Genomic DNA, 230,686 nt, shown 5'->3' on the forward strand with positions numbered 1-230,686 from the left:
AGCTTGGCTCTTTCGCTACCAACGCTTACCGCATGGAATCCAATCTCATTAAAAAAAGCAGTTGATTTCTCAACGTCTTTGACTGGCAGGTTAATCCAGATATCCTGTGACATGGCTGTACCCTCCTGGAATATATTTCGAACTATACTTACTATACCCTACTGCGGCTTCCCAAGACAGCATGAATTGGAAGACTGTGGTAAAGTAAGGAGGGATCAATAAAAAGGAGGAGGTTAGTAATCGTTTATGATAAAAGACTTACACCGAAAACGGGGTCCTATCACTCATAATAAAGGTCTAGTTCAGGTAGCTTTTTCGTTTTTTATTTCTGCGATCATCGGAATTATATATAGTTTTATGATTATTGACGAGACTATAGGTGGATATATTCATAAAGTATTACCGAGTAGGGAGGGACCGGACCTTCATCAATATTTGCCTGTTGTGATTACTGTGTTAATTTACTCGTATTTTAGTCAAAAAAAGAGAAGAAATGTTCTGGAAAAAATCTCGTTCACTTGTATTCAGATCATCATTGCAATAACAAGCTGTATTTTTTCACTTATCGTATTATTAGTGACTCAGCAACATTTCATGAGAGCAGCTGGCTAACAATCGGTTGCTTTTTGATATGTTCTTTGCAAGATACCTGGAGGGAAGGTCAAGAGCGTGGCTTGCTACATGCCTTATTATTTCCTTTACTTAGCTTGGGATCAAGGCGTATAATCCGTTCTGACATCAGAGATAGAAGAGGAGAATTGGATTCATGAACAACGGGTTAGTCAACGCTATAATTGCTTATATCATGTGGGGGGTTCTTCCACTCTATTGGAAATTGTTCAACGATGTGCCAGCAGGCGAGATTCTGTCCCACCGTGTCGTCTGGTCGTTTGTCTTCATGGGTATTCTCGTGGCTGTCCAGCGCCGCTGGGGTGATATGAAGCGGATTGCTGCTAATCGGTCACAGCTGTTATCGCTCGCCACAAGTGGACTGTTGATTGCAGTGAATTGGCTTATTTTCATCTGGGCGGTCAACAATGGGCACGTTGTTGAGACAAGTCTTGGTTACTATCTGAACCCACTGCTAAACGTATTGCTAGCCGTTGTTTTCCTTCATGAGAAGCCAAACCGCGGTCAGTGGCTCGCCATTGCTATCGCTGGTGCCGCGGTGCTCATTATCGCCATCGACTATGGTCGTTTTCCATGGGTCGCGATCTCGCTGGCTGCATCGTTTGGCTTGTATGGACTTGCGAAGAAAAAAACGGTGCAAGACGCTTCTGTAGGCTTGTTGTCGGAGACGGCTGTAGTGCTGCCCATCGCGCTAGGCTACTGGATCTATTTGGCGGTCGTAGGAGAATCGACTGCATGGACGCTGTCTTCGTCTATGTTCATCGGCCTGCTTCTTTCTGGCGTGGTAACAGCGCTGCCGCTGTTATTTTTTGCGCGTGCTGCTGCACGGATGTCGCTGTCCACACTCGGATTCGTACAATACATCGGGCCAACCATCATGCTGTTCCTAAGCATATTTGTATTTAAGGAATCAGTATCGCCGGTTCTCCTTGTTGGGTTCGCGTTGATCTGGACTTCACTGATCGTATATGCGATATCATCAGTACGTGGCACGAAACTCGCGAAAGCGAGCTGATGGCAGGGGAGATTGGTTTTGTCATCATGGCCATTTCCGTCCAATGGATGGAAGTGGCCTTTTTCTGTTTATTTCCTTTATGCGGCAGAATCCTCCATAATTATTAGGATAATTTCAACTTCAATTGAATGACGGGGAAGTTGCCCTTGAAAAAACACACTGATTTTTTGAGAGAGTCGTCACTACACAATTCTGGACGTCAAAATATTAAATTTAATCCATACTAATTTGGTCTGAATGATTGATATTATGTTCGATAGAAGATATACTTCTGTTAATTACGTTAATCATCAGTGAGTAACAAGAAAGTGAAACTTACATACATAGGAGGGGAACATGTGGCTCCAGAGTTATATGAATTGGAATTGGAGTACGACCTGCTGAAGCAACTTCAGGATGCAACTGCTCCAATCGGTGCAAGTACACTCGTTCATACGTTAGGCAAAAAATACGGATTAAGCCAGGCAACGATAGGCAGACGGCTAATGGAAATGGACGTTGAAGGATATACGGCTCTGGAAGGCAGGAAAGGTCGTATTTTGACCGAAGCGGGTTCAGAACGGCTGAAGTTAATTGAACGGGAGCTGCAGCAGAAAAATGCTAACTCACGCCTGATGCAAACGCTGAACCATTCTGGGGAAAAGGCGCTTCTTGACATTCTTGTTGCACGAAAAGCGCTTGAACGGGAGATTGCTTCGTTGGCAGCAGAACATGCCACAAAAGAATATATCCATCTGCTCGAACAATCCATTAAGGAGCAGCATCGGAAATTGGAGCAAAATATCATACCTTATGAGGAAGATCGGGAATTCCACCGGTTGCTCGCCTTTGCCGCCCAGAACCAATTTTTGCGCCATGCCGTGGAATTGGTATGGGACACCAGCAGAGACTTTCTGGAGACTGCGTATATTCGGCGCACTGTTGGGAGTGAATTGGTGGTGGATCATCGTCAAATCCTGGATGCCATCATATCACGGTCCCCGGAAGATGCCGAAGCGGCCATGGTCAATCATATCAATCAGATGATCGAAGATGTCAAACGTTATTTTGCTATAAAAAACCAGATATTAAACATCGAGGAAGCGCGTTGAAAAAGGAGATGAACTTGTGGACAAAAACTATCGCTTGGGTATCGACATCGGAGGCACGTTCACGGACGCACTGGTGACGGATCGGCAAGGCAGGATGGTGGCTGCACTGAAAACGCCATCTATCGCAGAAGCGCCAGAACGGGCTATTTTTAATGCATTGGATCAGCTTCAGGAACAAGGTGTGGACATTGGCGATATCGATTTGTTTGTGCATGGCACGACGCTAGGTGTGAACACGTTGATCGAACGCAATGGAGCTGTAACCGGACTAATCGTAACCCAGGGCTTTCGGGACATTCTCGAAATTCGAAGACTTCGCCTGGAGGATACGACGAACCTGTACGGTGATAAAACGGAGGCGCTCGTACCGAGATATCTCGTCAAAGAAATTGAAGAACGGGCGCTAGCTAGTGGAGACATACTGCAACCACTTAACAAAGATCAGCTGATGCAGGCGGTTGATGAATTGGTGGACGAAGGCATTACCGCACTCGCGATCAGCTTTATGCACTCTTACGCTAACCCTGCTCATGAGAAGGAAGCCGAAGAGATGATCAGGGAACGGCATCCGCAGTTGTTCATTTGCCGCAGTAGTGCCATCTGGCCGCAGCAGCGTGAATTCGAGCGGACACTTGCAACGGCCATGAATGCATATGTGGGAGAACGCATGGGTTCGTACTTTGTCAGGCTGCAGGAAGGCATTCATCAGTACGGTTTAAAAGCAAATCTGCTCTCCACGATGTCCAACGGTGGCATTATGACAGCGGCAAGTGCTGCGAGTGAACCTGTTCGCACCCTGCTCTCGGGTCCTGCTTCAGGTGTCATCGCAGCGACGCATATTGCCCGGAAGGCCGGCATTGATCAGGTGATCACGTTCGACATGGGCGGTACAAGTGTGGATGTGGCTTTAATTGACAAGGAGCCAGCGTATTCCACGGAAAACAAAGTCGGTGATTTTCCGGTCATTTTGCCGGCAGTTGACGTTACGGCGATTGGCGCAGGAGGTGGATCGGTTGCATGGCTGGACAGCGTCGGTGTGCTCAAGGTTGGTCCACGCAGCGCCGGCGCCTATCCGGGACCTGCGTGTTACGGCCGAGGTGGCGAGGAACCGACAACGACGGATGCTTACCTGCAGCTTGGCATTTTGCAGGCAGATCGTTTCCTTGGTGGTCAGATGAAACTCCATCCAGAGCTCGCAGAACGTGCACTGAACACGGTCGGCACGAAGCTAGGACTTGACGCATCACAGACCGCACAAGCGATTCTGGATGTGGCCACAGCGAACATGTACGCCCAATTTTCGCCACTAATGGCTCGTAAGGGTGTTGATCCGCGTGATTTCACACTGCTGGCTTACGGAGGAGCGGGACCAATGCATGCGTTTCTGATGGCCAGGGAAGTCGGGATCCGGCGTGTACTTGTGCCACCTGCTCCTGGAACACTTTGTGCCATGGGTTGCACGGTGGCAAATCTCCGAAACGACTTTGTCCTATCGCTGCACAAGAGCAGCCATGCATTAGACAGTGGAGAATTGGCCTCCTTTTATGCAGATCTGGAGCAGCAGGGGCGAAGCTGGGTAGAGGAAGAGGCCCGGGGCGGTGTTGAACTCGAGAGCGTCTACTGTCTCTATAGTGCCGATATGCGATACGAAGGACAGGCCTTTGATCTGGAGATTGCCCTAACGCAGGAGGAGATTGCCAATCCTGAACAGGCCAAGGAGAAGTTCCATGCGTTCTATCATAATGTGTTCGGAATCAGCCAGCCGGAATCCGAAGTGATGTTCATCAGCCTGCGGGCGACAATTGTCGGCATCGTACCAAGCCATGGAAGCGTGGATTCGTATGCCCAAGTCAGTCATGGCGGAGGAGCAGAGGAACGAACGATAACGTTCGATCATGCGCGGAGAACGGCGAAAGTGCTAACTAGAGAACAGATCCCGCTGGAAGCAAGTATTCCGGGCCCGGTCATTGTGGAGGAATACGATACGACCATTTTTGTTCCTCCAGGTTATAACGTAAGAAGGGATGCGCACGGCAATCTGATCGGGGAGGCGACGGAATGATCGCGGACAAGGTGTTTCTGGAAATTTTCAACAATCGAATCCAAGCGGCAGTCGAAGAGATGGCAAACGTCGTTCTGCGAACGGGATTTACCGCTTTTGTCAAAGAGACCGGTGATTTCGGTACTTATCTGTTGTCTCCTTCAGGAGAAACGTTTGGTTCACCGCTGGAAACAGGGTATAACCTATCGCTCGGTATTCCTGCAGAAGCAACGATACGCAGCATTAAGGATTGGCAGGAAGGGGACTTGGTCATCTGCAATGATCCTTATGCGACCAAAGGCATGGTAACCCATCTTCCAGACATTCATCTCATTAAGCCCTACTTCCACGAGGGGCGAATCATTGCCTATGGGATGTGTTTCGTTCATTCATCCGATGTTGGCGGTAAGGTACCTGGAAGTGTCTCTCCAAGTGCATACGATATTCATATGGAAGGCATACGCATCGCCCCAGTCAAGTTATATGAAGCAGGCGTGTTAAACGAGCAGGTTATGCGAATGTTTCTGGATAACAGCCGGATTCCAGAGCAAAACCTTGGGGATCTCAAGGCGCTGATGGCAGCCTTGAATCGGGGGGAACAGCGACTTGCCGAACTGATCGCGCGTTATGGCGTGGAACGGATTGAGCAGGGCATCGAGCAATTGCTCGAATATGCCGAAATGAAGGCTCGAGCCATCGTTCGTGAGATTCCGGATGGAGCTTACGATTTCTGGGATTATCTCGAAAAGGGACCAGGAGGCTATCCAATCCGTTTACGATGCAAAATGACAATCGAAGATAGCAACATTCATCTTGATTTCAGCGGCACCGACCCTCAGGTCCGGGCTTCGTTTAATATTCCGACGCATAATCAGCAAGGCCACTACATGTTAGTACCTGCGTTGATTCGCTATTTCCGCACCCTGGACCCGACAATTCCATGGAACTCCGGCATGATCCGCATGGTGAGCAATTACGCGCCACCAGCCTCGGTGCTGAATCCGGAACCGATGGCCGCTGTCGGCGCACGAGCAGCCACGTTTATCCGTCTGATGGACGTGATTACGGGTGCTCTTAGCAAAGCCGAGGTCAGTAAAGTGCCTGCGGCCGGAGCAGGCCAAGCCTGTATCGTCATGATGGCAATGACGGATGCAAATGACGGAAAGAAAAAGGTTGGGGTTATCCAGCCAATCTGCGGTGGTTCCGGAGCAAGACCAATGAAAGACGGCATTGACGGTATGGATTTCGCTGTTGGTCATCTGCGCAACATTCCGGCAGAAACGGTGGAGGCCGAAATGCCAGTCCTCATTGAGCATTACGGGCTTCGCGAAGACTCCGCGGGCGCCGGGGAATATCGCGGCGGAAGCGGGATCGCCTTGCGGGTTAGAGTCGTCACACCAGACACGGTTATGACGGCACGCAACATGGAGCGCATGGAATTTCAGCCTTGGGGCCGAATGGGCGGCGATGTCGGAACGCATGGAGAGGCTATTCTGAATGAGGGGCTTCTCGATGAGAGAGACCTTGGTCGAATTGACGAACTGCTGCTGCAACCCGGCGATACGGTGACCTTCCTGTCCCAAGGAGGAGGAGGATATGGAGATCCGTTAAACCGAAATGTCCAGTCTGTGCTCGCAGACGTTCGAAGCGGTTTGCTTTCCATTGCAAAAGCACGTGAACTTTATGGCGTCGTGGTGAAGGGCACGAATATTGACGAGTCCGAAACGCAATCACTGCGGGCGACTATGCAGATTAATGCGGAAGATTTCAGTTATGGTCCAACCAGAGACCAATTCGAAGCCATCTGGAGCGATGAGATGCAGCTGACGTTGGGACAAGCGTTAAAGGAATATCCGCTTGCTCTTCGGGATTACCTGAAGCGCCGTACGATGGATATTTTGGAACAAAAGCATGCCGATGGACTGTCTGTGACAACAGAGGAAATTGCGTCCACCGTGAGTGGATTAAGGAACAACATCGGACTGCATGGAGCCGGTCGTACGTAAGCCTGCAAATGTGAACGTGTATGAATATTAAACCAACTAATCTTATGGGGGAATTCACATGTTTAAATCAAAACGCAAACGTTTTTTCAGCTTGGCCTCATTAACACTGACTGCTTCACTTATTCTTTCAGCCTGCGGCGGAGCAAGCAGCTCGGGAACTGCTTCTGAGAATGGGGGCACTTCGGATAGCAGTAGCGACAAAATCAAGCTGACCATGTTTATCTGGGCAGGCTCCAATCAGGATATCGTACCTAAAGAAGTGGTTGCGGAGTATGTCAAGGAACACCCTAACGTTGAAGTTACTTTCGAGGAATCCTCCAATGCGATCATGTATCCCAAAATGGTAGCTGGCAAACAAGCCGATCCGAACAATCCGGTTGTCAACTTCGGTTACTTTAATGCAGATGCCACAGCCAAAGGCGTAAACGATGACATGTGGGAGCCGCTGGATACCAGCATCGTAACAAACATCAAGGACATTCCTGAACAATTTCACCAGCCTGACAACAAGGGCATCGTATGGGGCGTATCCAGCTTCGGCCTGGTTTACAACAAAGATCTGGTAACTACGCCGCCAACCAGTTGGAATGATCTGTGGGATAACGAGCAATTCAAAGGCAAAACGGCATTATGGGATTACTTGTTCTATTCCTATATTTCACCTCTGATTGCAACCAAAGGTGAGGAGATCGGCGCATCCTACGACAATCCTGAACCTGCATTTCAATATTGGGCTGACCACAGTGATCAAGTCGGCACGCTCGTTACATCCAACGACCAGTTGAAAGCATTGCTCGAATCCGGTGATGCCCTCATTGCACCATTCAGCGCGCAAGTCGCCCAAACCTGGATCGATGGCGGTTCACCGCTGGCTGTAGCCTATCCGGAAGAAGGGGCAATATCGTTTCCGTACTCGCTCCAGGTCGTGAAAGGTTCGACGCCAGAACAAACACGCGTGGCGAGCGAAATTATCAACGAGCTGCTGAGTGCAGACGCGCTGACACGTTACGCCGAAGCAACTGGCACACCCGTGACCAGTACAGCCGCTGCTGTACCGGATAAATACAAGGATGATCCATCGTTCTCTGTTGAGACCCAGAGCAATGGCATCAATCCAGATTGGGACGTACTCGCTCAAAACAGCTCCGCATGGAAGGACTTGTGGGATCGTCTCGTGAAAACCAATCTTCAATAACATGGTCGCCTGGAACATAGACGAAATGATTACCAGGCAGAAATAGGAGGATCCGAGATGAGCAATGAGCACCAATCCGTCTCGATAGAGGCAAAGCATGTTACAAAAATCTATGACGGACGGGCTGCCGTCGATCAAGTCACGCTTCAGGTCAACAAGGGAGAGTTCGTCTCCCTTCTCGGTCCGAGCGGTTGCGGCAAAACAACGCTGCTTCGAATGCTGGGTGGGCTCGAACAACCCGACGACGGAATCATTCTGCTCGGTGGGCAAGATGTCACGGGTGTTCCAGCATACGGCCGGAACAGCAATATGATTTTCCAGCAGTTGGCACTGTTTCCGCATATGGATGTATTCAACAACATCGCTTATGGACTCAAGGTGAAAAAGACCCCAAAAGCAGAAATCAAACGCCAGGTCCATGAGATGCTGGAACTCGTACAACTTGGAGACTACAGCAGAAGGGCCGTGTCTCAGCTATCTGGCGGACAGGCACAGCGTGTAGCGATTGCGAGAGCATTAATCAACAAACCGGAAGTGCTGCTGCTGGATGAACCGCTCTCCGCGCTGGACATGCAGCTGCGTCTTGATATGCAGCGGGAGTTGAAACGCATTCAGCGGGAATTCGGCGGTACCTTCATCTTCGTCACACACGATCAGAGCGAAGCGATGAACATGTCTGATCGCATCGGCGTTATGCGTGCAGGTCGGCTGCTTCAATACGCAACGCCGGATGAAATTTATGAAAGACCTGCCGACAGCTTTGTTGCCAAGTTCATCGGGGATACCAACCTTTTGGAGGTTTCTGTTGTCGAGCCAGATTCAAATGGAATACGTGTAAGCATTCTGGGACATTCGCTGCTCGCAGGAAGCAATGAAGAACCTGCTTCGTTCCTGCCAGGGGCGAAACATTCCTTATCCATCCGTTACGAGTATATTCGTCTCGGGGAAGAGGCGGCCCATTGTGCAAACCAGTTGCAAGGTCGCGTTATTGAGAGTGTATATGGCGGGGCAAGTATCCGTTATGTCATTGAAACGCTGGATCAACTTCGCATTCAGGCGAGTGTACCGCATCAACGCGGAGGAACGCGATATTCCCCGGGCGAATCTGTCCAGCTGGGTTTTGACCCAGATGATGCTCTGCTGCTCGCAGACTCAGGCACGGGTGCGGCATCATGAGCCGGATTACCGACAAAGTCGTCGATGTATACTCGTCCGGCAATCGCAAATGGACGACCCAATTGCTTCTGCTTTTGCCCGCGCTGCTGTTGATGGGCATCGTGTATCTCGGAGGGTTGCTGATATTCGGAAGATACAGCTTCGATATATACGACAATGGCAAATTGGTCCGCGGCTGGGATTGGAGCACGTATCGGGATTTTTTGACAGATCCGTATTATTGGAAACTGATCGGAAATACGTTCCGCATTGCGTTCAAGGTAACCGCGTGGAGTTTGCTGCTCGCTTATCCGCTCGCATATTGCATCGCGGGCTTGAAGAAGCCGGGATGGAAGCAGTTTTTGCTGCTGCTTACGTTTCTGCCTCTGCTCGTGAGCGCGGTCGTGCGTTCCTATGGCTGGCAGCTGCTTCTGTCCAAGCAGGGCTTCATGAATTGGCTGTTCATTCATCTGGGTTTGACCGAGGAAGGCTTCAATATGATGAACAACGAGACAGGCGTAGTCATTGCACTCGTACACATCTTCCTGCCCTTTATGGTCTTTCCGATTCTGAATGTGCTCTCCCAGAGTGATGCTTCACTCAAGGCGGCTGCACATGATCTCGGAGCAGGAAGCTGGCGGACCTTTTTTACCATAACATTGCCGTTGTCGGCCAGAGGTATTGCTAGCGGAATCCAAATCGTATTTACCTTGTGCCTGACGGCATTCACGACCCCTCAGTTAATCGGCGGGGGAAGGGTAATGACGCTGCCGGTCTTCATCTACCAGCGAACACTGGACACTAACTGGCCGATGGCGGCAGTTGCTAGCTTGTTCCTGCTGGTGTCGTCCGTCGTGGTGTCGCTGCTGGTCAACAAAGGAGCGGAGTGGCTTATGTTCCGCCGTTCCCGGGAAGGAGGACGTGCACATGGTTAAATCGGGACGTGTGACAAAATGGCTACTCACGGTGTTCGTTGGAGCGGTCGCCATATACTTACTGCTTCCACTATTAATGATTGCATTTACTTCCATAGGCTCGGGTTCAGCAAGCAAATTTCCGCCTCAAGGGTTGACCTTGGAATGGTACGCCAACCTGAAGGAACAAACCCAGTTTCTTGATGCTTTCAAAAACAGCTTGATTGCTTCAGCAGGAGCTGTAATTTTGGCATTGGTGACGGGCACGCTCGCTGCAGTAGCCATCGTGCAGTATCCTTTTCCTGGTGCGGGATTGCTGCGAGCTTTCTTTGTATCGCCCATGGTCATGCCCAAAATCACATTGGGTATCGCATATCTAATTCTGTTCTCTAAAATGCACATCGCAGGCGGATTATTTGGACTTGTACTAGGCGAAGCCGTCATTGTACTGCCGTTTGTACTTACCATCGTGGGCAGTGCATTGGCCAACCTGAAGTCGGTCCATCGGGAAGCCGCGGCAGATCTGGGGGCAAGCCCGTGGCGGATCTTTTTTACCATTACGCTGCCTCAGCTCAAATTCGCCATGTTGTTGTCCGGATCGATCGCCTTTGTATTTACGTTTGATCAAGTCGAAGCTGCATTGCTGCTACTTCGTCAGGACAGCTATACACTGCCGATCCAGTTATTCCTCTATATGGAGAAGTGGCAGGATCCAACGATCGCAGCCGTATCGGTTGTATTGATTCTCGGCGCCTTGGCACTATTTTTAGCCATCAAGCTGGTGCTTCGCTCCATTCCGGGGCTCGAAGGATGGTTTGGAAGCAGAAAAAAATAAATGGAAGGAATTGAAAACATGAATCCACAGCAACCATCCGAAGGTTCAGGCTTAAACAGGGACCGCGCAGATGAAGTAATGAAAGCGAAGGGACTTCAAGCCCTTATCGCGACGACGCCGGAAAACATCCATTATGTCATCGGATCGCAATTGCGTGCCAGCAATTGGACGATGCAGATCTATGCCATACTACCCGCTGACCGTTCTGCAAGACCGTGCATCGTCATTCCGACGAATCGTCTTGGCGTCGTTGCTCAGTTTGGTATCACCAACGTTGACATTTTTGCTTATAGCGATTTCTTCGTTGAGGGAACGATTGAAGGCAAACCTTCCACCGCAGACATCGACCTGTTCTATTCCTTGCTGCAAACGACCGTGATTCACCAAGGAGCGACAGATGCCCTGTTTGCTGCGTTGAAACACCTTGGCATCGAGAACCAGCCTATTGGCATCGACGAAATGCGGATTGCGCCGGATATTATGGCACAGGTCCAGGACGCATTGCCAGATGGAGCTGTTGTACCTGCTTATAAATTGTTCAGGCATATCAGACTAGTTAAAACACCATTCGAAATCGAACGGCTGCGTCGCGCGGCAGAGGTCAATGAACGAATTGAGCAGGAGCTGATTCATCTGATCGCCGCAGGCGTGCACGAGAAGGAACTCGCCGATCATTACCGGATCGCCGTGATGCGTGCGGGCGGTACGCCAGCGATGACAGCCGTGGGAGCAGGACCGCGCAGTGCTCTGCCGCTGATCGAAAATTATTTCCACACGATCGAGCAGGGAGACCAGATCCGCTTCGATCTATGCATGCAGTTAGACGGGTACTGGGGGGATACGGGCCGTACCGTCGTTGCGGGTGAACCAACGGCCTGGATGAAAAAACATTTTCATGCGGTGAAGAGCGGTTGGGAAACTGCCCTAGAAGCTGTACGACCTGGTGTCAGAGCATCGGATGTATTTCATGCGGCGGTATCCCGCGTACAGCTGGAAGGGATCCCTCATTACCGGAGACAGCATGTGGGCCATGCGATCGGCCTCGAGCTGTATGACGACTTGACCATTTCCCCGGGTGACCAGCACATACTGGAGCCAGGTGTGGTTCTTTGCGTGGAAGTCCCTTATTACGAGCTTGGCGCAGGTGGCTTTCAAATCGAAGATACGGTTGTCGTGACGCCGGACGGATATGAGTTTCTGACGCATATGGAGCGCAAATTATTCATTAAATAACGAATCCCGGAAGGCTTCGAGCAAGCGATCAGGCAGCTGCCGATCAGGAGCTTTCCTGCCGAGAAAGTTGGAATTTCAATGATTCAGCAGGGAACCAAGACGTTTCGAAACATTAGCCTTGCGTTGTTTGCCGCAGGATTCGTTACGTTTGCGTTGTTATACAGTCTCCAACCTCTTATGCCGGAGATTAGTGCCGCATTTGACATTACTCCGGCACAATCGAGCCTGACGCTTTCCGTTTCAACGGTGGCCATGGCTATCACCATGCTGTTTATCGGCACGTTGTCTGATGCCCTTGGGCGGCGATTTATCATGACGGCATCCTTGGTGCTATCTTCCATCATCGCTATTCTGAGCGCATTCAGCCAAGGGTATGCTGACTTGTTGCTGCTCCGCGTCTTGCAAGGCGTGGCACTTGCGGGTCTGCCTGCCACGGCGATGACGTATTTGTCGGAAGAAATTGAACCTGTTAGTTTGGGGTACGCCATGGGGCTATACATCAGTGGCAACTCCATCGGGGGTCTGGCAGGACGTTTCATAAGTGGGGTCATCACGGACTGGTTCAGTTGGCGAGCTGCCATCGGATTTCTCGGTGTGCTCGGCCTATGTGCGGCTGTTGTTTTCTGGTTGGTCATTCCGCCATCGCGGAATTTTATCAAGACTTCTCCAGGAATAACCAAAGCCTTGCCTCTTCTATGGTCACAATGCCGGAACCCGCGGCTTCTCAGTTTGTATGGGCTGGGCTTCTTATTAATGGGAGGCTTTGTTACACTGTTTAATTACATCGGTTTTGAACTGACCGGTGCTCCCTATCATCTCAGCCAATCCTTGGTAGGAAGTCTTTTCGTTGTGTATCTTATGGGCACAGTCAGCAGTACCTGGATGGGCAGGCTTGCCGACCGTTATGGACGGTCCCATGTACTTAGCATTACCATTGCGATCATTCTGGCGGGTGCTATCTGCACCATGCATCCGGCATTATGGATCAAAATTGTGGGTCTCGGTTTGTTCGCCTTCGGCTTCTTTGGTGGACATTCCATCGCCAGCAGCTGGGTCGGTCTTGTTGCGGCACATCATAAGTCGCAGGCAAACGCCCTGTATTTATTCTTTTATTATGTTGGTTCCAGTGTTAGTGGAACTGGCGGGGGATATCTGTACAGCCATTTTGGTTGGATCGGCATTGTAGGCATGATCGGCGCGTATGCCCTGGCAGGCTTTGCACTATGCCGTTTTCTCCTGATTGGGCAAAAACAACAGACGACCGGCACTCCGATATACTGAGAGGCAACTAGAAATGTCAAAGATCAGAACGCCATTCACAAATGAAATCCATTGTGATTCGATTATGAAGGGTCGTTTATAGATTCTTGAAGAACATCACCGTTATGAGAATCTAAATATTATATTTGAACCGTTGATCTGTATTAAGATCGACGGTTTTTTGATGTGTACCTTTGATCTGTAAAGAAGTGGATTCAGTCCCCAGATCTCCTGGTTTGTTTTCTGGAACGTATCATTCGAGAAAGGCGTGATCTGCTAGTTTGTTGTCGCTCTCTGCTAGTTACACATCGAATTGTGGAGCGTATCATTAGATCCGTGCAGTATATATGCCTTCAGAAAGAATGAATATTCATTAATCAACCAGAACAGAGGAGAAATGCATCATGGATATGGGGTTAAATAACAAAACAGCGTTGGTAACAGGTTCCACGAAAGGAATTGGCAAAGCGATTGCCATCGAGTTGGCCAAAGAAGGGGTCAACGTACTCATTAATGGTCGGAATCATGAAGATGTTGAACGTGTCGTCGGAGAGATCAAGTCGGCGTACCCGAGTACTTCGCCTCAGAATGCGGCAGCTGATATCGTCAATGTTGCTGAGCGCGAAGCATTGTTTGCAAAGTTCCCGCAGGTTGATATTTTGGTAAATAACACCGGGATTTATGAGATCATGTCTTATTACGATGTAGATGACGCCGTGTGGGAAAAATACATTCAGACTAATGTGCTTTCCGCAAATGCACTGACCAAATTTTACATGCCCGCTATGCTGAACAGCGGATTTGGCCGGATCGTCTTTATAGCGAGTGAAGAAGCCGTGATGCCAGGTCATATGCCGCAATATGCCGTCACCAAGTCCATGCTGCTCTCATTATCGAAGAGTCTGTCCAAGCTGACAGTGGGAACGGAAGTAACGGTCAACACAATCATGCCTGGACCAACACTTTCGGAGAATGTACAACAGATCATCGAGAGCGTTTATCAGGATGAGAACATGACTTTTGAGGAAAAAGAAAAAACATTCATGGCTGCGAATCTCCCGCAATCCGAGCTGCAGCGTTTCATCAGACCGAGCGAGATCGGTAGACTTACTACATTCGTATGCAGCCCTTATGCAGCGCCATTTAAAGGTTCACCGATTCGTATGGATGGAGGAATGGTCCCTACGATTTACTAAACATATCAGCTTGAAAATGAAAGTATAACTGTTATTCTGGCTGCGTATATGTTCATTTTCAATGATCGGATGTTGGTACAAATTGTAGTTATTCAAATCATCTAGTGCTTGAAAGTCACATGTTGGCGAGCTTAAGGGCTCGCCTTTTTTTTCGTTAGCTGCACTTTGCTTCTGATATGCAGTTAACTTGTCTCACTGTACCGTTATCGTTGTATAAACAGTTGAAAGAGTATGATATCGCTGATCCAGAAGTTATCCTTGTCTTCTTAATTAACGGCCCTTTTCTAGTCGGACCTTAGCAATTTGTTGGAAGTCGCTATTTTGCGGCTTTTTTTGTTTTGACAGGACTATTCCTTTAGGAGGGGGATATCTATGTATTGGAGTATTGTGTACAACTTTCACGGTGACTTGCTGCTGCTATCTATATTTTTTAAATTGATTTTTGTTGTAAAACGGTTTTAAGTGCCGTAATCTTATTTTGATTGAAATATCAATTATATTAGTTATTAAAGTAACTTATTGAGAAATGGAGAATAAGCTTCGATGAAGTCATCTGATTTAACCCGTCCATTTTACTTTTTATGGACGACCCAGACTGCTGCGAATGCAGCAGACGTGCTTTACATCATGGCACTTACAGTGCTGGTCCTTGATCGAACTGACTCTCTTGTATCGGCAGCGCTTATGCCGCTAATGCGCAGCGGAGCCCAAATGCTGAGCAGTTTGATTGCGCCATTACTGATTAATCGTTTCAAGTTGTCCAACCTTCTATTGATGTCGCAAGTGGGACAATTTTTGTTATTCATTGGCTTGGCGGTTTATTTGCAGTTTAACGGAGAGGCTTCATCACTTGTTTTGGTGTTTTTGCTTGTATTCGTGATGTCTTTTCTCGATGGATGGACAACTCCGGCTCGTAATGCACTTGTTCCGCGTTTGGTATTACGTGAGCAAGGTCTGCTCAAAGCCAACAGACTGCTTAGCGTCAGCGACCAGATCGTGCAATTTGCAGGCTGGGGACTAAGCGGTATCATCGTTGCATTTATGGGAGCTAGCCCCACTTTATTGCTCACCGCTGTTATTTATGGTCTGGCCGCGGTATTTACGCTGGGTGTCAAAGAACCCGTGAGATCGGAAGTCGTCGAAAAGGAATTAGATGCATTTTCTAATCCCATATCGGAAATTGGCACATCCAAATGGCATACGTTAACTGAAGGCTGGAAAATGATATGGGAAACGCCTCGCCTGAGGGTGCTAACCTTTATGGACATTATCGACATGCTCGGAGCATCGATTTGGGTAGGCGCATTTACCCTTGCTTTTGTACAAGTTGCACTTGGTCAAGGCGAAGAATGGTGGGGATTTATTAATGCAGCTTATTTTGCAGGGACCATAGGTGGTGGTTTGCTGGTACTGGCACTGGCACGGATTATCGGTAACCGTTATGTATTGGTGATGATGATTGGTATGGCTGGATATGGAGTGCTGACCGCGCTTTATGCACTTAACACGCTGCCTTTTGTCGCTCTTATTTTAGTCATGTTAATGGGGCCATTCGCGGAACTCTCCGTGATTAACCGCCGCACATTGATTCAGCATAGTGTAGACAAACAGCTGCTGCCCAAGGTGTTATCTGCTCAAGCTTCACTTATGCATCTCGTATTTTGCATTTCGCTGCTGGGCATGGCTGGACTTGCCGAATACATCGGGATTGTGAATCTCTATTTGTTCGCGGCTGGACTAACCATTCTAGCACTTTTGGTAGGTTTGCTGAGCTACCGGGCTTTCCGGGACCAAGCCGATCATACTCATATAAGCGGGTAACATATGCCATGTACCATGATTAGAAAACGATAACGTTAATAAAAAATCACGGGCAGTCTGCGGAATGGCAGTCTGCCTTTTTTAATCATGAAATTTGAATCTGTTTGAATGATTTAAGAATTTAAGGATCTAAGAAGTTATGAGGTGTGAACGCTACTGACATACCGTGGTCAGTAGCGTTCATTTATGATTTACAAGGGTGGAAGCTTGTTCTGACCTAAAGTTGTTTTGGCATTGTATCTTTTATTGTAGAAAGGATGTACTTTAATGAATTTCGCTTCTGTACGTGTAATTACCGACGACGTGGATCGTCTTGTCGAGTTCTATGAGGAAGTACTGGGCATCACAGCGGAACGTCCCGCGCCAGTCTTTGCCGAACTCGTTCTGCCTTCGTGCACTCTGGCTATAGGTCACTCCCAGACAGTACCACTGTTCGGTGTTGGCTCCGCAGTGGCTGCCGATAATCGCAGTGTCATCCTCGAGTTCCGTGTTCACGATGTCGATGCCGAATACGAACGTTTGAAGCCTGTTGTTAATGACTGGGTGAAGGAACCGACTACGATGCCGTGGGGGAATCGTGCGATATTGTTCCGTGATCCCGACGGCAATCTCATTAACCTCTTCCAGCCAGTGAGCGAGGAAGCGATTAAACGGTTCAGCGGTAGAGGTTAAAAGTCTATCACTAGTTAACCGAAATCAAAGCAGCTGATCCATATGATCAGCTGTTTTTGATTTACTTCTAACCTAACGAAAGGATAGCGTCTGAGCTAGAGGTGACTCAATAATCTTGTTATATGAATAGCATGCCTATTGAAAATAGCTGCATCAAATCCATAATATTCAATTTATTTAGTAACTTTTTCCGTATTCGAGCGTTTAATAGTATGACTTTTAATAGATTGAAATTTGCGAGGGAGCGAAAGGGGAAGAAATAAAGAATGAATTTGAAAAAGAATATGTCCATAATCACGGCGGTAGCTGTACTTCAAGCATTTACAGTTGGTTCAGCGAGCGCACAAACCGTGGATCAAGGGGAAGCAGCAGTTGTAACGCCTGCCAAAGTAGAATCCGTAGAGGTCATGAAGAAAGAACAGCCGCTTACCGAGAATGAAGTGAAAATAAAAAGCAGCACATCATCAAAAGGTGAATCTACTGTAGAAGACACGGAAGCCTCCAAATCAGCAGTCGTGGAGACAACACCGGCGGCAGAAAATGATCCGGCTGCTGTTGATCAAGCAACAACAACGAATGAATCCGAGGAGGGTTCCGCGATCCAGGAAGGAACTGCCGAGGATGACAAGACGCCAGCTACGCCAGCTATTCCAGCTCAAGTAGAGCAGCCTGCAACAGGTACTGCTGCCGGAACGCCGGGTGGAGACCTTACATTGTACATGAACAGCAATAAAATGGAGCAGGATGGAAAATCGTATCTTGCAGGCCAGCCAATGACTGTCAAAAACGGTGTATCCTATGTTGCGATTCGTGCTTTGGTGGATCGTGTGGGATACGGAGTTAAATACGATAACAAAACCAAGGAGACCATCATTATCAGTGGTGACAATGAGCTCCGATTCAAAACAAACAGCAAGGTTTATACCGTTAATGGTGAGTCCAGAACGATGAAAGGCCCTGCGTATCAGCAAAAAAATACGTTTATGGTGCCTTTAACTTCCATTACTCAAGCTCTGAACATTTCCTACAAAGTGAATCAGTCGGCGAAAACCGTTGTGCTCAATTTACATAAGAAACCTGTTGCAAGCTTTGTGATTTCCCAAAAGGAAATTTTTGCGGGAGATACAGTGGATTATGTGACTTCCTATAGTTCTCCAAACGGTCTGGAGATCACGAGCGAACGCTGGACAGGTCGTCAGGATTCGTTTGATCAAGCGGGTACATATACCATTTCATATCAAGTTCAGGATTCAAACGGCCAGTGGAGTGATCCCTATTCGGTTACAATTCAAGTGTTGCAGCCTAATCTTCCACCTGTAGCCATGTTCACAACGGACAAGGACCAATATAAAATGGGTGAAAAAATAACGTACATGGATCAAAGTACAGATGATGAAGGCAAGATTGAGAAAACGGTTTGGGATAACAATCCGCTTGCATTCTTTGAACCTGGACCCAAAACGGTAACCTTGACCGTCACAGATAACCATGGTGCTACTGATACGTATTCCAAAGTCATAAACATAACCAATGAGACGTTATATAATTTCTCGGATTTTAATTTACTCTTCACTCCGGTTGGACAGAAATTTACCTTCAATGGTGGCGAAGTGACTTCCATGGAGAAAGTACCTTATACGTATAGGGATGAGGCAAGTCTGCTCATTCGCAGTAACAGTCCGGAGACGGTTAATACGGAAGGCATTGTGTACCAGGAGTCTTCTTCGGGGCAGACGCGCTTCATGATTCACCATGTAAACAATACAGGCAAACGAGTAAAAATGTATGTTATTGCAACAAATAACAACCCATATCCGGCAGTATTCGAGCAGCAAAATATGGGCTTCGCAGGACCTACACCGTTTGCTACTGTAGCCGGCAAATTGTCTATTGATAAATGGTTCAAGTCGATACAGACTGGAGCGGATCAAAAGAAAGAATATTTTGAACCAGGTGAAAGTAAACTGATTTTGACCGAACTCAATAAAACTCCGATGAAAGAAGGACAAGTAATCTCACTGTATTCGGATGCATTCAGCGATTATTCCCTGGATTATAACGTTATTCTGGTTGAAGAAAATAAAGACCCGTTCGAAGCGTTACCAACGCTGCCTGTGCTCGATCGTGATGGTGTGCACAACCGTGGCACATACCCGAATGCAACTCGTGTTATAACGTACGACCAGCAGGTGGGAGGCACACCAGCGCGATTGCCCCTTGGAGACAATGCCAGTGACCCGAATTTGGTTGGAACGGATCCGATGGCTTACACGGATGCATCCAATGCAGGTAACTTTGGGGTGTTATACAAAATCACGTTAAGCAATGTTGCTCCGCGTACACTGATCTCGTTTAACCCACGTGGAGGAAAGTACTTTGGAGTAGCTCTTGTTAACGGTCAAGTTGTACAAATTGTCGATGGTAGCTTATCGATCAACACGTCCAGTGAACAAAGCGTACTATACCGAACAGGATCCTCTTCGGAAAGTGTAACGATCCTTTTCTCAGCAGCCCCAGGAAGCAACCTGCCAGTTAACCTGCTCTTTACACCGCTCCCAATGGAGAAGTAGTGTAGTTGATCTTATGGACCAGAGTGATAACAAATAATTTATTTTGCTTAAGCATGGAAAGAAGGACTCCTTAGGGAGTCTTTTCTGTTATACAATCGCTGTTAGAAGAATTTGACGGCAGGGTAGTAGAAAAGTCTGTTAAAACTAAATTATCTCTATTACGAACGATATAGGGGGATAACAACGATGGCATTTCCTGATCCAACATGGGCAAGGTTAGGATTTATGGAACCACCGGATTTTCATAATTCCGGCCATAATATTGGAGTAGTAATCATTGATAAAATGAAACCCCATCATACAATTCGCCACTTGGATGACCGAATTAAGTACGTAACTGTCGAAAATGATTTAACTATAAATTGCAATAATATTGCATTCCAATCTTCAGGTGAGGTAGATGAGGAAGTCGGTGAACATGGCTTGATGACAATATTAACCCTTGCTCATAAACCTTTCTTTTTAGAAGGAAAAACACATGTAGGTCTTTCTCCTGCTGCAAACTTCATTGTGCTTGACCATGGTGCTTTCAGAGAAGGTGAAGGTGAGCGTTTAAAATATGGAATGGATTGGGTCCTGAAACAGCCAAACTGGAATATTAAAATTATTTTATGCACAGGTTGGCATGCTTCGGATAATCCTGTACTCCTACAGAAAACTCATAAAAATTCAACAGTTCAAGCTTTAAATTCTGCAGTCCAAAGAGGTTTGATGGTCATCTGTTCAAACGGTAATACCAGATTGGGCAACATTATGCCGCCTATCGAATATTTCACTGTGGGCGGCTTCAATGATCGTGGGAAGGCGGAGCGTCACCTGCATTTGCCTTATCCCGATGAGCCGTTTGGCAAGAATGGAGATGGTCATTTCAGGCCAGATATTCTAGCTCCAAGAGTATACCTAACGCTTCCTTTCTGTGAATCCAAGGAGAGAGAAGAACAGGTATCATATTATTGGGGAACTTCCGGTGCAGCAACACTCGTAACGGGTATTGCTGCGTACTTATTTTCTAAATATCCCGAATTAGATTCAAAAAACTTACGTAGTAAATTGATTGAAAATGCTGATCCAATAGAAGATTACAAAAATAATGCACCAAGAATAAATGTAGGTAATGTAATTCATAGTTTAGAAATGCAGGTCAACCTTAAAAAAGCAAACCCATGTGTATCGAGTGTCCGTATTGCTGGCCATGACCATTCTATAGAATCTTTAGATGATATTGAAAGGGGGTTAGCTTTATCCAAACTTGTTCAACAACAAATCGTAACTCGACAAGAATTATGGAAGTATGCTGAAGATGAATCCGATGTAGTAAGAAAAATTGCAGTCTACGCCTTAGCTAAACCAGAAAACGAATATGAGAGAAGGCTCTATTGGAAACGATTAAGCCAGGAAAGCGAGGGAGGAGTGCGCGGTTGGTATGCGCACGGATTGTTACAAAATACGAATGAATCTGAAGTATCCAAGTGGATTCCATGTTCCACAGATAGCAATTGGGCAGTCCGTTGGTCTGTTAGTGAATACTTAGCTAGATATGTTGAATCCTTTCCTCAATTGGAAAAGACGCATGATCCGGATTTGATTCAAGAAAAGGCAAGTAAGGTACTGCAGTGGTTAAAAAAATCCAAGGATTTAATGTGAAGAAGAACAGGATTGAAAACGGTCTATAAAACTCGCTAATAGGACGTAAAGATCTCCATAAGATGGACCAAGCTCGGCAGTTCCAGACCGTTTCCCTTTAAATGTTACATATCTTTCATATTGAATTGCATACGTGCGAGCATGTCTGTCATCATGGCAACTTCTTCCTCACTGAAATCAAGCAGCATCTGATGAACGAACTGGTTACGATCCTGTTTGAAGTTGGCTATATGTGTGAGTCCTTGTTCCGTTAACCGAACGAAGGTTTCTCTTTGGTCAATGGGATTTCGTCTTCTTGATACGAGACCATCTGCTTCCAGCTGCTTCAAATGGCGTGTAATGGCAGCACTGTCGATATGAATGGCTTTTTGCAAATGGCTTTGAGTCACCTCTTCATGAATATAGAGATGGTACAGCAGAACATATCGTGAGGAACTGATCCCCGTACAACGTTCAAATTTGGGTTTCAGCTGATTACTTATATTTTTAAGTAGAATTAGTAGGTTTTCTTGCTCCAATGAACAATTCATGTGTGCCCCTCCTTGAATGGTGCCGAATATCCTGGAAAAGCAGCCTGGTAACCAAGGCACATCTCTTCCAAGACATTCAGCAGCTAAAGGCAACTATATCACAATGTGATGGCTGTTCGCATTATGGCATGCAGCTCATTTGATTTAAGCCCAGAATGTAGTTTCTTCTGCGGGCAGGCGGTAGGAGGTATATCCCTCGCTCGCTGCTTTACCGATGGTCAGCAGCATCACTGGTACATAACGTTCTTTATCCAATCCAAACACTTCGGCAATTTGATCTTTTTCATATCCACCAATTGGATTGGTGTCATATCCATGCGCACGGGCAACCAGCATTAATTGCATGGAAACCAGACCGGAGTCAAGCATAATGACATCGTTCATTTCAGCATCAGACATGTTGTTATAGATCGGTTTGAATGCATTCAACTGAAAGTCCTTAACAGCTTGCGGCATTAATCCGAGCTCAACGGCTTTTCCATAAATGTTTTCGGCATAATCAAAGTTGTTTTTGTCAGCAAACACGGCAATAACAGCTGAAGCTTGAGCTACTTTTTCTTTGTTGAAGCGGGACAGTGGCACAAGTTTGTCTTTTCCCTCTGGTGTATCCACAACAAGGAAACGCCAAGGCTGCATGTTAATGGAGGAAGGAGCAGTGCTCGCTTCGTTGATCATTTGAGTCATTTCTTCTCTGGTAATTTTGACGGATGGATCATAAGTCTTAATCGAGCGGCGTCCGTATATAATTTCATTAAAATCGTTTGTTTTTTGAGATGGTTTCATAATCATTTCTCTCCCTTTATCTAATAGTTGATGCATCAATATTTGACTAGTCAATAGTTGATATGTCAAATATAATTGAATTCTTGAATCATTTCAACCTTTTTATTATGTTAAAATATGCTAAACCATAAGATGAACGATTGTATTGTTCAGTTGCACAATAAGAAAATAAGCCTTTGTCGAATGTAGTTGATTAGAATTGAACTGGTGAATTTAAAGTGATTAAAAGAAGAGGGGATTGTCGAAATGAAGACAATTAAGGCTATGATGGAGCATCTGTACTGGGCCGACGGACGCATCTTGGACGCGCTTCAGAAAAGTGAGACGAAGAACAAAGGCCTGTTAAAGCTAGTTAGGCATGTCGCGGTTGCAGAACGTGTCTGGCTATCCAGATTGCTTGGCAAGGATAGCGGGCAGTATTCGTTATGGGAGGAGGCAGAAGACCTCTCGGTGATCCGGTCGATGTTCGAAGAAAACGCCAAGCAATATCGCGTCTATATGGAAGGACTTGATGAATCCCGGTTGGACGAGATGCTTGACTACGTGAACCAGAGCGGGGTTCTCTTTCAAACGTCTGTCCGGGACATCCTGTCACAGGTTATCTTACATGGGCAATATCACCGGGGACAGATCAACCAAGCGCTTCGAATTGAATCGGCAGAGCCTGTTCAAATCGATTACATCACGTTTGCGAGGCTATAAGAGAAGCTAACACTCAATAGATTGAAAGGAACGGTAGCTCAATAAAACGAGAAAATTTACCGGAATGACAGCCGACAGCTTAACGCTTTGAAAAAAATAGCAAGGAGCTTCTGTTACTAGCTCCTTGCATAGTTATTCGATCATTACTCCAAAATCGACTGAGCCCGCCTTCTAATCTAAGCGGCGCAGCGGTTTTTTTATTTGCAAAGCATCACTTTTTGAAAGCAGTGTTTCTTCAGAATGCCAAGATCAGTAAGATGAGCTTAGACAATTCCTTTCTCCATCGCTTTACTGATCAGCGTAGCAAAAAGGCTGTTAGACCAAGCGAACCATTCACGTGAAAAATCGGAGGGATCATCGGGGTGGAAGCCTTCATGCATATACCCGGTATCTGCATCAGTCCTGATCAGCATATCAATTAATTCTTTCATTTCCTCATCATTATCTGCTGTTAGTGCCTGCATAGACAGTGCCATATGCCACACATAACCTCCTGGCGTATGCGGACTGCCAATGCCTTTGGCATGTTTACCCTCGAAGTAGAACGGGTTGTCGAAACTAAGAGCAAATCGGCGGGTGTTTTGATATATTTCATCCTCCACCCCTACATAACCAATATAAGGAATAGATAGTAATCCCGGTGTGCCAGCATCATCCATCAGGGAATAATTCCCGAATCCATCCGTTTCATAGGCGTAGATTCGACCGTATTTCGGATGATTCACAATCCCGTACGTCCGGATGCCGAAGTCAATTTCCTTGCGCAGCTTTGCTGCTCGGGCAGCCAGTCTTTCGTCTTTATAGATAACGCTGGCGATCTCACGGATATACTCGAGAATCACCACAGCGAACATGTTGGAGGGGATGTTGTAGCCGAATTCGCAGCTGTCATCACTCGGGCGGAAGCCCGACCAGCTCATGCCGGTGTAGTTGACAGGCATGCCGCGTCCGTTATTGTGCAACGTCTCCGTATCCTGAAGCGTCTGCCGGATAAAATGGTAGGACGACTTCTCTCCGTGGTACTGCTCCGTTTCAATAACGTTCACAATGGAGCTGAGTGCTTGGTAGCATTCGGTATCGAAGATATCGGTTTGCTCCGCTTCCTTCCAGTACATATAAGCCAGCTGAACGACAAAGCAGAGGGAATCCAGCTCGTATTTGCGCTCCCACATCCAAGGATTTAAATTGCAATCATCCGTAGCCCGGTAATGCTTGTCGCTAGCTGTTTCATTAAATGCATTCGTGTACGGGTCGATATTCACATAGAACATCTGCCGGGCAATCAGGCCGCGGAGAATCCGCTGAAGCTCAGAGTCGTGTTTGGCAAACGGAATGTAGTGGCGCACCTGCTCTGTAGAATCGCGCAGCCACATGGCTGGGATATCGCCAGTAAAAACAAAAGTAGTGCCGTCTTCAAGCAGTTTGGTTGTCGTCTCAAGTGTATTAGGGAAGCAGTTGCGGAACAGCTTTTGCAATTTGGGATGATGGGCAAGGCGTTCGTCGGCCTCATTCAAATACTCGGTAATGGAAGATGGCAGGTTCATAGTCAAACTCCTCCTACATAGTTAGGGTAAGGTTGCACGGTTCATATTAGAAATCTTCTGATATCATCCGTGCGTGGGGTAGCCTTGGCATTCGTAGCAAATGTTTGCATACTTGTCTGTTGATCACAATATGTAACTTTTGCAGCGTGAAGGGAGGTTCATAATTCACACATTATAGCCATCTTTCATCTAGGGGTATTTACATCATGGCAAGCCGAAAAGTACCGCTGCAGCGGGGTTTTACGCGCTTTTTAATATGACAATGCACAACCTACATATTTACGGTGTCAGCTAGGTTTCACTAGAATTTGAATTGTAAGCGCTAGCATAGGAGAGGTCAGCTAAATGCAAAGCGGATACAAATTTATTTTATGTAACGAAAAAAACCATAGAGAGGAGTGGGAGAATGAAGGTGAGTCATGCTGCAGTATCCGTAAAACCTTCATTAAAGAACAAATCCCTTGGCAAAAGAATCTGGAAAAATTGGGAGCTTTATTTGTTCATGCTTCCCGCGTTGTTGTATTTCCTCGTTTTTCATTACGGCCCGATGTACGGCATTCAGATTGCTTTCAAGAATTTCGTACCTTCAAAAGGAATTACAGGCAGTGAATGGGTTGGCTTTGACCATTTTGAACGATTCTTCAATTCCTATTTCTTTTGGGATCTGCTCTGGAACACGTTCAGCATCAGCTTCTATGAACTCGCGATTGGGTTTCCACTTCCGATTATTCTGGCGCTAGCCTTTAATGAGGTGCGGAACGGTCCGTTCAAGAAATCGGTTCAGACGGTAACCTATGCTCCGCATTTCATTTCCGTCGTTGTTATGGCGGGGATGATCATTACTTTTCTTTCGCCTTCCAGTGGAATGATAGTCCGGTTCATCGAATTCCTGGGCTTTCAACCTGCACAATTTCTGACGGACCCGGCCTGGTTTAAGACGATTTATGTTTTCTCGGGTGTCTGGCAGAGTACCGGGTGGGGTACGATTATTTATCTCGCGGCTCTGTCTGGCGTAGATCCCCAGCTGCATGAAGCTGCCATTATGGATGGAGCGAGCCGGATTAAACGGATGCTGCATATCAATCTGCCGACCATTGTACCCACGATTACAATCATGCTGATCTTAAATATGGGGAATATCCTGGGCCTTGGCTTCGAGAAAATTCTGCTGCTGCAGAATTCACTCAACATGGAAGCTTCCGATGTAATCTCCACCTATGTCTACCGCGCCGGTCTGGTGGATGCCCAGTATAGTTTCTCAACGGCTGTTGGCTTGTTTAACTCGGTAATCAACGTGATTTTGCTTGTTACTGTCAATCAGATTGCCAAACGTACCAGTGAGAATAGCCTCTGGTAGAAAGGAGTTGAGGTCTTTGGTTACTGCCATGAAAGAGTCCAGAGGGGACAAGCTGTTTGTGATTTGCACCTATATTTATTTGGTTCTTGCTCTGCTTGTGGTTCTCTATCCGCTAATCTATATTCTCAGTGCTTCCATCAGTTCACCGCAGGACGTCAATTCGGGAGCCATGTGGCTGTTTCCGAAGAATGTGACACTGGATGGCTACAAGCTTGTTTTCGATAATCCGAAGATATGGAATGGTTATTTGAACACGATTATCTATACGGTGGTAGGGACATTGGTCAATCTCGCCGTTACTCTGCCAGCCGCGTATGCGCTTAGCAGATCTGATTTTGTCGGGCGTAATCTATTCATGGGTCTCATTCTGTTTACGATGTTCTTCAGCGGCGGGCTCGTGCCGACGTATCTGCTGGTCAAGAATCTCGGACTCATCAACAGCATGTGGGCATTGATTCTGCCGGTGGCTGCTTCAGTTTGGAATATTGTTGTGGCCCGCACCTTTTTTCAGACAACTATTCCAAAAGAGCTGCAGGAAGCGGCTCACATCGATGGCTGTACGAATCTGAAGCTGTTCATCCGCATTATTCTGCCATTGTCAGCACCCATTATAGCCGTCATGGCTCTATTCTATGGAGTAGGCCACTGGAACAGTTATTTCCCGTCCCTGATCTATTTGAATGATGAAGCCAAATATCCGCTGCAGATGGTTCTGCGCCAGATCCTTGTTCTTCAGGAGATGTCGGCTGAAACCACGGGCGCTTCGATCAATAGTGAGGTAGCGACCGCCATGAATAACAAGGCTGAAACGGCATCACTAATCAAATATGGAGTCATTGTGGTCTCCACGCTGCCGATCGTGGCGGTGTATCCATTCCTGCAGCGTTACTTTGTCCAAGGGGTCATGATTGGCTCTGTTAAAGGTTGAACCATTAGAATGTGTATATAACAAGGGAGGAATTATTCATGCAGACCACACGCAAACCATGGAAGCTTCTGTTGTCTTCGGCTCTAGTTCTTACACTGCTGGCAGGCTGCGGCAATGCTGACAAAGGAGCAGGAGATAACAGTACCGGAGCGGTTGCTGTGAATAAAGAGGGTTTCCCGATTGTCAATGAATCCGTAACTCTTACGCTTATGGCGCCGGATGTAGGGATTCAGAACTGGGAGAACATGAAAGTGCTCCAGCAGATGCAGGAGAAGACAGGCATTAAGCTGGAATACAGGAATGCACCGAAGGACAGCTTCGAAACCAAGAAGAATCTGGTGCTTGCCAGCGGGGATTACCCGGATATTCTCTATGCTGCCGGTTTGACTACTGCGGAGCAGATGAATTATGGAGAGCAGGGTATCCTCGTTCCACTGGAGGATCTGATTGAAGAATACGCTCCGAACTTCAAGGCCTTGCTGGATGAGAACCCGGATGTCCGCAAATCCATTACAGCACCGGACGGGCATATCTACTCTTTGCCGGTAGTCGAACTCAGTCAGCATTGGTATCGCAACCCAATGTGGTACAACGGGGACTTCCTGAAAGCGTTGAATATTGACAAGCTTCCCGAAACGACAGAAGAGCTGTATACCTACCTGAAGCGTGTGAAGGAGGAAGATCCGAACGGTAACGGTATCGCCGATGAAATTCCGATATCCTCGGTGACAACACCTGCTGCCAACCTCCGTGATATTCGCACCTGGCTGCTTGGCGCCTTCGGTATTTATGAAGAAGAAATATACGTGGATGATAACGATAAGGTGCACTATACACCGCTTGAAGAAGGATATAAGGAATATTTGACCTATATGAACCGTCTGTGGTCCGAAGAGCTGCTGGATCATGAGAGCTTCTCGCAGACGGCAGAGCAAAAAAAGGCTAAGGCACAGAACAATCAGGTCGCCCTTTTCTCCGACTGGCATGCCTACATGTCCAAAGGCGGAGAGCCTTCGACGGCAGATCCGATGTTTGCACCGGTCCGCAGCGAATCGGTTGATGCTCCGGCGATTGCGAAGAACAGAGGCATTACTACGGGTGCCTTTGCCATTACGGAGAGCAACCCGGCGCCGGAAGCCTCCATGCGTTGGGTGGATTATCTCTATTCCTACGAAGGTGCCATGTTCTTCAATAAAGGGCCAGAGGGCATTCTCTGGGAATACACCGACAAAGAAAACCGGGTCAAGAAATACTTGCCTGTACCGGACGGAAAGGAAATGGAAGATTATCGAGCCACTCTGACACCTAACTACGGTATTCCTGCTCCGACCCTGTCCATGGATGATATTAGTAAAGGGCTGAAGACAGACTTTGATCTCTGGGTAGAGGAGGAAACTAAGCATAAACTTCTCGATAAAGGCGCTCGGATTCCGTTCCCAACACTGTTCCTGACCGTGGAAGAGCAGACGGAAATCAGCAACCTGAATTCGGATTTGAGCACTTACGTGAAGCAGATGGAAGCGAAGTTCATCACCGGTGCAGAGCCGCTTACCAGTTGGGACAATTATGTGGCTACCGTTAAGAAAATGGGCGGAGAGCGTGTGGCTGAAATTAATCAGGCTGCGTATGACCGCTGGAAATCTAACTAATCAAGCCTCTGCGCAAACTATACATTGAACATGTATCCCAGGAGGAACAGACATGCAAATAACGAGACACCCGAACAATCCCATAGTCGTCCCGGGCGGCTATGAATGGCGCAAGGTTACGGTCTTCAACCCGGCGGTCATCATAGATAACGACAAATTTTATATGATTGAGCGCACTGCAGGCTCCCTGACTCCATGCAAGAATTATCTGGGGCTGCTGGAGAGCGATGACGGCGTTAACTTCACCCACGTGAAGGATGAGCCCATTGTGACGCCCGATATGCTGGGTTTTCCTTATGGTAGTGTGCAGGACCCTCGTATTGTCAAAATTGATGGAACCTTCTATCTGAACTATGCCCTGCGTCCCTGTGCCATGAGCTATTATCCTACCGGAGCAGGTGTCCCCCTGCGCTCTATTCCCGAATATCCGGACGGCTGGGGGGAAGAGGAGGGACACTGGTTGACCCGGTCCTCCATTCTGAAATCAGATAATCTCCTGGATTGGGAGTTTGTGGCGGATACGACGCCTCTTGATATTAACGACCGGGACAACATTCTGTTTCCTGAAAAAATAGGTGGCAAATTCGTGCTGCTGCGCCGCCCCGAGGAATATGTGGGAGAAGGCTACGGTACGGATAAGGCGGCCATGTGGATTACCTACTCCGAGGATCTGGTGAACTGGGAAGAGCCCAAGCTGCTCGCCACCGCCGGAAACTTGTCCTGGGAATCGCGGAAAATTGGGGGCTCGACGCCTCCAATCCGGACCGACAAGGGCTGGCTGGTGCTTTATCACGGCGTTGATGAAGATATCGTCTACCGCGTGGGAGCAATGCTGCTGGATTTGGAGCAGCCTGAGAAAATCATTGCCCGGACCCATCATTTCATTATGGAGCCGGAGACGTACTACGAGAAATTTGGATTCCAGATTCCGAATGTGATCTTCCCGACAGGAAACGTGGTCAAAGACGGACTGCTCTATATCTATTACGGCGTAACGGATACAGCGATCGCTCTCGCCACGGTTCCTCTGGATGAACTGGTAGAGCATATTCTTCGGGAAGGGCAGTAAGCAGGGCCAACTTGGTTAGTGATTCCAGGTGCTTTGCGGGGGAAGAAGAAAGCCCGGAATTAAATGGGCCTTTTCACAACAGTCCCCTTCAAAGCATGTTCTTTACGGTATTGCCCTGGTGTCAGACCGATTTCTTTTTTGAACTTGCGGATGAAATTCGGCGTATCCAAATAACCGACCTGCTCGATAATTTCCTTGAGCGGTGCGCTAGTGTTCTCCAACAGCCGGATAACTTCATCCACACGTTTATGCCAGATATATTGTGTGAAATTGCTGCCAGTCTTTTCTTTGAAACTCCGGCTCAAATAAGAGGTTGAAATGGCAAACTTAAGCGCCACATGTTCCAGGCTGAGTGTGTAGTCTGCGAACTGCTCGTCCACGTATGCCAGAATGTCATCCATTAACGACGATTCGCTAGTCTCCGTATTCCGCTCGACCTGCATGCATATGTCAGCGGCCAGAGAGAGCAGGCGGCTCTCCAGCTCTTCCAGCGTTTCAAAAGAGGTCAATTCCGGCATATTGGCGAACACACTGTCCATCCCAAGTTCGGAGGCCGTGCGCAGAAAAGCGTTCAGCAGTTCGAAGCAGATGCAGCGCAGCAGATGAACCTGCAGCGGCTCGTCTTTGATCATCTCGATGGTATCAGCAATCATCTGGACGGCTACGGGTTCGTTGCCCTGTTTCAGACTCTGCTCCAGCTTCAACATGGATTTGCGCGGAATCCAGAAATTCTCGGTGGCGGAAGGGTTCAGCTCTGCAAGCTGCTCAAAGTAGGTTACCTGTCCGCTGCGACGGATCATTCGGTGTTCCAATGCCGCAGCAGCTTCGATAAACGATTGGTTAAGACGGCTCAGATCGCTGTATGCCATACCGACACCGATGCTTAAGGACAGCTGCGAGTGCTCGCGAATGATCGTTTGAATGCCTTCAATAACCTGCTCCATTCGGGTCTGGACCAGCATGTCCGCTTCTCCGGGAAGTGAAATGATCAGGGCAAATTGGTCCTTAACCGAAAATTCCACACCAAAGACCTGTGCACCAGAAGTGGGCAAGCACACATTGCTGAGGATCTCCTGCAGGAGATGTCGTTCCTGCCAGGACTTGCTGCCCGGCTTGGTGTCATCCCAGGACAGTATAGCTGAGAAATAGAGGCCTTCTCCCTGAGGATGCCTGAAGCCGGTACTGAAGATCATCTGCTCAATCTCAGGGTCGTCCGGTTTGCCGTGCTTAAGCAGCAGCAGCATACACTGATTGCGGACGAAAGGCTCCTGTAAATTTATTTTGGCACTGTAATCGTGGAGAGTCTGCCGGATCCATTCCCACTCATTGCGAACCCTGGGAGCATCCTTGCCGCTGCTTTTCAGCTTGGCGAATTCCATCAGATCCCTGATCGGGTGGTACTGCCGTTTGGCCAACAGCAGTGCCGCAGCTATTCCAGTGATTACTGTAATACAAAAGACAATTAATATCAGGGTCTGAACATGGGCCACACGGCTGAAAAATTGGAAGCTTGGCATCGTGGTCACATAGGTCCATCCATTTTCTTCCGATTGCACCGAAACGACGGAGTGTTGTTCCCCGTCCAGCTTCAGATTATGAATTCCAGGCTCAAGTCCGGATATCTTCTCAAGCTCGTTCTGGGGAAGGGTGACGCCATGGCTGTTTGCGGTCAACACCTCTCCGGTAGGACCGAATATATAGCTGCTCCCCGTGAAGTCACTCAAAATCGAATCCATAACTCCGGTAAGCTTGGATTCTTTCATTAAATAGACAACCGTTCCATATGGATAGGGGTCATTCGGTTTAATGGGTACGAGCATGACAAGCATGGGATCCGTCCGGGAATTAATGGTTACATTTTCCGCGGGACGTACCAGCGGTTGTCGGATTTCATTTAAGTCCTGCCGCAATTCTGCAGGGGTCCAGCGTTCAAATTGATAGAGCGTATCGAAGGTAACATGAAGATCAGCAAGACCACGGTGAGAATAGATGTTGGAGTCGTTATGGAAATACAGAAGCAGGTCCTCGGCAATGTTGCTGCTGGCTTTGTAATTCGCCAAGGCTTGTATCGCCTCCATGCTGTAGTAGGGATCCTTCACCATGTATGGGGTCAAATACTTGTCATAAGCGATTCGCCCGGCTATTTCCTGAAGCTCGTTCATACGGGTATCTATGGTGTTCTTCACCTGATTCAGCTGATTAACATTGGATTGTTCAATTTCGACACGAAGGCCCTTGACAGCGTTTTCATATACGAAAATAGTAACCCCTGTTAGAGGAATGAGAAATATGAGGATGTAGGAAAACGCATATTTCAGAAGAAGTCTTGATTTGAAATGATTCCAGCTGAGTCTGAATTGGTTGAGCAAGGATGGCTTGATTGCCGAATTAGCCATATAGTTGTCCCTCCCGCATTTAAAAAGTTCGAATTAGTCATTCTGGAATATAAATTAATGTTCTGTTCTGGAGTATACTTAAGTCAGTATAAACATTATAACATTATAATCTTTGGAATAAAGTAGCACGTCAGGTTTATTTTTAATAGAAGGAGGTACAGGTTTCATGAAATGGATCCAATTTTGAATTTTGCATGTATACCTGGGTCGAAGAAGGAGATGGGATGATTGGGCACAGAGAATGTGCTGCGCAATTTGCAGCTTGTTGACGGGCGGATCATTGATATCGCCATTCAGGACGGGGTCATCACTGACATTACACCGTCAGGCCAGGCTGGGGAAGCTAAGAGAGGTCAAGACTGTTCCGGGTTATATGTGTCTAGCGGATGGATTGATCTGCATGTGCATGCCGTGCCGGAGCTTGATCCTTATGGCGATGATATCGACGAAATTGGTGTGAAGCAGGGAGTAACCACGCTCGTGGATGCCGGAAGCTGCGGTGCAGATCGGATCGGTGCCTTGTACAATGCCAGCCTGAAGGCTGAGACGCGGATGTTTGCACTATTAAATATTTCGAGGATCGGGCTTGAACGGACAGATGAGCTGTCACAGCTGAAATGGATAGACCGGGCAATGGCCCAGGCAGCAGCAACGGCGTATCCTGATTTTATCGTTGGTCTGAAAGCACGCATAAGCCGAAGCGTCGTCAAAGACAACGGCATTGAACCGCTCAAGCTGGCACGCATATTGTCCGAAGAAACGAAGCTGCCGCTCATGGTTCATATTGGTTCCGCTCCGCCTGCAATCTCCGAAGTATTGGAGCTATTACAGCCGGGCGATGTAATTACCCATTACCTTAATGGCAAGTCCAATAACCTGTTTCATGAGGACGGCACACCATTACAAGGACTGATTGATGCTGCTTCCCGTGGAGTTCATCTGGATGTGGGCCATGGCACAGCGAGCTTCTCTTTCCGGATTGCAGAACAGGCCAAAGAGGCCGGCATTGAGCTGAATACAATCAGTACGGATATTTACCGCGGCAACCGTCTGAACGGGCCAGTGTACAGTATGTCCAATGTGCTGACCAAGTTTCTCGTTCTTGGCTACAGTTTGGAAGAGGTCATCCGCGCGGTTACAATCAACGCAGCAGTATGGCTCGGCAAGCCGGAGCTCGGACAGATTAGGGTGGGGCAGCAGGCGAACCTGACTTTGTTTGCTCTGGAAGCAGGTGAGAAGCAGCTTAAGGACTCGGAAGGCGATGTTCGAATTGCACAGCACTATATTAAGGTTAAAGGAGTCTATGCTAATGGATCACTCATTACAAGCTAGATATGGACTGAAGCGTGTGATAAATGCCAGTGGTAGAATGAGCATTCTTGGCGTTTCTGCACCAACGGATTCGGTCATGGAGGCCATGAAACAAGGTGGACAACAGTACGTGGAAATCGCGGACCTTGTAGACAAATCGGGTGAATATATTGCACACCTGCTTGGTGCGGAAGGGGCAGCTGTTGTGAACTCGGCGTCCAGCGGCATAGCCCTGTCAGTGGCAGCCATGGTGACCGGCGGAGATCCGCGGCTTAGTCTTCGTCTTCACCAAGAGCCGATAATGAAAAACGAAATTATTATGCTAAAAGGTCATAACGTGCAATATGGAGCACCTGTTGAAACCATGGTTTTTCTTGGCGGCGGCCGGGTTGTGGAAGTGGGATACGCCAATGAAGGCCGGCAGGAGCATATTGAACAGGCCATCGGTGAATATACTGCGGCTATTCTCTATGTCAAATCTCACCACGCTGTCCAAAAGAACATGATTTCTGTGGAAGAGGCCTGGGAGGTAGCACAGCGCAGAGGGGTTCCGCTAATTGTTGATGCCGCAGCAGAAGAGGACCTGTCCAAATATGTCCAGTACTCAGATTTGGCGATTTACAGTGGCTCCAAAGCGATTGAGGGCCCCACCTCTGGGATTGTTGCTGGTAAAAAGAAATACGTCGAGTGGCTTAAGATACAGCTGCACGGGATCGGCCGCAGTATGAAGGTTGGTAAAGAGACTACCTTCGGGCTGCTTCAGGCGCTGGAGGAATACCAGAACAAGGCCGATAACAGCGAACGGGAGAAGCAGGCGCTGGAGGATCTTCAGCTGCTCGCTGAGATTCCTGGGGTTTCAGTTCGTATCGTGCAAGATGAAGCGGGCAGAGCGATCTACCGTGGACGCATCCAGGTTGATTCCAATGTTGCAGGAATGGATGCGAAGGATGTGAATGACCAGCTGCGTGAAGGTGAAATTGCGGTATATACCCGAGACTATGGCGTTAAGCAAGGTTATTTCGATATTGATCCAAGGCCGCTGCAAGGTGATGATCTTCAGGTCATTATCACAAGAATACAAGAAATCGTGGGAGGTGAGCGTAAATGAGTCATATACAGCAGCGATTGTATAAAAACAGGGCCGCACTTAATGTACTGGCTGGCAGTATCGGGAACGCTAAGGAAGTATTCGAAGCTGCAGAAGGATATGTACTGATAGGTGTGCTCTCGAAAAACTACGATACGGCGGAGGAAGCAGCAATTGCCATGACTGCATATGGTCAGGCTATTCTAGATGCCGTATCCATTGGGCTCGGAGCCGGAGACAATCGCCAGGCGGCTGTTGTGGCGGAGATTGCAGCAAGTTATCCGGGAAGCCATATCAATCAGGTCTTCCCGGCAGTGGGGGCAACCCGTGCGAACTTGGGAGCTAAGGACAGTTGGATTAACAGCCTGGTTTCTCCATGTGGGCAACCCGGCTATGTAGATATATCAACGGGGCCTGTCAGTTCAGGAACCGCTCCGCATGCCATTGTTCCGGTTCATGCCGCCATTGCACTGGTTCGTGACATGGGTGGCAATGCGCTCAAATATTATCCCATGCAGGGTATGAAGCTTGAGGAGGAGTACCGAGCAGTTGCCAAGGCCTGCGGAGAAGCCGGGTTTGCACTGGAGCCTACGGGTGGAATCGATCTGGCTAACTTCGGAGCCATATTGGAGATTGCTTTAGAAGCAGGTGTGCCCCAGGTTATCCCGCATGTCTATTCCTCTATTATTGATCCAGAGACGGGGAATACAAATGTGGAGGATGTTCGCAGACTACTCGATATGATGAAATCGCTGGTGGACCGGTATGCCTAGGATCGCTGCTTTTGGTGAAGTGATGATGCGTTTGCAGGTTCCGGGCTATGAAACGCTGATTCAGAGCAGCAGACTGGAGTATTCTTTCTCTGGCAGCGGGGTCAATGTTACCGCTGCACTGGCTAAATACGGCCATTCCGGTGCGCTTATAACAACCTTGCCGGAAACGCCGGTGGGCGAATCAGCAATCGCTTATCTGCGCAAGCTTGGAGTGGATACTTCACTGATCAGCCGTGGCGGCAAGCATCTGGGGATGTACTTTCTGGAGAATGGCTTTGGAGCCCGTCCCGGCAGAGTCACTTACACAGACAGGCTGGGCAGCAGCTTTAATACCGCGGAGGCGAGTAACTATGACATGCCAGCTCTTGCGGCCAAAGTCGACGTTCTTCATTTATGCGGCATCACGCTGGCAATGAACGAAGGCGTTCGCGAGCAGATGAAACAACTTGCTGTGGAAGTGAAGCGTGCTGGGGGGAAGGTTGTATTTGATTGCAATTACCGTCCTGCGTTATGGGGAACAGATGGCTATACCAAAGCTCGTCCACACTATGAAGAAATGCTCGAACTTGCGGACATAGCACTGATCAATGAGAAGGATGCGCGCTATATTCTTGGCATTGGGGCTGGAGATTATGATAGAATAGCACAGTTAAAGCAAGTGATCCCCGAAGTTGTGGAACGCTTCTGCATCAGAACGGCAGCGGGAACCCAACGTGAGATTAATGCTGACCATACGCATTCCCTGACAGGTTATATCTGTCATGAAGGTACGTTTGTATTTTCCGACAAACTGACCTTCCCGGTGTATGACCGAATCGGAGCCGGCGATGTATTTGCCAGCGCCATTATCCATGGGGAAATGCAGCAATACCCGCAGCAGCAGACGGTTAATATGGCAGTGGCGGCAGCGATGCTGGCCCACACCACTCCAGGCGATACAGCGCTTTTTAGCGAGAGTGAGGTGCTCCGGGCGTTGTCAGACCATACCTTAGATGTTGAAAGGTAGTGAACAGCGAGTGTCCTTGAAGCGCAAGCAAGGTCCTTTATATCAGCAAATTCAAAAAATTCTCAAAGACCGAATACTCCATGGGGTATATCCTCTTGGAAGCATCATCCCCTCTGAGCCACAGCTGGAGAAGGAATTCGGCGTCAGTAAAATGACGGTCCGCGGTGCGGTGCAGGAGCTGTCTCAAGAAGGATATGTGCAGAAAAAAAGTGGTGTTGGCACGATTGTGATGCGCAATACCTCCCATCAGAAGCTCTCTAAGGGAAAGCGGTTTACGGAGCTGCTCGTGGAAGAGGGTCATAAACTGGAAAAGAGAGTGCTGAACTCCCAATTAGTCACCAATGATGAAGGGACAGAGGAATATAACCGCTTCGGTCCGTATTGCCAGCGGATTGAAAGGCTCTACATTCTGAACGGTCAGCCTTATATTCATCTCATACATTTTCTGGCCGCAGCTGCCCTGCCGGGCGGTACACAAGAAATGAATACAGATATTCAATCGCTGTACGACTCACTGGAGGAGAACGACATTAAGCTGGAAAACTTCAGGGACCGTTTCTTTGTAGAGCCAGCACCTCCCGAGGTGTGCCAGCTGCTGGAGATCCCCACGGGGATGTATGTGCTCAAGCGCCTGCGTAACTCCTATGACGGGGAAGGAAGACTAATAGAGCACAGTATCGGCTGCTACAATACAGAGCTTCATCATTATCTGGTCAGTTATGATACCTGAACTAAAAAGCGTTCATGTTTGGAAATCTGAAACGACATTTTGAAAGTTTGAATATGATTCGGGATTTTTTTTCAGGACGCAGATAAGTTTATTCTGTTGAGCCTACAGTAAAGTAAGAGGTTTATAAGGAATATAAGGGAAGGCCTGTTCTATAAGAATGGGTCTATTTTTATATCTAATAATGTTTGTATGTGTTATCGGTGAATTTTCTTGGGAGTGACACATTATTTAACTAACAGGCAGGATCGTCTGAATAATCGAAGAAATAAGAATGGTGAGAGCAAGTGTAAAATGTTCCGTAATGGTTGCTAAAGGATGTGACTGTATAATGAAATATTTTATTGGAATTGTTCCTCCAGATGATTACAAAGAAAAAATAGTGACATTCCGTGATCGCTGGTCTAGTAGTTATCATAACGATGTTGCAGAGCCACACATCACTATAAAAGCCCAAGGAGGTCTTTATGGAGATCTGCAATGGTTAGAAAAGGTAAGACAAACATGCTCTTCAGTTCAAACTTTTCCATTAACATTATCGGTACCTGGGTCGTTCGGAAGTAAAGTTCTATTTCTTAGCGTTGAAACTGGACAAGTAATTGATTTACATCGAAGATTGGTCAACGTGATTTCCCCATCACAAGAACTGGTAGATCGCTACTTTGAAATGGATAAGTATCATCCTCATTTGACCTTGGGGCAAACCTGCTGGGGAATGAATGAGACTGAAATCCTCGAAATGGAACAGTTAGCAATGAACGAATTAGCTCCTTATCCAACCTTTAATGTCCATTTTGTTCGCGTATATAAAGAAGTAGAACCAAATCGATACGTACCATTTGTAGATATCCCCTTGGGAGCTAAAGGCTAATTACCCATGTGGATGTGGGAGAAGGCGATATCTATTTACATAACGAAATAACCACAAATAAACGAATCAAATGAATAAGGATTTAAGAATTTTTATGTTATTTTAAGGTATTATTTTCCGAATACATTATATTTAATTAAAAAGTAGATTTAGGAAAAGACCTAAGGGGGATCATAATTTAATGGACAACAACAAGCCGTCGCAACCTGACAACGAAGAAGAAGTGAAAGATTCTTTAACCGCAGAGCGGGAAACCGAGCAAGAAACAACGATTCTGCCTGAAATGCAAGAAGAAGAGAATCAACAGCATTCATCCGAGGTTCAACCACAAGTGGTTAAAGGGAAAAAAAGTGTGGTCTGGATGGCAATCTCGGGCGTTCTAGCTGCAGCACTTATCGTTGTACTTGTATATCCACCGTTTGGTGGGGGCAGGGAGTCTGTGGCTTCGGTCAATGGGTCGGACATTTCTAAAGATGAGCTGTATAATGAATTGGTTTCTCTTGGTGGCGAGAGCACACTAAACAGCATGATTACAATGAAGTTGATCGACCAGGAAGCCACAAAAGCGAACGTGTCTGTTACTGAACAGGATGTGAATGCCGAGATTGAGACTCTAAAAACCCAATATGGCGGTGAAGAAGGGCTTAACACGGCACTTTCTCAATCTGGTATGACCATGGATTCACTTAAGAAAAATACGGAAGTCCAAGTGAAAATCCGTAAAATTCTTGAACCACAAACCACTGTAAAAGATGAAGATATCAGTGCCTATTATGAGGAGAACAAAGCAACATTCGCCACTCCAGAGCAGGTGAGAGCATCTCATATCCTTGTGAAGACAAAAGAAGAAGCGGATGATATCAAAAAACAATTGGATGAGGGAGCAGACTTTGCAACCCTGGCAAAAGAAAAATCCACAGATACAGGCTCTGCAGCGAATGGCGGGGATCTTGGATTTTTCGGAGAAGGTGAAATGGTAGAAGCATTTGAGAAAGCAGCCTTCTCCATGAAAAACGATGAGATTAGCGACCCAATTAAGTCCGATTATGGTTACCACATTATCAAGAGGACAGATTATAAAGAGGCAACCAATCCGACTGAGGAAGACAAAAAAGAAGATATTCGTAACATACTGGTGGAGCAGCAAGTCGGTGAGCTCAGTACGAATTGGATGAGTGAATTGCGCTCCAAGGCTACGATTGTAAATACACTTGAGCCAGCGGATGAAAGCACGGATGCTCCTGCAGCTACCGCTGAGGATACAGAATCCTCTGCCAAGGAATAATAGTAACGACAGATGGAATAGAAGCATATAAACAGCTGACAAATTCGACTGTAAGGTTCGAGTCTGTCAGCTGTTTTTCTTGTTTGTGACTTGATAACATTAAAGAGTAAGAGCGTGCTGCACTAATTGAGAAGGCTAATGGTGCAGAGCTTGTTGGAGTGCTAAATCATGGGGAGTTCTAGCTCCTTAAACTAAAGGGAGACGTAGCTCAATAAACCAGAGGAGCAGCCAATCAACATGATCGGCTGCTTTCGTTTAACAATTGGATAGGACGTTTGATATTATCAATTGAAGTCATATGAACTGATGTTAATTCAACTGACTGTTCTTCTTATACTGTACATAGACGTAATAATAGCAATACAGATGCACAACATTGACGATGGACCATACAACAAGCCATATGATTGGAGTCGACAGCGTAGTCCGGATACCAAACCAAGGCAGCACACGTCCTCCACCGATAAACGTCATCAATGGCGAAAGGGTCAAGAGAATGAGGATCGGGGTCAGCCTTCCAATCGTTATCAGAATTATTTTGCTGGTCGTCAGGCGTTTGTTTCTGAAGCGGATGTGAAAGTATGCATATATGCCCCATACAAGCGTAGCGATGATTAGCGCAATCATAATCATTTCCACGTTTCGACCATTCACAAATGAGGTTTCAAGCTGTTCCCCTCTCATGATCTTCGCGATGTCATGAATAAAAGTCGAGTAATTCACAGAAGCGTTTAACCCGGAGTTAAACATTACCGCAATGCCCATCTCCTCGTCCAAATAAATCTTTTCTTCTGACTTGTATGTCCAGAAAATGCCGCTATGGGAGATGATTTGGCCGTGAGATTCTTCTTGGTCAGCAAGCCAGCCCATGCCGTAGGAACCGATGGTCCCCGCTGCATGATATTGTTTCATTAGGGTAGGAGAAAGTAGCTGTCCTTGATATTGGGCAAGCATCCATCGGGACATGTCCTCGGCAGTTGAAACGATGCCTGCCGGGCCTTCAATAAACCATATCGGTTCCTTTTGTCCTACCGCCCGTCCCAAACTCAAGTAATGTCCTAGCGGAATAGCTTCATTCCCATAAAATTGCTGCGTTGTACTGACACTAAAGGTATGGTTCATACCTAGCGGCTTAAAAATGTGGTTATTCAGATAATCTGAAAAGCGCTCTCCGCTCACATTTTCCACGAGGTTCGCCAGCAGGACGTAATTGGGATTATGATAGCTGTAGGCTGTCCCAGGGCTATGGGCAAGTTGTACATCGCTTAATAGCTGGTTCACCTCATGCAGAGCCTGGAATTGCGGTTTCCTCGTCATATCAGGATTTATTTTGTCATTGAGACCGCTAGTCTGATTCAATAGATGGCGGATCGTGATGTTGTGAACGCGGGGATCCCGTACAGAATGCTCTGGAAAATAAGAATCATAAGCCGCATCCAGGTCAATCTGGCCGTTGTCCGCTAACTGCAGTATGGCTAGTGCGGTAAAAGACTTGCTTAGCGAAGCAATGGGGAAATGAGTGTCGCCTGTAACTCTTTGGCCATCTTCAAATGTTCCGTAGCCTTTTGCATAATATACTTCATCGTCTTTAACAATGGACAGTGAGGCAGCCTGCATGTGATTGGCTTTCATACTCCGATTCATATATTCGTCGATGTCTTGCAGGATTTCTGATTTGTCACGGACTTCTGTGGCTGAAACCGGGCTTTGCCAGACTGAACATAACAACAGTGAACAGGCGATTGTAATTAACATTCTTTTTTTCATTTTTAGCATCATAGCACTCCCATCATTCAAGATAAGGGAATGCTATCAGAATATTTTCAACTATTTATCAACTTGATCCCAATACTAGCCGTGACGCTTCCACCGCCATGAGGTCCATTTTCAATCTGCAGGTTTCCATCATGTTTATCGCAAAACACTTTACAAACGTAAAGGCCCAGTCCACGATGTTCGGACGCATCCCACACTTCGCCCCGGTAAAAAGGCAGGACAGCTTTGCCTAGGGCATCTGTTGAGAAGCCCTGTCCGTCGTCTGTGACGTTAATTATCATAAAGCTTTTCTGAATGTCATAGTGAACATTCACTTGGCTGGCAGCATATCGAATTCCGTTAGCCACTATATTCTCAAAAATTTGCATGACGATATAGGGGTCCACGTTGATTTGGACATGATCATATTCCATGGAGGCGACGAAGGTTTTGCCCGATTGTCTTGCCATTTGTTTGGCACTGTCGTTCAGCAGCGTCGTAAGCGTGATTATATCCATCGATTGATGCCGTACGGGGACATCTTCTAGTTTCTGAATCGAGTTCATGGCCTCCGCATAGCTCTCCAGACGCACGATGTGAAGATTCATCGTGTGGATCAGTTCCAGCGCCTTTTCTTCAGACAATTTCTTTTCCGGCAGATAGGCTGCAAGTAGCTCGGTGTTTCCTTTTAAAACTGAAAGCGGTGTTCTCAGATCATGAGCAAAAATGGCATTCAGTTTCTTGCGTTCCTCAACCGATCGCCAGAGCGTCCTTACGTTTTTCTCTAATGTTGAGCGCATGTTTTCAAATGCTTCGATTAGCTCGCCCATCTCGTCCCGGCTGTCGTAGGAGATGCGGAAATCTAGATCGTTGGCCGAAATTTTCTCCGAGGCTTGTTTGAGTATCTCCAGCGGACGTTTTAGTTTCCATCTGTAAAACAGGATGGCCATGGTAACAATTCCGGCTGCCACGGTAAGCATGACCATCGCGACGAGGGAGGGCAGAATCCAATCTGATTCTCTGAAACGCTGCTGTAGCTTCTCCGCCCAGGCGAACTCCAGAGTTACGACGGCAAGCACCGCAATAACTGTGGCTACAGATAGTAAAATAAAAGATTGCCGCAAGGTAAAGCGCTTGAATAGCCGTCCATTCATGTGCTTGGCCATTTGTATCCTACTCCCCAAACGGTCTCGATTCGGTCATGGCATCCGTACTCTTTAAATTTAGAGCGAATTCGCCTGATATGTTCCGCAATTACATTACTATCACCTTGATTGTCCCAACCCCAAATTTTTTCGTACATGCGTTCCTTTTCGAACACGATATTGGGATGTGTGGACAGCAACTCGATGATCTCGAACTCTTTTTTGGCCAGTGGGACTTGCTTATCCTGGTAGTAGAGCATCCGTGCTGTATAGTCAATAACTATATCATCATTAAATCTCACAGAGGATTTGGTGTGGACACGCTGTTCCCTGCGCAAATGAGCTTCAACTCGGGCACCCAGTTCGTGAATGCTAAAAGGTTTCAGGATGTAGTCGTCACCTCCGGCCCGAAATCCGGCTATCTTATCCGCATCTTCGATTCGAGCTGTTAAAAATAAGATGGGGCACGAGACGAAATTACGGATTTGCTCGCATAATTGAAGCCCGTTCTGTTCAGGCATGTTGATATCTAGCAAAACAAGGTCGGGCTGTTGTTCGACTTTCCGCAGCGCTTCTCTGCTATCCTTGGCCGTTAGGACAGCATATCCATTGATTTCAAAATAATCGGTCAGCAGCTTTCGAAGATCGGCTTCATCGTCCACGATTAGTATTTTATGCATCAATGCTCAGTCTCCCGTTAACCATTTTTAATTCAGCATAGCAAAAATCTATACATAATAAAATCGCCATCTAATAGGGGGCGCTAAACTGATCATCTTAGAATGAACCCTAAATACAAAGTCATACTGGAAGTAACTTTTCCACCATAGCTTATATAAAGGGGAGGCTGTTTAACTTATTTGAATAAGAATATTGATATGTGGGTTAATAACGGGGGAATAGACTATTCTGATAAATGTAAGCTGCTACACAAAAAAGTATAAGGGAAGGTGATTCTTTTTGGATCTTGTCATTTATTCGGCACTGGCACTAATTTATTTGTTTCTTGTTGTCAGGATTGCTGCTCAATTATCTGGAAAAAGACAATGGCTCAATTACGCCATCTTTCAGATTTTTGTATTGTTCAGTCTTGCGTACGATAACGGAATCATCGCAGCAGGTCACTTGATAGGTGAGGGAGAGCTGCTTAAGGGACTTAGCAGTGTTCGATTTTGGCTTCATGCCTTTGCTACCCCTACGTTGATACTTGTAGGCTACTACATCCTGCGCAGCTCACAAGTCAAGTTTTCAAAACATATCATTACACATATTACGGCATGGTTAATAACATTGGGCCTTATCATTTACCAAATTGTAAGTTCAACCTTACAGGAAGTAAAAAGTCTTATACCCATAGAAGAGTATGGGGTTTTGAGGTATACGTCAGAAAGTCTTGCAGGTCCGCCATTCATGGTGATCATCGTTGGTTTTCTGCTGTTGATAATAGGTATAATCGTTTTAGTAAAACAAAAATGGGTATGGCTGTTTGTTGGAACATTGCTATTATTTATAGGTCAAGGGCTACAAATACCTGTAGCAAGTACAGCTGTAACCAATATATTTGAATTGATCCTCATGGTGTCCATCTGGATCACCACTTCAAAAGCTTTAGATTCACAGAGGCCATAAAGTTTCCACTAGTACGTTATAGAGCTGATATGTAGTAAAGAGAAAGGTGATGTGTCTAATGAATGAGTGATTAACTCGTTCATTAGACATTTTTTTGTTGTGGAAGAATAACAAAATTCAATATGCTAACGAACAGGATAGTTGAAATCAACGAAGGGTACAATACTACAAAATCATTGGGGGTGCTCTTTGTTTAAACAGGTTGTTTCATTGATTTTTATTTGGACTGTATCCGTCGGGATCATTGTGGAGCCACTAATTGCAGCTGCTAACTCTAAGGGTGTTTCTTTAGATATTGATATGCAAGAGTTACAACGCGCTGCTGATTTTAAACTGCTAGTACCATATAACTTAGACAGAAGAGTTAAGGTTGAAATAAAGAATCCATATGTACCTGGTCAGCCTGTTTCCGAAATTAGACTTCATTTCTTTGATGATACCGGACAGACATATTTGTTTTCAGTTGAAGAACACAAAGCAGTTGGCTACAAATCAGAACGTCAAGTCACTTACGTAGATCTTCAAAATCGGACAAGTGTTACAAGAACTTTTGTTGAAGATTTTAAGTTTAGTGAACGTGGAGAGAAAATTAACATTAACGGAACTGAAGGGCGATTTGAAAGGTGGGCTAACCGTACGCCAGGAGGATACCTACGATGGATCCAGGACGATACTTATATTGAAATCGACAGCAAAGTCTTTACCAAAGAGGAGATGATGGATTGGGCTAGTCACTTTTCGATGATGAAAAACGATAGTACACCATAAAACTTGCTGGACATATGAGACAAACATACGTAAGGAAAGACCCAAGCTGACAAACGAAGAGCATAAAGTAAAAATATAATGTTACACAGGAGGTTATCGTTTCTTGAAATTCGAACTAGGTCGCTGCTTACTGAATGAACGCTTGATGGAAGCCGGAAAGTCAGCAGAGTGGCTGGCAAAGGAATTGCTTTTTAAACCGGAACGAGTCTACGACTTTATGGAAAACAAAAGAGTAATGCCACTCAAAATTGCCATATCGATTGCCGACTCTATCGGTTGTGACGTTCGTGCATTGTATGAATTAATTCCGAGTGATTTCGAAGTAAAGGGAGATTGATCAAATGTTGGAGTGCGCTATCTCTAACCGGAGGTGAAGTCGATGTTTGGAAGAGTGATAAGAAGATTACTTGTATTGCTTCTCTGTCTAACGCTTATTTTGGAACCCACCAAAACCTATGCTGAATCGGATACAAATTGTAAGGACCAAAGACTGATTCTAACTCTTTTAAGTCCAAAAATAGAAGAACAACTAACCCTTTTTTATAAAGATCGATTAATTGAAAAGCCTATGTTTGCTCCTTTTCTAGGCGGGAATGACTTAAAGTTAGATTACCATGATTCACACATTATTGCCCACGTCACGGTTGAACCGTACGTTGGTCCTCACTTAAGTGTTGGTCAGGATTTGATTACATTTCATATAAACAATTCCGGCGAGGTTAAAGTCATTGCATATCATCATATCAAGAACTACGAGCTTCCACCACATTGGAGGAAGGTGGTCATTCCAACGGCAACATTCAGACAGATGTAATTCTTTAAATGGTTCTTTAATGCAGAGAGAGAACAAACGCAGTTCCTTCGAAAGTCGCTGTTATGGTGGCTTTTTTGCTATCTGCACAAGTTTCTTGCCCTCGAATGCCGCAGTGGTGTGGGAGTTTGGCTACTCATAATAGATGGCCTCGTAAGGAAACGCTAACTTATTCAAGCGATATTCTTTGGGTGACATGGACATATATTGCCGAAAAACTTTGCCAAAATAGCTGGGACTCTCAAAACCGCATTGTTGGCCAATTTGGGAAATTGGAAGTTCCGTTGTGCGGAGTAGTCGGATTGCAACCTCAATCCGTCTGTCCTTTAGATAGGCTAGCGGTGAAGTTTTCTCTGATTTCTGAAATAATCTGCACAAGTAATGCTTATTGATATCACAATGGCTAGCCAGCACATCCAGCGTCAATGGAGCAGCATAATTCTCCCGGATGAACTTTTTGCATTTCTCGATCGTGGTAATCGAAAGGACGCCGATATCTCTCTCTGCATCCCGACTTGTCTGAACCAAGATAAGCAGCCACTGATAGACTTGCATGGACAAACGATACTTGTCCGTTACTTTCTCTTGATGAATCAAATGAATGATTTGCCATAACTCCTGAATCAAGGGAGAATCCGCGTTTCGTTGAATGACATGACCTTCGTTATCATGAATCATATCCCAGATTCGGTTCGCTTCATCCCCGCGAATGTTTATCCAGATAAATTCCCAAGGTTCATTATTCTCTTGTTTATAGTAATAGCAATGCTCCCCAGAGATTTTAACGAGTAGTGCATGTCCCTTCGGTAAAGGAAGGGTTTGATTATCAATATCCAAATAGCCCTGTCCATTAAGGGTGTATTGAAAAACAACGTGCCCGGGGTCCGGTCTATCGTCACTTGGACAGCGATATTGCTCGCTGGAGACGATCTGCCATCCAATAGAGTCCAGTGTCATGATTGATGTATCGTCGTTACGAAAAGCATAAGAGACCGTATGGACCATACTTTCATCCCCTGCCTAAAAAAGTCAATTTTATTATATAATACGTCACATTTTTTAGATTGTCTGCCTTTTTTTACACCTGTAAGATAATTGTAAGCGGTAACATAAGGAGGAGGTGACTATCGTTTGTGTTCCTTTGGTTAGCGAGTGAAGTTTTCCTGCATCAAAGGAATAATGCTGCAGAAGTGCAGCGAACGACAACATCATGCAGGGCAGATTGAACTGATTTCCTGGGGCTGTCTTACAACAGAAAGACTTCTTTCCCCAGATTTAATCCCAGATTTGAAGTAACAATTTTTGGATAAAGGAGGAGCTAATCCAATGGACCGAAGAACTGTTTCCATCCAGAAATCGATATTTGTATCTTTTCTAGCATTCCTTATGGTTATTTCATTGGTTGTACCTCCGGCTCCGGCACGTGCAGAGTCATCCGACATCCTGACGGGCCGCCAGGGAGAATATCTTAACCGGGGTCTCGTTGCGGTTCTCGTAGACAACGGCGTTTTTTTAAGCTGGAGGTATCTGAACAATGATCCTGATGAGATCGCTTTCAATATATACAAAAATGGAACCAAAGTGAACGCGTCACCGATCAGCGACGTGACGAACTATGTGGACACAACCGGCTTCGACAGCTCGCAATATCAGATATCCACCATTATTGCGGGCAAGGAGCAAATGCAGCCAGAGGTTGTATCGGTCTGGCATAACGATTATCTGCCTATTCCACTTGATAAGCCGGCCGACGGTCGGACCAAGGACGGTGGAACCTATTCCTATTATGCGGGCGATGCTTCCGTTGCGGACTTGGACGGTGATGGCGAATATGAAATCGTCTTCCTGTGGAGTCCGAGCAATTCCAAGGACAATTCGCAGGCAGGATATACCGGCAATGTCTATATCGATGCCATCAAGCTGGACGGCACGAAGCTGTGGAGGATTGACCTTGGAGTCAACATCCGTGCCGGAGCTCATTATACGCAGCTCATGGTATACGATCTGGATGGCAACGGAAAAGCCGAAGTCGTTGTGAAAACAGCGGACGGCACAAAAGACGGACAGGGTACGGTCATTGGTGATGGCACAAAGGATTACCGCAACGAGGGCGGATACATACTGTCAGGGCCGGAGTATCTCACACTGTTTGACGGTGAGACCGGAGCGGCCGTATCCACCGTGGATTACAATCCCCCAAGAGGAAACGTCAGTGATTGGGGCGATGGGTACGGCAACCGTGTAGATCGCTTTCTTGGCGCCATCGCTTATCTGGACGGCAAAAAGCCAAGTGTGGTGATGAGCCGCGGTTATTACACCCGCACGGTGCTTGCTGCTTATGATTATGTTGGTGGAAAACTCGTGCAGCGCTGGACCTTCGACACGAACGAAGCAGGAGCACAATATCAAGGACAAGGCAATCATAACTTAAGTGTTCTGGATGCCGACAATGACGGCAAAGATGAAATCATGTTCGGCGCCTTGGCCATCGACGATGATGGGAGTTTGATGTACAGTACCGGACTCGGCCACGGGGACGCCATGCATGCAGGCCAGCTCGATCCGAACCGGGATGGATACCAGGTGGTGAGTGTGCACGAGCATTCGGATGCGGCATATGGACTGGAGATGCGCGATGCTGCTACAGGCGAAATTATCTGGGGGCAGAAAACAGGCATCGACACCGGTCGAGGGATGTCAGCGGACATTGATCCGAACTATCCGGGCTATGAATCATGGGCCACGACCGTTACCAACGGGCAAAGTGTACCTGTAACCAATACCTATTCGGCTGCCGGAGAGGCGATCTACACGGTGGGCGAAGGGCCCAAAACCGCCAATTTCGCCATCTGGTGGGACGGAGATCTTCAGCGGGAGCTGTTTGACCATCAGTGGGATAACAGTACAGCCAGAGGAATTCCACTCATTTACAAGTGGGACTACGAGAACAAAAAGCTGGATGAAATCTTCCGGGCGACCGGTACGTTAACAAACAATCATACCAAAGGAAATCCAGCGCTTCAGGCGGATATTCTGGGCGACTGGCGAGAGGAAATTCTGCTGCGGAGCGAAGATAGCTCGGAGTATCGTCTCTACACGACCACCATTCCTTCTGATTATCGCATCCCTACGCTGATGCAGGATCCTGTGTATCGACTTGGCGTTGCCTGGCAAAATGTTGCCTACAATCAGCCGCCACATACAGGCTTTTATCTTGGAGCAGAAGCTACGGAATTTCCCAAAGCCGATCTGGCGCTGACGCGGGATGCAGAAATGCCGGAGCCTGTTTACCGCTTTGATTTCGGTACAGAGACAGCCTCAGGAAGTACAAATGTACAGGATACGCTCTACGCGCAAGATCCGGGATTCGGGTTCTTGGATACGAGCGGGATTGCGGTAGGGGCAAACCAGGTTTCGGTCAACACAGGCACAACATTTGCCGTTGATCTGCCAAATGCAAATTACAAGGTGACGCTGCGATTAGGTAGCGATGCGCGTGACTCCAACGTTGGAGTCAAATCCGAATATGTCCAGAAGCTAGCTATGACGAATGTAAAAGCGGGAGAACCGCTGGAGTATTCCTATGACATTGCCCTGGTGGATGGTCAGCTTGATTTCCTCTTTACGGGTACAGCCATAGACATCCAAGACATTATCATAGAGAAATATCCGGATAAATCGGCCGGTGCCGCAACGACGATCTATATGGCCGGTGATTCGACCATGCAATCTTACAGTGAGATGCAGGCACCACAAGAAGGGTGGGGTCAGCAATTCGGTCGTTATTTCTCAAATGGGGCAGTGATCGTGAATGATGCGATCGGCGGCCGAAGCAGCAAATCGTTTATGGTAGACGGTCGTCTGGATACGATCCTGCAGCGAATCAAGCCGGGAGACTTCTTCTTCATTTCCTTCGGTCATAATGATGCCAGTGCAGGGATACCGGACCGGTATGCATCCCCTGAGGATTATAAGATCTACTTGGCTCGTTATGTAAACGGTGCCAAACAGCGCGGTGCTACACCAGTATTGCTCACTCCGGTTGGACGCAGAGACTTCAATACGGTGACTCAGGAGTTCAATGTCAGCTTCCCGGTATACGTGCAGGCTGCCAAAGAAGTGGCAGAGGAGCTTGACGTAGCGCTGATTGATCTGAGCAAGTTAAGTATTGCGTACTACGACAAAATTGGTAATACAGCTACGGAAAAAGTGTTCCTTTATGCTAATCCGGGTGAATATCCAAAATACCCGAATGGGATCAACGATAACACCCACTTCAGTCGTTATGGCGCGCAGAAAATTGCCGGACTGGTTGCAGGCGCGGTCAAAGACATGGAGTTGAGTATTTCTTCTCTGGTGATCGACCCGGATATGTCCGAGCCGGAACCGGAGCCGGAAATTCAGCTCTACGAAGAGGATTTTGAAGGAGACCCTGCCGATTACCAGTATGCGATGGTTAATGCTACGGGTATTGCAGGAACGATGGCGGGAACGGTTGTTGAACAAAGCGGAAATAAAGTGCTGTCCGTCACGGGATCCGGATCAGGACATCGGGCTAAAGTGTTCCGTATGTTCGATGCCGTAAACGGCGATCAGGTAAATGTGAAGTTTGATTGGCAATCGGGCAACGTAAGTGCCTATCCGTCAGAGGGGCATCTTACCATCATGGATTCTAACGAAAATGCGCTTTTCACACTGTATACGAAAACCGGAAGTTCCAAAATTCATTATTATGTCGGTGCATATAATGCGGACTACGGTACGGGTGATACAGCCATACCTGAAGGGGGAACGGCGACAGAGATTTCCAAGAACCAGTGGGTGAACGTGGATGCAACTGTTAACTTTGCAGAGAAAACGCTGGATCTGACATTAACGAACCTAGCGGATCCGACAGTTACACAGACGATCGAATCTATTCAGATGAGTTCCGGTGCTTACGCAGACAACGTCAGAGCCCTTCGGTTCTTGGGTACGAGAAAAGGCGGTGGAGGCACGCTGAACTGGACGACTCAGATCGATAATGTGCGAATTGAAGGCACGCAGCTCCCTTCCGAGGGTGGGGATCAGACAGCTTTGATTGCTCTGTATGATGAGATCAAAGCACTGGAACTGTCGGAATATACAGACGCATCGAAAGCTGTGTTGAACCGGGCTTTGGCAGCTGCGGAAGCCATATTCAATACCGAAGCCACGCAGGCTCAAGTTGACCATGTGTTTAACATGTTAACCGTCGCCAAGGATTCATTGACCAAAGAGGCGGCTGAAGAGGTAACTGAGTACAAGTTTGATTTTGGTTCCGGCAGCGCTGCCGATGGATACATCAAGGTAGATGCCAAGAGAGCGTTCATCGAAGGCAATGGGTATGGCTTTGCGAATACTGCGCTGACCGAAGATGTGAACCGGGAAACCGGAGATGCGCTCAAGGAGGATTTCACGCGGGTAAATGGGACTTCCTTCCTGGTGGAAATGGAACCAGCCAATTACCGGGTAACGATGACCGTTGGGGATGCGGAGGAATCGACGAGCGCAAGTGTCGTTGTGGAGCAGATGACGAAGCTGCCGCTCACAACCATTGCCAAGGGCGATTTTAAAGAAATCACAACGGACATTGCTCTGATTGACGGCGTATTTAACTTTGACTTCTCTGGAAATACACCGAAGATTAATGCACTGAAGATTGAGCGTCTGCCTGAAAACGGCGTGGGCGATAAGCCTGTTATTTATTTGGCGAGCGATTCCACCGTTGCCAATTACGCAGAGAACTATCGTCCGCAAGCAGGCTGGGGCGAAACGCTGGGCGGATATTTTGATCAAGATGAAGTCAGCATTGATAACCGGGCAGTCGGTGGACTCAGCAGCAAAACCTTCCTGGTCGGTGGATATCTCAACGATCTTTTGCTCGACATCCATGAAGGCGATTATCTGTTTATGCAGTGGTCTCATAACGATTCCACACCGTCCCGCCCGGAGCGTTATCTTACGCCTGAGCAATTCAAGGTATACTTGAAAGAATACATTGATGGAGCTCGGCAAAGAGGTGCGATTCCTGTTCTGGTCACACCAGTGAACCGTCGTGATTTTACTGGAGAGACCCTGAACAAAAGCTTTCCGGAATACGTTCAGGCGATGAAAGAAACGGCGGAGGAGACGGAAACGCTCATCATCGATCTGAACCAGGCAAGCTGGGAGTATTTCCAGGAGCTCGGCACTGAAGGAACCAAATCGATTTTCATGTGGGTAGGCACAACGGAAGACAATACCCATTTGCAGATGAACGGTGCAAACAAGGTATCTGAACTTGTGGCACGTCTTGTGAAAGAACTGAATATACCGCTGTCAGCCTTTGTCACACTGGAAGGGGAATCACCGGAACAGACAGCCCCCCATACCACGGTATCCGTGGATGGAGATGAGCATGACGGGTGGTATACTTCTCCAGTACAAGTAACCTTTACTGCAAATGATGAAGATTCTGAGATCGAAGGGACCTATTATAAAATCAATGGTGGCGAAACGGTGAGTGGCACACAGTTGACTCTAAGTGAAGAAGGTACACACACCATCACCTACTGGAGCGTCGATGTGGAAGGTAATCAAGAGAGTGAACAGTCTCTGACCCTGTCTATTGATCTCGTACCACCAACCGTTGAAATTCAGGGTCAAGCCGAATACACCATTGATCAGCACGTGGAAATTGGCTATACAGCCGCTGATTCAATATCCGGCGTGGCAGAACCGACGGGTGTGCTCCTAGATACTCCGGCTTTTACACTGGAACCGGGCCTGAACAAGGTAATAGCAACCGTCTCCGATTTGGCTGGCTGGGAGCAGACGGTAGAATATAGCTTTGGAGTTATTGCTACATTCGATAGCCTGATTAATCTGACCAACTCCTTTGCGAATGAATCGATCGATCCTAATGCAAGTGCTCTTGCTGAGCAGCTCGCGAACACATTAAGGCAGGCCAACGAGGCAGCTATGAATCATGAAGGAGCAAAGGCACGTCAACTTCTTGCATCATACGGTAATGATGTTCAAGCAGCTAGAGGAAATGTCTTTACGGATGATCAGGCCAATGTGTTAATAAAGTGGGAGGAATGGCTCAACCAAGCAACTCCACTAGCGAACGGGGCCCCTGGTACGCCTGTGCTTTCTGACAATAACGGTTACGACACGGGTCTTAAAGACGGGGACTACACAGTCACGATGAATTTGTGGTGGGGCAATAACGGCAATCACTTCAAACTGTATGAGAATGGCGAATTGATCAAGGAAATTGCACTGGTCGATCAATCACCATCCGCTCAATCTGTTCAAGTTGATATTACTGGAAAGAAAAATGGCACCTATATTTATACCGGAGAGTTGATCAATTCACTGGGTACGACCATGAGTGTTCCGCTGACAGTCACGGTTACCGATGCTTCTCCGGGGCAAGCCGTTCTATCGAACGATAACTGGGACGGAGATGGTAATTTTAATGTCAGCATGAATCTGTGGTGGGGAACGAACGCAACCGAATACGAACTTTACGAAGATGGTAAGTTGATTGACACACAGTCGCTGCAATCGAATACGCCTAAAGCACAATCTGCGGTAACCACAATCACTGGAAGGGGACCTGGAATCTATGAGTATGAAGCTGTACTTCGTAATTCTTCAGGGGAAACCAGATCGTCCAAATTAAATGTAACCGTACGAAAGTAGGTAAAATTGTTTAAGGTATTCCTTTATCACAAGTGATTTAGAACTGAAGTAGATTAGATATATTAAAAAGTGCTATTCCTCATCCATTTGAGGAGCAGCACTTTTTTATTATGAGAAATCGTAAAGAGTACATGATCTTTTACTAAGCCGAGGATAATTAACAATGAACCCTCTAATCCAACGGGCAGCTTAGTTCAGCGGATGTTAAAATAAATGAGACCATGATAACGAACAGGAGGGTTTATATGCTGCCTTTTCCAGCACGTACAAGTCGTCAAGAAAAATTGGATTTCGTATATGAGATAAAGGACAAGTTGTTGGATAAATATGATGAGGATATTGAAGCTATTGGCATCTATGGTTCGCTTGCTCAAGGAAAAGACGGTCCTTATTCAGATATAGAATTACATGTAATTTGTCGAGATGGAGCGAATATACCTAGCCATGAATTAATCTATCATCCATTCAAATTGGAGATTTCTACAAAGCAGACATCGGAATGGTTAGATCAAGCGCGTTCAGTAGACGATGGATGGGCAATTAAAGCGGGAAGCTTATTACATATTACTTCTTTGTATGATCCGAAAGGTATATTTGAAAGGACGAAAGAAGCTGCACTTTCCGTACCTGAAGAAGCATTTAGAGAAGTGATCGCAGAATTTATCATTTGGGAGCCTTACGAAACGATGGGCAAGATACGAAATATGCGAGTTACGAATAATCTTTCTTATTTACCCCGAGCTGTTTTTGATTTCACATGGCAAAATGCAAAATTAATTGGTCTCTTGAACAAGCAATACTATACCAGTAGAGCCGTTACCCTCGAAGAATCTATAGATAGACCAATGAAGCCAGAAGGATATGTTGAGCTCGCGAGAAAAGTAATCAGTGGAGATTTATCTGAAAAGGAAGAGCTTTATCAGCTCTGTGAAAATCTCTGGTCTGGGCTGAATAGTTTAATTCAGGAATTAGGGATTGAGTACCGAAGCGATAAATTGGAACTCTGACAGTCTGTTATTTAACTCAGATACCTTATTCAATGAATGGGGGAAACGAACAACCCAAATTTTTGATTTTCAAGTTGAAAACTCTTCATGTTCGGCCATGAGTATGTAAACCTACATACATTTAGGGTTAGACTACAAAGAAGGACGTTCCTAAACAGGACGTCCTTTTTTACTATGCTAACAACAACGTGACTGCTGATTCGAAAGTGGACCGTTTTGAAGCGGGTGTATGAACTTGAAGGCTTTTCTCAAAAAAGAGATTGCACCATTACGGATAAAGAATACGCTACTTTGGCCAAAATATTGGAAGGTATGATGAAGGAAGAGTTTTCCATGTTGAGCAGTCTGTTATTCCGTATCGAGAACAATGCAAGAACTCATACACAAAACTATGTTGAAATAGAGGTTGGTAAGATGGATCATACTCAATTTACCCATGATAACAGACGACGTCCTAAACATCAGTCTCCGAAGAAAGCAACATATAGAGAAGCCTTCCGTATCAAACGGATTCCGCTCAATTGGTTCAGGGGAATTGGCTCGGCGATCAGTGTGGGAATTCCTTCTTTAATCGGTTTTTTGATCGGAGATCCTGCTCTCGGCATACTAGCTTCCGTCGGAGGTTTCACCTTTCTATATGTATCGAATGAACCGTATTCCCAGCGTGCTGTAAGATTATTCTGGATTGCGCTTGGATTAACTGCTTCATTTGCACTTGGTGCGTTAAGCTCTTATAACGATGTACTTATGGTGCTTATGTTTGGAGTTGTTGGGTTTATTAGCACCATGCTGTTTAAGCTTTTTGAAATTGTTGGCCCTGGAGGCTTGTTTATTGTCCTTGCTTATGCGATTGGCACTTCCATGCCACATGATCTGGCTGCGCTCGGATTCAACGTGCTATGCGTATTGCTGGGCGCCATTTTTGCCTGGATCGTTGCTATGACAGGAGTACTTGTAAAACCGCACCGTAACGAGAACAAGGCCGTTTCGGCGGTATACCAGAGCTTGGCGACTCTACTGTCATCGATCGGAATGGATACGTATACAGAACGGCAGCATCAGACGGCGTTTCTCACCAAACAGGCAGAGCGAACATTATCCCATGCCAAGTTGTTCGGAAAATGGAAGCGGAACAATTACGTTTTGGAAAACTTGATACAACTAAACGCACAAGCTGAAGTCATATTTCTTTCTATACTCGATGTCTCGCAAGAGCAAAAGCATGAGATGGAAGATCGACTCGCCGAATCACTTCAGATCATTAGCAATCAGCTTCGTGATAAAGATAAGGAAAGAGATGTAATCGTTCAAATATCAGAAGAAGGAAGCAGTGCTTTTCTTAGAGATCTCTATGCAAACGTAAAGTTCGCATATGAGATACATTTTGGGACAGTTGATTTGATTCCTGCTCCAGCATCTTCTGGTGAGGAAGAGAAGAAAAATGTAATTGGTAATGATCTAATTAAAAAAGCGTTCAGCAGGGATTCTCTTATCCCTTTTGTGGCTCTCCGTTACGGAACGATAATTTTTATTTCAGCAGCTATTGCGTATGGTTTTCATTTAAACCGTTCGTATTGGGTTCCGTTATCCTCGGCTGCAGTCATGGGAGGCGGTACATATGTCAGTAACCTGCATCGCGGCATACAACGTTCGGTGGGCACAATCATTGGGATTTGGATAGGGGCAGCCTTGCTATGGCTGAAGCCTGCTGGCTTGTTTGTTTCCTTAACACTTGCCGGATTGCAGTTTATCGTGGAATTAATCTACGCCCGAAATTATTCGCTCGCGGTTATGTTCATTACTCCCAGTACCCTTCTGATTGGAACGACAATCAATCCAGCACTGACTAGCGGTTATTTCATATCTGCCCGACTCGTCGATATCATCATTGGAAGCATCGTGGCCATTGTCGGGACGGCGTTGTTATGGCGGAAGATTTCTTCCAAACGGTTGCTTACCGTTTTTTCTGATGCTGTTGGAAAAGAAGGAGAGATGTTGATTTCCATGTTAGAGAGTGAACATACGTCAATTCAAGCCTCCAAACAACAGGAGCTCCAACATGCTTTGCTTCAGCTTCGTTTAGTATATGACAGTGCATTAGCTGAATCACTTCGCAGGGATGTAAAGGTTACAAGTCTCTGGCCTGCAGTGGGAGATTGCTTGCACCTGGGTTACATGTTACTCGCAGCGTCCCGCCATCCTTCAAGAGAAGTAGCGGAAGAGCGGGTGCATGAGTACAAGGTCTATTTCGAAAGGCTTACACAATCCATCAAAGATAATGAGAACCTCTGTATTGACATGCCGGACGTGCCGAGTCTGCCTGAATACCCTTTAATCCATGAAGATCTTGCTCGATTACACCGTTCTTTAGGTAATGAAGCCATCAAGAAGGGGATGGAATTGCACGGCTAGAATACTAATTAGAACGAATTGGAAAGTAACCCAACAATCATATTCTCATTTGTGAAAAGAAATACAATAATTGCTGTGATAGTGAGTTGTTTTTGGATCTCATGTTGTCGAATCCAAGTGCACTTCATTGAGCAAAGGAAGTGCACTTCCACCGAGGAGGGATCAACCCGTGAATGTAGTCACCAAGTTGATGAGTGAACTCAAAGATCGCGATAGCCGACAGCAGTTGAAAGGCTATCGAGACCAAGTGAAACTTATCAGAAAAAGGAATTTGGAGGCCTGGGACGATGAACGACTTCAAGAGGAATCACATCGACTGAAAGAGGAAGCGTTAGGAGGCAGAGCTTTGGATGAGCTGCTTGTCGATGCCTACGCTTTAGTCTGCGAGGTGGCGAAGAGAAAGCTCGGATTAAACCCGTACGATGTACAGATCATGGCAGCCATCGCTCTGCATGAGCGATTTCTAATCGAGCAGCACACGGGTGAAGGAAAAACACTCTCCGCTGTTATGCCCGCTTATCTAAATGCGTTGACAGGCCAAGGCGTGCATGTGCTGACGTTCAACGATTATTTGGCCAACCGAGATGCCGAGTGGATGGGCCCGATCTATCGATTTCTTGGGTTAAGTGTTAACTCAGTTCAAGCTGGCATGAATCTGTACGAGAAAAAGAATGCCTACGCTAGCGATATCACCTATGTGACGGCTAAAGAAGCAGGATTTGATTACTTACGAGACACGATCGCGCTCAACGAAGTTGATCTGGTTCATCGTCCGTTCCACTTCGTCATCGTCGACGAGGCGGATTCGCTGCTTCTTGATGAAGCGCGGGTGCCGCTAGTTATAAGTGGAGAGTCGGGCTCTTCCAAGAATGACGACATTCGTTTCGCAAAAGTGGCTCAGCAGCTCGATCAAGGAGAGCATTACGAATTTGACGAGTTCCAACGGAACGTTTACTTGAATGAAGCAGGCTCAGCGAAGGCAGAGTCACTGCTCAGATGCGGCAATCTGTACGATAGCCATAATACTCATTTGTTAACGTCATTAAATTGTGCGCTGCATGTGGAAACGTTACTAAAAAGAGACGTCGATTACATCATCCGGGACGGTGGAATCGAGTTGATTGACGAATATACTGGCCGAGTGGCTGAAAACAGGTATTTACCTGACGGACTGCAAGCCGCGCTTGTAGCCAAAGAAGGGCTGCAGTGGACAGTAGGCGGGAAAATTCTCGGCACGATTACGATTCAACACTTCATTAGCCTGTATCCGGGCATTTGCGGAATGACGGCTACAGCGCATGCTTCTGCAATGGAATTTGACCATATCTATGCGCTGCAGGTCATGCGAATTCCGCCGAACCAACCAAACATACGGATCGACCACCCGCACCGAATTTACACTCATATAGAAGCCAAACTTAAAGCTCTTGTACAAGAAATCTCTTCTGTCCATGCGACAGGACGTCCGATTCTCATTGGTACATCCAGCGTTGAGGAGTCCGATGACCTAGCGGAAGCGCTGGCGAAGGTTAATGTTCGTTGCCATGTTTTAAATGCAAAAAACGACGCAAAAGAAGCTGAAATCATCGCTAAAGCAGGAGAAATCGGTGCCGTAACCGTTTCTACAAATATGGCAGGACGAGGCGTAGACATTCGGCTCAGCGGCGGAAATCCTGAGCAGGCAGGATTGGTCGCCAAGCTGGGAGGCTTATACGTGATCAGTACATATGTGAATGAAAGCGTGCGGATTGACGATCAACTACGCGGGCGTTCCGGCCGCCAGGGCGACCCGGGATCCTCCATATTTTTCGTAAGCTTGGAAGATGAGCTAATGGTTCAGTTCGGCATCCATAAATTGGTTCACGTACCTATGCAGGATGAGGCACTCGATGACACGGTGCTTCTCAGTAAAATCGAGCATATTCAGCGCGTTATTATGGGTCAGAACTTTGATATTCATCTGGAACTGAACAGTTATTCGGATATGGTGGAAGATCAGAGGCGAATTCTATACGCCGAACGTCTTCAGATTTTAAAAGGCGATATACCGATGAGCCCCTCGGAACAGAGGGTACGTCTTTTTTATATCGACGAGTTCTGGGCGGAACATTTGGCATATGTTTCTTACCTTCGCGAAAGCATCCACTTGGAGAGCATAGCCAGCCGCAATCCAATCGACCAATTTCATATGCAAATTACCCAGGCCTACGAGCAAATTCCGTATAACATCAATAAGGCATCTCAGAAGATGCTTCTAAGGCTTGGAGATTCAAATGATCCATCGGAGTGGGAAAAGCTCGGTCTGAAAAGCCCTGCATCCACAAGGACTTATATTATCAACGATCAGTACAGCGAAAATAGACGCAGCTTATGGACTGGTACGACCGTCTTTGCTTTTTGGGGCCGCCAAATTTTGAGATGGGCGCTATGGCCGGTATATAGGATGTCAAAATAGTGATAAAAAGTAGTATTTCAGTTCGTCGAATCGATTGATTTTACAAAAGAAACTCCGAACCCCACTATATTCAAGGGTTTCGGAGTTTCTCTGTCAGGACAAATTAAACAGTGATGTTCTTCATTTCATGAATTTTTTGGAGTATTTGAACAAGTTTTATCTTCTCTTCATCATCCTCTGTGTGGAGATAACTCTCCACAAACCTGTATCCAAATACGAGAAGGATCATTTCATAGACGCAATGGTCTGCAACAGGGGGGGCATCTGCATATTCAGAAAATCCCTGGTAATACGCGGGAACACACCGCTTGTAGTAATCGACCATGTAATTAACATCTGCTTCATCCGCAATCAGACTTGCTAGATCTTCACCCAAGTAGCCCCATCCCGATGTATCCCAATCGATAAGCGCAATTTTCCCTTCAGCATAGATCAAGTTGGTCACCCAGAAGTCCCTATGGCATAGCACAAGGGGGAGTTTTTCAATGCGGTCAAATATTTCGTCTGCGTGCTCATCAATGTCGATAAGCATTTGCCGCACATGCTGCGGAAATTCGCAGTTCTCTGAACGTATATAGTCGTAGACAACTGGCCATGACCGGTAGTGCAGATAGGTATTTTTCATGAGGTCCGCATGGCTCAGGTTAGTCAGGCTCTGCAGTACAGCAGGTTGTTTGGCATACAGTTTGCCTTGAAAGCGTCCCAATTCCAGCGCCGCCTGTTCATACATGTCACCGGTTAAGTCCAAACCGGATACGCCATCAATATATTCCAGCCATAGATGAAATTCATCTTCTTCGGTATTCATCTCGGCATAATAACATGTTGGCCAGCGCAAGGCATTGGAGAAGGTTTCACCCAAGTCAGATGCATAGAGGTCATATTCCCTGCGCCATGAGCCAGGATCATTGTAACGATTCCATTGCTTCTGAATTTTTAGCACGATGCGGAATGACAATTTTTCGCCTTCGGATGTTTCGGCAACCCCCGTCACCATGTTTACATTTCCCACAGTACCGCCATGTAAAGGCATGGTTTTATAATCAGCCGAGATGATCTCTCTCTTAAATCTTCTTCGTAAGACAGCGTTCAGCGTTTCGGATTTAATATTCATATCTTCTTACCCCCGTTTTTCTTCATGTTCTTGCTATACATGGCGAGCGTTTTGCTTCTCGCCCTCTTGTTAATGAGGTAACTCGTTTTATCCTGGACATACCTGTTCTCATGGTGTTGGGCGAGATAATGTTCCCACCGCTCACGAGACAACGAACCGTCGGCAATCGCGGTGAGAACGGCACAACCGGGCTCGGTCTGATGGCGGCAATCCGCGAATCGGCATTGAGGGAACCATGCCTCCACATCGGTAAAACTTGTGCGTAAGCCTTCATCGGCATCAAAAAGACCAAGCTCCCGCATACCCGGCGTGTCGATGACCATACTTCCGGAGGGAAGCATGAACAGCTGACGATGGGTTGTTGTATGCCGCCCCCGGCTGTCGACCTCCCGGATCTCCTGCACCTTCATTACGTTCTGTTCCATTAATGCATTGAGGAGAGACGATTTTCCAACGCCAGACATACCGAGAAAGACAATTGTTTTGCCAGGCATGAAATAGGAATTGAGTTCGTTCAGTCCCATGGCTGTATGACTGCAGATTGCGTGAACCGGCACACCAGGAATACTTTGTGTGACTTCGGAGAGTGGGATAGTATAATCTGGGGCGAGATCAGCCTTGGTCAGAATGATGACCGGCTGGCCGCCGCTCTGCCTGGCTTGTGTCAGGTACCGCATGATGCGGGAAACGTTGAAATCTCCATTCAGCGATGAAAGGATAAACACATAGTCAAAGTTGGTTGCAACGACCTGTTCCAACACGGTTTTGGTATAACCAGTGGCATGACCGGAGTAATCCGCGCGTGAGAATTTGGATCGGCGGGGCAGTACTGTAGCGATGAGCGAATCTCCGCTCTCGTTGTAGTGCAGCAAGACAAAATCCCCGACGCATGGAAAGTCCACACGTGTTGCCGCGCCGTGATAAAAGGTTCCTTTAAGAACCGCTGTTACTTCCCCGCGCTCGGTGATGACCGTGAAGCGCTCGCGCCTAAGCTCTGTCACCCTGCCGGGCAATAATCCGCCTTGCACTGCATCTATCTCTGTATATCCATAGGTTTTCAAATCAATCATGTTATTGGGTAGCTCCTTTAATGTTGTTTTTTGGACGCAAAAATGCCACGGACAAGCAGCCTCTTAAGAAGCTGCTGTCGCGCGGCATCAGGACGCAAAAAAGATACGACCTTCATCGTATCTGCAAACAGCAATATTCACGAAAGGTTACTTTGGATGGCATACCAAATAATGCGGGTGTATTCCCACTTTTTTCGTATATGCCAACTATTCAGTTTTAAGACGAAACCACCATATAAGTAGCTGCCATTTAAAACATCTCCCTTCGTGTAAGGAACTAGCTTATCACTAAGCTCTTTATAAAATACCCTTTTATTCCAGAAAAATCAATTTGAAAAATACAACTAACCGAAAACGATGCTCCCACTTATCTTAAGGAACATTAGCGTTTACATTACAATGAAAGTATATTATAGTTATTAAAGAGTTATTTTATCCGCAATTAAAGGGGAGACCAACATGAATCCAAAATTACAAAAGAAAATTAACAACTTAGAAAATATTGAGAGATTTCCGGCAGAGGAATTATTGGAGTTAATACCTGTCAAGAAAACCGACAATGTATTGGACCTTGGGGCGGGCACTGGTTATATTTCCATGTCCATTGCTGAACGAGTGAACACCGTATATGCGTTGGATAATGACAAGGATGTTCTTGAATATTTGGAAACCCAAGCGAAAGAGAGAAGCATTGCGAATATTACAACTGTTGTAGGTGACTTCAGAGAAATTCCGTTAGATAACCAGGTTCTTGATATAGCTATTGCATCCATTTCTTTACACGAAGTTAAGCCTCTTGCAACAGCTTTGAAAGAGGTCAACAGAGTATTGAAAGACAGAGGCTTGTTCTTATGTATCGAATTAGAAAAGTCAGAGACTTCAACGGGTCCGAGAGTTTCATCCAAAGATATGGAAGTGGAAATGCTTGATGCTGGCTTCACCATTGTTAATAAGATCTACCCGTCGACCCAAATCGCCAACCAATCTGTCTATATAATCCTTGCTCAAAAGTAAAAAGGGCACCTATATTCTGCTGGAAAACAAAGCTTAATATAAATGAACGCGGGCTCTCGATATCATCGGCAGCCTCGTTAATCTACAAATGAATTTACACTCGTATTCTGTTGCTCCTGCTCGATATGGAAAGATATAGTTATATGAATTCTTCACCTTCATGTAAGAAGGGGTGTATATTAACTTCCCCTTGTCCTGCCTCTGGTTTTGGTGCCGAGAAGCATGAAAGCGTTTGACTTATTCGAATATCGATCTATAATTATGAAGGAAATTGGACGAGGACGGAAACTGACGAAGTGTCCTGAAATGTGTCCGCCTGAATGGATCGAAATGCCGACGAGCTTCAAAGTAGGCCTCAGCCTATGGGGATAACGATATTCGGTATAGCTGTATGTATACTCACAGCAAGCTTCCATAACCAGGAGGCTTGCTGTTTTTATTTTTTGAAGGAGACTAGGTCAGAATGACACTTAAAAAAAGGATCTTTTTATTGTTCTTCCTCAGTGCGTTTATCCCTTTTATCAGCATATTTGCGATTTCCTACTATACCATTGACTCCATTTTCGCAAATAAAATCGATGACGGCATCCGCAGCAATTTACAGCAGGTGACATCCTCACTGGAGAATTCAATCACCAATCTGAATCACGTTACACAGCAATTGTCCTACCGAGGAACCATTGGCAAAAAGCTGGATCAATTCCTGAAACCTTCCTCGGATATCTTCCTATTGATGGAGGCTAGAGACGAATTAAAAAGCGAGTTAAGTGTGGTCACGTTTACCAATCCGAATATTGGTTTGACCTTATATTACTTCCAGAAGGATGGAACTACACAGTTTGGCAACTTTCCGATTAAGGATCGCTTTTCTCCGGAGTCACTGCCTGTGCTCTTCCAGACCTACGGCATTAAGTACTATGGTCCGCATATCAGCATGAACCGATTCGATGACCAACTCGTTCTGTCTGCTCTGCGAAGAGTACAACTGCCTGAAAGGGACGACGTGTACATTTACGTTGAGTCGGGCTTTCGCCTCACACAGGATAACTTGGGATACAGTCAGTACAACGGGGCTCTGTCTCATCTGATCCTGGATGGTGAAGGCAACATTGTGTACAGTGAAATACCGGAAGCGATGAAGGTCGGGGAGAATTTCTCCAGCTTGACAGCCGATCCTGCCAAGGACGGGATATCCCGGGGGTATCACTGGTTCAAGGAGGATTCATCACAGAAATGGAGCGTCGTTTCAGTCATTTCGCAGGCTCAATATCAGCAGGAGAAAAACCAGTGGTTACTTCAAATATTGCTGGTCGCATTATTTTTCCTCGGCTTTACCGTATTTCTAGCTTGGCTCCTGTGGAAGATGGTGTACAAACCACTTGGTTTGTTCCATTCGGAAATCAACGGGATGTCCAAAAACCCACAAACGACGGGGAGCCGAGCTCGCACCCAGATTCCCGAATTTGATTTTCTGCTCGGTGAATTTTCGAACATGCAGCATCAAATTGGCGATCTCTTCAAGGAAGTGCAGCAGAAAGAAAAAATTCGTGCAGACCTGGAAGTGGAAAAACTGCTCTATCAGATTAACCCGCACTTTCTGATGAATACACTGGATACGGTACACTGGCTGGCCGTCATGAACGGACAAGGGGAGATCGACAAGCTGGTACAGTCATTGAACAAGCTGCTCTATTACAACTTGGGCAAATTAGGGCAAGTATCCACGATGGAAGAGGAGATTGATGCATTAAGACAGTATCTGATTTTGCAGCAAATTCGGTATGACTTTGAATTTGACGTTCGGATTACTGCTGATGAACAAGTGCTTCAAATTCCTGTGCCTCGTTTTATTCTGCAACCGCTGGTTGAAAATTCGCTCTATCATGGATTGAGTGATGAAGGCTTTATTCAAATTGAAGTGACATGTAATACAACATTGAACATTATGATACAGGATAATGGTGCAGGCATGAGCGAGGAAACCATTCATAAACTGCTGAACAACCGCGTAGCTGAACAACAAAAAGTAGGAATGGGCATTGGACTCAATTACGTTCACCGCATGTTGAAGTCACAATATGGGGACCAAGCACAATTGGTCATCGAGAGTGAATTGGGAACGGGGACAAGTATTCTGCTCATACTGCCCATTAAAGGAGAAGATATCTCAGCATGATTAAGGTATTGATTGTGGATGACGATAAGCTGGTACGCAAAGGCATTAGCTCAGCGATGCCATGGAACGAATTCAATATGGAGGTTGTAGGAGAAGCGAGTAACGGAGCAAAAGCATTGGATTTCCTGAAATCCCAACCGGTCGATCTCATGTTGACGGATCTTGCGATGCCGGTCATGTCAGGGATTGAACTGATGCGAGCGACGAAACAGCTCTATCCGGAGCTTCATATTGTCGTGTTAACCTTACATCAGGATTTCGATTATATCCAGGAAGCGCTGAGACTGGGCGCCATTGATTATATAGCCAAAGTCCAGCTGGAGAAGGAGCAATTTGAACATGTTCTGCACCGGATCCATACTCGTATTACTGGGTTGACGAGCTCTAGCCGAAAGATGCCTTCTATCAATGAAATCAATGTCCATTACCCGAACGTGTATGCACTGGTTTCCCAAGATCGCAAATCCGAACAGAAGTGGCCAGTGGAGCTGACCACCGATGGAGATGTGATCCGGTGGGAGGTTGAACGGAATAGCTGGATGTGGGCAGCTTCCTATGATGAGCAGGACCCGCTGTTTCTTCAGCTGAAGGCATCCCTGGATCAAGTTCCCTCTAGTACCTTATTGGTGTTGTCCGATGTACAAGAGAGAACATGGTCTCAAATCAAAAACTGGATTATGAATTATACTGAGACATATCTATTCTATGCGTATAACCCCGATTACCGAGTCATTGCCGTTTCGATGAACGAGGAAGAGACATTTTTAAAAGAACCGCAGGATGAGGACATAGACCGGATTAAGCAAAGTTGGTTCCAAACCCCATGGACTCATCATGACACGTACTACAACCAACTCGTTGAACAGTTTACATCATTACGATTAAACAAGGGCCAGTTGATGGGATTACTGTACTCCCTCGTTATGGAGTGGAATCACCTTTTTGCCCAAACAACGCTTGGAAGGATCTCGATGATCCATGGTTTCAATTCCTGGTACGAGGTTGAGAAATGGATTAAACAGACTGCTGTAGTTATTCGTAAGGCCGACGAACAGACTTCGTATTCCCAGGAAATCATCCATGCCGTGAAAAAAGCAGTGATGATCATTCAGGATGACTTGGAGCAGGCGTATACGGCTTCAGGTCTTTCCCAACAACTCAACATCAGCCGAAGTTATTTCAGTCAATGCTTCAAAGATCTGATGGGGAAAACCTTTAATGAGTACTCCAGGTTCATCCGGGTAGAGAAGTCGAAGGAATATTTGCTTAATACAAACAACACGATTTTCTGGATTGCCGAGCGAGTGGGTTATACGGATGAAAAATATTTCAGCCGGATTTTCCGTGAAATGACAGGCCTTCTGCCAAGCGAATATCGGCAGCTAGGCAGAGGAGTCAAATAGCAGACGTGTTCCCATTGAACAGACACCCATCATAGGGAAAGTGACCGTCTCCATAATGATTGTTGGAGGCCGTCATGGAAATGGTCCAAGAGACATTTTATCGATTATGGATAAATTGAAGGCCGACAGTTTCCTGTTTGAGGAGCTGCCGGCCTTTGTTTTTGAATGGAAATAAGGATAGATAGATGAATGTAAGTCAGCAGGTAGGATAAATGTTCACGAGCTAACCAATGCTCCAGGATTGCGGTAGAAAACTGTAATCATTTCTCTATCCAAACGAACGTGCAATCCCTATCTCAGTGGATCTTCACTCCATTTTATAATGAAAGCGTAAACAAAAAAAGATAATCAGAATAAGGGGAATCGAATTAGATGAGAACAAAATGGTCCTTGAAAAGCAAACCGCTCACGAAACGTCTGGCCGTGCTGTCGATGTCTGCGCTGATGGTTACAGCTCTCGCGGCATGTGGAGGCGCATCCACTCCTCCTACTGCGGAGGAAGCAGGCAAATATGAGGTAACTCCGGGAGATCCGTTCAGTGCCTACAAAGACGAAATCACCGTAACCATGGGACGGGTGACTACAGCCAATCCGAAACTGCCAGCTGGAGATACCTATGAGAACAACGCATATACGCGACTGGTTAAAGATACATTTAACGCTAAAATCACAGATCAATTTGAAGCCAATGGTGAAGATTACAGCCGTCAGGTTTCGCTCGCTATCGCCTCCGGGGAATTGCCTGACATGATGCGTGTCGACTCCAAAGACGAACTGAAAGAACTGGTGGACAATGATCTGATTGAAGATCTGACAACCATTTACGATCAATATGCCACAGATAACATCAAGCAGATTTACGATTCCTATGATGGGCGTGCATTAGATAATGCAACGATTGATGGCCGTTTGATGGGCCTTCCGGCGACGTCCCTGGATTCTGCACCAACGATGGTTTGGGTACGTCAGGATTGGCTGGATCTGCTGGGGATCCAACTTGATGCAGACGGAGATGGAGCCATCTCGCTCGAAGAAGTGGAGAAAACAGCACAGGAATTCCTGAAAAGAGATCCAGGTCAAACCGGTAATCCGGTCGGTATTCCTTTTGTGAACACATTGAATACTACAGATTACAATGCCTCTTCCTATACCATGCTTGGTGTTGCCTCAACCCAGGGCGCGTTCCCACAATATTGGATGAATGGGGAAGACGGCAAAATTGTGTATGGTTCCACGACAGAAGAGACCAAGCAAATGCTAGGGATCATGGCGGACTGGTTCAAGAACGGCATCATTGACCCGCAATTCGGAACCCGGACGTTTGATGACATTACTGCACTCTATACCAATGGCCAGAGCGGTATCGCTTTTGGACCGTGGCATATCCCAGACTGGGGATTGATCAGCGTGAAGCAGATGGATAAAAACGCGAAATTTTCGGCGTATACGTTGGAAGATGCAGACGGCAATGTGAACGTGGCACATGCTAATCCATCCAATCAGTTTATCGTGGTACGAAAAGGGTATGAGCACCCTGAACTGGCAGTGAAGATTGTAAACCTGTTCTACGACAAACTGGCAAATGATAAAGATGTGGCAACAACCATGCCGGAAGCTGCCAAGTATCAGGAGACTGGGGTAGACGGTTCTACGAGACCGTTTAACATTGAAGTCAATTCCGCTACATCGCTGCTGGATGATTACTCTGATGTCGTTCGTGGAATTAAAGGGGAAATTGGTCTGGATGAGGTTCGCACAACCGAATCGAAGAACAATATCGGAAGCATTAAAACGTATTTGAGTGACATGGACACGGATGACGTAACCGCTTGGTCCAAATACCATTCACGGATTAACGGAGTTGGACTGATCGACAAGCTGACACAGGAGAATAAATTCGTATGGATGACTCCTGCTTTCTCTGGAACGACATCAAGCATGAAACAAACGTGGGCCAATCTGACGAAGCTCGAGCAGGAATCATTCATCAAAATTGTGACAGGTTCCGAACCGCTGGATTACTTCGATACATTCGTCAGCAACTGGAAGAAACAAGGCGGTGATCAAGTCATTCAGGAAATCGAAGACGAGATCGCATCGAAACAATAGACATCCATGAACAGTAGCAGGGCTGCGATATGCAGCCTTTCTTCAGGAAAGGGGTTCATCCATGAAACAGGGGAAATTAAAAGCAAGAGGCCGGCTAGGCACAGGTGCCATGTACCATATGATGATGCTGCCGGGTATTTTGTTTTTGCTTGTATTCAGCTATATACCAATGGTCGGTGTCATTACGGCTTTTCAGGACTATGTGCCAGCCAAGGGCATGTTCGGCTCCGAATTTGTCGGGCTGAAGCATTTTATTTATATGTTCAAACTCCCGGATATCGCTCAGGTCATCAGTAATACGCTAGTCATTGCGATTGCCAAGATTCTGCTCGGAACGTTGATGGCGATTATATTTTCCGTATTATTGAATGAAATTCGTGTTAAATACGTTAAAAAATCCGTGCAGACGATTGTTTATCTGCCGCACTTTCTATCCTGGGTTGTACTCGCATCTGTCGTGGTCAACATGTTCAGTTTGGATGGAATCGTGAACCAAATGCTCGCGTTCTTTGGCCTGGACCATATCAATTTCCTAGGCAGCAACACGTGGTTCCAGCCACTGATCATCGGAACAGACGTCTGGAAGGAATTTGGTTATAGTTCCATCGTTTATTTGGCTGCTATCACGTCGATTGATCCCGGTCTATATGAAGCGGCAGGAATGGATGGAGCCAGTTGGTGGAGAAAAGTATGGCATATTACGCTGCCGGGTATGCTGCCTATTATCCTGCTCATGGGTGTAATGAGTCTGACCAACATTTTGAGTGCCGGTTTCGATCAAATCTATAACCTGTATAACCCGGTAGTGTATGAAACGGGCGATATTCTGGATACCTACGTGTACCGGATTGGTCTCGTTGGGCGACAGTATAGCTTCGGTACGGCTGTTGGATTGTTCAAATCCGTGATCGGCATCGTGCTGCTCTTGTCTGCGAATCAACTCGCCAAAAAATATACAGACAGAAAAATTTTCTAAGGAGGCAATGTCCGTGTCCTATTCTGCAAACGTTAAAGAACGAATTGGCCGGTTTGTCATCTATGCCATCGTGATCATGCTGGCATTGGCTTGCCTTCTTCCGTTATGGAATATTGTTGCCATTTCATTTAGCAGCAGCGAGGCTGTATCGGCGAATGCCGTAGGTCTCGTTCCGGTCAATTTTACGACAGCCGCGTATTCAAAAATTATTGATGATGCACAGTTCTGGCGCTCTTTCGGCATATCTGTTCTGCGCGTTGCGCTGGCCCTTGTGCTTAACATGATTCTGATTATTTTGATGGCTTATCCGCTATCCAAGTCGAAAAGGGAATTCAAAGGCAGAAACATCTATATGAATATCATGATTTTTGCCATGTTGTTCAGTGGAGGCATGATTCCAAGTTACCTGCTGATCAAAAACCTGGATATGCTAAATACAATATGGGCACTTGTTCTGCCAGGTGCTGTCCCGATATTCAGTGTCATCCTTGTGATGAACTTCTTCTCTGCAGTACCTAAAGCACTGGAAGAAGCGGCGTTTATCGATGGGGCGAATCCGCTCCAAGTCTTGTTCAAAGTGTATGTTCCTGTGTCCATTCCTGCGCTGGCGACCGTTGCCTTATTCAGTATCGTGGGTACATGGAACGACTTCTTCAGCGGTTTGATCTATATGACCAAGGTCAGCAATTATCCGCTTATGACCTATATTCAGTCCCTTAACGTAAATATTGCCGATCTGCTGCAAGCTGGTACGAATTCCAGCGAGCTCAGCAACCTGACTGAGATTTCGAATAAAAACCTGAATGCAGCTAAAATCGTAGTCGCGGTCATTCCGCTGCTGTTGATTTATCCGCTGCTGCAAAAATACTTTGTAACCGGCATTGTCGTTGGATCAGTCAAAGAATAATGAGAGGTTATAACACACCTTAACGGAGAGGCACACCAATCTGGAGAAGGTAGAAAGGTTGTATGACATGGAGAATAAAAAATGGTGGAAAGAAACCGTTGTATATCAAATTTATCCGCGGAGTTTTCAAGATAGTAACGGAGACGGAATCGGCGACTTGAAGGGTATTGAGTCAAGGCTCGATTATTTGCAGGAACTCGGCATTGGTGCGATCTGGTTGTCACCTGTTTGCAAGTCACCTCAAGATGACTATGGGTATGACATTTCCGATTATCAGGATATCGATCCAATGTTCGGGTCTCTGGATGATATGGAAGCGTTAATTCATGAAGCCGGGAAACGAGATATTCGGATCATCATGGATCTAGTGTTGAATCACACATCGGATGAGCATCCCTGGTTTCAAGAAGCCAAAAAAGGCAAAGACAATCCGTACCATGACTACTACGTCTGGAGAGATGGTGTGGAAGGAACGCCTCCGAACGATTTAGGATCCACTTTTGGTGGCTCAGCCTGGGAATGGGTTCCTGAAATTGGGCAATATTATTTGCATCTCTTTTCCGTAAAACAGCCAGATCTCAACTGGGAAAATCCCAAAGTCCGGCAAGAGATTTACGACATGATCAATTGGTGGATTGACAAGGGAGTCGGCGGGTTTAGACTTGATGTAATCGACTTAATTGGTAAAGAGCCGGATGCGAAGATTACGGGGAATGGGCCCAATCTGCATAAATATATCAGGGAGCTTAGCAAGGAAACGTTTCAAAAAGCAGAAAATCTGCTAACCGTTGGAGAAACATGGGGCGCTACTCCTGAGATTGCCAAACTGTACAGCAACCCGGACGGCAGTGAGTTTTCAATGGTATTCCAGTTTGAACACATCGGCTTGGATGAACAAGAAGGCAAAGGAAAGTGGGATCTCAAGCCTTTGGATGTGCTGGAATTGAAAAAAGTGCTGTCCAAATGGCAGACAGAGCTCAAAGGCGATGCCTGGAACAGCTTGTTCTGGAATAACCACGACTTGCCTCGAATCGTCTCCCGTTGGGGAAATGACGGAGAATACAGAATTGAATCTGCTAAAATGCTTGCTACCCTTCTTCATGGCATGCAAGGCACACCTTATATTTATCAGGGTGAAGAACTAGGCATGACGAATGTTCAATATGCGATTGAAGACTATCGGGATATTGAATTGCTCAATCTCTATAAAGAAAGAATGGGGAAAGGATATCCTGAAAGCAGCGTGATGGAGTCGATCTTCGCCAAGGGACGCGATAACGCTCGAACACCGATGCAGTGGGATTCTTCCGATAACGCTGGGTTTACAAGTGGCGAACCATGGATCAAGGTGAATCCGAACTATACCGATATCCATGCCCAGGACAATTTGAATAACCCTGAATCCATATTTCATTACTATCGGAAGTTAATCCAATTAAGAAAAGATCATGAAGTGATTGTGTATGGAGATTATGAGCTGGTTTTCCCGGATGATCCAGAGGTGTTTGCTTATACCCGAACGCTGAACGGAACAAAAGTCCTTGTTGTATGTAATTTTCAGGGGAATACGATCAAGCTCCCGCTGCAGAAACACTTGGCAGAGACGAACCAGCTGCTGATATCGAATTATGCAGGTGAACTGCCTCTGAACGAACTGCGTCCATATGAAGCGAGAATGTACCTTATGCATGCGTAAAGAATAATACTATAAATAAAGTCTATATAAACTGCTTAAAAGACACACGTTAACGGAGAGGCAGAACCAATCTGGAGAAGCGAAGCGTTCGCTTAAAAGCTTTCCGAAGGAAAGCTGCATCGGAAGCATAGGCTTATCACCGGATTTTCCCCTTAGAGAAGGGGATTCAAAAAATCTTGGGATAACAGCGATCGGAAGATGGTACTGTGCTCGTAGTGCCCTTGTGTGATCGATTGGTGCAGTTTATATCGTGGTTGAGAAAGAAGGATTACATCAAATGAAAAGAGTATGGTGGAAAGAAGCAGTAGCATATCAAATCTATCCTAGAAGCTTTATGGATTCCAATGGGGATGGGATTGGTGACATCAAGGGAATCATTTCAAAACTGGATTATATTCAAGACCTCGGTATTGATCTGATATGGATCTGCCCGATGTACAAGTCTCCTAACGATGATAATGGTTATGATATCAGTGATTACTGTTCCATAATGGATGAATTCGGCACGATGGCTGAATTTGATCAATTATTAAAAGAAGTACATGATCGTGGCATGAAACTCATCATGGACTTGGTGATCAATCATACGAGTGACGAACATCCGTGGTTCATCGAATCGAGATCTTCGCAGGATAATCCTAAACGGGATTGGTACATCTGGAGAGATGGGAAGAACGGAGAAGAACCGAATAACTGGGAAAGCATCTTCGGTGGTTCTGCTTGGGAATATGATGAAGTCTCCGGACAGTACTATCTTCATCTGTTCTCCAAAAAACAACCGGATTTGAATTGGGCAAATGAAAACGTACGGAAATCCATATATGAAATGATGAACTGGTGGCTGGATAAAGGTATTGATGGTTTCCGTGTCGATGCAATTAGCCATATCCACAAAGAAGAGGGCCTGCTGGATATGCCAGTCAAAGAAGGCTTTAAATACATCTCTTCGTTTGAGAAGCACATGAATGTCAAAGGAATTCAGCGTTATTTGCAGGAAATGAAAGACGAAACGTTATCCAAATATGACGTGGTAACTGTTGGGGAAGCCAATGGAGTAAAAGTAGAGGACCAAGAAGATCTATACGATTGGATCTGTGAAGTCAGAGGCAAATTTAATATGGTCTTCCAATTCGAACACCTTGACCTGTGGAAAAACAGCACAGACCGGCAACTCGATGTTCCCAAACTGAAAAACGTCTTGACGAAGTGGCAAAAATCGCTGGAAGGCATCGGTTGGAATGCTTTGTTTATTGAAAATCACGATCAGCCACGTAAAGTTTCATCCTGGGGAAATGATGCGGAGTATTGGTATGAAAGTTCAACAGCTCTTGGAGCCATGTACTTTTTCATGCAGGGCACTCCTTTCATATACCAAGGACAAGAAATAGGTATGACGAATGTGGCTTATCCTTCCATAGAGGACTATAACGACGTAGCTGACCGGAATCTATATCAGATTAAACGCGAAGAAGGGATGTCGCATGAGGAAATCATGAACATCATCTGGGCATCGAGTCGCGATAACTCCAGAACACCGATGCAGTGGTCTTCTGCAGAACAAGCCGGGTTCACCAATGGTACGCCGTGGCTTAAGGTGAATGACAATTACGTTCATATTAATGTAGAGAAACAGCTCCAGGATCCGCGTTCCATCCTGCACTTTTATAAACGAATGATTCAGCTGCGAAAAGAACACGACACGCTGACATATGGGTTCTATGAGCTTCTTATGCCGGAACATCCAAGTGTATTTGCTTATACACGAACTCTGGCAGACCAACAGGTGCTGGTCGTAGTCAATCTCTCTGATCAAGCCGTAGAGCTTAAGGAAGAAGAGCATAGCCTTAACTTCTCCGAGATCTGGCTTACCAACTACGAAGATAGCAAGCTGCCAAGGGTGCTGCGACCGTATGAAACGATCGTTGGTTTAAGCGATAAAGAATAAGTCTGATTTTCCTACAGGTATCCAATGAAGTAAACAGAGAATTCACTCACTAATTTCTGACTTCAAGCAAGTGAACCCCTTAGATAAGTTATTGGAATAAGCGCCGTTTATCCAATGCATTTCTAAGGGGCTTTTTTTATTTTGCCTTCAGATTGATAATTTGTTAATTATCCTTTATTATGAAAGCGTTATCGTTAATCGAATACTTATTGTACCATTCGGTCACTTGACCAACATATTAAACCTCGAGGTGAGTAGAGTGAAGTACAGAAGATTGGGCAAGACCGAGCTGGATGTATCCGTCGTAGGTGTGGGCACCTGGCAGTTTGGCGGGGACTGGGGTAAAGACTATACCCAGAAAGAAGTCGATGATATTCTTTACCGTGCCAAAGAACTTGGTATTAATTTGATTGATACAGCGGAATGTTACGGACCTCACCATATGTCGGAAAACTTTATCGGCGATTTTATGTCCCGTGACCGGCGTGAGGATTGGGTGATCGCATCGAAGTTTGGTCATCAGTGGCATGATCACTGGACCAATGCCTGGAGCGTGGATCAAATCCGTGTTCAACTGGAAGAATCCCTGAAAGCCCTAAGAACAGATTATATCGATTTGTATCAGTTCCATTCCGGATCAGATGAGGCGTTTGATAACGACGAGCTGTGGACCATGCTGGACAAGCAGGTACAAGCCGGTAAAATTCGAAATCTTGGTATTTCCATTGGCAGCAACGATAATCTGCATCAGACGAGCAAGGCTAGCGAGTTAAACGCGAAGGCTATACAGGTTGTATATAACCGTCTGGACCAGAAGCCCGAGGAGAGGGTATTCCCGTCATGTCAGGAGCAGGACCTTGGTGTGCTCGCAAGAGTCCCACTGGCCAGCGGCTATCTGAGCGGCAAGTACAAGCCAGGCGCAGTGTTCAATGACAATGTCAGAAAGGGACGCGAGCGTCAAGAGATCGATGAGAAGCTGCAGCTGGTAACTGAAATCCAGAAGAACGAAGTCCCTGAAGGTGTCGACATGGCCTCGTGGGCTCTTGCCTGGTGTCTGAAGCATCCAGCCGTTAGCTGCGTCATTCCAGGATGCAAAAGTCCGGAGCAGGTTGAAGCGAACGCCCGGGCCGCAGATCTGGAATTATAAGCGAGCTTGATCGGTGTAGCTTGCTGATGGCTATACATTCGTGGTTTAAAACGGAGAAAGCAGCCGACCAAAGTAGAAGGGGTCGGCTGCTTTTTTTTCCTAGAAGAATCAAAATTAATATTTAAATTGAATCGTCAAACGCTCTAACTTTTGAGACATATCGGACAAGGTTGTGGCTAGGCTCGTAATTTGTTCCATTGAAGCCAGTTGTTCTTCTGAAGAAGCAGCTATATTTTGGGAGTTGTCTGCAGCTTGGAGTGCAAGATTGGAGACTTGCTCTTGACCCGCGGTGATTTCCTGGACGCTTGCCGTGATCTGCTGTGTAACGCTGGCAAGTTCCTCCGTTTGTTGGGCGATAAAGTTGGTCGACCCTACGATTTTGTTAAACTGTTGTTCCGTCTCATTAGCAATCTGTAAGCCGGAGTCGACGTCCTGTTTAACTCGATTCAACGTTTTGAGCGATTGTTCGATATCTGTACGCATATCTTGAATCAACGTGGAAATCTGCCCGGATGATTGGTTCGATTGTTCAGCAAGTTTTCTCACCTCAGCAGCAACTACCGAGAAACCGCGGCCTTCTTCGCCTGCGCGGGCTGCCTCAATCGAGGCGTTCAGAGCAAGAAGATTCGTCTGCTTCGCAATATCCGTAATGGCATGCAGCATGGTACCGATCTGTTGGCTGCGTTCATCCAGCATTCTCATGACTACATCCGTTTCATTAACCGACTTGTTGATCAGCTTCATTTGCTTCGCCGTATGCTCTACGGCCGTACCACCTATGTTCGCGAGTTCCATCGCATCAACAGAAGAATCGGCAATGGTTGATGAGCTTTCCGCTATTCGCTGAATCCCGATCGATATTTCCTCGAGTGAGTTGGTTGTCCGTTGAAGCATCATTTGTTGCTCTTGTGCACCTGCTGCAGATTCTTGGATCGAAATGGTGATATTCTCAGTTGCCTGACTGGTGTGCTCCGCACCAAGAGTCAACTCTTTGGAAGATGAGGCTACCTGTTTGGTAGAGAGATCGACTTGACTAATAAGTGTTCTCATGTTTTTAATCATATGGTTAAAGTCCTGTGAAAGCTCACCAATCTCATCTTTGGACTTCATCTTAACTTCTTCAACGGTTAGGTCACCGTCCGCAACGGATTTCAATCGCTTAGCGACCATAAGGATCGGCTTCGTTAGGCGTCCTGAGATGATGCTAACGATAATGGATCCTAGAACAACCGCCACAGCCGTAACTATAAGAACAAGATACAGAACTTGTGTAGCACCACTGTTAAACTCACTTAAGTAGGCACCCGAACCAATGATCCATCCCCAATGCGGGTCCATTTCAACATATGAAACTTTCGTTTCTACCTCACCTGTATCAGGTAGAGCCCACTTGTAGGTGACAAATCCGCCTCCGGCTGTTCCAACATTAACGATCTCTTTTCCCAAATATACGCCATCTTCTGTAACGACATCTGTCAAATCCTGACCTTCATTTGAAGGATTCATTACGGAATGCGCATCTTTGCCAACAGCCCATGGATATCCTGTTTCCCCTACAGTATATTCACTTTTTACAGGCCGCTTATTATCTGCGTTCTTATCACCGAGCAGTTCTACGCGGAGCTTTTCCTGCGCTTGCTCCAATGTCAAACTTCCGTTCTCTACCTGCTCGTTGAGGAGATTAATCATACCAATGACCATTCGTACACTATTTTCAAGTGCGGCCTTGCCGGATTCATTCATTTCATTTTTTGAAACGGTATAAGAACTGAACCCTATTACGATTGTGGGCACAATAAGTATAACCAAGCACAAAGAGACTAACTTGGCCCTTAACGTTCTCATTTTTAGAATAGATCCTATTTTTGTTTTCACTTCAGTTCCCCCTAAGTATGTCAAAGTACAGATCTAACTCAGAACCCGATAGTTAAAATTTAAATTAAATCTGTACCTAATATATCGAAAAAAGAGGAGGTAAAATGAAGTCTTTGAGCGATGGAAATCTGTGTAAACCAACTCGCCCATTGTGCTCAACACTGGGCAAATAGAATTTGTAAAACCAAAAGTGGAAATTGCATAAAAGGCGAGGGATTTTGCACAGAAAGATTAAGATTAACCTTTTTACTTCGCTGCTGGGATTTATCTGGGTATTGCCGTCGCAGCATTTGTTCCGTGGATTGAGATTGGTTTGAAAATAACGGTATTGCATTATTATAGATAGGAAGGGGTGTTTCCTTATGGGAACACTCCTTTTTTTGTGAATAGCTGAGCATGTGAGTTCACATAGGAATTAACCGCTATTTAAGGAGGCAGTTCATTTTATTCGATGACTATTCATCTATAGATGCTTCTCATAAAATACCATTGTCATTTTGTCGTTAATTACTTTAGTTATACCCGTCTTTTTATAGCCTATCTTTTCATACAAGTAACAGTTTCCTTTCTCTTGCAAGATGGTACCCAGTCTCCAAGACTTTGCATCATCATATATATTCTCTACGATTGTAAAGACTTTTTGAGCAATGCCTTTTCCTTGATGTTCTGGCAGGATAAAAATTGGGCTAACACTATAGATCTGATCCTCTTTTTTGACGACTCTTATACCGCCCACGGCAACGTCAACATGATAGATTATGAAATAATCTGTAAAAGACTGATTGATTTGAGTAATAACTTTTTCTACGGTTTCATTGGCGGGGCTTGTTTCAAAATCCTGATACGTTTCTAACAAGGGCATAAACGCTTTAACTTTCATGTTGTGAATAGTCACTGCATCATTTAATTCTGCTTTACATAAAGAAACCTCCATTAATATGCACCCCCTTTTGAGACGCTCGTTAATAATATCTTATATAGCACATACACTGTTTACCTACTACAAAGATGTTCGTTAAAGTTTAGATAACTTACGACCCATCCCACAATCATCCCAAACAGCAGATTTCTTAATTTATGTTCATCATATGTATCTCCTTGATCACAAAGTTCTTTTTAAGTGTTTCATCTAACCAGAAATAAAAGCGTCTGTCAATGATTTGGTCTGTAACTTAATTTCTTTGTATAAAAAGGCTGCACCCTACTAAATACTAAGCTCCGGGGGTGTACGAATGGATAAAATGAAAATTCATCTCGAGGGAAAAAATACAGCTCTAATTGTCGTGGATGTTCAAAACGATTACTGTCATCCAGATGGGGCGATCTCCAAAAGCGGAATTGATGTGAGCTCAGTAAAACAAATGATGCCTCATTTGCATTTTTTATTGGAAGCTGCAAGAAAAAGCTCAATACCCGTCATATTTTTGCAAACCAACCATGAGGATGCCACGGACTCCGAAGTATGGCTTTCACGTTTTCCGGATGGTATAAACCCTATTTGTCGTACAGGAAGCTGGGGGGCAGATTTTTACGAGGTGTTACCACAGGCGAATGATATCATTGTCAAAAAGCATCGTTACAGCGGGTTCGTCCACACCAGATTGGAGAGCGTTTTGCAAACGCTCAAAATAGAAACCCTCATCATGACAGGGGTTAGCACGAATTTGTGTGTTGAGTCTACAGCGAGGGAAGGTTTTATGCTTGATTATCACATTGTACTTATACAAGATGCCTGCGCAGCTTTTTCACAACCAGAACATGATATGACGCTGAAAACAGTGGATACGTATTTCGGTATGGTTACAGATACAGCAGGAATCGTCTCTTATATAGAGACCTCACATCAGACAACAGTTAATTAGGCAGAGACATAGGAGAAAAATAAGAACATGCACACGTGATCTACGAATGTTTCACTGTATTCTTTATGTAAATGCTGTTAGTTTTCCAGGTAGAGGAAGCTATTAAGGGGATAAGAATAAGAATTGCCGCAGACAAAAAATGTTCCATTCAAAGTCGCTAAAGTAGCGGCTTTTTTGTCTTTTGGAATTACAAAATGGCAGATGTGTATGACAGCTCTTGTTCAACTAGCTGAGGGATGAGTGCAACATTACGTCTGCTGAGAAAGTCAATAAGATGTAAGATGGACGTCATAATATGATGAGAAGTAGGTGGAGAAACTGAAACATCGTTTACTCACGATCATTTTTCTTTTCACTACCCTATTCTTTTTTGCGAATGGTCAAGAAGTCAAAGCTCTATCCTGTGCTGAGAAGAAGGGAAGCCTTCAAGAAGAGTTAGACGGATATACTGGTGCTGTTTACGGTGAAATAAAGAAAATTAAAGTTGATCTGAAGCAAGAAGGGATAACGGGCACAAAAGAGAAAGTTAGATATATACTAGTGGAAGTTGAGCGAAGCTGGAAAACGGAAGTTGATTCTGAGGTCATTGTCGCAACCGACTACACTTGGGGTTTTAACTTCAAGGAAGGCAGTAAATACTTCATATTTATTAGTGAAATGGATGGCGAATTAAGCAGTAGTCCGTGCAGCACGACCATTGAAATGAATAACCTTAATCAAGCAACTAAACAATTCGGTGAGGGATTCGAGCCAAAACAACAAGTCAATCTGGAATCCAAGATGTGGTTTATGGTGGAGCAGGATTTTGATTTGTATATCGTCCTTGCAATAATCCTTGTGGTGAGTGCCGTCTTCATCATGAGAGCAAGGAAGAAAAGGAAACGGGGCTAAGCATCATTGGTCTAAGGGAAACATTCGTTGAATAAACAGAAGGTTTTCTCTTGACCGATTACATAATTCCAAGGGAAAGAAGGATACCAAATGACAACGTTAGGATTGATCCGACACGGAGTAACGGATTGGAATGACGAATATCGGACACAAGGCCATTCAGATATCCCGCTTAATGAAAAGGGGCGACAACAAGCTGAATTCTTGTCCCGAAGAATTGGCACAGAACAGTGGGATTATATTTATTCTAGTGATTTGTCGAGAGCACTTGAAACAGCGGAAATCATCGGCAAAATCAACAATATTGAAGTTAGAACCGACCCACGCTTGAGAGAAATGAACTGTGGGCTTATAGAAGGGACGACAGAACAAGAGCGTGTCAATCGATGGGGGTATGGGTGGTTTAGACTGGATCTCGGCATCGAATCAGAAGATGAGATTGTAAAAAGAGGCAGGGAGTGCCTTGCCGACATATCAGACAGACACCCAGACGAGAATATATTAATCGTGAGTCATGGTGCATTCCTTGGAATGACTTTAAAGAAACTTATCCCGCATATCGACATGACAGAAAGTTTAATGAACACATCTATCACCATACTGCAAACAGCACAACCTCGATGGGACTGTTCGGTGTATAATTGCACTGCACATTTAAATGTGAAATCTATCGAGATCGTAAAAGGGAAGATGGAACAAGAACTATAGAAGCCGTGATAAGCGGCTTTTTATTTTATCGGTACAACAATTTAATATGCGTCCCAATGGAATAAAAATTATTTCACTAGGGCTGCACCCCTGCATCTGTGTAGCAAATGTTAGGGGTATTTAGTCTGTCTGTTTAGCCGCATTGACTAAATAAGTTAACTCGTGTTAATTTATTAACTGTAGTTAACTTCGAGGAGATGCAATCAATATGAATCAGGATATCTCACTAAGGGAATTAAAAAAAGCCAAGAACAAAATCGCGCTGTATGAAGCGGGATTATCCTTAATGAAGGATCGAATGTTCAGTCAGGTCATGATTGAGGACATCTGCAAGACTGCTGAAATATCCAAGGTCACTTTTTTCAAGTTTTATCAACGCAAAGAGGATTTGCTGATTTATTTTATGCGGGTTTGGCTTACTGAACGAATGATCGAGATCGAACAGGAAGAGAAAAAAGGATTCCAGGCATTCCGCCATTTGCTGTCCAAGGTTGCTAAGGAGCATCAATTAAGGCCGGGGATGATGCCGAGTTTGATTTCCTTTCTTGCAGAACAGAACATGCAGCCTTGTATGCCTGAACTGAGTCAAGCGGAAGTATCGCTGCTCTTTCCAGGTCACGAGGAAGCGGGGAGTGAATCGCCTAATATGTTTGTTTTATTTCAACAGTTCATGAAGGAAGAACAACAAGTGGGTAAGCTCAATAAATCTCTCACCTTGGAGCAATCGGTACAGATCTGCTTCACCATTTTCTATGGTGCGTTTCTGACGGCTCAACTGTACAATTCAGCGGATATTAGCCGCTTTTATGATACGCATCTGGGTCTGCTTGAAATATAGGAGAAGGAGTGAGTATGTATGGCTAAAGTGATCGCAGGTCGTTATACCGCACAGATGGAAGGTTCCTTCGTTGTTTTCGTGATTGGTTTTCGGATTAACAAATGGTGGGCGGTACATAAATGGCTACCTGTTATGAATACCATGTCCCCTATGCTTCAGGAGCTGTATCGAAACAAAGAGGAGCTAGGGTTCATGGATGGTTCCTATCATTTTTCAGGCCGTGGACTTACACTCATTCAATATTGGAGGAGCTTTGAACACCTGGAGCACTATGCCCGACATGGAGCTAACCACCTGAAGGCATGGAGGGATTTCAACCGCAAAGTTGGAACTGGGGGAGATGTAGGGATTTTCCACGAAACCTATCTGGTTCCTGAAGGGCAATATGAATGTGTTTACAACAATATGCCGACCTTTGGATTGGCAAAAGCGGGAGCCCACGTTCCGGCGACGGGGCGTAAAGAAACGGCAAGCCGGCGGCTTGGCCGCGAAGGAGAACCAGCCATTCCAACACCTCCGAATCCTTAGTGCTAGCGTCTATTGCCACGAAGCAAACAAACAATGGGTGCAACCTAAGCTGATGCTCGCATGGTGATATCCTGTATCGAAGTAGCGTGTTTGTAGATAATGGGGTAAACATAACTGAATAAAAGAATAAGGCAGCCGACATCGTGATCGGCTGTTTGTTTTTTATGAACGAACAGGAAACAAGCAAAGGCAGCGTTGCTATAAGCCCCTTTTGTATATAGCCTTGTCAAATTTTGCATTTCTGAATAATCTAACACATACCACAGAAGAGGGGGAAGAAATATGAGTGGATACAGCAATGGTAATGTAGGAGGAATTGGTGGGGGATATGGTGGTTTTACGTCCATTGGTGCAATTCTGGTACTTTTTATTCTGTTAGTCATCATCTCCAAAGCTTTCTTAGTATAATGAACTCTGAATAAGCCTCAAGTAGTGCTGAGAAAAGAACTCGTAAACCTTCAAAACTAACTGCGCCTTAAGCATAATTGGTCTGGCTAGCGGAGTTTCGGAGTTTCGCCTGCAATATAAAAAAAGGAACTGCTAATACGGCAGTTCCTTTTTTTAAGAAGTTTGGAGTTAGGGTCGATCAGGAGATGGTGAGATCTCCTAGTTCTGTTCTGAGCACTTGTTTAATAGATTTTTCCTGGCATCTATTCTTTATACATACGAAAGTTTGCTAAGTTATTCAGACTGTATGTAAAAAAAGAGAGGATCCCCTAAAAACAAAGGTCATCTCTTTTTAGTAAAAAATAATTGAACACAAAAAAACGCTATGATATAATCGATAAACGTCATAGATACCAATCAAAAAAAGTATGTACGTATTATTATTCCTATATTTATAGTACATCTTATAATTTGATTTGTCAATGCTATTTTTTGAAAGGTGGGGAAAGGAGGTATTCGAGGGGAATAGGACTGACACGATCATATTTGTTTTTCCATTTTAACGGATAGAGGAGAGGTTGAATGAATTCACTGGTTCGCGATTTTCAAGAAATAGATCACACTCAGCTTTGGCTGGTTGGTGGAAAAGGGCTGCACTTAGGGTTATTATCCAAATTGGAAGGGATTCATGTGCCTGAAGGGTTTTGTGTCACAACGGTCGGATACCAAACAGCGATCAAACAGAATAAAATGGTTCATGCTTTGTTGGATCAGCTGTCTGAGCTTAAGGTAGAAGATCGAGAACGTGTTAATGAAATCCGTAAGGAGATTCAACGGGTCATCTTGGAAGCAGCCATTCCTTCCGATGTTGTGGAAGCAGTCGTCCAATCTCTCTCTCGCTTTGGTGAGGATCAAGCCTATGCGGTGCGCTCAAGTGCAACTGCTGAAGACTTACCCCATGCTTCTTTTGCTGGTCAACAAGACACCTATTTAAATATTATCGGCACAGAAGCCATCTTGGAGCATATCCGTAAATGCTGGGCTTCTCTATTTACAGAACGCGCGGTAATTTACCGGATGCAGAATGGGTTTGACCACAGCCAAGTTTATTTATCTGTTGTGGTTCAAAAAATGGTGTTCCCGCAGGCATCAGGGGTATTATTTACTGCGGATCCGATCACTTGCAATCGGAAACTGATCTCGATCGATGCCAGTTTCGGACTCGGAGAGGCGCTTGTTTCCGGCCTAGTGTCTGCTGATGGTTACCAAGTTAAGGATGGGGAAATCGTCAGTAAGCGAATTGAAACCAAAAAAGTAGCGATTTATGAGCGGAAGGAAGGCGGAACAGAGACCAAGCAGCTCCAGCTTGAGCAGCAAAAGACGCAAACACTTACGGATCAACAGATTTTACATCTCGCACGTTTGGGTAGACAGCTCGAAGAACATTTCGGATGCCCCCAAGACATCGAATGGTGTATGGACGATGATACATTTTACATGGTTCAGAGCCGACCCATCACCACTTTATTTCCGATTCCTGAAGCACAAGATGAGGAAAATCACGTGTATGTATCTGTTGGTCATCAGCAAATGATGACAGATCCAATCAAACCATTAGGAATGTCCATCTGGAAGCTAACGGGCAACCCCTCCATGTTTAAAATGGGGGGTGGGAGGCTGTTTGTCGATATTACCAAGGGTCTGTCTACCTCGGCGGGCAGGCAGAATTTGCTGGGTGTCTTGGGACACTCCGACCCGCTCATAAAAGATGCACTAATGACCATTATAGATCGGGGAGATTTTATTCCTTTGGACCCGACTGACAAAAGCGAACAGGGACCTATAAAAAGCCATCAGGGCATGTCTCCTGCGGATATATTAGAAGAGGCAGGAAGCGATCCAGCCATTGTTACTGCTTTGATACAGAGTAGTGCGACATCGGTATCTGCGTTGAAACATACGATGCAAACGAAAGCAGGATTGGACGTATTTGATTGCATTCTGGAAGATATGCAGCAGCGGAAGAAGCGTTCTTCTGACTCGAAAAATTTGAGTGTGATCATGGCCGCTTTTCACGCATCCGCATGGATCAATGAAAAGATGGATGACTGGTTAGGTGAGAAAAACGCAGCAGACACACTTTCCTTGTCTGTACCTCATAACATTACTTCAGAGATGGGTATGGAGCTCCTGGATGTTGCTGATGTGATTCGTCTCTATCCGGAAATCATTGAGTACTTACAACAAGTAAGAGATGATCATTTTATGGATAAACTGGTTCAATTCGAAGGCGGCCAGCAAGCATATGAAGCTATTTCAGCTTTTCTCGATAAATATGGAATGCGATGTGCCGGGGAGATCGATATTACACGGACTCGATGGAGTGAAAAACCGAGTATTCTGATACCTATGATCCTCAGTAATATCAAGAACCTTGAGTCTGGAGCCAGTAAACGGAAGTTTGAACAAGGACGACAGGAAGCTTTGTCAAAAGAACAGGACTTATTAGCTCGTTTGAAGCTATTACCTGGCGGCAAACAGAAAGCTAGAGAAACAAAACAAATGATCGACCTGATCCGTAATTTCATCGGTTATCGTGAATATCCGAAATACGACATTGTTAGTCGTTACTTCGTTTATAAGCAGGCTTTGCTAAAGGAAGCGGACCAACTCGTCCAAGCCGATGTTCTTCGTGATAAGGAGGATATATACTATCTTTCTTTTGAAGAACTGCAGGAAACCGTACGCACGATGAAATTGGATTACCAGGTCATTGACAGACGGAAAAATGATTACAAATTGTATGAAAAACTAACTCCGCCACGCGTGATCACGTCTGATGGCGAAATTATTACAGGCAAGTACAGACGTGGGAACGTCCCTGCTGAAGCTGTTGTCGGTCTGGCTGTATCTTCAGGCGTGATCGAAGGGCGGGCGCGTGTCATTCTGAATATGGAGGAGGCGGATCTGGAAGATGGAGATATACTTGTGACCACTTTTACCGATCCCAGCTGGACTCCATTGTTTTTATCCATAAAAGGCTTGGTTACGGAGGTAGGTGGACTGATGACTCATGGAGCTGTTATCGCACGTGAATACGGTTTGCCTGCCGTTGTTGGAGTGGAGAATGCGACCAAATTGATAAAAGATGGGCAGCGAATTCGTTTACACGGAACTGAAGGATATATCGAATTGCTGTCGTAATGGATAAACCCGCGGCATTAACTGCCTTACAGATGCAGTATTGTTGACCAAGAGACAAGAATACAATTCTGATGAAAGTCGCTATTTTAGCGGCTTTTTTTATTTTATCGAGACAATTTCTAGTTAAGCTCCGTGGGATTACACATTAACAAATGACTGCATGAATGAATACGTATCATAAACATGTTAGGTATTAACCTATATAGGGTGTATAAATGACAGGTCGGGAGTATCGGTCGATTTTATTGTGCATTTTTCCGAAATAAGGTTACATATATTGACGTTCAATAGGACTAAAACTATCATAATATTCAATTAAGAGTTCAGTCATTCTTAATTAGTAGGTAACCCTAAGAAGAGATGGAGTGATGACGTATATGACTAAAGGAAAGGAGAGGGAAATCTACCGGGACATCAAACTGGCGATCACACAGCACAAGCTGCTGCCGAACTCCCAACTGGTGGAGGATGCACTGGCCGAAGCTTTTGAGGTCAGCCGCACTCCAATCCGAAACGTGCTGAGAAGGCTCGAAATGGAGAAGCTGGTCACGGTTATACCTTACCGGGGAGCTTTTGTCTCTTGTCCTAGTGTTGATGAAGCAAGAGAAGTTTTTGAAATGCGTAGGGTTATCGAAACCTCAATGGTCCAAAAGTTATGCGCAACCGTGAAGCCGGAGCAGTTATTCCCTATCGAGGCTCTGATCCGGGATGAGCATCAGGCTAGCCATGAAGGTGATATCGTTGGCGCATTGGATGTCACGGTAGATATACACCTTAAGCTGGCAGAACTATCGGATAACTATTACTACTATCATTTTCTCGAGGAGTTGATCTCGCTCACCTCTGTCATCATTGCCTTGTATGGGACGGATCAGAGCTTCTGCCATGATCATGTAGACTTGCTAGCGGCGATTCAGCAGCAAGATGGTGAGCAGGCAGCTCGCATTATGACAGAGCATCTCTGGCAAATCGAACGTTCGCTAAATTTCACAGAAACGGCGCCCAATGTCCTGAATTTTAAAGAGATCTTTCAGAAGTGATTTTTTTTGGATAGGATTGTATCCAATTTTGGATTCTAAATTACCTGAAAATGCATCCAAAGGAGTGGAGAGATTTGAACAAACGGTCATTCATGCTGGGGTTAATGGTGGTGGCATCGTCTGTGCTTAGTGCTTGCGGAAGTGGAGAGAACGAGGAATCAGCAGCTGAAAGTGGCAATACCATTACGATATCGCTCATGCACAGGTATCAGGAATCCAATATCGGCAAAAGTCCGGAAGATACCGCAGTACTTGATGGACTGAAGCGGTTCAGGGAAGATTATCCGGATATCGAGATCATAGAGGAGCAGCTTCAGAACGAGGACTATTCCATTAAGGCTCAGGCACTGGCAGCGGCTGACGATATGCCTGATGTATTCATCGTACCTGGCTCATGGATGACCAATTTTGTGGACAACGAAATCGTACTTCCTTTGGACAAGGAATTGGACAAGCGCCCTGAATGGCGAGACGGTTACCGTGCCGGAACCCTGGATGCCGGAACCCGTGAAGGTCAAATTTACGGGATACCCATTGCAGCAGGGCCTACGCATCTGATCTACTATAATGCTGATCTGTTTGGAAGCATCGGATACGATCAGTTTCCAGCGAGCTGGCCTGATCTGATGGATGCCGGAGACAAACTGGCCGAAAAAGGCATTAACCTGTTCTCATACGGAGACAAGTCCAAAGGATATGCCATGTCCAGCTGGATCAGTGCGTTGACTGATCGGATCAACGGCCCGGAATGGACGGAGTCCATTTTGAACGGCGATGGTGCTAAATTTACCGATGAAGGTTTCATACAGGGAATTGGCATCATGAGTGAGCTGGCGAAAGCCGGTTATCTGAATAAGGACCTGAATTCTGTCGACAACGACACCATGGTTAACTATTACTTTGAAGGACGGTCGGCTGCCTTTGTCAGCGGAATCTGGTCAGCAATGAATATCGTGAACAATGCTCCGGATGGGATTAAGGCGAGTACACGAGTTGCCGTCTTTCCGGGCGTCGAGAACGGACTTGGCAATCCGCTCAGTTCTTCCGGAGGCGCCGGTGTCTATTATAGCGTTAACTCTGGGGTAGAAGCCGGAGAAAAGTTAGACGCCATCATGACGATGCTAGAGTATATGACCGGTTCGGATAGCGCCAAGCTTATGGCAGAAGTCGGAGGATTTCCAGCCTATGATCCCGGAGACTTCGATACTGGGAAGCTGCATCCGGTAGCCCTGGCTGCTTACGAGGCCAGCGCTGCAGCAGACGCGACTAAAATCTTTGACCTTTGGTTTGATGCTTCGATCGTAGAAGTGCTAAATACAGGGATTCAAGGTGTAATGGCTGGTTCCAGAACACCCGAGCAGCTGGCTGAGGAAACACAACAAGCCTATGAGACTTTTTTAAATCATCCATAACTTATTATTAAAAAGGAGTGAGAACATGGGCAAGGCGCTGCGACCGAAAGGCTGGGTGCTTGTGGCATATCTGCTTCCGGGTCTTCTTATCTATTCATTTGTCGTGCTGGTTCCCATACTTGCTGCTCTTCGAGACAGCTTCTACTCCTGGACAGGAGGTCCCAAAAAAACGTATATCGGCATGGGAAACTACAAGGAAATTATTCAGGATGATGTGTTCTGGCATTCATTTCTGAACAATGTGCTGATGACAGCTTATGGCTTGATTGGACAAGTAGGGTTCGGTTTTGTTTTTGCTCTGCTGCTGATGTCCAAGATGGTAAAACTAAAAGGGCTGCATCGGACAATGAGCTATTTCCCCTCTACACTTGCCCCGGTAATTATCGCTTTTCTATGGATGCTGGTCTACAACTATAACTACGGTTTACTCAATGCCGGACTAACCAAACTTGGCTTGGGAGCATTGGTGCAATCCTGGCTGGATCTGACAGGCCCAATCGTTCTGCTGGCCTCCATACCTCTGTCTTGGCAGAACATCGGGTTCTTCACACTGCTTATGCTGGCAGGGCTATCGTCAATCAATAAGGAAGTTCTGGAGGTTGCTGAACTGGATGGAGCAACAGGTGTTCGCAAAGCCTGGTATATCATCATTCCTTTGGCCAAGCCCACCCTTGTCGTTGCTTCACTGCTCTGTATTGCCAACAATATGCGCGGATTCGAGCATATCTACGCACTGACCGGGGGCGGTCCGGGTAACTCTTCCTCGGTGATGGCGTTATATGCGTATGAAACGTCTTTCCTACGTTTCCGGTATGGATACGGTTCTGCGCTCGCCATTGCCATCATTACGCTAACCATGCTTATGATCCTGCTCTCCACACTTCTACTCCAGCGCCGGAATCACTACAAGGGAGGTGTGTAAAAATGGAGTTACAACTGGAATTACAATCGCAGCGCAGTCCCCGTCGGTTCCTTCCCAATCCAGCCAAGCTGGCAGTGAACGCCTTGTTGCTGCTCTTTACCGCCAGCTGTATCATACCGCTGCTCTGGATCGGTTATTCATCATTGAAAACGCAAGCAGAATTCGCCAACAATATTCTTAGTCTTCCAAGTGCACCGCAGTTTAGTAATTATTGGGAAGCGATTAAGCTGACGAATATGCTGCAGCTATCGTGGAACAGTGCGAGGATCACCTTCCTGTCGGTCATTGGCATTACGGCAATTGCATATGTAACAGGCTATATTACGGCCCGGCTGGACTTCAAGGGGAAGAGAGCAATGATCTTTTATTACCTTTTCGGTATGCTGGTACCCATTCACGCTCTGCTTGTTCCCATCTACCTGCTATTTAAAAATTGGGGGCTGGCAGATCAATGGTATACGCTCATCATCCCTTATATTGCCTTTAACCTGTCTTTACCAATCATGCTGGTCAGCAGCTACGTGATGGGCATTCCAAGAGAAATTGAGGAAGCAGCAGCAATCGACGGCCTTAGCTTCAGTGGAACCATGTACCGTATTATCCTGCCGATAGCCGTACCTGTACTGACAACGGTCGCAATTCTACAATTTTTCTCCTGTTGGAATGAATTTTCATTTGCTCTCGTCCTGCTTAATGATGAGTCGCTGCGCACTGTTCCGCTCGGGATGTCCTATTTCAAGTCCCAGCACAGCACCAACTATCCACAGCTTATGGCCGGAATGATATTATCGATGCTGCCTGTCACGATTATTTATTTTGTATTCAGTTCGCGGATTATTTCCGGCGTTATGGCGGGAGCTATTAAGGGATAATCGCTAAAAATTCATCGTTCACGGAGGGATTACTATGCTTACTTTTGATTCCAATCAAGAACAACCACAGAAGCGGACACTTGATCGTACGAAATGGAATGAATCCTTTTATCGGAGGTCAATGGAACTGCCAGATGAGCTTCTGATTGGTGCCATTGATAGTCATGTACATGCAGGGCCGGTGTTGAACTCTAACCCTGGGCATCTGGACCCGATTCAGGTAGCGCAAGAAGCCGCAGCTGCAGGCATGAGGAGCATTGTGTACTATGATGTATTCGGCTGGGCTTCAGGAATGGCCTGGGTAGTGAACCGTCATGTACCGGGCATTCACACGTATGGGGGTTATTTGATGAATTCCTGCCATGGCGGTATGAATCCGCGTTCCGTAAAAACCGCACTGCATATGGAAGAAGGCTGCCGCTTCATCAGCTTCGGTTCACATTGTACACGCCATTCAGCTGAGCGCGAGTCCACACTGATCGATGGCAAGCTTGTTCCGTTTAAGGATGCCTATCCGAAATTCGTGGAGAAAGAGCTGTCTGTGGCGACGTCAATACCGCTGGAAGGTCCTGTTCCAGAAGCACTGGATGAGATCTTGAGCATGGTGGCAGAACATCCGGAGGTCTATCTGAATACGGGTCATGTATCTGTGCCGGAAGCGCTCCGTCTGTTGGATCTTGCTGAACAATACGGCATAGCGAAGGTGTTAATCGCTCATCCCGTCCGCGGACAAATGACAATCGAAGAGCAAAAATCTGCTGCCGCCAGGGGTGCTTTTCTAGAGGCATGCCTTGTGGATTGGCTGTATCCTGATGTCCCCCGGACCCATTACTATGTAGAACGAGAATACATGGATATGGGAGCTGAGCTCGGCAGATTCTCGAATGCGACGAAATGGATGAATACCATCCGTGAAGTGGGAATCGATCAGTTCGTTCTTGGGACGGACTATGGGATTCGTGCGGCCTCAACGCCTGTGCAAGGGATGAGAACAATGATTGCCAGCATGCTCGATTATCAATTCGCTCCGGATGATATTTACCGGATGGTAGCGACAAATCCGGCAAGGCTTATCGGCATGAACACATAGAAGATTGCTGATGTGCTGTTACAACCTTACGTATGGATAAGGAGGAGCAAGCATGAAATCCGCAACAACGTATGATCTAGTCATTACAGGCGGAACAATCGTTACGGAAGCAGCCGTTGAGCGAAAGGATATCGGTATTAGGAATGGATTGATTGCTGAAATCGCAGATAACATTGATCCTTCGGGAACTCCCATCATTGATGCAAATGGATTGACGGTGATGCCTGGTGTTATCGACACTCATGTACATTTTAATGAGCCGGGTCTGGAATCCTGGGAAGGATTCCAGACGGGTTCCGCTGCTCTTGCTGCCGGAGGAGGAACGTGCTTTCTGGATATGCCGCTCAATGCTGTTCCTCCTACAATTACAGTTCGTGCACTTCAGCAAAAAAGAGACCGCGCGACTGGTAAAACGTATGCGGACTATGGATTTTGGGGTGGACTTATGCCCGGTTATCTTAGGGAGCTGCCGCTGTTGGCTGACGCCGGAGTCATCGGTTTCAAAGCCTTCATGTCTTCTCCGGGGGACAAGGACAAGGACGGATTTCGTCGGTCAGACGACGAAACCCTCAGAGAAGGGATGCGAATGATTGCGGAGACAGGCAAGCTGCTGGCACTCCATGCTGAACATGAGCCGACTATTGCAAGGCTCACTCGTGAAGCCCGCAGCTTGGGACGGTTCGACCCGGCGAGCTATACCGCTTCACGTCCGATAGAGGCAGAGGTGGAAGCAGTGGAAACAGCGCTGCGTTATGCAGCCGAGAGCGGATGCCGATTGCATTTTGTCCACATTAGCAGTGAATCTGCTGCAAAACGAATCCGTGAAGCCCGGCTAGCGGGAGTTGATGTAACCATGGAGACTTGTCCGCACTATCTATGTCTGACTGACAATGATTTTGCAGTCATGGGTGCTGTAGCGAAGTGTGCACCTCCACTGCGTGATGCGGAAGAACAGGGGAAGCTATGGGACAGGTTACAGGAAGGCTGGTTTGACTTTTTAACTTCGGATCATTCACCCTGCCCAGCCGGCATGAAGACAGGGGATGATATGTTTGAAACGTGGGGCGGCATTGCCGGTGTACAGAGCACGCTCGAATTGATGCTGGATGAAGGATATCTGAAAAGGGGGGTTCCCCTTCCGCTGCTGGCGCGTCTGTTGTCTGGTGCCCCAGCCGAACGATTCGGACTAGATCAGGCTAAGGGACGGATTGCAGTGAACTGCGATGCCGACCTGGCCCTGGTTGACTTAAATGCTTCCTACACACTTAAAGCATCAGACCTCTATCAGAAGCATCGTCATTCCCCTTACATTGGCCGCAGCTTTGGCTGTAAAGTTAAGATGACACTGCTGCGAGGCCGGATCACGTATAGTGAAGCATCGCCATTGCTTAACCAAGGTACCGGCAGGGAATTCAGTATCGTCTGCCCGGGAGCGGTGAAATAAGTAGCTAGTCATGCTTGATCTTGAAAAGAGTACGTCCCATTTCAAGGAGGGAAAGCAATGACCGCAAAAGCTGGTAGATTGTCTGCCGTTCAGGAAGATCTTCACCGATTGGTTCAAGACATTCCGCGAGAGCAAATGCAACAATATGTCGACCGCTATATTGGCAGCCTGCTTACAGTAGAAGGCTATGATCCTGAGCTTCTACAGACACTGGAAACGTACGCAATTTGTAATGGCCACATCAATGAAATGTCCTCCAGGTTGTACATTCACCGCAATACAGCAGCTTACCGACTGGAGAAGTTGGAACGGCTCATCGGTATTCCGCTTAAAGAAACCGAAAACCTGTTGCTGCTAAATCTGGTGTTCCTGTTCCGCCGACTGCTTGATGCAGAAAAGGCCAATGCGTCTGCCAATAGCCTTCTTACTCAGGACTATCGAAGCTGTTATCGCACATCATAATTCCAAAAAAGGTGAAAGAATAGAAAGAGAAAAGGGCGACTCTAACCGTTTTGAACAGCGGAGATCAGAGTCGTCTTTTTTGGCATTCATTGAATTGAAACCCTGGATTTCAAATTCAGAATATGATTATTCATCAATAATTCTTAAGGATATGTCATTGTATCATGCACGAAGAAACCTTACTTTTAAATAACGATGGAAACGCTAACAAGTCAGAAAGAGTGGTGTTTTAATATGCGCTAACTGTCATTTCACCTTGCAATGTAATGACAAATTCAGGTTTGGAAGGTTGTAGATCCTCGACATTACATGAGGATAGATTAGTATTTCCTTTTTATTCGATTGCCACTTGAGAATCCAAATTCATTCATCGGGTTACGACACCAGTCGCTCGCCTAAGTATAAAAAGGAGGATATATATGAGAAAATTTGCAATCATTCTGCTTATCGGAATATTCGTGACAGTGATCACCGCCTGCTCAGCACACAGTGATCAAGCAGAGAGGAATTCATCGGGTAATGGAGAAATTTCCGGTGACCTTACCGTATTTGGGTGGGGCGGCGGCGAGGAACTCCAGTCTCGAAAGGAAGCAACCAAAATTTTCAAAAAATTGTATCCAAAAGTGAAGGTACATGAAGTTTGGCTCCCGGCAGATAACATTGATGTCAAGCTGGATGCAGCTCTTGCTGCTGGAAATGCCGGTGATGTGATCATGATGTCTCCAGACTGGAAAGGGTTGAGATCCAAATGGTTCGAAGATTTAAACCCTTATATTGAGAAGGATCAACTGGACCTCGAGGCATTGTTAACACAGGGGGTTGATGGGGGATATGTCGATGCGGACGGAAAACGCGAAGGCATGCCAACAACCGCGTCGGATTTTATGATTGCTTATAATAAAGACATTTTTGACAAGGCGGGGCTCCCGTACCCAACGAATGACTGGACTTGGGATGATTTTTCGGCAACAGCCAAACAGGTCTCCTCGGGTGAAGGTGCCAACCGGGTCTATGGCATTGTGTCCCACTGGATCTTGCAAAGTTTTGCGCCTTTTATATACGGCGGGATGCCATATAACGAAGATTGGAGCAAACAGACTCTGGATGATCCCAACACTCTGAAGGGGTACCAGTTGTTCGGAGACCTGGTGAATGCAAAAGCAATGCCGGATGATGCGGCAGCCAAGAGCATGCCTATGGACCAAATGTTCGCTGCAGGCAGAGCTGCGATGTATCCGCTAGGTGTGTTTGAAGCTTCGACGATTGCCAAAAATATCGGTTCCAATTTTCAATGGGGTATCGTGATGCCACCAAAAGATCCATCTGGTAAAACCGTCAACATTAAATTCCAGACAGGCTTCGCCATGAACAAGGATTCAAAAAATAAGGAAGCAGCGTGGGCTTATATTAAAACGGTCTCTCTGAATAAAGAGGTCGGAGATCTGTACAGTAAGGTAAATCTTCCTGCGGCAAAAGAATCGGCGGATAGTACTTTTGCCAACTTGAAAATTGAAGGCACAGATATCTCCATGGTGGATTTCGTAACAGGGTTGCAGGATGCCATAACTTTCCCGTGGGGTGGCTCCATTGCAAAGGCGGGGGACCTCTATGAGCAAACCTGGCAGCAGGTCACTGTTCAAGGAAAATCCGCTGAGGAAGCAGCCAAAGCCTATACATCCCAAATTCAGTCCGCTCTCGACTCCATTCATCAAAGTAAATAAACGAATAATGAACACCCGGTTACAACGAGGGGGGAGCGATCTTCCCCCTTCTATCCTAATCCGGTCTCAATAGGAGGCAGCTTTGGAGGCGAAAGAATGAAGGCGCGAAACAACCGCATTGAAAACAGAGAGGAGAAACAATTCTTCCTTTTTATCTCGCCATGGCTTTTAGGTTTTCTAATATTCACCTTATATCCAATGGGTTATTCTATCTTTTTGGTTTTCACCGATATGGATATGACCGGCTCAGGCCAATTTGTCGGCTTAGATAATATCGTCAGGGCCTTTACACAGGATCCACTATTTTATCGTTCCTTGCTAAACACATTATATTTTGTGTTGGTTTCTGTTCCGGCCAGTTTACTCCTGTCGTTTCTGATTGCTCTTCTGCTCAATCAAAAAATAAAGGGAGTTGGTTTTTTCAGAACCAGCTTCTATATCCCGTATATCACATCAGGGGTTGCGGTTACCTTGCTTTGGGGCTGGATTTTTAATGCCCAGTTTGGCTTTATCAATTATTTCCTTTCTCTATTCGGTATTACCGGTCCTAACTGGTTAAGCGATACGAAATGGGCCATGCCGGCAATTATTATTATGGGGATCTGGACCATCGGGAATTCCATCATCATTACACTGGCGGGGCTGCAGGATATTCCGGAAGCCTTATATGAGAGTGCTGAGATTGATGGAGCGAGTAGTTTAGTTAAAATTACGCAGATTACCCTGCCGCTGATCACGCCAACGCTTTATTTTAATCTGGTTATGGGGATCATTGGTGGTTTCCAAATCTTTATGCAGCCGTACATTCTCACCGAGGGTGGCCCCAGCTACTCCACCTACACGTACATGATGCATATTTATAACAGCGGATTTAAATACAACGAGATGGGTTATGCGTCAACGCTGGCCTGGTTATTGTTCGTCGTTATTATGATCATCACGCTAATCGTAAACCGGACTTCCCGACACTGGGTTTATTACGATAACTAAAATTTGGGAGGTGCAACCATGGAGGCTTATTACAAAAGTAAAAAAAACAGCGGCCGGATTAAAGTCAGCCTGAGTTATGTGATATTGACGATCATAGCAGTCGTGTTTATTTTTCCGTTTATATGGATGCTTTCAACCGCCTTTAAAATCCCTTCGGAAGCCTATACGCTGCCTCCCAAAATCATCCCAGAAACGTTCACTTGGGATAACTTCATTCAGGGCTGGCAATACGCAGATTTCACCCGTTATACATGGAATACCTTAATCGTAACAGGACTTGCGACGATTGGAACGGTTCTTTCCGCTTCATTCGTTGCCTATGGCTTTGCACGGTTTAAATCTCGATACAGCGGATTGTTATTTACGATCGTGCTTGCGACCATGATGCTCCCCAGTCAGGTCACTCTCGTTCCTACTTACCTCTTGTTCACCAAGCTTGGTTGGCTCGATACCTTGATGCCTCTTATCGTTCCATCCTTTTTTGGGGGAGGCGCGTTTAACATTTTCCTGCTGCGACAATTCTTCAAAACCATTCCGAAAGATTTGGATGAAGCCGCATATATCGACGGTGCCAATGCATTCCAGATTTATTACAAAATACTGCTGCCTGCAATCAAACCGGCTTTGATTACGGTCGGTCTCATGTCGATTACCTTTCACTGGAATGATTACATGTCTCCGCTGATCTATTTGAACAGCGATCAGAATTTCACACTCGCTATCGGTTTGCAGTTCTTCCAGAATTCTTTTGGCTCCTCGCAAATACAGATGCTGATGGCTGTTTCTTTAATTACCGTTATTCCTGTGCTAATCCTCTTCTTCATCGGACAGAGATATTTTATTCAGGGGATTACAATGACAGGAATCAAAGGATGACCTTTTCGGAATTTGCAGGGCCGGGAGTTAAGTTACTCGTGCGTTTATGAAATTTCTTGGGTGATGAACCGGTCATTTGTTTGAACTGTCTGCAAAAATGCTCCACATTGCGGTAACCGCACCGGTCTGCAATCTCCGCAACCGTATACTGATCATGCCTGAGATATTCTTTGGCTAACCGAATCCGGCTGTGAATAACATCATCCATACACGAGAGGCCAAACAATCTTTTGTAAATCAACTGCAGGTATCCTGGACTGATGCTAATAATTTTAGCCATTTCCGATATGGTCCAGGGGTGGCTTGGATTGTTATGAATGGCCGCCCGAAGTTTTAAAAGATTGTAGTGCTGAGGACTAATTTCCTCTTGAAAGTAAGACTCCAGCAGCTTGTTGAACAGGGTTCGGAGCAGGCAATCAATGGACGATTCTCTGTAGTCCTTATTGAATGAATTCTCTACGACGAGCAGCTGGAACAGCTTGTGACAATATTCAGGATCATCCAAAGGAAAAGGCTTGCCATAGGGAAGCGAGGTTTCGGTTACGTAAGGTTCATCGCTTGCAAAGCGGATCCAGTCATTAATATATTTCCCTGCGGAAGCCCGGTAGTAAATTTTTTGATGGGGCTCGAAAAGAACAGCACAATGAGGAGGGTATTCCTTGAGTTTTCCATCTACCCAGAACTGAGCGGGAGTCTGCGTAATGACCAGAAGCCAGCAGGGATGTCCCTGGGGAATATCAAAAACAAAATTGCTATGATGTGCTGCGTCATATTCTACGTAAAATATATTTGTCATTGATTTTCACCTATATCATGTAAGTTTATCAGACGGACTATTTTTCTATTATACCGAATTCATTTTCGATTCATATTGCTTAATTACGCTGACGAGGAGTGTAGCTTTTATGAAAAAACAGGGGTTCAATCCATATCTTCCATCCTGGGAGTACGTCCCTGATAGTGAGCCTTATGTATTTGAGGATAGAGTTTATGTGTACGGTTCGCATGACCGGTTTAACGGACATGTCTTTTGTCTAAACGACTACGTCTGTTGGTCAGCACCTGTGGATGACCTCGGGAATTGGCGCAATGAAGGTGTAATCTACCAAAAGGCAGATGATCCGCTTAATCCGGGCGGCAGTATGTGCCTTTACGCCCCAGACGTTACGCTTGGTCCTGACGGACGATATTATCTTTATTATGTGCTGGATAAAGTGCCGGTTGTTTCTGTGGCTGTATGCGATACACCAGCAGGCAAATATGAATTCTACGGATACGTGAAATATGCGGATGGCACTCGACTGGGGGAAAGGGAAGGGGACGAGCCCCAATTTGATCCAGGCGTGTTGACCGAAGGAGAGCGTACGTATCTTTATACCGGATTTTGTGCGCCCGGAGACCGATCAAGACACGGTGCGATGGCAACGGTGCTTGGTCCCGACATGCTCACGATTGTGGATGAGCCCGTATTCATAGCGCCGAGTCAGCCATACAGCGAAGACAGCGGGTTCGAAGGACATGAATTTTTTGAGGCTCCTTCCATCCGGAAAAGAGGGGATACCTACTACCTGGTTTACTCCTCCATTGTCATGCATGAATTATGTTATGCTACCAGCAAATTTCCTAACAAAGGGTTTGAATATCAGGGTGTAATCATAAGCAACTGCGATCTACATATTGACTCTTATAAACCAGCTGACAAGCCGATGTATTATGGCGGGAACAATCACGGCAGCATCGTTGAGATCAATGAAGACTGGTACATTTTCTATCACCGCCATACCAATGGGGACGCATTTAACCGTCAGGGTTGCATTGAACGCATCTCTTTTGACGAACATGGAATGATATCTCAGGTAGAAATGACGTCCTGCGGGGTGAATGGGGGCCCTCTTGTAGGAAAAGGGGAATATCCCGCATACCTTGCATGTAATCTTTTTGCAAAAGATGATCAAATGTATACCGGTGGTTTTGGAGGAGGTGCTTGGCTGGACAGCCGCTTTCCGAAGATTACCCAGGATGGGCGAGACGGTGATGAAGAGGTCGGATATATTGCCAATATGGTGGATTCAGCCACAGCAGGTTTTAAATATTTCAATTGTGATGGGATTCGCCAGGTCACCGTGAAGGTCCGAGGATATTGCAATGGAGAATTTGAGATTAAAACCGCATGGGACGGTCCTGTACTGGGAACGATTCCGGTACATTTTACAAATGAATGGAAAAAATATACGGCTGACATTACCGTTCCAGACGGCAGGCAGGCTTTGTATTTGACTTACAGGGGAGCAGGAGGCGCTAGCCTGGCTTCTTTTACATTAGAATAACGGCTACACAGATTGAAACACTATTAAGACAAAGTAAAGCAGCTGCTGGTAACCCGGCAGCTGCTTATTTCATGTGGAAAAGTATTTCAATCACCGAGATGCTCCGCTGCAGCAGTCCGCTGGGAATGGATGCGAAATTCGCTTGGCGTGATGCCAGTCCATCGCTTGAACTGACGGCTGAAATGTGCATTGGTCTTGTATCCAAGCATCATCGCAATATGGTCAATGTTCAGGTCTGTTTGTTTTAACAGCCGCTGGGCTTCGTTCAGAAGGGTTTCTGATAAAAACTTGCGCGGGGCTGTACCGTATACCTCCCGAAAGATCCGGTTGATCTGTGAAGGGCTAATGTTCAGTGACTTCGCGATATCTTGGATCCAGGTTCGTTCGCTCTCCCGAACGTCACCATGAAGATGGATATATCTTACGGAGTCCTCAATGTGCTCGGCAATTTGGTGGGCGATGGTTTCTTTTCTCGATAAGGTAACGGATGCGTTCTGAGATAACTGGCCAACCAGTGAGCCGAGCAGTTCAAATACGGCGGCATGGACTTTCATCTGTTTCGAGGAAGACAACGGCATGGATAAGTGTTCTGTTGCCAGGTCATACAAGGTGCACAGTGAAGAGGACAGTCCTGAAGCCAGGCTCGAATCTGCCGGATAATAAATGTCCTTGCAGCGGTTGAGTTCTCTGCAGAAGGAGGTATCATGTACGCTGAAATGAACGGAAAAGTATGTGAAGCCCTGCGGTCCGGCACCTGTGCAGGAGTGAGTCATACCCGGACGGATAAACAGAAGGTCTCCAATGGATTGACTGTACGACTGACCGTTGACCACCATGTTCATCTCGCCGTCTAACATCCAGTGAATTTCATACATGGAATGCTCATGAGACGGATACGTCCAGTTGGAATCTACTTGTCTTGCATGCAGTCCGAGCAATTGAAAAGACATGCGAACATCGGGCAGACGGCCTAAATATACGGCTTCTGAAAGTTTGGTCACAGCTACCTCCTCGTAACGCTCTGTATTCCAAATACGAATAGATTTATTTTAACAGAAAAATAATGCGTGAAAAGGGTAAGTCGTCGGAGTGATAAGTACATCGTCATGAAACATCGCTGGTGCTATGGTAATGTTATCAACCCGGTAGGGAGATAGGGGGCAAGCTGGAATGAGAATTATTCGATTTTTGGATGGACAACAGAAGTGGTTGGCAGCCGTTACGGATGATGAACAAGCGTATCGTTTGCCGCAAGCAGATTTTATGACTTTAATCTATCAGGCGAGGGAGAAGGGGGTTACTCCGGTTCAATGGATTGAAAGCGCTCTTAAACCGGTAAACAAGCTGACCGATGATTGGACTTCTCTGCACCTGATCGCACCAGTGGATGCACCGGAAGTGTGGGCAGCAGGTGTGACATATCAGCGTAGCCGGGAAGCGCGGAATTATGAAGCTACGGATGGAAAGTTGGATGCGGAAACTTTCTACGATAAGGTCTATGACGCAGAGAGACCGGAGATCTTCTTTAAATCCACAGCAGCCCGGACTGTCGGGCCGAATGAGGCTGTCACGCTGCGCAGCGATTCTACTTGGCAGATCCCGGAGCCTGAGCTGGGATTGGTGCTTGCCGCGGATGGCAGCATTGTGGGATACATCGCCGGAAATGACATGAGCTGCCGCGATATCGAGGGGGAAAACCCGTTGTATCTGCCACAAGCCAAAATATGGCGCAAATCCTGTTCCATAGGTCCAGCTATTCGACTAGCGGAAACGGTGAAGAATCCCTATGAATTCAGCATTGTTTGCCAGATCTATCGGGATGAATCAATGGTTGTTAAAAGTGAAGCGAGTACGAGTGAATTAAACCGCAAGCTGGATGAACTGGTTTCCTTTTTGGCAAGGGATAACGATTTGTATGACGGTACGGTACTTTTGACAGGCACCAGCATCGTGCCTCCGAATGATTTCACCCTTGAACCAGGAGACCGCATTGAAATATCCATAAGTGATATCGGGACACTGATCAATCCTGTCGTTTCAAACTAGTTTAGAAGGAGGATGAATGCGATGAGCGCATTTCAGTTAGAGCAGACCTATAACAATTTTATTAACGGGGAATGGGTAGAACCAACGTCCGGAAAGACGGAACCGAGCATTAATCCGGCGAATCGAAAAGAAATCGTGGGTTATGTGCCAGCCTCGGGTGTAGAGGACCTGAACAATGCAGTCGCAGCGGCAAAAGAAGCGGCGAAGTCCTGGCGGAACTTAACGGGTGCGGAACGGGGGAATTATCTTTTTCAAGCTGCTAATGTGCTGGAGCGCCGGGCCGACGAGGTGGCGGAAGCCATGACCAGAGAAATGGGGAAGACATTCCCGGAAGCCAAGGGAGAAACGATGCGCGGCGTCGCCATTTTGAGATATTACGCAGGGGAAGGCATGCGAAAAACGGGTGATGTGATTCCCTCAACCGATAGGGAGGCACTAATGTTCACGACCCGTGTGCCGCTTGGCGTCGTAGGTGTCATTGCACCTTGGAACTTCCCGGTGGCTATTCCCATCTGGAAAACAGCACCGGCTTTGATCTATGGCAACACCGTTGTATTGAAGCCAGCTCAGGAAACGGCGGTTACGGCAGCCAAGGTTTTGGAATGCTTTGAGGAAGCCGGCATCCCGGCTGGTGTTCTCAATCTCGTGAGCGGAAAAGGCTCGGTAATCGGCTCGGCACTTGCTGAGCACCCCGATGTAAACGGAATAACGTTTACTGGTTCCAATGAAGTCGGGAAGCGGGTCGGCGCCGCAGCACTTGCTCGTGGAGCCAAGTATCAGCTTGAAATGGGTGGCAAAAACCCGATTATCATCGCGGCGGACGCTGATTTGGATTTGGCTGTTGAGGCCACGATCAGCGGCGGCTTGAAATCAACTGGCCAAAAATGCACGGCCACCAGCAAGGTCATTATTGAACGAAAAGTATATGATGCCTTTAAAGAAAAACTCCTGTCCCAAATCCAGGAAATCCGTCTGGGTGACGGGATGTCTTCCGGAAGCTGGATGGGTCCATGTGCGAGTGAAAGCCAGCTGAGTACCGTGCTTGGTTACATTCAAAAAGGACAGGATGAAGGTGCCGTACTGCTCGCTGGAGGAAAAAGACCGGACAATCCTGAGCTCGCAGAAGGATTTTATGTACAGCCGACGGTATTTGAAGGTGTCGAATCGCACATGTCTATTGCCCGAGAAGAAATATTCGGCCCGGTCCTGGCCTTGATTCCTGTGGATTCCTTGGAAGAGGCCATCGCGTTGGCCAATGACAGCGATTATGGTTTGAGTGCTTCAATCTATACACAAAATGTCGGGGCAATGCTGTCCTTCATCCGGGATATGGATGCCGGACTCGTACGAATTAATGCGGAAACTGCCGGCGTAGAACTGCAGGCACCGTTCGGTGGAATGAAGATGTCAAGCTCGCATTCCAGAGAACAGGGGCAAGCGGCCATCGAGTTTTTTACGGCGATCAAAACAGTCTTTGTGAAGTCATAAACTGCGGGAGGCTACCATGTACGAACAGATAATGTCGATTATGGGGGAGAAGGAGTCAAGCAGCTATGATATTATAGCGCATGCTCCAGGGGCAACAGGACGTCTGCCTTTAACCGATGATTTGCTGCGGAATGCTCCAAGCGGCGACTTGTTCGGCATGTCCCAGAATGTCGGAATGGGCTGGAAGCCTGGAGAATTGAACGGAAAACAGTTTCTGATCTTGAGTACGCAGGGCGGTATCCGGAATGAAGATGGCAGTCCCGCAGCTCTTGGCTACCATACGGGACACTGGGAAGTCGGCTTGCTGATGAAAGCTGCCGCAGAAGAAATATCGAGCCACGGAGGAATCCCGTTTGCTGGCTATGTCAGCGATCCTTGCGACGGCAGGTCTCAAGGAACAACCGGCATGTTCGACTCACTGCCGTACCGGAACGATGCGGCGATGGTATTCCGCAGATTGATTCGATCCCTGCCCACGCGAAAAGGTGTGCTCGGCGTTGCAACTTGTGATAAGGGATTGCCTGCCATGATGCTTGCACTTGCAGGTATGCCGCAGCTTCCAGGAGTTATTGTTCCCGGCGGCGTTACGCTTCCGCCTACCGATGGGGAGGATGCAGGTAAAATTCAAACCATAGGTGCAAGGTACGCGAATGGAGAGCTCTCTCTTGAAATGGCATCGGAGCTAGGATGTCGGGCCTGCGCTACACCGGGTGGCGGCTGTCAGTTTCTAGGGACTGCGGCAACCGCCCAGGTGGTAGCAGAGGCAATGGGCATGACGGTGCCGCATGCCGCTCTTGCACCTTCAGGGCAGCCCATCTGGTTCGAGATGGCGCGCCAATCTTCGCGTGCACTGATCAACATGGAATCCCAAGGGATCAAGATGGCAGACATTGTTACAGATGCGTCCATTCGCAATGCCATGACCGTTCATGCCGCGTTCGGCGGATCTACCAACCTGCTTCTTCACATCCCGGCTACTGCTCATGCAGCGGGTTTAACTGTGCCAACGGTACAGGACTGGATACAGGTGAACAAGAACGTTCCAAGACTGGTTAGTGCTCTGCCGAATGGACCGATCTTCCACCCGACCATACGGGTTTTTCAGGCCGGAGGTGTTCCAGAGGTCATGCTTCACCTTAGACAGCTTGGCCTGCTGGATGAATCTGTACTTACAGTAACAGGTGTGTCACTGGGTGAAGTGCTGGATTGGTGGGAATCGTCGGAACGTCGTCATCTCATACGCAAGCAATTGGAAGAGAAGGACGGGATCGATCCGGACAGTGTGATCATGAGCTTAGAGCACTCGCAGCGTCTTGGGATTTCTTCGACCGTGACCTTTCCCACCGGGAATATCGCGCCAGAAGGCTCTGTCATCAAATCCACATCCATTGATCCTGATGTGCTGGATGAACATGGCGTGTATCGGCATCGTGGACGGGCAAAGGTATTTACAACTGAACGTGAGGCAATCCGTGCCATTAAGACTGGCGGGGTTCTGGCTGGCGACGTTGTCGTACTGCTCGGTCGTGGACCTTCAGGAACCGGGATGGAGGAAACGTACCAGCTTACGTCTGCGCTCAAGCATTTGTCTTTTGGGAAGTATGTTTCGCTCATCACCGATGCTCGCTTCTCGGGAGTTTCAACCGGAGCATGTATTGGCCATGTTGGGCCCGAAGCGCTGGCAGGAGGGCCTATTGGCAAACTCCGGAACGGCGACTTGATTGACATCGTTGTGGATCGGGGCAAGCTGGAGGGCAGCGTGAACTTCATTGGAGAAGGAGATACGGAGTTTTCGCCGGAAGAAGGAGCTTTCATTCTGGCTCAAAGGACCTTTCATCCAGATATGCGTCCTGATAAAAATTTGCCGGATGATACCAGGCTGTGGGCTGCGCTGCAAGCTGTCAGCGGCGGAACATGGAGAGGGAATATATATGATGTAGACCGGATCATAACTGCCCTGGAAGCCGGCAAAAAAGCGCTGGCATGGTGATGCATTCTTATCATTTGTTGTATCTGCCATTACTTTAATACCGGAGGTTGCTTCTATAATGAATATGATTACCAACCCCATTCTTCCCGGTTTCCATCCCGATCCGTCCGTATGCAGGGCGGGGGAAGATTATTATATCGCCACTTCCACCTTCGAATGGTTCCCGGGTGTACGAATTCACCATTCCCGGGACCTGATTCATTGGCGGCCGATAACTTCTCCGCTGACCCGCAGCACTCAGCTGAACATGGAAGGAAACATTAATTCCGGAGGGGTATGGGCGCCATGCCTTAGCTTTGATAATGGTGTATTTTACCTAATCTACACAGATGTCAAGAGCCGTGTAGGGGCTTTCAAAGATACTCACAATTACCTTGTGACCGCAACAGATATCGAAGGGCCATGGTCCGAACCGGTTTTTCTGAACAGCAGCGGCTTCGATCCTTCCTTGTTTCACGATGAAGATGGTCGCAAGTGGCTGGTCAACATGATCTGGGATCATCGGAAGGGCAAAAACCGGTTTGCAGGCATCGTGTTGCAGGAATACTCTGTTCAGGACCAAAAGCTGATCGGACCTGCCATTAACATTTTTAAGGGAACAGAACTGGGGCTGACAGAAGCGCCCCATCTATATAAATACAAAGACTATTATTACTTGATTACGGCTGAAGGCGGTACGGGTTATGAACATGCCGTTACGGTTGCCCGCTCTCGTTCCCTGCAAGGTCCTTATGAAGTTGATCCGGCGAATCCAATTCTTACTTCATACGGCAGGCCGGAATTGACTCTGCAAAAGGCCGGTCACGGCAGTCTGGTCGAAACTCACACGGGTGAATGGTATATGGCTCATCTGGTCGGAAGGCCAGTTCATGAGAAATTTTGCATTCTTGGACGTGAGACTGCTCTTCAACCGTGTACGTGGAGCGATGAAGGCTGGCTGAAGCTTTCTAACGGTGGTCGGCATCCGGAGGTTTCGGTGCCTGCACCGAAAATCTCGTCGGTTCCATTTGAACCGGCACCGGAATTGGACCATTTCGATCAATCAGAGCTCCGGAACGATTGGAATACCCTTCGTATCCCACCCGATCCATCTTGGCTCAGCCTGACGGAACGTCCAGGTTACTTGCGCTTGCGCGGGATGGAGTCCATGAGCTCGACACACAGACAAAGCATGGTCGCCCGGAGGCTTCAGGATTTCAGGTGTGAAGCTGAAACTTGCCTGGAATTTGCTCCGGACCATCCACAGCAAATGGCAGGACTAATACTGTACTACGATACCAAAGATTATCTCTATTTACGGGTCACCTATCATGAAGAGAAGGGAACGTGCTTGGGAATTCTTCAGTCGAGATACGGAATATACGATGAACTGTTGGAGGATATTCCCTTGAAATCAGTGAGTCGGATTCGGTTGAAGGTGGTGTATGAGTATGACCGTGCCTGCTTTTACTATGCATGTGATGATGACCCATCCTGGTATCCTGCAGGTGGATGGTTGGATGTCACACATCTGTCCGATGAATCTCCGGAATACATCCGGTTTACAGGAACTTATATTGGTCTCTGTGTACAGGACCTTGGCGGTACCCGCAAGCATGCTGATTTTGATTACTTTTTGTATAAGAAATCAAACAACGAAACGACATAAATGGACCGATTCAATGCTGAATTAAGACCTTTGTAGTAAACGTTTGAAAAACCAAGCTTGAGGTTGTGAAGTGCTTAACAGATGACTCCTGTATTCTTCAGGGGTCATTTTTTATAGCTTTGACATCTGCCAAGCTGCTGATCTGGTGATTTACTATATCTGCAACTTATGCTGCAAGAAATATCCTATAATTTGTCAGGTTTTAGCTGAATGAATAATATAGTAAGATTTACAAATAAAATCTAGTTTTTGTTTTTGATTTGAAAGGGGTTGGTACGTGAATTTCTATTCGCTGCTGGACAAGTTGATTTTCTTGTATCCGCTTTCAATTTACAATAATTTGAGGAAGGTGAAGATATTGAAATTTAAGATGAATTTAAAAAAATCAGTTCATGTTCTGTTGGCCTGTTTAACAGCCCTGCCTCTAATGTTAACGCCAACACACGTATCAGCAGCAAGTGATGCCAACATTAATTTGTCCTCCGAAAAACAGCTTATCAAGGGGTTTGGAGGCATTAATCATCCCGCCTGGATCGGCGACTTGACGGCAGCTCAGCGTGAAACCGCCTTTGGCAACGGACCGAATCAGCTTGGTTTTTCCATACTGAGAATCTATGTCGACGAAAATCGAAATAACTGGTACAGGGAGGTGGCTACTGCAAAAAGAGCCATAGAGCAAGGCGCGCTTGTATTCGCTTCTCCCTGGAATCCGCCAAGCGACATGGTCGAAACCTTCAATCGAAACGGGGATACGAACGCCAAACGATTGAGATACGACAAATATGCCGCGTACGCGCAGCATCTGAACGACTTTGTCACATATATGAAAGATAACGGTGTAGATCTGTATGCCATTTCGGTACAAAACGAGCCGGATTATGCCCATGAATGGACATGGTGGACACCACAGGAGATCCTTCGTTTCATGAAGGAGAATGCGGGATCCATTCAGAATACCAAAGTCATGGCACCTGAATCGTTCCAGTATTTGAAAAACATGTCTGATCCGATTCTAAATGATCCTCAGGCACTTGCCAATATGGACATTCTGGGAGCACATACGTACGGGACACAGTTCAAAGATTTCGCATACCCGCTCTTTAAGCAAAAGGGAGCCGGCAAAGAACTGTGGATGACCGAAGTGTATTACCCGAACAGCGATAACAACTCGTCGGACCGTTGGCCTGAGGCATTGGACGTATCTTACCATATGCATAATGCCATGGTTGAAGGGGATTTCCAGGCTTATGTATGGTGGTACATTCGGAGACAATATGGCCCGATGAACGAGGATGGAAGCATTAGCAAACGTGGATATAATATGGCCCACTTCTCCAAATTCGTGCGACCAGGCTATTACCGAGTCGATGCAACCAAAAATCCGGATACCAATACGTTCGTGTCAGCCTATAAAGGGGATAATAAGGTAGTCATTGTGGCGATTAATCGCGGCACCTCGGCTGTAAACCAAAAATTTGTCCTGCAGAATGGTAACGCTTCTACTGTATCCTCTTGGGTTACGGATAGCAGCCGAAACCTGGCAAGCGGAGCACCGATTACGGTGTCAGGTGGAGCCTTTACAGCACAACTGCCAGCCCAAAGCGTAACAACGTTTGTAGCCAACATTACTGGTAGTAGTGTCACTCCAGGCAGCGGAACCACGTACGAGGCGGAAACGGGTACTACACTTACCGATGCCGTTATCGAGACTCTCTACCCGGGATACACTGGGACCGGATATGTGAACTTTAATGCGTATACAGGTTCGGCCATTCAGTGGAATGCCATCACTAACACGATAACAGGTACCAAAAACGTAAAATTTCGTTACGCCCTGGAAAGCGGAACGCGTAATCTCGACATTTTCGTTAACGGAACCAAAGTCATTAGCAACGAACCCTTCCCGGCAACAGGCAGCTGGTCGACCTGGAGTGAAAAAATCATTCAGGTCCCCATGAACGCGGGAACCAATACGATTAAAGTGGTCACAACCGGTACAGAGGGGCCAAATATTGATAACATCAATGTCACTGCAGTCCAATAAGTGTGCCGTTATGACAATGTAGAGAATAATTAGCCAAGCCCCCGTCCTGCTTTTGAACCGCTAATCGGTTCCTGGGATGGGGGTTACTCATGATTTTGAAGCTGCGTGCTTACTACCTTACAAGGAGAGTCTAGACTTTGGAAATGAGGAATGAAGAGGGAGAAGTGTTAGCCATTGTATATATCGATTCATCTCAAGAGGAGAATACTATTGATCGCATTGTTCGCCAATTAAAACCTGGGATGGGAAAAGGGATTTATCTTGCCGCTGATAAAAAAATCAGTCAGCAAACAAATTACAGAGCAGTGAAGTGGTCGGGAGGTGTTACAGAGTTAATGGCAAAACTATCTCCATGGGAGCCCGTATTTCCTACCGATGCTAATGTGATGGATATACAGGTTTATTATGGATTTGACAATCTGACAGAGGAAGAAATCGATGAAATGGCTATGGAGAGTTCAGAAACTGGCAAAGACGTTGTGAGAGATCTCAAACCAAATGATACGCTCGTTGGTGTAAGTTTATTATATCGTAAAGATGAAACCGTATTTCAATTCCGGATTTTTGGAACGACAAAAAGTCGTATTCAGGTACCTGATGTAGAGAAACAAATGATTGAAAAGTTAACAATTCGTTCCAACGAAGCGGTTTATGTCGGAGACAATGAATTACAGAGATTGGTTTGGGCGGAGGTAGGACCGACTACGGGGAAGGCGTTACAGTATGAAGTCGTGGCCGAGGAAAGCAACCGTGATTGGCTAATATCGATTACAGAGTCTTTGAGCTAACGAGAAAGGAGATCATTAACCCGATTCTAAAACCTCTTATGAAAGCAAGCTAGTATTCCCCAAAAGGGACGGCTGTAGAATAAGTTTATTTTAGAAAACATTATTTATCCGCTGAAAAAAGAAGAAAAGGGGGTTTATTACAAGATGGTGGAGAAGCAGAAATTATAATTTGTGATCATTTGGAGGAAAAGAATAACATCATGTTGAATTGAAGAAATTGGGTTCCCCTGTAAGATCGAATTGCAATCAGTGCCTTCCGCTGTGTGGCATTAAATTGAAGATTGAAGTTTGCTTGTGATCTAATGCTTCATATAAGAAGATATGTTATAAGGTTATGTTCACGCATTTATAACAGCCATTTAAGGACTATTTCAGTTCAACAGATGCTGTTAACGATAAAATTGTAGATGACTCTATACTTAAAGAGCAGGTGAATTCATGGCATGGGAAAGAGTATTTACGGTACATGTTGCGATAGGGGAAACTACGGATCTCTCCAATAATCATGATGGCGACTCCGTAGTCATGATTTCTTTTGGTGGCCATGTCACAGGAAAATATTTCGAAGGTGACATTCTTCCTGGAGGGGTAGATACTCAAATTATTGGCCCGAATGGCGGTCGGCATAGCTTATCTGCAAGATACATGCTTCAAGGTAAGGATTATACAGGGGAAGCTTGTAAAATGTATATCGAGAATAATGGAATGTTCGATGAGAAACTGGAGAATATATTGTTTCGAACCTCTCCTAAAATCATCACGAACAGTCAAGCGCTGTCCTATTTGAACAATGATGAACTAATGGGCGAAGGCATACCTTCGAATACAGGAATAGATATTCATATCTATAGAAACGTATAGTTTGGATGAGCACAAAACTGAATTTTCGTATATCGAGAAAGGGACCAAGCAGCTTAGAACAATGCTTGGTCCCTTTTTGAATCCGTCATTATTTTTTTGTTTCCCTAAATTGTATTTTGAAGTTTTTGGGGCATCTCTAGGCGTTGTACTACTCTCCCCGCACGGAAGGGGCATACGCCAACACTTCCATCTCAATCAAGTAAGGGCCTAATCCGCTGAATACGGTAATACGGGCAGGATAGGGCTCTTTCATCATTCGCTTGTATACTTCGTTGTATTCGGCCTGATCTTCTACTCGCGCCAGATGAGTGGTTGCCTTAACGATATGATCGAGTGTGAGGCCCGCTTCCTGGAGGATAACTTCTATATTGCGAATGCACTGTTCCGTCTGCTCCTTAATGCCGCCAATTGGATCAAGCGTCTGCGGATCAACGCCTACCTGACCTGCGACGTAGACAAAATCTCCTGCGCGGACAGCGTGTGAGAAGGGGAGCGGGAATTGAGGTGCTGCGCTTGTGTGTATGATGGTAGACATCGTAGCTATCAATCCTTTCCTAGTGGGAGTTTAGGTTTGGCGTTGCGAGATGCCATTCCGTAGTTTGCTGATAATGATGAGCGATGGACAACAAACGGTCTTCTCTCATGTGTGGGCCAGAGAGCTGCATGCCGATAGGCAAGTGCTTCCCGGAGGTTGAATCAAATCCGATAGGAACCGTGATGGACGGTAGACCGGTATTGGTAAAGGGTCCGTTAAAGATCGGACTGCCTGTCTTGTAGCCATAGGGAGCCACATACGGTGTTGATGGCGTTAATAGAACATCGACCTCATCGAAAAGCCTCATCATCTCGCTGCGGAATAACGTTCGGATGCGCTGTGCCTGCAAATAATCAACGGCACTCGTCTGGTAGCCGAGCTCAAGCTGCTCCCGCATCGTAGGGCCGTAACGATCAGCGGCCTCTGCGAAGCGTTCCTGATGAAAGGCGGCAGCTTCTGCCCGCATCACCGTTCGGTGAGCAGCAAGAGTTTCTTCCATATAAGGAGGCAGATCAACCTTCTTCGTTTGCATGCCCATCTTTTCAAGTACAGCTATTGCCGACTCAATGGCTACCATGATCGCCGGTTCATCCGCGTGAAAAAAGCTGCTTGGCAAACCGATAACCATTCCCGAAATAGGATGCATAAGAGTGCTTGTTAAATCCGGCTTGCCGTGAGGCAGCGAGAAGGGGTCCAGCTCATCTTGTCCGGCTAAGGCTTCAAGAACAATTGCGTTATCTTGTGCCGATCGAGTGAAGGCGCCCACATGGTCAAGGCTCCAACTTGCTGTTATGACACCATTGCGGCTAACTCTGCCATATGTGGGTTTCATACAGGTTAACCCGTTGTAAGATGCGGGTCTAAGCAGGGAACCGAAGGTCTGGGTTCCGAGTGTGAAGGAAGCCATGCCAGCTGCTACTGCAGCGGCGGAGCCGGAGCTGGAACCGCCCGGGGTATGCTCCACATTCCATGGATTGCGAGTTGGTGGCTCTCCCCCCTGAAAGGCATATTCTGTCGTTGTGGTCTTGCCGAGCAAGATAGCGCCAGCCGTCTGTAATCTGTCAATCACCGTTGCATTGGTCTCAGGTATGAAGTCTGGATAAGTGCTTGATCCAGCCGAGGTGCGTATGCCAGCAGTATGGATAATGTCCTTGGCTCCGTATGGGATGCCATGCAGTGGACCGAGATAATCGCCACTCATCAGCTTGTGCTCCGATTCTTTTGCGGCCTGCAAGGCTTGCTCAGCAGTAATAGTAACAAAGGCTTGCACAGCAGGCTCCACCTCTTCAATCCGTTTCAAATAGGACTGTGTAAGCTCGACAGGAGATATCTTCTTGTTCTTAATCAGTTCAGCCGCTTCGGTGATCGACAGCTCGTTAAGTGGTTTCGTAATCATCGCAGAGGCACTCTCCTGTAAGGGGGATTAGGTCCTATTACTTCAGGCAGCTTGAAGCTGCGAATCAATTTCAAGTCTGCTGTGAAAAGGGCAAGCTCCTCGCTCGTAATAACTCCATTCGCATATTTGGCATTTTCAGTGCATCGGTGGGTGAGATAGTCGTCCTGATTCAGAATAATCAACCTTTCTCTCTCTATTTGGTGAAGCTTGCATCGATAATATCCTCGTAAGCGAGGTCTTCCTTCAGATTGCCAATGAAGCGCTGCATACCGATCGCGGCCTCAAAGGCTGATTCATTGATATGTCCATCAGCAGGGTATACCTTACTGTCAATCATGCGTTGTACGGCTTGCTCCACGACTTTCTTGTCCAGATTCGGGAATTCCTTCACCGCGACTGCCTTGGCACCCTCAGGATTCGAGTGAATGTAGTCCAATGCTTGCTCTATAGAGGTGACGAAGCGCTGGGTGAGATCCGGATTTTTCTCAATGAAGCTTGTGGTTGTATTCATTGTTGCAAAAGCAAAGTCAGGATAATCCTTCGTGAAATCATGGACAATGTGCAGTCCCTCAGCAATTCCTTGATCAAGCTGAGGCTCATACACGAATGCAATGTCAGCTTTGCCGGCTAATACGGCACCAAGTTCGGATCCATTTTGAACCTCCGTGATCGTGACATCCTTTTCGATATCGATGTTATTGTCTTCGAACAACTTACGCATTAAGCTGTTGGAACTTGTAGGTGCCAACCCAACAACGATGGTCTTGCCTTTGAATTCCTCTGGCGAGCTCACGGTTACTCCTTCACGCGCAACCGCCCATACGGGAGCGCTGCCCGATAGAAGGACCAGTGAGCGGGCATCTCCACCTTTTGCATTAGCGAATGCGACATGCTCAGGACCGTGAAAGGAGAAGGCGGATTCGCCTGAGATGACCGAAGACAAGGCGGTTGGCCCACTTCCGGCAGCGCGGATCGAGGATAGCTCAATGCGATTCTGCTCTAGGAATCCTTGATTGTTTGCTACATACAGTGGAAGGTAGAGCAGGTTGTGATACACCTCGGAAACCATAATCGTATCCACCTTGTTATCTTCTTGCCCTCCGCTCGCCATGGCGTCTGTTCCATTCACAGACTTCGCATTGCTTCCACATGCACTGAGTAGTGCAGTCAATAAAAGGGTCATCGTTGATAGAATAGCTATCTTTTTGAATGTACGCATTGGTCATCAGGCTCCTTTTATGGTGTAAGTTGTTTATACGGATGTGGACTTGCTGCTGTTTTTATTGTCATTCCATGGAAGGAGGCGTGACTCGATATAACTGACACAGGTGTAGAGCAGCATGGCAACGAGCATAAGCATGAACACGCCGACCCACACAGCCGGAAGGTTGAACAGGTTGCCTTCGACAAATACCATATGGCCGAGACCTTTGTCTGAAGAAATGAATTCTCCGCCTACGACAGACACGAGTGCCAAGCCAATATTGATACGGAAGGCGGAGATGATCCATGGCAGAGAGGAGGGAATAATAATTTTGCGGAAAATTTGTGATTTCTTTGCTCCGAAGGATTTCATGAGATTAATCTGGGACTCATCAATTTGGTGAGTCGCTTGGTAAGCGGATAACAACGCTACAATAAACGTTGCCACGGAGGCAAGAACAATCTTGGAAAAGATACCCGAACCGAACCAGATGATAATCATGGGAGCTAGAGCAATCTTCGGGATGCCGTTCAGCGCTACAATAAACGGATCAAGCACCCGGGCGACGGCCTTGGAATACCACATGAGTAGTCCTGCCAATGAGCCAAATAGACTTCCCGCCACAAATCCGATAATGGTGGCATTAACCGTAGCTAGAACATCTGTAAAAAGTTGACCTGAGCTGAACATGGTGATAGCGGCATCAAGAATGGCACTCGGCGATCCCATCAGGAAACCGTTTACCAGCTTTAGCTGGACTGCAGCTTCCCATATCACGAGGATGACTGCAACAATAATGAACCGCCATATCATCGTCATCGTCCATTCTTTGGTGAAAGGCGATTGTTTGCGTTTGGTTTTATTTTTCGCAACCCCAGTATGCTCCTTCGTTAGGGACATTTCAGGTGATGTACTTTTCATTAGCTGATCCTCCCCATTTGAATATCGAGCTCCGACCAGATTGATTCAAAATACTGCTTGAACTTGGGGTCGGAACGGGCTTTTAGTGCTGAACCGTACTGCGAAGCGAGACCGATGTCATACACTTGCTTCACTGTCGTAGGTCTTTTGCTCATGACAGCGATGCGGTCAGAGATGGCGATCGCTTCCTCGATGTCATGAGTGATAAGAACTCCGGTCTTGCCCTCGGATTTCAGGATAGATAAGATTTCATCTTCCAGAATGAGTCTGGTCTGATAATCCAGTGCGGAGAAGGGCTCATCCAGTAATATAATATCGGGCTGGGTAACGAGAGTACGTATAAGGGCTACACGCTGGCGCATACCGCCTGACAATGTGGAGGGGTAGGCATCGGCGAATGAAGCCAGGCCGTAACGATCCAGATAATCCATGGCAATACCGTCGCGGTCCTTTTTGGGCATGCCTTTCACTTCCAAGCCTAGCGTGACATTGTCCAGAATGCTCCTCCAAGGAAGCAGTAGATCTTTTTGCATCATATAGCCGACATGTCCGGTTGTCTGATCGATCTCCTGACCGCAGACGATAACCTTGCCGTTCGTTGGTTTCAGCAGACCCGCAATAATATTGAAAATGGTGCTCTTGCCGCATCCGCTCGGCCCAACGATACTGAAGAACTCCTGCTTCTTAATTTGCATTGAAACCTCAGCCAGTACCTGAATATCTTCTCCGTTTGCATTGACGAATGATTTGGAGACGCTTTGTATTTGAATAGCCATAATGGGCAGCCCCTTTCCTCCAGCGTTGATGAATGATCCTATTTTGTGTTAGTTAATATAACATCGTCGGATGTATTCTTATCATAAAGATTGTCGATTCAATTGTCATTAGTCATGTTAAACATAAATATAGAATTAAATCAGTTAAAATGCACAGAGTGTGACTGATGAAATGAGATAAATAAAAATAAACGTGTCATTATAAATGACACGCTATCAATTTAAAATGTATGGGGAGCTTCATTAGGGGAGGGGTTAGCATTCAACACGGACTCAAGTGCGAAGGCGAGACGAAAGCGCAGACTTTCCATCGGGTCCTTGATATTCCTGCCCGTCAGTTTCTCACATTTCTCCAGCCTATAGATAACCGTATTACGATGGACGAACAACTCTTTGGCTGTATCGCCGATTTGGCAATGATTCTCATAGAAGGAGGACAAGGTTTTCATAAGTTCACTACGTTCGTTTGAATCCCGTCCGGCGAAGGGTTTGAAGGTTTCTTGATGAAACTGGAGAATCTCATCATAAGGAATCATACGCAGCAACCGGCTTATATCCATGGTTTGATAGGAATGAACGAAGCGGGTCTTTTTCATCTGATAGCCGGATTGGAGTGCCTTAACTGCCTCTTTATAGGAGAGTCCGATATCCAATACGTTTGTGTAGGGATTGCCTATTCCGAATGAAACGCTGAGCTGCGAATCCGTATACAGATTGCCCGCTAATTTCTCAAGCTGCTGGACAACGGTTTGTTCTTCCCAAGACGACTCACCCAAAAAGACGAGAATGCCGAACTGATCGTTCTTCGTGAACATGACGAAGGTAAGATTCAGTCTAGCGAAAGCCTGTTTAATCAGCTCATAATAAGCGTCACGTTCCGATATGTATCGCTCCTCCTTAATAGGAGTAAGGTTCGGATTAGGCCTGGCCGCTAGAGATTCATCCATCTTGGCAAGGATGAGAACCGAACTCTCTTGTGCCTTCAGTCCATATTTTTTGCCGCGATGGAGCGCCTCTTGTTCAGAACGAAAGAAACCCTGAATGAGATCGGAGAAATATTCATTCTTGTACCGGCGTGAACGCTCCTTGACCGCCTGTTTCTTGGTTAATTCCAGACCGATGACATTAACGGCTTGCTCTAACGCCAGACTGGAGAGCTTCGAGGTTGCAGGGCTGTCGTACAGCGCAATCAAATAGCCCTCGTGCCGGTCGGTGAAGATGGGATGCAGCTCGATATGCCTATATTTATCGGCAGTAAGCAGGCAGATAGAGGATGCAATCTGGAAGGAAGGGTACTCATGTATAAATGTCAGTATAGGCGCAGCGAGAGAATAGGGATCTATATGTTGTGCATGATGGGAGATTGCCGTAATCTGCTTCTTCGAGTCCAGCAGCAATACAGGTGAAGATAGCAGCTGGGACAACGTATCGACAATAGATGGAATGCCTTTTCCTTGCATAACCATCGTGGAGAATTGCTTGTGAATAGACAAGGCGTAGTGGAGCTCATCAGTTTTGTTCTGAAGGATGGAGCTGATCGAATGCTGGAATATTTCACCGAGTGTATTGTCGATCTCAGACAGTTCGATAATCGGGAACCCCAACTTGTCGGCTGTCTCGAGCAGTTGCGGAGATAATTCAAAAGAGAAGCGCTGTGTCTTGATCGCAAGTGCTGCACATCCAATCGCATGCATATCCGTAATGAATGCAAGATGAGCATCGGGGCGGTCTTTCAGTATATAGCCGTTCGTAAGCAGCATATCTCCTGGTTTCAGGAATTGTACAATGTCTGGTGCATCCATAATGTTAATGGATTGTACCAAGCGATTGAGGCCGTGATGCCCGGCGATAACCTTTGCTTTGGATAGAATGGGGATAGTCAATAAATGCTGCAGATCCATCTTCAACCCACTCACTTTCGTAATGGTAATGTTATAAAAGCTAACACATATTTGGGTCGTCGTAAAGAAAATTTAGATCATCAAAACTTATACTTGACTCAAAAGCACAATGGTGGGTATTATTCCCATACGTCAGTGATTGGAGGAATGAACCATGTTCATTTTAGAATTAAAACAACGTCATCATCATGGAGAGCGTTAATCTATTCCTTGAAAGATTAGGGATGGGTTAACGCTATACGCGCTTACCATCCTGCGAAATACAACGCGCAGGACTTCGGTCTGGCGCGTTTTTTATTTTTTTATAATAGAAATGGAGGATGTGTGCATGGCAATCATGACGGATTCAAAAGGCAATATTTTTTTGGAATTTAATCCTATCAAGTATGATAAGCTCATTTCAATGACGCTGGATGTTCCACTAACCCATGCTCTAATTGTGGTGAAGTGCCAAGGGAAGTACCTTTTCATGCATAATAAGTGGAGAAACAAATGGGAACTGCCGGGAGGTATTATTGAAGCTGGTGAGAACGCTGAGCAATGTGTCATTCGAGAATTGTTTGAGGAAACCAATCAACCTATGGACACGGCTGAATTTAAAGGATTAATGAAGTTTAGACTTCAGCCAAGTTTCCATGGACCTGAACGGACAGAATATGGGGCTCTGTTTATGGGAGAACTGTGCGAACTTCATGATTTTGTTGAAAACGATGAAGCTTCTTCAATTATTCTTTGGGATGGTACATCGGAGATTGGTGATATCGCAGAAATAGATAGGAAGTTAATTGAGTTTGTGTGATACACGATTAGGCTAAACGGAAATGATTGCTTGAAAAAGCAAGGACTCCATGTACCTGTAGTCAGTATTTCACGAAAAGAGGCAGACGCCCATTTCGGTTTCCTCAGCACACTTGCAGCACTGGATATCCCCAGATCAAGCGTTGCAACTCAGGAACTTCTTGGATGGAGTCCTGTGCACCCTACACTGATCGCCGACCTCCAACAGTCTCATTACTTCAGCAACTAAATGAAGTGCTCCCGTGATCACAGATGCGGGAGCATTTTTCTATTAAGACAATAACTCTTATTACTGTATAAGACCTATATTTGTTCTATTGGAGGGTTAGAATTTGTGGACCTTCAGCCGTGATAGCAATGGTATGTTCGTATTGAGCGGCAAGCTTGTTGTCGATCGTCCGTGCGGTCCAGCCGTCGGGATCAATTGTCAGGAAGTAAGATCCTTCGGTAATCATGGGTTCAATCGTGAATACCATACCTTCCTTGATGCGGTGGCCTTTTCCAGGCTTGCCGACATGCATATAAGTCGGCTCCTCGTGCAGGTCGCGGCCTATGCCATGGGCGAGGAGGTCGCGCACGACCCCGAAGCCGTGTGATTCCGCATGCCGCTGAATTGTGCTTGTCACGTCGCCGAGCCGATTGCCGGGCTGCGCCTGCGCGATCCCGAGGTCAAGACATTCCTTCGTGACCCGCATCAACTTCTTGGCCATTGGCGAGATCTGCCCGACCGCATAGCTCCAGGCAGAATCACCGAGCCAACCATCGAGCTCAGCAACCGTGTCAATCGTCACGATCTCGCCTTCCTCAAGGGGCTTATTGTTGGGGAAACCATGTGCAATCACATCATTGGCGGAAGCACAGGTCGCATATGGGTAGCCTTTATAGCCTTTCTGGTATGGCTTTGCGCCGTGCTTCAACATAATGTCCTCGAACAGGCGATCAATCTCATTAGTCGTAATGCCTGGTTTGATAAGCGGGGCGATTGTACGATGGCATTCAGCCACCACTTGGCATGCCTTGCGGATAGCCTCAATTTCATACTTGCTTTTTAAAATGACCATTTTCGTATCAAGACTCCTTCTTAATAGCTTGCATGGCGAGATGGGCAATTCGATTAACATCAAGGTCGGAATTGCCTGCATAATAGTACAATCCACAGCAGCCGACCAGCACGGCGAGCATATGGTCTATTTGATCATCTTCACACTGGGTGGCCGATTGAAGTGGAACGTAAAGCCGTTCCATGAATCGTTTCTTGGCGTGGTAGCGATCCTTCTCAGGCAAGCCTGCATAATGTTCTGCTGCCATTTTGTAGACAAGATATGCACGGGCGTCCGATTGCCATAGCTGGAGCAGCGCTATGCAATAGGTCAATACCTGCTTATCATCCGGGTTGCTTCTTTTGCTGTTCGTCCATTTTTCGATAACTTGTTCGCATTTCTCAAAGCCGCTGCCCAGCACATCTTCTATTAATAAATGCCGGTTGGGGTAATAGTGATACACTGTGCCATAACCAAGCTTTGCCTCGCGGGCAACGTCACGAATATCAAAGCTGCCGCCCGTGCGAAAATAGGAGCGCGCGGCGACGTCCAGAATCTGTTCTCTGCGCTGTATGCGAATAAGTTCATTTTGTTCTTTGGTACGGGGTGACATTACGTTCAACCTCCTTATTTTTGACCTGCAAATTTGTCAATATAAAAATATTAACGCATGGTGCGGAGAAATGCAAAAGGTTTGTTGATGTTCGATTGATTTCGGTATTGGACAGGAATTTAAGGATTTGTACCCCAAAGCCGAAGTTGTACCTTCACCTTGTGCAAATGTTAGGTGTATCATTAACAAAACAGTTTTGTAAACGCTTACGAAAGAAGGGGGTACATATGCAGCACTTATGGTCCAAATTCTCGCCTTTGTTTCGCAAATTCATGATTTCGTATCTTATTGTTCTCATGATTCCTCAAATTGCCGGATATGCCTCCTATCGAACATCCATTGAAGCAGCGAGGACCAGCTCGATTGAGAACAGCCTCAAATCGCTCAACCTGAGCAAGGAGATTATTGAACGAAATCTGATGCTGGTTGAGGATTTCACGAGACAACTGGCCATTAACCAGGATTTAAACCGTTTGATAGCTGATCCCAAGCCGCATGACGTTAATAATGTCTATGGTTTGAGCCGCATGCAGCGCAGCCTGTCCATGTACAGCAGTACGAATGATTATTTGTCTCGTTTTTTCATCTATATCCCCAACTATAATGTCATTATTACGCCTACGACGGTTTACTACCGACCTGAGCATTATTTTGCTGCCAACCGCCTGGAAGGTATCACGTTTGAAGAGTGGAAAGAGAACGTATTAAAAAGGCCGCATTTAAATGAAATCATTCCCCTACAAAATTATAAGAAGGAGATTCGAAGTGATGTGTTTGTGAACGCTCCAGCCATCACGTTTCTTCAGTCGCTTCCATTAAACAGCTTCAACAAGCCGCAGGCTACCATTGGCGTCATGATTGATGAGAATCAGATGGCGAGTTTGACTCAACCTATTGTGGAGCAATATGGGGGGTGGACATTGGTGACAGATTCAAGTGGGGATATTATTTTTTCACGTGGTATAGATGAAGCCGAGGCGGAACACTTGAAAGGTATGCCTGCTAACAAGAACGATGAAGTGATGCCAATGGACGACGGGCGGCTACTCATTTCCATTCACTCCAATCAAAATGGCTGGAATTACATGGCTGGCATCCCCGAAGGTGCGCTAATGGTAAAGGCCGATCAGATCAAGCGGGTTACCTTAACTTTTACGCTAGCAACACTTGGTATTGGATTATTGATTGGGCTAATGCTGGCTTACCGACACAGCGCACCGATTCACCGGCTTCTGTCGGTCTTCCGGGAACAGGATATAGGGCTGCCTGAAAAGACAAACAACGAATATGATTTTTTGACAAGCAATATCACCAGCCTAATTACCAATAACCATGTACTTAAGAATGCATTAAATGAACAGATTCCCATGTTAAGGGATGGATTTATCAAACGTCTGCTGACAGGTGAGTTTTACACCATCCGCGAGTTGGAGGCGATTTCTTCCCAGACCGACATATCCCTTCATACCAGCCGAGGGGTTGTAGGAATTGTGAAGGTAGACGGTTATGGAAGTCCGGATAGCGAAGAAATCATTCAAGAACTAAGCGTCGCCAGGCTTATCGTGCGTGAAGCCTTGACGGCATGGAATTCAGAGGTATTGATTACAGACTGGGGAACCGATCAGATTGCATTTGTACAACCGATTAGTGTAGAACCCTCAGATATAGCCATGAACACAACGGTTTCCGAACTGAGCAAACGGATGGATGCAGTTTATCGGGAATATCGGGTATCGACCACTGTTGGAATGGGGTCTTCTTATGAGGTATGGAATGATGTTGGCCGTTCGTTTAACGAGGCCAGACAAGCATTGGAATATGCCATTCATATGGGAACAGAGCATCTGGTGAGATTCGAGGACACCGTCAAGGAAACCGAATTGTATTACTATCCGATGGAGTCCGAACAGCGTCTGCTCAATACGCTGAAGGCGGGTGAAATGGAAGAATCGGATCGGGTTCTGGATCAGTTGTTCCACCGCAATTTTACCGAGCGAGAGCTGTCTTATGACATGACGCAGCAGTTCGTTGTGGAATTGAAGGGAACATTTCTGAAGCTGGAACCCAAGATCATGCTGGACGAAGCGCTTGTCGATGAGTTTAAGAATCGAATTGCGGCTATTCAGGTAACGGACAGTGTTACCTTACTCCGGGACAAGTTTCATCAACTGGCGAAAGCGGTCTGCCTGGACATACAACGCAAAAAATCCAATATGCATGTTGAAATTATCAACGAAACGATGGCTTACATTCAGGAACGCTATGCCGATGCAACCTTAACGGTATATCGCATTGCAGAACAAATGGGTAAACCGGAAAAATATATCTCGCAGTTATTCAAAGAGTATACCGGAGAGAACCTTTCCGACTATGTGGAGAAGGTACGAATTAACAAAGCTGCTGAACTGCTGCGTGAGACTGAACGGACGATCGATGAGATTGCCCTGACCACCGGATACAACAGCGCACATTCGTTCCGAAGAGCCTTCAAGCGAGTCCGTGGGATTTTGCCTAGTTCATTTCGCCAGATGGAGAACGAAATGGAATGAAGCTAGCACAATCATGATTATCAATCCAAGCAGAAACATCAAAAAAATCATTGCGAAATTAAAGCCACATCAGGCTTCTCGGCCTTGTTGTCCTTGAATCGTACCTCATCGAGTAAAGTGTACCTTTACGTGACTAAGGGAGCCCTCTTATGATTACGAACAAGAAAGCGCTATCAAAAAAAAGAGGGCCTTATTCATTTTGGCTACCTCCTGGGGGGATGACTCTGAGAACAACAATTTCTAATGACAAAACGGTAGTAAAACAAGGCAGGCGCTCTGCAGTGAAACTGGCCTTGTCCAGAAGCTGGAGGAGACACTGGCAGCTCTATCTGTTGATGATTCCTCCTGTCGCGTACTTCATTATTTTCAAGTATGTGCCTATGGTTAATGCAGTGCTCGCTTTCAAGGATTACAACGTAATTAAGGGGATCTGGGGAAGTCCATGGGTGGGCACCAAATATTTTGAGCTGCTTTTCCAAAACCCGGCGTTCGCTACCCTGATCAAAAACACACTGTATATTTCGTTTTACAGTTTGGTCGTGGGTTTTCCAGTCCCGATACTTCTAGCACTGGCGTTGAACGAAGTCAAGAACGCCAAATTCAAAAAAACGGTACAGATGGTTACTTATGCACCTTACTTTATTTCAACCGTTGTCATGGTATCCATCATCATGCTTTTCCTATCGCCGCGGCTGGGCATTGTGAACACAATCGCAGGAACGCTTGGTTTTGAAGCGGTCAATTTCCTTGGAGAGCCTGGGCTGTTTCGTTCCATCTACGTATTTTCGGATGTCTGGCAGAGCATGGGATATTCCGCAGTCATCTATTTGGCAGCACTTGCAGGTATTGATCCTTCATTGTACGAGGCAGCCAAGGTTGATGGAGCCAACCGGTTTCAGAAAATGGTGAACATCGATCTGCCCGGCCTGCTGCCGGCGGCAGTCATTATCCTGATTCTGAGCGTTGGCAATATCATGGCCGTCGGATTTGAAAAAATTTATTTGCTGCAAAATCCATTGAACTTATCCGCTTCCGAGATTATCTCCACCTATGTGTACAAAATGGGTTTGCTGAATGCCAATTACAGCTTTGCTACCGCAGTTGGCCTCTTTAATTCGCTTATTAACCTGATTCTGTTGTTAACGGTCAATGCTGCTGCCAAGCGTCTGTCCAATACAAGCTTATGGTAATGCGGCAAAAGGAAAGGGGGGAATCAGATGAGCAAGTTGCAATCCCAAGCCGGTTCAGCGGTTAGTCAGAGGAGCACCATCAGAGAATCTTTTGGGGACCGGGTATTTATAGCCATCATCTACCTCATTCTGACGGTTGTCTTGATTGCAGTACTCTATCCACTGATCTATATCGTAAGCTCTTCTCTGAGCAGCCCGGCAGCAGTTACATCCGGGAAAGTCTGGCTGTGGCCCGTTGATATGACACTCGATGGCTATAAGTCTGTATTGCGCAACGATCAGGTTATCATGGGTTACGCCAATTCGTTATTTTATACCACAATAGGAACAATCATTAGTGTAGCGCTGACCATTATGATTGCTTATCCGCTTTCCAAAAAAACCTTTGTTGGGCGCAGCCCTCTCATGATGTTTATTACATTCACCATGCTATTCTCAGGCGGATTAATTCCAACTTACCTGGTGGTAAAATCCATGGGACTGATTGATACCCGCTGGGCTCTGTTGATTCCTAATGCCATCTGGGTGTGGCAGGTGATTATCGCACGTACTTTTTTTCAGAATTCCATCCCGGAAGAGCTGTCCGAGGCAGCCGATATTGACGGATGCAGTGATATCCGTTTCATTTTCAGCGTCATTTTGCCTCTCGCCAAACCCATCATCGCTGTTTTGTCATTGATGTATGCCGTTGGGCAGTGGAATGCGTATTTTGATGCCCTGATTTATTTAAAAACGCAATCGCTCTATCCGCTTCAGTTGATTCTCCGCAGCATTCTGATTCTGAGTAACAGCACGGGAAATATGGATGTGGGAGAGATGGTGAAACAGCAGCAAATGGCTGAGTTGATGAAGTTCTCACTCATTGTTATGGCCAGTTTGCCGGTACTCGTCATTTATCCGTTTGTGCAGCGATATTTCGTTCAGGGCATGTTGATTGGCTCCGTCAAGGGCTAGTTCACTACATTTATTCGTAAGGGAGAGGGTCTATTTGAGAAAAACAGGGTCATTCGTGCTTGCTTGTATACTGCTCCTGTCTGTGGCACTGGCAGGATGTTCATCCTCAAATCAGGGCAGCGGAGAAGAGGGGAGCGGCCCTTCATCCGGGGACAACGTGACCATTAATGTGTTTGCTCATCAAAGTTCGGATACCAACCTTCAAACGAACAAGTTTACGAAAAAGATGGAAGAGAAGTTTAACGTGAAGATAAACTGGACGACGGTTCCTTTTGACGGCGCGGCTGAAAAAAGACAGATATCATTGGCTTCGGGGGACTACCCGGATCTCTATTTGCTCATTCCATGGGTGGACCGTTTTTCTCAAACTGACTTGTTGAAATTTGGTCAGCAAGGAGTCATTGTACCGCTGAATGAACTAATTGAGCAATACGCACCGAATATCAAAAAGGTACTGGACAGCAGTGAATATTATAAAGCAATGAATACTGCGCCCGACGGCAATATTTACGGTCTGACGGGCTTGAATGAATGTTTCCACTGCTCATATCCGAACAAAATGTGGATGAATACGAAATGGCTAGAGCAGCTCGGTTTATCCGAGCCTACAACGACGGAAGAATTTAAGGAAGTGCTAAAAGCATTCAAAACCAAGGACCCGAACGGCAACGGCAAAGCGGATGAAGTGCCGCTGAGCGGTTCCATTGAAAATTTCGGTGTGCACATCATCCCCTATTTGATGAACGGGTTTATCTACGACGATGACAGAACCTATCTCATTGCAAAGGATGGCCGGGTTGATACGGTTGCGAACAAACCGGAGTGGAAGGAAGGACTGGCCTATATCAAATCGCTATACGATGAAGGTTTGATTGACCCCGGTGCGTTCACGCAAAATGTGGGGGCCTTTAAAAAAATCGGAGATAATGCGGATGCGCAGCTTCTTGGCGCAGGTGCAGCCATGCACCCATCTCTATTTGTAAATACGGCCGAGGGTGCTCCGTATGGGAAGGATTATAATCCGATTCCTCCTTTGAAAGGACCGCATGCCAATTATGCGACCTATAACTATCCAATTGACCCTGGAGCATCGTTTGTACTCACAAACAAGGCAAGTGAAGAGACACAGATTGCAGCCATAAAAATGCTGGATTATCTCTACACACAAGAAGGAGCCATGAGTGCATATCTGGGTGAGGAGGGCACCAGCTGGCGCAAGCCGGAGGAAGGCGACGTAGCCCTTAATGATCAGGTAGAGCCACTCTACAAAGCCATTCCCCTCCCCACAGGTGAGGAACCTCGTAATGACAGCTGGGGTGCGCTGAGTCAGTATAATCACCACAGAGCATACCGCGATGCCGAAGTACAAGGCAAGGACATCTATGCAGGTGACGGATATGAGCGCCGACTTTATGAGGCAACACTCTTGATGGAAGGCAAAGAACCCGAGGAAGTTTTTCCGCATTGGGCACTATGGGTGGACCCGGCAAATGCAGACGAAACTAGCATGATGCAGACGAACCTCAAGGATTATATTGACCAGAATGCCCTGCAATTCATCACAGGAGCAAAGAGTCTGGAAAAGGATTGGGACGATTATGTGAAAGGGCTGGAAGGCCTCAACATCCAGCGTTATCTGGAAATTATGCAGGCAGCGTATGATTCTTCATCCATTTCCAAGTAGGGAGAATGGGGAGGTTTACACCCATCCTGGGTAAATAAATCAACCATTACTATCAAACACGGGCCGGTTCGCATTCTTGCGAATCAGGTCCGTAATCTTTTATGGCAGGCAGCCAATCTCATTGATGTTTATCGAAGAAAATCTCCGAATACATGATCTTTTCGATTCTCATATCATGAAAGAGTATGGATCTGCATGAATACGTTATTTTTATTCTTTGTCGGGATGTTAATATGAGATTAATCTCTTATCATTCATTGAAATTCATAGTGGAGGTTCAGAATGAAAGAATCCAATCGGAACAATCATCGCATGTGGTACAGCAAACCGGCAGAGATATGGAATGAGGCCTTGCCAATCGGGAACGGTCGGCTTGGAGCAATGATATTTGGAGGCGTAGCAGAGGAGCGTTTGAAGTTAAATGAAGACTCGATGTGGTATGGGGGTCCTCGGGATCGGAATAACGAAGATGCACTGCCCAATCTGCCCCATATCCGCAAATTAATCATGGAAGGGAAACTTCGGGAGGCTGAAGAGTTGGCCAGCATGACGATGGCCGGGCTTCCTGAAGCCCAGAGACATTATGTGCCACTTGGTGAGCTGCAGTTATCATTCGGCAATCATGATGGTCCTGTGGAAGACTATGTACGTGAGCTGAATTTGAACCAGGGCATCTCCACGGTTAGTTATACCGTTAATGGTATCCGTTATACTCGTGAGTTGTTTGCCAGCCATCCGGACCAAGCCATTATCATCCGAATCTCAGCAGACAAGAAGAATGCCTTGTCCATGAAAGCCCGATTCAATCGACAGAATTGGAGATACCTGGAGAAAACCAAGAAGTGGGAGCAGAGCGGACTCATTATGCTTGGTGAATGCGGTGGTAAAGACGGCAGCTCCTTCGCAGCTGTCTTGAAAGCGATACCAGATGAAGGTACCTGTCAGCTCCTTGGAGAGTATTTGCTGGTGAAGGACGCGAGCTCGGTCACCCTGCTGCTTGCTGCGGAAACGACTTTCCGTCAGGAAGATCCGGAATTATACACTAAACTTCGTATAGAAGAGCTCAGCCGGATTCCTTATGAAACACTGCTTGTACGGCATACATCGGATTATCATGAATTGTACAGCAGGGTTTCGTTGAACCTGTCCAAACGTTCTGATCGTCATGATGGTCCGACGGATGAGAGATTACAACAGTTCCAAAGGGGAGAAGAAGACCCCGAATTGATCGAAACCTATTTTCAGTTTGGTCGTTATCTGCTGATTTCCTCAAGCCGGCCAGGCTCCCTGCCTGCTAATCTTCAAGGCATATGGAATGACAGTTTCACTCCACCTTGGGACAGCAAATTTACGATCAACATTAATGCCCAAATGAACTACTGGCTCGCCGAAAACTGCAATCTAGCCGAGTGCCATGAGCCATTGTTCGATCTGATTGAGCGAATGCGGGAGCCTGGCCGAATTACGGCACGAAAGATGTATGACTGCCGTGGATTTACCGCACATCATAATACGGATATTTGGGCAGACACGGCCCCTCAGGATACCTACCTGCCAGCTTCCTTCTGGCCGCTGGGTGCTGCCTGGTTATGCCTGCACTTATGGGAGCATTATCGCTATAGTCAGAATCTCATTTTTCTGGAAGAAGCATACGAAACGATGAAGGAATCTGCGCAGTTTCTCCTTGATTATCTGATTGAGGATGCAGATGGCCGTCTAATTACCTGTCCATCCGTTTCTCCAGAGAACAGTTATAAGCTGCCAAATGGTGAGGTAGGAGTGCTATGTGCAGGCGCTTCGATGGATTTTCAGATCATTGAGGCTCTATTCACTGCATGCATTCAAAGTGCCGAGTTGATTGGAAGGGACCATATCTTCAGCGAAGAACTTGCTGCTGTTCTGAAGCGAATTCCCAAGACACAAATCGGCAAATACGGACAAATCCAGGAATGGATGGAGGATTACGAAGAAGTGGAACCGGGACACCGGCACATCTCACATCTATTTGGTTTGTACCCTGGAGAAAGCTTCACTCCAGAACACACGCCGGAACTTGCAAAAGCCGCACGAACAACGCTCGAACGTAGATTGGAGAATGGTGGGGGGCATACCGGATGGAGCCGGGCCTGGATCATTCACTTCTGGGCAAGACTTCAGGATGGGCAGAAGGCTTATGAAAATGTAAGAGCTCTCCTGGAGCACTCCACGTTGCCCAATCTTTTTGACAATCATCCTCCGTTTCAGATTGACGGCAACTTCGGGGGATCCTCCGGAATTGCTGAGATGTTATTGCAGAGCCACACCGATGTGATCAAGCTTCTGCCTGCCTTACCAGACAACTGGTGTGAAGGGAGTGTGGAGGGGCTCAGGGCCCGAGGCGGATATACCATTGGATTTTCCTGGGCGAAATCGGAAATTACTGAAGTCACCGTAAAAAGTTCAATAGCTGGACTTTGTCAGTTGGAAGGTCCTGGCCTTAAGCCGATTTCTTTCGACGCAGAAGCTGGTGGAACGTATACGTTTACACCGATTTCATCCGACGTGCTGTCACAAACTCAATGATCGGATTAATAAATCGATTTGCTTCAGAAGAAGCAGAATATCCAGCTCATTGTGCTACGGATGAACGGAAAGAGTGAATTTTAGAAAGAGTCAGAGTGTGTTTTCGTGAGATTTATTCTAATATGACAACAACACAAAAAAAGAGGCAGTCCGTGGAGATGGTATTCGCGGGGCTGCCTCGTTTTGTTATAGGTTACAGTTTGTAGTCAATGCCTTCACCAGCGCCTGTGCGAGCATTAATGTATACGTGAGTAACGCCTTCAATCCCGGTGACGGGAAATGCATAAACGAGTTTGTCGTTGTGGAGCTTCAGCTTTGGCTTACCCGAGACGTTTACGTATGGGCCTAGCTTCGCAGAGGCTTGCTCCGCTGTAAGCTTCGGGTGAAGGGGGAAGTTTTTATTATAATGTGAAAAATAATTAGACGCATCAAAGCTTATCAACGCACCGGTACGGCGATCAAATCGCCATACGACTTTCATCTGCGGAATGGAGATTTGCTCCCGGACTGGAATATAGACGAGATAAACGGAAGTTTCTTTTATCTCTTTTGCTGTTAATGTCAGACGTTCATCAGACCAGCGGGTCATCCAGGTGTCCGCAACTGCAATAAACTGCTTTAAGTCCATATTCTGCTCTACAGCTGCATCTTTGGAGATCGAGCCCTTGCGTCTCACTTGGAGCACGTGTCCGCTTTTACTTAGTGTTACGGTATAGGAGCTGGTTGATTTTCCATCAGTGTCCGATAACCTGAAATCCATGACTTCTCCGAACTCGGGGCTGCTCCCGCCAGAGGCCATGTGGACGATTTGTTTACCTACTCCTTTATTCCAAGCTTCACCCATGAAAATTTTTGCTTTGGCCGCAAGCTCCGTAGCCGTATACGTGGTTTCACCGGCGAAAACGGGCCCTGGCTTCAGAGGTATGTAAGGATTCTGGTTGTACCGGAATTCATTATAGGCTTTATTGCCGGACGTGAAGACCGAGTCAAGCCCAGATAAGGCCTCATCCATTTCGGTCGAAATCTGTTGTATATCTGAAGAAGAGGAATCCAAAGCTTTCTTTCTCATCTGCTCGAGATAAGGTTGGGCGGTCCTCGCGAAGGTTCTCAAACGCTGAATTTGTTCTAATTGATCCGGATCGAGCGACTTTCCCTTCTCGCTGGCGGGATAGGCCAAATAGCGGCGGCCGTTGGTGATAAATGACTCATACGAGGACGAAGATTGAAAGTTCATGGTAACGGATCCGATCCTTACATATTCCGAGATAACATTGGCATGTTCAATCGCAGATTGAAGTGCTGTTTGCCGATCTGCAATCGTTGATGCCGCAAGGGACTCCGCAAGCGCATAGTCGAAATCGCGCAGGTAGATTGATTGCAAGTGCGACCAGTATTGTGTATTACGTTGCTGCTGCTGCTCCCATTGTCGATTATTCTGTTGCTCCGTATAACTGAAATACGCGCCTGCTAAAGTCGTGACGCAAAGCAGACCAATGATGGATTTGGTGCGAACGTTCATATCTATTAAAACTCCTGTCTATGTCTTCATAATGCTTATCCACTGTAACAAAGATGTGAACACTGTTTAATGAGTAAATATTACCAATACAAATTGTCTTGCCCGTTGACTAAATCTGTACGCTAATATTGACGAAAAATACATTAGAGGTGTTCAGAATATGTTGAGACTGGTATGTTAACTTCGTTTTAAGCGCAACTGAACCTGAGGATAAAATCAATAGGAATATAGGGGATAGTAGATAAGATGGAGAGAAGGATAAGAAATTCCGTAAAGGCCTTAATCATTGAAGACAGAAAAATGTTGGCAATTAAGATAGACGAAGATGGCGATGCTTTTTATACACTGCCTGGTGGAAGTCAAAGTGCGGGGGAGACATTAACTGAGGCATTGAAGCGTGAAGTCGCAGAAGAAATCGGAGTAGAGATCATTCCTAATTCATTGGAATTTGTCATTGAAGGTGTATATGGTGAGGCGTTTCACCGTGTGGATTTTGTGTTTTTATGCGTATATAAAGGATTAACTGACCATTTACTTTTCCAAGGTGACAGATATCACGTCCGTTATGAATGGCTTGATATCGATAATCTGATCGGGCAACCATTGTATCCTTCCAAATTGCGAAAGCAAATTCAGCTTTTATTCAATGGAGAAAAAACCGAGATGTACTTAGGAAATGAGGAACCAGGTAATCCTAGTATTTAAACTGAGATTATCGTATCTAACAAGGTTCATTTATAAGAAAAGCATCCAATAGAGCCTTTCGACGAGTGATATCGTAAAAGGCAAGCTTTTGGCTTGAAATTAAATAAAGAAGGAGCCGCATGAAACCATGCTCGCTCCTTCTTTAATGGATGCTATGGGTTCGGTACGATGAAGGAAACGGTAGTTCCTTCACCAGGTTGACTTTGAATCGTTAAGCCTTGTCCATACATTTTTTTGAGCCGTCGATCGGTATTCGTTATTCCCACACCAGAGGTCCCCGCTTTTTTATTACTATCTAATAGGGAAGACAGCTTGGTCTCATCCATACCCACTCCGTTATCATGTATGATGAATTTGATGTAATCCGCTTCTTTTGTAGCAGATAGAGTTAGCTTTCCTCCACGGGTACGGTTCAATATTCCGTGCCGGATGGCATTTTCTACGATAGGTTGGATCGTAAGTGGAGGAAGTTTAGCCTCCAACGGATCAGGCAGATTCCACTCTATTTCCAATCGCTCTCCAAATCGTTCCTTTTCGATATACAAGTAAGCTCGCAGTAAATCAAGTTCATGGGACAGAGGAACCTGGCGCTCCAAGTTCCTTGAATTAAAGCTTCCCTTTAAGTAATCACCGAAGGCTTCGAGCAGCGTAATCATGCGGTCTGGATCTAATAGACTAAGCGAAGCAATGGAATTGATTGTATTAAATAAAAAGTGAGGCTGAATCTGAGCTTGGAGCCACGCAGCTTCCATACGTAATTGCTCGTCTACAGACTGTTTAAAATGAATTAAAGCGCGAATTCTTGACTGAAGCTCTAACATATCAACCGGTTTTGTTAAATAATCATTAGCACCCGCAAGAAACCCGGTATGAATATCTTCTGGTCTGATTCTAGCCGTCAGTAGCAGTATAGGCAGCTCGAAAATCGTAAACTTCTTTCGTATCATTTCAGTCAGGGTATATCCGGACATTTCCGGCATCATCACATCGGTTACGACCAGATCCCACTGCTGTTTATGGTTAATCTGTCTAAGGGCCTCTTCAGCACTGTTTACAGCGGTGACCTCATAGTTTTCCAGCTCCAGCAATGATTTTATAACCTTCAGATTGATGGCATCGTCATCCACTAGAAGAATAGACCCCTTGATAGGATCCATCTTGTATTTATTCTCTGAAGAAACAGCTGCTTCACTCGTTGCATCCATCACGTCGGATACCAGGTGATTGAAATGAGACTCTATTTCTTCGCCGTTCTGTACACCTTTAACAGCTGGTACGGCGTCTGCCAGAGGTAAGGAAAATGTGAAGACGGATCCTTGTCCAATCTTAGACGTCAGCTCTAGTGTTCCGCCATGAAGTTCTACTAAATTTTTGCTTATGCTAAGTCCCAGACCTAAGCCGCTGCCTGGAGAAGTTATGCTGGAATCCGCTTGTTCATACGGGGAGAATATGCGCTGCTGCAGTTCTTCGTCAATTCCAATACCCGTATCTATAATATGAACGTAAACAGCATCATTCAGGATCTCCGCACGAAGGGAAACACGGCCTTTCTTGGTATATTTCAATGCATTGTGCACTAAGTTGAACATAATTTGGGTAAGTCGGTTTTCGTCAGCTGCTACGTTAGGTAATGTATCAGGAATCTCGTTTTGCAGCTTCACGTTCTCATTTACCGTCATATAGTTCAGCATATGGACTACTCCCTTGGCCACTGCTGGTAAAGAGACACTTGTTGGTTCTAGCGTAACCCGGCTATCCTTCAGTAGGGTAATATCAATCAAGTCATCGAGCAGATGTGACATGCGTTGTCCAACTTTGGTAATCAGCATCAAATCTTCTTGATCAGTTGTATCTAGCTTATTGCTCTTCCGAATGATGATGGATTGGGCCATATTAATGATCGCATGAAGCGGATTTCGAAGCTCATGTGACGTATTCGCGAGAAATTCATCTTTTTGTTTGTCCACTTTCTTGAGCGCTTCCGCTTGTTTCTCAGCACGTATTGCTGTTTTGGTGAAACGTACAAACCAAAAGGATGCAAACACAACAAAGGCTACAATCAGGTCAATCGGGTAATAAGGCAGGTCTTTATTAAACCATGACTTGAGAAATCCGCTGAATACCATATTAAACGATACGGCAATACCCGCAAGTAATATCGAAGTGGCTGCTTCTTGACCAGTCCTCACGGCCTGTCTTGAAATAATAGGTACGAGTAAGATGGCTGTGAGCATGAAAATACCCAGAATCTTAGAGGTATAATCCAGCCAACTGATCGGAAAGAAAAGTGTAATGGATACATAGGAGTAAAAGAAAATAGAAAAAATAAAAATCAGTTTCTTAAAACTATGTACGCCAAGCAGGTGCTTTGTACATAACACCAGACAATAACAAAGGGCGGAGTATCCAATAATCCTCATACGTACTGCCCATTCAAAATTGATCGGGAACCACTGTAGCAGCATTTTGTCATCGTCTATTAACGTAACAAGCAAGGCAAACAAAATAATTCCGGCAAAATAAAGAAGCTCTTTCTGTCGGTGCCCTACGAAAAGAAGAATAACGATATATAACATATGAAGCAGCAGAATAATTCCGACGAGCAGCTGCATATTTTCGCTAAAATGTATTTCATTCAGGACAGCAGAAGGAGTTCCAAATTTAATGGATTGAATGATGCCACCTTCATTATGATAGTGAAAATTACTGACATGAATGACAATATCCATGGTGGACTGCTCCACTGTAAAGTTACCTGTATAGGGTACAACCTTAGAGATCGTTCCTATTGGGTTGTCATCAGGATGGCCTGATTCGTATAGAAGGCTTCCATTAACATATAAGCGATAAGCAGTCTTAATTTCAGGAATATGAATGCCATAAGACGCATTAGATGTAGGCAAAAGTACATGAAGTCGATAAGTTCCAAAATTCGATTCTGGACTCGTATCATTAAAAGTACCCGGAACCTTTGTCCAATTAGCAGAATGTGATGTATCACGAAAGGATGTGCTTGGATGAATGAAGGTGCCCGGAGTAAAGTTCCATTGCCCGTTAAGTGTGATCGTCTGTTGATCCGTAAATTTCCAGTAGGACAGATCAAGTTCTCCCTGGGTTGCATGAGGCTCATTAGGAGGGGAGAACTCCGTATACCAGAAAAATCTTACTCCAATTAAAGCTGCTAAGTATATGAGGATGAGCCAAGCCATCCTGTGTTTGGATATGATTTTATTAATAGGTGTGAATGATGGCAACATGAACAATCCTTTGTCATACGTTATAGTGGGCTTGTAAAAAGGGCTCTTATTTGTTATACATCTAAAATGCGGATTAAGAGGGAAGTTGTTTCTCTTGCCACTCCTTAAACCATATTTGAATATCGTTTCCTGGGAGAATATCGTATTCTTCTTTTAGTCGTGTCGTGAGTTCTTGATAACACTCCATCGTTTTCTGTGGCTCGTTCAATTTGTCATACAGCCTCATTAAGGCAAACGAAGACTTTTCCTCTATTGAATAGAGGCGGTGAATTTGCAAGTATGTAGTCAACGCATCGCTAAATCTCTGCTGATCCTCATACCAACTGCCGACACTTAGAGCTGTGTTTAGCCATAATTGTTTAAGTCTATGCCTTTCTGCCTCGGCCCACCAATAATCGTATTCCTGCAAATATTCACCCGTATAGCTGTTTAACTTCTCCAAATGAAGCTCCAGGTTATCCTCTGAGATATCGATTGTCTGCATAGAGTCTTCCCATAGTGCTACGTCCAAAATGATATGATCCAGCTCTAATAAATATCCTTCATTTGCACTCTTAATCTGAAATCTCTTTCCATACGCAGTAAGAGTTTTGCGAATATGATAAATGGTTGTATACAACTGTGAGTAGGCCTTGTTCACATCTGTATTGCTCCATAATAAATCAACGATAAACGATTTACGAACAAGCTGTCCCCTATGCTGAAGCAGATACAGGAAAAGCTCCTGCGCTCGGAAGGTTCTCCATTGCATCAACGTAAATTGTCCAGGCGATTGTGGCTCCTCAATCATGACTTGTTTGAACATGGTCATCCTGAGGGGTTGATGGGGATCAGGGTTATCCAATCTGGCGGTACTCTTGCTCAATATCCGATTCATTGTTTTGGACAATCGATCAAAGCGAACCGGCTTCACAATGTAATCTATGGCGTTTAATTCGAAGGCATCCACAGCGTATTCTTGGTAGGCTGTAACAAATACCACCATCAGGTCAGGGTCATACTCCAACAAGCGTTCCGCCAGTTCAATACCATTGATCTCAGGTAACTCTATATCAATAAAGGCGATATCCACTTTGGCATGTTTAACGATATCCAGGGCATCGTATGGGTTTGTAAATTTACCGATAATATCAAGGCTGAAGTTTCCCATCTTCAGTAGTTGAAGCTCCAAATAAGACAACGCTAAAACTTCATCGTCAATAAGAATAGCTTTCATGTAAAAATATACTCCTTATTAGCGTTTATTTAGTTATATCGATTTTAACATGGATGTTGAAAAATGGAATAAAAACTCGAATGATGTAGCAAAGCTAGTCGTATATCTTGAGTTTAGGTTCAGTGGGCTGAATAAAATGTGGGTCCTTTGGCCTCTGAAGTGGTCTGCGTATATTGATCGCGGCGGAGATATCCATAAAACCACCTTTCTGCAAAAGGGATTGAACAAGCTGCAAATGTATTTCTCCTCAGTTGTCAGATGAGTAGCGCTGCGTAGAAAAAAGATCTGGATAAATGTTAATTTCATCCATGCAGTCACTAAAATCGATTATAATTAATTTATATTCAAGTCGATTACCTACCCTAAGTTAAACGTAAAAAGACATAGTGATGCATCTCATACGCTCTAAGGATTATAGAGTTTTCGAATATACACTTATGTATAAGAGGGGCGAATGATATGACGTTAACGCTTGTTATAGTGATGATCTTTGTATTTGTACCTATCATTGTACTCATGGTAAGCATGCCTTATTTAACAAGAGAGACGATTAGTTTTGGGATCACCGTCAGCGCTGTACAATTTCATAGCGAGCCTCTGCGCCAGATACGGAAGTCATATGCTAGGATTAGTGCTACCTTGCATACCATCCTATTTATTGTCTGTATCATCTGCCTAATGTACGGTGACGAACATTCCAAGCAACAAAGTTGGATCATTGTCACTTATTCACTCGCCATGGTCGTAATTTCCCTAGTCTTAAACATTAGCTATCATTTCAAAATGAAAAGTTCACTACCTATGCTGGCTATTGCTCCGGAACCATCGATCATTGCAGTGGACACTGGATTCCGGAAAAGAAACATTGGCTTGTCTAATAATTGGTTCCTCATTCATGTTTTAATTATTGTTGTTAGTATTGTAACTGTGCTACTCAACTACGATCAGATTCCTGATCAGATTCCGATCCATTACAACAGCAGTTGGAACGTTGACCGCTATGCAGATAAATCTTATAGCTCTGTGTTTATGACTACGATAATACAAGTGTTCATAACCCTTTTGTTCATATTTGAGAATTGGAGTATTCGCAGTGTGAAGCAGCAGGTTCAACCCACTGATCCGACCCGTTCCATTAGACAAGACGTAACTTTCCGCCGTACTTGGTCATGTTTTATGATTACAACAAGCTTCTTATTAGTTATCCTGGTTTCCGTCGTGCAACTAAACATGATATCTCTGCTTAACATCGATTTCGCTATCCCCATTATCCTAATCATAATAGCCTTTATCATACTATACGCCTTCGCCTTATCGTTCTGGGCTGGTCAAGGCGGAAGCCGCTTGGAGCGATCTGCCTTTCACTCCAATGTCAAACCTGTCCATGATGATGATAAATGGCTGTTCGGTATGATTTATTTCAATCGTAAGGATCCAAACCTACTCGTCGAGAAAAGGTTCGGAGTCGGCTGGGGATTAAATTTCGGTCACCCAGCAAGCTGGCTGATTTTACTCGGAATTATTGTAGTGTTAGTTGTGGTAACAAGGCTTAGAGGTTAGTGCTCACCGGAGTATTCTTTTTTCAACAAATAAATATCTTGACTGTTGCAAAATCAACCCTGTAAGCCATCAAGAGGGCAGACCTGTGGCGTGATTTGACTTTGATGTTATGCGGGGTGATCGTCAATTAGATGAATAACGGAATGATCTCCAACGGCAAAAAAATTGATGATATCCTATGATCGTTAGCTTAATTTGGTTTCTCTTGTGACTGACTGAACTGCATCCTCCATTTTGTATAAAGCAACCGTCGGTTTTGTCCATTGTTATTGTCATGCTGTCGAAGCTACAATGATATTGATAATGATTATCATAAGCACGGATATTACATAAGCCGGCTTGAGGAGGACATCAATTGACTGAGCAGCTTGAATTATACGATATGACAATTATTGGCGGTGGTCCTGCGGGAATGTATACTGCTTTTTATAGTGGAATGCGTGATTTAAAGACAAAGCTAATCGAAGCGAAAGACGAGCTGGGCGGGCGGATGCTTATTTATCCTGAGAAGATGATCTGGGATGTTGGAGGGGTTACGCCGATCCTATGCGAGAAATTAATCGCCCAATTAGCGGAGCAGGCGAAGACGTTCGACCCGACCATTGTATTCGGCCAGCACATTGTCGGATTGGAGAAACAAGCGGATTCGACGTACATCCTGGAGGCGGCAACGGGGGAGAAGCACTGGACACGTACAGTCATTCTGGCCATTGGCCGCGGCATTCTGCGAATGGCGAAGCTGGAGCTGGAAGGGGCTGAGCGCTACGAGGTATCCAATCTGCACTATACCGTGCAGGAACTGGAGCCTTTTAGAGGAAAAAGGGTCCTTATTTCGGGAGGAGGAAATTCCGCTGTCGATTGGGCCAACGAGCTGGTTTCCATCGCTGCTCAGGTCACTGTCGTGCATAGACGCGACCACTTTGGCGGGCATGAAAAAAACGTTGTTCGAATGAGGGAGTCTTCTGCAGATGTGCTTACGCCATATGAAGTCACGCAGTTATACAGCGGCAACGGAAAGTCGATTGAACGGGTAACGATTAACCACATCGAATCAGGGGATTCACGCGAGCTAGAAGTAGATGAGGTTATCGTCAACCACGGACTGAAGTCCGATTTTACAGGGATCAAGGATTGGGGACTGGATATGGACGACTGGAACATATTTGTCAGCCCGAAACTAGAGACGAACTTGCCGGGTATCTTCGGGGCTGGTGACTTCGCCAATTACGAAAGCAAGCTCAACCTGATTGCAGGTGCATTCACGGATGCTGCCTTAGCGCTTAACAGCGCCAAACAGTATATCGATCCCGAGGCGCCGAGAATGGCTTATGTATCGTCACATAACGAGAGGTTTAAGGAACGGAACAAAGCACTTGGCGTATCCAGTGAATAGCAGGGTCTGCTATAGTAGACGGACAGTTACCTTCAGAGCCGTTGTGAAACTGTAGATTCTGAGCAGTGGAGGAAGTTTGTTCAAATAATAATACGGTTCAATTGATGGTAAATAAGCCGCTGATCAGCGGCTTTTTTCTTTTTAATAGATGTCTGCTATTGATTTTGTCATATACTGTTTGATACTTTTATTCAGAAATGTTGTTGCCACCTAAGCTACTTGTTATTAATCAAAAAGATAATAGATGGATCACTGCATCATATGGAGGGGCATTAGAAATATGAAAATTCTAGTATTGGGTGCAACAGGACGAGTCGGCAGTCAGATCACTGCCTATGCACTTAAGGATCAGCATCATGTAACTGTATTGGTTCGTCATCCTGAAAAATGCCAGGTAAATGATGAACATTTCACAATCATTCAAGGCAATGTGTTGAACCAGGAGGATATTATGAGTGCTATTCGTGGTGCTGATGTCGTTATTAGTGCACTGAACACAGATGGAACCCATACACTATCCGAAAGTATGCCGTTAATCATTGAAGCAATGCGTGAAGAAGGGATAAAACGAATCATTACTGTAGGGACAGCAGGTATTCTGCAAAGCAGGCTTTTTCCGAGTATTCTACGATATCAATCCAGTGAATCGAGGCGTAAATCCACCCGCGCTGCCGAGGAGCATCACCGTGTGTACTCGCTGCTTCAAGAATCACCATTGGAATGGACGATCGTATGTCCTACGTATTTGCCGGATGGAGAACATTTAGGCGTATACCGTGTAGAGCGTGATGTTCTGCCTGAAGGCGGCACGGAGATATCCGTGAGTGATACAGCAGAATTTACCTACAAGCAAGTTAAAGATGACTCTTATATCAAGACACGGGTAGGCATTTGTTATTAACGATTATAGATGAGAGTAATATGGGATGCTTCCGATATTCGGTCGGGGAGCATCCCATTATTTTTTAACAACATTTGCTCAATCAAGTTTAAGAATATAATCCATCAACTACCGACTTTCGTTAATTGTATAAAAGGGGGAGCGGCTTTAGATTAAACGTATAACACAAAGGAGGATCTCGATATGAGTACAAAAGATTCATCAGCCGTTTCTAATCAGGTGCGGGTATGGGAGGAACAGGTTGAAATTCCCACTTACGGAACGGGCAAACCTGACAAGAATCCCATGTTTCTGGAGAAGCGCGTGTACCAGGGGAGTTCCGGACGAGTCTACCCGTATCCAGTCATCGATAAAATCCTGGATGAAAAAGAATCCAAATCCTACTGCATGGCCATTCTTGAAAACGAATACATTCGCGTCGAAATTATGCCCGAAATCGGCGGACGGATCTACCGCGCATTAGATAAAACAAACAACTATGATTTCGTCTATTACAATCGTGTTATCAAACCTGCTCTCGTTGGGCTTGCTGGCCCATGGATCTCAGGAGGTATCGAATTTAACTGGCCGCAGCATCATCGACCGAATACGTTTGGACCAGTGCAGCACACGGTAACCGAGAATGAAGACGGCAGCGCAACCGTCTGGGTGAGTGAGATTGATCGCATGTACGGCACAAAAGTAACTACGGGTTTCACCTTGCATCCAGGTAAGGCCTATATCGAAATTACGGCGCAAATGTATAACCGGACATCCGAGCCACAAACGTTTTTATGGTGGGCCAACCCGGCCGTGGCTGTCAATGATCATACACAAACCGTATTTCCACCTGATGTTACAGCAGTCTTTGATCACGGAAAAAGGGATGTATCCAAATTCCCGATTGCTACCGGGACTTATTACAAAATGGATTATTCCGAAGGCGTCGATATCTCCAGGTATAAAAATATCCCCGTCCCGACTTCTTATATGGCATATAAATCGGACTACGACTTTGTAGGCGGTTACGACCATAGCGTGCAAGCAGGATTGCTGCATGTAGCCAATCATCATATCTCCCCAGGCAAGAAGCAGTGGACGTGGGGGAACGGGGAGTTCGGCCAAGCCTGGGACCGAAGCCTGACGGATGAAGATGGACCTTACATCGAGTTGATGACCGGCGTATTTACCGACAACCAGCCTGACTTTACTTGGCTCCAGCCGTACGAAGAAAAGTCCTTTACCCAATATTTCATGCCGTACAAAAACATTGGCGTTGTTAAAAACGCTTCTATTGATGCAGCAGTCAATTTGGAAGTAGATGAACAGCTCCGAGTGGCGACAGTAATGGCCTATGCTACATCGGTGTTTGAAGGAGCAAGCATAACCTTGAAGGGACGTAAGCGGACCTATGTCAATGATATTGCCACCCTTTCGCCTGAATCTACCTATAAAACCATCATCACGTTAGACGATGCAGATCAACCGAATGACTTGCTTGTCACAGTGCGAGATGCCAAGCAAAAGCTGCTCATCAGCTACAAGCCGGCGAAACCATCCATCGAACAGATTCCGGATGCCGCCAAACCGCTTCCTCTTCCAGAAGAACTCAAGAGTACAGAACAGTTGTATCTTGCCGGTCTTCATTTGGAGCAGTACAGGCACGCTACGTTTGAACCGGAAAGCTATTACGAAGAAGGATTAAGAAGAGATACTTCGGATATTCGTCTCAATATTGCTTATGGTACACTCCTGCTTCGAAGAGGGTGTTTGGAAAAAGCGGAAACGCATTTCCGTAAGGCAATTGAGTCATTGACCTGGCGAAATCCTAATCCGTATGACAGTGAAGCTTATTATCAACTAGGCTTGACGCTCCGGCTTCAGGAACGAAATGAAGAGGCTTTCAAAGCATTTTATAAAGCAGTATGGTCTGCAGCATATCAGGATAGCGGCTACTACGCATTAAGTCAGATTACTTCCGAGCAGGGGGCGTTTATCGAAGCGCTGGATCTGGTAGAACGTGCATTGATTCGCAATACAAGAAACTACAAATCAAGGCTCGTAAAAACGGCGCTGCTTCGCAAGTTGGGTCGTTATGAGGAAGCTATTGCGTTTGCAGACGAAACGCTGACAATGGACATTGCGGATTTTGGTGCCCGATATGAGAAATTCATGAATCTCGAAACCATCGGGAAAAACGAAGATGCTCATCTGGTGAAATCGGAACTCCGCCGGTTGTTGAGAGATGACGCGCATAATTACTTGAACCTGGCTTGGGATTATGCGGGAAGTGGTTTCTATGAGGAAGCTTCGCGTCTACTAGAAGAAGTTTCATCTCATCAGGATGGATTGGCGTATCCTATGGCTCATTACACACTTGCCTATGTCTATGACAAGATGGGACTCATTGAGAAAGCAGAACATGAACGTCACCTTGGAGGCACTGCTGCCCCGGATTACTGTTTCCCGAACAGCCTGTTTGATCTAAGTGTATTGCTTCATACAATCCATAAAAATCCATCGGACAGTAAGGCCCATTATTATTTAGGAAACCTCTATTACGATAAAAAACGAGCGGACGAGGCCATAAAGCACTGGGAGATTTCCATTGGTCTTGAACATCAATTCGCCACGGCTCACCGCAATCTTGCGCTGGCCTATTATAACAAGCGCCATGATGCAAAAGGCTTCATTGCATTCGCTTCATCATGCGTTTGCATGTGACAAGGATGATGCCCGGGTTTTTTACGAGCTCGATCAGCTGTTTAAGAAAATGGGCGTTTCAGCACAAGAACGATTAACGAAGCTTCAGGAACATATGCAGCTGGTCGAACAACGTGACGATCTTTATCTCGAATATATTACACTGCTGAACACGCTAGGCAAACATGATGAAGCACTGTCTTTATTATTAAGTCGCCGCTTTCATCCTTGGGAAGGCGGAGAGGGAAAAGCAACGGGACAATATACACTAGCTCTCGTAGAGCTTGCCAAGCAGGAGAATACACGTCAATCCTATCAGGAAGCCATTTTGCTGCTTCAACGAGCGCTTCAATATCCGGAGAATCTGGGTGAAGGCAAACTTGAAGGCGCACAGGAGAACAATATTCATTATGAGCTGGGCATGGCCTATCAGGGACTCGGACAGCTAGAAGAGGCTGTTTATCATTGGAAACTCGCTTCGGAGGGGTTGGAGGAACCAGCTAGTGCGATGTATTACAATGATCAGCCACCGGAGATGATATTTTATCAAGGACTTGCTTGGGATCAATTAAACCATTCGAAAGAAGCAAAGCGCCGATTTAACAAGCTGATCGATTACGCAGAAAGGCATCTGTTTGATGATGTGAAAATCGACTACTTTGCTGTATCCTTGCCCGATTTTCTGGTATTTGAGGATGATTTGAATAAGCGGAATCAAACCCACTGCTTGTTTATGCTTGGCCTTGGATTACTGGGTCTTGGGAACAAAGAAGAGGCCAAAAACCGATTTAATGAAGCGTTACAGCTGGAGCCTAACCACCAGGGAGCGCGAATTCACTTGGAATTGTGCTAAGCATATAGGGATAAAACTTATGGGCAGCAGAGTTAACCACAAGGAAATCCGGGACAACCAGTTCCGGATTTTTCTTGTTTCCAAGAAACTTGGAGTGAATGTGGTTGTGAATTCATTTACTTACTGTGTGTAAATCTGGTTCATATCTGGTATAATAAAAACAATTATCAGGAAATACAATGAAAATATAGGTAAAATATAAAAAAAGATGAAGAGGATAGGTGGAACGGCCCATGGCGAAAATAGATCGTCATACTTTTCAGACCAGAACCAGACATATGTCTGCCGACCTGAAGCAAAAAATTAACTCCGGCTCCTACAGCCCGGGAGAATTTCTGCCTTCTGAGTTGGCACTAACAGAACAGTACAATTTAAGTAAAAACTCCGTAAGATATGTACTGGATGAGCTTGTACAGGAGGGATTGATCGTTAAAATCCCAAGGGTGGGCACGCAGGTGGCAAAGCCTGCTTCGAGGGAAACCATTCGTTTTGGTGTATATCCCTCACTTTATAAAGAAGCAGGGATGGAGGAACTTATTAAGAGGTTCCACGAGAAACACCCACATATTCATGTGGAGACCATTGAGCTTCCTTATATGAATTCAGACAGTATCGCCAATCTTGTCAAACTAGGGATTGTCGATGCGTTAACCATCAACTTGCAGGATATGTACCAATTCCAAGAGAAAAAGTACCTTGATTTGTTGGTCGACCAGGATCGAAACGATACAATTTATCCTTTTCTTACAACTTATTTTGAGAAGGAATCGGGTGTTTTGGCAGCACAGCCTTTCATATATTCACCTGTTATTTTGTGTTACAACAAGGAGCATCTGAGAGAGAAGAGACTGGGTGAACCGAATAGTAGCTGGAGCTGGGATGAACTGGCGGCGTTGCTTAGAGAACTTAAGGCACCTCATCGCTACAGTATCGCTTTTCAGTTATTTTCCATGAACCGGTGGCCGATTTTTTGGATGCAAAATGAGGACGATCTATCTTCGGCGGATTCCAGTCCAGCTCAGAACGGAACTGGCTTTCCTACAGAAGGATTAAGATGGCTGAGGGATCTTGTGACAGAGGAAGGCATATTTCCGCTTGCCTTGGCCCAAGGTGAATTTGAAGCCGAGAAATTGTTTAAGGAGCAGAAGGTATCCGTCATGCTAACCACATATTACATGCTGAATGAGCTAAAAAATGCGGACTTTTCCTTTGATATTGCACAGCTACCACATTTTAAGAATGATAGGACACTTCTTCTGTCAACGGCCATTGCTCTCAGTGCAGAATCGAGCCAAAAGGACACGGCAGCCTGCTTTGTGAATTATCTCAATTCAGATGAGGCACAGACCTATATTAGGCAGCAGACCTACAGTCTACCTGCAAGCAGATATATAACGGAAACATGTTCAGTGGAGCTTAAAAACAAACCGTCCAGGTTGGAGCTTCACCGAGACTATAGTTCGAAATACATGACGTATCGGGATCTGTCGATTTCCATGCAAACTCAGATTCGTTTCGGAGAAAGCCTGAAGCAGTACATGTCTTATCTAATGGATGAAGAGGGACTCGCTGAAGTGTTGCTTCCGTCTAAAAGTCTCAAATTATAAAATACGAATAAAAGCTTTAAAAAGGCACTGCCATCAGGTAGTGCCTTTTTTATTTTATATGAACTACAAAAGAACCAGTTGACAGAAAACGTGCCGTATGCTAATTTCTTATTGAAAATAAGAACCACATATGATCCAACTATGAAAGTTAACAGGGAGAGGTGACCGTATTCGGATGAAGACCGTGGCTGAATTGGAAGCAAAGCTTTCGGAGGCATCAGATCAGCTAATCAATGACTTACATAAAGTGGATGGGGATCTTCTTATCTTGGGCGCAGGCGGGAAGATGGGCCCAAGTCTTGCGAGATTGGCCGCACAAGCCATCAGAGCGGGAGGAATGAACAAGAAGGTGACTGCTGTATCCCGGTTTCAGGATCAGGAGGTGAAGAACGATCTTGAAAGCGCGGGAGTTAAGACCATTTCCTGCAATCTTTTAGACGATCAAGAGTTCATGCAGCTGCCTGCAGCGGACAACATCATATATATGGCTGGCAACAAGTTTGGTACAACGGGCAGAGAGTATTATACATGGGCAATGAATACGTATTTGCCGGGAAGAGTGGCAGAAAAGTATAAAGATTCGCATATCGTCGTTTTTTCTTCCGGGAACGTGTATCCCTTTTCCCCGGTGGCTCTCGGCGGAGTAGATGAATCAGTCCCCCCTGAACCTCTCGGGGAATATGCACAATCCACTCTGGGGAGAGAGCGAATGTTTGAATACTTCTCTCATACGTATGGCACGCCGATGCTGCTGTACCGCTTGAACTATGCCATTGATTTACGCTATGGGGTGCTGCTCGAAATTGCCCAAAAGGTCCATGAAGGCAAGTCCGTATCCCTTACGATGGGGCATGCCAATGTGATATGGCAGGGAGATGCCAATGAGATTGCCTTAAGGAGCCTGCTTAAGTGCCAAAGTCCTCCCGAAATTTTGAATGTGACCGGACCTGAAACCATGTCCGTTCGCTGGGCAGCACAGCAGTTTGCCAAAAGGTTTGGTCTTACCGCATCGTTTGAGGGAAGCGAATCCGAAACGGCTCTGCTGAGCAATGCAGCTAAGGCGTTTCGCGAATTCGGTTATCCGAGAGTAGGCTTGCTGGAAATGATTGATTTCATTGCCGAATGGGTTGAATCCGGCGGACCTACGTGGAACAAACCAACCCACTTTTCGGAGAGGAAGGGGAGGTTCTGAATGCACAAAAAACAAGCTTCACTTACACCGGAACTGGCAGCAGCATTCCATGAAGGGTTGGTTATCCCCGCTCATCCGCTTGCCTTAAATGAACGCAGAGAGCTGGATGAAGTCTATCAGCGGGTGCTGACAAAATACTACATCGCATCAGGAGCTGGCGGAATTGCAGTTGGTGTGCATTCCACCCAATTTGAGATTCGGGATCCCAAGGTTAACCTCTATGAACGGGTACTTCGCTTGGCCGCAGAGGAAACGGAGCAAGCTCGCCTGCAAAGGCCCTTCATCAAGGTGGCGGGCGTTTGCGGGGATAGTGAACAGGCGAAGGAAGAAGCCCAGATTAGTAAAGCCCTCGGATATGATGCGGTGCTGCTGAGTATGGGTGGACTCCATGATTGGAGTGAGCAAGACCTGCTTCGGCATACGGAAAAGATAGCTGAAATGATGCCGGTCATCGGATTTTATCTTCAGCCTTCTGTCGGTGGCCGCTGGCTGAGCTTCGATTTTTGGCAGGCTTTTGCTGAAATTGACAATGTCATCGCCATCAAAATAGCTCCTTTTAACCGCTATCAAACGATTGATGTTGTCCGAGCGGTTTGCTGCTCAAGCCGCCGCAATGAAATTGCATTGTACACAGGAAACGATGACAACATCCTGATGGATCTACTTACAACTTTTCGGTTCGAAACGGAAGAAGGTCCCATGGAAAAAGAAATCGTTGGCGGCCTGCTGGGTCACTTTGCTGTCTGGACACATCAAGCGGTTCAGCTGCTGGAAGAAGTGAAACGTCTCCGCAAGCCCAAGGGATCACCGTTGTCACGGGACTTGCTCACGCGAAACGTGGAGATTACAGATGCCAATGCCACTTTTTTTGATCCTGCCCATCAGTTTGCTGGCTGTATACCGGGGATACACGAGGTTCTTCGAAGGCAGGGTCTCATGAGAGGGATTTGGTGCTTGAATCCGCAGGAGACCTTATCCAACGGGCAAAAAGAGGAAATCGATCGTGTATACCGCCAGTATCCTCACCTGAATGATGATGATTTTGTGAAGAAGCATCTGGATGAGTGGCTCAGGGTTGCTTCGCTTTCCCAGACATGAATATCGGAATCATTGGACTTGACAGCTCTCATGCCCTGGCATTCACCCGTATTCTTCACGAAAGTTGGGAGACTCTTTTTGCAGATGTGACTGTGACGGCTGCATATGCGGGCGGATCTCCTGATTTTCCACTCAGTATCACCCGTGTTAACACGTTTGCCGGTCGGATGACGAAAGAATACGGAGTGAGACTGATGCCCACGATGCAGCAAGTTGCAGAAAACACCGATGCCATCCTTATCTTGAGTGCCGACGGAAGGATACATCTGAATCAGTTCAAGGCGATCTGTTCTTACCTTAAACCCGTGTTTATCGATAAACCTTTTGCTTTGTCTTCAGCAGACGCAGGTGAAATCATCCGACTCGCAGAAGAGTTTCAAATCCCTTTAATGAGTGCTTCAAGCTTGCGTTATGCCGAAGCTCTGTCTGAATGCACAAGAGGAGACATCTTGGGGGCGGACGTGTACGGACCGATGCATGTCGAATCAACGCAGGGTCATTATTTTTGGTACGGCATCCATTCGGCAGAACTACTCTTTCAAATCATGGGCCCTGGATGCAGGGAAGTGACCGCCTTCTCTACCGATCATGGCGATCTCATTACTGGAACCTGGAAAGAGGGGAGGATGGGAACGATCCGCGGAATCCAAAATGGCCCAGAGAACTTTGGAATAACGCTACACACCAGAAACGCTAACCAGCATATCCCGCTTGAACCGAGCTACAAAGAGCTCCTGAAGTCGGTCATGAATTGGCTCAAAAACGGCGTGTGCACCGTGCATCCTTCCAAAACGCTGGAAGTTATCCGGTTTTTGGAGTGCGCAGAGCAAAGTCGTCTACAAAAATGCACCATCCTCATGGAAATGTGATCAAACCGGATAACTTCCAGCGTTTTGGAAGGATACATCTGAATCAGTTCAAGGCGATCTGTTCTTACCTTAAACCCGTGTTTATCGATAAACCTTTTGCTTTGTCTTCAGCAGACGCAGGTGAAATCATCCGACTCGCAGAAGAGTTTCAAATCCCTTTAATGAGTGCTTCAAGCTTGCGTTATGCCGAAGCTCTGTCTGAATGCACAAGAGGAGACATCTTGGGGGCGGACGTGTACGGACCGATGCATGTCGAATCAACGCAGGGTCATTATTTTTGGTACGGCATCCATTCGGCAGAACTACTCTTTCAAATCATGGGCCCTGGATGCAGGGAAGTGACCGCCTTCTCTACCGATCATGGCGATCTCATTACTGGAACCTGGAAAGAGGGGAGGATGGGAACGATCCGCGGAATCCAAAATGGCCCAGAGAACTTTGGAATAACGCTACACACCAGAAACGCTAACCAGCATATCCCGCTTGAACCGAGCTACAAAGAGCTCCTGAAGTCGGTCATGAATTGGCTCAAAAACGGCGTGTGCACCGTGCATCCTTCCAAAACGCTGGAAGTTATCCGGTTTTTGGAGTGCGCAGAGCAAAGTCGTCTACAAAAATGCACCATCCTCATGGAAATGTGATCAAACCTTATACGTGTTGACTCCTTGCTCTAGTGAATCAGATCCACCTATCTGAAGGAGGAATGTTTGATGAAGCTGAAAAAGAGGATTTCCATACTACTTGCGATCACACTGTTGACCTCAATCCTTGCCGCATGCAGCAGTGGTACAGACAAAGGCGGTTCGACTGCCCTACCGCCCCAGGAACCCGGACAGTACGGTGATACAGGGGGTCTCACTTTGCCTCTTGTTGATGAGCCGACGACCATCACGTACATGCTGCCAAGCAATGCAAAAGACCTTGGCCCGAGCAAACTGGTTGTCCAGGAGATTGAAAAACGGACCGGTATTAAAGTTAACTTCCAAACGTATTCCCCACAAACCTACCAGGATAAATTAAAAGTCATTGTGGCATCCGGTAAGCTGCCGGACATTTTTACAGGGCTAAAACCGGCCGAACTCAAGAAAATCGGCAAACAAAACGGTGTGGTTGCCATCAATGAATACGCGGATCAGCTCCCTAACTTCAAAAAGCTATATATGGAAGAAAACGACTGGGTCATCAAGTCTTTCGGCGATGAAGCCGGCAATATATATACCTGGCCTATTTACAATCTCAATCGCAAAGTAAATCACGGATTCATGTTCAGGAAGGATATCTTTGATGAGCTTGGTATCAAGGAATGGACGAACACGAACGAGTTTTATGAAGCTCTGAAAAAAGTAAAAGAAGCTTATCCCGATTCTTACCCCTATGCATCCAAGAGCTTGGCTAATATCTTCAGAGATTGGGCCTTCGGCTGGGGACTCGGCAATACGGATCAGTACCCTGCCTATTACGATGAAAAAGACGGCACATGGAAGTACGCCGCAGTACAGCAAGAGCATAAGGACATGCTTGATTTCATGAAGAAACTGTACAATGAAAAACTGCTTGATCCAGAATTTTTGACAGATACTCAGGATTCCTGGACGACCAAGATGACGACAGACAAATCGTTTGTCACATTTGACTGGATTGGACGCCTGGATCTCTTTTATAACCAGATCAAAGAGCAAAATCCAGACTATGACCTCAGATATGCCAATCCCGTGGGACCGACCGGCAATATCAGAACACTGCCTGAGGTTTCAGATTTCAGCGTTGCCGTTGCCAAAAACAAAAATACAGAAACCTCGCTTAAACTGCTCGATTATCTGACCAGTCCATCCGGGAGCGAGTTAATGACGATCGGAGTGGAAACGGTGAACTTCGAATGGGGCGAGGACGGATATCCGGTGTACCCGGAATTAAAGGATCTTCCCCTTGTGGATATAACCGTGCTCGAGGATCGTTATGCCATGTGGCTCGAAGGAGCTTACCTAAGACCGGACCATCGAAGCATCTATTATCGTTTCTCGGAGAAAGAGCAGGAGGCGCAGGATAAAATCGTGAATGAGGAGCGTTTCGAGCCCCTTGATCCGATCCTTAATTTTACGGACGAGGAAACCTCCAAGATTGCCGAGCTGCAGACATCACTGCAAAAATCAGCTGAAGAATTCAACTCCAAATATATTCTTGACGCCGGCTACGGAGATGGCGAGTGGGAGAATTTCAGAGGCCAGATCAGCAAAGGCGGTGTGGAGGAGCTGATGGCAATCTATAATGAAGCTCAAAAAAGATATGACGAATCCAAATAAATGAGCTTAAGACATGATTGAACTGGAGGAGGCGATGCTTGGAACGTTTCCTCCTTAGGGAAAAAGGTATTGGAGGCGATAATCTTATGGCAGACATCGGCACGGAACATTCGGCAGCTTACCATAAAGAACTGCGAAAGAAGAGCTTCAGAGGCCGGCTTAAACAGACGTGGAATCATATTAAGCGCGACAGGCAGCTGCTTCTGCTGTTTCTTCCTTGCATCCTATTTTATGTCATCTTTCGTTACGGGCCCCTATATGGATTGATTATTGCCTTCAAAGACTACAGTGTGTTTACAGGAGTGCTTGGCAGTGAATGGGTGGGACTGGAGCATTTCATCAAGTTCTTTACGAACCAAGATTTTTGGCTGCTTTTCCGGAACACGCTGCTCTTGGGATTATATACGCTTATTTTCGGCTTTCCCTTTCCCATCCTGCTTGCCCTTCTGCTGAACGAAGTCAGAACCAAATGGTTTAAGAAATCGGTTCAAACCTTCAGTTATTTGCCGGCCTTTTTGTCCGTGGTCATTATCAGCAGCATGATTATCGATTTTCTCTCGCCAAACCATGGTATTTTGAATCAAATGCTGGCAGCACTTGGTTTTGAGAAAAAATACTTTCTCGTAGATCCAGGCTGGTTCCGTCCGATCTATGTCATTTCGGAAATATGGGCGAACGCAGGATATGAATCCATCATTTATCTGGCAGCCATTGCGGGGATCAGTCCTACGCTTTATGAAGCGGCCAAGGTGGACGGTGCCAGTCGTTTCCATACGATCCGCCATATTACGCTTCCTGGATTGTTTCCCACGATGCTTATCATGTTCATCTTGAAAACCGGCTCCATGATTCGCGTCGGTTATGAGAAAGTGCTGCTGCTCTATAATCCGATGACCTATGACGTTGCAGACGTATTTTCAACGTATGTATACCGCAAAGGACTGCTTGAATCCAATTACAGTTATGCAGCCGCAGTAGGACTATTCGAAGCGCTCGTTGCAATGGTGATGCTGCTGTCCGCCAATGCGATCAGCAAACGGCTGGGAGGTAATGGCTTATGGTAGGTGAGCGCAAAATATCTGTTTTTGGTGTCTTGAATTCGCTGATCCTCTGTCTTGTTGCTGTAGCGACACTCTATCCCATTGTGTATATTACGGCCGTTTCTTTAAGTGATACAGCAGCGGTCGTTCAAGGTAAGGTGTTTCTTTTTCCGAAAGGGCTGAACCTTGAGGCTTATGTCGAGGTGCTTAAAAATGACACGATTCCAAGAGCCTACCTGAATTCTATTTTTTATACGGCATTCGGTACGTTTGTGAATTTACTCTTTACGGCTGTAGCGGCATATCCTTTGTCGCAAAAAGGATTTTTCGGACGCAAGTTTTTTATGATGGCCATTGTCCTCACCATGTTTTTGAATCCCGGTATTATTCCCACTTATGTGGTCGTGCAGCAGCTGGGGTTAACAGATTCGGTTTGGGCACTCGTACTTCCCAATGCCATCTGGACAATGGAACTGATCATTCTTAAAAGCTTTTACGAAAACATGTCTTCCCAGATACGCGAAGCGGCCCTGATCGACGGAGCTTCCGAATACCGGATTCTGTTCAACATTGTCATTCCCTTATCCAAGCCTGCGCTTGCTTCCATCGGACTTTTTTATTTCATGGGCCACTGGAACAGCTTTTTCCTACCGCTGATTTACTTGAACGATCCGGATAAATATCCTTTGCAGGTCGTGCTGCGGGATATGTTAATCTACAGCGCAGAAAACGACGCGGGACTTGTGGATCGTTCGGCCCTTGCCCCACAGTCTATTAAAAATGCAACCATCGTACTTTCTATGATCCCCGTTCTGCTCATCTATCCGTTTGCTCAGAAGTATTTCGCTAAAGGGGTGATGCTCGGTTCGGAAAAAGGCTAAATCGACTGAAGGAGGAGCCGTATCTAATGAAAATCGTTGCTGCGAAGGAAGGAAAGGTCACGATACTGGAAGCGGATATACCCGAACTGAACAAACGACATGTGCAAGTGAGGACCGAATATTCCGGCATTAGTCCTGGCACGGAAATGAGTGCGATTAAAAGATCAGGCGTATCCCCGGTATACCTTGGCTATAGCGCTGTTGGGATTGTGGAAAAAACGGGAAGTGAAGTCAGAGATATTCTACCGGGAGACCGAGTGGCTTGTTATGGTGTGCCTTATGTAAGACATGCAGAAATCATTTCGGTACCGACCAATCTGATAACCAAAGTACCTCAACATGTCAAACCAGAGGAGGCCGCATTTACCGGGCTCGGAGCCATCGCCATACATGCGCTTCGTACGGCTGACGTGAGATTCGGCGACAAGGTGCTTGTCGTTGGACTGGGTATTCTCGGTAATCTTGTGGCCCAAATCGCCACTGCTGGTGCATGTCACACGGCTGCATACGATCTGAGCAAAGCACGGGTTCAGCTGCTTCAGGAGCAGATGGGCATTCAAGCAGGCTTTTCAACTGAAGAGGAAGTGGAGCGTTTTGTGATGAACGAAACGGGAGGTTTAGGATTTGATTCCATCCTCTTATGTGCTGGCGGGCCTGGTGAAGTGCTGATCAACAAGTCACTTGAGTGGCTTCGTGACCGGGGAAAAGTCGTGATCGTTGGTGATTTGTCCATGGAGTTTTCAAGAGATTTGATGTTTCGCAAAGAAGCTCAGATCCTTATCTCCAGAGCAGGCGGGCCTGGGAGGTACGATCTGCAGTACGAGCAGCACAATCAGGATTATCCCATCGGTTTCGTGCGGTGGACGGAAGGAAGAAATATGGACGAATACGTCAGGTTGCTTGCTGATAAGCGAATTACGGTAAGTCCTGCTATCACGCATATATTTGCTTTGGATGAAGCATCTGAAGCTTATGAAAATTATCAATCCGATTCGGCTCAAGGGGCACTTGCCACGTTGATCAAGTATTTTTAATGCATGAAGAAGGGGAGATGTGTGATGAAAAAGCCTTTTTCCAACCTGATCACCATGTTCATGAGTTGTTTACTTGTTATTGTGATGTTTCCCGTGCAGTCTGCTCCTGCCCAAGCAGAGGAATCCAAGCTTACTCAAAAAAACTTCAGCGCCCCCGAAGAACTGCTTGTTCCCAACAATTACACGGTAGCTGTCTTTAACGGAACTGTAGGCTATGAGGATGGAAAACCAGTCATGTATGCCACGAGTAAAGGCAAGCCTGGCTTCCTGAATGTGATCGACCTCGAAGAGTACAAACTGCTTCGGACGGTTTCTCTTGGGCCGTCGGAAAGCTCCTGGGCGCATACCGTTGCGCCGAACGGTACGCTTTATGTGGCTGCCGAAGGATCGGGTGCACGATTATGGGAGTATTCGCCAGTCACCCATCAGGCTGTTCAAGTGGCTCAATTTGAAGGACAGTCTGTCTCCAATAGTATCACGACGGATGAACAGGGGAGAGTATACGTGGGGACTTATCCGGGCGGCAAGGTTTGGCAGTATGATCCTGTGACCAAGCAAGTGAGGGATTATGGCCGTGTTATCGGTGCGGTTGATCAGGAGTATGTTCGCTCCATTGCTTACCAGGGGGGATATATTTATGCCGGTACAGCCCATGAACAGATCGTGCGTGTGGATTTGGCTACAGGTGAAAAAACGAATATTGCCGCTTCGCTTACCGTCAAAAACGATACAGTATACGATTTGAGTACGATTGATAACCGTTATTTGTTCGCACGTTATACGGATGGAAGTGGTGTACCGGGTGAGGGTTATATCTACGATACCACAACAGGATCCTGGCTTGATGTGGAGCTTCAGCAGGTAACCGGTCTTCACGCAGCTGACTCTGTGGATGGAAAGCTGTATTATATGTCCGAGAAAAAACTGAAAACCTTTGACCTGGCGACACATCAGGTAGAGGAAACCGGCATGACCTATGAGAGTGGGTTCAGAGGGGCGGATTGGGTAGAGTTTCAGAACAATCCCGAGCTGCCGGGAAAAACGCTCGTTACGGTACGATATGACGGCGGAGTTGCCATGCTCAATATCGATACCCAAAAAGTCATTGTACAGCCGCCGATTATTCCAGGATTGCCGGGAGTCGTCAATCGTCTCCAAAGCGTATCCGATACACAGCTGATAACAACGGGTTCTCAAGCAAGATCTTCGTTAGTTGACTTAGAGACCATGACGACAAAACCTTTCAGCATTGGTCAAGCGGACAGTGTATACCCAATTGGAAACAAAGTCTATATGGGAGTCTACCCGGAAGGTGGCTTGTACGTTTATGATCTGAATCAAGAACCGGGAAGCACGAATCCGCAGCGTCTCGCTGTACTCGGGAACGATCAGGAACGTCTTGTGCATATGTCTGAAGGGGACGGTAAACTGTTTATTTCGACCATCTCTGGATACGGGACGTTGGGAGGATCGCTTACAGTTCATGATACTGCTACAGGTGAAACCAAAGTCCATCGAAACGTGGTTCAGAATCAGAGTGTGCTCAGTACGGCTTATGTAGACGGGAAGATTTTTGGATCTACGACCATTAGGGGAGGACTGGGCTCCACGCCGAGCGAGCAGGAGGCCAAAATTTTTGTGTGGGATGTTCAAAATGAGCAAAAAATTACAGAGTTTACGCTGGATTTTCCCGAACTTGTCGATCCGATTTTCATTGGGGACCTGTCTCTCGGGCCGGATGGATTGATCTGGGGAGCATCCTACGAATATATATTTGCGATCGATCCGGACACGTACCAACTTGTAAAATATAAGAAGATTTATCCGAAGCTCTATTACACCCAGTGGCATCATCATCCGATGCGTTGGTCGGAAGACGGACTTTTGTATGTCCTGTTTAACAACAAGCTGACGGTGATTGATCCGGAAACACTGGATTTCAGAACATTAACGGATGCTTCGAGATTTGATCTTGGCATGGATGGGGACCTGTATTTTACAGATCTCGCAACCAATACGGTTCTGTATCGAATCCAAATTGATGGAGAGATTGTGGCCGAACCGCCGGGGCTTCCTTTGCCGGTAAACAATGCCGGGTTGGAGCAGCCAGAAGAGAGCGGAAAGCTGCCGGGCTGGACTTCACTGTTTGCGACAAGTGGGGATGTTTATTTCGAGCGGAGCAGCAATAAGAGTTATGCAGGTGATTATAGCCTGAAAACAACGGATCGTATTCGTACTGCCTCCGTTGCGGTGCAAAGCAATCCAATCCCATTAGTGCCTGGAGAGGAGTACACCGCAAGTACTCAAATATATATTGAGTCAGGCCAGCCTGGTTTCATGTTCCGATTTTATAATGCAGAAGGGCAGAGCCTGTCTACTTTGGAAACACATCTGGATGAATCGCGACTTCACCAATGGCAAAAAGTAACTCTCCGCGGTACGGCACCGGAAGGAACGGCTTATGCCAGACTAATTGCGGTAACCAGCCGCTATAATATCTCCACAGCTTACTATGACGATTTTTCTGTAACGGTTAAAGATAATACGGCTCCCTTGACTGAAGCTACGCTTAATCCGCAGGCAAATGAGCAGGGTTGGCACCATGAAGATGTTTCGATTACGCTAAACTCGGAAGGAGCAAGCTCCATCTTTTTCGAAACTACGGGGGCTGAGGAAATCAATCAGCGTGAGACCGAAGGCGGTACCACTGAGTTTACTGTACGCGAAGAAGGAGTGACGGCCGTAACTTTTTGGTCTGCATCGGCTTATGGTGTGCCCGGGGTGCCCTCTACTACCGAAGTTAAGATTGACAAAACGGCTCCTATCATCGAATTTTCAGGAAAATCCGTCTACGAGCTGGATGAGGAAGTCCGGATCGAATGCTCCGCTCAGGATGCATTATCAGGTGTAGCTAAAAGTGATTGTGATGCTGTGCTTGCAGATCGCCCTGCCTATTTGAAGGGTGTTGGGGAGCATTTGGCCCATGCTTCCGCCCATGATATCGCTGGGAACACGACAAATTCTTCTTTTTCTTATGAGGTGATCCTTACCTATAAAGGTATGGCAGGACTTATCGACAAGTTCCTCGCTAATGATCAAGAGCTGGCTGATAGACTAAAGGAACAATGGGCCAAAGTAGAAAGAGCCGATGAATCAGGTAATGAGGGAGGGAAAAAAGGCGCAATCAACGGATTTGTCCATCAAGTGCAAGCCAAGATTGGCAAGGGATTAGCTCAAGAACATGCGGAGATTTTGATACAGCTCGGTTCACAAATTTAATTTTATTTGAATAAAGAGCTTTTCTGGGCCTGATCTCGATCATGCTTGAATATGTAATACTTAGAATAGTAAATCAGAGGATAGTGAATATGTTAAATGAAAAAAGACGTTGTCATAGCGCATGACAGCGTCTTTTTATTGTCCTAAAAATAAGATGAAGTATAGAATTTAGAGTGAGTTAATATAGGAGATCATCCACTACAATGGATAATAATAACAAACAAAGTCGTTTGACTTTCATTTTACTATATCGTATTATTCTAATATAACGATATTGGAGGGTTAACTTTGGATAAACTCGGTTTTAACGATAGCGGTGATTTGAAGCAGTTTGAGGAACCTGCTAACTTACTGAAGGCCCTTTCTCATCCTATACGCCTGTGCATTGTGCGTGGGTTGATGCGTAAAAAGAAATGTAATGTTTCCTATATGCAGGAGTGTCTGGATCTGCCGCAATCAACCGTTTCCCAGCATTTACAGAAGCTGCGCAGTGTAGGAATTGTTGATACGGAGCGAAATGGCCTTGAAGTGAATTATATACTTGCAAACCAACGTATTGAACAGATTATAACTGTTTTATTTGGAGAGGATGAATGTTAATCATGAGTAAGAAAGTAGTCATTGTTGGTGGAGTAGCGGGGGGTGCGTCAGCAGCTGCCCGCCTACGCCGGCTGGATGAACATGCGGAAATAGTCATATTTGAAAAGGGTCCCTACATTTCATTCGCCAACTGCGGCTTACCTTATTATATAGGCGGAACGATTGCTGAGCGAGACCGTTTGTTAGTACAAACACCTAAAGGAATGGCAGATCGCTTCCGAATTGATGTACGTACACAGAGTGAGGTCATATCCATCAACCCCCAGCATCAAACGATTCTAGTGAACAGCGAGGAGAGCGGTCAATACGAAGAAACCTATGACGAGTTAATTCTGTCTCCCGGTGCACGTCCGAAAATCCCCGATGTGCCGGGTATAGATAATCCATTCATTTATACAGTGCGCAGCATTCCAGACATTGATCGAATCAAAGAGGCAATAAGTGCATCTAACAACGAGTCATCAATCGTTATTGGTGGTGGATTTATCGGTGTTGAAATGGCAGAAAATTTGCGGGAAGCTGGACTAGATGTAACGCTGGTCGAGGGTAACGAACAATTGCTCACTCCATTTGATCCTGAAATCGCAGCTGCACTGGCACAAGAAATGGAGCAGCATGGTGTTAATCTTCTTTTTTCTAAGCGTGTAAAAGCTTTTCGTTCATTGGAGCAAGGCATAGGGGTCGAGCTTTCAGATGGTCACGTTTTAAAAGGAGATCTTGTGATTCTCGCGATTGGCGTGTCGCCAGATACCTCATTTCTGCAAAGTAGTGGTATTTCCTTGGGGACACGTGGACACATCATTGTTAATGAGGCCATGGAAACCAATATACCGCATATATATGCGGTTGGTGATGCAATTGAGGTAAGTGATTACATTCATGGAACCAAGACAGCGATTCCGCTTGCAGGTCCTGCCAACAAGCAAGGACGTATTGCTGCGGATCGGATTGCTGGCATAAATTCTAGCTACAAAGGAACACAAGGGACTTCTATCATTAAAGTGTTTGGACTGACTGGAGCTACAACGGGCAGCAATGAAAAGATATTAAAACGTCTTAACGTGGATTATCATACGGTAATTGTTCATCCTGCTTCTCATGCATCGTATTATCCAGGATCGAGTGCAATTACTTTAAAATTGCTGTTCTCACCTGAAGGAAAAATCCTGGGTGCCCAGGCAGTCGGATTCGAAGGAGTGGATAAACGGATTGATGATATTGCCGTTGCTATTCATTTTGGGGGTCATATAAGCGACTTGACTGAACTTGAACTGAGTTATGCACCGCCCTATTCATCAGCAAAAGATCCGGTTAATATGGCTGGGTATGCAGCAGATAATATTCTGGCTGGACGTGTCAACACATTCACCTATGATCAGCTGTCTATGCGCCAGCCGGAGCAAACCATACTACTAGATGTACGTAGCGAGCTGGAGCATCGGAATGGCCATATTCCCGGATCATTAAACATCCCAGTGGATGAGCTTCGTGAGAGAATGGATGAGTTAGATGTCTCTAAAGAAATCTGGGTATACTGCCAAGTAGGTTTACGGGGGTATACTGCAACACAGATTTTGCGTCAGCACGGTTTCACCGTTAAAAATTTGAGTGGTGGATTCAAAACGTATCGCCAAGCGCAATTTAAACCAGCTCCGTATTCTGGCCAAAAGCATGAGGTTACAGATGATAAAAATCATGGCGATCATGTTTCTCATCCAAAGCAAAATACATTACATCAGACGGATCAACTCTCTTCTCAGCCATTACGTATCGATGAAGAATTGGATGTATGCGGATTGAGCTGCCCTGGTCCGTTAATACAAGTAAAGCAGAAGATGGATCAACTATCCGATGGAGAAACGCTACGGGTAAAAGCTTCTGATCCAGGGTTTTACGAAGATGTAAAGGCATGGGCAGGAATGTCTGGCGCAGCACTCCTACAGTTGGAACGTGGTAAGAACGGTATCATAGAAGCAGTACTAACCAAGCAGACAGAGCCGGTCAGATCATCTGCTTCGAAAGCTCAACTTGTGGAACCTGCCAGTACGATGGTTGTCTTCAGTGGCGACCTGGATAAAGCAATAGCCTCTCTTATTATTGCTAATGGCGCAGCTGCAAGCGGGCGCAAAGTAACCATGTTTTATACATTCTGGGGACTAAATATTATTCGCAAGCATCAGCCGGGACCGGTATCCAAAAACATGATAGGCCGTATGTTTGATCTTATGCTGCCACGTGGTAGTCACAAGTTAGGCTTGTCCAAAATGAATATGATTGGTGTCGGTCCTAAAGTTATTCGCGGCATCATGAAGAAAAACAACGTCGCCTCTCTGGAAGAATTGATTCAAACTGCGTTAGCACAAGGTGTTGAAATGGTTGCTTGTCAGATGTCTATGGATCTGATGGGTATCCAGCGGGAAGAGATCATGGATCAGGTTACTATTGGTGGGGTAGGTTATTATCTGGGCCAGGCTGACAAATCAAACCATAATCTGTTTATATAGAAGGGATATGCACTTTATATTAATTAAATTTATTATGAAGAAGTCTCTAATCGACCTTGAGGGTTTATCCCCTCAGGGTCTTTCTTTGTCATAACACACGCTTATGAAAGTTGAGTATGACCATCCCTCGAATGAATATAAATATTTACCTCTTGCATAAAGAACGTGTGTTCGGTTTATAATATATACAAACATACGTTCTTAAGTACAGGAGTGATTTCAGTGTTGACTAAGCAGCGAACCATTATGCTCATAGATATGCAGAGCTTTTATGCTTCAGTCGAAAAGGCCAAAATGCCTCAATACAAAAATAAACCACTCGCCGTCGCAGGTGACCCAGCAAGACGCTCTGGCATTATTCTTGCTGCTTGTCCATTAGCCAAAGCGAGGGGTGTATCCACCGCAGAACCACTCTGGCAGTCGCTTCAGAAGTGCCCTGAACTAATCATTGTTAGACCTCATATGCAAGAATACATTGAAGTATCTACTCAAATCATGTCCATTATTGAAGAGTTCACCGATCTGGTTGAGCCGTACAGTATAGACGAATTATTCGCTGATTTTACAGGGTCTATGCATCTGTTTGGTAATGATCCTGTCGATCTAGCCAAGCAAATTCAAGATAAGATCTATAATGAAACAGGGGTTTACGCAAGAGCGGGCATTGGTGAAAACAAAATCATTAGTAAATTGTGCTGCGATATGATCGCTAAAAAGGTCAAAGGGGGCATTTTCCACTTAAAGAAAGAAGAATTACACCTCCACATTGGAGATAAGCCCATCCGCGATATGTGGGGGATTGGCTCAAGAATGGAAAAACATCTGTGGAAGATGGGTATCCGAACGATTAGAGATTTGGCGAATACACCTCTTACCCAACTCAAGAGTAAATGGGGCGTGAATGGAGAAGTGATCTGGCGCATCGCCAATGGACTCGATAACTCACCGGTAACCGTCAACACACACAGTACACAAAAGGATATTGGCAACGGAATGACCTTGCCTAGAGATTACACAGAGGCTTGGGAGATCGAAGTGGTAATCCTCGATATCTGTACTGAAGTATGCCGAAGAGCTCGTAAAAAAGGACTGATGGGGAGTGTCGTTTCCGTGAGTGTGTCTGGAGCAGATTTCGACAATCCAACAGGCTTTCACAGGCAGGTTAAGCTGTCTGATCCAACAAACATAACCGTTGATGTGTGCAAGATCGCCAAACGCATATTTCATCAACACTGGGATGGGCAACCGGTGCGCCGTGTAGGCGTATCCCTTTCTCAATTATCCGACGCGGATACATATCAACTATCTTTCTTTGATGATCAGGAGCACAACCGGGCTATTGATCAGGTGATGGACGACATTAAGGATCGATTTGGCGACATTGCCATACTTCGAGCAAGCTCCATTACAGCTGCTGGTCAAGCAATAGATAGAGCATCTAAAATTGGGGGGCACTACAAATGAGCAAAAAACTTGAGGCCAATGGATTATGGGAATCGAGCCGTATGATGCTTCCACAACATAAAGAGCGAATCATACAGCATCGTAATCAAATTCATGATCAAGCCAAACCGCTAATTCATGAAGATGAGTGGGAGATCATTGCTCAAAATGTAGATATGTCGCTCCACTATACATTACAAGCCACCATTGAAGTGTTTAATGAGTCGGGCAATCGATATATACACGGAATCGTTACTTCAGTCAGTACCGTTGGAAAGAAAATCAAAATTGAAATGGACAATGGATTTGAATGGGTCGATTTTGATCAATTGGTCACGGTCAAACTTGAAGAGGGAGGCGTGTACGGTGAGACAGACTTCTGAGGAACTTGCACTCGTGAAGAGACTGGTAGAGCTTCCCTATCTGTTAAGCGCTCTGGAGGTAGATAAGCATAAAATATACGCTTCAAACTTTAAGATGAAATCGGTCTATGTTGATTACTTAGACGGGACCCAAAAGAAAATTGCCTTAGAGATGTACCGATCCAAACAAAGTTTAAAGGAACACCATATTAAAATCATTGATGAACAGAGATCTGAGCTAAGTTTAACGGTAAATTATTCGGTGAGAGGTTACATTCATAAAATGACGTTATTATGGAGCAAAGTGAAAGTGGATGTTACCTTAATGCTTACGGAACATATGAACGTCGATATTACTGAATTGTCCAAATAACACTAGAGTTAGAGCGGAAGGTGGTATATAACTGCAAAGCGTGGACATAATGCAGTTATAACCATTGTTTTCCTCTCCCGAATGTGGGTAAACCGACCTTTGAAGTTTGAGGGTCGGTATTTTTGTATGCAATTTGAATCCCGAATCCAATCATTCTTTTAACATCCTGAAACTTTTCAACAAAATGTGACCAAATGCCGTCCTTAAGAGTGTTAGAGGTATAAAGGAGGGCTGAACAACCATGCGGCGATCCGTGCCCCAACCGGGCGATCATGTGATGAACATTTATGAGACTTATGCGGATACTCTGTTCCGAATAGCCATGGTACACCTTGGTAGACGAGAGGACGCGGAGGAAGCTACTCAGGATACCTTCATCAAGCTAATGGAAAAAGCCCCTTCGTTCAACGATGCAGAGCATCAGAAAGCATGGTTGATCCGAGTCATCACCAATCACTGCAAATCCTTATTAGGTAGAGGCTGGCGCAAACGGGAGGTCAATCTGGAGGGAGCAGAATTCCTAACCACAGATGACCCTGAAGATCGAGTGCTAATCGAACTCGTGCTGTCATTGCCCGTCAAGTATAAAGCGGTGGTTCATCTGTATTATTACGAGGATTATCCAGTCCGAAAAATCAGTGAAATTTTACAGATTAGCGAGTCAGCGGTGAAGATGCGATTACAACGGGGGAGACAGCTGTTAAAACTGGAGCTTGAAGGGGAGGAACCGAATGAACGAGGAACAATTCAAACGAAATTATAAGAGAGCGGTGGATCAGATGAAAACAAATGACCAAATGAAAAAACGCATGGAGCACATCTCCAATGTGCGGCACCATAAACAAAAACGCCAGCGCAGGCCTCTTTACATTGCAGCGAGTGTTGTCATTGCTGCCAGCATCGGACTGGCTGCTCCGAGCTTATGGCAGCAGTGGAACGGTTCGACACAACCGGGGACACAAATGGCTGCGAAAGTTACATATGACCCGGTAGTGATTCCGAAGACGGAACTCCCCAATTCAAATAGCAGCGGTCCAAAGGCAAGTATGCTTCAACTGGTTGTATACCAGGGGCATGTCTATACGCAGTCCCCGACATCGCTTAACGGTGAGGATGCGCTGGCATTACGCGGAGAAAAACTGGGTACTACAACGGGTGGTATACATGAGCTGAGTAGTCAGGATGAATATAAAGAGCTGGCCTCCAACATTGGTGAAGCGGATATCTATATGGTTCATGGCTACGATAAGGACTTCCGAATCATGTCAACCACTGAAATGGATGGTCAGGTGTTTGCTCAATTGTTTGACAAGAACAATGATATCACGATCGGGAGCGGTGTCGATCTGTTTGGCCAGCTGAATCTCGAAGGTAACATCCATTCTGCACAATGGGAGACCTTTGAAAGCTGGAATAATGGCTTATCACAGTTACAGCCGCTGGCAGCGGACCAATTATTGGAAAAATTCATTTCCGCACTATATGAGTCCAAACCACTAGCCATGACTTCAGACTTGGAAGAGCATCTTTATGGTCAGGAAGACCGTAAGATCATCTACCTAGCGTTGGTAGACAAGACGCAAGTCCCACTGGTTCTGTTCAAAGAAGGACTGGTGCGGTACGGTAATGTACCCGTAGTTTTTGAGGTGGAGAAAGGTACTTTCCAAACCTTCTGGGATAGTTTAGGCAAATAAAACAGGATGGCATGCATAATGACATTTAAGAGAACGATGAGTTGGGGGGAAGCAATCGCTAAATCAAATGATTGGCGATTGCTTCAAAAGCATGAGAAAACAATGTAGCTGTCTCATCACTGTGGCCTGGATAAGCTGAAAATTGCACGATGACCATTTCGGCTAATGGAGCAATATGAATGCGTTGTCCATATAGTCCGTTTGCCTCGTATGCATTGAATCGATTATGTGTGATCCACCACTGATTGCGGTACGAATATCCTGGTCTTGCCATGGCTCGATTGCTAGCGGCCAATAAGTCGCGCCGACCTCCCTGGCGAATAGCGTCAATAACTGCCTCAGGAACGATGGGATAGCCGTTGAAAAAGCCGTCATTACGCATCATCTCTGCAAACCGAGCTACGTCTCTAAGTGTTGCATGAAGCCCCCCGCAAGCCTGTTCGATACCTTCCGAATCCACTATGAAATACGCATCTTTCTCGCTACCCAGCTTGGACCAGATTCGTTGGCTCAACAATTCTGCAAGTGAGACGCCGTGTAATCGACTTAGAATCCAGCCCAGCACCTCAGTTGGACCGTTACTATATAGGAATGCCGAGCCGTGTTCTTGAGACTTTGTAATGGAAGCCAGATATTCATGAATGGTTCTGGGCCCTGTATATCCTTCTTTGGCAGGAATTGTACCGATGGCAGTGAGGAGCAGATTGCGCTGGTTGTCAATATAATTTGCTTCCGGAAAAAAAACAGGATAGTTACACGAAATCTGCATATCCAGAAGCTGCTGGAGGGTCGCATCGCCAAATGCACTGTCGGCCAGTTCCGGAATGTACCGATGAACACGATCATTGGCAACCAGGTTCCCTTCGTATAACTCAATCGAAACTAACGTTCCGATAAACGATTTGGTGACGGATGCCAGTCCGTGCTGAAGCGTGGGCTCCATGCCGGAATAATACTTCTCATAGACGATCTTCCCGCGGTGCATAACCAGAAAAGCGTCCGTATGATTCTGTTCCAAGGTTTCTGACAGCGTTGTGGCTCTTCCCGCGGCGTCAACAAAAGCAAGTTCGTCCAAGGGATGCGGATCGCTGCCGATCGGGGAGACATCGCCACTACCGCGAAACACACTTGCAGTGGGGAGAAACCGATACGAGTGATGCATATTCTGACGGATAATGTCTATTAGCTTCGGATCCATTACGCTCTCAACTCCTTCTTATACCGTTCCTATTCAACCTTTGGTGCTGGCGTGTATGGAACTTTGAATCCTTTGGCCATGATCTGTTCCCGACCACCGTGAAGATCGAGCCGCCGCTGCTGATCCCGTCTAGCTTCAGCGTCAGTCTTTTCCGGATCAACAATCTCACGCAGCTTCTGATTCATCCGGCGAATCACGTCTGCATATTGTGGATCGCCAGCCAAGTCGTTTGATTCCGCAGGATCTTGGGCCAGATTGAACAGCTGTGGTGGGTAATTGACGTAATAAATAAATTTATACTGTTCTTCCCGTACCATGAAAAAGCCTGTAATACTGCCTGCGGCATGGTATTCGCTAAATACAACACGATTGGGCTCGATTTCCCCTTGGGCCATGGGTAACAATGATTTTCCCGGAAGATCGTGATCTTCAGGTGCCAGATGTGCTCCGACCATCTCGAGTATGGTTGGGAAGCAGTCGACGAGAGAAATATTATTTTCGACTTGTTTTCCCTTGGGCAGATCGGGTCCGGACATGATGAAAGGAACGGCCACAGATCCTTCATACATGGTTGATTTGAACCAAAGACCATGTTCTCCCATGGAATCGCCATGATCCGATGTATAGATGATGCGTGTCGAACGGTCCAAACCAGTTTCCCGCAATGCCGATAACACCTCACCAACCTGGGCGTCCATGAAACTGCAAAGGCCATAATATGCCGCAAGCGCATTGCGAATATCCGCTTCTTCCAATTCATCGGCAATACCAATCAAGCGTCGATACTCATCAATGACAGGATGGGAGCCACGCTGATCCAATCCGTAATTTTTCGGAAGTTCGATACTTTCCAACGGATACAAGTCAAAGTATTCCTGTGGAGCAGTCAGTGGATAATGAGGCGTGACAAACGACACGAAGAGCACCCACGGTTTATCAATGCCCGCTGCCTCATTCCGGAGAAAATTCACGGCTTCTTTTGCAATGGCACGATCATATTGGGTGTAGGATGACTCGCCCGGCCCAGCTGCAAGGACCTGCTTGCGGCCCAGGTTACCTGAAGGCAAGCCCGTCTCTCTGATCAGGGTGAACAGATCTCCCACACCATTCAGCACATGGAGAGGGAGGCGCTGATCGGGAAAGCCCGTATCATCGACTGCATCCCGGTAATGAAGCTTTCCTACCGTAGTGACCTGAATTCCTTGATTCACAAGCCTGTGTCCCCAACTTGGTCTGTCTCCTGAATAAGGTGCTGCATTATCCCAAGAGCCGTTATCATGAGGATAACGACCGGTGGCAATACTGGCTCGTGAAGGAACACAAATAGGGCAGTTGCTATAAGCATTCGTGAAATTCACACCATCCTTCGCGAGCCGGTCCAAATGGGGCGTTTGAATGATGGGGTGACCGTTGTGTCCCAGGATGTCCCGGTTATGCTGATCCGACATGATAAACAATACATTTTGCGGTTTCGAAGTCATGATTGAACGTCCTCTCCTACATAAATTATATGATTGTTCATGAATAAAGCGGCTTGGAGCGTACATTATCCCTTATAACTATCCTGCCAACGAAGCAACTTGATTTCAAAGAACCGGACGATGGAATCGGACAATTTACCAACAATAGCAAAAATCGTGATGCCTACAAATACAATATCCGTCTGCATGAATGCGCGAGCGTCCTGAATCATGAACCCGACGCCGGTGTCGGCGCCCAAAAGTTCGGCTGTAACCAAGCAAAGCCATGCAATCGTGAGCGATAGGCGAATACCGAGCAGCACATTGGGTAGAGCTGCTGGAAGGACCAAGCGCATCATCTGGCTAAATCGGCTGAATTCCAAAACGCGGGCCACTTCGAATAGCTTGGCATCGACGTTGCGCACACCGAGAAACGTATTTACGTACAAGGGAAAGAAGGCACCCAGGGAGATCAGGAGCACTTTGGATAGTTCGCCAAATCCGAACCACAGGATGAAAAGGGGAGTAATAGCCAGTAGAGGCACAGTTCTTAGCATTTGTACAGTTGGGTTCACGGTTTCTTCAACCTTACGGAACATGCCGACGAATAAACCGAGAAGTAATCCGCAGCTGCCTCCAAGCAAGAAACCGAGCAACGCACGAACGAGGCTGATTCGCAAATGGTGAAGCAGCTCTCCCGAGAGACTCAGCTCCCAGTACTGACGTAGAATGAGGGCAGGCGACGAAAAAAGTTGGGTGGAAATGGTTCCAGTCGAGCTTAAAATCTGCCATATGGAAAGGATCAACACGGGGAGAATGGCTCCCCGGATGAATAGACGCCATGAGCCGCCGGATGAACGAGGGATCATCTTATGTTTCTTTTCACGATGGGCATTAGACCTAATGGGTACCTCCATAAATATCCATTCCTTTCTATGCATTTTAAATGTTGTAGTCTTCCGATTCTTCTTTGTGGCCTAGCTCGTTAAGAATAAGGGTACGAAGTTCTGTAAAGGAACGACTGGTTCTGCTACGGGGATAAGGCAGGTCAATGGGTACGATCGCTTTGATTCTTCCAGGTCTTGCATCCATGACAATGACTCGGGTGGACAAGAAAATGGCTTCATCAATATCGTGGGTAACCAATACCATCGCAGTGCGATTGGACCTCCATATGTCGAGCAGCGCTTCCTGCATATGGCTTCTTGTAAATGCATCTAACGCGCCAAATGGCTCATCAAGCAAGAGAACAGCCGGCTTGCGCAGCAATGCACGGGCAATGGCTACACGCTGGGACATCCCGCCGGATAACTGACGCGGATAAGCCTTCTCAAATCCAGTGAGCTTGACCAGCTCAATCAGATCATCCACCGCTTTACGGACCGACACATCTCGCAAGGAGAGATCCGCAGCAATATTTTTTTCTACAGTGAGCCAGGGAAAAAGTCGATGCTCCTGAAAAATGAACCCTTTTTCCTTCGAGGGACTGAGAATGGGTTCACCCTTCAGTAGGACGTTGCCATCGTATTCGCCGTCAAGACCGGCGACGATTTTAAGCAGCGTACTTTTTCCACAGCCGCTTGGTCCGATGACCGCCGTGAAATCCCCTTCGTGAACGTCAAGACTTATTCCGTCTAGAACGGGAGTGATTTGTTGATCCGTGTGAAATGTCTTGCTCACTTCATGAATGTGTAACACCGGCTGCATGGCATTCGCTCCTATCCAGTTGACAAATTGACTTTGAAGTCATGTTGTTGGTGATCTTAGCACCTAAATCTTCCCAGTGTCAATACCCAAGTAAAATAAGTGGAATAATCAGATCAGATAATTATTTAAGAACAATTCAGAGGGCGAAATGTTATTGTGGTTTAAGGGGGACTGGCTCTGTTACACTAACCTAGAAAGGGAATAAATACCCGTTGGAACAACCCAGGAGGTTTAATACAATGCCACGAAATGTGATGCGTGACACACAGATGCGCGAGCAGCGCCGGAAGGAAATCCTCGATGCAGCAGCTAGCGTCTTTGCACGTCGCGGTTTACTGACCAAGATTGACGATATTGCGTCCGAGGCAGGACGCAGCCACGGATACATATACAGCTACTTCAAATCGAAAGAAGAACTATTGCTTGCCGTCATTAAAAGGGGACAAGATCTGTACGGAGAACAGTTGAACAAAGCAATTGAGCTTGAAGGGAAAGTTTCGGACAAATTCAGGTATATTGCGACCAAGGTGTTGTCACAAGAGTCGAACGCAGACAGCTATATGGTGCTGCTGCAGGCGATCTTCACCGATTTGTTGGACGATGAAGAAAAGAAGAAAATTCGTGAACGTGGCAAGAAGAACCGACAACTTCTTGTTCAGCTAATCCGCGAAGGGCAGGCAGATGGTTCCGTGCGTCAAGGAGATCCGATTCATTTGGCGACTTTATTTGCAACTCTAATACAGAACCTCATGCTGCTGAAGGTTCGTGAATACGAGCCGGCGAACGAAACAACGATCCAATTACTCATGCAGATGATTGGTCCATAATTGGACATGAATATTTTTTCAGGGAAAAGATTGACATTCTGATTTTCCTGCTGATATGATTTACCCACAAAACATTTTGACTTGAAAGTCACATTGTGAATATGTTATTTATCCTGATGAGAATCGACTGGACAACCAGAGATTCAGGCTTTATTAGCTTGACGACTGTGTTAGAAAGTCTTTTTTTGATTCGTAAAACCCATTATTTACATCTGAATTGGAGGCTTAAAGAAATGATGAGAATGAAGAGAAATAGAGGGCCATTACTTATTGTTCTCATAGTGATGGCTATTGTAATAGCCGGATGCTCAAACGCAGATAATTCCACTTCAGGAAGTATATCTTCAAACGGCACGGAAGGGAAAACAGACTCAGGCGCCCAACCAGCTGGTGAAGGGGAGACAGTCAAGGTGAGAATTGCTGTTAACGGAAATTTGAATCCGCTTATCATCGCCCAGGAGAAGGGATGGTTGAAGGAAGGATTCGATAAACTTCATGCTGAAGTCGAATGGAGCAAATTCGCCAGCGGTCCACCCATTCTTGAGGCATTGGTATCTGGAAGGGTAGATCTTACTTTCCTTGGAGATGGTGCAACCATTACAGGTTTATCGAACAACTTGCCCCTTCAGATTGTCGGCCTGATCGGCGAAGGCAAAAACCTGAATTCCATACTTGTTCCGGTAAATAGCAGCATAGCAGGAGTTCAAGATCTAAAGGGTAAAAAGGTTGGATTGGGAAGGGGATCATCCTCGCATGTGTACTTAATCAAAGTGTTGGAAGCAAACGGATTGAAGCAAGAAGACCTTACCATCATTAATTTGACGCCTGAGGATGCGCAAGCAGCCTTCGAATCCGGTCAATTGGATGCTTGGGTTACCGTCGATCCGAATGTGACACTGAATGTTGCCAATCATAAAGCAAAAGCACTTGATGCTAATACCGAAGTCCTTGCGCCCCTATCCATGATTGCGCATTCTGAGTTTGCTAAGGATCATCCGGAACTGGTCGTCGAATATTTAAAGCAATTTAAACGTTCGCTTGAATGGCAATCGGCCAATTTGGATGAAGCGGCTCAGATCTATTCGGAACAAACCAAATTGCCGCCCGACATCATCAAGGTCGTTCTGGAGCGCAGTTCCAACCTGCTAACTGCTTATTCGGAAGAAGCTCTGGCCGCTCAGGAAGCAACAACTGCCATTCTCCTTCAGAACGGCTTTCTTAAGAAAGAAATAGCATTTAAGCAAGGCGTCAATGATCGTTTTGTTTTACAGGCATTGGAATAATCTAGCTATTGTGTTTGAAGTATGCTAGAAAAAATAATGAAGCAACAAAATTGGTAGAGACCGTTGATCGATGATTGACGGTTTTGTGATGTTTGAAAAGTTGAAACAAGACTGCCAAATCGGAGGGGGAAGTTCCTATGGAGAACAATGAGCAAGACAAGAAGTTTTCTTGCTGTGCACCTGGACATGAGAAAGCATCCACTCGTTTCAAAATGAATACGCGAATCCATACAAAACAGGTGATTAATCAAGACCATAGTAAGGGGGCTAAACGTGTACAAACAGATTCAAACATGATCCGTCTAGAAGGAGGTGAATTCTATATGGGAACAGACAGTAATGAAGGTTTTGCAGAGGATGGGGAGGGGCCTGCTAGAAAGGTTAGGATCAGTCCCTTTTACATAGATAGATATGCTGTGACTAACGCACAGTTTCAAGATTTTATTAGAGATACCTGTTACAAAACGGAAGCTGAACGATTCGGAAACTCTTTTGTATTTCATCTGCTGTTGCCGGCAGAAAAGCGTCATAACCGAGCTACAATGGTCGTTCAGACGCCTTGGTGGCATGTGATTGAGGGGGCAAACTGGATGCATCCAGAAGGAGAAGGTTCTGATCTGGAGGGTCGAATGAATCATCCCGTTGTACATGTATCCTGGAATGATGCAGTAGCTTATAGTGAATGGGCCGGCAAACGATTGCCTACAGAAGCGGAGTGGGAATACGCTGCCCGAGGAGGGCTGGAGCAATTGAGGTATCCATGGGGGGACGAACTTACACCAGAAGATCAACATATGTGCAACATTTGGCAGGGAGAGTTCCCAACCAATAATGATGCATCGGACGGTTATGTAGGGACATCTCCAGTGGATGAATATGAGCCGAATGGATACGGGATTTATAATATGGCGGGCAATGTATGGGAATGGTGTGTGGATGCATTTAATCCTTATTATCATCAGCAAACGTCAACAATTAATCCTCTAGGGAACGGAATAGGACATGTGCGATCCATGAGAGGTGGTTCCTATTTATGCCATGATTCCTATTGTAACCGATACCGAGTAGCCGCCCGCAATAAGAATACACCAGACAGTTCCTCCGGTAATGTCGGTTTTCGCTGTGCAGCAAATGTGGAGAGATGATTGATAACTTAAATAAAAGTAGAGCCATCCTGTTAAGGATGGCCTGATTCATTAAAGATTGTTCTCCAAATTTTACAGTTGACCACTGAGTTGAATGAGAATTTTGGCTTGGGTCATGTCGGAGAGGAGGGTCTCGAAGCCTTCTTCAACAACGTCATCCAACTTGATTCTTTTCGTAATAATGGGATCTACATTCGTGTTTGCATCATTTAGGATTCGAACCGTGTCCTTAAAAGTCTCAGGCTCATACCCAAGTGAGGAGCTCATTTTTACACCTGACAGCATCAGCACAACAGGGTTAAAGTCCAAGTTTTTGGCGTGTACTGCAACGATTACTGCTGTGCCTGTTGGTCGAGTGGAGGCTATGGATGCATCGAATGTAGCTTTCACCCCAGCAGCTTCGAAGGTTGCATCAACACCAAAGGCATATTTCTCTTTAATAAAGCTTACTGGATCACCAGTTTTCGTGTTCAATATCTGAGTTGCCCCTACTTCGCGAGCCTTCTCCAGTTTTTCATCCGATAGATCAAAAGCGTAGATTTCCTTCGCTCCTGCGGCTTTGGCTGCAACGATGGTAAGCAGCCCGATTGGTCCACAACCGAATACAGCTACGGCATCTCCAGGTTTCACACTTCCGTCTTTAACGGCTTGAGCTGCAACAGCCAGTGGTTCTACCAATGCGGCTTTATCTAAAGGCATGCTATCCGGGATCTGTACGACATTGGTTTCAGAGACGACAGCATACTCTGCAAATCCTCCGTCCGTGTGGAGACCCAATGAACCCAGACCCGTGTAACGATCAATCTCAGCCGGAAGCTTGCCAGGAGTATAGACTGGATTTACAACGACTTTATCGCCCTTTTTAAGTGTTGATACGTTATCACCTATTTGTTCCACAATACCGGAAAATTCATGTCCAAGAACCATAGGGCCCATTTCTCCGGTTATTTCGTTAGGTGTATCTTTGGGCATAAAAATGGGGCCGAGCTCATACTCATGCAAATCTGTACCACATATACCTGCCCACGCAACTTTGACAAGCACATCGGTATCTTTTAGTGTCTTTATGTTTCTTTCTTCTACTCTAATGTCTTTGCGATCATACCAAACTGCTGCTTTCATAATAATTACACCTCACTGATTTCGTTAAAAGATAACAAAGCGAATTCATCGCATTTGGGCTGTGTATTATCCTTCGACTACCTAAAGCGACATTAATATAAAATATGACATATGGATTTTGGTTTTAATTGTATGCCTAAAATTGCAATGATCCAATCATTAATCTATAAAGATGTGTCTACGTTATAGACACTTGTTGGACTAATGTCTATGTATAATTAAACTTTTTGAATAAATGGTGAACATGGTGTGACAATCAAGCGAAGGACACAGGAGGAAATGATTCCTAATCAAGATGATGCAAGGGAGGTTAGTGGAGGATTTTATTAGAAAAGTAGATGCTACTTGTTACTTATTGACAATAACGTAATCACCAGTCGCTATAATAGTTTTTTTATATTAGGTGCCTTTTCAATAAAGCTTGTTCCATTATCAATTTTGTTTGACAGTATATTGGTTTTGTGATAATTTAAATTTCATAATTCCAATTTGTTTACTATGAATAATGACCGACTGTTTCTACAGAGGTATTGCGAATGTGTCCATTCTGCAATGCCTCTATTTTTTTTATCCATATGGTATGAAGGAGGGCTCAAGGTGGGAAGAGAGCTGCTGTCTATCGTGAAACTAAATAAACGTTTTGAGTCTGCTGGGGGTCATGTTCAAGCCCTCTATAATGTCGATCTCGATGTCCAAGAAGGTGAATTTATTACAGTCATCGGCCCCAGCGGCTGCGGTAAAAGTACATTATTGCGTATCGTTGCAGGTCTGGATCGTGGATTCACTGGCAGCGTCACTCTGGGAGGGGAGGAAATTGGCGGTCCGGGGATTGATAAAGGTTTTATTTTTCAGGAGCATCGCCTTTTTCCCTGGCTTACCGTTGAGAAGAATATCGCCTCCGATTTACCTTTAGGGAACAAAGAGGTCAGACGGAAAGTGGATGAGTTGATCGATCTGGTCAAGCTCAATGGCTTTGAGAAATCTTATCCCCGTGAGCTCTCAGGTGGAATGGCCCAGCGGGTGGCAATCGCGCGTGCACTTCTGCGGAATCCGAAAATTCTACTTCTGGATGAACCCTTTGGTGCCTTGGATGCATTCACTAGGGCACATATGCAGACGGTATTACTAGACATTTGGCGAGCTAATAAAACAACCATGATTTTTGTGACACATGATATTGATGAAGCTGTGTTCTTGGGTAACCGGGTCGTGATTCTAGAGCCTCGTCCCGGGAAAATACGAAAAATTGTGCCCATCGATTTACCCTATCCACGTAAAAAAACAACGACTTCCTTTCAGGAGCTTCGCCTGAAGGTGTTGAACTATTTTGAGAAAGTAGATGATCTGGAGCTTACGGACGGAGCAGGAATATAAAATATGTTGACCATACCCATGGAGACTTTCGAAAGATATTAACATTCGGGAGTCTCTTTCTGTTTGTTTAAAGGGTTGCAAAGCTAAAAAAAGGTGGATGCAGATGATGACAAATCGGCCTGTGGCCATAAGAACTTCCGGACGTCCCGGAAAGGTAGAGAAGCTAGGGCTTGGTCTTTTGCTCCCAGTCAGTGTACTGATTGTGTGGCAGATCCTCGGGCACTATGGTGTGATTTCGGAAATGCTTTTTCCCACACCTTATACCATTGCTGAATCTTTTGTAACCTTGGCTGCTTCAGGTGATTTATGGTCGAATTTTAGGATTAGTTTGGTCAGAGCTCTGTCTGGATTTCTGTTGGGCGGTGGGCTTGGTCTCCTATTCGGCATCCTTGTAGGATTGTTCCGCAGATCCGAGAAGCTACTAGATCCCTCATTGCAAATGATTCGCATGATACCGAGTCTGGCGGTAGTACCGTTGTTTATTCTATGGTTCGGGATTGGTGAGGAGTCGAAGGTGCTGTTGATTGCTAAAGGCGCTTTTTTTCCACTCTATATTAATACATTCATGGGCATTCGCGGCGTGGATAACAAGCTCTTTGAAGTTTCCCGGGTGCTTGGTTTCAGTCGTATGAAGCAAATCGGTACACTGGTATTTCCAGCAGCGCTGCCAAACATTATTCTCGGTCTGCGTCTTTCCCTGGGACTCTCCTGGCTGGGCTTGGTTGTGGCAGAGCTGATCGCTTCTACCTCCGGTATCGGCTATATGATGTCCGATGCTCGTCAATTCGCAGATACCCCTGTGGTGTTCGTAGGAATTATTATTTTCGCCGCAGCAGGGTTGGTAAGTGATTCCATTGTTCGATACATTGAACGGCGGCTGTTGAGATGGCAAGACAGTTACAGTGGATAACATTGAATACTCATTAAACGATGGGAGGGTACGACGTGAGTGATGGAGGAGAAGCGACTATTAAGAGCACTTCCAAGTCTAGAGAAACACCGAATAGCAGGGATATCGTTGCTAGGTCCATTCAGTTATCGAGGAAACCTCTTGCTCCTGCAGCATGGAGACCTATCTTAACGGATTGGGGAACAGGTGCAATTATTCCGGTGATGACGATAGTCCTTTGGCAACTTGCGGGAAGTATGGGGTGGGTCTCAGCAACGTTTCTGCCGACTCCGCTGTCCATAGCGAGAGCTTTTACCGACCTTTTGGTTAGCGGAGAGTTAATCCATCATATGGGTGTAAGCATGGGGAGAGCGGGAATCGGATTTCTGATCGGAGGTGTTCTGGGTCTCGTATTTGGTATACTGACAGGCTTGTTTCGGAGTGTGGAATATGTGCTTGATCCTAGCGTACAGGTACTGAGGCTTGTTCCCCATCTAGCCATAGCGCCACTGATTATTCTGTGGTTCGGATTTGGGGAGGTCTCCAAAATTGCAATCATTATGACAGGCTCCTTTTTCCCGCTTTATATTAATACGTTTATGGGCATCCGGAATATAGACAACAAGCTGTTCGAGGTGGCTCGTGTGCTGGGCTTCAGCCCTTACCAGAAACTCAGGAGGCTAATATTACCTGCAGCACTACCTGGAATTCTATTAGGGTTACGGTTGTCGCTGGCTGTAGCCTGGATCGGTTTAGTTGTCGCTGAACTGATTGGTTCACAGTCGGGCATCGGATTCCTTATCAATGAGGCGAAGCAGAATTCGAATACGGAGATTGTATTTGTAGGCATTATTATTTTCGCTATTGTTGGAAAGCTGATCGATTCGCTGTTCCGTATTATTGAACGCAAGTTTCTGTTCTGGCGCGAAAGTTACAAAGGATAACCCAATTTGAGGAGGTCTTGAACATATGAGTGGACTCGTACAAAAAGAATCGGTGAACTTGGTAACTGATGTGCTCATTATAGGGGGCGGACCTGCAGGAACATGGGCAGCTCTAACCGCTTCAGCAAAGGGAGCCAAGGTAGTGCTGGCAGATAAAGGGTATTGCGGTTCGAGTGGTGCAACGGCTCCATCAGGAACGGGAGTCTGGTATGTGAAGCCGGATGAGAAGCTTCGGGAGGAAGCCAAGGCAAGTCGTTACGCACTAGGCGGCCAGCTGGCTGAAGCTCGCTGGATGGACAGAGTACTGGACCGTACCTATGCCAATATGAACAAGCTTGGTGTTTCCGGTTATCCATTTCCATTAGATGAGCAAGGCAATCAGCACCGTAGAGGTCTCCAAGGGCCAGAATATATGAAATTAATGCGTAAGCTGGTAAAAAAAGCGGGCGTGAAAATCTTGGATCACAGCCCCGCCTTGGAGCTCTTGGCAGATGAGCATGGTGTAGCTGGAGCGGCCGGAGTCCATACACAGAGCGGCGAGACCTGGAACGTTCGAGCAGGGGCTGTCGTTATTGCTACCGGAGGCTGCGCCTTTTTAAGTAAAGCGCTCGGCTGCAACGTACTGACTGGTGATGGTTATCTGTTTGCTGCTGAGGCGGGAGCAAGTCTGTCAGGTATGGAATTCTCCAATGCCTATGCAATTTGCCCTACATTCTCCTCGGTGACCAAGACGGCGTATTACAGCTATGCCAGCTTTTATTATGAGGATGGAAGTATTGTGGAAGGGGCCGGTTCTAAAAAAGGCCGTTCCGTGATTGCTCGAAATCTGCTGGCGGGCAATCAGGTGTATGCCAAGCTCGATGGAGCGCCCGAGGATCTAAGACCACTTCTACGTGTGGCTCAGACAAACTTCTTCCTGCCCTTTGACCGACAAGGGATTGACCCTTTCAAGGACTTGTTCCCGGTGACCTTGCGGCTCGAAGGAACGGTTCGTGGAACGGGTGGTATCCATGTTACTGACGAGAGCTGCGGCACTGGCGTTCCTGGTCTGTACGCTGCAGGAGATGCCGCCACCCGTGAGCTGATCTGTGGTGGATTCACTGGTGGAGGCAGTCATAATGCAGCCTGGGCGATGTCTTCCGGTTCGTTTGCTGGAGAAGGGGCTGCCGACTATGTACAGAACCTTGGTTCACATGCGGCACAGCGTAATCCAGTCGGGTTGTCTTCTTCACCATTGGTGCATCAAGAAGTGAAATCGGGAGTTGCTGCCAGAACGGCAGAGTACGTATCTGCTGTGCAGGCTGAAGTGAAACCGTATGACATCAATTTATTTCGAACGCACCAAGGGTTAACCTCTTCTTTAGGTCGTCTGGATGAACTGTGGAAAGAACAACGTAACCGCGAAATTCAGCGTACACCCGAAGGAGTCAAAGCGCGCGAAGCAGAAGCCATGACCGCTACAGCGCGCTGGATGTACAGTTCTGCACTTGCTCGTACAGAGACGAGAGGTATGCATAAGCGGGAGGACTTTAAGGATACAGATCCTGGGCAGCATCATCGTTTGATTAGCGGCGGATTGGATCAAGTATGGGTGAAGACGGAAGCCGTAGCCAAGGAGGGTGTCCTATCGTGATTGAGGTTATCAGTGCCGCCAGATGTGTAGAGTGCAACCAATGTGTATCTGTCTGCCCGACCAATGTTTTTGATCGGATTGAAGATGGTATTCCTGTTATTGCTAGGCAGAGTGATTGCCAGACCTGTTTCATGTGTGAACTTTATTGCCCGGTAGATGCACTATACGTTGCACCAGATTCAGAGAATATTATCGGAGTAACCGAGGCAGCACTTGAGAAGCAGGGGCTTCTTGGTGGTTACCGTGAAAAGGTAGGCTGGGGTAAAGGCAGACAACCGGTGGCAAGTCACGATTATATGTACAAATTGTCGTTAAGGGCAGGCTTCTGATCTTAATTTCATGATGAAATAACACACACACATACGAGGGGGAGAAACCATGAAACAAGTGTACAAAGAGAAGGAAGTTAAACACTCCAAAAAGCTTCGATTGGCAATTTTAACTACCATTATGATGCTAATGCTGGTGCTGCAAGCTTGCAATAACACGGAGGGGAATGGGGCTTCTGCATCAGGTGGTGCTAATACCGGCAAGGCAGGAGAAGAGTCAACAAGTAATGTTCCGCCAGTATTGAATTACGGTTTTATCGGCTCCAACAAACTGAATGTACCGGGCGGTGCTGAGGGATGGGGCTTGTACAAAGGGATTATTCAAGAAGAATTAAAGAAACATGGGATTACCGAAGTGAAACTTACAGGCTTTCCAAACGGTCCAGATCAGACAGAATCTTTGATCAGCGGTAGGCTGGATATCGGCAGTCTTGGAGACACGCCAGCCATTATCGCCTATGCTTCCGGAGCTAAGACTCGCCTGATTTCACAATCGTCGACGAATTCCATTGGCTATTTAATCGGTAAGAAGGATGGTCCCAAGACGGTGAAAGATCTGGAAGGCAAAACGATTGCTATTCAAAAAGGATCCTTCATGCACCGTTATGTTGTCGGATTACTCCAAGAAGAAGGTGTAACTGACTATAAACTCGTGCATATGCTCATTCCTGATGCTACAGCTGCTTTGGCTCGTGGAGATGTAGATGCTACGACCAACCTGGGTGTCCCAGCCCTAAAGTTACTTGATCAAGGCTACACTCACTTAGACGATGCTTCGAAGCATCCCAACCTCCTTGGAACTAGCGCAACTGTCGTGTCCGAGGACTATCTAACGAAATTCCCTGACTTTCCGAAGGTGTGGAACGAAGCCCGTGAGAAAGCTTTGGCGGACTTGAAGCAGCATGAGGATGAGTATTATCAATTCCTAGCTGAGATTGGAGATACGACTCCTGAACTGGCGAAGCAAGTGAATCCGATTAGTGATATCAAAGATACCGCGTTCACTGATGAAGGAATTAAGCTGCTGGAGGGCACCAAAAATTTTCTGTATGAAGAGAAGTTAGCGAAAAAAGACTTCAATATCAGCGATTGGCAGCTGAAATAAGGAAGATGGAAAGCATGAATTCAAGGGGGAATGAAATGTCGCAGCTCCAGAAGGAAATGACTGTGGATGTTCTCGTGCTTGGCGGAGGTCCGGCAGGCGCGTGGGCGGCATGGAGTGCAGCGTCGCAGGGTGCAAGGGTAGTTCTAGCTGATAAGGGCTACTTGGGCACCAGTGGTGCAACTGCACCCGGTGGGACAACCTTGCTTGTTATTCCACCGATTGCCGAGCTGAGAGAACAGGCGGTTCAGTCCAGATTAAAGGCCGGTGGATATTTATCGGAGAATGTTTGGATTCACCGTGTACTCGATCAAGTAGAACAGAATCTGGCTTTGGTGGAGCAGTGGGGTTATCCTTTTCCAAAGGATACGGAAGGAAAATCCTTACGCACCCATTTGCACGGACCAGAATACATGCGAATGATGAGACGTGTTGTGCGCAAAGCAGGAGTTACTATTATGGATCAGTCACCAGCACTTGAACTGTTACAGGATGAACATGGTGTAGGAGGCGCACGTGGAATTGACCGTCTGACAGGAAAGACATGGGAAGTAAAAGCCAACGCTGTTGTGATGGCTACCGGAGGGTGTGCTTTTCTCAGCAAGGGCCTTGGCTGCAACGTGCTAACGGGGGAAGGGCTGCTGATGTCTGCTGAGGCAGGTGCCGACCTGTCAGGCATGGAGTTCAGTCGCCAGTACGCACCAAGCTTTGCCGATGGAACCGTAACACGCGGACGGATGCTGGCTTGGGCAACACTGTATGACGCGGATGGTCAACCGCTGCTAAAAGGAGATCGGACCTTTGGCAGTATTCCTGAACTGATGCTGAAAGGTGCAGTCTATGCTTCGTTGGATCTGGCAGATACTGCGGAGAAACAGGATTTTCTGCGCAAAGCGCATCCGATTTTCTTTATGCCGCTGGAGCGGGCGGGAATTGATGCATTTAAACATAAATTCCCGCTTACCCTGCGCTATGAGGGCACGATGCGAGGAACTGGAGGTCTGCGCATAACCGGGATGGATTGCCAGACGAATGTGCCTGGACTCTATGCGGCGGGTGATGCTGCATCTCGCGAGAAAGTGACCGGCGCCATCTCCGGCGGCGGGGCTTATAACGCTTCTTGGGCCATATGTAGCGGAAGCTGGGCAGGGCAGGGAGCTGCCGGATATGCACTTTCAAGCCGAGGGCAGGCGGGCAGCCGCAACCTTACTGCAGCGGGACGCTACGGCCTTGCGGCTGGGGCCAACAGCTCAGACACACTTGAGGTGAAGCCGCTCATCACGGCGATCCAGCGTGAAATCTTGCCGCTGCAGATCAATTACTTCCGCAGCGAGCCGGTCATTTCCTCCGCCTTGAAGCGGCTGGATGCCTTGAAGCCCTGCTTGAACCAGCAAGTTCCTACCACGGTTCAGGGCATTGTTCGGGCACGCGAAGCAGCAGCTATGCTTACGGTCGGCAGGTGGATGTATACCGCCGCTCTCGCCCGAAAGGAAACACGCGGTCTTCAAAAGCTGGCGGAATATCCGGAGCTCGACCCGGAACAAACCCATCGGTTGATAATATCCGGTATCCAACAAATAAGGATCCGTACGGAGGCCGTGCCTCATGCCTATGAAATAAAGGCAAGAAAGGAGTGGCAGGCTACATGATTGAACTCATCAGCTTGGAGCGGTGCGTCGGTTGTAAATTGTGTACCAAAGTATGTCCGACAAATGTATTCGAAATGCAAGGCAAGATTCCGGTGATTGCTCGTCAGGAGGATTGCCAAACCTGTTTTATGTGTGAAGCTTATTGCCCTGTAGATGCACTCTATGTAGCTCCTCAGGCAGATCAGCTGATCGGTGTGAATGAGGAGGCTTTAATCCATTCAGGTATGCTAGGAAGCTGGCGAGCGGAGATCGGGTGGGGACCAGGAGCTAACGGTTCAATGGCAGAAAGGGATACCACTCCTTACTTTGAAGTATTTACGGAGCAGTACCGCACATAGATGAATATATAACCAAGAAATACGGTCGAAACAAGGTGGATTTTTAGGAAAGTACGCCTGCGGGCGGGCGTTGGCAAGCGCCTTTCCGCAAGGTTTCCATCGTGAGGCAGTATTAAAGAAAGCCGGGCTGTGCTGAGAACAGTTCGGAGTCTACATATTATAGAAGCGTATAAATCTAGATAAAAAGCAGATGCAGATAAATGACCCTAATCAATGGTATAGATATCCCAATCTCGTTGTGCATTCTGCCGGATTGCATACATCCATTTTAGTTCTTCAACGGAGCCGTTTGTTGTATCCAGACGTTCACCAAGAACCGTAATATGCACCTGATTCCTAATAGACGTACTTTCCTCAATGCTTTGGATACTTGAAAATTTATACTGGAAGTGCTTCCCATAATAAAATTCCATCGCATCAGCAAGTCGATCATTAACAAAACCTGATCGGTACATTTTATGATCATGCTGCACGAGAGCAGTCAGGTTCTTTTCGAGTACACTCAGCGCGGGACGCTCATTCTCTTTTAACAAATCTTTAACTGATTCTAGGTCAATGGTCAATCCAGCTTCAAAGTCAATATTCGACGATGATTTAGTTACAGCATCTTGCGTTATTGTTATATCGGAAGCTGCATCATGATTCGGTTCAATTTCCGATATGCTTGGTTCATCTTTTGGCAAACTATCTTTGCTACATGCTGTCATGAAAATTAGAAAGATAGACAGGAATGTTATTACAATGGCTTTTGGCATTGAACCCTCCTTATGGCATTTGAAGATTAAACACGAGGAAGTACGAATAAGTTACACTGCAGATCATTGCTCTCGAACATAATTTTAGGTGTAAATCCGGACTGATCGTTGCTCCAACCACGATGGTTGTATGTTCCTGCAAATCTGCAATTTCTTTTTTCGTTGACGATACCTCTTGAAGCGTAGTATTATTTTACCAATTTAGCTCTGTGGGAGGAATCGGATGTCTACTATTAAAGCCATTGTACTGGACCTGGACGGAACTTTGCTCGGAAGTGATAAATCGATATCTCCCAGGAATGTTCAGGCTGTTAAACGATGTTTTGATTCAGGAATACATATTATAGTTGCCACGGCAAGGCCGCCTAGAGCGGCAAATCAATTTGTGAAGCAGTTACCGTTTGTAGATTACATGATTTATTACAATGGCGCTTTAGTTACATGCAAATCCACACAGAAGGAGCGCCATATTCGTATCCCTTTGGAGATTAATCAACAGATTAATACATTCATCGAGTTAAACATGCCTCAATCCATAATCTCATACGAGGTTAATGATTCATGGTACACAAGTAGGCCAATTCTGGACTCGCAATGCGCTCAATTCGGTATCCGTCCGAATGATCTGAAACCTCAGGTTGTTGACCAACACTATATAGACTCTCTATCCCCGACCAAAATATTAGTTCTAGGTTGTAACACATGGAAGGATCTAAGCGAGCAATTTGGTGACCATGTAAACGTGATCGCAACGGATGAAGGAGTATTGATCCAAATCATGCATAAATCAGCTTCAAAGGAAAAAGCCGTGGAATGGGTGTTAAGTGAAATTGGGGTAAATTCAGAAAATATGATGGTGTTTGGGGATGATTTTAACGATTTAGGCCTATTCCATCTGTCCGGATTTCCTGTAGCCATGGGGAACGCGATCAATGAACTGAAAAAATGCGCAGTTTACATAACCAATTCAAATGATAACGATGGTGTGGCTAATGCCATTGGAAAATTTGTGATATAACCCACCACAGTGAATCATTCGACGAACTGATGTGTGAAAAGCAATAACATCACCGAAAGTGGTTGTAGACGAGAATATGTAGTAAAATTCTTGTTGAAGCTTTTGATATAAGAAATATTTTTACTACGATTCAAATAAGAAAAAATATTAACATAGATAAAAAGTTGGTGGAATAGATGAAAAACACAAATTCAAAAAAACGAGTAACTCTGAAGGATGTAGCGGAGCACGCCGGTGTTTCTACAACGACTGCTTCTCTGGTGGTTAGAAATAATCCCAGAATTCCACAAGCAACTCGTGCAAGAGTGTTGAGTTCAATTGAGGAATTAGGTTACATCTATGACAGAGTAGCTGCCAATATGCGCTCACAAAGTTCAAATTTGATTGGCGTGATTGTGACTAATATTGCAAATAAATTTATTTCAGAATTTCTGATTGGAGCACAAGACAAACTTGAGGAATTCGGTTACACGGTGTTACTCGGTACAACTTCAGATAATGCAACCAAGCAGCAAAATTTAATCTCAACGATGGTTGAACACAGGATTGATGGTCTGATCCTAAACCCATCTTCTATAAGTTTAGAAAAGACAGTTAAACAGTTAAATAATCTGAAAATACCTTTAGTGCTAGCTAACAGGGAAATGTATAATATTCATGCCGATTATGCGGGTATCGACTATGAAGAAGGAACGTACCTGGCTATCACACATTTAGCAAAAAAAGGGCATCGAAGAATAGCTTTTCTAGGTGGCATTAAAGAATCTTCGACATGGACGAAAAGAATGGATGGATACCGGAAGGCGTTCATGGATCATAATCTTGAACTCGAAGAGAGCACTATCATAGCCAGCGACCCTACAAGCGAAGGCGGAGAGGAAGCCGCAAACGTATTATTAAGTCTACCGAATCCTCCTACAGCCATTTTTTGCTTTAGTGATTTGATTGCTTTCGGAGTAATGAAGGTGTTAACTAGAGAGGGGAAGGTTGTTGGACGGGATGTAGATGTTGTCGGATTTGATAACATACCAGACGCAGAAAATTACCACCCACCACTAACAACGGTCTCATCCTTCCCTAAATCAATCGGGATTCAAGCAGCCAAGCTTCTGCATAGTAAGATTATTGGTGAAAGTGAAGAACTTCAACGGATTATTCTTAAGCCGGAGCTAGTCGTAAGAGAAACATCTAAATAATATAAAGTTTTTCCAAATTCGATGAAATAGAAAAACACCTCCCAGTGAGATAAGGATCGTTAATCTAACGTTCCAAGTATCGCTGGGAGGTGTTTTTTTTGATTTCTCATTCAATTACTCAAATGAAAGGAGACTCCCCATAGGACGTTAAACATAATAACGAAACAACTGTGAAATTTATCACAATATTGACACATTTTTTTCAGAGGAGTATAGTAGGTTCTGCGCATCATTAGTATATCGATATACTAGATTTAACCCTTGTTTTTAAAGGATGATACTGTAGTTATTTAATTATTTTTGTACATCGATATACCGCGGTTTATACATCAAGGTATATTTCCTAATATTGGCGTACAAAATTGTATCATTAGGGGGCAAAGGAATGAAATTTTAACAAATTGTTGAAGTTGTATTTCGCAAAGGGGACAGCAAATGAAATTTCCGTACCTAAAAATGGGATTAGGGATTTACCTAAGTTATTTACTGTTAGGAATGGTCAATATCATGCTCGCATCCAATATGAGCTTTTTATCGGAGCGACTACATGTTGCCCAAACAGATATTAGCTTGCTTATTTCTGTTGTTGGGATTGGTCACTTACTAACCATTAATATTGCAGGTAAATTATCCGATCGTTATGGAAGAAAACCTTTGATCATTGCAGCTGCTGTGCTATACGCTGTTTTTCTTGTCGGTACACCATTATCAACTCACTTTCAAATTGCTCTCATATTTGCTTTCTTGGCTGGAATCAGTAATTCGCTTCTGGATTCTGGTGCTTACCCAGCCTTGAATGAAAGCTTCAAAGAGGCAGCAGGTACGGCAATTGTGTTAATAAAAGCATTCATGTCAATAGGAGCCATCATTCTACCGGCATTAATATCCTTTTTTATGTCTAAAGAATTGTTTTTTGGTTATGCATTTTTCATACCTGCGTTTCTGTTTGCTCTGTTAGGAATGTATTTTGTAACGATTCGATTTCCTGGAATGACTACCCAGAATCCTGACAAGCAGAGAAGTGAGACACATTCCGGTGAGCAAAGGACGGACTTGTATAGCTGGAAAGAAGGTTCTGCTCTGGTCATCATCGGTTTTTTTTCTGTGTCGTTGTCATCCGTTATTCAGACATGGCTTCCTACTTATGGTAAACAAGCTTTACTTCTAAACGAAAAGAGTGCAGTAGAGTTACTTAGTTTTTACAGCATGGGCGGATTAATTTGTGTTTTGGTGCTTGCTTTCTTGTTGAAGAAATTCATTAAACCTATTACGGCAATGATCGTTACACCAGGTGTCGCAACCCTCTTTTTGATTGTGCTGCTTGTGTCCCGTAATCCTTTGATGGCGCCGTTTATCGCATTTTTCCTTGGACTGTTTACTTCAGGAATGTATCAATTAGCTATGACGGTAATGATTGATTTATTTCCGGCAAAAAAAGGGGTAAGCGTCTCATACGTAAGTGCTGCTGCCAGTGTGGCTTTCATGGTTATCCCATTTGTCACAAGTTTACTCGTTAAATATATTGGCATATCCGCAGTATTTGTTTTTGACTTATGTATTGCTGTGATGAGTACATGTCTGGCGCTTTATTTATCCAAGCAAATAAGAAAGATCACTATCAAAATAAAGTCTCACTAAATATTTGCTTTTAATATAAGAGGAGAGAAATGAAATGAAGAATCCATATATTAAAACGTCTCTTGGCATGTACTTGAATTACTTCATGCTCGGGATGATCAATATCATTATAGCTTCCAATATGAGTGCCTTATCCGAAAACTACAATCGACCTGTTGAAAAGATCAGCCTACTTGTTTCTGCAATTGGTATTGGTAAGCTGATTGCTTTATTCTTTGCCGGCCGCTTGTCCGATAAAATAGGCCGTAAACCAATTATCATTACAGGAAGTTTTCTGTACTTACTGTTCTTAGTGGGTATTCCTTTGATGTCAAGCTACCCCGTGGCGTTTGTATTGGCCATCACTGCCGGGATAGCGAATTCATTACTTGATTCAGGAACATATCCTGCATTGATTGAATCCTTTCCTAAGAAATCCAGCTCGGCGACGGTCCTGGTCAAAGCGATCATGTCCATTGGAGCTACTTTACTGCCATTCATTCTTGCGATTCTAGTTGCTAACGATATCTCATGGGGTTGGTCATTTTACGCTTTGGGTGCCTTGTTCTTGATCAGTGGAATTTACTTGATCTTTATGCCGTTCCCAGCATTTAAAACCAATGCTAAAGATGAGGTAGAGAGTGAAGGTGGAAAAAGTCGTTTCAAGGAAGAGCCGAAGTTCTGGGGAGAAGGACTTGCCATTATCCTGATTGGATTTACGTCCACCTCATTGTTTGTGGTTTGGCAAACGTGGCTTCCAGAACTGGGATCCAAATTTATTGGACTGAGTGAAAATGTTTCGGTACAGCTCCTAAGTTACTTTAGTATTGGAGCATTGGTATCGGTTCTATTGCTTGCAGCTGTACTGGATAAGCTCGTTAAACCAATCACTGTTATGATTCTATACCCATTGATTGCCTTCTTATCCATGCTAAGCTTGTTCTTTGTTCAATCGTATCCAATTGTTATTATTATGACGTTTATCTTGGGATTATCTACTTCTGGTACCTTCCAATTGGCTATTACTGTGATGACACAATTCTTCGTCAAGAATAAAGGCACGACAACGTCGTATGTAAATATAGCAGGAAGTCTTGCTTTCATATTGATTCCTTTCATCTCCAGCTTCTTGGTGGGACAGGTGGGTATTTCGATGACACTTGTTTTGGATATGATCATTGCACTTCTGAGTGCATTGCTGGCAGCATTTGTGCTTGTTCGTGGCAAAAAAGTATTTCGTTAATAAATAAATATAATGTATAAGGAGTCTTTACAATGAATAATTACGATAAAAACCTTGCAAAAATAGATGCCAAAACAACCTTGGTTGGATTACTTGCTACACCGATTGGACATAGCGTTTCTCCACAAATGCATAATGTAGGTTATACAATAAGTGGCTTGAACTATGCCTATTTGGCTTTTGAGGTTGGACCGGACAAGTTGAAAGAAACCGTTGAGGGTATGAAAGCGATGGGCGTTGCAGGATTCAACGTATCCATGCCCAATAAAATTGATGTCATTCAGTATTTGGACGAGTTAGATGATACTGCGAAGTTCTCAAGAGCCAGCAATACGGTTGTAAACCAAAATGGCAAGTTGATCGGATATAATACCGATGGATTAGGTTATGTTAAAAATCTCGAAGAACATGGAGTCGAGTTACAAGGGAAAAAAGTAACTTTAGTTGGCTCTGGAGGTGCTGCAACACCAATCGCCATTCAATTGGTGCAGTCCGGGATTAAAGAGATCAGCATCTTCGCAAGAAATGACAAATTCTTCTCCAAAGCAGAAGAGAATGCAGCATACATTAACAACGAGATGAAAGACTTTGGCGTGAAGGCTAACGTTTACCCTTTAGAAGATAAAGAAACATTTCGTAAAGAAATCGCTGAAAGTGCTGTTTTGGCAAACGCCACAAGCTTGGGCATGAAACCATTAGACGAATTAAGTATCGTTGATGATATGACCGATGTATTGCGCAAAGATTTGATCGTGACAGATGTCGTATATAATCCTCGCAAAACCAAACTATTAACACAGGCCGAAGCAGCTGGTGCCCGAGCAATCAATGGTCTCGGTATGGTCCTATGGCAGGGCGCACTTGCTTATAAACTTTTTACTGGGGAAGACATGCCAATTGCAGAGGTTAAAGAAATCGTATTTGGTAAAGAAGTATAAAAAGAGATCAGGGTAAGTCATTATTTCGTAGACCAATTGTCTAGGAACAAGAAGAAGGTTGCATCGAAGCCGCTATTATTAGCGGCTTTTTTTCTATTTGTCGTAGTAAGGTTAGTCCAGCTTATAGGGTTCTAGAGGGATTGATGGCACATACCATTTTCATCAGCCAAGATTAAATAGTTTTAAAAATACATATCCGATGAGGGAAAGAACGATGGAGCCAATAAAGCCGGCTGCAAAAGCTTTTAGGCCCAATTGCCGAAACGTAACTGTATTTACACTGAGGCCCAGACCAGCCATGGCCATTGCAATCAGCATATAAGCCGCAAGAATGATTAGATTCGTCAAACCTGAAGGAATAACCTGCAGCGTATTCAGAGCACTCATCATGAGGAATCCGAAAATAAACCAAGGGATCGGGAGGCATTTCAGGCTTCTTTTATTCAACTTGATGTTTTCTGAGTTTTTGGAGCGATCCAAACGATTCGTCCAGAATCCGATCAAGATGGCGACAGGCACCAGCATAGCTACACGCGTTAATTTAACAATGACAGCCAGATCAACAGCATCTTGGCCCACTGGTTCTGCAGCTGCAATCACATGTGCGATTTCGTGCAATGTAGCCCCTGAAAACACGCCATATCCGGATGCAGACAAGTGTAGAAATGGATATAGAAGAGTGTAAACCATCGTAAAAATGGTTCCCAGAATCGCTACAGTAGCTGCACCAATGGCGGCTTCTTCGTCTTTGGCTTGGATCTGGGGTGCAATGGCTACAACTGCCGCAGCTCCGCATATCGCTGTTCCGCATGCAGTTAATAGCCCCAAACGTCTCTCGACGTGAAAAAATTTGGCAATGCCATACACAACAAAAATGGTTATGGTAATGTTCAGGAAGGAGATCAAGGCAACCTTGGGCCCCGCATGAAGAATATCCTTCAAATCCAGCCGCATGCCAAGCAAAATGATTCCATATCGCAGAAGCTTTTTAGCTGAAAAGGAAATTCCGCCCACTATATGATCAGGTACATTCCTGACCGCCCTCCAGATCATGCCAAACAAAATAGCAAGTACAAGCTGGCCCATGATGTGTAGAAAAGGTAAGCTGGCTACATATTTGGCAGCAAGGGCAAGCATTAGAGTAAGCCCAATTCCCAGCACAAACCCTTGTTTATTCTTTTTTTCTTGTAGCAAGACAGAAGTTGAATTCATGGATATCACGTCCGATTTCTTTATTTCTTGTTCACTTGTAACTATAATTAGTTATGATTGAAAAGAGAAATACCGGAATGAAATGCTGATCATAACGAATCATAATGATTGAAATGATATTTGGGGCTAAATACTATCAGGGAGATGCATTATATGATCGTGGAAAGCTTGAAAGTGTACATAACTGTAGTGGAACAGCGCAATTTTTCTAGAGCGGCAGAACTATTGCATTTATCGCAACCCGGTGTTAGCTTACACATTCGTAAATTAGAAAAGGAATTTGATGTAAAGTTAATGCATCGTTCGCCCAAATGGGTGAAACTGACGGAGGCTGGGGAGCTGCTATATGTACGTGCCAAGGAAATGGTGAATCTATACGAGTCGGCGAAATTGGATATTGCCAGATTACAGGATAATGTTAGCGGCTCATTGCAGATTGGGGCTAGTTTTACGATTGGAGAATATGTTTTACCTCGCCTGTTTTCGTCATTTGCCAGGCAATACCCTGAAGTGGCCATGGAAGTATTCATCGGAAATTCATCTCAAGTTGTTGAAGCTATTCGAGATAATCATATGGATTTTGGTTTGATTGAAGAGGACATTGAGGCCCAAGATCTGAACGTGACACCATTCATGAAGGACGAATTGATTATTGTGGCAGCGGAAGGATATCCTCTTAACGCTTCGGTGAATGCGGATCTGGAACAATTGCAAGATCAAGTGTGGATACTTCGCGAGATGGGTTCAGGAACCAGATCGTCTAGTGATCGATTTCTGGCTCAGACGGGACTCCGGGTAAACCGTTCATACGTGTTCAACAGCAGTCAGGGCGTCAAAGAAGCGGTGTTCTCTGGATTAGGCATCGCCATGTTGTCCCGCTGGGTTGTAAAAAGGGAGTTATCCGCTGGCATGTTGAAGGAAATCACCATTCCAGATATCCACATCGAACGAAACTTTTCCTTAGTTCGCCGGATAGGTCATATTCCTACCAGAGCAAACGAGGTTTTCGCGGAAAGACTGCTGAAACTGGATGGTCATTTTATTTGATCTAAATCAATAACAGCGACAGGTGAGACAACGTAAAGAGCCGTGCATACTTGCATGGCTCTTCATTGTCTGATTCAAGTAAAAGTATAGATGTTACACAACGGGCTCACTCTGCTTTTTGAAATACTGTTCAATGACCAATTCAAGTACAGGCCCCGGCTCTGCACGCTGTAACTGGGACGTATCACCGAATTCCATGCGGTAAGGCTGCTCGGCACTGCTTGGAATCCAATAGGGCAAGGATTTGCCCGTGGAATCCAGTCCATTGGGATCACCTGTCGCGATAAAATTGGACAGATAATTACACATCTGGCGTGCCAGGTCATAATGCTTACCGATGAAAGGGCGCCAGCATTTGGCGAGAGTCTCGAAGAAAAACCACAGATCAACGGAATGGAACGTGCCTGGCTGATCCCAGCCCGGAATCTCCGCGTCGAAATTATAATAATATAGTGGTGTCTCGGAAGGATGACCACTATTGGAGCGAATAACAAGTTGAATCGCATGCTCAATCATGCGGATCGATGCCTGCTGCAATACATGATCGAGATCGCCAGTATCGGCTCCACAGCGCTGCAAAAAGGTGGGGGCGTCCTCTCCAAACAGTTCAGTCGCCGTTTGCTTCAGTTCCTCCATACTGCTTACCGCAGGCTGGGTCCAAAACTCGGAAGAGGTATGCCCAAGCATAACGGGAACGAGTTCGCGCTTATGCTGTATGAAACGAATGAACGGATCACCTGTACAGAACTGATCATCGATGACTGTTCCCCAGAAGCTTTGATATTCCAGGATTTTATCCCGCAACGTGACGGCGTCCAGCTGTCTGGCTTCATCTAAACTGGATACGCCCAGAAAACGGAAAAAATCAACGCCCTTCTGCTCGGCATCCCGCAGTGTGCCGCGGACAGAAGGTACGCGCACATTGGGATACAGTTCGGTCGCAATTCCACTCATGATGACAGCTCGCTGGAACAGGCCTTTGTTCTGCGGGGAAGTCATCTGACTTAGCACACTGCCGCCGCCTGCAGATTGTCCACCGATTGTTATCTGATCCGGGTCACCGCCGAAGGCAGCAATGTTACGCTTCACCCAGGCCGTACCTGCCTGCTGATCCAGATGTCCAAAGTTCGCAGGTGCTTGTGGGGATTCAGCGCTAATCTCGGGGTGGCACAGGAAACCAAACGCATTCAGACGGTAATTGACGGTAACCACGACGATTCCCCTGCGGGCAATGCGCTCACCATCAAATTCCATTTCAGCAGTATGACCCACCTGAAGCCCACCGCCAAAATACCAGACAAACACAGGCAGCTTCTCATCCGTTCGTTTGGCAGGTGTCCACACATTCAAATATAGACAATCCTCACTCATCGGCAGATCGGGATCAACAGACCACTCTCGCGTATAGATGTTATTATCGTCAATGACGGTTGGGGCCTGCATAGAGGTGGGGGCAAAATCAAAAGCTTGCAGCACCCCATCCCAATCGGATGCAGGTTTTGGTGCACGCCAGCGGTTCTGGCCTACAGGTGGGGCGGCGAATGGGATACCTTTAAAGCTTGTTACACGTGGGTCTGCGGCAGGCAGTCCCTGAACTTGGCCATTTTCTACCTGAACGATTCTAAGCAACACAACATTCTCCTCTCTGAATTGAGCATTTTTATTCATGTCGATCCAAGATGTTTGTGGTTGCGCTTACATATAGCTGTTGGGTTATGAGACCACTATCTCGATCATAAGCAACTTGAAAGGTAGTTTCTAGCTTCAAAATAAATCAAAAACTCCACAAAATCATATATAATGACTGGTATCAAGAAGGGAGGAGCTGGATGTGGACTCATTATGGACAGACGGGAGCAGGGCGAGTCAGGTTTATTTTATAAGCGGCGCCCATAAACCCGTCAATCTTCACCAGTGGGGACCGGGCGTGCGTGACGTTTATGCGCTGCATTATATCATGCAAGGGCAGGGTACACTGGAAACCGGGGGCCAGCAATTTCGGCTGGGTGCCGGAGAGAGCTTTATTATTTTTCCGCAAAAAGAAATCTATTACTACCCCGATCCGGCCGATCCTTGGGAATACGTATGGATGGAGTTCAACGGACGAGACGCAGGACGACTTATAGAGTTGACACAGTTTTCGGTCCAGCATCCCGTACTGCCAGCTGCGCCGGAAACCTTGGAACCCTTGTTTCACTTGGCCTGGAATGCAGGGGCATCCCCCAGTGAAGTGTTAAGGGCGGATGCACGTTTACACCTGTTATTATCCTATTACATGGAGTACTTCCCACGCGAGACGCAGGAGGAAGCCAGAGATTATGTGTGGCTGGCGAGGACCTATATTGAGCAGAACTACTGGAAATCGACCTTGACGGTTGCGGAGATTGTACAGGCCGTGAATCTGGAGCGAAGCTACCTGTTCCGCAGGTTCAAAGAAGCTACAGGCGAATCCATCTCGGCGTATATCACAGCATGCCGTATCCGGCGGGCCTGTGAGCTACTGAAGTCTTCCAGATTGTCGATTCAATCCATAGCCTATTCGGTTGGTTATAATGATCCGCTTTATTTTTCGAGAGTATTCAAAAAGGCAACATCGTATACACCATCAGCCTACATGCTGTTACATCAGAAACAAGCAGAACATTAAGGGAATACGGTCGGTACACTAACGCATAGACAGATTACATATTGCTTTTATCGAAAAAGCGCACAGTTCCCGGATTCACGGAAGTAACGAATCAGCTTCTCAATCGGATCCCGCCCGCAATTCAGCTTCACACCGAGACAGTCGATACAGAGGAATTGCTGAGCTGTGCGAGAGACCAATTTGAGATAAATTCCCACATCATCGGACAAGAGCGGAACCTGACAAGTAGTGCACAGCCTACTCTGTGCCATTTATTTCACCAATTTGGCTCGCACGACGAGACAATCATGGGCCCCAACCACCGGTGCATAACGCTCGCGGAATACACCCAGCTCCTTGTGTTCCCAGCAATCGTAGAGTGACAGGGAATAACCCGCAGCGTGAGGTAGGCCCATATCCCAGAATTGAAGGGACAGCTCGCGTTGACTGTCACTCAGGTTGAAGAATCCGATGGCAAGATCGCCGTCTGTCAGCACCTTCACCAGCATGAATACATCATCTGTATGGAACCATTGAGGCTCGGGTTTGATGCGATAGGCTCCGCGTGCCTCCGCATCCTGGTTGATGGCAAGCAGGTCAGGGTTCAACAAAATATCCTTGGTGGCCTGATTGGCCTTGCGTACATCGCATCCAATCATGAGTGGTGATCCCATCATGGACCAGAGCGAGAAGTGCGTTTTGTATTCCGTGTCGTTACAGCCGCCAATGGTTCCAATAAAGTCGTTGTTGCTTCCGCCGTACATGCCAACGATGAGCATGTCCATGTCATTATGGCAGAAGGAGCCAGTGTAGCTTTGTTTCCCGAGCTGGGACAGCGCCAGGTCCTTGACCGATTGCCAGTTGTCGCGAATGTCACCGGTGGAGCGATACATATGAGCCCCTGATTCACGAATCCACTCATATACGTTGTCCTCTCCCCAGTTGCAGGCAGAGAACAGGATATCCCGCCCGCAGTTTTTGAGTGCAAGGCTCATGCGCTTGTATAACAGTTCACCTGAGATATGGCGCGGCTTGAAACAGTAGTCATATTTTAAATAATCCACGCCCCACTCGGCGAATAACGCAGCATCCTGGAATTCATGCTCGAAGCTGCCTGGATAACCTGCACAAGTATGTGTACCAACACAGGAATACATGCCAAATTTGAGACCTTTGTCGTGGATATAATCTGCAAGCGCCTTCATTCCGCTCGGAAATTTAGCGGGGTCTGGGACCAGATTGCCATCTGCATTTCGTTCCTTCAGACTCCAGCAATCATCAATGACGATGTACTCGTATCCGGCGTCCAGATAACCCTCCGTTACAAACACATCGGCAACATCCCGAATCAACTGCTCATTGATGTCCCACGTGAAGGTATTCCATGAATTCCATCCTAGTGCAGGGGCAAACCCCATTAACGAATGATTGCTCATCATCTCGCTTCCTTCCTTATCCTGGTTTCATAAGTTATGAATAGCGTAAATACAATTCATATTTCAAAATAACTACAATGAACTTAAACGATAAATGTGAAATCAGCCATAGCTTGACGTTGCTTCCATATGGACTGATGTTGTCCGGTAGGCTTAAATGAAGCAAACGCCAAGTACATTCATTTAATGAAATTTGTTGAACCATAAGAAACTGGAGTATAATGACCTTTGCGGATAGCATTTAGAAGGAATTCCTTGTTTGGTAAAAAACATATATAGAGTGGTTATAATTGCATTTGCAAAGATTGGACCCAACTATACATCACGATAATTCCTTGAAAGGGGACATCTGTTTTGGATGAGCAATTTTTAGATCTACTTGCTGAGAAATATGATACGGAAGAAAAAATCATAACAGAGATTATCAACCTTGAAGCGATCTCCAATCTTCCGAAGGGAACCGAGCATTTTGTCAGTGATTTGCACGGCGAGTTCCAGGCTTTTCAGCATGTACTACGAAACGGTTCAGGTACCGTTAAAGAGAAAATCAAAGAATTATTTCGTGAGGTTTGGACAGAGCAGGAAATTAATGATTTTGCGGCGTTAGTATATTATCCGGAAGAAAAAATAAAGCTGGTTATAGGGGACCTGAGCAATAAACAGGCTTTGAACCAGTGGTACAGACAAACGATTGAAAACATGCTTAAGCTTGTCTCTTATGCCTCTTCCAAATATACACGCTCCAAATTGCGGAAAGCTCTGCCGAAACAGTACGTATATATTATAGAAGAGCTTCTATACAAGACGGATACGACCAACAATAAGGATCCTTATTACGAGGAAATATATCGGCAGATTATATCCTTGGGTCAGGCGGACAATCTCATTATCGGCCTTGCTTATACGACCCAGCGTCTGGTGGTTGACCACCTTCATGTGGTTGGCGATATTTATGACCGGGGGCCGGACCCCGATAAAATTATGGATACGTTAATCAACTACCATTCTGTAGACATTCAGTGGGGAAACCATGATGTGCTCTGGATCGGCGCCTATGCAGGTTCTCTGGTCTGCCTTGCCAATATTATCCGAATCTGCGCGAGATACGACAATCTGGACATCATCGAAGATGTATACGGAATCAATCTTCGCCCACTGTTAAACCTGGCGGAGAAATACTATGAAGATAATCCATCTTTCAGACCTAAGCTGCAAGGCGGCCATAACGTATCGGAGCAGGAAATTCTGCAGATCACCAAGATTCACCAAGCCATTGCCATGATCCAGTTTAAACTTGAAATCCCGATTATCAAAAGACGCCCAGACTTTAATATGTCTGAAAGACTTCTGCTGGAGAAGATCGATTATGACAAAAATGAAATCAACATCTGCGGAAAAGCGTACCAGCTGGAAAACACCTGTTTTGCAACCGTAAATCCGCAGAACCCTGAACAATTGCTGGAGGAAGAACGCCAGGTGATGGAAAAGCTGCTGTTCTCCGTTCAGCATTCCGAGAAGCTGGCCCGGCATATGAATTTTCTTATGAAAAAGGGCAGCCTTTATTTAAAATACAATGGAAATTTGTTGATCCACGGCTGTATTCCTTTGGATGAAGAAGGAAATATGGAAGAAATGCAGATTGAAGACAAGACGTATGCGGGCCGTCAGCTGCTTGATGTTTTTGAAGATAACTTACGTTACGCCTTTGCGCATCCGGAAGAGACAGATGATCTGGCGACGGATATGGTATGGTACATCTGGACAGGGGAATGTTCCTCGCTCTTTGGCAAGAGAGAAATGACCACTTTTGAACGGTACTTTATCCAAGATAAGGAAGCGCATAAGGAGAGAAAGAACCCTTATTACCATTTACGTGAAAAGGAAGAGATCTGTCGAAAGATCTTGCAGGAGTTTGATTTGAATCCGGATCATGGACATGTCATTAACGGACACACGCCAGTTAAAGAAATTCGTGGAGAGAGCCCTGTTAAAGCAAACGGGAAAATGGTCGTCATTGACGGTGGTTTTTCCAAAGCTTATCAATCCACAACGGGCATCGCCGGATATACCTTGCTGTACAATTCCTTTGGCATGCAGCTCGTCGCTCATCAGAAATTTAATTCAAAAGAAGATGTGCTATGTAACGGAACGGATGTGTTATCTATAAAAAGACTGGTGGACAAAGAACTGGCGCGGAAACTGGTGAGGGAAACCAATATCGGGGAGAAGCTGCTGCAGAAGATCTCCAATTTGACGGATTTACTGGAATATCGCTCCATGAAATGAACTATTGCTAACCGTACTCACCCGGATCATACCGTTTGAGTGCAAATTTGACGTAGTCGCTCGTATTGGGCAGGGAAGTCATCATACCCTGCCTGTGCGAGCTTTTCTTTTTGTAGGTCGATCTAACACGAGGCAGGGTATAGTGAAGGTTGGGTGACGGGTTATCATCATATTCACTATAAATCAGATAAAGCACCTATAAAATCTATGTTGATATCTGTACTAATTTTCACGATCGGCAGGACCGATTGAAAATGGTGGGGTGAGTCCAGAAAAGTCACCAGCTAAGCTTGCTAGAGGCTTCCAACTATTAATTTCAATTTTAAAATCTCCTCCATAAACTGAATGATCCACCTGCACGTGTTCAACAGTTCCAAGAATCAGATGATCTTCTCCCACAGGAATAATTCGATCCAGCTTAAGCTCAAAAGCAATGGGTGCTTCGAGCACACTTGGCACATTGACTGTCTTGGAGATTTTAGGCGTGACACCTGCATACTCAAACTCATTCATTTGTGGCTCGAGATTAGCAGACGAACGCTGCATTGCTTCGCCTAAAGATTCAGGTACCATATTAATAACAAACTCGCCAACCTCACGAATATTGGTAAGTGTATCCTTAATTGTACCAGCTCTCTCTCCTACACCGGGTCCGATAGAGAGTAGCAATGTAGGCGGGGTGCGAGAGGCAATTGTGAAAAAACTAAAGGGAGCTAAGTTAAGAAACCCCTCTTTACTTATAGAGGAAACCCACGCGATTGGTCTGGGTACAACTGCGGCAATCATTAATTTATACATTTCTTGCTCGTTTACATCGGTGTTAGTAAAATGAAGTGAGTCATATCCTGGCATAACGATTCTATTGTCCTTTCATGAATTTATTTACTTGCTTACATACTCTAGTAAGTATAAACACGTGCTATAAGAATAATATAGTACGCACTTTGAAGTGCGTACTTACATTTAGGGAAGTGATTTTGATGAGCAATGACTCCGAACTTAGTGGAACCAATAACCTCCTAACTCCATTTGACTACACGTTAAGCGTGTTGGGCGGAAAGTGGAAGATGAAAATCATGTATCAAATAGCATGCCAAAAAATTTTACGATACGGTGAACTCAAGAGAAGTATTGTGGGGATCTCTCATAAGGTGCTCAGTTCTCAATTGAAAGAGTTAGAAGAAAGCGGGATTGTCAACCGGGTGGAGTACTCACAAACACCCCCAAAAGTCGAATATTCTCTAACTCCAAGGGGGGGAACTCTCATGCCGATTCTTGAGGAAATGTGCAAATGGGGGATGCACAATCTCCCCGATGAAAAGCGAGAAAATTTTCAGCAGTAAAATTACTTAACACGTCATTCCAGATTGAACGATGAAACGATTGAGGAGGGAAGTGGATTTGAATCTTAAAGATTTCCTAGTCATTAAAAGAGCAACCGATAGCTTGGGAGAAGGAGAAATAAAACCCTATTTTCAATTTATGCTGGCCAAAATCAAATTGATGAAGCAGCAAGAGAGAACAAGCGAAACCGTAGCTCACGAACTGATTGAACTATATGATGAGCTGATGGGTCTTCAAGAGAAGAAAGTCTTCTGGTCCCCTGTACCGACTTGTACTCATGTCCATATCGTGATTGGAGAATCCTTTGCAGGCAGTATGAAACAAGCTTTAAGAGGACTCGGTTTCGAAGAAACGCACAAGGTTATAACGTTGCCGGAGAATTACGCTATTGGTCCGCTTGGTCTAGACTCGGCAGAAGGACGTATGGAACGCAGCAATTGGTTCAGGAATAACATCATCGGTGGATTTGAAGATTACGATGAATTCGAAAATGAATACAATGAGATTCTAGACAAATTTAATCTAATACCAGAAGAAGCGGAGATCGTTGTTTGGACTAGTAGCAATGCTTGTGAGCAGATAGGCTTACGCCATGCGGTTCACTTACTTCACAGCAAACCTAATGCTATTTCGTTATATGATGCTTGTGCAGTCTGTGAAAAACTTTACAACCGGCCTGATGCATCCATTCATTACAGGTACTCAGGAGAGATCCCTTCTGAAAAGCTGCGGGAAGTAGTCAGCAGACTAGATGACAAGAGTAGATTAAATTCTGCTGATATTACACGTCTGGAAAAAGAATGGAAGGTCATCACGGAGCAGTCAGAAACTTTACGTATTTGGCTTGACCAAGCTGTGCTTGAAGTACGAGCAGATTATTATGATGAGTACCTGTTAGAGAAATTAGATGATCTTAAGCCACCTGCGGGTGACAAGGATTTCTTAAAATCAGCCCGTCTCATTGGAGAGGCAATCGGGTACTGTGAACAATATATCGGAGATTCTTATTTTGAATATAGGCTGCGGGAACTTATCTATAATGGAGTTCTTGAAATTAAAGGTGTACCCGCAGGGATGCGATTTTACAGCATCAGACGCAAGCAAAAAAGGAAAGTGGATTTATAGCGATTAATTATTATACTTTAGGATGGGAATTGGAGCATCGATTCCGTGGACAAAAACATATATTGTATGTAAATTCGCCAGTAAAACGTTTTTTTGGCTTCAAGCCTCTTTTTAATTTCGGAATGCACTTTGTTCTGCAAGTTGTCCTTTCATCCAGAGAAGGGACATTTTTATTTCAATACGCACTGCTGCGACATTCTATGTCGTACCATGACCTCTATAATAACGGTGAACACACAAACTACATTGAAAAGAGGTTCACACCATTGGCAAAAACCAAAAGAGGACGCGTCTTGTGGAATATTCCTTCCCGGGGGCGGGGAACATGTCCGGTATGCAGCAGCACACGTATAAAACTGTTATATTCGCAAACGAAAACAGATGGGACAAGTCTGAAAGTATGCAAGAAATGTTCCAAAGCTGTGCAAACCAGAGTGGATAGAGCAACCGTATAACGTAGCAGGCCTGTTCTTCGGAGCGGGCCATTCGTTTGGTATAATGGGTTTACGTTTTGCATTGTGGGAACAATTGGGGGTCTGTAATGATGAGTAATATGCATCGTATTCACTGGTTTGACGAGCAGATTCGAAGCGGACGTTTTCCGAACAGCAGCTGGCTTGCCCGTGAATTTGAAATATCCCGACGTCAGGCACAGCGCGATATTGAATATATGGCGATTTCATTACGTGCCCCTTTACTATATCTTGCGAAATATAGAGGGTATTGTTATGAGGACCAGACCTATCGCTTACCCCATTTATATATGACAGAAGAAGAACAGAGCGTCCTTAAGTATTTGGCTCATCGTTATCGGCATTTTAATCACGAACAATCTGATGTGGTAAAGCGTGTGGCACATCTGTTAGAGCGATTTACGGCTGAAGAGCAGAAGATATTAAGCCGTCCACTTCCCACATTCGCTGCATCGCCGAAGCTTCTTCAGCACTTTGAATTATTATCCCATGCCATAACAGAATCACTTAAAGTACATATCTATTACAGAGACTTTTCCGGAGAAAGGCAGTTTCCTTGGTGTCCATTGAAGATCATATCCCAGTACAATGCTGATTACGTCATTGGCTATGAAACGGATCCTGTACAGCAAAGTGCCCTACGGCTGGAGGGTATCGTTCATGTCCGATTGACGGATCAAACATTCGAGTGTAATTCAGACATGCAGCTCAGTGGATGGGAAGAACCTCTGCCTGTTCGAAAACCGTTTATAGCTGAGATTCGTCTGAAAGAAGTGCAGCAAACAGAGCAGTGGCAAGGGTACCCCATTCGGGACAAACAGGATCAGATCCACGCTATTGAATTTTATGACACAGAAGCTTTCATGCAGCAATTATTTATAAGTGAGTGGGAGGAATTAATATCTCCCGGGTGGCTAAGACGCAGGATGCAGAGCCATGCAGATACAATACTTAACAGACTTCAAAATTCAAATCATGCTCAAGTGAAGTAAAGACCATGGAGGGAGATCTTATCTTGGCCGAAGTACAGTTAAACAACCTGGTGGTAAAGCGAGAGTCTAAATCATTTGTGGATAGTCTGCATGCTATATTGACCCATACAGGTCAGTTTCAAGGTGCAAAATATTTGCTCTCTGGGTATACGGGAATGGCTTTTAAACTTTCGGTGCATCGCAGGCTTCTTCCCATGTCGGTAACTGCGTATGGACAATGGGGAGAAGCACACCGCCCTGGAATTGACAACCTGGGAATATTCACAATCTGGGATGGAGGACGTACACGCCATTCTACATTCGATTATTATCAGCTAGATGCAGTGCAATGGGTAAAGCGAAGTCTGGACGAGGGAAAAGGAGTAATCTATTGGATTCCGGAGTTCGGGGTTATCCATGGATATGATGACGAAGATTGTATCTTTTACTTACAAGATGGGTCGAGTAAGGAGCCTCAGATTTTGCTATATGACAATTTCGGGCTAAACTTCACAGGTTTCTGGTATTGTCAGATCTTTGGTGAGCAGATTCCAATACCCAAACAGGATATGTTGTTGGAATCCTTACGACTTGCTATCGAGGATTGGGATATCCCTTATCGACTATTACCAGATCAAAACATCGCTTCTGGCCGATTGGCATATGACGTATGGGTGCAAGCTCTACGAAGTGGAGATTATGATCCATCTGGGGCAACTTATCTTTTAGAATCTTATTGTCATTCTCGAAATGAAATTCGAATGTACCTGCAGGATATGCAAGGAATATGGGATGAGCTGGACCAAGCTTATTCATGTTATGACCAGCTTGGAACGTTAATTCACCAGATGAGGGGATTCATGATTCAGCAGGAGGACAAATGGACCCTGGAGCTGGATGCAGCGGAAAAACTGGCACAAGTTCTAATGGATGCGAAAGCACTAGAAGAGCAAGCGGTTCATTTTTTTCGCATGATATCCGTAAATTTCCCTGATCGTAAGCGCTCTACTGTGCCACGATGGGGAGCACACTCGGCAAGATAGACAGAGGGAGGAAGGATAATGACAAAACAAGTTTATCTGGACTTGATTCAAGCCAAACAAACCCCGTATTCTAAGGATCCAAACAGCATGGGCTCCTATGCAGATGTGATGCACCGCATTTTAATACATAAGAAGTGGACAGAATTCCCTCGTCACATGATTGCGGGTATGACAGCAACTGTATTTCGATTGGTCGTAGATCGGCGTCTGACCGAAGAATCCATCTCAGCCTACAACTGGATGGCAGAAAACTTTGTAGCTGCTGATTTCATTGGAGTAACGGCCAGTCAGTCAGCAGGGTTTTCATTTGCACCGACGTTTCCTCTGTATCAAAAACAGGCATTGGTGGACATTAAGACATCCATTGATCGGTGTGTGGGGGCCATAGTATGGCATGACCAATTTGTTATTGCTGCCGGGTATGATGATGTGGAGCAAGTTTTGCTCATCTGTAACTGCGAAGGACATGACGTTACTCGTTTGCCTTACGATTCTTTTGGGCGAAATAGTACGCCTTATTGGTATTATCAAGTGCTGGAATCCTGTAGAGCGGTAGATTTATGGGAGGTCTGCAAGGAATCGTTGATTCAGGCCGTCTACAAATGGGAAATCCATGATTACATGCTGCCACCTCAAGATTATGCCTGCGGATCTGCTGCATATTCTGCCATTGCTTTAGCACTGGAAACAAGCGTTTATGATCCGAGGCAAGCTGCTGCAGTCCTCCGATATTATTGCAAATCAAGAGAGAATATTGCCTCCTATGTTGCAGGTCTTGGATACCTCTCTGACCAGATGGTTCAGGTCATTCAAGAATATACTTCCTTGTCAGATCTTTATTTGGAGATGATTCGTTGGGTTGATCAGTCCAATTTATGGGATATAAAAGAACCGGGGTGTGTTCAGTCTGTGATAGCGCTTCTACATCAAGCGAGAGAAACGGAACAACGTGCCATTGATGCCATTAAGCAGGCCTTTCCTGAAACCATCAGCAATCGTTTTAAAGATGTTGGACTGAGATAGCACTGTCATCATGCTGTGAATAAAAACCGAACCGAGCTCGTTGAAGCCTGGGAGGTTTTTTTGCGTTTATCTGGGATCGTAGGTAATTAAATATGGAGGCTTTTTTTTAGTTATCAGTAACAAGAAATTTTGTTCCTGAGCTTGGTCTGAAATTGACAAAAGTACATATAACAAGTAATATCTAAATAAAGAATCTTAAATCTGAGATATATAAAATGGAGTGAGAAACAATGAATAATTTTCGATATCAAGCATGTCTTCATTTCATTCAAATGTCAAAAATGATTCAGGACCAATTTCGGAGCGAGTTAAAGAAAGCAGACCTCAATTTCACGGAACTTTCTGTGTTAGTATCGCTTGAACATGAAGAGAAACAAGCAATTCAACAGATATCTCAACATGTATCTTTGACTAGTGGTGCTTTGACGTATATCTTGGATAAATTGGAGAATAAAAAGCTGCTAGCACGGATCCCTTGTCATTCGGATCGTCGAGTGATATTTGTACAACTAACGGATAAAGGCAGACACTTGATAGATTGTATACTCCCCAATCTGTATGACTTGGCTGATACTCAGTTCAATTCGTTAACGATGGATGACGCTGATAAACTTGAAAAGTTGGTAACGAATATGGGGACCGTCGGATAATACATCCAGCATATGGCTGAGATCAGTTTGGAACTTGCAGGGTGAAAACTTGTATGAATATAGCCTGGATGGCAAAAAATTTATTAGCTTCAGTGAAGTCTATCCATTGGAATGGGGACACGATCGGGGAAAACCGAATTGGGATATATAACCTGAACCTCGAAACACAACAAGGTTATATGGATGTAGAATTCTTCATTTACGAGTCCTGAAATAGTCTGCTTTTGCATCGGATGGTTAAGAAAACGAAGAATGTTGATCTGGCAGATCAACATTCTTTTTGCACATTACAATATGGTTTACAGATCAATCTTCCAGTTTCCCATCATCTTGGCGACTTCCGGATCGTGATACGATAAGAAAAGACTCTTCCGAGTATCAAGGGCCGTAATTTGTTCAATATCCTCGGTATCCAACTCAAAATCGAAGATGTTGAAGTTTTCGACAATCCGCTCTTTTTTCACTGATTTCGGAATTACAACGATTCCACGCTGGACAAGCCAGCGCAGCACGACCTGCGCGACAGATTTACTGTGTTTTGCAGCAATGGATATCAGCACTTCGTTGCCAAACATGTTATTAAGCCCTTCAGCGAACGGAGCCCACGACTGATGTTGAACTCCTTGTTCTTTCATAAAGGTGGCACTCTCGGTTTGGTGATAGAACGGGTGAGTTTCGACCTGGTTAACAGCAGGCACGATCTCATTATGCACGATAAGGTCCATCAGACGGTCGGGCATGAAGTTACTAACACCGATCGCCTTGATTTTACCTTCATGGTACAGCTCTTCCATTGCACGCCAAGCACCGTAGTAATCACCAAACGGCTGGTGTATGAGATACAAATCGAGATAATCCAACTGCAGCTTATTTAAGGATTTGTTAAAAGCAAGCTTAGCATTCTCGTAACTGGCATCCTGGACCCAGAGCTTTGTCGTGATGAACAGTTCTTCACGAGGCACGCCACTGCGCTTGATCGCACGTCCCACCGCTTCCTCATTTAAATAACCGGATGCAGTGTCGATCAACCGATAACCAGCCATCAGCGCTTCATATACTGCATTCTCACATTCTTCAGCATCCGGAACTTGGTAAACACCAAAGCCGATAATCGGCATTTTTACCCCATTATTTAATGTTACGGTTTGCATAGTATTCCTCCTAATATTTAAATGTAATATGCAATAGCCCTAGATTCGAAATTGGGCACCTCAACAGGGCGTTCCCTTCAAGGTCGAGTTGCATTACAATGAGCCTATCACCTTCGTGTTACACGAAGGCAAGCATACTTTGGAATTTATATTTATCAAGGAGGTTTTCTCATGCACACCGTCAAAGAGGCCGCGCAGATCACAGGACTCACCGAGCATGCTATTCGCTTTTATACAGATAAAGGCTTGGTGCCAAGTGTACAGCGCAATCAGAATAATATTCGAATGTTTGACGAAGAATCAATCAACTGGTTACATGGCATCAAATGTCTCAAACAATCCGGGATGCCAATTGAAAATATTAAAATGTATGTTGATTACTGTCTCGAAGGAGATTCAACGATCCCACAACGGTACACACTTATGATGGAGCATAGAGAGGCAGCTCTTGCTAAGTTTGAAGAAGCCAAACAGCACTTAGCGCATTTGGAAGAAAAGACAGCTCTATATCAAGCAATAATGGAGAACCGCTCCCTAGACACAACCAATCCCGCTAACTGGAATCGAATTAAACATATGCATGGAGACGTATTTTACGCTTCCTCTGCTGTTGATCTATAATGAACAAAAACGCAGGTCAAAGTGCAGGTGCGAAATCAAGTATAGTCTCAAACATGAATTCCATTCTAGGTCAGTATACTTTTAGCGAGCAGTCATCGACCCATGAATTGATAGAGTTTACGTACAATCACTGCTGGGTTTGATACCACTCGCTGGCTTCAAATATGTAAAATCCCGCAAAGCACTCGAGATGAAAACACAGGAATGGTTGATATCCATCTATCTTCAGGCCAATATAAGTGTTACTTCTCTCATTCTAGCCATGTAGTTGTGCTGGAAGAGTCCAAATATCGGAGTTATAGTCGACAACTTTATTTTCCGCGCCTAATATTTTTTTATCTAAACCTAGAAAAAAATCCCTTTACAATCATTTACAGTAAGTTATAATACAATCAACAAGTGGGTTACTTTACAAAAAACTGAAATGTTGTAATTCCTTTTTTTTGCAATCATGTAGTCACCCTCGACTCGTCCATTTTGAGTTACTTATTACATAATAGATACCGGAGGTATGGTTATGGTCAAGAAGAAAATGTCCACAACTCTCAACGCAGCTTTAATCGTTTCTATGCTGGCTGCTGGCGTGATCGTCGCGATCCAAGGTACCACAACGTTAGAGGTAGCGAAGACAGCAGGGGACAAAAAGGTTGAAGTTATTAAATGAATAAGCTGGGTGCGGCTCTAGTAGTCAATTAGGGAGTATTCGAAGCACCTGATGTGAAATTCAAGCGGAATCAAAAGACACTAGAGTGGCAGCAGCTCAAGATAAGAGTGAACAAGTATAATGAATAAATTAACCTCAGCTCGGTAAACCTGCTGAGGTTTTTCTTTATTGGGTGGAACAGAGTGCGACGACAATTGCCCTTTTTAAATTTGCCTCTCAGGCGACATCAAGTGCCTAAACATAAGTCCCAGCTTTAAGAGCAGCAGATGATCGGTATTCTTCAAATCCAGATTCAGCAGCCCCGAAATTTTCTCGAGCCTGTACAGCACTGTGTTGCGATGGATATATAGCTCACGTGCAGTTTCATTCACTTGGCCGTTGTTGGCGAAATAGGCTTCAAGTGTGTGCATCATCTCACTGGTGTATTCCTCTTCTTTGTCCATGAGTGGACGGAATAAATAAGAGCAATACCGGACCATAACCTCCTGCGGAATATGCTTGAAGAGATAAATAAACTCCAGGTCAGCAAACATGACAATCGGTTCGCTTAAACCAAGCTCCGTACTGATTCTCTCAGCATCCCTGCACTCCCGGAAGCCGTCGATGAACTCCTCCATGCCCGTTCTCACTTTACTGATAAAACATGTCCTTGTTCCGTGGTCCCATGAATGCATCAAATCCGCATACGAACGTACGGAATCCTCATACTTCCTTCGATCCTTGGCCTCTTCTTCTAGAAGGGGGAAGAGTGAATATATGCGGTTCATCACATAAAAATGATGGGATTCCAAGGAGGACGTTTTGGGATGGTCCTGAAGCCTATTCTGAATCTCCCTCAGTTTGCGCCTCTGACTTTCATGGTCCCAAGCATCCGCTCTTGTGGAAGATACCATGCATACGTAGGGTGTGCTCCAGAATGTGCTTCCCAATGCTTCGGCAAATTCGAGCACCGTTTTCAGAGAGGCATTCCCCTTTAAGTAACGTTCCATGGCCATGCCAAGACGACTGCCTGCCGCAGTAGCCTCCTGATTCTGGATGACCTCCAGATGATAGGAAAGAATGACGGCAGCTTGGTGAAAAATGCCCTCCATTTCATGTGCTTCCAGCAGATTTTCAGTTTGTATCAGCAAGTAACCGTATGACTTTCCGTTTTTCAGCAGGGGGACCCGATACAAGAGGTTGCTCGCCGACTTGTAAAACCGATTGTCCTGATTCCAGGGCCAATCGCTCAACAGCTCCATATCGGAACAGCGTGTCATATTATACAAGGTCTGTCCGTCAGAGGTAACGATGGCTAAAGGAACCCCTAAAATGCTTGTGATACTTTGAAAATAATTGGTGTACTCATCCGCCTGCATCGCAAAATCAACCAGCTTCTTCTGCGTTTCAAGCAATTCATTCAGTCGGCGGGTATCGCGTTGGAACTCGGATTGGTAGAGAGCGGTGATCTGCTCGGAGAAGGTAAACTCAAAAGGCAGCTCAATTAGGGGCAAAGCCAGCCGATCGGCTTCCAGCAGGGCTATCTCTGGTATTTCCGCCCAGTATCGACCAAGCTTGATGCCAAGCCCGGAGGCCCCACGTTCATTCAGCTTTTGCAGCAAATTAACAAATTCCTCGGGTGAATCCCTAATCGCGTAAGCTGTAGTCAACAAGAGTTCCCCTTCTTTCATCCAGTTGATCACATCCGGCGCATCCATCAAATTGATGGAGCTAATCGTTCGAGAAATTCCTTTTTTACCGGCTGCCAACTTCCCTTCCGATAACGGGTACACTGCCAACGCATCTTCTATAGTTAAATGCATGTCAATCATTCCTCCTAAACGATACATATCTGAATCAGGTACCGGACGCCACGTAACTTTTTAAGCAATTATATAGGGTCTTGTCGAATTCCTGCAATCCCCATTGTTATATATATGTCATATAAGATGACCGAAAATATAGATTATTCTGTTTTTGAACCAACGTAAAGCGTATACCGTTAGATAAAAAACCAAAATTGTGTAAGGAATATTTACATGTATATTTTTTGGCTTTATGATAGGACACAACTTCAAAGAGAAGAGGGGATTCAGATGCAGCTCACCCAAAATCAACAGGCAGCGGCCCAAAAGGACAGCCGTTCCATGCTTGTAATCGATGATGTCGGCAAAATCTACCCCAATGGCACTGTAGCTGTGCAGCATGCAAATCTGCATGTGGGGGAAGGAGAATTTCTATGTTTTGTCGGTCCTTCCGGTTGCGGGAAATCTACCATATTCAATATGATTGCCGGTTTGACGGAACCGACCTCCGGTCATCTGACTGTGCTAGGTACTTCCCCAAAGGAAGCACGTAAACAGAATGAAATTGCCTTTGTATTTCAGGAGCATACCCTGCTACCGTGGGCCAAGCTGATTGATAATGTCACCATGCCTCTTACTTTGCGTGGCGTATCCAAAAAGGAGCGGATTACCGAAGGCGAGCGGGTTTTAGAGTTGGTAGGTCTGAAGGATTATATGAAGGTGCTGCCCCGTGAGTTGTCAGGCGGAATGAAGATGAGAGTATCTATTGCACGAGCGTTAATATCTCGTCCCAAGCTGCTGTTAATGGACGAACCGTTTGGTGCTCTTGATGAAATTACCAGGCAGACGCTGCAGAATGAACTGCTAAATATTTGGGAACAGGACAAGAAGATGTCGGTTCTGTTCATTACGCATAACGTGTTCGAAAGTGTGTTCCTATCAACAAAAGTCGTAGTGATGACGCCTCGTCCCGGTAAAATTTCGGATTTCATTGATATTCCGTTTGCCTATCCGAGGGATGATGAATTCCGGACCCAGCCTGAATTCGGTGAATATGTACGCAGCGTGTCCAATGTACTAAAACATTGATAGCCAGAAATGAGAGGAGAGGGAAGCAACATGGAAGAGATGGTAGCTAATCCAGCCGTTGAAACGACACCAGGCATCCGAGCTTCTGGGAAGGACAATGTCCGCAGCCATCATCCGGCAGAAGAGAGCCCAGTCATTGGACTGCTGAAAAAAATTCTGCCGCCAATCGTCGTGTTTGTCCTGTTTATCGGTGGATGGGAATTAATCGTGCGGATACTCGGAATGCCCCCATATATCTTGCCCAAGCCATCCGATATTGCCGCAGCCGCAGCTGAGAACAGCGCGAATCTGATTACGTCGGTAAGCACAACCATTGTTGAGGCATTGATCGGTTTTACGATCAGTGTAGTGCTCGGTATTTCATTGGCCATTCTGCTGGCCCTGTCCAAAACAGTGGAAAAAAGCGTATATCCCTACGCTATTATCCTACAGACTATTCCGGTCGTTGCGGTAGCACCAATCATTGTAATCTGGTTCGGAGCGGGAATAAATGCGATTGTAATTATCTCATTCTTAATTAGCTTTTTCCCGATTTTATCGAATACGCTGATCGGATTGAACTCAACGGATCAGAACATGAAGAATTTATTCTACTTGTATAATGCAAGCAAGCTGCAAACCATTTGGAGGCTTAGATTTCCGGCGGCACTCCCGTACATTATGGCAGGGCTGAAAATTTCATGCTCCAGTTCGGTTGTCGGAGCGATCGTGGGTGAATACATTGCAGGCATTGGTGGCGGACAAGGCGGACTCGGTTACGGGATTACCGTTGCGGCAACCCGCCTGCAAACTCCTTATCTGTTCGCCTGCGGTTTAGCGGCATCCGCCCTAGGAATCGCATTTTTCCTGATCATCAACATGGTGTCGAACAAACTTTTGAAGTCCTGGCATGAATCAGCAATGAAATGATACCAGAACCGGGGGAGAGATCCAACATGTCCAAACATCATATGAACTTTCGTTACAAGAAATGGCTGCTGTCTGCTGCTTCTTTGATCATACTGCTTCTGAGCGCATGCTCCAATTCCTCCGCTCTAGAATCCGCCGCCCCGGCGGGAGGGGAAGCTGGAACCGATTTGAAGCAGGTGAAACTGATCGAGGGCTGGTACGCCAAAGGGGAAGATGGAGGCTATTTTGCGGCATTGCAGCAGAACTATTATAAGGACAAGGGGATCGACATGACAATTCAGCCTGGAGGCCCCGAGGTGTCAACCATGCAGCTTGTCGCTGCAGGCAAAGCTGAATTCGGTATCTCTTATGCGGATGAAATTTTGAAGGCGCGGGAACAGGGAATCCCTGTTGTCGGTATCCTTGCCGGTTTTCAAAGCACACCGCAGGTTCTGATGTACCACAAGGGGGAGAACATTCAGGACTTCACAGACCTGAACGGCAAAACCGTATACATCGGTACAGCGGTGCCTTACTGGGAATATATCAAGAGCCAATACAATCTGACAGATGTAAAAGAAATGAAGTATAACGGGCAGCTTGTCAATTTTATCAATGACCCCAGTTCGCTCAATCAGGGTTACATCACGAATGAGCCTTACGCACTTTCTCAGCAGGGGGTTGAGGTGGACTATCTGAAAATCGCCGATTCCGGTTATGCGAATTATGCAGACGTTCTTTTTACGACTGAAGATTACCTCAAAGAGCACCCTGATGTCGTCGAAGCTGTGGTGCAGGCAAGTCAGAAAGGTTGGAGCTATTATCTAGACAACTATGAAAAGGTAAACCCGTTTATTCAAACCTACAATCCCGATATGACGGTAGAAGCAATGAATTACGAGGCAGTGCAGGAAAAACCCTTTATTCTTAACAAGGATTCCGAGGCAAATGGTATTGGTTACATGACAAAGGAACGCTGGAGCACCCTGCAGGATCAGATGATCAAGGGCGGAGGGTTAACGAAGGCACTAGATGTTAGCCAGGCGTTTACAACGGAGTATCTGATGAAGCCATAAACCTGAACCCAAAGTATTTAAAGCTTCAAAACAGAAATTTCAGAAAAAATGAGGGGACTTAATATGTTCAAACTTGGAAATCGAAAGAGCTATTGGCAAGTGTCCGAAACGCTGGTGGATCTAAGGCGAACGCAAAAGTACGGCAAGTCAGTAACCCTCCCTGCACAGCCGCAGGAAGTCATATTTGATCTCGAGCATACGGCAGTTATTGTCATCGATATGCAGAATGATTTCTGTACACCGGGTGGATGGCTGGATTCCATTGGGGTCGATACCTCTCCGCTCCTAAACCCGGTCAGCCGGCTGAACCGACTGATGCCCGAGCTGCGCAAAGCGGGAGTGCCTGTTATTTGGGTGAACTGGGGCAATCGGGAAGACCGAATGAACGTGCCGCCATCCGTGCTCCATGTGTACAATTCGGATGGGCGGGGCAACGGCATCGGGGACCCGCTGCCGGGGAACGGGTCCAAGGTGCTGGAGAAAGGCAGTTGGGGAACGGCAATTGTCGATGGTCTGGATTTGTCCCCCAATGATATCTATGTGGATAAATACCGCATGAGCGGGTTTTGGGATACACCACTGGACAGTATTCTACGCAATCTTAATATTCAAACGGTGTTGTTTGCCGGGGTAAATCTCGATCAGTGTGTCATGCATACACTGCAGGACGCGGCTTGTCTCGGATATGACGGCATACTTCTGGAGGATTGCTCGGCAACAAGCTCCCCGGATTTCTGCATAGAAGCGACCTTGTACAATATCAAGCAATGTTATGGCTTCGTTACAGATTCCACCTGGTTGGTGCAAGAGCTGAGCGGGGGAGCGACTCCTATAGAGAGAAACACCTCGGAAGAGCTGGCATCGTTAGAAGGCTGAGCGGAAGGATGGGATGAAGCAATGAAGGACCAATGGAACGCCATTGTCAACCAGGTGATCGTTGAACCGACAGGACAGGGTAGGTTGAACGGACTCAGCTTTATGGTCAAGGATGTGTTTGCCGTACGTGACATTACTAATGGCGCGGGTAATCCTTGTTGGCTCCAGACGCATGAGCCGGCGAAGGAACACGCGGAAACGCTCAACCTGCTATTGCAGCAAGGAGCAAGGCTAACGGGCATGACGCATACGGATGAGCTGATGTTCAGCTTGAATGGGGAAAATGTCCATTATGGAACACCAGTGAATCCGAGGGCTCCCGATCGTATCCCTGGCGGTTCATCGAGCGGATCGGCGGTTGCTGTCGCCGCTGGGCTTGCTGACTTCTCCCTTGGAACGGATACGGGAGGATCGGTACGTGTGCCATCTTCGTACTGTGGAATTTATGGAATACGTCCATCGCATGGCATTGTCTCCGCGAAAGGCGTTATCCCACTCGCTCCCAGCTTCGACACCGTCGGCTGGATGGCACGCGATCTCGAGACACTGTGCCGGGTAGGTGAAGTACTTTTGCCGCAGACAGACCCGGGTACAGGCTTCAGCCGGGTGCTCATCGGTGAGGATGCATGGGAGCTTGCTGACACGGAGAGCAAAGAGGCGCTTACCCCTTACCTAAAGTTGCTGTGCGGCATGGCTGCGAGCCATGAAACGGTTCGCATCGCCCCGCAGGGTCTACCTGAATGGATGACCATGTTCAGGACGATCCAGGGTTATGAAATATGGCAGGAGCACGGGGCGTGGATTGAACGTGAGCAGCCGACCTTCGGACCAGATACGGCCGGGCGATTCTCCTGGGCAGGCACCGTTGAACGTGCCGATCAGGAGAAGGCAGCCAAACGGCGAGTTGAAGTGTGCAAGCACATGGCTGACCTGCTCAGAACGGATACGGTGCTTGTGATTCCGACGACGACTGGAGCGGCCCCGAAGCTGGGATTGGGCGGGCCTTTAATTGAAGAACGAAGAGTGAATACGATGCGATTAACCTGCATTTCCGGCTTGTCGGGTCTGCCGCAGCTTACGATTCCCGCTGCGGAGGTACTGGGCCGCCCGGTCGGCATTTCGATCATTGCCGGTCCGGGACAGGATCAACGTCTGCTGGAATGGGCCACATCCTTTTTTTTAGCAGTAAATTCAGAAGTAAAAAGATAAGAGCTTCATTCGATATATAGACATGAAGCTACGCGTAAAAACAATAAAGCCGCAGGAGAAAGGGTGTCTGTTATGTTTCAACGATATGAAGGAACAGCGTGGGAGGAACGATTTTTGCCCCGTCTGACAAGCAAACAGGTCAAAGAACTGCCGAAGGATAAGGCGCTGGTTATTCTCCCAGTCGGAGCTGTGGAGCAGCATGGCCCCCATCTGCCCGTATATACGGACACTTTGATTGGGGAAGCGACATTATCACAAACGCTGGAGCGGGTGCGGGCGGATAAGGAGATCTGGCTGCTGCCTCCGGTCTCGTATGGCAAAAGCAATGAACATATCGGACTTCCGGGCACCATTTCCTTATCGGCGAGCACACTGCATGCCATCATGCTGGACATTGCAGAAAGTCTGAAGGCCAGTGGTTTTCGCAAGTTATTGTTGTTTAACACCCATGGCGGCAACGTGGATTTGCTAAATACGGTATCCCGAGAAATACGGATCAGAACGGGGATGATGGTTTTCTATCTCAGTCCCAGCAGTCTAAATGTGGCAGAGGATCTCCTGTCTTCCGAGGAGCTGGAATACGGTATTCATGGTGGTGATTATGAGACCTCTCTCGTGATGTCCATTAAACCGGACTGGGTGAAGAAGGAGTTCCTCGTCAAAGAGCTTCCTGATATGTCCTCTTATCGCTTTCTTACATTAGAAGGGAAAATTCGCTTCGCCTGGAAGATGGCTGATATCTCCGCTACCGGCATTGCTGGTGATGCTACGACGGCCACGCCTGAGAAAGGCAGGATTATTCAGGATAGAATCTCAACGATTTTGTCGGAGGCGCTGGAGGAACTGTGTGATTTTGAAATCACCGATGTCCGCGGGACTGAACCGGTTCAGCAGCCAGCAGGAAGCACCCCGTGAAGCTCGTCAGTCTGAAACACGGCGATGGTGAACAGGCAGCGATTGAACATGGGGAACGATTCTTTCTTCTGGAGGAGATCAACAGGGCGGAAGGAAGCACATGGGGCACCTCCGTTATGGAGATCTTGCAACAAGGCCAGCTAGAGGAGCTTGTCCAGTGGTATCAGAAGCACGGGGACAGAACAGTTTCATCAATCCCTTTCATACCTTCAGAGGGAGCCGTACCTGCTCCTCTCTTCCACAACCCTCGTAAAATATGGGGAATTGGCATGAATTATGTGCAAAAAGCGATCGATCTCGCATCGACTCCTCCCGAGCGTGAGCCGGTCTGCTTCATGAAGCCGGACTCAAGCCTGATTGGGCCGGAAGAGTATATCCAGCTGACGGCTCAGGATGTGAATGTGACATCAGAAGCAGAGCTTGGCATTATCATCGGCCGAACCTGCAAAAATGTGCCGGAAGAACGTGCGAAGGAGGTCATTGCCGGTTTTGCCGCAACGCTGGACATGACTAACCAGGACATTCACGCACGGAACCCCAGATTCCTGCAGCGATCCAAGGTATTCGATACATTTTTCAGTCTCGGACCACAACTAATAACACCTGATGAAATAGGCGATCTGCAGAACCTCATCGTTGAAACGGTGTTGAATGATGAGGTTATTCATAGCAATACGGTGTCTCGCATGATGTATCATCCATGGTTCATTGTCTCGTATTTTTCACAGATGATGACTCTTCATCCGGGAGATGTGATCATGACGGGCACACCCGGATCCGTCCGAATTCAGCAAGGAGATGTCGCTGAATGTAGAATCAGTGGCTTTATGACGCTTCGAAATCCGGTAGGGGAAGTCGTATAAATCATCAGTAATTTTCCTTGGGGAGTGGTAATGAGATGAACAAGTACAGACAAAAGGGAACTGTCGTTTTACTCGCAGCAATGATTTCCTTATCCACATTGCTGGCGGCTTGCGGGAATCAGCCAACTGCTGAGAATGCCTCTGCTACGGGGGGAAGCGAGGAACTCACGGCAATTACACAGGTGACGAACTGGTTTGCACAAGCAGAGCACGGGGGTCTGTATGCGGCAAAGGAACAAGGATATTACAATGAGGCTGGTCTCGATATGACCATCCAGGCAGGTGGGCCGCAGGTGTCTCCAACACAGATCGTGGCTTCAGGCAAGGCGCAGTTCGGACTGGCTACAGCGGATCAATTGCTGGTCGCTCGTGAAGAAGGAATCCCTCTTGTAGCAATTGCGACGATATTCCAGAAAAGCCCGCAGGGACTTATGGTTCATGCCAATCAGAACGTGTCCTCCCTGGGCGATTTGAACAACCGCTCCGTATACGTGGGGACGGGCTCGGTGTTTTGGGACTTTGTGAAGAGTAAATACCAATTGGGTAACGTGAAGGAATTGGCTTATACCGGTTCTCTGGCTCCTTTTGTAGCCGATGAAACGGTTGCCATTCAGGGATATGTAACCAGTGAGCCGTACGAGATGAAGCAGCAGAATGTAGACATTAATTTCCTGCTACTGGCAGATGCCGGTTATAACCCGTATTCCAATGTGCTGTTCACCACGGAGCAGTATATTCAGGATCATACTGATATTGTGCGTGGTTATGTCGAGGCTTCGATGAAGGGCTGGGACTATTACAAGACCAATTATGATACTGTGAATGACGTCATTTTAAAGGAAAACCCTGATTTTACGAAAGAAAAGCTGAACTATGCCGCTGAAACACTTATCCCGTTCGTATACGAAGGTGATGCGGTGAAACACGGTGTTGGTTACATGACAGAGGAACGCTGGACGGAGCTCGGAAAGCAGTTAAAGGAGATTGGGGCATTGAAAGAGGAGCCTGATGTCAGCAAAGTATTTACGGATGAGTTCTTGCCGAATTCCTAAGAGATTCCTTTGGGAGATCAGTTATACAACATACGGGAGGGGAACCGAATGAATGAACATTGGATAGCCGTATTGAAAGAACGCATGGATCCGGAATTGCTGCAGTGGGAGGAGGCGGCGCTTGCCAAATATTCGATGGATTATCATCACTTCTCTCCTGTGCTGGCCAGTCAGCTGCAGGGTAAGGTCGCCGAGTGTATTGCCAGTCCACGAACCGAGGAGGAGCTTGACGATCTGCTCTCCATTGCTGCAGAGCTGGGAGTTCCGCTGACGATCAGGGGGAACGGCACCGGCAACTATGGACAATGCGTTCCGGTCACAGGCGGAATCGTCCTGAATCTGGCCAAATACAACAAGGTGCTCGAAATGGGAGAAGGCACGATGCGGATCCAGGCCGGGGCTAGACTCGGCAAAATGGAATCCACTGCCCGCAAGGCGGGTTATGAGCTGCGTACGATGCCTTCCACCTTTCAATCCGCGACGATCGGCGGTTTTTTATGCGGCGGTTTTGGCGGCATCGGTTCGATCAGCTGGGGGACGATCTGGGATGGGCTGGTACGTTCTCTAAAAATCAAGACCGTTGAGGTTCATCCCCGTACCATGGAGCTTCAGGGAGACGAAGTGCTGCCTTACCTGCATACTTACGGTACAATCGGCATTTTGTCCGAAGTGGAAATCAATCTGGCTCCCCGAGTGGAATGGATGCAATGGGCAGTAACCTTTGACAGTTTTGAACAGGCTTTTCGCTTCGGGCAGTCGGTTGCTGAGGACACTTCCTTGGTGAAACGGCTAATTTCCATCCATGAATGGCCGGTACCATCCTATTTTCTTCCGCTTGATCTCCCCGCTGATCATGCTGTCGCATTACTGGAAGTGGATACAGCCAACGAATTCCAGCTTGAACGTATCCTTTCGGAATATGGGGGTCACTTGGCTATGAAGGTCTCTGCCGAACAGTATCACAAAGGTGTAGGGGTCTCCGATTTCACATGGAATCATACAACATTGTGGGCGCGCAAGGCAGACCCTGGCTTGACCTACCTGCAGCTAAATTTTGAACCATCCAGTGCCCTTGAGCAAATCTCATCAATGAAAAAGGAATATCCGGAAGTGATGAATCATATCGAGTTTGCCCGGCAAAACGGAAATTTGCTAATCTCCGGCCTGCCGCTGGTCCCTTTCACAACGGAGGAAAACCTGAATCAGCTGATGGAATGTTACGAGAAAAACCGGGTTAGAGTCAATAATCCGCATACATGGGATTTGAAGGAAGGCGGGCGATCATACGCCCATGATCGTTTATGGGAAATCAAACACCGCAACGACCCGAAGGGAATTTTGAATCAGGAGAAATTAAAGCGTTCGGCAGTTAGCGGTATCTGATCAACGGGTGACGGAAGAATGGCGCAACCTTCAGCAGTTAACGTGCCATGCGGATTTTTATAGTCAATCCGTATCTACAGCAAAGGAGCGAGTTGCATGAAATTTGGAAATGTAGTCATCCGCCGAAAGGTCCCTTGCACGATGCGCGACGGCATAACGTTGTATTCAGATATATACCTGCCGGACGAGACGGGAGAATATCCTGTGCTGCTGATGCGCCAGCCCTACGGACGGTCGATTGCTTCTACCGTTACGCATGCCCACCCCGTCTGGTATGCAGGTAAGGGATATATTGTGGTAGTCCAGGACGTCAGGGGGCGGGGAGAGTCGGAAGGCGAATTTAATCCGTTTGTGCAGGAATCAGAGGACGGATTTGATACCATCGAATGGGCAGCCGGTCTGTCCGGCTCGACCGGGAAAGTAGGCATGTACGGTTTCTCTTATCAAGGCCTAACACAATGGGCAGCGGCTTCCCTTCACCCCCCTGCACTCAAGGCGATTGCACCGAGCATGTGTCCGGCAGACATGTATCATGGCTTATTTTACCCGCATGGCTCCTTTGCACTTGGCAATCATTTGCCGTGGGCTTTCCAGCTGGCTCGTGACACGGCACAAAGAGCGGGTGACTTCGAAACGGCAGAGCAATGCTCCCGATTGATGCGCAGCCCCGAGGAGATGCTCTGGAAAATGCCATTGAATGAAAGACATCCGATTCTGGAGCAATACTTTCCCGCATTTTATGATTGGATCGATCATCAAACGTACGATGAGTACTGGGAACAGATGAACTGGATCGACGAGATTGCCCGGGAGCCGGTGCCGGCGTTGCATATTGGGGGCTGGTATGACGGTTTCCTCATGGGCACGTTGCAGTCGTTCGAGGCTCTGCAAGCTACGGCCACGCCGGATTGCTTCCATCGGCTCATTGTCGGCCCGTGGGCTCACATTCCATGGGGACGCAGAGCGGGCGGAATCGATCATGGCGAGCAGGCAGATGGTGGTCATCATCTGGAGCAGCTGCGCTGGTTTGATTATTGGCTGAAGGGCAAGGAAGACATGGAATTACCTGGTGAACTGCCGATCCGAAATTTTGACCAATTGAGTCATGAATGGCATACGGCGGAACAGCTGCCTTCTGTATTTGAGGATGGACACTCTCCGTCCGAATGGTTTTATCTGTCCGGGTCACAGACCCCGGCGAACGGTGCGGCAGGAGGCGGGAGACTGGAAAAGCATAAGGAAGATGTGGAGGAAGCTGTGCCGGATGTATTCGTATACGACTCGCGTCTGCCGATGCGTCTTGACTCTTACCTGCCGTCCGACCGAGCTGCCATTCAGGAACGGCAAGAGATTCTGGTATATACGGGAGGACCGCTTGCAGAGGATATTCCGATTTTTGGGTCCCCGGAGTTATCCGTTCAGTACCAAACATTGGGCGGTCCGACGGATCTGGTGGCCATCCTCACGACCGTATCCGAGAAAGGGACGGCCCGGCTACTGAGTGTGGGTCGCACGGAAATCTGCAGTGAAGGAGCAGATGCCTCCAATGAATGGAGAACAGCGCGGATCCGGCTGCGTCCCTTGGCGGCCACCCTGCCGGCTGGCTCGTATGTCCGGCTTGAGTTGACAGGCAGCGCCTTCCCGTTATTCGCCCGGCATCCAAACGGTGTTACGGACGAGATGAACAGCACGGGAACGAGTGGGTTGAAGATTGCCACAACGGCTGTTCGCAGTACAGAACAGGATATATCCTGTTTGAGGCTGCCGTTAAAAAGATGAAAAGCAAGCATTAATTAAAATCAATCAAAGTGAGGTTGAATGTATATGGTAAACATTCCAGGTCTGGTTGCTGGTAACTTTGAGAATTGTCCCGTCCACAAAATTTCCGCACAGGATACGAATAAGTTCATTCTGCTGTGCGACAGGGAGCAGGTTCCTTTCACTTCATTTGTGGAGATCTTCGAGGTTGGAGGCAGAACTCCATCCAATGAACACCGGGAGGCTTATGAATATTTTTATGTGTTAAAAGGGGAGGGGCTTGCCAAAGTTGGCAACGAGTATGAGACTCCGATCCGCCAAGGCTCATTCATTATCATTCCACCGGGCAACCATCACGATATTATTAACACGGGCAGCACGCGTCTGTATTGTCTGACGACCATGGTACCGGACGAGATGTTCTCGGATATGATCAAAGCGGGTCCGGCCACCGAGCTTGACGAGGAGGATCTGGCCGTGCTTCAGGCGCTGGCTACCGCACAATGAGTGCAGGGCTGCGTTTCATTAATGTATGCCTTCCGCACCGAGAAGACCTCTGTCTTTATGAACTAAAGGCGGAGGTTGGAAAATGGGTTAGTATCCGTCGGCAAGATCGTTTCCTTGATGCACGGGAAAGCGGTGCTTCCCGTCTGATGGTCCCGCACCAGGCTGGATCGGATCTGAAACGGCTCGCAGACGCGGATTGCATCGATCTGCAGGGCGGGATGATGCTTCCTGGCCTGGTTGACTCTCATATGCATTTGGATAAGGCCTTCTCGCTTGAGCAGGTGTCGAACCGATCCGGCACGCTTCATGAAGCCATTCTTAATTACAGCCAGGCTGTACAGACATTCAGCAAGGAGCAGTTAGCGGAACGCATGCTGACTGCCGCTAGAATGGCTCTGAGCTACGGGACCACGACCATAAGGAGCCACCTTGACTTCCCTGTTCATTTGGGGAGAGAGGTGGCCTTTCGGACTATTGAGGCAGCCTTGGAAGTACGGGAGAAGTTGAAGGACAGTATGGCTATCCAATATGCGCTCATGGTTCCGTTCCGCGGCAATCAAGAAGCTGCGGATGAGGCAATCGAGGAAGCACTGCGGATGGGAATTGATGTACTAGGTGGAGCCCCTCATCTGGCAGATGACTCTGAAAGAGAGATTGGCAGGGTTTTTCGGTTAGCGGATCGTTTCGGCGTGCCCATTGATCTGCATGCAGATGAAAGTGATAATCCCGGAAAAAAAACCGTGCTGAGCATCGCAGAGCATACGATTCGCTACGGTTATCAGGGCAGAGTGACGGCAGATCATCTGTGCTCGTTGTCTGCAATGACGGAAAAAGATGCACAGCATGTGATGGCGAAGATGAAGGAAGCCGGTCTGAACGCGGTAACGCTGCCTGCGGTGAACCTCTATCTTCAGGGACGGGAAGATCGCGGCCTGGTAAGACGGGGCACAACACGCATTCGCGAGCTGCTTGCAGAAGGCATTCCGCTTGCTGCGGCCTCCGACAATATTCAAGACCCGTTCCATCCGTTCGGCCGCGGGGATCTGATACAGATCGCCCAAATCACATCATATGCGGCCCATATGGGCAGTGAACGGGATTTAGTACAGCTGCTGCGGATGATCACGGATATACCTGCTGAAATCACGGACTGCGACGAGTATGGAATAGAAGAAGGGAATGCCTGCAACTTTGTTGTCACGGATGCTTCGGATGTCACGCAGCTGCTATCAGGTACAAAAATGAGTCGCTGGGTGTATGCCTCCGGCAGATGGCAGTCTGCTTTGCATACAGCTCAGACATTCGCGTCTGAATTGGTAACATGATTAGCAACAAACAGGAATTACCGTCAGTTGAACATAGAATAGAAAGAAGGTGGCAAGATGGTTCCACAAGTCACAGGCACACAAACGATGGTAGTCAGTCCTCATTCTTTGGCCAGCGCGGCAGGAGCGCGTATTTTGCAGCAAGGAGGTAACGCCTTTGATGCCGCCGTGGCGGTGAGCGCCTGTCTTGCCGTCGTATATCCACATATGACGGGACTGGGAGGCGATTCCTTCTGGTTAACCTATAGCACCGAAGAGAGAAAAGTCAGGGCATATAACGCGAGTGGGCGTTCGGGCAGCGGGATTACCGCAGCCTGCTTTGCGGGCGAATCAGCCATCCCGCAGCGGGGACCCCGAAGCGTCATAACCGTGCCGGGTATGGTGGACGGCTGGGATGCCATATTACAGGAATATGGCTCGAAGACGCTGGCAGAAGTGCTTGAGCCCGCAATCCGTTATGCGCTGGAAGGCTTCCCGCTGTCGCCGGACCAGCATGTCAATACGGCCGAGCGTTCAGATGTGCTGGCAGCTTATCCACAGACAGCCGCCATCTATCTGCCCGGAGGCAAGGTCCCGGAGCAAGGTAGCCGCTTTGTGCAGTCTGCTTTGGGAAGCAGCCTGCTGCAGGTTGCGGACCAGGGCCGAGACGTATTTTATTCAGGCAGTGTTGGTCAGGAGATTGTTCGCTCACTCAAGCAGCAGGGAGGTCTGCTGACACTGGAGGACTTTGCGAGACACAGAGGTGAATGGGTGGAACCGGTCAAAGGGAGCTACCGAGGGCTTGATCTTTATCAGCTGCCTCCGAATTCACAGGGCTTTACCGGTATAATGGCGCTGCAAATTCTAGAACAGTTTGATTTGGAGAGTATAGAGCATGGTTCTTATGAGTACTATCACCTGCTTGTGGAAGCGCTGAAGCTGAGCTTCCGTGACCGTGATCGTTATTTGACAGACCCACAATTTTCCTCCATTCCTCTGGACCAGCTGCTATCCAAATCCTATGCCGCGAAGCTGGCGGCCTGCATCGATATGGAGCGAGCCCTGCCGATGGATACCCAGCCGGTAGGTCATGATACGGCATATGCGGCTGTAGTAGACAGTGAGGGCAATGCCGTTTCATTTATCCAAAGTCTCTATTTTGAGTTCGGCTCTGCTGTGGTTGGGGGAGACACCGGTATTTTGCTGCAGAACCGAGGCTCGTTCTTCTCCCTTGATCCGTCGCATGTGAACAGGCTGGAACCGGACAAAAGAACCTTTCATACGCTGATGCCGGCAATGGCTTGCCGCGATGGGAAGCCGTATATCTTGTACGGTACCCAGGGAGGAGAAGGTCAACCACAGACACAGACCGCGCTGCTGACCCGCATGGTGGATTATGGTATGACCCCCCAGACCGCTGTGCGTGAACCCCGGTGGGTGTGGGGAAGAACATGGGGAGAGGCAACGCAAGAATTGAGAGTTGAGGGCCGAATCGCGGCAGAAGTGCAGCAGCGTTTACGACTCGCCGGACACAAGGTACACACAGTTGAAGATTTTGCTAGAGTCATGGGACATGCGCATGCCATTATGATCGATGACAATGGCTTCCTGCTCGGGGGCACAGACCCCCGCTGCGATGGTGCGGCTATTGGATGGTAAAAACAGAACAGGGTGCAGCACGCTCTAATTAGGTGAGTGGCTCTAACTTTAAGAGAATTAATACCTTTTGTTGTATAAAATCAAGGCTTACAGCGAATCATCCCAGATCTCCATATCCCCAGGACATATTGTTGGGCAGAACTGATAAACTTTAAAACCGCCTCTAATGGCGGTCTTTCTATGTTCGGCGAATGCCAGCTGCTTACTCTATTAAACTATCGGTAAACGATTACTCAATAGCTGAACAAAAGCAGCTAATCAATGTGATCAGCTGCTTTTGTTTTAAGTTTAGAATAAGATGTCATACCCCGTACGTAGAAAAGCTCAAATATCTAAATTTTCCCGTGGATTCGGTGTAGTTAGGTTGAAATTTGCGGTTCATCTGCAGGCTGTCGTCCACTTATCGCAAGCATAATTACAGCAATAATGATTAGTATAAAGCAGAAGATAAATGAGTATCGGTAACCGACAATGCTGGCTACTCCACCACCAACAAGACTGCCAAGCAGTCTGCCGATTGTGGATGAATTGGAATAGAGCGTGGAAGCATATCCTGGCATTCTGGGCAGCAGGTCCTGTATATAGCTAATTCCAATTGCAGAAATGACGGCGACAAAAACAGCGAGCAAAATTTGTGCTGCAAGCATTTGCCACATCGCGTTTGAAATAAGTATAACGAAATAATAAGCTCCTCCGAATATAGCCCCGCAAAACACCAAGATTCGGTTACTATATTTTGCACTAAGTAGACCGAGTACAATCATAAAAGGAATTTCCAGCGCAGCACATATACTGCTGACTAAACCGACATCGCTTGTCGTTCCCCCAAGATTGTTTGTAATAAAGAGAGCCGTGTTTATGCTGCTCATCCAATGAGCGGTATACATGAGTATCAGAATTAGAAAAGGAAGTAAAATATCCCGGTTTTGAGCCAGCCGGAAACTTTTTATTTTCACTTCAGCTTGATTGCTCTTCATTTCCGTGTTTGATTTGAGAAATAGGAAAACAAGCAGAGCAACAAGTAGGAAAGCTCCGATTGTACCCAAAAAAATCCCCTTAAATCCAATAGCAGCGAGTAATAAAGTGCCGATTAAGGGACCTGTAATAAAGCCGAGGGAGAAAGCAGAACGCAAAGTAGAATTAGCAAACGCACGCTCCGTAAAATGACTCTTTATCACTGCTTCTCTGGAAATAGCGAACAACTGAGGCATCCCTGGTGCACCTAGTGCAGTAAACACAGTCATGTAAATGAACAAGATCGGAAAATCTTGAATGAACAAGTATCCACTAAAGGCCAGGGCATTAGCGAGAGTAGAGAAAAGATAAACGCCCTTTCGATTTAAGCCGAGGTCAGAACGTCTCCCGATTAGCGTGCTGATCCATATTCCTGCAATTAGTGTAACAGCTAGATAAAGACCAAACATGCCAATAGATACGCCAAGCTTTTCCGTGAAATAAATTGATAAAAAGGGGGTGCTGAGCGAAATGCCCATTCCCTGTAATGCCATACACATAAAGAGTAAAGCATACGAAGGAATGGAAAATAGGCTAACGAATCGATTAATCATAGTGTGAGATTACTCCTAAGAATTTTTTGTTGTGTAATCACCATACATGACCTTGCTTTATCTCGTCTAATTGTATTTTACTGGAAAATGATTTATTTCCACTTGGGGTCTGCCCACTTCGCTATCAACAGGTTGTTTTTAAGGAATTACATAGTCATTTTTAAGACAGTACATGTTGAGCATGATGCAAGGACCCCTCCTGCTGTAAACTATGCTTGAAGGCAACAAAAATCCCTTTACAAGATAGGGGTCGGAGCGTTAAAGTTAACGCAATTATGGCGGACAGTAGATTTTAAAAGATAAGATGAGCACCAAAGGAAGGGATGCCCATGATAAAAAAGTTGAGATTTCAAAACAAATTGATGTTGAGTTACCTTCTGGCCTGCATCATTCCGCTATTAATTGTAAGCGTATTCATTTTTCATCAGTCAGCTAAAGGGCTGGAAGAATCTTCACAGGAATTTGCCTCCTTGTATACATCCCAGATCAAGTCCTCATTGAATGAATTTATCAAGGAATATGACAAGATTACGAAGTCAGTATTAGTCGAAAACGAATTGATCTACAGGCTCGGAGAAGGGTCAAGCATACCCATGAACGAGGAGGTTAATCAGCGGGTGGCCGTACAACAGCTTCTCATGAGGGTGTCATTGCTCAAATCCGAAATTGGCACCGTAATGCTGATCGCCCGCGATAACAGTGTGTACCAATACACGACTACAACCAGCAGAGTTGATGAGAGCAGACTGTTATCCCAGGATTGGTACAATCAGCTCCGCAATTCGGATCAGACTTTTTTTATTAGCGGTCTGCACGATCGTTCCTATTACGAGGATAAGGGCGCAGGAGCCGTCGTGACCGTGGGAAGAGTACTGTTTAATTCGAAAGGAGCATACGCCGGCATGCTTCTAATCGATCTCGATCCCTTTACACTGCTTCAGCTTGAGCATGAGTTTCTGCAGGCTCGTGATAAATATGGCATTAGCGTGATTATAAGCAATGATCGTAGAGAGATAGTTTATCATTCCGAAGCCGCCAGTGGCCGGATCACATGGGAGCAGGTCCTCCATTCAGGGTTCGATCTTACGGAAGATCGTGCCAATGAAGATCGGATTATTTTATCGGAACACACGGCCCAAGGGGAATTATTCATCAAAACCGAGATTCCACGCTCCAAATTGCTGCAGAAAATCAATCAGATGAAAGGGCTGACCATGATCGTGATCATGACAAGTTGCCTGATTATTTTTCTGATCTCGCTGTGGCTCAGTTATACAATTACAAGACCCATCAAGGCACTTCGAAGAAGCATGAAGCAGGCAGAGGTAGGTCAATATCTTCCCATAGAGAAAGAACAGACCAGTGATGAAATTGGAAGTCTGGTATACAGCTACAACAAAATGATTATCACAATCAAAACGTTAATAGAAGAGGTATACGTGGCAGAAATCAAGCAGCGGCAGGCCAAGTTCCTCGCCCTTCAAAATCAGATTAACCCCCATATGCTGTACAATACCTTGGAATCGATTAGGATGAAGGCATTGGTAAAAGATGATGAGGATACGGCAGGAATGATTAAAATTCTGGCTCGAATGTTCCGGTTAACGCTTGGGAAAGAAGGAAGGCATCATTCGATTAAGCATGAACTGGAGTACACAGGCAACTATCTGCAGCTTCAGAACATCCGATTCGATGATATGTTCACATTGTCCGTCAACATGCCGGATGACATGCTGAAGTGCAGCATCATTCCGCTGGTATTTCAGCCTATTGTGGAAAACAGCATCAATCATGGTTTTGCAGGCTACGCCCAAGCATTATGTATCAGAATCGATGGGAGCTGGACGGAACACGGAGAGATTCTGATTCGAATTTCGGACAATGGAACCGGAATGTCACCGGAGAAATGGACGGAACTGAATTCGCTGCTGGAACAGGCGGCTTCAAACCGATACAGCCTTGAAAACCAAGATGACCTTGGAGAGAACGGTCTGGGACTGACCAATATTGCAGAACGAATTAAGCTCCATTATGGAGATTCATATTACATTAAGGTGCTGTCTGGTATCGAGAATGGCACGACCATCGAAATTCGAATTCCCGGGTTAGGCAAGCCTGAGCACATAAGTTTCGATGCGAAAAAGGAAGGTGAGAGAAATGAAACTGATTTTGGTAGATGACGAAAAAGGGATATTGGAAGGACTCAAAAAGTTGATAGATCGCTATATTCCGGAATGTGAAGTGGTCGGAACAGCTTACAATGGGCGTGAAGGCTTCGAGCTGATTCAAAAATGGCAGCCTGACATCGTTATTACCGATATTCGAATGCCGCAGGCGGGTGGACTGGAAATGATCCAAATGCTAAAAGAGGTCGACATTCAGAGCAAATTCATTTTGCTAAGTGGATATGCGGATTTTGAATATGCCCGGAAAGGCATGCAGCTGGGTGTGAATTTTTACATCAATAAGCCGGTTGAGGAACAGGAATTGCGTGACTGTCTTTGTCAGGTCATGGATACAATTCGCATAGAGAAAAGCAAAGTCCAGGAAATGGATGCATTAAAACTGGCATCACATCACCGTATGCAGGAAGATGGCTTGCGAGATATTCTGGATATGGGTAACGACCATACCGAAATTGCAGAGGAGCTCCTAAGGATCGGATGCATGCCTGAGGTGGGAGCACAATTTGCGTGTATCTTGATTGAAATCCGCAGTAAGACAGACGGTCTGAAAGAGCTCGGTTTTGATCCTGTATTTAGGCAGATTGATCTGGTCTTCAGACAGTACGATAGGGTGTATCGTTTCCGCTATACAGGTGCACTAATTGCAGTGATCGTGATGCACGATGCAGCTTTGGAGAGCAGAAATATGGTTAACACGGCACAGCGCCTTCATGAGGTTCTGTTCAGACAACTGAACGTCTCCAGCGTGATTGGTGTCGGCAGCGTTCAGAATCGGCCTGGTGGTATTAGCCAATCCTTTGAAGAGGCGCGAAATGCACTCAGCTATCAAGTGATTAAGGGCACAGAACCCATCATTTCGTTTACCCAGATCATGAATCTGACAGGGAAAAGCGAGCTGGTTACAGAGGAGCTGATCGCGGACCTGGAGGCTGCCATCGACAACCTGGATGAAAGGGAAAGCGTGGAAATGATTCATCGGATCTTTAGAAGAATAGAAGCTGACCCAGGTTTTAGTCCGGCAGATCTCCAGCTGCAATGCCTGAACATCCTTTTGCTTAGCATTCGAAAAGTATCTTTTCAGCAGCTTCAGCAGAACAAGTTGTTAAGTCGTCAGTTGTTATCTTTGGAGGGTATTTCACGGTTTAAGACGCTAGCGTCTCTGGAGCAGTGGATGGTGGAAGTCATTAGTAGAATCATTGAATTTTTGCTGGAACAACGTACTCCTAAGAAAAAGGATATGATCTCAGAGATCAAGGAATATGTCACAGACCATTATGATGAACCTATCAGTCTGGCCGAATTAGCTGCCCGCTTTTATATGAACCCGTATTACCTAAGCCAATTTTTTAAACAAAAGACAGGTGAAACATATTTGAATTTTTTGACCCACATACGGATTAGCAAAGCGAAGGAACTGCTTGAACAGACAGATTTGAAGGTGTACGAAATCTGCCATAAGGTAGGCTATTCGGATGCGCAGCATTTTGCACGTATGTTCGAAAAATGGACCGGATTCAAGCCAAGGGATTATCGGAAAAGTCTTGCAAAACAATAATAATCAAGGATGCCACTTCATAACGAAGTGGCATTCTTTTTCTTAAAAATCACTTGTTTTAACTTAAAAATGCCTAATTGAGTGAGGATTATTCTGGCTGTATAGTTACCTTGTAAGCGGATTCATTAGAGAAAACTGGGGGGGGGGATAAGTTGAAGGCATTTGCGTTTCATCGAATGAAAGTGTATTGGCCACTATACGTGATGGCTATTCCGGGTATCGTTTTTCTCATCGTGTTTAAATTTGTCCCGCTGGGCGGTGCAATCATTGCTTTCAAGGATTACTCGGTATTTCAAGGGTTCGGGGACAGTCCGTGGGTAGGACTCAAACATTTTAAGACCTTAATCGAACATCCCGATTTTGCGAGGGTATTTGGAAATACGCTAATGCTCGGATTTTTGAAACTTGTGTTGGTTTTTCCGGTGCCTGTATTACTGGCTCTGATGATTAACGAGATTCGCAAATCGGTGTTAAAAAAAGGAATTCAAACGGCACTATATATCCCTCATTTTTTATCATGGGTTATCGTTGGCGGAATCTTGTTCGATTTCTTTTCTTTAAGCGGATTGTTCAATATCGTTATCGGGTGGTTTGGTCTGGATCCTGTGCTAGCCATGCAGGAGAGTGACTATTTCAGACCCATCTATGCCATCTCGTCCATCTGGAGAGACACGGGGTGGGGAACTGTAGTGTATATGGCAGCAATTAGCGCGATAGACCCGCAACTCTACGAATCAGCAATGATTGATGGTGCATCAAAACTAAGGCAGATCCGCCATATCACGTTCCCGCTGCTCTTACCAACCGTGCTTGTGCTTTTCCTGCTCGAAATCGGTAACTTCCTGGATCTCGGATTTGATCAGGTATTTAATATGCTCACCCCAATGACGTACAGTGTGGGAGATATTTTGGATACCTACGTGTTCCGGACCGGTATTCAGCAAGGGCAGTATAGTTTCGCGACAGCGGTCGGGTTATTTCAGTCGGTAATTGGCTTTATCCTAGTATTTGTATTTAATAAACTGTCCAAAAAAGTGTCGGATGGGGGGCTTTGGTAAAAATGGTTGAAGCGAGAGGAGAGCGAGCATTTGTTACCGGGGTTACCATTTTTCTCATCCTGTTTTCCATTGCGGCCATTATTCCGCTATTGTCTGTAATTTCCACCTCATTTAGTTCCAAAAGCGTGGTGGACATGAACCTGGTGACACTGTGGCCAAAGGAATTTACGCTAGATTCATGGAAATACATCATTGATCGTCCGGATCTGTGGAAGTCCTTCTTTCTGACAGTAGGTACGACCGTGATTGGAACGGTACTGGCTCTACTGATGACGGCCTTGTTCGCGTATCCACTGTCGAAGTCAGAGTTCCGATGGGGCTCCGTGATCATGGTATGCGTTGTGATTGCAATGATCTTCAAAGCACCGATCGTTCCTTATTTCTTGACGGTCCGCAGTATTGGACTCTATGATAATCCGCTGGTCCTGATCTTGCCCCATATTCTGAATCCATTTAATTTGATTATCATGAGAACCTTCTTCAAACAATTTCCCAAAGAGCTGGAGGAAGCAGCCTTTCTTGAAGGCTGTGGCTATTTCCGAATGCTGTTCCATTTCGTTCTTCCCTTATCCAAAGCTGTAATGGCAACCCTTGCCTTATTTTATGGTGTGGTGTTATGGAATCAGTTTCAGCATCCGTTATTTTTTCTGCAGGATACCAACTGGTTTCCGCTGCAGATCAAGATCAGGCAGTTTATCACCGACGATAGCGTTATGATGGCAGGTGCTGCTTCAACGGTGGACCTGAATTACAATGAGCGGACATTGAGAGCAGCAACCGTCATTTTTGCGATCATTCCGATCATCATTGTGTATCCCTTCCTGCAAAAGTATTTTGTCAAAGGAGCCATGCTTGGCTCTGTGAAGGGCTGATCTCGTTTTATCAATAAACAGAAGAATCTAGAAGAATAACAGGGATTGAAAGGGGATTAGCTATGGTTTTGAAAAAGATGGGTTTAATGATGGCTGCAGGCGTTCTGGCGATAAGTACAATCACGGGCTGTAACTCAAGCTCTACGGGTGATTCTTCCGCTGCTGGCCAGACTTCGGCCAATGAGGATGGAACAGTCGATATCGAAGTATGGGGAACGAACATTGGTTATAAACCAATTACTAAGGGCAGCCAGTTGTATGAGTTTTACAAGGAAAAGCTTGGTGTGGGTGTAATTCATCCGTATGTGGAATGGAACGGAGGCACCAACTATCTGAACCAACTGAACCTGAAAATTGCTGCCAATGAAATGCCTGACTTGTTCATCCCTCAGCAGGGCATTGAAGACAGCTTGGCTAAAAATGGTGCCATTGCCGACCTGACCGACCTGCTGCCTAAATATGCGCCAAATGTATGGGAAGCCATCCCGCAGGAGATGTGGGATGTAGTCAAGGCGAACGATCCTACAGGACAGGGAAGAATCTACTACATTCCTGGGGTTGTGGAATACGGAAGATACGCGGGCATGATCCGCCAGGATTGGCTCGATCAACTGGGTCTGACGATGCCCAAGACGCAGGATGAATATGTTAAGGTGCTCGAAGCATTTCGGGATAAGGATCCTAACGGCAACGGCCAGAAGGATGAGCTTCCTACCGGTGGCAGGGAGCAGGCCCGGTGGATGGACCATCTGTTTGCCATGTATGGGGTAGCAATGTTTGAAGGCTATCCGGAGTGGGATATATACGACGGCGAGCTGACTTATTCCGCAGTGACTCCGAATATGAGAGCAGCTCTGGAATTCGCGGCTAAGCTGTATAAGGAAGGCTTAATCGACAAGGAGTCACTTCTGAACACGAAGGATAAGTGGGATGGCAAAATCCAGTCCGACAAAGTAGGAAACTATTTTCACTGGGTTGAGCATGGCAATTTGATTTTGGAGAATCTGGAGAAAAACACAGGCGTGAAGGCTAACTTTACCGTGCTCCCTGTACCGGAAGTCGAAGGATATGAAGGTTTTTACACAATGAAGAGATTTGCACCTCCACAGTGGGTCATCAAGAACAACAAGGATGAGAACAAGCTGATGGCCACCTTGAAGCTCCTGAACAATATGTATGACAAAAAGAACTGGAAGGAACTGTTCCTGGGCGTGGAAGGTATGCACTATGAGATGAAAGACGGCAAAGCCGTTAAACTTCCTGATGACAAGAGCAGTCAGGAAAATCAACTTTTGAATCCGTATTCGACTTTGGCGACACTTGATTTTACGATGGACCTCTTTAACAGTACATCATCAGAAGATAGTAAATGGGCGATCGACCAGGTGACCCGTAATATGCAAGAAGCCCAGAAATACGCGAAAGTCATTGCCGGTGACGGTATGCCAGCCAGCGTGTACGACAGCTTCCCGGACATTAATAATCGGACGCTATACGTGGAATACGCCACGAAAATCATTCTGGGACAGTACCCAATCAGCAAGTTTGATGAGTTTGTAGATAAATGGAATACATCGGGCGGGGAAGAGGTGACCAAGCGCGCAAGAGAGTGGTACGCCAAGGTACAGAAATAATGGAGTAACGAAGATATTCGCCCGCATTCTGTTGAAGGCGGGCGAATTTTAATATGGATCTGACGTGCAGAGTACGAATCTACGGATTGAAATAGAAGCCGGACCAGGAGGGAATCATGACAAATCGGTTAATGGAAGTACTCAAGGGTGAGGAACATAATTATATCCTCCCATTTTTATGGCAGCATGGGGAGGAGGAGCAGGTGATCCGGGAAGAGATGGCCCGTGTGGATGAGGCAGGTATCGGTGCTGTGTGTGTTGAAGCTCGTCCGCATCCTGATTTTCTGGGACCGAAATGGTGGACGGACATGGACATTATTATGGATGAAGCCCGTAAGCGCGGGATGAAGGTATGGCTGCTGGATGACGATCATTTTCCTACAGGGCATGCGGCAGGCAAAATACAGGAAGCTCCTGAGGAGCTTCACCGCTTGTTTCTGGGTGAGCGTTATATTGATACCCTAGGTCCTGCAAAAGGTGCCTCTTTTTTGCTGGATACATTGCTGATGACTGGGCTTCGGCCTACCATATCGGATCGTCATCATGCAAAAGGGAAAAACAAACTGGTTTCCGCTGTTGCAGTCCGCCGGGATCCGTCCAATGGAACATTACTGAGCGACTGCGTCGATATCACTGAACATGTACAGGACGGTATTCTGTATTGGGACATCCCTGAAGGATACTGGCGCATATTTATAATTTCTGCCAATAAGGAGGGTGGCAGCAAGGCGCAAGAAGATTATCTCAACCCGCTGGACAGGGCTTCGGTTGGGATTCTGATCAATACGGTTTATGAGAAGGTCTATGAACGATATCAGGCGGATTTCGGTAAGACCTTTGCTGGCTTCTTTTCGGACGAACCTGGATTCTATAATGACCCGATTACATTCGACTTCAATTCAAGACCCGGCAAACCAGGGGTGTCGCTTCCCTGGAGCCTTGAAATGCCAGCTTTGCTGGAGCAGGCCCTCGGTGAGGACTATCGTAAGAATCTTTATCTTCTCTGGCAGAATGGGGGAGAGCGATCTGATACTGTGCGGTACACGTATATGAATATCGTTAGCAAGCTCTACGCAGACAACTTCTGCAATCAAATCGGGGATTGGTGCCGAGCTCGCGGAGTTGAGTATATCGGACATGTCCTCGAAGACAACAATGTTCATGCTAGGCTTGGTCCCGGTGCGGGTCACTTCTTCCGCTCGCTCTGGGGACAGGACATGTCGGGCCTTGATGTGGTATTATGGCAGATCGTGCCTGGCTTTGACCAATTGAGCTTCCACACCACGTCAGGGGAGACGGACAGTCTGTTCTTCCACTATGGCCTGGCGAAGCTGGCCGTATCGCTCGGACACATGGATCCGAAAAAACAAGGCCGGACGATGTGCGAATTGTATGGAGCCTATGGCTGGACGGAAGGCTTGAAGCTGATGAAGTGGCTTACCGACCATATGCTGGTGCGCGGAGTTAACTACTTCGTCCCGCATGCTTTTACACAGAAACCCTTTCTGGATCCCGATTGCCCACCGCATATGTATGCAGGCGGTAAAAATCCGCAGTATCGATACTACAAACATCTAAATCAATATATGAACCGAATTAGCCACCTGATTTCAGGTGGAAGGCACGTGGCAACTGCAGGTGTTATGTATCACGCTGAAGCCGAGTGGTCAGGGGAAGCCATGTATTTTCAGGAGCCCGTCAAAGAATTGATGCAGCATCAGATAGACTGCGATATTCTTCCGATCGATGTTCTTCTGGACGGAGCGAGTGTGATGGATGGCAGACTGCATGTGCATCTAGAAGATTATGCATGCCTGATCCTGCCATATGCGCATGCGCTTCCTGCGGCGCTGCTGCAGCGTTTGGTTCAGTTTGCGAAACAGGGTCTGGCCATTTATTTTGTTGACGGACTGCCCGCGCGTTCCAGCGAAGGCATTGAAGTTGCTGGTGAGCTATCATGTCTTGCGAATCATAGGAATGTTAAGAAGGTAGTGCTGAACAAGTTGTCTCAGGATCTGATGAGCAGTGGGTATTTCGACATTCAAGTGCATTCGCATGAATCTTATCTGCGGCATTACCACTATGTTCATCCTGAGTTGGATGTGTTTATGTTCTTCAATGAGAGTCCGCAAGACACGATACGTACAGATGTTGTTTTACCTGTACAAGGGAAAATCTATGCCTATGATGCTTTCCGGAATCGCTTGAGCCATTTGACTGCGTCAGACACTCATCCGAAGTCGGTGCCGCTGACGCTGTATCCTTATGAATCCATCATTCTGCTTCATGGAGATAACTTGGATAGTCATGCGATAGATCCAGTGGAAATGGAGTTCAACCAGACGATTGATCTACAAGCCAGTTGGACGGTGTCAACGGCGGACGCTGAACAGTATCCTCATTTTGTGGAGTGGGGCCAATTAAGTACGTTAACCAATATGAGCTCGCCCGATTACATGCCGCATTTTTCCGGAACGTTTCGTTATGAAACACAATTTGAATGGAACGAATCCGTTAACCAAGCGATTTTAGATCTGGGCGAGGTGTTCGAAACGGCAGAAGTATGGTTAAACGGTGAGCATATAGGCGTGCGAATCTGTCCGCCATATCGATTCGAAATCCAAGGGGAGTTAGAGAAAGGGGGGAATAAACTAATTATTGAGGTTA

At 46.1% G+C, this 230,686-nt stretch carries 184 protein-coding genes and 1 pseudogene (2 of these 185 cut by a window edge); 145 read left to right on the plus strand and 40 right to left on the minus strand.

All coding sequences use genetic code 11. The features are described 5' to 3' along the window. Window positions 1-113: the start of a VOC family protein gene (locus ABIC22_RS22245; protein ID WP_354483836.1), read on the minus strand. It extends 289 nt beyond the left edge of the window; only the first 113 of its 402 coding nucleotides appear in the window; its start codon is at window positions 111-113; its stop codon lies off the left edge, out of view. 653 nt (window positions 114-766) lie between these two features. Here ABIC22_RS22245 and rarD point away from each other — a divergent pair. The 15 genes from rarD (at window position 767) to ABIC22_RS22320 (ending at window position 21,278) form a co-directional block, all read left to right on the plus strand. Beyond that, window positions 767-1,645 carry an EamA family transporter RarD gene (gene rarD, locus ABIC22_RS22250; protein ID WP_110823011.1) on the plus strand — a complete coding sequence of 293 codons (879 nt, stop codon included), beginning with the start codon at window positions 767-769 and terminating at the stop codon, window positions 1,643-1,645. Between the two features lie 338 nt (window positions 1,646-1,983). After that, complete coding sequence (locus ABIC22_RS22255; protein ID WP_354483839.1) at window positions 1,984-2,736, plus strand: FCD domain-containing protein; 753 nt, start codon at window positions 1,984-1,986, stop codon at window positions 2,734-2,736. A gap of 16 nt (window positions 2,737-2,752) precedes the next feature. Next, window positions 2,753-4,798 (plus strand): hydantoinase/oxoprolinase family protein, encoded by a 2,046-nt coding sequence (locus tag ABIC22_RS22260; protein WP_354483841.1) that lies wholly within the window; start codon window positions 2,753-2,755, stop codon window positions 4,796-4,798. After that, window positions 4,795-6,783, plus strand: a complete 1,989-nt coding sequence (locus ABIC22_RS22265) for a hydantoinase B/oxoprolinase family protein (protein WP_354483843.1) — start codon at window positions 4,795-4,797, stop codon at window positions 6,781-6,783. The genes ABIC22_RS22260 and ABIC22_RS22265 overlap by 4 nt, the downstream gene beginning before the upstream one ends. A gap of 58 nt (window positions 6,784-6,841) precedes the next feature. After that, window positions 6,842-7,978 carry an ABC transporter substrate-binding protein gene (locus ABIC22_RS22270; protein ID WP_354483845.1) on the plus strand — a complete coding sequence of 379 codons (1,137 nt, stop codon included), beginning with the start codon at window positions 6,842-6,844 and terminating at the stop codon, window positions 7,976-7,978. A gap of 57 nt (window positions 7,979-8,035) precedes the next feature. Next, window positions 8,036-9,154, plus strand: coding sequence for an ABC transporter ATP-binding protein (locus ABIC22_RS22275; RefSeq protein WP_354483847.1), 1,119 nt, complete (start codon window positions 8,036-8,038; stop codon window positions 9,152-9,154). Then, window positions 9,151-10,068 carry an ABC transporter permease gene (locus ABIC22_RS22280; RefSeq protein WP_354483849.1) on the plus strand — a complete coding sequence of 306 codons (918 nt, stop codon included), beginning with the start codon at window positions 9,151-9,153 and terminating at the stop codon, window positions 10,066-10,068. The genes ABIC22_RS22275 and ABIC22_RS22280 overlap by 4 nt, the downstream gene beginning before the upstream one ends. Next, a complete protein-coding gene (locus ABIC22_RS22285) occupies window positions 10,061-10,882 on the plus strand; it encodes an ABC transporter permease (RefSeq protein ID WP_354483851.1) in 822 nt (273 codons plus the stop codon). Before ABIC22_RS22280 ends, ABIC22_RS22285 begins: the two co-directional genes overlap by 8 nt. An 18-nt stretch (window positions 10,883-10,900) precedes the next feature. Continuing rightward, window positions 10,901-12,115 (plus strand): M24 family metallopeptidase, encoded by a 1,215-nt coding sequence (locus ABIC22_RS22290; RefSeq protein WP_354483853.1) that lies wholly within the window; start codon window positions 10,901-10,903, stop codon window positions 12,113-12,115. Window positions 12,116-12,187: 72 nt separating this feature from the next. Continuing rightward, the gene (locus tag ABIC22_RS22295) at window positions 12,188-13,396 is read left to right on the plus strand and encodes an MFS transporter (RefSeq protein ID WP_483312600.1); all 1,209 of its coding nucleotides are present in this window, start codon (window positions 12,188-12,190) and stop codon (window positions 13,394-13,396) included. A gap of 383 nt (window positions 13,397-13,779) precedes the next feature. Next, window positions 13,780-14,571: an SDR family NAD(P)-dependent oxidoreductase gene (locus ABIC22_RS22300; protein WP_354483857.1), complete on the plus strand. Its 792-nt coding sequence runs from the start codon at window positions 13,780-13,782 to the stop codon at window positions 14,569-14,571. Window positions 14,572-15,114: 543 nt separating this feature from the next. Beyond that, the gene (locus tag ABIC22_RS22305; protein WP_354483859.1) at window positions 15,115-16,392 is read left to right on the plus strand and encodes an MFS transporter; all 1,278 of its coding nucleotides are present in this window, start codon (window positions 15,115-15,117) and stop codon (window positions 16,390-16,392) included. A 267-nt stretch (window positions 16,393-16,659) separates the two neighbouring features. Next, window positions 16,660-17,064 (plus strand): VOC family protein, encoded by a 405-nt coding sequence (locus tag ABIC22_RS22310; RefSeq protein WP_354483861.1) that lies wholly within the window; start codon window positions 16,660-16,662, stop codon window positions 17,062-17,064. Between the two features lie 266 nt (window positions 17,065-17,330). Further along, a complete protein-coding gene (locus ABIC22_RS22315; RefSeq protein ID WP_354483863.1) occupies window positions 17,331-19,634 on the plus strand; it encodes a stalk domain-containing protein in 2,304 nt (767 codons plus the stop codon). Window positions 19,635-19,820: 186 nt separating this feature from the next. Continuing rightward, window positions 19,821-21,278, plus strand: a complete 1,458-nt coding sequence (locus ABIC22_RS22320; protein ID WP_354483865.1) for a S8 family serine peptidase — start codon at window positions 19,821-19,823, stop codon at window positions 21,276-21,278. Between the two features lie 104 nt (window positions 21,279-21,382). Here the strand turns inward: ABIC22_RS22320 and ABIC22_RS22325 are convergent, their stop codons facing one another. After that, a complete protein-coding gene (locus ABIC22_RS22325; protein WP_110823002.1) occupies window positions 21,383-21,808 on the minus strand; it encodes a MarR family winged helix-turn-helix transcriptional regulator in 426 nt (141 codons plus the stop codon). A gap of 144 nt (window positions 21,809-21,952) precedes the next feature. Next, window positions 21,953-22,591 (minus strand): nitroreductase family protein, encoded by a 639-nt coding sequence (locus ABIC22_RS22330; RefSeq protein WP_127536929.1) that lies wholly within the window; start codon window positions 22,589-22,591, stop codon window positions 21,953-21,955. 246 nt (window positions 22,592-22,837) lie between these two features. On the opposite strand from ABIC22_RS22330, the gene ABIC22_RS22335 reads away from it, so the two are divergent. Continuing rightward, window positions 22,838-23,293 carry a DinB family protein gene (locus tag ABIC22_RS22335; protein ID WP_127536930.1) on the plus strand — a complete coding sequence of 152 codons (456 nt, stop codon included), beginning with the start codon at window positions 22,838-22,840 and terminating at the stop codon, window positions 23,291-23,293. 263 nt (window positions 23,294-23,556) lie between these two features. Here the strand turns inward: ABIC22_RS22335 and ABIC22_RS22340 are convergent, their stop codons facing one another. After that, complete coding sequence (locus ABIC22_RS22340) at window positions 23,557-24,837, minus strand: glycoside hydrolase family 125 protein (RefSeq protein ID WP_354483868.1); 1,281 nt, start codon at window positions 24,835-24,837, stop codon at window positions 23,557-23,559. Between the two features lie 406 nt (window positions 24,838-25,243). Between ABIC22_RS22340 and ABIC22_RS22345 the strand changes: the two genes are divergently transcribed. Genes ABIC22_RS22345 through ABIC22_RS22360 form a run of 4 tightly spaced genes read left to right on the plus strand, consistent with a single transcriptional unit; the run spans window position 25,244 to window position 29,840 of the window. After that, window positions 25,244-26,194, plus strand: a complete 951-nt coding sequence (locus ABIC22_RS22345) for an ABC transporter permease (RefSeq protein WP_095357637.1) — start codon at window positions 25,244-25,246, stop codon at window positions 26,192-26,194. Between the two features lie 16 nt (window positions 26,195-26,210). Then, on the plus strand, window positions 26,211-27,122 hold the full coding sequence (locus ABIC22_RS22350) for a carbohydrate ABC transporter permease (protein WP_127536933.1): 912 nt from the start codon (window positions 26,211-26,213) through the stop codon (window positions 27,120-27,122). Window positions 27,123-27,160: 38 nt separating this feature from the next. Further along, entirely contained in the window at window positions 27,161-28,771 is a 1,611-nt protein-coding gene (locus tag ABIC22_RS22355; RefSeq protein ID WP_354483871.1) for an extracellular solute-binding protein, read from the plus strand. A 52-nt stretch (window positions 28,772-28,823) separates the two neighbouring features. Further along, window positions 28,824-29,840: a glycoside hydrolase family 130 protein gene (locus ABIC22_RS22360; protein WP_354483873.1), complete on the plus strand. Its 1,017-nt coding sequence runs from the start codon at window positions 28,824-28,826 to the stop codon at window positions 29,838-29,840. A 59-nt stretch (window positions 29,841-29,899) separates the two neighbouring features. On the opposite strand, the gene ABIC22_RS22365 is transcribed toward ABIC22_RS22360, so the two are convergent. Beyond that, entirely contained in the window at window positions 29,900-32,236 is a 2,337-nt protein-coding gene (locus tag ABIC22_RS22365; protein WP_354483875.1) for a helix-turn-helix domain-containing protein, read from the minus strand. A 228-nt stretch (window positions 32,237-32,464) separates the two neighbouring features. Between ABIC22_RS22365 and ABIC22_RS22370 the strand changes: the two genes are divergently transcribed. The 7 genes from ABIC22_RS22370 to ABIC22_RS22400 all read left to right on the plus strand — a co-directional run bounded on the left by ABIC22_RS22370 (window position 32,465) and on the right by ABIC22_RS22400 (window position 39,296). Continuing rightward, window positions 32,465-33,568 carry an amidohydrolase/deacetylase family metallohydrolase gene (locus ABIC22_RS22370; protein ID WP_354483877.1) on the plus strand — a complete coding sequence of 368 codons (1,104 nt, stop codon included), beginning with the start codon at window positions 32,465-32,467 and terminating at the stop codon, window positions 33,566-33,568. Then, window positions 33,546-34,655: a DgaE family pyridoxal phosphate-dependent ammonia lyase gene (locus tag ABIC22_RS22375; RefSeq protein WP_354483879.1), complete on the plus strand. Its 1,110-nt coding sequence runs from the start codon at window positions 33,546-33,548 to the stop codon at window positions 34,653-34,655. The genes ABIC22_RS22370 and ABIC22_RS22375 overlap by 23 nt, the downstream gene beginning before the upstream one ends. Beyond that, entirely contained in the window at window positions 34,652-35,407 is a 756-nt protein-coding gene (gene dagF, locus ABIC22_RS22380) for a 2-dehydro-3-deoxy-phosphogluconate aldolase (RefSeq protein ID WP_127536939.1), read from the plus strand. The genes ABIC22_RS22375 and dagF overlap by 4 nt, the downstream gene beginning before the upstream one ends. Next, the gene (locus ABIC22_RS22385; RefSeq protein ID WP_354483881.1) at window positions 35,400-36,413 is read left to right on the plus strand and encodes a sugar kinase; all 1,014 of its coding nucleotides are present in this window, start codon (window positions 35,400-35,402) and stop codon (window positions 36,411-36,413) included. Before dagF ends, ABIC22_RS22385 begins: the two co-directional genes overlap by 8 nt. Further along, window positions 36,400-37,143 (plus strand): GntR family transcriptional regulator, encoded by a 744-nt coding sequence (locus ABIC22_RS22390; RefSeq protein WP_174818671.1) that lies wholly within the window; start codon window positions 36,400-36,402, stop codon window positions 37,141-37,143. The genes ABIC22_RS22385 and ABIC22_RS22390 overlap by 14 nt, the downstream gene beginning before the upstream one ends. 328 nt (window positions 37,144-37,471) lie before the next feature. Then, the gene (locus ABIC22_RS22395; RefSeq protein ID WP_354483883.1) at window positions 37,472-38,011 is read left to right on the plus strand and encodes a 2'-5' RNA ligase family protein; all 540 of its coding nucleotides are present in this window, start codon (window positions 37,472-37,474) and stop codon (window positions 38,009-38,011) included. Window positions 38,012-38,192: 181 nt separating this feature from the next. Then, entirely contained in the window at window positions 38,193-39,296 is a 1,104-nt protein-coding gene (locus ABIC22_RS22400) for a peptidylprolyl isomerase (RefSeq protein WP_354483885.1), read from the plus strand. A gap of 309 nt (window positions 39,297-39,605) precedes the next feature. Here the strand turns inward: ABIC22_RS22400 and ABIC22_RS22405 are convergent, their stop codons facing one another. From ABIC22_RS22405 to ABIC22_RS22415, 3 genes are read right to left on the minus strand one after another with little or no spacing between them, the layout of a single operon-like run. Continuing rightward, window positions 39,606-41,063 (minus strand): serine hydrolase domain-containing protein, encoded by a 1,458-nt coding sequence (locus ABIC22_RS22405; protein ID WP_354483887.1) that lies wholly within the window; start codon window positions 41,061-41,063, stop codon window positions 39,606-39,608. A 56-nt stretch (window positions 41,064-41,119) separates the two neighbouring features. Further along, window positions 41,120-42,217 carry a HAMP domain-containing sensor histidine kinase gene (locus ABIC22_RS22410; protein WP_127536945.1) on the minus strand — a complete coding sequence of 366 codons (1,098 nt, stop codon included), beginning with the start codon at window positions 42,215-42,217 and terminating at the stop codon, window positions 41,120-41,122. After that, window positions 42,202-42,876, minus strand: coding sequence for a response regulator transcription factor (locus tag ABIC22_RS22415; RefSeq protein ID WP_354483889.1), 675 nt, complete (start codon window positions 42,874-42,876; stop codon window positions 42,202-42,204). The genes ABIC22_RS22410 and ABIC22_RS22415 overlap by 16 nt, the downstream gene beginning before the upstream one ends. Before the next feature lie 280 nt (window positions 42,877-43,156). Between ABIC22_RS22415 and ABIC22_RS22420 the strand changes: the two genes are divergently transcribed. The 4 genes from ABIC22_RS22420 (at window position 43,157) to ABIC22_RS22435 (ending at window position 45,407) form a co-directional block, all read left to right on the plus strand. Further along, the gene (locus ABIC22_RS22420; protein ID WP_354483891.1) at window positions 43,157-43,825 is read left to right on the plus strand and encodes a hypothetical protein; all 669 of its coding nucleotides are present in this window, start codon (window positions 43,157-43,159) and stop codon (window positions 43,823-43,825) included. Window positions 43,826-44,014: 189 nt separating this feature from the next. Then, on the plus strand, window positions 44,015-44,593 hold the full coding sequence (locus tag ABIC22_RS22425) for a hypothetical protein (RefSeq protein ID WP_354483893.1): 579 nt from the start codon (window positions 44,015-44,017) through the stop codon (window positions 44,591-44,593). 103 nt (window positions 44,594-44,696) lie between these two features. Next, entirely contained in the window at window positions 44,697-44,930 is a 234-nt protein-coding gene (locus ABIC22_RS22430; protein WP_354483895.1) for an XRE family transcriptional regulator, read from the plus strand. A gap of 42 nt (window positions 44,931-44,972) precedes the next feature. Next, entirely contained in the window at window positions 44,973-45,407 is a 435-nt protein-coding gene (locus ABIC22_RS22435; protein WP_127536949.1) for a DUF3888 domain-containing protein, read from the plus strand. A gap of 129 nt (window positions 45,408-45,536) precedes the next feature. Here ABIC22_RS22435 and ABIC22_RS22440 read toward each other — a convergent pair whose 3' ends face one another. Then, window positions 45,537-46,409 (minus strand): helix-turn-helix transcriptional regulator, encoded by an 873-nt coding sequence (locus tag ABIC22_RS22440; protein ID WP_354483897.1) that lies wholly within the window; start codon window positions 46,407-46,409, stop codon window positions 45,537-45,539. A 321-nt stretch (window positions 46,410-46,730) separates the two neighbouring features. On the opposite strand from ABIC22_RS22440, the gene ABIC22_RS22445 reads away from it, so the two are divergent. From ABIC22_RS22445 to ABIC22_RS22460, 4 genes are all read left to right on the plus strand, one after another. After that, on the plus strand, window positions 46,731-53,114 hold the full coding sequence (locus ABIC22_RS22445; protein ID WP_354483899.1) for a rhamnogalacturonan lyase family protein: 6,384 nt from the start codon (window positions 46,731-46,733) through the stop codon (window positions 53,112-53,114). A 245-nt stretch (window positions 53,115-53,359) separates the two neighbouring features. After that, window positions 53,360-54,121 (plus strand): kanamycin nucleotidyltransferase C-terminal domain-containing protein, encoded by a 762-nt coding sequence (locus ABIC22_RS22450; protein ID WP_354483901.1) that lies wholly within the window; start codon window positions 53,360-53,362, stop codon window positions 54,119-54,121. Between the two features lie 225 nt (window positions 54,122-54,346). After that, window positions 54,347-56,533: an FUSC family protein gene (locus ABIC22_RS22455; protein WP_354486060.1), complete on the plus strand. Its 2,187-nt coding sequence runs from the start codon at window positions 54,347-54,349 to the stop codon at window positions 56,531-56,533. Window positions 56,534-56,702: 169 nt separating this feature from the next. Further along, complete coding sequence (locus ABIC22_RS22460) at window positions 56,703-58,988, plus strand: preprotein translocase subunit SecA (protein ID WP_354483902.1); 2,286 nt, start codon at window positions 56,703-56,705, stop codon at window positions 58,986-58,988. Window positions 58,989-59,091: 103 nt separating this feature from the next. Here the strand turns inward: ABIC22_RS22460 and ABIC22_RS22465 are convergent, their stop codons facing one another. Both ABIC22_RS22465 and rsgA read right to left on the minus strand, forming a co-directional pair. Next, a complete protein-coding gene (locus tag ABIC22_RS22465) occupies window positions 59,092-60,102 on the minus strand; it encodes an aminoglycoside phosphotransferase family protein (protein WP_354483904.1) in 1,011 nt (336 codons plus the stop codon). Beyond that, a complete protein-coding gene (gene rsgA / locus ABIC22_RS22470) occupies window positions 60,099-61,172 on the minus strand; it encodes a ribosome small subunit-dependent GTPase A (protein ID WP_354483906.1) in 1,074 nt (357 codons plus the stop codon). Before rsgA ends, ABIC22_RS22465 begins: the two co-directional genes overlap by 4 nt. 459 nt (window positions 61,173-61,631) lie before the next feature. On the opposite strand from rsgA, the gene ABIC22_RS22475 reads away from it, so the two are divergent. The 9 genes from ABIC22_RS22475 to ABIC22_RS22515 all read left to right on the plus strand — a co-directional run bounded on the left by ABIC22_RS22475 (window position 61,632) and on the right by ABIC22_RS22515 (window position 74,545). Then, the gene (locus ABIC22_RS22475; protein ID WP_354483908.1) at window positions 61,632-62,186 is read left to right on the plus strand and encodes a class I SAM-dependent methyltransferase; all 555 of its coding nucleotides are present in this window, start codon (window positions 61,632-61,634) and stop codon (window positions 62,184-62,186) included. Between the two features lie 463 nt (window positions 62,187-62,649). Next, the gene (locus ABIC22_RS22480; RefSeq protein WP_127536956.1) at window positions 62,650-64,362 is read left to right on the plus strand and encodes a sensor histidine kinase; all 1,713 of its coding nucleotides are present in this window, start codon (window positions 62,650-62,652) and stop codon (window positions 64,360-64,362) included. Beyond that, window positions 64,359-65,765 carry a response regulator transcription factor gene (locus ABIC22_RS22485; protein ID WP_354483911.1) on the plus strand — a complete coding sequence of 469 codons (1,407 nt, stop codon included), beginning with the start codon at window positions 64,359-64,361 and terminating at the stop codon, window positions 65,763-65,765. Before ABIC22_RS22480 ends, ABIC22_RS22485 begins: the two co-directional genes overlap by 4 nt. 372 nt (window positions 65,766-66,137) lie before the next feature. Further along, window positions 66,138-67,874, plus strand: coding sequence for an extracellular solute-binding protein (locus ABIC22_RS22490; protein WP_127536958.1), 1,737 nt, complete (start codon window positions 66,138-66,140; stop codon window positions 67,872-67,874). Window positions 67,875-67,935: 61 nt separating this feature from the next. After that, window positions 67,936-68,850 carry an ABC transporter permease gene (locus ABIC22_RS22495; RefSeq protein ID WP_127536959.1) on the plus strand — a complete coding sequence of 305 codons (915 nt, stop codon included), beginning with the start codon at window positions 67,936-67,938 and terminating at the stop codon, window positions 68,848-68,850. A gap of 13 nt (window positions 68,851-68,863) precedes the next feature. Beyond that, window positions 68,864-69,757, plus strand: coding sequence for a carbohydrate ABC transporter permease (locus ABIC22_RS22500; protein WP_127536960.1), 894 nt, complete (start codon window positions 68,864-68,866; stop codon window positions 69,755-69,757). Between the two features lie 67 nt (window positions 69,758-69,824). After that, window positions 69,825-71,453, plus strand: a complete 1,629-nt coding sequence (locus ABIC22_RS22505) for a glycoside hydrolase family 13 protein (protein ID WP_354483913.1) — start codon at window positions 69,825-69,827, stop codon at window positions 71,451-71,453. Between the two features lie 277 nt (window positions 71,454-71,730). Next, a complete protein-coding gene (locus ABIC22_RS22510; protein WP_354483915.1) occupies window positions 71,731-73,398 on the plus strand; it encodes a glycoside hydrolase family 13 protein in 1,668 nt (555 codons plus the stop codon). 259 nt (window positions 73,399-73,657) lie between these two features. Next, entirely contained in the window at window positions 73,658-74,545 is an 888-nt protein-coding gene (locus ABIC22_RS22515) for an aldo/keto reductase (RefSeq protein WP_354483917.1), read from the plus strand. A gap of 114 nt (window positions 74,546-74,659) precedes the next feature. On the opposite strand, the gene ABIC22_RS22520 is transcribed toward ABIC22_RS22515, so the two are convergent. Next, window positions 74,660-76,420 (minus strand): methyl-accepting chemotaxis protein, encoded by a 1,761-nt coding sequence (locus tag ABIC22_RS22520; RefSeq protein WP_127536964.1) that lies wholly within the window; start codon window positions 76,418-76,420, stop codon window positions 74,660-74,662. Window positions 76,421-76,883: 463 nt separating this feature from the next. After that, window positions 76,884-77,354: a GNAT family N-acetyltransferase gene (locus ABIC22_RS22525; RefSeq protein ID WP_354483920.1), complete on the minus strand. Its 471-nt coding sequence runs from the start codon at window positions 77,352-77,354 to the stop codon at window positions 76,884-76,886. Window positions 77,355-77,652: 298 nt separating this feature from the next. On the opposite strand from ABIC22_RS22525, the gene ABIC22_RS22530 reads away from it, so the two are divergent. The 17 genes from ABIC22_RS22530 (at window position 77,653) to ABIC22_RS22610 (ending at window position 95,667) form a co-directional block, all read left to right on the plus strand. Then, window positions 77,653-78,282 carry a cysteine hydrolase family protein gene (locus tag ABIC22_RS22530; protein WP_354483921.1) on the plus strand — a complete coding sequence of 210 codons (630 nt, stop codon included), beginning with the start codon at window positions 77,653-77,655 and terminating at the stop codon, window positions 78,280-78,282. A 309-nt stretch (window positions 78,283-78,591) separates the two neighbouring features. Beyond that, a complete protein-coding gene (locus ABIC22_RS22535) occupies window positions 78,592-79,173 on the plus strand; it encodes a hypothetical protein (protein ID WP_336781732.1) in 582 nt (193 codons plus the stop codon). 90 nt (window positions 79,174-79,263) lie between these two features. Further along, window positions 79,264-79,881, plus strand: coding sequence for a histidine phosphatase family protein (locus tag ABIC22_RS22540; RefSeq protein WP_354483923.1), 618 nt, complete (start codon window positions 79,264-79,266; stop codon window positions 79,879-79,881). 208 nt (window positions 79,882-80,089) lie between these two features. Then, window positions 80,090-80,719 carry a TetR/AcrR family transcriptional regulator gene (locus ABIC22_RS22545; protein WP_127536969.1) on the plus strand — a complete coding sequence of 210 codons (630 nt, stop codon included), beginning with the start codon at window positions 80,090-80,092 and terminating at the stop codon, window positions 80,717-80,719. A gap of 18 nt (window positions 80,720-80,737) precedes the next feature. Then, window positions 80,738-81,247: a DUF4188 domain-containing protein gene (locus ABIC22_RS22550; RefSeq protein ID WP_354483925.1), complete on the plus strand. Its 510-nt coding sequence runs from the start codon at window positions 80,738-80,740 to the stop codon at window positions 81,245-81,247. Window positions 81,248-81,529: 282 nt separating this feature from the next. Next, complete coding sequence (locus tag ABIC22_RS22555; RefSeq protein ID WP_153978767.1) at window positions 81,530-81,655, plus strand: sporulation protein YjcZ; 126 nt, start codon at window positions 81,530-81,532, stop codon at window positions 81,653-81,655. A 561-nt stretch (window positions 81,656-82,216) separates the two neighbouring features. Next, window positions 82,217-84,838 (plus strand): phosphoenolpyruvate synthase, encoded by a 2,622-nt coding sequence (ppsA, locus tag ABIC22_RS22560; protein ID WP_354483928.1) that lies wholly within the window; start codon window positions 82,217-82,219, stop codon window positions 84,836-84,838. A 377-nt stretch (window positions 84,839-85,215) separates the two neighbouring features. Then, a complete protein-coding gene (locus tag ABIC22_RS22565) occupies window positions 85,216-85,878 on the plus strand; it encodes a GntR family transcriptional regulator (protein ID WP_164764183.1) in 663 nt (220 codons plus the stop codon). Between the two features lie 74 nt (window positions 85,879-85,952). Further along, on the plus strand, window positions 85,953-87,290 hold the full coding sequence (locus tag ABIC22_RS22570; protein WP_186811999.1) for an ABC transporter substrate-binding protein: 1,338 nt from the start codon (window positions 85,953-85,955) through the stop codon (window positions 87,288-87,290). Between the two features lie 25 nt (window positions 87,291-87,315). Continuing rightward, on the plus strand, window positions 87,316-88,212 hold the full coding sequence (locus ABIC22_RS22575; protein ID WP_354483931.1) for a carbohydrate ABC transporter permease: 897 nt from the start codon (window positions 87,316-87,318) through the stop codon (window positions 88,210-88,212). A 2-nt stretch (window positions 88,213-88,214) separates the two neighbouring features. Continuing rightward, a complete protein-coding gene (locus tag ABIC22_RS22580; RefSeq protein ID WP_127536976.1) occupies window positions 88,215-89,084 on the plus strand; it encodes a carbohydrate ABC transporter permease in 870 nt (289 codons plus the stop codon). 34 nt (window positions 89,085-89,118) lie between these two features. After that, window positions 89,119-90,174 carry a DUF6282 family protein gene (locus ABIC22_RS22585; protein WP_354483934.1) on the plus strand — a complete coding sequence of 352 codons (1,056 nt, stop codon included), beginning with the start codon at window positions 89,119-89,121 and terminating at the stop codon, window positions 90,172-90,174. Between the two features lie 52 nt (window positions 90,175-90,226). Continuing rightward, complete coding sequence (gene allB, locus ABIC22_RS22590) at window positions 90,227-91,618, plus strand: allantoinase AllB (RefSeq protein WP_354483936.1); 1,392 nt, start codon at window positions 90,227-90,229, stop codon at window positions 91,616-91,618. A gap of 57 nt (window positions 91,619-91,675) precedes the next feature. Continuing rightward, entirely contained in the window at window positions 91,676-92,080 is a 405-nt protein-coding gene (locus ABIC22_RS22595) for a PucR family transcriptional regulator (RefSeq protein ID WP_127536979.1), read from the plus strand. Window positions 92,081-92,499: 419 nt separating this feature from the next. Continuing rightward, complete coding sequence (locus ABIC22_RS22600; RefSeq protein ID WP_354483938.1) at window positions 92,500-93,801, plus strand: ABC transporter substrate-binding protein; 1,302 nt, start codon at window positions 92,500-92,502, stop codon at window positions 93,799-93,801. 96 nt (window positions 93,802-93,897) lie between these two features. Next, window positions 93,898-94,791 (plus strand): carbohydrate ABC transporter permease, encoded by an 894-nt coding sequence (locus ABIC22_RS22605; protein ID WP_354483940.1) that lies wholly within the window; start codon window positions 93,898-93,900, stop codon window positions 94,789-94,791. Between the two features lie 18 nt (window positions 94,792-94,809). Then, window positions 94,810-95,667: a carbohydrate ABC transporter permease gene (locus ABIC22_RS22610; protein WP_354483942.1), complete on the plus strand. Its 858-nt coding sequence runs from the start codon at window positions 94,810-94,812 to the stop codon at window positions 95,665-95,667. Here the strand turns inward: ABIC22_RS22610 and ABIC22_RS22615 are convergent. Further along, window positions 95,657-96,463, minus strand: a complete 807-nt coding sequence (locus ABIC22_RS22615; RefSeq protein WP_354483944.1) for a helix-turn-helix transcriptional regulator — start codon at window positions 96,461-96,463, stop codon at window positions 95,657-95,659. The two genes, ABIC22_RS22610 and ABIC22_RS22615, sit on opposite strands and share 11 nt — an antisense overlap. Before the next feature lie 109 nt (window positions 96,464-96,572). Here ABIC22_RS22615 and ABIC22_RS22620 point away from each other — a divergent pair, with 109 nt between their 5' ends. Next, complete coding sequence (locus tag ABIC22_RS22620) at window positions 96,573-97,994, plus strand: family 43 glycosylhydrolase (protein ID WP_354483946.1); 1,422 nt, start codon at window positions 96,573-96,575, stop codon at window positions 97,992-97,994. Between the two features lie 86 nt (window positions 97,995-98,080). Here the strand turns inward: ABIC22_RS22620 and ABIC22_RS22625 are convergent, their stop codons facing one another. After that, window positions 98,081-98,995, minus strand: coding sequence for a helix-turn-helix domain-containing protein (locus ABIC22_RS22625; RefSeq protein ID WP_153978753.1), 915 nt, complete (start codon window positions 98,993-98,995; stop codon window positions 98,081-98,083). A gap of 169 nt (window positions 98,996-99,164) precedes the next feature. On the opposite strand from ABIC22_RS22625, the gene ABIC22_RS22630 reads away from it, so the two are divergent. The 7 genes from ABIC22_RS22630 to ABIC22_RS22660 all read left to right on the plus strand — a co-directional run bounded on the left by ABIC22_RS22630 (window position 99,165) and on the right by ABIC22_RS22660 (window position 108,859). After that, window positions 99,165-100,040 carry a fumarylacetoacetate hydrolase family protein gene (locus ABIC22_RS22630; RefSeq protein ID WP_354483949.1) on the plus strand — a complete coding sequence of 292 codons (876 nt, stop codon included), beginning with the start codon at window positions 99,165-99,167 and terminating at the stop codon, window positions 100,038-100,040. A 21-nt stretch (window positions 100,041-100,061) separates the two neighbouring features. Then, window positions 100,062-101,528, plus strand: coding sequence for an alpha-ketoglutaric semialdehyde dehydrogenase GucD (gucD, locus tag ABIC22_RS22635; protein ID WP_354483951.1), 1,467 nt, complete (start codon window positions 100,062-100,064; stop codon window positions 101,526-101,528). A 16-nt stretch (window positions 101,529-101,544) separates the two neighbouring features. Continuing rightward, window positions 101,545-103,518, plus strand: coding sequence for a YjhG/YagF family D-xylonate dehydratase (locus tag ABIC22_RS22640; RefSeq protein WP_354483953.1), 1,974 nt, complete (start codon window positions 101,545-101,547; stop codon window positions 103,516-103,518). Between the two features lie 58 nt (window positions 103,519-103,576). Beyond that, window positions 103,577-105,166 (plus strand): glycoside hydrolase family 43 protein, encoded by a 1,590-nt coding sequence (locus ABIC22_RS22645; protein WP_354483955.1) that lies wholly within the window; start codon window positions 103,577-103,579, stop codon window positions 105,164-105,166. 370 nt (window positions 105,167-105,536) lie between these two features. Further along, window positions 105,537-107,210: a glucuronoarabinoxylan endo-1,4-beta-xylanase XynC gene (xynC, locus tag ABIC22_RS22650; protein WP_354486062.1), complete on the plus strand. Its 1,674-nt coding sequence runs from the start codon at window positions 105,537-105,539 to the stop codon at window positions 107,208-107,210. Window positions 107,211-107,347: 137 nt separating this feature from the next. Further along, complete coding sequence (locus ABIC22_RS22655) at window positions 107,348-107,998, plus strand: hypothetical protein (RefSeq protein WP_354483956.1); 651 nt, start codon at window positions 107,348-107,350, stop codon at window positions 107,996-107,998. A gap of 438 nt (window positions 107,999-108,436) precedes the next feature. Continuing rightward, on the plus strand, window positions 108,437-108,859 hold the full coding sequence (locus ABIC22_RS22660) for a DUF3237 family protein (RefSeq protein WP_127536991.1): 423 nt from the start codon (window positions 108,437-108,439) through the stop codon (window positions 108,857-108,859). A 148-nt stretch (window positions 108,860-109,007) separates the two neighbouring features. On the opposite strand, the gene ABIC22_RS22665 is transcribed toward ABIC22_RS22660, so the two are convergent. The 6 genes from ABIC22_RS22665 to ABIC22_RS22690 all read right to left on the minus strand — a co-directional run bounded on the left by ABIC22_RS22665 (window position 109,008) and on the right by ABIC22_RS22690 (window position 115,592). Further along, entirely contained in the window at window positions 109,008-109,394 is a 387-nt protein-coding gene (locus ABIC22_RS22665) for a RidA family protein (RefSeq protein ID WP_154894077.1), read from the minus strand. Window positions 109,395-109,413: 19 nt separating this feature from the next. Further along, on the minus strand, window positions 109,414-110,790 hold the full coding sequence (locus ABIC22_RS22670) for an amidase (protein ID WP_354483959.1): 1,377 nt from the start codon (window positions 110,788-110,790) through the stop codon (window positions 109,414-109,416). A 193-nt stretch (window positions 110,791-110,983) separates the two neighbouring features. Beyond that, window positions 110,984-112,009, minus strand: coding sequence for an ABC transporter substrate-binding protein (locus tag ABIC22_RS22675; protein WP_354483961.1), 1,026 nt, complete (start codon window positions 112,007-112,009; stop codon window positions 110,984-110,986). A gap of 33 nt (window positions 112,010-112,042) precedes the next feature. Beyond that, a complete protein-coding gene (locus tag ABIC22_RS22680; protein WP_354483963.1) occupies window positions 112,043-112,915 on the minus strand; it encodes an ABC transporter permease in 873 nt (290 codons plus the stop codon). Continuing rightward, the gene (locus ABIC22_RS22685; RefSeq protein WP_354483965.1) at window positions 112,915-113,691 is read right to left on the minus strand and encodes an ABC transporter ATP-binding protein; all 777 of its coding nucleotides are present in this window, start codon (window positions 113,689-113,691) and stop codon (window positions 112,915-112,917) included. The genes ABIC22_RS22680 and ABIC22_RS22685 overlap by 1 nt, the downstream gene beginning before the upstream one ends. Before the next feature lie 221 nt (window positions 113,692-113,912). Further along, entirely contained in the window at window positions 113,913-115,592 is a 1,680-nt protein-coding gene (locus ABIC22_RS22690) for a PucR family transcriptional regulator (protein ID WP_354483967.1), read from the minus strand. A 328-nt stretch (window positions 115,593-115,920) separates the two neighbouring features. Here ABIC22_RS22690 and ABIC22_RS22695 point away from each other — a divergent pair, with 328 nt between their 5' ends. Beyond that, the gene (locus tag ABIC22_RS22695) at window positions 115,921-116,391 is read left to right on the plus strand and encodes an NUDIX domain-containing protein (RefSeq protein WP_354483968.1); all 471 of its coding nucleotides are present in this window, start codon (window positions 115,921-115,923) and stop codon (window positions 116,389-116,391) included. Between the two features lie 30 nt (window positions 116,392-116,421). Next, complete coding sequence (locus tag ABIC22_RS22700; RefSeq protein WP_354483970.1) at window positions 116,422-116,619, plus strand: hypothetical protein; 198 nt, start codon at window positions 116,422-116,424, stop codon at window positions 116,617-116,619. 85 nt (window positions 116,620-116,704) lie between these two features. Here the strand turns inward: ABIC22_RS22700 and map are convergent, their stop codons facing one another. Then, entirely contained in the window at window positions 116,705-117,451 is a 747-nt protein-coding gene (gene map, locus ABIC22_RS22705) for a type I methionyl aminopeptidase (RefSeq protein ID WP_354483972.1), read from the minus strand. A gap of 7 nt (window positions 117,452-117,458) precedes the next feature. Then, the gene (locus tag ABIC22_RS22710) at window positions 117,459-118,043 is read right to left on the minus strand and encodes a TetR/AcrR family transcriptional regulator (RefSeq protein WP_354483974.1); all 585 of its coding nucleotides are present in this window, start codon (window positions 118,041-118,043) and stop codon (window positions 117,459-117,461) included. 227 nt (window positions 118,044-118,270) lie between these two features. Here ABIC22_RS22710 and ABIC22_RS22715 point away from each other — a divergent pair, with 227 nt between their 5' ends. From ABIC22_RS22715 to ABIC22_RS22735, 5 genes are all read left to right on the plus strand, one after another. Then, complete coding sequence (locus tag ABIC22_RS22715; RefSeq protein WP_354483976.1) at window positions 118,271-120,592, plus strand: helix-turn-helix domain-containing protein; 2,322 nt, start codon at window positions 118,271-118,273, stop codon at window positions 120,590-120,592. Between the two features lie 335 nt (window positions 120,593-120,927). Next, window positions 120,928-121,782 (plus strand): ABC transporter permease, encoded by an 855-nt coding sequence (locus ABIC22_RS22720; protein ID WP_095357726.1) that lies wholly within the window; start codon window positions 120,928-120,930, stop codon window positions 121,780-121,782. A gap of 27 nt (window positions 121,783-121,809) precedes the next feature. Beyond that, window positions 121,810-122,736 carry a carbohydrate ABC transporter permease gene (locus tag ABIC22_RS22725; protein WP_095286803.1) on the plus strand — a complete coding sequence of 309 codons (927 nt, stop codon included), beginning with the start codon at window positions 121,810-121,812 and terminating at the stop codon, window positions 122,734-122,736. Window positions 122,737-122,770: 34 nt separating this feature from the next. After that, window positions 122,771-124,420 carry an ABC transporter substrate-binding protein gene (locus ABIC22_RS22730; protein WP_354483979.1) on the plus strand — a complete coding sequence of 550 codons (1,650 nt, stop codon included), beginning with the start codon at window positions 122,771-122,773 and terminating at the stop codon, window positions 124,418-124,420. Window positions 124,421-124,702: 282 nt separating this feature from the next. Further along, a complete protein-coding gene (locus ABIC22_RS22735) occupies window positions 124,703-126,982 on the plus strand; it encodes a glycoside hydrolase family 95 protein (protein WP_354483981.1) in 2,280 nt (759 codons plus the stop codon). 193 nt (window positions 126,983-127,175) lie between these two features. On the opposite strand, the gene ABIC22_RS22740 is transcribed toward ABIC22_RS22735, so the two are convergent. Next, window positions 127,176-128,501 (minus strand): hypothetical protein, encoded by a 1,326-nt coding sequence (locus tag ABIC22_RS22740; RefSeq protein ID WP_354483983.1) that lies wholly within the window; start codon window positions 128,499-128,501, stop codon window positions 127,176-127,178. A 246-nt stretch (window positions 128,502-128,747) separates the two neighbouring features. Between ABIC22_RS22740 and ABIC22_RS22745 the strand changes: the two genes are divergently transcribed. Then, the gene (locus ABIC22_RS22745) at window positions 128,748-129,206 is read left to right on the plus strand and encodes an NUDIX domain-containing protein (RefSeq protein ID WP_354483985.1); all 459 of its coding nucleotides are present in this window, start codon (window positions 128,748-128,750) and stop codon (window positions 129,204-129,206) included. A gap of 152 nt (window positions 129,207-129,358) precedes the next feature. On the opposite strand, the gene ABIC22_RS22750 is transcribed toward ABIC22_RS22745, so the two are convergent. Together ABIC22_RS22750 and ABIC22_RS22755 are read right to left on the minus strand one after the other, a co-directional pair. Continuing rightward, window positions 129,359-131,935: a hybrid sensor histidine kinase/response regulator gene (locus ABIC22_RS22750; protein WP_354483987.1), complete on the minus strand. Its 2,577-nt coding sequence runs from the start codon at window positions 131,933-131,935 to the stop codon at window positions 129,359-129,361. A gap of 601 nt (window positions 131,936-132,536) precedes the next feature. Continuing rightward, a complete protein-coding gene (locus ABIC22_RS22755) occupies window positions 132,537-133,679 on the minus strand; it encodes a response regulator (RefSeq protein WP_354483989.1) in 1,143 nt (380 codons plus the stop codon). 459 nt (window positions 133,680-134,138) lie between these two features. On the opposite strand from ABIC22_RS22755, the gene ABIC22_RS22760 reads away from it, so the two are divergent. The 21 genes and pseudogenes from ABIC22_RS22760 (at window position 134,139) to ABIC22_RS22860 (ending at window position 161,344) form a co-directional block, all read left to right on the plus strand. After that, entirely contained in the window at window positions 134,139-135,239 is a 1,101-nt protein-coding gene (locus tag ABIC22_RS22760; RefSeq protein WP_354483991.1) for a DUF1648 domain-containing protein, read from the plus strand. A gap of 355 nt (window positions 135,240-135,594) precedes the next feature. After that, window positions 135,595-136,632 carry an NAD(P)/FAD-dependent oxidoreductase gene (locus ABIC22_RS22765; RefSeq protein ID WP_354483993.1) on the plus strand — a complete coding sequence of 346 codons (1,038 nt, stop codon included), beginning with the start codon at window positions 135,595-135,597 and terminating at the stop codon, window positions 136,630-136,632. A 280-nt stretch (window positions 136,633-136,912) separates the two neighbouring features. Beyond that, the gene (locus tag ABIC22_RS22770; protein WP_354483995.1) at window positions 136,913-137,533 is read left to right on the plus strand and encodes an NAD(P)-dependent oxidoreductase; all 621 of its coding nucleotides are present in this window, start codon (window positions 136,913-136,915) and stop codon (window positions 137,531-137,533) included. Between the two features lie 183 nt (window positions 137,534-137,716). Next, window positions 137,717-141,068: pseudogene (locus ABIC22_RS22775) on the plus strand (DUF5107 domain-containing protein). A gap of 233 nt (window positions 141,069-141,301) precedes the next feature. Next, window positions 141,302-142,675 carry an extracellular solute-binding protein gene (locus tag ABIC22_RS22780; RefSeq protein WP_354483996.1) on the plus strand — a complete coding sequence of 458 codons (1,374 nt, stop codon included), beginning with the start codon at window positions 141,302-141,304 and terminating at the stop codon, window positions 142,673-142,675. Window positions 142,676-142,850: 175 nt separating this feature from the next. Then, entirely contained in the window at window positions 142,851-143,867 is a 1,017-nt protein-coding gene (locus tag ABIC22_RS22785; RefSeq protein WP_354483998.1) for an NAD-dependent epimerase/dehydratase family protein, read from the plus strand. After that, complete coding sequence (locus tag ABIC22_RS22790; protein WP_354484000.1) at window positions 143,868-144,965, plus strand: dihydrodipicolinate synthase family protein; 1,098 nt, start codon at window positions 143,868-143,870, stop codon at window positions 144,963-144,965. Next, entirely contained in the window at window positions 144,932-145,834 is a 903-nt protein-coding gene (locus ABIC22_RS22795) for a Gfo/Idh/MocA family oxidoreductase (protein WP_354484002.1), read from the plus strand. Before ABIC22_RS22790 ends, ABIC22_RS22795 begins: the two co-directional genes overlap by 34 nt. Then, window positions 145,810-146,475 (plus strand): Gfo/Idh/MocA family oxidoreductase, encoded by a 666-nt coding sequence (locus tag ABIC22_RS22800; protein ID WP_354484004.1) that lies wholly within the window; start codon window positions 145,810-145,812, stop codon window positions 146,473-146,475. The genes ABIC22_RS22795 and ABIC22_RS22800 overlap by 25 nt, the downstream gene beginning before the upstream one ends. A 69-nt stretch (window positions 146,476-146,544) precedes the next feature. Next, complete coding sequence (locus tag ABIC22_RS22805) at window positions 146,545-148,134, plus strand: extracellular solute-binding protein (protein ID WP_127537013.1); 1,590 nt, start codon at window positions 146,545-146,547, stop codon at window positions 148,132-148,134. Between the two features lie 86 nt (window positions 148,135-148,220). Further along, complete coding sequence (locus ABIC22_RS22810) at window positions 148,221-149,198, plus strand: ABC transporter permease (RefSeq protein WP_127537014.1); 978 nt, start codon at window positions 148,221-148,223, stop codon at window positions 149,196-149,198. Continuing rightward, the gene (locus ABIC22_RS22815; protein ID WP_127537015.1) at window positions 149,192-150,055 is read left to right on the plus strand and encodes a carbohydrate ABC transporter permease; all 864 of its coding nucleotides are present in this window, start codon (window positions 149,192-149,194) and stop codon (window positions 150,053-150,055) included. Before ABIC22_RS22810 ends, ABIC22_RS22815 begins: the two co-directional genes overlap by 7 nt. A 26-nt stretch (window positions 150,056-150,081) precedes the next feature. Beyond that, window positions 150,082-151,089: a zinc-dependent alcohol dehydrogenase gene (locus ABIC22_RS22820; RefSeq protein ID WP_354484007.1), complete on the plus strand. Its 1,008-nt coding sequence runs from the start codon at window positions 150,082-150,084 to the stop codon at window positions 151,087-151,089. A 24-nt stretch (window positions 151,090-151,113) separates the two neighbouring features. Further along, a complete protein-coding gene (locus ABIC22_RS22825) occupies window positions 151,114-154,368 on the plus strand; it encodes a hypothetical protein (RefSeq protein ID WP_354484009.1) in 3,255 nt (1,084 codons plus the stop codon). 288 nt (window positions 154,369-154,656) lie between these two features. After that, on the plus strand, window positions 154,657-154,968 hold the full coding sequence (locus ABIC22_RS22830) for an ArsR/SmtB family transcription factor (RefSeq protein ID WP_354484011.1): 312 nt from the start codon (window positions 154,657-154,659) through the stop codon (window positions 154,966-154,968). A 2-nt stretch (window positions 154,969-154,970) separates the two neighbouring features. Next, a complete protein-coding gene (locus ABIC22_RS22835; RefSeq protein WP_354484013.1) occupies window positions 154,971-157,472 on the plus strand; it encodes an FAD-dependent oxidoreductase in 2,502 nt (833 codons plus the stop codon). 246 nt (window positions 157,473-157,718) lie between these two features. Continuing rightward, the gene (locus ABIC22_RS22840; RefSeq protein WP_483312601.1) at window positions 157,719-158,936 is read left to right on the plus strand and encodes a DNA polymerase IV; all 1,218 of its coding nucleotides are present in this window, start codon (window positions 157,719-157,721) and stop codon (window positions 158,934-158,936) included. Continuing rightward, complete coding sequence (locus ABIC22_RS22845; protein WP_154894105.1) at window positions 158,933-159,298, plus strand: YolD-like family protein; 366 nt, start codon at window positions 158,933-158,935, stop codon at window positions 159,296-159,298. The genes ABIC22_RS22840 and ABIC22_RS22845 overlap by 4 nt, the downstream gene beginning before the upstream one ends. Further along, complete coding sequence (locus ABIC22_RS22850) at window positions 159,282-159,650, plus strand: YhjD family protein (RefSeq protein WP_095357757.1); 369 nt, start codon at window positions 159,282-159,284, stop codon at window positions 159,648-159,650. The genes ABIC22_RS22845 and ABIC22_RS22850 overlap by 17 nt, the downstream gene beginning before the upstream one ends. Before the next feature lie 241 nt (window positions 159,651-159,891). Next, entirely contained in the window at window positions 159,892-160,413 is a 522-nt protein-coding gene (locus tag ABIC22_RS22855; RefSeq protein ID WP_127537021.1) for an RNA polymerase sigma factor, read from the plus strand. Further along, window positions 160,382-161,344, plus strand: a complete 963-nt coding sequence (locus ABIC22_RS22860; protein ID WP_354484017.1) for a hypothetical protein — start codon at window positions 160,382-160,384, stop codon at window positions 161,342-161,344. The genes ABIC22_RS22855 and ABIC22_RS22860 overlap by 32 nt, the downstream gene beginning before the upstream one ends. Before the next feature lie 58 nt (window positions 161,345-161,402). On the opposite strand, the gene ABIC22_RS22865 is transcribed toward ABIC22_RS22860, so the two are convergent. The 4 genes from ABIC22_RS22865 to ABIC22_RS22880 all read right to left on the minus strand — a co-directional run bounded on the left by ABIC22_RS22865 (window position 161,403) and on the right by ABIC22_RS22880 (window position 165,709). Beyond that, entirely contained in the window at window positions 161,403-162,542 is a 1,140-nt protein-coding gene (locus ABIC22_RS22865; protein WP_354484019.1) for a serine hydrolase domain-containing protein, read from the minus strand. Between the two features lie 29 nt (window positions 162,543-162,571). Next, window positions 162,572-164,023 carry a sulfatase-like hydrolase/transferase gene (locus tag ABIC22_RS22870; RefSeq protein WP_354484020.1) on the minus strand — a complete coding sequence of 484 codons (1,452 nt, stop codon included), beginning with the start codon at window positions 164,021-164,023 and terminating at the stop codon, window positions 162,572-162,574. A gap of 65 nt (window positions 164,024-164,088) precedes the next feature. Further along, window positions 164,089-164,925 carry an ABC transporter permease gene (locus ABIC22_RS22875; RefSeq protein WP_483312602.1) on the minus strand — a complete coding sequence of 279 codons (837 nt, stop codon included), beginning with the start codon at window positions 164,923-164,925 and terminating at the stop codon, window positions 164,089-164,091. A gap of 19 nt (window positions 164,926-164,944) precedes the next feature. Then, window positions 164,945-165,709, minus strand: a complete 765-nt coding sequence (locus ABIC22_RS22880; RefSeq protein ID WP_354484022.1) for an ABC transporter ATP-binding protein — start codon at window positions 165,707-165,709, stop codon at window positions 164,945-164,947. 239 nt (window positions 165,710-165,948) lie between these two features. Between ABIC22_RS22880 and ABIC22_RS22885 the strand changes: the two genes are divergently transcribed. The 3 genes from ABIC22_RS22885 (at window position 165,949) to ABIC22_RS22895 (ending at window position 168,964) form a co-directional block, all read left to right on the plus strand. Further along, window positions 165,949-166,536: a TetR/AcrR family transcriptional regulator gene (locus tag ABIC22_RS22885; RefSeq protein WP_354484024.1), complete on the plus strand. Its 588-nt coding sequence runs from the start codon at window positions 165,949-165,951 to the stop codon at window positions 166,534-166,536. Window positions 166,537-166,637: 101 nt separating this feature from the next. After that, a complete protein-coding gene (locus ABIC22_RS22890; RefSeq protein WP_354486066.1) occupies window positions 166,638-167,819 on the plus strand; it encodes an ABC transporter substrate-binding protein in 1,182 nt (393 codons plus the stop codon). Window positions 167,820-167,956: 137 nt separating this feature from the next. Beyond that, the gene (locus ABIC22_RS22895) at window positions 167,957-168,964 is read left to right on the plus strand and encodes a formylglycine-generating enzyme family protein (protein ID WP_354484026.1); all 1,008 of its coding nucleotides are present in this window, start codon (window positions 167,957-167,959) and stop codon (window positions 168,962-168,964) included. A gap of 72 nt (window positions 168,965-169,036) precedes the next feature. On the opposite strand, the gene ABIC22_RS22900 is transcribed toward ABIC22_RS22895, so the two are convergent. Beyond that, complete coding sequence (locus ABIC22_RS22900; RefSeq protein ID WP_354484028.1) at window positions 169,037-170,086, minus strand: 2,3-butanediol dehydrogenase; 1,050 nt, start codon at window positions 170,084-170,086, stop codon at window positions 169,037-169,039. 597 nt (window positions 170,087-170,683) lie between these two features. Here ABIC22_RS22900 and ABIC22_RS22905 point away from each other — a divergent pair. The 8 genes from ABIC22_RS22905 (at window position 170,684) to ABIC22_RS22940 (ending at window position 178,344) form a co-directional block, all read left to right on the plus strand. Beyond that, window positions 170,684-171,460, plus strand: coding sequence for an ABC transporter ATP-binding protein (locus ABIC22_RS22905; protein ID WP_354484029.1), 777 nt, complete (start codon window positions 170,684-170,686; stop codon window positions 171,458-171,460). Between the two features lie 103 nt (window positions 171,461-171,563). Further along, window positions 171,564-172,370, plus strand: a complete 807-nt coding sequence (locus ABIC22_RS22910) for an ABC transporter permease (protein WP_371859927.1) — start codon at window positions 171,564-171,566, stop codon at window positions 172,368-172,370. 35 nt (window positions 172,371-172,405) lie between these two features. Then, window positions 172,406-173,293, plus strand: a complete 888-nt coding sequence (locus ABIC22_RS22915; RefSeq protein ID WP_483312562.1) for an ABC transporter permease — start codon at window positions 172,406-172,408, stop codon at window positions 173,291-173,293. Window positions 173,294-173,318: 25 nt separating this feature from the next. Next, window positions 173,319-174,926, plus strand: coding sequence for an FAD-dependent oxidoreductase (locus ABIC22_RS22920; protein ID WP_354484031.1), 1,608 nt, complete (start codon window positions 173,319-173,321; stop codon window positions 174,924-174,926). Further along, window positions 174,923-175,255: a 4Fe-4S binding protein gene (locus tag ABIC22_RS22925; protein WP_354484033.1), complete on the plus strand. Its 333-nt coding sequence runs from the start codon at window positions 174,923-174,925 to the stop codon at window positions 175,253-175,255. Before ABIC22_RS22920 ends, ABIC22_RS22925 begins: the two co-directional genes overlap by 4 nt. 49 nt (window positions 175,256-175,304) lie before the next feature. Next, window positions 175,305-176,360: an ABC transporter substrate-binding protein gene (locus tag ABIC22_RS22930; protein WP_354484034.1), complete on the plus strand. Its 1,056-nt coding sequence runs from the start codon at window positions 175,305-175,307 to the stop codon at window positions 176,358-176,360. A gap of 14 nt (window positions 176,361-176,374) precedes the next feature. Beyond that, window positions 176,375-178,006, plus strand: coding sequence for an FAD-binding protein (locus ABIC22_RS22935; RefSeq protein WP_354484036.1), 1,632 nt, complete (start codon window positions 176,375-176,377; stop codon window positions 178,004-178,006). Then, window positions 178,003-178,344 carry a 4Fe-4S binding protein gene (locus ABIC22_RS22940; RefSeq protein WP_354484038.1) on the plus strand — a complete coding sequence of 114 codons (342 nt, stop codon included), beginning with the start codon at window positions 178,003-178,005 and terminating at the stop codon, window positions 178,342-178,344. The genes ABIC22_RS22935 and ABIC22_RS22940 overlap by 4 nt, the downstream gene beginning before the upstream one ends. Before the next feature lie 206 nt (window positions 178,345-178,550). Here ABIC22_RS22940 and ABIC22_RS22945 read toward each other — a convergent pair whose 3' ends face one another. Continuing rightward, window positions 178,551-179,099: a hypothetical protein gene (locus ABIC22_RS22945; protein WP_354484040.1), complete on the minus strand. Its 549-nt coding sequence runs from the start codon at window positions 179,097-179,099 to the stop codon at window positions 178,551-178,553. Between the two features lie 223 nt (window positions 179,100-179,322). Here ABIC22_RS22945 and ABIC22_RS22950 point away from each other — a divergent pair, with 223 nt between their 5' ends. The 5 genes from ABIC22_RS22950 (at window position 179,323) to aroE (ending at window position 185,111) form a co-directional block, all read left to right on the plus strand. Beyond that, window positions 179,323-180,117: a Cof-type HAD-IIB family hydrolase gene (locus ABIC22_RS22950; RefSeq protein ID WP_354484042.1), complete on the plus strand. Its 795-nt coding sequence runs from the start codon at window positions 179,323-179,325 to the stop codon at window positions 180,115-180,117. A 176-nt stretch (window positions 180,118-180,293) separates the two neighbouring features. After that, the gene (locus tag ABIC22_RS22955) at window positions 180,294-181,313 is read left to right on the plus strand and encodes a LacI family DNA-binding transcriptional regulator (RefSeq protein WP_127537039.1); all 1,020 of its coding nucleotides are present in this window, start codon (window positions 180,294-180,296) and stop codon (window positions 181,311-181,313) included. Between the two features lie 435 nt (window positions 181,314-181,748). Continuing rightward, the gene (locus tag ABIC22_RS22960; RefSeq protein ID WP_354484044.1) at window positions 181,749-182,951 is read left to right on the plus strand and encodes an MFS transporter; all 1,203 of its coding nucleotides are present in this window, start codon (window positions 181,749-181,751) and stop codon (window positions 182,949-182,951) included. A 34-nt stretch (window positions 182,952-182,985) separates the two neighbouring features. Continuing rightward, window positions 182,986-184,173: an MFS transporter gene (locus ABIC22_RS22965; RefSeq protein ID WP_354484046.1), complete on the plus strand. Its 1,188-nt coding sequence runs from the start codon at window positions 182,986-182,988 to the stop codon at window positions 184,171-184,173. 32 nt (window positions 184,174-184,205) lie between these two features. Continuing rightward, on the plus strand, window positions 184,206-185,111 hold the full coding sequence (gene aroE, locus ABIC22_RS22970; protein ID WP_354484048.1) for a shikimate dehydrogenase: 906 nt from the start codon (window positions 184,206-184,208) through the stop codon (window positions 185,109-185,111). Between the two features lie 162 nt (window positions 185,112-185,273). Here the strand turns inward: aroE and ABIC22_RS22975 are convergent, their stop codons facing one another. Then, a complete protein-coding gene (locus ABIC22_RS22975; protein WP_354484050.1) occupies window positions 185,274-186,323 on the minus strand; it encodes a YeiH family protein in 1,050 nt (349 codons plus the stop codon). 153 nt (window positions 186,324-186,476) lie between these two features. Here ABIC22_RS22975 and ABIC22_RS22980 point away from each other — a divergent pair, with 153 nt between their 5' ends. Further along, complete coding sequence (locus ABIC22_RS22980; protein WP_127537044.1) at window positions 186,477-187,370, plus strand: LysR family transcriptional regulator; 894 nt, start codon at window positions 186,477-186,479, stop codon at window positions 187,368-187,370. A 93-nt stretch (window positions 187,371-187,463) separates the two neighbouring features. Here the strand turns inward: ABIC22_RS22980 and ABIC22_RS22985 are convergent, their stop codons facing one another. Next, window positions 187,464-188,999, minus strand: a complete 1,536-nt coding sequence (locus tag ABIC22_RS22985; protein WP_354484052.1) for a carboxylesterase/lipase family protein — start codon at window positions 188,997-188,999, stop codon at window positions 187,464-187,466. A gap of 202 nt (window positions 189,000-189,201) precedes the next feature. Here ABIC22_RS22985 and ABIC22_RS22990 point away from each other — a divergent pair, with 202 nt between their 5' ends. Next, window positions 189,202-190,017 carry a helix-turn-helix domain-containing protein gene (locus tag ABIC22_RS22990; RefSeq protein WP_354484054.1) on the plus strand — a complete coding sequence of 272 codons (816 nt, stop codon included), beginning with the start codon at window positions 189,202-189,204 and terminating at the stop codon, window positions 190,015-190,017. Between the two features lie 47 nt (window positions 190,018-190,064). Here ABIC22_RS22990 and ABIC22_RS22995 read toward each other — a convergent pair whose 3' ends face one another. Together ABIC22_RS22995 and ABIC22_RS23000 are read right to left on the minus strand one after the other, a co-directional pair. After that, window positions 190,065-190,268 carry a hypothetical protein gene (locus ABIC22_RS22995; protein WP_354484056.1) on the minus strand — a complete coding sequence of 68 codons (204 nt, stop codon included), beginning with the start codon at window positions 190,266-190,268 and terminating at the stop codon, window positions 190,065-190,067. After that, window positions 190,269-191,435: a glycoside hydrolase family 27 protein gene (locus tag ABIC22_RS23000; RefSeq protein ID WP_354484058.1), complete on the minus strand. Its 1,167-nt coding sequence runs from the start codon at window positions 191,433-191,435 to the stop codon at window positions 190,269-190,271. It abuts the gene before it with no gap. Between the two features lie 351 nt (window positions 191,436-191,786). Here ABIC22_RS23000 and ABIC22_RS23005 point away from each other — a divergent pair, with 351 nt between their 5' ends. Further along, entirely contained in the window at window positions 191,787-193,718 is a 1,932-nt protein-coding gene (locus tag ABIC22_RS23005; protein ID WP_354484060.1) for a fructose-1,6-bisphosphatase, read from the plus strand. A 222-nt stretch (window positions 193,719-193,940) separates the two neighbouring features. On the opposite strand, the gene ABIC22_RS23010 is transcribed toward ABIC22_RS23005, so the two are convergent. Then, complete coding sequence (locus ABIC22_RS23010) at window positions 193,941-194,570, minus strand: flavin reductase family protein (protein ID WP_354484062.1); 630 nt, start codon at window positions 194,568-194,570, stop codon at window positions 193,941-193,943. A gap of 128 nt (window positions 194,571-194,698) precedes the next feature. Here ABIC22_RS23010 and ABIC22_RS23015 point away from each other — a divergent pair, with 128 nt between their 5' ends. From ABIC22_RS23015 to ABIC22_RS23045, 7 genes are all read left to right on the plus strand, one after another. Beyond that, window positions 194,699-195,061, plus strand: a complete 363-nt coding sequence (locus tag ABIC22_RS23015) for a winged helix-turn-helix transcriptional regulator (RefSeq protein WP_354484064.1) — start codon at window positions 194,699-194,701, stop codon at window positions 195,059-195,061. 58 nt (window positions 195,062-195,119) lie between these two features. After that, complete coding sequence (locus ABIC22_RS23020) at window positions 195,120-196,187, plus strand: DUF1835 domain-containing protein (RefSeq protein WP_354484066.1); 1,068 nt, start codon at window positions 195,120-195,122, stop codon at window positions 196,185-196,187. 266 nt (window positions 196,188-196,453) lie between these two features. Next, on the plus strand, window positions 196,454-196,642 hold the full coding sequence (locus ABIC22_RS23025; protein WP_354484068.1) for a hypothetical protein: 189 nt from the start codon (window positions 196,454-196,456) through the stop codon (window positions 196,640-196,642). A gap of 86 nt (window positions 196,643-196,728) precedes the next feature. Continuing rightward, window positions 196,729-197,652 (plus strand): helix-turn-helix transcriptional regulator, encoded by a 924-nt coding sequence (locus ABIC22_RS23030; RefSeq protein ID WP_354484070.1) that lies wholly within the window; start codon window positions 196,729-196,731, stop codon window positions 197,650-197,652. 23 nt (window positions 197,653-197,675) lie between these two features. Continuing rightward, on the plus strand, window positions 197,676-198,674 hold the full coding sequence (locus ABIC22_RS23035) for a cysteine peptidase family C39 domain-containing protein (protein ID WP_354484072.1): 999 nt from the start codon (window positions 197,676-197,678) through the stop codon (window positions 198,672-198,674). 18 nt (window positions 198,675-198,692) lie between these two features. Beyond that, entirely contained in the window at window positions 198,693-199,697 is a 1,005-nt protein-coding gene (locus tag ABIC22_RS23040) for a hypothetical protein (protein WP_354484074.1), read from the plus strand. Between the two features lie 230 nt (window positions 199,698-199,927). Further along, window positions 199,928-200,347 (plus strand): MarR family winged helix-turn-helix transcriptional regulator, encoded by a 420-nt coding sequence (locus ABIC22_RS23045; RefSeq protein ID WP_354484076.1) that lies wholly within the window; start codon window positions 199,928-199,930, stop codon window positions 200,345-200,347. A gap of 299 nt (window positions 200,348-200,646) precedes the next feature. Here the strand turns inward: ABIC22_RS23045 and ABIC22_RS23050 are convergent, their stop codons facing one another. Continuing rightward, window positions 200,647-201,498 (minus strand): aldo/keto reductase, encoded by an 852-nt coding sequence (locus ABIC22_RS23050; protein ID WP_354484078.1) that lies wholly within the window; start codon window positions 201,496-201,498, stop codon window positions 200,647-200,649. 171 nt (window positions 201,499-201,669) lie between these two features. On the opposite strand from ABIC22_RS23050, the gene ABIC22_RS23055 reads away from it, so the two are divergent. Both ABIC22_RS23055 and ABIC22_RS23060 read left to right on the plus strand, forming a co-directional pair. Further along, on the plus strand, window positions 201,670-202,119 hold the full coding sequence (locus ABIC22_RS23055) for a MerR family transcriptional regulator (RefSeq protein WP_354484080.1): 450 nt from the start codon (window positions 201,670-201,672) through the stop codon (window positions 202,117-202,119). A gap of 517 nt (window positions 202,120-202,636) precedes the next feature. After that, window positions 202,637-202,783, plus strand: a complete 147-nt coding sequence (locus tag ABIC22_RS23060) for a hypothetical protein (protein ID WP_354484082.1) — start codon at window positions 202,637-202,639, stop codon at window positions 202,781-202,783. Window positions 202,784-202,986: 203 nt separating this feature from the next. On the opposite strand, the gene ABIC22_RS23065 is transcribed toward ABIC22_RS23060, so the two are convergent. Continuing rightward, window positions 202,987-204,585: a PucR family transcriptional regulator gene (locus ABIC22_RS23065; protein WP_354484084.1), complete on the minus strand. Its 1,599-nt coding sequence runs from the start codon at window positions 204,583-204,585 to the stop codon at window positions 202,987-202,989. A 273-nt stretch (window positions 204,586-204,858) separates the two neighbouring features. Here ABIC22_RS23065 and ABIC22_RS23070 point away from each other — a divergent pair, with 273 nt between their 5' ends. The 13 genes from ABIC22_RS23070 (at window position 204,859) to ggt (ending at window position 219,146) form a co-directional block, all read left to right on the plus strand. Continuing rightward, a complete protein-coding gene (locus ABIC22_RS23070; RefSeq protein ID WP_175398624.1) occupies window positions 204,859-205,656 on the plus strand; it encodes an ABC transporter ATP-binding protein in 798 nt (265 codons plus the stop codon). Window positions 205,657-205,686: 30 nt separating this feature from the next. After that, window positions 205,687-206,565: an ABC transporter permease gene (locus tag ABIC22_RS23075; RefSeq protein WP_127537060.1), complete on the plus strand. Its 879-nt coding sequence runs from the start codon at window positions 205,687-205,689 to the stop codon at window positions 206,563-206,565. 26 nt (window positions 206,566-206,591) lie between these two features. Further along, window positions 206,592-207,620 carry an ABC transporter substrate-binding protein gene (locus ABIC22_RS23080; RefSeq protein ID WP_354484087.1) on the plus strand — a complete coding sequence of 343 codons (1,029 nt, stop codon included), beginning with the start codon at window positions 206,592-206,594 and terminating at the stop codon, window positions 207,618-207,620. A 63-nt stretch (window positions 207,621-207,683) separates the two neighbouring features. Further along, on the plus strand, window positions 207,684-208,496 hold the full coding sequence (locus ABIC22_RS23085) for a cysteine hydrolase family protein (RefSeq protein WP_354484089.1): 813 nt from the start codon (window positions 207,684-207,686) through the stop codon (window positions 208,494-208,496). Between the two features lie 21 nt (window positions 208,497-208,517). Further along, on the plus strand, window positions 208,518-209,705 hold the full coding sequence (locus ABIC22_RS23090) for an amidase (RefSeq protein ID WP_354484091.1): 1,188 nt from the start codon (window positions 208,518-208,520) through the stop codon (window positions 209,703-209,705). Between the two features lie 72 nt (window positions 209,706-209,777). Further along, window positions 209,778-210,620 (plus strand): creatininase family protein, encoded by an 843-nt coding sequence (locus ABIC22_RS23095; protein WP_175398619.1) that lies wholly within the window; start codon window positions 209,778-209,780, stop codon window positions 210,618-210,620. Continuing rightward, on the plus strand, window positions 210,617-211,483 hold the full coding sequence (locus ABIC22_RS23100; RefSeq protein ID WP_354484093.1) for a fumarylacetoacetate hydrolase family protein: 867 nt from the start codon (window positions 210,617-210,619) through the stop codon (window positions 211,481-211,483). The genes ABIC22_RS23095 and ABIC22_RS23100 overlap by 4 nt, the downstream gene beginning before the upstream one ends. A gap of 35 nt (window positions 211,484-211,518) precedes the next feature. Next, window positions 211,519-212,535 carry an ABC transporter substrate-binding protein gene (locus tag ABIC22_RS23105; protein ID WP_354484095.1) on the plus strand — a complete coding sequence of 339 codons (1,017 nt, stop codon included), beginning with the start codon at window positions 211,519-211,521 and terminating at the stop codon, window positions 212,533-212,535. Window positions 212,536-212,583: 48 nt separating this feature from the next. Beyond that, window positions 212,584-213,918: an FAD-binding oxidoreductase gene (locus ABIC22_RS23110; RefSeq protein WP_354484097.1), complete on the plus strand. Its 1,335-nt coding sequence runs from the start codon at window positions 212,584-212,586 to the stop codon at window positions 213,916-213,918. Window positions 213,919-214,014: 96 nt separating this feature from the next. Then, window positions 214,015-215,697, plus strand: coding sequence for a CocE/NonD family hydrolase (locus ABIC22_RS23115; protein WP_354484099.1), 1,683 nt, complete (start codon window positions 214,015-214,017; stop codon window positions 215,695-215,697). A gap of 45 nt (window positions 215,698-215,742) precedes the next feature. Then, window positions 215,743-216,183, plus strand: coding sequence for a cupin domain-containing protein (locus tag ABIC22_RS23120; RefSeq protein ID WP_090898515.1), 441 nt, complete (start codon window positions 215,743-215,745; stop codon window positions 216,181-216,183). Beyond that, window positions 216,180-217,508, plus strand: a complete 1,329-nt coding sequence (locus ABIC22_RS23125) for an amidohydrolase family protein (RefSeq protein WP_354484101.1) — start codon at window positions 216,180-216,182, stop codon at window positions 217,506-217,508. Before ABIC22_RS23120 ends, ABIC22_RS23125 begins: the two co-directional genes overlap by 4 nt. A gap of 57 nt (window positions 217,509-217,565) precedes the next feature. After that, entirely contained in the window at window positions 217,566-219,146 is a 1,581-nt protein-coding gene (ggt, locus tag ABIC22_RS23130; protein ID WP_354484103.1) for a gamma-glutamyltransferase, read from the plus strand. 359 nt (window positions 219,147-219,505) lie between these two features. Here the strand turns inward: ggt and ABIC22_RS23135 are convergent, their stop codons facing one another. Next, window positions 219,506-220,714: a sugar efflux transporter gene (locus ABIC22_RS23135; RefSeq protein WP_354484105.1), complete on the minus strand. Its 1,209-nt coding sequence runs from the start codon at window positions 220,712-220,714 to the stop codon at window positions 219,506-219,508. A gap of 329 nt (window positions 220,715-221,043) precedes the next feature. On the opposite strand from ABIC22_RS23135, the gene ABIC22_RS23140 reads away from it, so the two are divergent. The 6 genes from ABIC22_RS23140 to ABIC22_RS23165 all read left to right on the plus strand — a co-directional run. Beyond that, window positions 221,044-222,894 (plus strand): cache domain-containing sensor histidine kinase, encoded by a 1,851-nt coding sequence (locus tag ABIC22_RS23140; RefSeq protein ID WP_354484106.1) that lies wholly within the window; start codon window positions 221,044-221,046, stop codon window positions 222,892-222,894. Continuing rightward, entirely contained in the window at window positions 222,872-224,455 is a 1,584-nt protein-coding gene (locus ABIC22_RS23145; protein ID WP_354484108.1) for a response regulator, read from the plus strand. The genes ABIC22_RS23140 and ABIC22_RS23145 overlap by 23 nt, the downstream gene beginning before the upstream one ends. A 152-nt stretch (window positions 224,456-224,607) precedes the next feature. Beyond that, a complete protein-coding gene (locus ABIC22_RS23150) occupies window positions 224,608-225,513 on the plus strand; it encodes an ABC transporter permease (RefSeq protein WP_354484110.1) in 906 nt (301 codons plus the stop codon). Between the two features lie 2 nt (window positions 225,514-225,515). Then, window positions 225,516-226,385 carry a carbohydrate ABC transporter permease gene (locus ABIC22_RS23155; RefSeq protein ID WP_354484112.1) on the plus strand — a complete coding sequence of 290 codons (870 nt, stop codon included), beginning with the start codon at window positions 225,516-225,518 and terminating at the stop codon, window positions 226,383-226,385. Between the two features lie 62 nt (window positions 226,386-226,447). After that, the gene (locus ABIC22_RS23160) at window positions 226,448-228,019 is read left to right on the plus strand and encodes a type 2 periplasmic-binding domain-containing protein (protein WP_354484114.1); all 1,572 of its coding nucleotides are present in this window, start codon (window positions 226,448-226,450) and stop codon (window positions 228,017-228,019) included. Window positions 228,020-228,135: 116 nt separating this feature from the next. Further along, window positions 228,136-230,686, plus strand: partial view of a glycosylhydrolase-like jelly roll fold domain-containing protein gene (locus ABIC22_RS23165; RefSeq protein WP_354484116.1) — the 5' portion only. The gene runs 107 nt beyond the window's last position; the window shows 2,551 of its 2,658 coding nt (coding positions 1-2,551); it begins with the start codon at window positions 228,136-228,138; its stop codon lies off the right edge, out of view.

Origin of the sequence: Paenibacillus sp. PvP094, from assembly GCF_040546835.1 — a bacterium.
Lineage (GTDB): Bacteria > Bacillota > Bacilli > Paenibacillales > Paenibacillaceae > Paenibacillus > Paenibacillus illinoisensis.

Coding starts and splice junctions, on each gene's coding strand:
- ABIC22_RS22395 (WP_354483883.1), top strand. CDS start 37,472: ATGAAATATTTTATTGGAATTGTTCCTCCAGATGATTACAAAGAAAAA.
- ABIC22_RS22600 (WP_354483938.1), top strand. CDS start 92,500: ATGAGAAAATTTGCAATCATTCTGCTTATCGGAATATTCGTGACAGTG.
- ABIC22_RS22980 (WP_127537044.1), top strand. CDS start 186,477: ATGATCGTGGAAAGCTTGAAAGTGTACATAACTGTAGTGGAACAGCGC.
- ABIC22_RS23120 (WP_090898515.1), top strand. CDS start 215,743: ATGGTAAACATTCCAGGTCTGGTTGCTGGTAACTTTGAGAATTGTCCC.
- ABIC22_RS22955 (WP_127537039.1), top strand. CDS start 180,294: ATGAAAAACACAAATTCAAAAAAACGAGTAACTCTGAAGGATGTAGCG.
- ABIC22_RS23050 (WP_354484078.1), bottom strand. CDS start 201,498: ATGCAAACCGTAACATTAAATAATGGGGTAAAAATGCCGATTATCGGC.
- ABIC22_RS23160 (WP_354484114.1), top strand. CDS start 226,448: ATGGTTTTGAAAAAGATGGGTTTAATGATGGCTGCAGGCGTTCTGGCG.
- ABIC22_RS23105 (WP_354484095.1), top strand. CDS start 211,519: ATGAACAAGTACAGACAAAAGGGAACTGTCGTTTTACTCGCAGCAATG.
- ABIC22_RS22540 (WP_354483923.1), top strand. CDS start 79,264: ATGACAACGTTAGGATTGATCCGACACGGAGTAACGGATTGGAATGAC.
- ABIC22_RS22615 (WP_354483944.1), bottom strand. CDS start 96,463: ATGACAAATATATTTTACGTAGAATATGACGCAGCACATCATAGCAAT.
- ABIC22_RS22835 (WP_354484013.1), top strand. CDS start 154,971: ATGAGTAAGAAAGTAGTCATTGTTGGTGGAGTAGCGGGGGGTGCGTCA.
- ggt (WP_354484103.1), top strand. CDS start 217,566: ATGGTTCCACAAGTCACAGGCACACAAACGATGGTAGTCAGTCCTCAT.
- ABIC22_RS22330 (WP_127536929.1), bottom strand. CDS start 22,591: ATGAAACCATCTCAAAAAACAAACGATTTTAATGAAATTATATACGGA.
- ABIC22_RS22920 (WP_354484031.1), top strand. CDS start 173,319: ATGAGTGGACTCGTACAAAAAGAATCGGTGAACTTGGTAACTGATGTG.
- ABIC22_RS22710 (WP_354483974.1), bottom strand. CDS start 118,043: ATGTCACCCCGTACCAAAGAACAAAATGAACTTATTCGCATACAGCGC.
- ABIC22_RS22820 (WP_354484007.1), top strand. CDS start 150,082: ATGAAAATCGTTGCTGCGAAGGAAGGAAAGGTCACGATACTGGAAGCG.
- ABIC22_RS22490 (WP_127536958.1), top strand. CDS start 66,138: ATGAGAACAAAATGGTCCTTGAAAAGCAAACCGCTCACGAAACGTCTG.
- ABIC22_RS22685 (WP_354483965.1), bottom strand. CDS start 113,691: ATGGCTATTCAAATACAAAGCGTCTCCAAATCATTCGTCAATGCAAAC.
- ABIC22_RS22755 (WP_354483989.1), bottom strand. CDS start 133,679: ATGAAAGCTATTCTTATTGACGATGAAGTTTTAGCGTTGTCTTATTTG.
- ABIC22_RS22290 (WP_354483853.1), top strand. CDS start 10,901: ATGAATCCACAGCAACCATCCGAAGGTTCAGGCTTAAACAGGGACCGC.
- ABIC22_RS22695 (WP_354483968.1), top strand. CDS start 115,921: ATGGCAATCATGACGGATTCAAAAGGCAATATTTTTTTGGAATTTAAT.
- ABIC22_RS22480 (WP_127536956.1), top strand. CDS start 62,650: ATGACACTTAAAAAAAGGATCTTTTTATTGTTCTTCCTCAGTGCGTTT.
- ABIC22_RS23080 (WP_354484087.1), top strand. CDS start 206,592: ATGTCCAAACATCATATGAACTTTCGTTACAAGAAATGGCTGCTGTCT.
- ABIC22_RS23000 (WP_354484058.1), bottom strand. CDS start 191,435: ATGATGAGCAATCATTCGTTAATGGGGTTTGCCCCTGCACTAGGATGG.
- ABIC22_RS22965 (WP_354484046.1), top strand. CDS start 182,986: ATGAAGAATCCATATATTAAAACGTCTCTTGGCATGTACTTGAATTAC.
- ABIC22_RS23065 (WP_354484084.1), bottom strand. CDS start 204,585: ATGCATTTAACTATAGAAGATGCGTTGGCAGTGTACCCGTTATCGGAA.
- ABIC22_RS22805 (WP_127537013.1), top strand. CDS start 146,545: ATGAAGCTGAAAAAGAGGATTTCCATACTACTTGCGATCACACTGTTG.
- ABIC22_RS22855 (WP_127537021.1), top strand. CDS start 159,892: ATGCGGCGATCCGTGCCCCAACCGGGCGATCATGTGATGAACATTTAT.
- ABIC22_RS23010 (WP_354484062.1), bottom strand. CDS start 194,570: ATGCCAGGATATGACTCACTTCATTTTACTAACACCGATGTAAACGAG.
- ABIC22_RS23110 (WP_354484097.1), top strand. CDS start 212,584: ATGAATGAACATTGGATAGCCGTATTGAAAGAACGCATGGATCCGGAA.
- ABIC22_RS22740 (WP_354483983.1), bottom strand. CDS start 128,501: ATGAACGTTCGCACCAAATCCATCATTGGTCTGCTTTGCGTCACGACT.
- rarD (WP_110823011.1), top strand. CDS start 767: ATGAACAACGGGTTAGTCAACGCTATAATTGCTTATATCATGTGGGGG.
- ABIC22_RS22995 (WP_354484056.1), bottom strand. CDS start 190,268: ATGGCACAGAGTAGGCTGTGCACTACTTGTCAGGTTCCGCTCTTGTCC.
- ABIC22_RS22385 (WP_354483881.1), top strand. CDS start 35,400: ATGCCTAGGATCGCTGCTTTTGGTGAAGTGATGATGCGTTTGCAGGTT.
- ABIC22_RS22645 (WP_354483955.1), top strand. CDS start 103,577: ATGAATATGATTACCAACCCCATTCTTCCCGGTTTCCATCCCGATCCG.
- ABIC22_RS22340 (WP_354483868.1), bottom strand. CDS start 24,837: ATGAACCTGCCATCTTCCATTACCGAGTATTTGAATGAGGCCGACGAA.
- ABIC22_RS23135 (WP_354484105.1), bottom strand. CDS start 220,714: ATGATTAATCGATTCGTTAGCCTATTTTCCATTCCTTCGTATGCTTTA.
- ABIC22_RS22725 (WP_095286803.1), top strand. CDS start 121,810: ATGAGCAAGTTGCAATCCCAAGCCGGTTCAGCGGTTAGTCAGAGGAGC.
- ABIC22_RS23085 (WP_354484089.1), top strand. CDS start 207,684: ATGTTCAAACTTGGAAATCGAAAGAGCTATTGGCAAGTGTCCGAAACG.
- dagF (WP_127536939.1), top strand. CDS start 34,652: ATGAGTCATATACAGCAGCGATTGTATAAAAACAGGGCCGCACTTAAT.
- ABIC22_RS22785 (WP_354483998.1), top strand. CDS start 142,851: ATGAAGACCGTGGCTGAATTGGAAGCAAAGCTTTCGGAGGCATCAGAT.
- gucD (WP_354483951.1), top strand. CDS start 100,062: ATGAGCGCATTTCAGTTAGAGCAGACCTATAACAATTTTATTAACGGG.
- ABIC22_RS22325 (WP_110823002.1), bottom strand. CDS start 21,808: ATGAATTGTTCATTGGAGCAAGAAAACCTACTAATTCTACTTAAAAAT.
- ABIC22_RS22885 (WP_354484024.1), top strand. CDS start 165,949: ATGCCACGAAATGTGATGCGTGACACACAGATGCGCGAGCAGCGCCGG.
- ABIC22_RS22680 (WP_354483963.1), bottom strand. CDS start 112,915: ATGAAAAGTACATCACCTGAAATGTCCCTAACGAAGGAGCATACTGGG.
- ABIC22_RS22530 (WP_354483921.1), top strand. CDS start 77,653: ATGGATAAAATGAAAATTCATCTCGAGGGAAAAAATACAGCTCTAATT.
- ABIC22_RS22550 (WP_354483925.1), top strand. CDS start 80,738: ATGGCTAAAGTGATCGCAGGTCGTTATACCGCACAGATGGAAGGTTCC.
- ABIC22_RS23040 (WP_354484074.1), top strand. CDS start 198,693: ATGACAAAACAAGTTTATCTGGACTTGATTCAAGCCAAACAAACCCCG.
- ABIC22_RS22575 (WP_354483931.1), top strand. CDS start 87,316: ATGGGCAAGGCGCTGCGACCGAAAGGCTGGGTGCTTGTGGCATATCTG.
- ABIC22_RS22945 (WP_354484040.1), bottom strand. CDS start 179,099: ATGCCAAAAGCCATTGTAATAACATTCCTGTCTATCTTTCTAATTTTC.
- ABIC22_RS22465 (WP_354483904.1), bottom strand. CDS start 60,102: ATGAATATTAAATCCGAAACGCTGAACGCTGTCTTACGAAGAAGATTT.
- ABIC22_RS22870 (WP_354484020.1), bottom strand. CDS start 164,023: ATGACTTCGAAACCGCAAAATGTATTGTTTATCATGTCGGATCAGCAT.
- ABIC22_RS22305 (WP_354483859.1), top strand. CDS start 15,115: ATGAAGTCATCTGATTTAACCCGTCCATTTTACTTTTTATGGACGACC.
- ABIC22_RS22660 (WP_127536991.1), top strand. CDS start 108,437: ATGGCATGGGAAAGAGTATTTACGGTACATGTTGCGATAGGGGAAACT.
- ABIC22_RS22935 (WP_354484036.1), top strand. CDS start 176,375: ATGAATTCAAGGGGGAATGAAATGTCGCAGCTCCAGAAGGAAATGACT.
- ABIC22_RS22355 (WP_354483871.1), top strand. CDS start 27,161: ATGCAGACCACACGCAAACCATGGAAGCTTCTGTTGTCTTCGGCTCTA.
- ABIC22_RS22450 (WP_354483901.1), top strand. CDS start 53,360: ATGCTGCCTTTTCCAGCACGTACAAGTCGTCAAGAAAAATTGGATTTC.
- ABIC22_RS22585 (WP_354483934.1), top strand. CDS start 89,119: ATGCTTACTTTTGATTCCAATCAAGAACAACCACAGAAGCGGACACTT.
- ABIC22_RS23045 (WP_354484076.1), top strand. CDS start 199,928: ATGAATAATTTTCGATATCAAGCATGTCTTCATTTCATTCAAATGTCA.
- ABIC22_RS22840 (WP_483312601.1), top strand. CDS start 157,719: ATGCTCATAGATATGCAGAGCTTTTATGCTTCAGTCGAAAAGGCCAAA.
- ABIC22_RS22670 (WP_354483959.1), bottom strand. CDS start 110,790: ATGATTACGAAACCACTTAACGAGCTGTCGATCACCGAAGCGGCTGAA.
- ABIC22_RS22745 (WP_354483985.1), top strand. CDS start 128,748: ATGGAGAGAAGGATAAGAAATTCCGTAAAGGCCTTAATCATTGAAGAC.
- ABIC22_RS22640 (WP_354483953.1), top strand. CDS start 101,545: ATGTACGAACAGATAATGTCGATTATGGGGGAGAAGGAGTCAAGCAGC.
- ABIC22_RS22580 (WP_127536976.1), top strand. CDS start 88,215: ATGGAGTTACAACTGGAATTACAATCGCAGCGCAGTCCCCGTCGGTTC.
- ABIC22_RS22345 (WP_095357637.1), top strand. CDS start 25,244: ATGAAGGTGAGTCATGCTGCAGTATCCGTAAAACCTTCATTAAAGAAC.
- ABIC22_RS22620 (WP_354483946.1), top strand. CDS start 96,573: ATGAAAAAACAGGGGTTCAATCCATATCTTCCATCCTGGGAGTACGTC.
- ABIC22_RS22760 (WP_354483991.1), top strand. CDS start 134,139: ATGACGTTAACGCTTGTTATAGTGATGATCTTTGTATTTGTACCTATC.
- ABIC22_RS22405 (WP_354483887.1), bottom strand. CDS start 41,063: ATGAAAAAAAGAATGTTAATTACAATCGCCTGTTCACTGTTGTTATGT.
- ABIC22_RS22400 (WP_354483885.1), top strand. CDS start 38,193: ATGGACAACAACAAGCCGTCGCAACCTGACAACGAAGAAGAAGTGAAA.
- ABIC22_RS22525 (WP_354483920.1), bottom strand. CDS start 77,354: ATGGAGGTTTCTTTATGTAAAGCAGAATTAAATGATGCAGTGACTATT.
- ABIC22_RS23070 (WP_175398624.1), top strand. CDS start 204,859: ATGCAGCTCACCCAAAATCAACAGGCAGCGGCCCAAAAGGACAGCCGT.
- ABIC22_RS22375 (WP_354483879.1), top strand. CDS start 33,546: ATGGATCACTCATTACAAGCTAGATATGGACTGAAGCGTGTGATAAAT.
- xynC (WP_354486062.1), top strand. CDS start 105,537: ATGAATTTAAAAAAATCAGTTCATGTTCTGTTGGCCTGTTTAACAGCC.
- ABIC22_RS23115 (WP_354484099.1), top strand. CDS start 214,015: ATGAAATTTGGAAATGTAGTCATCCGCCGAAAGGTCCCTTGCACGATG.
- ABIC22_RS23145 (WP_354484108.1), top strand. CDS start 222,872: ATGAAACTGATTTTGGTAGATGACGAAAAAGGGATATTGGAAGGACTC.
- ABIC22_RS22435 (WP_127536949.1), top strand. CDS start 44,973: ATGTTTGGAAGAGTGATAAGAAGATTACTTGTATTGCTTCTCTGTCTA.
- ABIC22_RS23015 (WP_354484064.1), top strand. CDS start 194,699: ATGAGCAATGACTCCGAACTTAGTGGAACCAATAACCTCCTAACTCCA.
- ABIC22_RS22280 (WP_354483849.1), top strand. CDS start 9,151: ATGAGCCGGATTACCGACAAAGTCGTCGATGTATACTCGTCCGGCAAT.
- map (WP_354483972.1), bottom strand. CDS start 117,451: ATGGTCATTTTAAAAAGCAAGTATGAAATTGAGGCTATCCGCAAGGCA.
- ABIC22_RS22860 (WP_354484017.1), top strand. CDS start 160,382: ATGAACGAGGAACAATTCAAACGAAATTATAAGAGAGCGGTGGATCAG.
- ABIC22_RS22910 (WP_371859927.1), top strand. CDS start 171,564: ATGATGACAAATCGGCCTGTGGCCATAAGAACTTCCGGACGTCCCGGA.
- ABIC22_RS22415 (WP_354483889.1), bottom strand. CDS start 42,876: ATGCATAAAATACTAATCGTGGACGATGAAGCCGATCTTCGAAAGCTG.
- ABIC22_RS22780 (WP_354483996.1), top strand. CDS start 141,302: ATGGCGAAAATAGATCGTCATACTTTTCAGACCAGAACCAGACATATG.
- ABIC22_RS22815 (WP_127537015.1), top strand. CDS start 149,192: ATGGTAGGTGAGCGCAAAATATCTGTTTTTGGTGTCTTGAATTCGCTG.
- ABIC22_RS22950 (WP_354484042.1), top strand. CDS start 179,323: ATGTCTACTATTAAAGCCATTGTACTGGACCTGGACGGAACTTTGCTC.
- ABIC22_RS22930 (WP_354484034.1), top strand. CDS start 175,305: ATGAAACAAGTGTACAAAGAGAAGGAAGTTAAACACTCCAAAAAGCTT.
- ABIC22_RS22605 (WP_354483940.1), top strand. CDS start 93,898: ATGAAGGCGCGAAACAACCGCATTGAAAACAGAGAGGAGAAACAATTC.
- ABIC22_RS22565 (WP_164764183.1), top strand. CDS start 85,216: ATGACTAAAGGAAAGGAGAGGGAAATCTACCGGGACATCAAACTGGCG.
- ABIC22_RS23140 (WP_354484106.1), top strand. CDS start 221,044: ATGATAAAAAAGTTGAGATTTCAAAACAAATTGATGTTGAGTTACCTT.
- ABIC22_RS23090 (WP_354484091.1), top strand. CDS start 208,518: ATGAAGGACCAATGGAACGCCATTGTCAACCAGGTGATCGTTGAACCG.
- ABIC22_RS22975 (WP_354484050.1), bottom strand. CDS start 186,323: ATGAATTCAACTTCTGTCTTGCTACAAGAAAAAAAGAATAAACAAGGG.
- ABIC22_RS22845 (WP_154894105.1), top strand. CDS start 158,933: ATGAGCAAAAAACTTGAGGCCAATGGATTATGGGAATCGAGCCGTATG.
- ABIC22_RS22505 (WP_354483913.1), top strand. CDS start 69,825: ATGGAGAATAAAAAATGGTGGAAAGAAACCGTTGTATATCAAATTTAT.
- ABIC22_RS22335 (WP_127536930.1), top strand. CDS start 22,838: ATGAAGACAATTAAGGCTATGATGGAGCATCTGTACTGGGCCGACGGA.
- ABIC22_RS22895 (WP_354484026.1), top strand. CDS start 167,957: ATGGAGAACAATGAGCAAGACAAGAAGTTTTCTTGCTGTGCACCTGGA.
- ABIC22_RS22510 (WP_354483915.1), top strand. CDS start 71,731: ATGAAAAGAGTATGGTGGAAAGAAGCAGTAGCATATCAAATCTATCCT.
- aroE (WP_354484048.1), top strand. CDS start 184,206: ATGAATAATTACGATAAAAACCTTGCAAAAATAGATGCCAAAACAACC.
- ABIC22_RS23030 (WP_354484070.1), top strand. CDS start 196,729: ATGATGAGTAATATGCATCGTATTCACTGGTTTGACGAGCAGATTCGA.
- ABIC22_RS22865 (WP_354484019.1), bottom strand. CDS start 162,542: ATGGATCCGAAGCTAATAGACATTATCCGTCAGAATATGCATCACTCG.
- ABIC22_RS22320 (WP_354483865.1), top strand. CDS start 19,821: ATGGCATTTCCTGATCCAACATGGGCAAGGTTAGGATTTATGGAACCA.
- ABIC22_RS22555 (WP_153978767.1), top strand. CDS start 81,530: ATGAGTGGATACAGCAATGGTAATGTAGGAGGAATTGGTGGGGGATAT.
- ABIC22_RS23060 (WP_354484082.1), top strand. CDS start 202,637: ATGGTCAAGAAGAAAATGTCCACAACTCTCAACGCAGCTTTAATCGTT.
- ABIC22_RS22285 (WP_354483851.1), top strand. CDS start 10,061: ATGGTTAAATCGGGACGTGTGACAAAATGGCTACTCACGGTGTTCGTT.
- ABIC22_RS23075 (WP_127537060.1), top strand. CDS start 205,687: ATGGAAGAGATGGTAGCTAATCCAGCCGTTGAAACGACACCAGGCATC.
- ABIC22_RS22300 (WP_354483857.1), top strand. CDS start 13,780: ATGGATATGGGGTTAAATAACAAAACAGCGTTGGTAACAGGTTCCACG.
- ABIC22_RS22890 (WP_354486066.1), top strand. CDS start 166,638: ATGTTATTTATCCTGATGAGAATCGACTGGACAACCAGAGATTCAGGC.
- ABIC22_RS22750 (WP_354483987.1), bottom strand. CDS start 131,935: ATGGATATTGTCATTCATGTCAGTAATTTTCACTATCATAATGAAGGT.
- ABIC22_RS22485 (WP_354483911.1), top strand. CDS start 64,359: ATGATTAAGGTATTGATTGTGGATGACGATAAGCTGGTACGCAAAGGC.
- ABIC22_RS23125 (WP_354484101.1), top strand. CDS start 216,180: ATGAGTGCAGGGCTGCGTTTCATTAATGTATGCCTTCCGCACCGAGAA.
- ABIC22_RS23095 (WP_175398619.1), top strand. CDS start 209,778: ATGTTTCAACGATATGAAGGAACAGCGTGGGAGGAACGATTTTTGCCC.
- rsgA (WP_354483906.1), bottom strand. CDS start 61,172: ATGATTGATTTGAAAACCTATGGATATACAGAGATAGATGCAGTGCAA.
- ABIC22_RS22880 (WP_354484022.1), bottom strand. CDS start 165,709: ATGCAGCCGGTGTTACACATTCATGAAGTGAGCAAGACATTTCACACG.
- ABIC22_RS22495 (WP_127536959.1), top strand. CDS start 67,936: ATGAAACAGGGGAAATTAAAAGCAAGAGGCCGGCTAGGCACAGGTGCC.
- ABIC22_RS22810 (WP_127537014.1), top strand. CDS start 148,221: ATGGCAGACATCGGCACGGAACATTCGGCAGCTTACCATAAAGAACTG.
- ABIC22_RS22275 (WP_354483847.1), top strand. CDS start 8,036: ATGAGCAATGAGCACCAATCCGTCTCGATAGAGGCAAAGCATGTTACA.
- ABIC22_RS22900 (WP_354484028.1), bottom strand. CDS start 170,086: ATGAAAGCAGCAGTTTGGTATGATCGCAAAGACATTAGAGTAGAAGAA.
- ABIC22_RS22440 (WP_354483897.1), bottom strand. CDS start 46,409: ATGGTCCATACGGTCTCTTATGCTTTTCGTAACGACGATACATCAATC.
- ABIC22_RS22940 (WP_354484038.1), top strand. CDS start 178,003: ATGATTGAACTCATCAGCTTGGAGCGGTGCGTCGGTTGTAAATTGTGT.
- ABIC22_RS22800 (WP_354484004.1), top strand. CDS start 145,810: ATGCACCATCCTCATGGAAATGTGATCAAACCGGATAACTTCCAGCGT.
- ABIC22_RS22390 (WP_174818671.1), top strand. CDS start 36,400: ATGTTGAAAGGTAGTGAACAGCGAGTGTCCTTGAAGCGCAAGCAAGGT.
- ABIC22_RS22735 (WP_354483981.1), top strand. CDS start 124,703: ATGAAAGAATCCAATCGGAACAATCATCGCATGTGGTACAGCAAACCG.
- ABIC22_RS22360 (WP_354483873.1), top strand. CDS start 28,824: ATGCAAATAACGAGACACCCGAACAATCCCATAGTCGTCCCGGGCGGC.
- ABIC22_RS22365 (WP_354483875.1), bottom strand. CDS start 32,236: ATGGCTAATTCGGCAATCAAGCCATCCTTGCTCAACCAATTCAGACTC.
- ABIC22_RS22265 (WP_354483843.1), top strand. CDS start 4,795: ATGATCGCGGACAAGGTGTTTCTGGAAATTTTCAACAATCGAATCCAA.
- ABIC22_RS22545 (WP_127536969.1), top strand. CDS start 80,090: ATGAATCAGGATATCTCACTAAGGGAATTAAAAAAAGCCAAGAACAAA.
- ABIC22_RS22690 (WP_354483967.1), bottom strand. CDS start 115,592: ATGGATCTGCAGCATTTATTGACTATCCCCATTCTATCCAAAGCAAAG.
- ABIC22_RS22270 (WP_354483845.1), top strand. CDS start 6,842: ATGTTTAAATCAAAACGCAAACGTTTTTTCAGCTTGGCCTCATTAACA.
- ABIC22_RS22675 (WP_354483961.1), bottom strand. CDS start 112,009: ATGCGTACATTCAAAAAGATAGCTATTCTATCAACGATGACCCTTTTA.
- ABIC22_RS22475 (WP_354483908.1), top strand. CDS start 61,632: ATGAATCCAAAATTACAAAAGAAAATTAACAACTTAGAAAATATTGAG.
- ABIC22_RS22790 (WP_354484000.1), top strand. CDS start 143,868: ATGCACAAAAAACAAGCTTCACTTACACCGGAACTGGCAGCAGCATTC.
- ppsA (WP_354483928.1), top strand. CDS start 82,217: ATGAATTCACTGGTTCGCGATTTTCAAGAAATAGATCACACTCAGCTT.
- ABIC22_RS22610 (WP_354483942.1), top strand. CDS start 94,810: ATGGAGGCTTATTACAAAAGTAAAAAAAACAGCGGCCGGATTAAAGTC.
- ABIC22_RS22770 (WP_354483995.1), top strand. CDS start 136,913: ATGAAAATTCTAGTATTGGGTGCAACAGGACGAGTCGGCAGTCAGATC.
- ABIC22_RS22310 (WP_354483861.1), top strand. CDS start 16,660: ATGAATTTCGCTTCTGTACGTGTAATTACCGACGACGTGGATCGTCTT.
- allB (WP_354483936.1), top strand. CDS start 90,227: ATGAAATCCGCAACAACGTATGATCTAGTCATTACAGGCGGAACAATC.
- ABIC22_RS22665 (WP_154894077.1), bottom strand. CDS start 109,394: ATGTCTACCATCATACACACAAGCGCAGCACCTCAATTCCCGCTCCCC.
- ABIC22_RS22720 (WP_095357726.1), top strand. CDS start 120,928: ATGATTCCTCCTGTCGCGTACTTCATTATTTTCAAGTATGTGCCTATG.
- ABIC22_RS23055 (WP_354484080.1), top strand. CDS start 201,670: ATGCACACCGTCAAAGAGGCCGCGCAGATCACAGGACTCACCGAGCAT.
- ABIC22_RS22960 (WP_354484044.1), top strand. CDS start 181,749: ATGAAATTTCCGTACCTAAAAATGGGATTAGGGATTTACCTAAGTTAT.
- ABIC22_RS22445 (WP_354483899.1), top strand. CDS start 46,731: ATGGACCGAAGAACTGTTTCCATCCAGAAATCGATATTTGTATCTTTT.
- ABIC22_RS22595 (WP_127536979.1), top strand. CDS start 91,676: ATGACCGCAAAAGCTGGTAGATTGTCTGCCGTTCAGGAAGATCTTCAC.
- ABIC22_RS22715 (WP_354483976.1), top strand. CDS start 118,271: ATGCAGCACTTATGGTCCAAATTCTCGCCTTTGTTTCGCAAATTCATG.
- ABIC22_RS22630 (WP_354483949.1), top strand. CDS start 99,165: ATGAGAATTATTCGATTTTTGGATGGACAACAGAAGTGGTTGGCAGCC.
- ABIC22_RS22410 (WP_127536945.1), bottom strand. CDS start 42,217: ATGGCCAAGCACATGAATGGACGGCTATTCAAGCGCTTTACCTTGCGG.
- ABIC22_RS23155 (WP_354484112.1), top strand. CDS start 225,516: ATGGTTGAAGCGAGAGGAGAGCGAGCATTTGTTACCGGGGTTACCATT.
- ABIC22_RS22825 (WP_354484009.1), top strand. CDS start 151,114: ATGAAAAAGCCTTTTTCCAACCTGATCACCATGTTCATGAGTTGTTTA.
- ABIC22_RS22315 (WP_354483863.1), top strand. CDS start 17,331: ATGAATTTGAAAAAGAATATGTCCATAATCACGGCGGTAGCTGTACTT.